The organism is Runella limosa DSM 17973, assembly GCF_000482465.1.
GTDB classification, from domain to species: Bacteria; Bacteroidota; Bacteroidia; order Cytophagales; family Spirosomataceae; genus Runella; species Runella limosa.
This window is the reverse complement of sequence record NZ_KI519427.1, coordinates 100,092-287,800: the sequence shown is the minus strand read 5'-3', so window position 1 is coordinate 287,800 and position 187,709 is coordinate 100,092. Positions and strand designations below refer to the sequence as shown.

Sequence of the window (187,709 nt, the reverse complement as noted above, 5' to 3'; positions counted from 1 at the left end):
GTTTCACCCACACAAACGGTATCTCCTTTGGCAACCACCGTCGGCAACGTTGGACCAGTTACCTCAACGCTATCTTTCCCTACACAGCCGTTGGCATCAGTCACTGTTACTTTGTATTTTCCTTTCGCTATAGAAACCAAATCTTGCGTCGTCGCACCGTTTGACCATACATAACTGTAAGGAGATGTACCGCCCGATACTTCTAGGTTGACGGCTCCAGATTGAGGGGTCGTACAATTCACCGCCTGCGGGGTCAATATCAACACCAACGGTTCGGGTGCTTTTTTTAATACAATCTTTTCTTCCACAAAACATCCCGTTTCTGAATAAACCCTTAGCGTATAGGTGATATCCGTGGTGGCACTGCCCGCATTTTTCAACACCAAACCATCGACAGGAATTGGCGTAGGAGTCTGGTTAACATCATATACATTGCCAACCGTCAACCCGTACGACGAAGTAGCTGCAAAATTTTTCAACTGAATAAACCCTTTCTCCGCCACGCTGTCGCCCGCACATTGAGGCGAGGAAACTACCAACTGATACGTCGGTAAAGCATTGCGTGTGATGCTTACCGTATCGGTACAGTTATCCAACGGAGAAACCAAGATAAAACGGTATTGGCCATTGGAGGTCATACCCGTCACTAAGCCCGTGGTATCTGCAAAGGCCGAACTTGGATTCGATGCCGACGCAATCCAATAACGGCTATTGGTCGGTTTGGGCAATTGGTGTGTTTCCGTTGGCTCACAAATAACCGCGTTAGGTCCCGCAGGATTGTTGGTACATGGGCTTGGCTGGTTGGCGTCGCAAATGGTACGGTCAACTTTCTGAGACATCGAACATCCTGCCTGATTGGTGGCCGTGAACGTGGCTATTTTATTATTTGGAATGTTACGAATGTAGTACTTGTTGTCGCCTTCATAGGTAACTGTTCCTTCGTCGGACGAGAACTGCGTATTAGGAGAAACCTGCACCCGAATTTCGTACGAATCAGGAATACATCCCGCGTAAATCACCATCACCGACGGGCGCTGGTGGATCACCACCTGAACCGTATCAGTGCGGAAACATTCCCCTTTGGTCACGGTTGCTACGTAAGTTCCTGCTTGGTACAATTGCGAATTGATAATCATCGGGTTAGGATTACCCGAAGCATATCCTACAGGCCCCGTCCAGCTAATTTGTGCCGTTGGGTCATAAGTAGCCGAAAGTTTCACGGTATCACCTTCGCAAACGGTATCGCCCTTGGCCACCAACGACAACAAAGCAGGATTTGCCAGTTGAACACTGTCGGTGGTCGTACATCCGTTGGCATCCGAAACCACTACTTTGTACCAACCGCTCTTTAAATCAGCAATATCCTGCGTTTCAGCGCCGTTTGACCAGCGTACCTTGTAAGGCGTCATTCCACCCGCAATTGTCAAAGTTACTTTACCATTTTCGCCATCGTGGCAGGTAGGTGCAGTAGGTGTTAAGGTCAACGAAAGTGGGTTATTGGGTTGGGTGATGGTGAAATCAATGTCAATCGAGCAATTGTTTTCGTCTTTCACCGTCAGGCGATATACACCTGCTTTCAGGTTCGCAATGTCTTGGGTCGTCGCGCCGTTTGACCACGAATAGGTATAAACGCCCGTTCCGCCTTGAACATTAAAATCAATGCTACCGTCGTTTCCGCCAAAACACGATACGTGCTTGATTTCGGCGTTAGGAGCTAATTCGGCAGGTTCAGCCAGCGTTGCGGACGCTGATACTACGCACAAATTACTGTCCACGACCGTCAACGTATAAGTTCCTGCGGGCAGTCCATAGACGTTAGGCAAAGTAGAACCGTTTGACCACGAATATTTATAAGGTTTTGTCCCGCCCGAAACTGTCGATAAAATCGTCCCCGAGCTTAGTCCTTTACACGTCACGTTTTCGGGAGAAAGGGTAAGTTTCAACGAATCAGGCTCGCCAATTACCACGCGAAGGTCGGTAGTACAACCATTTGTATCAGTAATAATCAAGGTATAAACGCCTCCTGAAAGCCCCGTCACGTCTTGGCTCACGGCGCCGTTTGACCAAGCATAACTGTACGGTTCCGTCCCGCCAGTCACCGTAACGTCGATGCGACCTGTGTTATCGCTTTTGCATTTTACATCGTTAGAAGCATAAGTCGCTTTCAACGGGTCTGGTTCCGAAACGACCACTGTCAGGCTATCAGAACAACCGTTGGCATCTTTCACTTTTACTTTATAGGAGCCCGCGCTGAGGTTGGCAAGGTCTTGAATCACAGCACCATTCGACCATTCATAACTGTAAGGCATCGTGCCACCCGTTACTAATAAATCAATACTTCCTGTTGCCCCACCTTTGCAGTTTACACTTTGGGCAGTAGCCGATAATTTGAGCGAGTCGGGTTCGGTGAGGACAAACGCCAACGTTCTGACGCACAAATTCGAGTCCGTTACCGTCAGCGAATACGTTCCTGCCTTGGCTGCAAGCAAGTCTTCCACCGTCATACCGTTCCCCCATTGGTAGGTGTATGGCGATTTTCCGCCGCGCACACTTACGTTGACCTCGGTGGTAGCGCCTTTGCATAAAATTGGTGCGGCTTGGTAAGTGACTATCAAAGAATCAGGTTCGGTTAAAGTTGTTTGGAAAACGGCGCTACAACCGTTGGCATCTTGCACCGTGACTGAATAAGTCCCTACGGCCAGCGATTCAATGTCTTTGGTGGTTTTCCCATTTGACCAAGTGTATTGGTAAGGAGTAGTGCCTCCCGTAACGGTCAAATTGATTTTACCATCGGTACCATTTTTACAATGAACGTTCTGCACCACTGCCGAAATATGCAACGAATCGGGCTGCGTCAGGGTTACATTTACTCCTTTTTCGCAACCTTGGGCGTCGGTGACGGTCACGGTATAATTTCCTGCTTTGGTGGCCAAAATATCCTGAGAAGTTGCGCCATTTGACCACGCGTAGGTGTATGGTTGCGTTCCTCCGAATACACTGACGTCGATTTTACCATCGGTTCCTCCGTAACATTTTACGGCCGTCAAAAGGGTTTCAATTTTTAACGAATCAGGTTCGGCGATGGTAATGGTCAGTTGTTTTTGGCAAAGATTGGAATCTGTGACAGTAACGGTATAAGAACCTGCCTCCAAGTTTTGAAGTTGGGCTGTTGTCGCGCCGTTTGACCACGCGTATTGATACGGTGCTACGCCGCCCGTCACCGAAACTGAAATTTTTCCGTCGTTTTTACTGCGGCACTGGGCATCGGTTTTGGTAAACGAAAGGTGCAGCGAATCAGGCTGAGTCACCGTTACCGACAACGTGGTTTCGCATTGGTTGGCATCTTTCACCACCACCGAATACAAACCTGCGTTTACGCCCGTCAAGTCTTGCGACGTCGCCCCCGATGACCAAAGATAGGTATATGATGAAGTTCCCCCCTGAACGGTCAAGTCCACCTTGCCATCATTGCCATTGTAGCAGCTTACGCGTTGGGTCGTAGCCCACGCTTTGAGGGAATCAGGTTGCGCAATGGTCGTTTGTCCATTGGTTTTACAGCCATTGGCATCGGTTATATTTACGGTATAAACGCCCGCTGCTAGACCCGTTACGTCTTCGGTGGTAGCATTGGTTGACCACAAATAAGTATAAGGCCCCGTTCCTCCCGTCACTGTTAAATTAGCTTGTCCCGTACTGCTTCCAGCACAGGTGGCATTTTGGGGAACAATTGTCACGTTCAAAGGCGTAGGTTCCGAAACTGTCACCGAAGTCGTCACGGTACAGCCTTTGTTATCTTGCACCGTCACGTTATATGTACCCGCAGCTAAGTTTTGCGGGTCTTCGATGCTGCTACCATTTGACCAGCCAAAAGTATAAGGTTGCGTTCCTCCCGTGACCGTCAAGTCAATGCGTCCATCAGCACCTTGATAACACTTGGTGGCAATGCCAACGCCTGACGCCGCAAGCACCGAAGGTTGGGTAATTTCAATGTCCGATACTGTAATTTTACAGCCATTGGCATCCGAAATTTCTACGGAGTATTTTCCAGCCACTAAGCCTGTACGGGTTGCCCCTGTTCCTCCATCTGACCACGTATAAGTAAGCACACCCGTTCCACCACTGGCATTGACAGTGATGGCTCCGTTGTTCCCATTGGAACACGACACAGGGATAGTTTCGTATTGGGCTGATAAAGATGGTGGTTGGCTGATGGTCGTTGATGCTGTTTGCTTTACACAGTTATTTGAATCAATTACCGTGAGGGTATAGCTTCCAACGGGCAAGCCATAAACGTTAGGCGTGGTCGCAATCACGGCGTTACTGGCGTTTTTCCATTCGTAACGATACGGCTTTACGCCACCCGAAACCGACGAAATGAGCGTACCAGAAGAGCCATTCGGACAAGTAACGTCATTGGAATTGACCCCTACCACCAACTCCGCAGGCTGACTTATTTGGTTACTTCCTTTGACAGTACAACCATTGGCGTCGGTTACTGTAACGGTGTATTCTCCCGCTGCCAAATTAGTCAAATTACGCGTTGTAGCCCCATTACTCCACGAATAGGTATAAGGAGGAGTTGCGCCGTCAACGGCATCTAAAGTAATCGAACCCGTGGCTTCACCAAAACATTTTACGTTGGTTTGGCTACCAAAAATAAAGAACGAAGGCGCTTGAGTCACGGTGGCCGAATCACGTTTTACGCATCCATTGACGTCCGTAATGGTCACTCGGTAAGTACCTGCTTTCAGGCTTATGATGTCTTGTGAGGTTTGCCCCGAATCCCATACGTAGGTGTAAGGTTCTGTACCTCCCGTAACGGTCAGGTCAATCGCTCCCGTGTTTTCGTTATAACAATTTACGTTTGTCACTGCCTTGCTACTTACCAAGGCTGGCGGTTGCGTGATGGTTACTTGGGTCGATTTTTGGCAGCCATTTTTATCGGTTACGGTTACAGTATAAGTAGCTGCCGTCAAACCTGTTACGTCTTGGGTTGTCGCGCCATTGTTCCATTGGTAGGTATAAAGTGCGGTTCCTCCCGTGACGGTCAGATCAATTTGTCCCGTTGTGGCACCGTTGCATTTTACATTCACTTGCGTAGTTGACAATTGCAAAACGGTTGGCTGCGTAATGGTATCGCTTTGGGTCACCGTACATCCGTTGGCATCGCGCACTGTAACACTATAAATACCTGTAGATAAACTAGATACATCTTCAGTTGTTGCGCCATTTGACCACACAAATGTATAATTTGGTGTTCCGCCCGTTACTGTCAAATTGAGGCTACCGTTCGTTAAACCATTGCACGTAATGGGAGTTCGAGCTATCAAAGCTGTCAACTGAGCAGGCTGCCCTACCACAGCAGAAGCCGTGGCGGCACATCCTTTGGCATCTGTCACGGTTACCGAATAATTTCCTGCGGCAACGTTACTAATATCCTCTGAAGTAGCCCCGTTTGACCAAAGGAAAGTATAATTGGGCGTTCCTCCCGTTGGCGTCAAATTAACACTTCCCGTAGCGGTTCCAAAACAAGTAGCATTGGTCGCCACTGCCGAAGCAGCAGGTAAGGGATTGACCACCAACGTGACTTTCCCGACGCTGAAACAGTTTTCATTGAGTCTTGAAACGCGCACAAAAACCGAATCTCCATTCACCGCTGAACGCGTACTTCCCAAAGGACTTACGTTGGCGGCGGCATTAGCCCGAGTCGCAAAGTAAGTTACCTGCATATTGGCTTGCCCGCCTGTTACCATGGCGTTGGCATTGGTCAAAGTAAAATCAACGCGACCGTCTCCGTCATCGCACTTTTCGAGCGTAGCGTCGTAGGCAACGGGCGCTGGGTTGATGGTGATTTGTACCTCATCGGTCGTCACGCAACCGCTGGCATGGGTGGTGCTTAGTAAATATTTGCGAATGATGGGCGTCGTACCGTTGTTGACCACCGTTACCGTTGGGTTGGCCACGGTCGTACTGCTTAATTCACTCAACAATGCCGCACCCACGGGTGTCCACTCGTACGTATAACCTGCCAAGCCTGCGCTACAACCTAGTTGGGCGGGAGCGTTGCTACAGGTGGTGGCATCGACGCCCGCGTTTTCGTATTTAAAATCACCTCCCAAATTCTTTTGATAAGTCGTACAGGCACAGCCTTTGACCAACACCACCAACGGACACGGAATCGGTTCCGAATAAGGAATAGCGCCGCTTAAAGTGATGGTTTCGTTGGTGGCAATGGCCTGCGTTGTCGAATAGGTTTGAAGCAATACGTCACCTGTAGTATAAGTGCCGCTCTTGTCCTTGTCTTGGTAAAGTTCAACGGTTGTAGCATTTCCAGCAGCTACAGGTGCTCCCGTATTTTTAAACTTAAATTGCCCCGTTGCACTACTACAAGTAAAAGCAATACTGTGAGAAACGTAGGTAAAATTGGCCTTTTTAACCGAAATAGTATCCGAAATAAGCCCCGTCAATACCCTAAAATCGGGACAAAGGGTAGTTCCACAAAATACATCAAAAGGCAAGGAAGTTTGGGCAACCACTTGATCGGTTGTACAAGAAGTCGCAGCATTGACCTGGACTTGGAACGTAAAATTCATAGCGCCTCCGATGGGCATTCCAGCCGCCACGCGCCACGTCAGTGATTTACCACCGTTGGGCAAATTTACCACCGTGTAAGTATTCAAATTGGGCGGACAAAAACTTGAACTACATACCACAGAACCCGCTACGGGCAAATAACCCACAGGAAGCTGAACTTCCACCAAACCACTGTCGTTGGTGGCTGACAAACCCAAATTTAAGACGCTTACCCCAATCGGATAATTGACATTGGCACAGGCATTAATGGAAGGCAATGAGAGGCTTACCTGCGTTTTATAAGGCGTATTGGCTCCCCGAATATTCACTGCAAACCCTTGAACATATTCTGAATTTCCCAGTGCTGGATTCGCGCAAGGGTCTTTGCCATACACCCGCAATCCAAAGGGTTGTCCAGATAATAAATCACAATTAGGTTGAAGTTTAAAGCGAATGACAGCTTCGTTGTTGGGCGCAGAACCAACCCCCGACAGGCTTTTTCCTGTACCAAAATTGGTGGGATCAATAACACCCAAATCAAACGGCAAGGTCGAATTTAGGGCGTTTTGGGCTGCAATTATCAAGTTATCTCCTGCCGCGCTGAAAACACGTTTTGTTGTTCCTTTGGGGTACTCAATCGTGCCTGAACCCGCAATATAATCCAGCCCAATCTTTCCGTTGTTGGTCGGCAACTCAAGGTTAGCCAAAATGCTATTGACCGAAGTAGGCTGCCCCGACACAATGCGCACCTCTACTTCAAACGGCTGGCACATGTCGAAAGGCCCAGCGGCTTTGGTAATGGTGGCCGAAATCTGAGAAGGTTTTACCTCGTAATAAAGCGATAATGAGTCTGAAATATAAGGAACAGTAGCCAAGGTAGAACCGCTGGAAAGCCCTAAGCATGACCAACTTGTAAAAACTTGAATGGTATCTCTTCCGCAAAAGTTGGTAGTCCCCGTGATACGGTACCGCCTACTTGCATTCCTCGATATGGTTGAGCTTCCTTGGTAAATTCCGCCCGCATTGGGAGCAATATTAACCGCCGTACCCGTAATGTCTTGTACTTGGGTCAAAACAAATGTCCCGTTTTTGCTCTTAACAGTCAGCCACGGAAACGGCGCATCGGCCAAGGTAGAGGTATTGCTCACCACCACATCCCACGACACCGAACTCGACGTAGCGTTGACTGTAGGCTGTGAAGTACTTATTTTTAAGACAGGCGCATTGTAGCTTACCGTACTACTCAAGTTAGTACTGTTGATGGTCGCCCCCGTCAAAGCAGAGAGTGGTGGCAGATTTCGGTATTGTGTAAAAGTCCGAATTGAGCTGGACGAATTGACGTAACCTGCCGCCCCAATGGGCGTAAGCGTGAGGGTTTCGCGGAAAGCGTAGCCTTCTTCGGGATAAGGCAAAAGCCCGTTCACAAAAAGCTGTTGAAGATTGACAATCAGGGTATCTCCCGAATAGAAATAATACGAACTTGGGATGGTAATGCTGGTCGTCGTTGTGTTATACCCTACCGAGCGAGTCAACGATATATCGACTTTATTAATGGTATAAGTGGCAGGCGAAGCCAGCGTTTTGGAAAGAGCAGGTACTTGGAAAATACGGTATTCGTTGGTAAAAATGTTAGCGCCTGCGGTAGTGCTGGTAGAAGTTCCAACGCTAAAATTGAAGTTATTGACCAACGTAAAACTGCCGCACCCGTTTAAATTGGTGTTTGAAGTAGTGGTACTGTTAAAAATATCAAAGTGTCTTACGCGTCCTTTACGCGTTCCACATTGGTACTTTTGGGCAGCAGTTGGCGCCACAACGTTGGCAACATAGAACTCAGGTGTAATGTCCAACACTTCCTCTACTGACGAATTGGCCGTGAGGTTATTAGCAATGTACTTGGCCGTTACCACCACCGAATCACCATTGGCAAACGTAAAACCTGCGGGCAAACATGACCTTGAAATCAAGGTTGTCGTGCTGAAATCGTAGGTAAATACCTTGGTTGTCGTACCTGTCACCGTTGCTGAGAGGTTCGTACAGGTATAAGAATTAGCCCCTCGTATAATTTGGACGGTATAACGCGCGTCGGCTATTTCGTCGGCGTTGGTGATGGAAGCCGTGGCATATCCATAGGTAAAACTAGGAATGGTTGCCGAAGTTTTAACTCTTCCAGCGTAGATGGCACGAAGGGTATCACCAACCACAAAACGGTCTAACTTAGCCAAATCAAGGTTTCCTGTGGCATCGGGGCTGCTGTCGTTATTATTATCAGGGCTGCCCGTTGTTATGCGTCGAATGTCGTACAAAGCCCAGTTCATTCCGTGCGTACAAGTTCCTCCTGGGCACAATAATTCAGTGACAATGCTCGAACACTGCGGCGGCAAAGCTCCACAGCCCGTTGTACAGCTCGGGTCAGTTATAAATTGAGATTGAAAACTTATCGTTTTATTTCCTGCCGTGCCACATTTAGCGGTGAGTTTTAGAAGCGCCCTTGCGCGGGTTTGGCTAAAACTAATGGGGGCATTGAAACGCACCGTAAGCACGCCCGCGGTATAATTGAAAAAGTTGGGAGTTCGGGTCACCCCTCCTGCATCAATGAACGAAAAGTCGGCAGCATTTCCCGAAAACAAAAATCCGTCGGGAATCGTGTATTTATATTCCAAATAGGCAGGTGCGGTGTTGTAGTTTGAAGGAATACTACTACTGTTTGAAAGCACCTCCATCGTAAACGTCTGACCATCATAGATTTGCAAAGGCGAATCTAACGTAAAAGTATTGGCAGTATAACTTTCGCTTTGTCCCGACTGAATCGTGCGGGTGTAAGTTGTGGTCGCACAAGCCCCACTGTAAGTACCCGAATAGCCCCAACGGCGAGGCGTATAAGCGGCGTTACAAGTAGCAATACAACAAGAAACGGTATAAAAATCAATAAAAGCCGTATCGCCAGGTGCTATTGTCGGAATGGTGACTTCCATTCGTGACGGGGAATTAGCGGGCGCGCAGGCATTGGTTGTGGTGGCTAATTGGGTAGGCGTCGTCGTTTGGGGTGTTCCAAAATTTTTGATTCGGTACGAATACGGCCCTGCTAAATACAGTTGCTGGGTGTTGTCAAAGTTGGGCGTACTGTTTACCGTTCCAAACTGCACTTTCACGTTGGTGGCGGCATAGGCCGTTGTATTGGCCACCACAATGGTTTGTTTGGCTGGCGTATCAAAACAGCGCGGTGTGGTCGTTCGGGTCGAAAAAGTGAGCGTAGGCTGCACACTTGTTACCGAAATTGAGGGGGTATTGTCCGTGGCTGTTTGGCAAATTTGCCCATCGCAGCCCCATTGCGCAATCAGCTTCGACGTCACAGTACTTGCTGGGCAGCAAGGATTTACGGTGATTTTATATTGTAAAACAAAATTTTCATTCAATTCAAACGCTTCATCACCATCTCCAATAAATTTAATCAACGCCTTGTTGAAAGCTACTTTTACCGAATCGCCCGAGGTGCTGATGGCCGACACGGGAATACTGATGTTGGTATTGGCGGGATTGATGCGAAAATCGCTGTAAGTGAACTTGCCCGCGCTGGTAATATCGGCAAAAAGAAACTCCTCTAACAGCCCAAATGAGCCGTTGCTGATGGTCATACTACGGGTGGCGGTTTGTCCAGGATTAATCGAAACGGGCGAAGTACTTGCCGAAGTGATACTCAATGACGCATAAATCACGTCATAGTTGACCGTTTTTGTTCCTAAAATGGAGAGGGTCGTTCCGCTACTATTTTTGATAGAAATCACGTCTTGGAAACCACCGCCGCTGATTTTTTGAGCTCGCGCCGCACAAATTGCTTTTTTGCGAAACGAAAATTTTAACGTCGTATTCGCAGGCCAAGAAGCTACCGTAAAGTTGGGGGCATTTAGATTCACTGCCGTTCCGACCACCGCAGGGCCTTGCAAGGACTGCGTGGAGGCTGGAATCATTTGAATGCCCACGCCCAACTGAATCGTAATGGTCGCGTTGGTCAGGGCTGTATTCCCATTGGTAATGGTGACGACGGTTTCCGCTCCGTTGGGTTGGCAAGTGATGGCGGGGCTTTCGCTCGTGAAGCTATTTACGAGTTGCGCATAAGACCCTTTAACTGAAAGAGCTAACCAACAAACTATCAATGCAATTGCTTTATAGAAATAATGTTTCATTCGACTGCTTTGGCTTTCGATTACAACTTTTCGAACTGTGCCTAGCGTGTCCTCAACAAGCGTGCCAAAATTCCAGTAACGAGCTATACTAATAACGGCTCGCAACGACGGCTTTTTCAAACAAAATATCCATAAACTATGTTTTCATTTTGTATAACCTCACTCGCTATTTTCCAAAAAAGCATGTTGACCGAACAAGATATTGATAGAATCATTCAGATGGCATGGGAAGACCGAACCCCTTTTGAAGCCATCGAAGCACAGTTTGGACTGAAAGAAAAAGAAGTGATTGCAACCATGCGTAACCACATGAAACGCAGTAGTTTTGAAATGTGGCGAAAACGAATGAACGGCCGCAGCACCAAACATCAATCCTTACGCACCGACGAAATAGACCGCTTCCATTGTTCTCGTCAGCGTAGCATTAGTCTTAACAAAGTTTCAAAACGATGACATTAACTCACTGGATTGGAATTGATTACGGCTCAAAAACTTCGGGCAATACTGTCATTTGTCACCACAATGGTCAGGTACTTCAGTTTTACGATGCCGACCGCCGCGATGCCGATGCGTTTATCATACGCTTTATTGAACAGCCTCAATCATCCTCCATTCAACACGTATTTATCGACGCGCCACTCTCATTGCCAGGAGTCTATACGCGGCAACAAGGCTGCACCAATTTCCATTATCGCCAGTGCGATATAGCCCTCAAAGCCATGTCTCCGATGTTTTTGGGCGGCCTCACGGCAAGGGCGATGGAACTACAGCAAACGCTTACTACAAACCATGCTCTTTCGGTATATGAAGTATATCCAAAAGCCCTTGCTCAACTCGAATTAAAAAATCTATACCACAAAAAATTATCTAGAATTGACTTCCCAAATCTTTGCGATTTGCTCACGTCCAAGTATCCAAGCGTACTTTTTAAGGAATATCCACGCCACCAACATCAGTTTGACTCGCTGCTTGCGTGGCTTTCGGGCTATCGTTTTGTCCATCACCAACACCAAATTATTGGTGAGCCCTCCGAAGGTCAAGTGGTCATTTAATGACTTTTTAAGCATTCTTTGTTTAATTGCAGCCTAATTCACCACCCATTCAACTGTATATGAAGCTATTAGTTGTTGAAGATGATGTAAAAACGGTACAATCTATCCGTCAGGGACTAGAAGAAAATGGCTATGAAGTTGATATTGCTTACGACGGCAAAATCGGCCACCTTTTAGCCAAGCGGTCAAGCTATGACCTCATCATTACGGATGTCATCGTGCCCGAGCTCAACGGCGTTGAATTTTGCAAGCTACTTCGCCAAGAAGGCATTCGTACCCCAGTTGTGATGCTTACTGCTTTGGGCGCAATCGAAGAAAAATTAATGGGTTTTGACGCAGGTGCCGATGATTATTTGGTAAAACCCTTCGATTTTTCGGAATTATTGGCCCGCGTTCGTGCTTTACTCAACCGCACTTCCGATTCGTTTCCCATTACCTCTTCCACTTCCCTTTCCTACCACGATTTAGAAATGAATATCGACACCCGAATTGTCAAAAGACAAGGAAAACGTATCGACCTCACGGCCAAAGAATTCTCCTTGCTTGAATATTTACTCAAAAACACGGGGCGGGTTTTGACGAAAGTTGATATTGCTGAGAAAATTTGGGACATTCGGTTCGATACAGGCACCAACGTCATAGAGGTGTATATCACATTGCTCCGAAAAAAAGTTGACAAAGATTTTTCGGAAAAACTTATTCACACTGTTTACGGCGTTGGCTATGTTTTAAAACTTGACCAATAATGAACATCAGGACACGACTTACCGTTCAGTTCACGGTACTGGTATCAAGTATTTTACTCATTACCTTCCTAACTATTTATCTTTTAAGAGTCGAATACGTAGAAGAAGAATTTTTTGACCGCTTAGAAAAAAAAGCGCAAACAACGACCGAACTTTTAATGAAGGTCAATGAAGTGAGCTCTGACTTACTCAGAATTATTGACAAGTCAAATTACGATGTATTTATTAACGAAAAGTTAGTCGTTTACAACGCCAAAAACCAAGAAATTTATACCAACAACGACACGATTACCTACCAAATTACCCCTGAATTATTAAACCGTATTCGTCAGGAGAAAAAAGTTCGACTTACCCTCAATCACCAATTAGCACTGGGCCTTTTTTTTGCCGATTCGTACGGCGGCGTAACAACCGTCATTGGAGCAGAAGATTTGTGGGGCAGGGAAAATTTAGAGAGTCTTCGCCAAATCTTGGTGTGGCTTTATTTGCTCGAAGTTATTCTTTTTGGTTTTGCAGGATGGTACTTTTCAGGAAGGGCTATGTCGCCCATTACGCGTATTATCAACCAAGTAAAACAGCTATTTCCCAAGCAACTTGACCAACCCCTCACGGTCGAAAATCCGCAAGATGAAATTGGGCAACTAACCCTCACCTTCAACGATTTATTAGGCCGTTTGTCCGAAGCATTTAGGCTCCAAAATCTTTTTATTTCGAACGTATCTCATGAGCTAAAGAACCCGCTTATGCGCATGGGAACCCAGCTTGATGTAGCGATGCTCAAGGAGAGAAGTACTGTTGATTATCAATCACTTATTGTTTCTGTTCGACAAGACATCCGAGAACTTAGTCACCTTGCCGAAACCCTGCTCGACCTAGCCAAAGTCAATGATGAATCTCAACGTATATTCTACGGAGAAGTTCGCATAGATGAAGTGCTTTGGGATGCGCGTAGTCTCTTGTTGTCGGCCGAGCCCAACTACCTGATTACGGTGCAATTTGACGAAGATATCAGTAGCGAAAACCAGTTATTGGTCAACGGCAACCCGCATCTACTCAAAACTGCCTTTGTGAATTTGATGGAAAATGGCTGTAAATTTTCGGACAATTCCCACGTCAATGTACACGTATTTTTTACCAAAGAAGGTATTCAATTGGAGTTTCAAAATACAGGTGAGACAATCGCCTCTGAAGAAATGAAGCTTATTTTTCGACCTTTTTATCGACGAGACGGTGCCTCACACATCAAAGGCTACGGGGTAGGTCTATCGTTGGTAGAACGTATCATAAAATTGCACGAAAGCTGGCTTCATGTGTCCTCCGACCAAGCTACCCGTACGACCATTTTTACCATCGTGCTTCCTTATTCAAAAACTAACGACAATTTAGTAAGTTCTTAATGACTTTTTAAGCATTGCCACCGTACATTTGTGGTGTAATGGTTTTCTTATACAGTAAGAATAGTTGAAAGAAATAAAACCGACGTCCGTTTGTTGAGCGTCGGTTTTTTTAAGTGTTTGCGTATAAAAAATATCATCTAACCTAACACAAGAATTCGATAGACTTATTATCGTAAGAGAGAAAGTATAATGTGGGTAAAGTAAGTTCTTACGGTCTAATTGATCAAAGCAACGGCAGGGGTTTTCCTCCTGCCGTTCTTTTTTGGGGTTCTTTTAACCCAGCTTGGCCTGGGGAAAATAAAGAATTGCAGCGAGCTTGCCCCAAAGTACCATTTGGGGCAAATAAGGCATTGCTTCTCCGACGCAAAAAAACAAACCACTCAATGCGCTGATAATCAACCCACCAGCAACGTATCCACCCATTTCATTCAAACATTTTTTGAAAGGGCTAGTTGATGGTTTAAAAGACTTTTACCTTGAAAAAACAACACCTACCCTCCAAAATCTGCCTCGTGTGCGGTCGCCCTTTTACTTGGCGAAAAAAATGGGAAAAAGTATGGGAAGAGGTCAAGTACTGTAGTGACCGCTGCCGAAATGAACGAAACAAGAAAGCCATTGAAAACCCTTAGACTTATTTTAGGTGACCAGCTCAATTATCAGCACAGTTGGTACAACCAGCCCTCCGTCGACACGCTGTATGTATTGATGGAACTGAGACAAGAAACCGATTATGTGGTGCATCACGTCCAGAAAGTCATTGGCTTTTTTGCGGCCATGTACAATTTTGCAGCTTACCTACAAAAACGGGGGCACCGTGTCGTTCATCTTCGCATCAATGACCCTAACAATACTCAAAGTTTGACCCAAAACCTTGATTGGTTCATTGAACAAAACAACATAGAATGTTTTGAATATCAACTTCCCGACGAATACCGCCTCGACCAGCAGCTAACTACTTACTGTCAACAACTTAGCATTCAAAGCAAAGTCTATGACACGGAGCATTTTTACACGACCCGCGAGGAAATAGCCCAGCTTTTTGGTTCAAAAAAGACCTACCTTATGGAAAGTTTTTACCGAACCATGCGCAAAAAACACGGTGTTTTGATGGAAGGCTCCGAACCCGCTGGAGGACGCTGGAATTTCGATAGTAGCAATCGAAAAGCGTTTAAAGGGAATCCATCGCAGGTACCTAGTCATGAGTTTTCGCACGATTATCGGGATATTTTGGAGGAAATTGACCGTGCAGGAGTTCGGTATTTGGGTACTCCCCTCGCCGACCGCTTTCCTTGGCCCACCTCGCGAAAGCAGTCATTAGAAGTGCTGGACTTTTTTCTCAGGCACTTGTTTGCTCATTTTGGCCGCTACCAAGATGCGATGCATACGGGTCACTGGACGTTGTTTCATTCCAAACTTTCGTTTTCACTCAATACCAAAATGCTCAGTCCCCGTGAAGTCGTCAATGCGGCGGTTGAGTATTGGAAAAAATATCCCGAACGCGTAAGTATTGAGCAATGTGAAGGGTTTGTGCGGCAAATTTTGGGATGGCGCGAATACATGCGCGGGATTTATTGGGCCAAAATGCCCGATTATCAGCAACTTAATTTTTTTGGGTACGAACGTTCACTTCCCGATTGGTTTTGGACGGGTGAAACAAAGATGAATTGTCTCAAACACGCAATTGGACAAAGTCTCAAATTCTCCTATGCGCACCACATCCAGCGACTAATGATTACGGGTAATTTTGCACTTTTAGCAGGCATCCATCCCGACGAAGTAGATCAGTGGTACTTGGGTATTTACATCGACGCCATCGAATGGGTCGAAATCACCAATACCCGAGGCATGAGCCAATATGCTGACGGGGGACTTGTGGGCTCGAAACCTTACGTTTCTTCCGCCAATTACATCGACAAAATGAGCAATTACTGTGCGTCTTGCTCCTACGATAAAAAGGCAAAACTAGGAGCGAAAGCTTGCCCATTCAACAGCCTTTATTGGCATTTTTACGAACACAATCGAGCTTTATTAGAAAAAAATCCAAGGATTGGAATGATGTATCAACTGCTCAATAAAATGTCTAATGCCGAAAAACAAGCCATTTTGGAGCAAGCTGACACCCATCTCAGAAATCTACAAAATCTCTGATTATCTGATAGTTACAAAAAGTAAGAAATTTTTACAAAAAATAAATCTAACAAATCATTGGAAAATACAATTTTGTTTTTTCTAATTTTGTGGCACAAATTAAAACAAACACAACTATGCTACGGTATTCGCAAAATATAGCAATTGGCCAGTTCGCAGACGTCTGCGTCTGTGATGCTATGCGAGTCGGCAAGTATGTGTTTTAGAGCGAATTTCCTCCTTTAACATACCCCGCCCGACTCTTCCCAGTCGGGCTTTTTTTGTGCCATTTTCTCTTAACAATTTACCTTCTCCTGTTTGGAATGACTGGCCCAACAAGTTTCAAATTTTCACAAACTATTCAGATGAACAGTTTATTCACCATCGAAGAAATCTTAGTGCTGGCTGATATTCCAGCCTCATTACATACTACGTTTTTGCGAGTTGCCAACGGGCTTCACCAACGCGCTGAATATCCTAAAGAAAAGGTACTCGAACTTTTTGCGCGAATGCTCGAAAATCCCAAAAAGTTTGCCTACTCCAAAAACAAAGTAACCAACTTAGCTCAAGCTATTTACGGCTTGCAAAAGGAAAAGATTTTCATTCCGCTGTCGGAAACGGGAAAGTCGTTTTTACCCCCGCCTGAGCCCGAATTTGTATTGAGTAGTAGCGAAAAACACCAAACCGTTGATTATACGTTGCGTGATGGGCCGTTGCCTTACGCCATTTTTGGACGAGAGCATATCGAACAAGGGGCATTAGACCAAATGAAAACGGCGACGAGTCTGCCGATTTCTATCGCGGGGGCGCTTATGCCCGATGCCCACCAAGGCTACGGTTTGCCGATTGGCGGCGTTTTGGCCACCCACCCAGAAACGGTCATTCCGTACGCCGTTGGGGTGGACATTGCCTGCCGAATGTGTATGTCGATTTTCGACTTACCTGCTGATTTTTTTAAGCGAGAACCTCATTTATTAAAACGAACGTTGGTCGAAAATACCAAATTCGGAATGGGGGGAGAAACGAGTAAAAAATTTGACGAAAGCGTGATGGACTTGCCCGAATGGCGAGCGACCAAAATTATCCGCGGCCTAAAAGACAAAGCGTACCGTCAGTTGGGGACGTCAGGTACGGGCAACCACTTTGTCGAATGGGGCGTTGTGGAAGTCTTTGAACAAGACGACCTCCTCGGCCTACCCGTTGGCAATTATTTAGCTTTGTTATCGCACTCGGGTTCGCGAGGTTTTGGGGGAACAGTTGCAAATTACTACTCCAAACTCGCCATGCAAAAAACACGTTTACCCAAACCAGCAGCGCATTTGGCGTGGCTCGACTTAAATACCGAAGAGGGACAAGAGTACTGGATTGCCATGAATTTGGCGGGCGAATATGCCTCGGCCAATCACCACGAAATTCATGCAAAAATCGCACGTGAATTGCGAGAAAAGCCCCTAAAAATGGTCGAAAACCACCATAATTTTGCTTGGAAAGAAACCCTTTCCAACGGAGAAGAGGTGATGGTTCACCGAAAAGGAGCCACACCCGCAGGCCCCAACGACCTCGGAATTATTCCAGGTTCAATGACGCAGCCAGGATTTGTTGTACGTGGAAAGGGGAACGACACCGCTCTCAACTCAGCCTCTCACGGAGCAGGACGCGTCATGTCTCGTACCAAGGCGTTTGAAAATATCACTCGTCATCAACTCAATAAGATTTTGGAGGAGACCCATATCCAATTGATTGGCGGGGACTTAGACGAAGCACCGATGGTCTATAAAAACATCGAAACGGTGATTGCGGCCCAGCAAGACTTGGTGAAAGTTTTGGCTAAATTCAGTCCTAAAATCGTCCGAATGGCCGACGCTAACCGAAAAGAAGGCCGAGAAGATTAAAAAAGCACCCTGTCAGCGTTTGTTGGTGCACCAAACTTTGCAGGCGACTAGGCGAAATTGAACACATAGTCCACATAGAGTTTTCACATAGAAAACAAAGCTATGTTCTATGTTTACTATGTGTTCATCCTAATGTGCTCTATGTGTTTTAGAATGAATACCACTAAAACCTGCATTTATTCGTACGCCCACGTTTAAGGCGCTGGCAGGGATAAGGGGATTTTTCCGTACTTTTGCAAAAAAATTAGAATGACACCTCAAAAACCTTGGCCTTTCCAATGAGCAAATAGCCACGGCAACGGGACTTCCATTAACTACAATTGAAACGCTTTCAAATTAACTATTATCATTACTAAAATCTCCCTTTTTTAAGAACGATTTAAGTGGGGTTACTTATAAACCAACAAACATGATTTCAAAAACCTACAATCCGCGCGACATCGAAGACAAATGGTACAGCTACTGGATTGAAAATCGCTATTTCAATTCCAAGCCCAATCCTGACAAAGAGCCTTATACCATCGTCATCCCTCCACCAAACGTGACGGGAGTCTTACACATGGGGCACATGCTCAACAATACCATTCAGGATGTGCTCATCCGTAAAGCGCGTATGGAAGGAAAAGAGGCATGCTGGGTACCAGGCACCGACCACGCTTCGATTGCGACCGAAGCCAAAGTGGTAGCCATGCTCAAAGAGAAAGGGATTCAAAAACGCGACTTAACCCGCGACCAATTTTACGAATATGCGTGGGAATGGACGCACAAGTACGGTGGCATCATCCTCCAACAATTGCGAAAATTGGGTGCATCATGCGATTGGGACCGTACGCGTTTTACGATGGAGCCCTCTTTGTACGATGCCGTTATTGATACGTTTATCGACCTGCATAATAAAGGATACATTTATCGTGGCCACCGCATGGTTAACTGGGACCCGCAAGCCAAAACAACTGTATCAGACGAAGAGGTATTGACCAAGGAGGTAATGACCAAATTGTGTTATTTGAAATATAAAATCAGCCCCCAAACCCCCGATGGGGGCACTGCGGGTGTCGATGATGAATACATTATTATCGCAACAGTTCGTCCTGAAACCATCATGGCGGATTCAGCCATTTGTGTTCACCCCGACGATGAGCGTTATAAGCATTTACATGGCAAAAAAGCGTTGATTCCGCTCATTAACCGCGAAATTCCAATCATCACCGACGAGTACGTTACGATGGATTTTGGAACAGGTGGCTTAAAAGTAACTCCCGCTCACGACCAAAATGACTATGAATTGGGACTAAAACACAACTTACCCATCATTGATATTTTGAACGAAGACGGTACACTCAATGAAAAAGCCCAAATTTTGGTAGGCGAAGACCGTTTTATTGCACGCAAAAAAATCATCAAACTTCTTGATGAAGCGGGCTTCATTGAAAAAATAGAAGACTATAAAAGTAACGTAGGACATTCAGAACGTACCAATGCTGTTATTGAACCACGTTTGTCGTTGCAATGGTTTGTAAAGATGAAAGAACTTTGCCAGCCTGCCCTTGAAAACGTGATGAACGACAACATTCAGTTGGTTCCACCTAAATTTAAAAACACCTATCGTGTTTGGATGGAGAACGTTCGCGACTGGAACATTAGTCGCCAATTGTGGTGGGGTCAGCAAATACCCGCCTACTACTTGCAAGACGGAACAGTCATTGTGGCCAAAACAAAACGCGAAGCGCTCCGTAAAGCCCAACATGAGTATCAGTTATTTGCGCTTACGGAAGAAGATTTGACCCAAGACCCCGACGTGGTAGATACGTGGTTTAGCTCGTGGTTGTGGCCAATTACGGTTTTCGATGGATTGAAAGACCCTAACAACGAAGACATTAACTACTACTACCCTACCAACGACCTCGTGACAGCACCCGAGATTTTGTTCTTCTGGGTAGCACGAATGATCATTGCTGGGTATGAATTTAAAGGTGAGTTACCATTCCGTAATGTATATTTAACAGGGATTGTTCGTGATGCCAAAGGCCGTAAAATGTCTAAATCGTTAGGAAACTCTCCCGACCCTTTGGACTTAATTAATATTTACGGAGCCGATGGCGTACGTACAGGAATGTTGTTTAGTTCTCCTGCGGGTAATGACCTTCTTTTTGACGAAAAACTATGCGAGCAAGGCCGTAATTTCTGTAACAAAATTTGGAATGCCTTCCGTTTGGTGAAAGGATGGACAGTTACCCCTTCTTCCAATGAAGGCGGTCAAGTAGCGGCCCTCCCTATTGCGTGGTTTGAGGCAAAACTGAACCAAACCATCGCCGAAGTACACGATTTGTTCAGTAAATACCGCTTGTCAGATGCCCTCAATGTGATTTATAAACTCATTTGGGACGACTTCTGCTCACAGTATCTCGAAATGATTAAGCCAGGTTTTGAACAACCCATCGACCAAGCCACGTTTGAGGCAACCATTGGATTTTTTGATAAATTGATGGCGCTGACGCATCCGTTCATGCCATTTATTACGGAAGAAATTTGGCAAGACATCAGTCCTCGTGGCGAAAAAGAAAGCCTTTGCGTAGCCGAATTCCCCAAAGTTGCGCCGTTTGATGCAACGATGCTGGCTAATTTTGAGATTTTCTTTGAGATTGTTACCAACGTTCGAAACCTACGTAGCACCAAAAACATCAGCCCAAAAACAGAGCTTCCGTTGACCATCAAAACTGAAAATCAAGCACTTTATCAACCGTTTGAAAGCCTGCTTGTGAAGTTAGCGAACATTTCGGACATCAGTTACACTACGGGCAAAGCAGAAGGTATGTCGTTCTTGGTAAAAGCCGACGAGTTTTTTGTCAACTTGGAAGGCGAACTTGACGTAGAAGCCGAACGCGAAAATCTTCAGAAGGAACTCGAATATACGCTTGGTTTCAAAAAATCGGTAGAAGCGAAACTTTCTAACGAACGTTTTGTACAAAATGCCAAAGCCGACATCGTTGACAAAGAACGCCAAAAACTAGCCGATGCCGAAGCAAAAATTGCCACCATTCAAGAAGCATTGGCTCGTCTCAGCTAAAGGTCAGACGATAGTCAGACCGATAGTCCAGCTGAAGTAATAGTAATAGTCAAACCGACAGCTGGCCTAATAGTGAGTATTTATTTGCGTCTGACTGTCGTCTGACGCATAGCCAGGCAAAAATCTCAAATGCACGCTGAGTTATTCGGCGTGCATTTCTTTTTAGCGCGCATTTACTTTTTTGATAATCACTGAGATGACCATAATTAGGTAAGAAACAATCTTTCCAGCTCTCCTTCAAAACATCCAACAAAAAAGGACAAACGGCTACAAACGCAAGAAGCGTGACTGACTAGCCACGCTTCTTGCGATGCCTCTAAAAGAGAGAGAAACTAGTACGGAATTGGCAAAACTTTGCTTTCCTTGAAGGTCGATAAAATCACCATCGTTTGGGTATTGGCTACTTCTTCAATTTCATTGATACACTCAAGAAGTAGTTTTTGGTACGACGCAATGTCTTTTGAAATTACTTTCAACAAAAAGTCGCCCGAACCCGTAATGTGGTGACATTCTATGATTTCTGGAATTTCATTTACCCTCTTCACAAACGACTCTGTCACATCTCTTTTATGACCCACCAAAGTAACTTGGATAAACGTCGTTACGCCAAGACCCACTTTTTCACGATCCAACTGAGCGTGATAGCTCTGGATAATCCCGTGTTGTTCAAGTTTTTTAACACGCTCAAGGGTGGGCGCAGGGGAAAGACCTATCTCCTTAGAAAGTTGGGCATTGGTAATTTTTGCATTCGCTTGCAAAATATCCAAAACCTTGCGGTCTATCTGGTCTAATTTCATGTGTGAAGCTAATTTTTAAAACAGGCAAACAAATATTATACTGCAAATGTAATGATTTTGCGGAAGTATTTTCTAAAAAATAGGGATTTTTATTCTATAAAACAAAACAAAAAACAACTTTTATAAAATTATCAATAACCGTTCAATAAATTTTTACAAAAAAATAACTACGTATTTTACAAATAAATCATCTAATAGTATTATTTTTAGGCATTGATACGCCGTAAGAATTATGAAACAGAAGTGCATTTTTTTGGATAGAGACGGAGTTCTCAACCAAGACCTAGACGGTTATTTATATCGTCCAGAAGAGATGGTTATTCCTGACGGAGTAATCGAAGGACTACAGCAGATGAAACAAGCTGGCTATCTGCTGATTGTCATTACCAACCAAGCGGGGATAGCCAAAGGGCTATATACAAGAGAAGACGTATGGCATTGCCACAATTACTTTCAACAACAGTGCGGGCATTTACTTGATGACTTGTACTATTGCTCACACCATCCCGACTTTGACAGTCGTTCGCTCATGCGGAAGCCTGGGTCGTTAATGCTTGAGAAAGCAATGGCCAAATATGACATTGACCCCAACCACTCGTGGATGGTTGGCGACCGCCCTCGCGATATGCAAGCGGGCAAGCGCGCAGGAGTTCGTACCATTCATTTGGGCACGAATCCTCAAGAATCAGCAGGCGACCAGTTTGCCAATAATTTCTTAGCCGCCACTGAATTGGTATTACGTTCGGTATCTTAAGCTTTTTTCTCAACCTTTACAGCGCTATCATACGCTGGGCAATAGCCTTTACGATTGCAGCTGGCAGCGCCCAAAACGAGCATTATTAGTGCGAAGGAAAGTAGTTTTTTCATGGTATTTTGGTAGTATTTAATATAAGGAGCAACTTATCTTAAAGTTGCTCCTAGTGTTTTATGTAGCTTATTACGAAAATCGTGCCGAATTTATTGTCAACTATGCGCCATCTCTTCCACTGCTTCCATGTCCATCTCAGCAGGGTTGAGGGGTGTTGATTCTTCATTACGTGCATATCCCAAGGTTGACATCATGCTATCACTTCCTTGCTGATCAGCAAACAGGCGCGTAACGATATTTCCTTGTTCATCCCGATCAACCAACACATGCTTAGGTGCAGGAATCAAGCAGTGCTGAATACCGCCATATCCGCCCAATGATTCTTGGTAAGCTCCTGTATGAAAGAATCCGACAAATTGTTCTTCTTTTTCAAGATCAAACACAGGCAAATACAAGTCGGCACTATGCGCTTCGGTGTTGTAAAAATCCTGAGAATCGCAAGTGAGTCCTCCAATATTTACCTTTTGGTAAGGATTATCCCAATTATTTACCGCCAGCATGATATACTTTTGGTTCATTCCCCACGAATCGGGCAAATGTGTGATAAACGATCCGTCAATCATGTACCACATCTCCTTATCATTTTGGAGTTTTTGGTCAATAATCTGGTAAATCACGGCTCCGCTTTCTCCCACTGTATAGCTTCCAAACTCTGTAAACAAGTGCGGAACAGGCACATTGTTTTTATTACAAATCCACTGAATATTTTCCACGATTTCGTCAATCATTTGCTGATAATCGTAGTTAAATTGCAATGAAGTTTGGATTGGCAAACCACCACCAATGTCAATTGAATCAAGATCAGGACAGATTTTCTTCAATTCGCAATATTTAAACATAAAGCGTGTCAATTCACTCCAATAATAGGCGGTATCTTTCATACCCGTATTAATGAAGAAATGCAACATTTTCAGTTTAAACTTAGGATTAGGCTGAATTTTTTCTTTGTACAACTCATTGATGTCGGCATACCGAACCCCCAAACGAGAAGTGTAAAAAGCAAAATTTGGCTCCTCATCCGTCGCAATCCGAATCCCAAAATTCACCGACTCTGCCGTTACGTTTTTTGAGTAATAGTCAATTTCGCGCAAATTATCCAATACTGGCATGACGTTAAAACCTTCGTTAATTAACTCAGTAATAGCCTTTTGATAATTTGGCAATTTGTACCCATTACATATAATGTACGTACTTTTGGCAATCTTTCCTGTATTGTACAAATTACGCACAATCGGAATGTCAAATGCCGAGGAAGTTTCGAGGTGAATGTTATGCTGGAGGGCTTCTTCAAGCACAAAACTAAAATGGGAGGACTTGGTACAATAACAATACGTATATGACCCTTTGTAGTTAAAACGTTTGAAAGCGTTTTTAAAAAACTGTTTGGCGTTACCAATGTGTTCGCCAATTTTGGGCAGATAGGTAAGTTTTAGAGGAGTACCATACTGGCGAATAATATCCATGAGGGGAACATTATTAAACGATAGCTCATCGTTTTGGACGTTAAACTCCAGCGTAGGAAATTCAAACGTCTGCTCAATTAAGTTTGTGTAAGTGCTTTTCATCTTGCCTTAGAAGCATAAAAAGGGTGTTTGGTGAAACATGTGCAAAAAGCCTGCGAAATTCTACCAAAATAACGGGTTTTGCAAGAAAAAAGTGCAAAATACCTGCGACGATTCCTTACTTTTGCACCCCAACAGACCCAAAGAAGCTAACTAAGTAGGCTCTCAATGATTATTTTACCAAATTTCAGATGCTAATTTCATTTTTTAAACGTGCCCAAACCCTCAAATTTTTACTTTGGTTTGGAATCGGACTACGAATCGTTTTGTATTTTACGCTTTCTCCTTATGGTGCTGATGCCCACGGGGAGATTATTAATTTCATTGCAACCCATCACCGACTTCCAATCACCAGAGAGGCTTTCTGTGCCATGCACCCTCCTCTTTATTACCTATTGGCCCAACCCTTCTTTGCATTTGATAGCCTAACGAACCAAAAAATAACGCAATTACTCTCTGTTTTAATCTCTTCTCTTAATCTTTATTTGTTGTATTTATTAGGGAAACACTATTTTAAAAATACCCTGGTTCTGAACATAAGTTTTCTATTAGCGATATTCCTTCATTCTTACGTTACCTTTTCGTTGTATGTCACAAACGACAGTCTTTCGTTTTTAATTGGAACTTGGTGCTTTTGGCTTCTATCCAAATACTTTCAAGCACCTTCAAAGAGAAACGAATATTGGTTAGCTGTTGCTCTTGGGTTAGGACTGTTGGCCAAAGGTACATTTTTAGCCTTTGTCCCAGTAGTTTTCGGGGCTATCGCCCTAACTTTATACATTCTCAAGGTGGAGTGGAAACAACTCATCTTTCGTCTCACCATCCTTGGAGTACTGACACTCTCCATTGGGGGATATAAATTCGCCGAAAACTGGTATTATGAAGGCCGCCCTGTAGTACACAATATGGATATTTTCCCCTTAAATAGCCAAAAAACCTACCAAGGGCCAAAAAGTTTTTATGCCTTCAATTTACCAAAATTGATGAAAAGCCCTACGATTTACAACCGTGATTTTGATTTATTACACGTGTACCCCATCGTTATGTATGCTACTTTTTGGTACAAATACGCCGACCTTGAAAATGACTACGATTTGGGCGTAAAAACAAATTTTAGATACATCGGAAGCCTGATTTACCTAGTTGCGCTCATCCCTACTTTGGTTATTCTGCTTGGCTTGTGGCTTTTAATCGTTCAATCAATTCAATTTTTGACATCTTTTTCATCTTTATCCAGCAATGAAGCCATCAGTGCGCTAGAAAAAACGACTTGGTTGGCCTTGTTACTCATGAGTGTAGCTTTGGTACTGATTGCTGGTTTCAAATATGACGCATGGTCTTGTTTTCATGGGCGGTTATTTTTACAATCATTTTTTAGTCTCCTAGCCATGCTCTACACGGGGCTGTCGTATTTACAATCTCGATCCACCCTTCTCTTCAAACTGAGTAGTTTGGGAATCATTTGCCTAGCTTTTTTATACAGTTTTTATTTCGGTATCGAAAGTTTGTATAAGTTTATAGGGTAAAACCTTTAACCAAATGTCAAAATACGTAGCCGCAATTGACCAGGGTACTACCAGTACCCGCTGTATTATTTTTGACCGACAAGGAAATATCATTTCAGTAGGTCAAAAAGAACATCAACAGATTTATCCTCAACCAGGTTGGGTAGAGCACGACCTAGAAGAAATCAGAAAAAACACGCTCGAAGTTATTGCTCAAGCACGCATAAGTGCGTCGATTCAAGCAAGCGACATCGCTGCGGTGGGCATTACCAACCAACGCGAAACTACCGCCGTTTGGAATCGCCGAACAGGAAAACCCTACTACAATGCGCTTGTTTGGCAAGATACGCGTACTGGTGAGTTAGTGAATCAATTTGCCCAGCATGGTGGCCAAGACCGTTTTCGTACCAAAACTGGACTTCCATTAGCAACTTATTTTAGCGGTCTAAAACTTCGTTGGTTGCTAGATAATGTCGCTGGCCTACGCGAGGATGCAGAGCGAGGGGATGCCATTTTCGGAAACATGGACACTTTTCTCATTTGGCACCTTACGGGGGGAGCAAACGGAGGCACCCACGTGACGGACGTTACCAATGCCAGCCGAACACAGTTGATGAACCTCGAAACACTACAATGGGATGACGAATTGTTGTCAATTTTTGAGATTCCACGCTCAATGTTACCTGCCATTAAAAGTAGTAGTGAAGTTTATGGAAATGTAGTTTTGGATGTTTTACCCAATGTCCCCATTGCAGGTGACCTCGGAGATCAACATGCAGCGTTGGTAGGCCAAACTTGTTTTGAGCCTGGTCAGGCTAAAAATACGTACGGTACGGGCTGTTTCATGCTTTTAAATACAGGCACCGAATTAAAAGCCTCCACCCAAGGGTTGCTGACCACCGTGGCGTATCAATTTGGTAATCAACCTGTTTGCTATGCACTTGAAGGTAGTGTGGCCATTGCAGGCGCACTTGTACAATGGCTACGCGACAACCTTGGCATGATTCAAAAAAGCGGCGATGTAGAAGAGCTTGCCAAAACCGTTGAAGACAATGGAGGGGCTTATATTGTACCTGCTTTTTCTGGGTTATATGCTCCCTACTGGAAAGCCGACGCGCGCGGTGTCATCGCAGGCTTGACGCGCTACGTAAATAAAAATCACATTGCGAGGGCTGTCTTAGAAGCAACTGCCTACCAAACTTTAGATGTGATGGAAGCCATGGAAAGAGATGCGAACATTGAGCTAAAATCCCTTCGGGTCGATGGTGGAATGGTCGCAAATCAGACCTTGATGCAATTCCAAGCCGACATGCTCAATGTTCCTGTTGTTTGTCCAGCAGTTACCGAAACAACGGCGCTGGGCGCTGCTTATGCGGCAGGTTTAGCCGTTGGATACTGGAAAAACTTTGATGATTTACGTCAAAATTGGGGCGTAGCCCAAACTTGGAACCCTAAAATGGCCGAAGACCGCAGGTCTAAGCTATACAAAGGTTGGAAAAAAGCAGTTGAACGTTCTTTCTCTTGGGAAGACTAACCCTTGGTTGAAAAATAGGTGTGTGTTGGTTGCGAGCAGCCAACACCACTACACCATCATTAAACGCCATACGCCACAAATAAAGAAAAGCACAAGCGCAACAGGTGTTAACACCTTCCAACACAAAAACATAAGCTGATCAACACGTAAGCGGGGAAACGTCCAACGTACCCACATTTGCAGCAAAACGGCAAACCCAGCTTTAGTTATCAGCCAAAAGCCAGCTGTTATGTTTCCCCAAATCGTTCCAGGAGCGCCGCTTGTCCAATCTGCCAATCTTACTGGTCCAATATTGGGTAAAGGAGTATTCCAACTACCTAAAAACAAAATTGCCCCCAAAAGCGATACCAAGAGCATCATGGCATATTCCGACAAAAACAGCAATGCCCAGCGCATCCCCGAATACTCCGTATGAAAACCACCAACTAGCTCAGATTCTCCTTCTGGTATGTCAAAAGGCGCTCGATTACATTCGGCCAGCGTGGTGATAAAAAAGACGATATAAGCTAAAAATAAAAACGGATTGCGAACAATATTCCAACTCAATACACCCCCAACTTGAGAAACATCAATCCCTAGTGGTTTCAGCCCAAACAAATATACAGGCTCGTCGGAATACACACCTTGCTGGTAGCTAATCGCCTGTAAATCCAGTGTTTGTGCAGTCATCACTACACACAATATAACTAATCCAAGGGGAATTTCATAGGATACAATCTGTGCCACCGAGCGCATCGCCCCAAAAAGAGCAAATTTATTGTTTGACCCCCACCCTGCCATTAAGATACCAATCACATCCACTGAAATGATGGTCATCAGAAAGAAAAGCCCAATCGCAGTACGTGAACCTTGCAAGTCAGGGGTTAGAGGCAACACCGCATATCCTGCAAAAATAGCCGTAAATATCACCAAAGGGGCCAACAAAAACAGCTTACGATCGGCAGCAGCGGGAACAATATCTTCTTTTTGAAGGAGTTTCATTAAGTCAGCGATAAGCTGCAACAAGCCCCATTTCCCTACCTCCATAGGCCCCATGCGGTCTTGGATAAAAGCTGATATTTTACGTTCTAAATAGACCCCTACTACTACCGAGGAAAGGGCCATGATTAAGAAAATGGGAAGTGTAAGGGGCATGGGTAATCACAAAATTTTGCCCCAAAACTAACGAAAAATACCACGCTAGTGGGAGATTATGATAAAAAAGGGCTTCATACGGAATAAGTATGAAGCCCTTTCAACAAAATTTTAAAAAATATGTACTTAGCGATTGATAGAAACTTTTTCGTTAAATACTTGATTTTTTTCAGGTCTTACAACACGCAAGAAATAATTCCCCGTACCTGCGGCATCTTTATCCAATGAATAATTCGTTTTCAGACTTTTCACTTGACCTTCTTGTTTTACAATGGTTTTACCAGTAATATCAACAATGTCCAAGGCAACTGTCTCGTCCGCCCCAAAACCTTTCAATTTTACTTCAAACACACCATTGCTAGGGTTTGGAAAAACGCCAATTTCTGGTTTACCAGCCAATTCTGCCCGCTGAGTACCTACAGTAAAATAGCTTGTACCTTTCAAAACAGCTTCAGAAGAAACTGCATTTGTAGAAAGCGTGCTAGGATTCACAGCCCACTGATTGTTCTTCATCTGCAACAACTGCAAACGGCTATCATCAGCTGGTACAGTTACCTGAACACTGGTTTCGGTTGCATTTTTAACCGACCAATAACTATCACTACCAAACTCCTCTACTTCTGCCGAGAGCTTGGTAGATAAACGTTCTGGACGTTGGCGAACATATCCTACTTGAATTTCTTCGTATGATACTGGTTTTGAAATTGAAAAAGCTTGCAGACGACTTCCATCACCAACAGGAAAACGAAACGCCTCATTACCTTGTTTCACCATATATCCTTTTATATGGGAATTGTTTGAGCCTCCAATGACTTTCGCAGATGAGCCCAACATCAACAGTGCAGACTCAGAGTTTTCTAAAACACCATCTCCAAGTACCAACTGATTGTTGACTTGCAGCGGGCTTTTCAAAAGAACTTTACCAGTTTGACCTAATACAAGCGCGTTCATTTGAAGTGGGGTCATGCTTTGAAGCGACTGAGTGCCGTTTCCATTAAGTACGACTTGGCCATTAAGAACCATCTGCCCTTGGTTCATTACCCCTTTACGAAGGTGCAAATCACCCTCAAGTTGCAACGTACCCGTATTGGTTAATTCCTCGTTGACTGTCATTATCACCCCAGATGTTACTGTAACATCTGTTGACGAAACCATCTGTGCCTGTGCCGCCAACGTCACCAAGCATCCTGCAACTGCTATAGAAAATCTTTTCATAATCGGTTTCAAGCGTTTAACTGATACATCAATTAGCCAAAAATAAGTTAGATTTTTGAGGTTACCTACAGAGTTCGCCAAAAATTATCTAACGGTCATTTTCAGAAAGAAAATTATCCTAAGATTTTAATCAAATGTTACCAATTATATAGGGCACAAAAAGTACCGTTAGATAATTTTTGGGCAAAGACCTTTTTAATTCGCTCACAATGTTCTAACTTTCGTCTCGAAAAACAGAAATCTATCCAATTAACTGCAAACATTATATGAAAAGACTGCTTACTCTAGCATTGGCGATGGGCTCATTGGGAGCTTTAGCCCAGCAATCGGGAAATGTGGGTATTGGTACAAAAAGTCCAGACCCATCTGCTATCCTTGACTTGAGTTCAACCACAAAAGGTCTTTTGTTACCTCGTATGACTCAATCTCAACGTGATGCCATTTCAAATCCAGTAGCAGGTTTGATTGTATTTCAAACCGACAAAGCGATTGGTACCTATTTATACAATGGTACAACTTGGTTACCTACTAGCGCACGTTTAGGAGAAACTGCAGTCGCGGGCGCTTGGGACAAACAAGGAAACGCCATTGATGGAACAGACTTCATTGGAAGTACGAATGCTGCATCACTAACATTTAAAGTCAACAATGAACGTTCGGGTCTAATTGATTTTGGTTATGGAAATACATTGTTTGGTTATCGTGCAGGTATTGCTATTACTCCATTAGATGGGAATACAGGAGTAAATAACCTTGCTCAAGGTAATCAAGCTATGCAAGCAACAACTGTTGGCTCATACAATGTTGCCCTCGGCGGTGCTTCTTTATATTCAAATGTTACTGGCTCATACAATACTGCTATAGGCTTTACTGCGCTTTTTAGCAATGTTGCATCTGGAAACACGGCCATTGGGGCTCTGGCATTATATAAAAATACTTCTGGCGGCTCTAATACTTCAATGGGTCAAGAGTCAATGTATTTCAATACAACAGGAAGCTTCAACATGGCTTATGGTACCTATGCTTTGAATAAAAATATCACAGGAGACGCAAATTCTGCTCTTGGTTTTGAAGCAATTAGAAACAATACAAGCGGTCATAGAAACATTGGACTCGGAAGCCAAGCCTTATTTTCGAACCAGTCAGGAAATGAGAATGTTGCAATTGGAGGACGTGCAGGCTACAGTAGTACTTCAGGTAGCCGCAGTATATTCTTAGGATTTAGGGCTGGAGAGTTTGAAATGAATAGTAATATGCTTTATATTTCAAATAGCGAAACCGCAAATCCACTTATTAAAGGTAGCTTTGATACAAATTATCCTTGGGTGAAGTTTAATGTGAAAGCTGCTCCTGGCTCACCTACTCCTACAACTACTGGTTATCTAGCAATTGGTGATTTTGATACCGCACCTGCTGGTGCGGGTGCGGGCGGTCTTGGATTACCTAGTACTTTCTCTGCTGGCGCATATCGTTTATATGTACAAGACGGGATTTTAACAGAAAAGCTCAAAGTAGCTCTTCGTAATTCATCTGATTGGGCGGACTATGTTTTTGCTCCAGATTATAAACTTGCCCCTTTGGAAGAAGTAGAAACATTTATCAAGGCAAATAATCACTTACCAAACGTTCCATCTGCTGATGAAATGGCGAGTAACGGCCTAGACGTTTCTAAGACCTCGGCAAAATTGATGGAGAAAATTGAAGAATTGACACTTTATATGATTGAACTCAATAAAGAAGTTAAAGCGTTAAAGATTGAAAATGAGCAATTAAGAAAACAATTCAAAAAATAATTCTTTAAGAATTTAAGACAAAAGGCACAGTAATACTAGTATTACTGTGCCTTTTGTCTTAAATAGCAAACAAATTGAACCAATCATAAATATCTATTTTTGCTCTTGTCACTTAAAATGAAAAATAAAATTTTGTTTATTATAACAAAAAGTGAGACTGGCGGAGCTCAAAAATTTGTTGCAGAACAAATAATGGCTCTATATCAAACAAATGAATGGAATTGTATAATAGCTACTAATCAAGATGGTTGGCTTACAAAATCAGTTTCGCAATATATAACCTCTTCTTTTTTAGATAAAAGAATAGAGAAACGCTTTAGTTTTACATACATAACTAATCTTATTCAATTTATAAAGCGGGAACAACCTGACATAGTCATTGCAAATTCGGCTAATGGAGGATTATATGGTCGAATTGCAGGCTTTTTAACAGCGACCAAAGTAATTTACGTTTCCCATGGATGGTCTTCCATATATAATGGAGGGCGCTTTAAAGAAGTCTTTAACTTTGTAGAATATATTCTGTCTTACTTATCTGCTTCTATTCTATGTATTTCAGAAACTGACAAGTTAAAAGCAATTCGGAATATTAACATCCCAATTAATAAAATACAGACAATCCCGAACTCAATATTCCCGATAAAAAGTGATAAAACTTTTATAAAAACGGATTTTGTAACTGTCTGCAGGCTTATCCCCCCTAAACGAGTTGACCTACTTATAGATGCAATGAGCCTTCTCCCTAACTATTCCCTCGACATAGTTGGGAATGGGTATTTATTGCCTGAGTTAAAAAAAAAAGCAAATCAAAAACAATTAAAAAACATAAATTTTTTAGGAGAAATACCTGGTTTTCAAAACTTTGCTAACTATAAAGTTTTCTGCTTAATTTCTGATAGTGAAGGAATGCCTATGTCTGCATTAGAAGCTATGTCATGCGGCCTGCCTCTTATTTTAAGTGATGTGGGTGGTTGTAAAGAACTAATTTACAACAATGGCATATTGGTGTCTAACAATCCAGATGAGATTGCGAGTGCTCTAAAATATGTCGCTACAAATTCTCATGACTTATCAATTGCATCAACTCAATTATTTCACTCAAAGTTTAACCTCAACAACACTATTATAAATTACAGCAAATACTATCAAGAGACTTTAGGCTCTGGCTCAAATATTTGACTTATAGCACTTTACATTTTCTATTTTTAAGATAGCAAACTGGTTTATTTTGGGTTAGTAATCCAACAAAAAATTGCTTACTCCCTAATTTAATCAGTACTAAGTTTGGCAATACAGGGAGTCTTATCTAATTTTGGACTTTGGATTTTTACTTAAGTTTCCAAAATAAAGAACAAACTACAATTTGTATGCATATATCGAAAGTGGCTGTAAAAATTTCATTTCTATGCCTTTTCCTATCTTTTACAAGATTTTCCCTTCTTGCTCAAAGTCAAAAATCGACTTCGACCAGTGTTAATCAACTCTCAGACGACCAAGTCTTAGAATTTTACAAAAAAGCGCAAGCAAGCGGCCTGTCTGAAATGCAAATTGAGCAAGCTGCACTTGAACGCGGTTATACGCTGTCCGATATTGCACGAATGCGGCAGCGAATTTCAGAGGTTCAGAACAAAAAAACCTTAACTGATAAACGAGACCTTTCAGACACAACTACCAAAGCTAATGGTCGAAAACAATTGGGAGATCTCAGCAAACGAGAAATTCTTAAAAAGAAAAAAGAGGAAGAAGATACGGTAAAAGTTAAGCCCAAAAAGCTTGAAATTTTTGGTAGTAAACTTTTTCAAAGCACTGACCTTACATTTGAACCCAACTTACGTATTGCTACTCCCAAGAATTATCAACTTGGACCTGATGACGAACTTGTCATAGATATTTTTGGCAACGCCTCTGACAGTTATCGTTTAAAAGTTAGTCCCGAAGGTACCGTAAAAGTTTTAAATCTCGCGCCTGTCTATGTCAGTGGATTAACAGTAGAAGAAGCAAAGGAGCGTCTTGTCTCTCGCCTACGTCAAGCTTATTCGGGTTTAAATTCGGGGGGAGGCACGTATGCAGTTGTAAATTTGGGCAATATTCGGAGCATACGAGTGAGTATTATCGGTGAAGTTGTAAAGCCTGGCTCCTACACTGTTTCTTCTTTGGCGACCGCTTTCAATGCCTTATATCTATGTGGCGGACCTGATAGCATGGGTACTTATCGCAATATCCGAGTTTTAAGAAACAACAAAGTAGTCCGAACAATTGACCTTTATCAATTCTTGTTAACAGGCGAACAGGCTGACAATATTTTGTTGCAAGACCAAGACATTATTCAAGTCCCGTTTTTTACCAATCGAATTGAATTGGATGGAGAAATTAAACGTCCTGCCATCTACGAGATTAAAGAAAACGAATCACTTGAGCAATTGCTTCAATTTTCTGGTGGATTTACAAGTATGGCCTACAAAGCCTACGTTACAGGCCGTAGGCCAACTGACCGAGAAATCGAGGTTTTAAATATCCCTCAAACAGACTTAAAGAATTTTAAACTTCAAAATGGCGATAGAATCGAAGTAGGAAAAATACTTCTCGATCGTTATCAAAATCGCGTTCAGATTCAAGGAGCCGTATTTCGCCCTGGCGACTATGCTCTTACTCCAGAAACCAAAACATTTGGCCAACTACTGAAAAAAGCGGATGGGCTCAAAGAAAATGCTTTTAGAAACAGAGCTGTTATTTTTCGTGAAAAGGAAAATGGTGAACCACAGGTAGTTTCTGTTGACATTAACAAGATACTAAAAGGAGAAATTCCTGATATTGCACTACAACGCCAAGATAGTATTGTCATCAAAACCATCAAAGAGCTACGTGAAGAAGCATTTGTAACGCTTTTAGGCGAAGCCAATAGCGAAGGAGATGCACCCTACGCAGAAGGCATGACGGTAGCGGATTTAGTACTTATTGGGGGTGGATTTACTGAGGGGGCTATTGGTTCCCGTATTGAAATCGCACGGCGGGTAAAAGAATTAAACTCTGACCGCGACTATAAAGTTGAAATCATACGGTTAGATATTGACCCCAAGCTCAATTTATCTCCTGAAGACGCCAAATTCAAACTACAACCTTTCGATATTGTCTATATCCGAAAAGCACCTAACTATGAAGAGCAACGAAGTGTACACGTGATGGGGGAAGTTAATTATCCAGGTACTTATGCCATTGTCAATACCGATGAAAAAATTTCCAATCTCCTTGAACGTACAGGAGGAATCAAAGCCACTGGTTACCTACCAGGAGCTTTATTTCAACGCAAAGGTGCTCGAATTGGGATAGATATTGCTCAAATTATGAATAACCCTTCAGTAGAAGGAAATATTACGCTCGAAGACGGAGATACACTCATTGTTCCAAAACGCTCTGAAATTGTAACTATTGGAGGAGCGGTCCTTAACCCTTCTTCGATTAATTTTACAAAAGGTTATGATTTTCAAGATTACCTTTCGCAAGCAGGGGGCTATAACGAACGTGCTCAACGTGGTCGGGCTTTTATCACCTATGCCAATGGTTTTACTCAAAGAACTCGTAAGTTTTTGTTCTTTAAAGTATATCCAAAAGTTGAGCCTGGTGCTACTATATACGTACCATTTAAACCAGCAGATGATAAACGTTCAGATATTACCGCACCAGTAATTTTGTCATTTACAAGTACTTTAATTATCGCTCTTGCAACGATTCTTCGTAATTAAAAGAGTACATATATAAAGTTTCTGATTTTACAAATGAACACTAACGAACGCCAACCTATTAAAACATCTACAGATATCGAAATCGGTATCGACGATATAATGTTTTTTTTCAAGACTAACCAGAGATTGATTGCAGCTTGGAGTCTATCCTTAACAATTATTGGAATAATATATGCGCTTTTAGCTCAAAAAGAATTTGAGTCAAAAACTCAATTAATGCCTGAGTTACAGTCTACGAGTGCTTTAGGAAAAATGGGTGGATTAAGTGCTTTAGCAGGGTTAGCAGGGATCGACCTAAACCAAATGAGCACTACAGATGCGGTACGACCAGATTTATATCCCAATATCTTGCAAAGCCTTCCTTTTGCTTTGTACATACTTAAAGAATCTGTATATGTCTCTGAGTATCAAAAAACCATGAAACTTGAAGATTTTTTGTATTTAAAAGAACAATCTCTTATTTCAACACTTATAAATGAGGGAAGTAAAAGCCAAACCACACTTTTAGATCCAAAGAAATCAAGTAAAGCTTATGAACTTACTAAAAATCAGCAAGATTTAGTAACAAATATACAAGAACGGGTTCAGGCTTCATTTGATAGGAAGAGTGGGGTCATTTCAATTAATGTTAAAATGCCGGACCCTGTAGTTGCAGCAACAATTACACAAAGAACTGTCGAATACCTAAAAAACTACGTAACAAGTTATCGTACAGACAAAGCACGAAATCAAGTTAAATTTTTTGAGAACCAAGTGGCCGACGCTAAACGTCGCTACCAAAATGCAGAGTCAAAACTTGCACAATTTAGAGACTTCAATAGGTTTTTAGCACTTCAAACTGCAAAAATTGAAGAACAGCGTTTGCAAGCAGAGTTCTTATTATCTCAAAATTTATACAATAACTTAACTCAGCAATTTGAACAAGCTAAAATAAGAGTAGAAGAAGAAACACCCGTGTTTAAAACTCTGGAGCCTGCTACTATACCTCTAAAAAGAAGTGAACCAAAACGAAGTTTAATTGTTCTAGGATTTGGAATCATTGGCACCATAATTGGGATTATTATTAGTTTATTGAAAAACAATACATTTAAGTTAAAGACTAAATAAACTAATCCATGCATAACCGTCTCCTCATTAATGCATTATCAACGGTTGGGCAGGTAGTCATTTCAGGGCTCACCTATTTCTTGCTATATGGAATTTGGGTTCGTGAACTAGGAGTTAAACAATTAGGAATATGGTCAATTGTATGGACAATTACTTACTTTGCTGCTATGGCAAACGGTGGAATCCCAGTAGGAGTAGTAAAGTTTGTCGCAGAAGCTTACACGAAAGCAAACACAGAAAAAATACGCAGGGTATTGACAATCTCTGTTGGGTTAACAATCATTCTCAATTCTCTTATTTGTTTTTTTTTATATCTTAATGTGAATTGGATTTTCACGCTTTTAATAGATTCATCAAACGATGCTCAAATTGCCATTTCTATTTTTCCAGCATCGTTAATTTCTTTTTGGCTACTCAACATTGCTAATGTCTTTTTATTAGCATTGGATGGTCTTCAAGCAAACTATCTTCGTTCAATTTTAAATATCCTTTCTAGTTTTGTACTATTTATAAGTGCATTTATTTTAAAAAATAATGGCTTAAATGGAATAGCTACTAGCTATATAATTTATACTTCTTTTTTACTAGCTAGTGCGGTAATTTCGCTTATTACACTTCTTAAAACCCCTATAATATTAAGTCTAACCTTTGACTCGATATTATTTTGGGCATTGTTAAAATATTTCACCAAATCACAAATTGGGTTTACTTCTATATTGTTTTATGACCCTATTACTAAATTTTTTCTGGCTAAGTATGGTTCTTTAGAGTCTGTTGGTTTGTATGAAATGGCAAATAGACTGGTATCTCAAGTTCGTACCATGATTGTATCGGCTAATCAAGTAATGATTCCTAAAATAATTGAAACATCTGTCAAATCGACTGGAGACACGAAAGTTCTTTACATTAAAATGTTTAAAACTTTAATAAATATTAGTAGTCCCATTTTCTTTTCGATAATATTCTTTGCTCCGTATATTTCATTAATTTGGATTGGAGAAATTGAGCTTTTTTTTATTGCAAGTTTGTATAGCTTAGTTTTTGGCTGGTATTTTCATACACTAAGTAGTCCTGCATACATAAATAATATGAGCACAGGTGAATTAAAGCAAAACGTAAACCAACATTTGTTAATAGCTACCCTTAATACGGCATTAAGTGCCTTTGGAGGAGTTTTTTTGGGAGAATATGGTATTTTAGTTGCTTGGGCTATAACCTTACTCCTAAGTTCTGTCTTTCTAATATTTTTTTATCAAAAAGAAAAACAAATTAAATTTATTGATTTATTTTTCGATTCATTTTATTACTTCCTCATATTTTCAACTGTTTTAATCACAGGTGGTATCATAGGAAGTTATTTCTTATACAAGAATAGTCATATAACCTGGGTGAATTTTTTATATATTTCGGCATTATTCTACATTTTTCTATGTATTTGGTTTATTAGAAAAGTCCCTATAATTTCCAATATTTGTACAAACTTATTGAATTTATTACCATTAAAAAGAATAGAACGTAAAAAATAACGTACTATATTATTTTCTAAAACGCTATCTTTACAAAATTGAAAAAATATCTTCTATATACTTATTTAATATCAATGCCTTTTACAAGTGCTTTTTGTATAAGTATAACATTTTCTTGGCCTATAATTGTTAGTACAGTTTGTACTTTTTTTATATTATGCTTTTTACTTCTAGGCAAGAAAATATATATATCTAGGCCAACTACAATATCCCTTATTAGTATATTTTTAGTACATATAGTAGTCAGCTTTTTTTACAATAACATATTGAAAACACCAAGCTCCTTTATACTTTCTAAATCCATAAACCACTTATTTGCATATATTACAACATTCATAAATTTTTTTGTAAGTATTTTATTACTATTAAATTTAAATCGAGATCCTACATTTTTTTTTAAAATCCTCAATATTCTCACTTGGATTCTTTTATTTTCCTGCCTATTTGCAATCACAGAATTCATACTAAAAAATGTTTATTCTATAGATTTTGATAGTTATATACCTCACCCTGCTTTTGAACGAATGAGCGCAGTTGCGTTAGGAGATGTGTTTAAATCTATTAGAGCAAGAGGTCTATCTGAAGAACCAGGTCATTTTGCATTTATGATTAATTTATTTTTACCTCTCTCTACCTATTATTTGTTTTTTTCAAATAAATGCAATTTATTATTATATATTAAAATTACATTTATCTTAGTACATATTATCGCTCTTATATTAACATTTAGTACTGCTGCATTCTTTACACTACCAATGGGACTTATTATTTCTTTTGCTTTTTTTTACAAAAATTTAACAAAGTACTTATCCCAAATTATCATATTTTCCATTGTAGTAATAGTTGGGGCTATTATTTTAGACATTTATTTCCCCATACTCACTCAACTTGCCTTTGATATTGATCAAAAAACAAGCAATAGTGCTTCTATGGATGATAGGACTATGAGATTTTTATTATTTCAAACTTATTTTAATAAAGCTCCAATTTTAAATAAAATTCTAGGGTATGGCCCCTCTGGTTATTTACACGTAGGTTTACAACCTGAATCTGAAAGTTTTTTAGTTCTTTATCAAACCTTTATTTTTGAATCAGGTATCTTAGGAATGTCCATTTTTGGCATTTTTCTCTTTAATATTTTAACATATCTAAGAAAGATAATTTTCCCCTTAAATTTCTTTTTATTTTTCTCTTTTGTTCTTGGAATTCTACATTACTTTTTCATAAGCAATTATTGGTATCCATGGTATTGGTTTGTATGTGCCTGCATAATATATGTAAGTACTTTTGACGAATACCGTTCAAGTAGTTATAAAGTATGAAAAAACAAAAAATTTTACATGTTATACATGGATTAACTATAGGTGGAGTTGAGACGGCTATACTATCCTCATTCAATGATCTCAATAATGATTTCGATTACAATGTTTTTTGTATTGGCAATGTTGATACCAGTATTTTAACAACTATTAGGTCTGAAAATTTAAAAAAAATAAAAAAAATAGGGCGAATTAAAGATGTATTTTTTATTCTAAAATTCATAAAAGATAATCCTGATATAATTCTGGTTTCTTCATTGTGGAAAGCTCACGCCATTCATTTCTTCTTTAAGAAAATATATAACTTTCAGAAATCCGTAATTTTTTTACATAGCACACGCTTTGCACACTTATTTGATAAATACTGTACATTACTTAGCTTAAAAATAGCTAATGAAATTTGGGTAGATTCAGACTCAGCTTCCTCTTTTATTAATCCTTTTATTAGTAAACCAATACCTATTATTAAAATTAGTTTTTTATTAAATCACAGCCTTAAAATAAAACCAATTTCTATCATATCAACCCATGTAAAATTTATTTCCTTAGGACGTTTAGCCCCTCTAAAAAGAATCGACTTATCAATTCTTTTTATAAAAGAGCTCAGAAGTAAAGGGATTGATGCATATTTAGACATTTACGGCCCAGATAACGGCTTTCTTAATCAAATACTTTCATTGATAAGACAATCCGACTTAAACAATATTGTTAATTATAAAGGGATTTGTGACATATCCGAAGTCGAATCGACCTTAGCACAATATGATGCTTTTATTTTAATGAGCGATTATGAAGGTATGTCAATTTCTACAGTTCAAGCTATGGAAATAGGCCTTCTATGCTTTTTAAGAAATGTGGGTGAAATTACAAACTATGGTAACAATATGAGTAATTCCATAATTTTACAAAGTGACAAACCACAGCATTGGCAAAAATTCATCAATGACTCTATGGAAGTGCTGTCCAACCAATCTTTACAAAAATCAATATTGATTAAGTCGAAACAAGAATTCAAAGACTTATTGACATATAGTCAAGATATTAAGAAGAATTTTTTTAGACTTATACCCCTTCATTAATAGTTATTTTAGCATTTATTATAATGTTTTTATTTCAAAATTGACTTTTAAAATGCGTTCCTAATAAAGCTAAACAACTTAACTTCAATATGCACAGCCGCCTTTTTATTAATGCAATTTCTTCGGTTGGGCAAGTTATCATTTCTGGACTTACCTACTTTTTGCTGTACGGAATTTGGGTGCGAGAGTTAGGTGTCAAGCAATTAGGAGTTTGGTCGATAGTTTGGACAACCACTTATTTCGCTGCGATGGCAAATAGTGGAGTCCCCGTTGGTATAGTTAAGTTCATTGCAGAAGCCAATATTAACTCAGAAATAAACAAGGCTCGTTCTATTATTACTATGTCAATTGGGATTACAGCTATAATTAATTTGCTAATTTGCTTTGTTTTATATCTTAATGCCTCTTGGCTTTTCCAATTTTTAATATCATCATCAACGGATGCCGCCACCGCAATAGAAATTTTCCCAATTGCATTAATATCTTTTTGGATATTAAATATTTCGAATGTATTTATATTTACATTAGATGGGTTCCAGTTAAACTATTTACGCTCCATTTTAAATATTACAGCAAGTTTATGTTTATTTATCTCTTCGTATTTTTTTTTAAATAAAGGTTTACTGGGTATTGCTATCGCACACACTATTTATGCAATTTTTATTTTAATAGGAAGCATATCTCTAGTAGTTTACTATCTCAAAACACCTTTTATATTAAATATAAGCTTCAACAAAAAATTATTTTTTGATTTTTTAAACTATTCTATTAAATCTCAAATTGCATCTATTACAACCCTTTTATATGACCCCATTACAAAGTTTTTTTTGGCTAAATATAGCTCACTAGATGCTGTAGGATTCTATGAAATGGCTAGTCGCCTCGTAACTCAAATTCGTAGCGTTATTGTTACCGCAAACCAAGTAATGGTCCCAAAAATTGTCGAAACATCAATAAATGCGACGGGTAATTTTCAGCGGCTTTATACAATAATGTTTAAATTATTGGCGATTATTAGTACACCACTCCTTTTCTTTTTTTATTTCTTTGCTCCATTTGTTTCTTTGGTCTGGATTGGTAAAATTGAGACTTTTTTTGTATTAAGTATCTATATCCTGATAATAGGGTGGTACCTCAATACCTTGAGTGTACCCGCTTATATAAGCAATATAGGTGTGGGCCAACTACGCCACAATATTATTCAACATATCACAACTGCCGTTTTAAATGTTATATTTGGAATCGTTGGAGGATATTTTCTTCAAGGCTACGGTGTTGTTAGTGCATGGGCAATGAGCCTAGCTGTCAGTTCAGCTACTTTAATCCATCTTTTCCACCAAAAACACCATTTAGATTTCCATACCCTTCGTTTTGAAGGAGACTATGATTATTTTATATCATTATTTATACTTATTATAGGTTCATCCATCTCCAATTATATTTTATCAAAAGAGTGCTCTCACTGGATGGTTGTATTGGGGTGTTATTGTTTAATTTACATGGGATGGATTGGTTGGATCGTGAAAAATACGCCATTTATTCTTGAAATGCGACGTCGTTTTACCAACTTGCGACTCAAATAACTTTCTTTGAACTATTACCCTATGGCCAGTCTTTCTAATAATTTTCGTAATCAATTTACTGACATAGTACAAGCAGTCTTTCGTGTTTTCGGATTACACCTTCAATATTACAATCCTTCCAATTCTGAAATTGCTTTAGTTGACTATTTATTAGGTAAATATAATATCAAAACCATTGTAGATGTAGGAGCTAACGAAGGTCAATTCGCTCTCAAACTGCTTCAAAAGAATAATTACGCGGGAAAAATCATTTCGTTTGAACCCGTTTCTAGTTCTTTCCAAGTGCTCACTAACAATAGTAGTAAATCTTCTAACTGGATTGTTTTTCAGAGTGCAGTGGGTGATTCAGAAAAGCAACTATCTATTAATATTTCTCAAAATTCCGTAAGCAGTTCTTTATTAAAAGTAAATATGCACACAATAGAAGCGGAAGCAGGAACTGCTGTTGTAAGAAACGAGATAGTAACAATGAATACCTTAGATAGATTACTCAAAAACCAAGAATGGGAAGATAACCTTTGGCTTAAAATTGATGTGCAAGGTTTTGAACGCGAGGTACTAAATGGTGCTATCGAATCCCTTAAACGAGCCAAAGTAGTTCAAATAGAACTCGCAGTAATCCCTTCTTACGAGCAGGGGCCCTACCTTGAAGAAATTATCTCAATGCTTCGTTCGTCAGGGTTTACGTTGTACTCCATTATGAGCGGGTTTCGCAACTACAAAACTGGGCAAATGTATGAAATGGAAGGTTTTTTTGTGCGTTCATAACAAGGATTCATTCTAATTTTCCATTTAAGCCATCTACACCTTAGAGAATTTATCAAAAATAGTGTACACGTATTAACCAACGAAACCCTCCAAAAGTCAATAATATCCAATTCAACTGCTAAATTTGCAAATCAGTTGACCTACACGCAGGACATTATTCAAAATTTAAAGCGGTTATCCACCAATTCTTAGCTTTTGGCAAACCCTGATGAACGTAGGTTAGTACATGCGATACTTTAATATCTTCTAATGAAGCACACAATTCTGGTTACTGGAGGGGCAGGGTTTATCGGGAGTCGGTTGGTAAGAATGCTGTCTGAAAATGGCTTTCAAGTCGTTGTGATTGATAATTTGACCAGTAATCTTCCATTTGTCCAGTTACCAAATGTTATCAATTATAAACTCGACGTCAGGGATGCCACGGCATTAGATGAAATTATTGGGACCCACAAACCTTACTGTATTGTGCATCTAGCGGCCATTCATCACGTCCCTACTTGTGAAATTGAACGTAATTATGCGCTTGAGGTCAACGTCATAGGAACTGAAAATCTCTTGCTTTGCATGGAGAAATACCAGGTTTCAAAATTGGTGTTTGCTTCTACAGGTGCGGTGTATTCACCCGACTTCCCAATCTTGAATGAGGATGAAACGCCCGTTGATCCGTTTGATAATTACTCTTTGTCTAAATTTACAAATGAGAAACAGATCCGCTTTTATCAGCAGCGAACTGAGGCCGATGTTTGCATTGCTCGTTTGTTTAACACCATCGGTGCCAATGACCCTAATGCCCATTTGATTCCTGATATTTTACGACAAATTGACCCCGAAGAAAGCCATGCGGTTGTCAAGCTTGGAAACATAAAAAGCCGTCGTGATTATATTCACGTCGAAGATACAGCCAATTTGCTCATGCTAATGGCCACCTCTGCTCCCAGAAAAGGGTTGAAAGTCTATAACGTTTGTACGTCAGTCGAATATTCAGTCGAAGAAATTGTTCAAAAAATTGGGGTGTTGATGAACAAACCCATTTCAATTGAAATTGACCCTGAGAAAATTAGAAAATACGACCGAATTAGCCAAATTGGCAATAATCAAAAAGTATTGACGGAGTTTAATACTAAACTATTTTTCACCATCGAAGATGCGCTGAAAGATATTTTGGCAAAAATGTACGACTTCCAAACCTAGTCGTCAAAATAAAGATAGAATGGAGTTAGCGAATCGAACACGCATAGGAATATTGTTTACCTACTTTGCTGCCGACTGGATTGGAGGTCATTATTACCTTATCAACATCATCAATTCGTTGAACAGCCTCCCCGACGTGCATCGCCCTCATATTTTTGTCTTTTACGACCATAAAGTTGAAAGTTCGCTCGCTCTTATCTCCTACCCTTACGTTACCTACATTTATCATAAAGCTCCAGCCAACAATTACCTCAATTACGTAAAATCGTGGCTTTCGCGTAAGAATTTTTTCATTGGAGATATTATCGAAAAATATCAGCTCAAAGGTATTTATCCACTCATGGATTTTCCACTGGGGAAACCCGCACTTTCGAGTAAGGTAGTTTCATGGTTCCCTGACTTTCAGCACCGATTTTATCCAGAATATTTCTCCAAAATCAATATTTTTTTTCGCGAACTCCGCGTAAAACGCTTGTTGCAACGCACTCATGCGTTGGTATTGTCAAGCCAAGACGCTTACAATCACCTCAAGCGTTTCTATGACGTTCCCGCCAGCCTGCCCGTTCATATTTTGCGATTTGTTTCGCAAGTTGAGCGTCCGCAGCATTTGTCATTTGACGAAATTACGGCGCTTTATCAAGTTCCAAAACGCTATTTCATCGTTTCTAATCAATTCTATATCCATAAAAATCACTGGGTTGTCCTGAAAGCCCTTGAGCAACTCAAGCAACGTCGAAACGATTTTATCGTTGTTTTTACGGGAAAAGAAGAAGATTACAAAGTCACCAATTTTGTACAAGGACTCAAAGATTTTGTCACCGAAAAAGGGCTGTCAGAGTACGTTCGTTTTCTTGGAGTTATTCCTCGGACACATCAGCTTTACTTAATGAGTCAGTCTATTGCCGTAGTTCAGCCAAGCAAATTTGAAGGTTGGAGTACGGTTGTAGAAGATGCCAAAACGCTTCAAGTTCAGTTAATTTTGTCGGACATTGATGTTCACCAAGAACAAATGCAAGAACGTGGCTTTTATTTTTCTCCCGACGATGTTGACGGATTAATCGCATTAATGGAAGGATTTTTAGACAATTCTATTGCGCCAAAACCAACCTTCGATGATTTTGAACAACGTATTTCAACATTTGCAAATACCTTTGTACAAATCTTTCAAGATTAACTCTTAGATTCGCTTTTTTATCGCCTAAGCTCTTGTATCAATGCCGTTATCCAATTTTCGTAAACTTCTCAACTACCTCATTGTTGGCTTTCCGTTTGCGATACTTTTGGGCTGGTTTTATTTAAAAGTGTATCAATTTCAGTACCTAAACGAAAATTTTGTTGATGGACTGATTGCCCTCCAATTGAGCCGTGGCTGGTTGGAAGGACGCCCTATTTTGTTTGATACCTACTACGGTTCTCACTGGCTTCACCACAATTATTATTTTATATTGTTGACAGGCTTTGTTACTAAGTTTACGGGGCTTTACGGCTTATTTCTTATCTATTTGGGACTTTTAGCTACTTTTTTTCTCAAATTTTACCGTAGTATCCGCACAAGGTACTGGCTTAATGACTGGTTTATTATCATTCTTTTTGGCGTAGGGCCACTTGCCTATCATGTATATTTGGACAACTATGGTTGGCATCCTGAACAATATTTTTTGCCCCTTTTAGGTCTCTTTTCGCTCAGTTTAGCAAGGCGCAAATGGATAGAAGTCGTTTTTTGGGGATTATTGGTTCTTTCAATCAAAGAAACTGCGGTGGTTTTGCTCTGTGGGGTAATGCTATTTGCTTCGGTATTATCAAATCTTCTTCAACATCCGACCCAAAAATGGCCTCGTTATTTTTTTAACCGAAACAACTACCTCATCGTTGTAATTTCAATCGTTGTTTTTGTCGCAGGAATGTGGTGGTTGTCCTACCTCAATGGCTCTCACCCTAGTCGATTAGGCCAAGCTGTTTTGCTCATTCAGAAAAAAGCATCTATCTCAATGACGGTCGTTTACATCGGCTTAGTTGCTTTTTTTTCGAGTGTGTCTTTGGCAGCTGCTTGTTTATTTTTCATTCCGTGGTGGCGGGTTATTCCCCAACCCAAAGTAATCATCGGCGTATTTTTAGGGTTTTGCTTTGTGTTACTCACCGTTTTTTTTGTGGAAGGCATGTTGTATTTCCCCGAACCTAACATGAGCATTCGCTACCCTGCGCGCGTTGGAAGCTGGTGGGCATTTATGATGAGTTGTTACGTTTTTATGACCATTCGGCTGGTCGAAGCCAATCTTCAACCCCATTCCAATCAGCGCGAATGGCTGCTTTGGGCGGGACTTTTTCAGTTTTTTATTACCCCGATGGCCGTAAGCAATGCCTCGTCGATTCACGGTCAGATGTTTAGTATCAAAAAGAATTTCTTGTTTATCCATAACAATCGGCTCGGTACAAAACCCTATGCCCAAAGCCCTGCAAAGGTGCTGTACGAACTAGCCCAAAAACTCCCCAAAGGTTGCGAAATAGTATGCCCCGCTGAGTATGTAGGGATTTTTCAGAATGTATATGCCAATGAATGGAGTTATGATTTGCGCATTTTGACGCGACCATATTTGTATATTTACGAGAAAAAAGACCTTAAAACGAACAAAAAATACATTTTCCCCAAAAAAGAGGGTTATACGACCGTACCGCACCCTCAATTTTTGATTTTAGCAGACGCTGTATGGTACAATCAACACTACAAATGAGTGGCGAAGAACGCGAGAAGTGGATACGACAAAATCGTTACTATTATACCTGCCTCATTCAATATCTTCGATTTGTCATTCCTTCCAATGCCTCTATTTTAGAAATAGGCTGTGGCACGGGGTATTTGCTCGAAAAGCTCCAACCAAGCCGTGGCGTTGGTATTGACTCCTCGAAAGGCATGATTGAATATGCCCGCCAACACCGTGGCCAGCACGACTATTTTCACATGGATGCCGAAGCGCTCGAACTTACCGAAACCTTTGACTATGTGATTATTAGTGACACCATTGGGTACTTTGGCGATGTTCAAAAAGTTTTTCAGGAAGTCCAAAAAGTATGTACGCCTCAAACCCGAGTCATCATTAGTTATACCAATTTTTTTTGGTTGCCGTTGTTGCGTTTTGCCGAAATTATTGGCCTCAAAATGCCCCAAAAACGTCAAAATTGGCTCGATATTAGCGATATAGCTAACTTGTTGACATTGGCAAATTTTGACGTTGTCCGCCAAACCAAAAAAATTATTTTCCCTCGGTATATTCCTTTGGTATCGTGGTTTTTGAACAAATACGTTGGCAATTTACCCCTGTTTAACTTCTTTGGATTGGTCACATTCTTGGTCGCTCGAAGTGTCAAAAAACCGTTCAAAGCCGCCGAAGACATGACCGTAAGCGTGGTGATTCCAGCACGAAATGAGAAGGGTAACATCGAAGCGCTCGTGCAGCGTACGCCTAAAATGGGGAAGGAAACCGAAATAATCTTCGTAGAAGGCAATTCGACCGACGATACTTGGGGGGAAATTCAACGGATTTGCCAAAAATACCAAGGCCAGGTTCCCCTAAAATGGATTCAACAAGAAGGCAAAGGGAAAGGAGATGCCGTTCGGAAAGGATACAGCATAGCTACGGGCGACGTTCTGATGATTTTGGATGCCGACATGACTGTTCCCCCCGAAGATTTACCCAAATTTTTTGAAGCAATCGCAACGGGCAAAGGAGAATACATCAACGGTACTCGACTGGTGTATCCGATGGAAAAAGAAGCCATGCGAACACTTAACCTACTGGGCAACAAGTTTTTTAGCATTGCTTTTTCTTGGCTGTTGGGTCAACGTTTGAAAGACACGCTCTGTGGCACGAAAGTGATGACGCGCGAAAACTACCTCAAACTTGCGGCCAACCGTTCTTATTTTGGTGATTTTGATCCATTCGGCGACTTTGACCTGATTTTTGGAGCAGCGAAACTCAACCTCAAATTTATTGAAGTTCCCATCCGTTATCGGGCACGAACCTACGGCGAAACCAACATTTCTCGTTTCAAACACGGGTGGTTGTTGCTCAAAATGACGTTTTTTGCCCTTAATAAAATCAAATTTCTGTAACGACACATGACTTGGCACGAAACCATCGAATACATCCAGAAAACTCCAGAATTTGCCGAGATTGTAGCCAATACCTACATTCTCCCAGAGTTGGGGGTCAATGTCGAACGGTTTCGTCACAGTGCTGAGTTTCAAGAAACATTACGCTTAATTCGGCATTATTGCCCCCTTCCTAACCCATATCTTTTAGACATCGGCGCTGGCAATGGCATCGCAAGTATTGCTTTTGCGTTGGAAGGCTTTCGGGTTGTTGCCCTTGAACCCGATCCAAGCCCAATGGTGGGAAGTGGGGCTATCAAAACGTTGGTGGCTATTTATGAATTATCAAATGTGCAAATTGTCGAAGCATTTGGTGAAGAATTACCTTTTGAAAATCAGACATTTGACATCGTTTATGGTCGTCAAGTGATGCACCATGCCCATCATTTACCCAAATTTGTGACAGAAGCCGCGCGGGTACTTCTACCAAAAGGACTGCTTTTCACAACCCGTGATCACGTCATTAAAGATGCGTACGACAAACAAATTTTCCTAAAAAAACACCCTTTGCACGGTTTTTATGGAGGAGAAAACGCCTTCCGCCTGACCGAATACCGCGAGGCTTTTGCCAAAGCATCCATGCAAATTTTGGAAGATTTGAGCCCATCTCAGTCGGTCATCAACTACGACCCTTGGAATAAAAAGCGCCTTGCTGACCTTATTGGCAACAAAATAGGTCGTACTTTTGCAACTCAGCAATGGCTTGTCGATATTGGTTGGCAAGCGTTGATGTTCCGACAAGAACGTTTGTCGGGGAAATTGTACAGTTTCATCGCGCGAAAAGAATAAAGCCTCCATGCCCTCCTTCCTGTACCTTGATCACTACTTTTTTTTGACCAACTTTTTGGTTGGGTTGGTGTTTTTTGGAGCAGTTTATGGCTGGGGCTTGGCTTTTGTAGATTTGTTTAGGTTTTATTTCCCTACTCCATTAAAACAAATAATTGCGGCCATTTTAGGCTTTTTAGTTCTAAGCCTTATTATTCAGCTTCTTGCTTTTGGTTTTTGGATAACTCCTCTTTCGCTCAACGTGCTGTATGGGATGCTCGCAGCAGGTCTTGCATATTCGGTAAGTCGCTTTAGTTTTTATTTTAAAACGGCAAAAATTACCTTTTCAACCCCGAAATTGATTTTAGCTGGCGTTGGTTTCATTTGTCTGCTACCCATTTTCTTATACGCCTTATTGCCTTCTACCAAAATTGACGAACTGTTTTATCATCAGTTGGTTGCGCAACGAATTGTAACAGATGGTGGACTTGTCTTTTATCGCCAACCTTGGGAAGCCGCTATTCCACCGCATCTTATTTACAATTTTTCGCAAGTTCCGCTTGTCAGTCTTGGGTTTACCGATGCCCCCAATGTAGCAAGTTTTTGCTTTTTGGGATTATTTCTCTGGTCAATATACCAATGGATGCGTCAAGCAGGCACACCTGTGTTTTGGATAAGCGTAGGTTTATCTTTGTCTTGCTTAGGCATGTATCGCTTGGTTTTTACCTCCGCAGGAAGCCATCATTTTGGGGATTTGGCTGCATTTACAGCCTTTTATCTCTCGCTCAATTTTACTCGACTCTCCAAAACATTATCAGTTAAGAGTCTCCTTAGCGGAATCGGTTTGTTATTGCCTGCGATTCTTGGCGCCAAAATGTCGCTTGCGCCTTATGCTGCGTTGATTGGTTTAGCAGCAATCTTTGAGTTGTATCAACAAAAACAATTTTCTGTTCAGAATCTGCTGCTACTTCTTTGGCCAACACTGATATTTTACCTACCTATCGTCGTCTGGACTTATGCACAAACCCATTCACCTTTTGGATTAATTTTATCCCAGTATTTTGACACCACGCTTATAGACAAGCACTTACTTACTTCAACTTTACAAGCGGAAGTTGTTAATACTCCTACTTTTTTAGAACATACCCAAACGGCACTGCTGCACTTTCCATACCTTGTTTTGGGCGCGTTTGTTATGTTTGGCTGGAGCAATTACCCTTGGCGTGATAAAATCAAAATGTACCTCATCTCCATTTTATTTTTATTGATTTTATACAAATTCGATTTGCTTTACAGCCCACGTTTTTGGGGAAATTTACCGTTGTGTTTTTTCATAGCAACCCTACTTTCTCTGCCAAAATGGGCGATAAAACCAACAAATTTTTACCTCAAAGCAGGTTTAATTTTTGCAGCTGTCCTTCCCTATCTTGGCATGACGTACTTGTATTTGTACAATTTACGGCCTTTCCCATTTACCACAAAGCAGCGTACGCACTTTTACCGCCGTTTTTTGCCATTGTATGACGACTTTCGGGCACTTGACAACGTCCTCCCTAAAAATGCGTGTTTATATACCCAAGAAAGAATAAATCTTGTCCATGCCCCTCGCCGTGTCTTTCGCGATAGCCTTGATATCTGCAATTGTCCATCGGTTTATGCACTAGAATTTAGAAATAAACCATTGTCATTTCCACTTTCAATACAACACAGCAACTATCGCGCTGGCAAAATCATATACCAAAATCCAACATCTGTCATTTCTACATACCGAACCCCAAATAAAAAGCCCAAAACAGAGCACCTGACGGTATATGAACTACGGCCATAAAGTAAGCAAAGTATGAGTGTTCCTACCCAAACCACAAATCCACGCATAAGTATTGTCACCGTTTGCCTCAATGCCGCGGCACATTTGACGACCACCATTCAGAGTGTTGTGAATCAAACGTACCTAAATATTGAGTATATCGTTATTGATGGACAATCGGCAGATGGGACCTTGGATATACTTAAAAAGTACGAACGGAGCATTTCAAAATGGGTCAGCGAAAAAGACAAGGGAATTTATGATGCAATGAACAAAGGCATACAAATGAGTACAGGCGATGCCATCTTGCTATTAAATGCTGGGGATTTTCTTCAACCCAACGCCATTGAAGAAATGGTGCAAAGAGCTCAGGGAAACGTACATAACAAAATCATTTGCTGCGACTGGGTCGTATTTTTTTTAGATTCTACCAAAAAGATACACCGCCAAGCTGAATTTAATTTTAACCGAAAAAATGGTATTTGTCACCAAGGGACACTCATTGGCCGCGAGATTTACCGTACTTTTGGGGGCTACGACACGTCCTATCGGTATGTAGCTGACTATGAATTTTACCTAAGAGTGTGGACCATCACCCCAAACGTCTTTGTCCGTACTCCACAATACTTAGCCAACTTTATGTTTGAGGGTTTTACCACCAAAGGGATACGGAAAAGTAATATTGAACGTTGGAAAGTAATAGAACGGTACTTTTCGTGGCAAGAATCATGGTATCTACGTTTGACTACTATGGCCGCCATCATGGTCCGAACGTTGAAAGCTGTGAATAGTTAAACTTCTGTTAATGAGAGAACTGCTTTACCAACTAACTTATTTACGGACGCAACTGACACAATTAGAAAAACTATTTGTGTGGGCAATTCTCTTCGTTTCAGTCGATGGCTTTCCACTTTTACCACTTAACAACGAAAACAGGCCACTTTCCACTGTTATTCTATTAGTTTATTGGGGGTTACAAAAGCTCAAGTCTAAGAGCATTTCGGTATTTGAAATACGGTTATGGTTAGGGCTCTTGGTGCTTCTACTATTTACCTTTGCAAAAGCTTACTTTGTTTACCACGATTACAGGGGGCTACTCAAGTTTTGTATCACAGGCACGCTGTCAGTGATTACGATTACTACTTGCCGCCATTTTTTGAAGGGTTTGCTCGAACGTTTTTCAACCACTGAAGTTATTCGACTCCTGACCTATAGCCTCATTTTATCTTCTGTTCTTCCAATTGGTATTGGTTTTATTCAGTTTTTTGCCATTCAAGGGCTGCTACCTATGCCCATTGCCAATTTATTTACCAGTTTATTCAGCTATCGCCCCTTACTCGACCGTCCGCAACTTACCACTACCGAAGCCTCCCACGCGGCAACGTATGTGCTAATCGTACTCTTTTGGGTCTATTCGTTTTATCACGACAACCCTCCCTTTCGACGTATCTATCTAACCGTTTTATTTGTGTTATTTTTGTTGATAAGCTCGTCGATTGGATACGTAGCATTTATCGGTAGTCTCCTTATTTATTGGTTATTTTGTACAAAAGTCAATTTTCGTAGGGTGTTTTCCAACGTAGGGGTTGGTCTTGTTTTTATTGGATTGGCCTATTCACTTAGAGAGTATTTTCTTATCGAATACACGCTTCATCACCTCAGCATCGTAGGCGATTTGCTAAGTAGCTTTAGTGCCGATAGGCTCACTTACTGGCTACAAGAAGATTATTCTTTTCTTGAACGTTTTGGGACTCCGTTACTTGGTTTTCTATCACTCTATGATTCTTCTTTTTTGGGAATTGGCGGAGAAAGTTTCTATTACATTTTCCCACAACTGATGTCCGACTACTTCCCAAATATGCTCACCAATCCACTATTATCTGAAAGGATGCAGTTGGATGCCCATTTTACTGTTAAATTTTTACCCGCCAAGATTGCCTCCGAATTCGGTATTTGGGGATTTTTGTTATTTATGTGGTTTTATGTTTCTACTTTCAATAAAATTAACCATTTTCAAAAAGAATTTAATAATCCTACCTACCGTGGATTATGCCTTTGTTTTATTTATACAATGATTAGTACGTATATGTGTAGCTACTTCAATTTCATCGTCATTTTAGTATTTGTTGTTACGCCTTACTTATATTTTGATGATTTTGAAGCTGTAATCCATAACAACCCTACCCTACCTCTTGACCAATGATTTCTATCATTACAGCAGCTTATAACTGTGAAAAATACTTAGGACAAGCCATTGACTCCGTCATTGCCCAAACATTTCAAGATTGGGAAATGCTGATTGTCGATGACGTATCGACCGACCGAACAAGTGAAATTGCCCAAAAATACGCCAAAAACGACCCCCGAATCAGGCTTATTTACAGTCATCAGAAATTATACTCAGCAGGGGCGCGCAACTTAGGCACCCAACATGCCTCTGGTAACTATATTGCTTTTTTAGATGCTGATGACTGCTGGCTACCCCAAAAATTGGAAATTCAGTATGAGTTCATGCAAAAAAATAACCATGCCTTGAGCGTCACTTCTTATCAGACGTTTAACCACGAAGGCCAGATTCATCCTCACATTCTGAAAGTGAAACCAGTAATAAAATACCACGATTTTTTTTATTCTAACCCCATCGGCTGCCTGACAGTCATGTACGATAGAAAAAAAGTAGGTGATTTGTTTTTTCCCACCGATATTTTTTTTCAAGAAGACTATGTGCTGTGGACCAAAACTGTGCAACAAACAAAGTATCATTTTTACGGCATCGACATTCCTTTGGCTTTCTATCGTTTACATCCTCACAACAAATCATGGAATAAATGGAAAGTAGCGCAGTACCATTGGGCAACCGTTTATCGACGTTGTTTTAACTGGAATTTTTTTCAAAAGCTGTACTATTTTACATTTTACATCACAATCAATCTGCGAAAATACTATTACCTGCGCCCTTTGAAATAAGCACTGGAAGTCAATAGACGCCAAAAGCGACTTGAAATCTCTCCAAGTCGCTTTTGGCAAACGGTTAACTATTACTTACTACAGATGCGTTTGTGCCGCATATAAATCCCGTGGTGATACCTCCGCCCAAGAGGAATCTGACACTTTGTCGGTCGCTAAAATATTAGCACCCATGCCCATTGCCTTGTCCCAATCGCCCTCACTGTCCACGTCATAGACTCGAATCAAGATTTTTTTCTGCATCAAATCATTAAAATCAGCTTGTTTTCCACTGCCTGACTTTACGTTATAGACTACCCTTGAATTTGGGACAGTCAGCTGGTCTGCATTGTCACAATCGGCAAAACAAATGCGCTGCGAACGGTTGTTTCGATAATAGACTTTCTTCCAATCTTCGTTACCACTCAGACAAAAAATAAAATGATTTTTTAACGAGCCAAGGGTTGGCCAGCCTTGTGCCTGTACTACATCTGAGAGTTTGTTGGAATCTGTTAAGCCTGGAAAAAGGTCATGTGGCGTTTTTATTAATCCACGCCCAAAATAGGTTGTCAGATAGCTATCTATCTCATCTGGAAAAAGCCCTTCATCACCTCCGTCACTTTTGATGTCGAGCATCACCCAAATTACATCGTGGTCAGGGTTTTGGGTATGCCAATCTGATAACTGATCCAAATAAACAGATAATTTTGGTCCTCCATTCGTCGCATGATTCACGGTAAAATACCCATCGTTCATCGAATCACTTGAGTGTCGCCAAATGTCCAGTTCTATCCCTCTACATCCACATTGATAGATGGGAGATTTCAAGGTGAGTTGTTCTGAAAGGCTTTCCTTCCGATCGTAAGAATTGTGCGAGGCTTTAAACACCACGTTTTGAAACGGGGTACTGTCTTGTAAACTTGCCATAACGTTGAGTAAAGATAAAAATGAAACCAATTGATAATTAAACACTAACTGCCGCCGCCATGCTGTAAAGATTCACTTTGGCAATGTGTGGAATTTTTTTGCGACCATCTGTACTTCCATTAATACCGTAATCATCTTTGATGTGCGCTTGGATTTGGTCGTGGATTTGGTCGGGAATATCACCTGTTGTAATAACGTCGGTTTGGATAGGGTCTTCATTTTTCATTTGTACAAACGCCTGGGCATAACAAATCACTCCTACGGCATTATAACAAGCCATCAAAATCAAGTGATCATCTTGGTTTTCACCCCGAATATGGTCGATTTTGGTAGAAACTAACATTCCAGAATTGCCTTCCATCGTGGTCAATTCTTGGCGCCACGTACGGTAGTTGTGGTCATCGTCGTACGAATATTCTACCACCAAGTTAAAATCAGAATCGTCTTTGGAGTCCTTGTAAAACCAGCCATTGTTGGTGCTGCTATGTTTTACATCTACGTCATCGTAGGTATCTAAAGTCGAGCTAAAGGTATTATAGTTGAAGTTCATGACAATAGGAAGTTAAGGGTGAATTAAACAGATACCGAATTGGTGAGACGAATGATACTGTGACAAACCACAGGGATGAAGTACATACGTCCTCCGTTGTCGCTCCATTTCACCACAATTTTGGAAATATCGTTGTACGCTTTGCAACATACGTCGAATACTTCTTTTGTTCCTTCAGCTACTTCTTCCGAAATTCCTGCTGTTTCAAATGCACCCAGTAAACCCGCTACGTCAAAGGCAATATCGACGGCCTTGATGAGGGTTTCTGGAATTTGATACCCGTCATTTCCAGCTTCCCACGTGTAACTTACGCTCGACAAATGGGCTTTGTCGTCATAATTGAGAACAAGTATAACGTGGTCGTCGGTGGCACCTCCCCTGATGTGGTCAAGCTGAACCGTCATTTGCATCGTCGTTGAGGTTTTAACGACATTGGTTGGATAATAAACCCGATAGTTTGAGTCTTCCACTTTGTACTCAATTGCGGTGCCGTCCTTGGTTTCTTCGCAATCAGGATAAAACGACCGAAAAGTGGTCTTGTTAAATGTGTAGTTCATAACGTGAAAAGTTTAATGTTTAGAATTCTGAAGAGTTTTTCATAACGTTGGGTAAATCTTTGTTGAGAATTGACCTTAGCCTATGTTGTGTAAGCCGTTACAAAATTGAAAAACATCTGCCGCCTCCGTATCCGTTAAAATACCCTTTTTTCAAAACAGGCATTTTGTCCTGTGCCAACCCCGTAATTTTACCTATTAGTACAAAACAGGCATTTTTACCTGTAATTCTAGCTGGGGAAGCCGCTAGATTTGTACGTTTTCTTTATATTTAGATTTTTCAATCAATCATCCCTCAACTTTAAAAAAACTCATGAGTACGCACGTAACCAAAGACCAAGAAAACGAATGGCAATCAGTAGCAGTGCCCCTAGCCGACGCCCAGTCGTGGGTATCAAACTGGATCAATGCTAACCCTGCCAATGACCCTGATTTTAAACCTTCAGACATACGCGCATTTGTAGTTCGTCGCGCCGATTTTGTAGAAACACTAGCACAGCCAGATACAGAGTACGCTCGTATTTACATTGGTCTAAAGCCAAATCCTGATACAAAACTTGGCTATGAACCTTGTATTGTGATTGCGAGTGCCGCAGTGAAAGGAACAATCATCAAGGATTATGATGGGGATGACAAAGACGATATTGTCGATTTGATTGGTGAGCAAACTGTCTATGACATAGCCACAGGAAAAGAAATAAAGGGCGATTATCAAGTATTTGACGTAAGCCGCCCTTGTCCGCCTATCTGTGACCCCAAAAGTCCGCTTTTTATGCCAGCCCCAGATGGGTCATCTTGCGATTAAAAATTAACCGTAACGTAAATGATACAAGATTTTTTGAGATGGATGCTCTACCACACGATTTACTTCTTGATATTTCCAATCGGAATTGCCATTTACCGATATAGATTTATTAAGAAAGAACGTACGTACGTCATTGCATTTCTAGGTCTTGGACTTTTAACGGAGTTAACTGCCACGTGGTTTAGTGAGGTATTTGGCACCAATTTACCCATACTTCATTTATATACTGTGTTAGAATTTAACCTCATTGCGTTATTTTATTTCAGCTTTTTTGGCTATTTCTACAACCGACGTTTGGTACCCAGTTTGATGGTTTTCTTTACGGGATTTGCCGTGTTGAACTCCTTGTTTATTCAAAAAATCACGGAGTTCAACACCTATTCTCGGGGATTAGAAGCCCTTTTGGTGATTATTTTTTCACTTTTATGCTTTTATAAGTTATTGATTGAACTTAGTTCTAAAAACCCTACTCAACAACCCATTTTTTGGATAAACACGGGGTTCTTGCTCTACTTTGCGGGCAACCTCGTTTTGTTTATCCTAAGCAACGTCATTTTAAAAGAAAATAAAGCTTTCAATTACATGTCGTGGGGATTACATTCGTGCCTGATAGCCCTTTTGTACATCTTAATTGGAATAGGTTTATGGAACAGTCCTCATCAGAAGTAGATTTATACCTTGCTATTTTCGGTGGGTCGTTTGTGATGATTTTACTGGTAGGTTGCGTGGTAGGGTTCATTGTCCTTTACCAACGCCGTCTATTTCATCAAGAATTAAACTATAGAAAAATGGAACTCAAATACCAACAAGAACTCATCAACAGTACGTTGGAGGGGATTGAGTCGGAGCGAAAACGGCTCGCCCGTGATTTGCACGACGAAATCGGCGCGGCTCTCTCGGCCATGCGCTTGTTGGTAGGCCAAATGCCTGCTGAGTCAAAAATTTCGCCCGAAATCGTTTCCTTAACCAAAAAATACAAAGAACTGATTGACGCAACCATTGATAGCGTTCGACGTATTTCTAACGACTTACTCCCCAGCGGATTAGAAGAGTTTGGATTGAGTTATGCCATCGAAGGGTTATGCGAAAAATCGCTTGAACTGACTGAGGCCGACATCGACTGGCAAATTGAGGACATTCCCGAAGCCAGCGTTTCGCTCAACTTGATGCTGTACCGACTTGTGCAAGAATTACTCAATAATACCATTAAATACGCACAAGCGACTCAAATTCAGATTACAGTTCAAAAGCAAAACACCCAACTTACCCTACTTTACATCGACAACGGGCGCGGTTTTGATTTTGACGAGGCTTATCGCAAAAAAAGTTTAGGTCTTAAAAATATCGAAACTCGTGCCCGTATGTTTGATGGTACATTGCAGTTTATTACCCAACCCAATCAAGGGACCAAAGTGACCGTTAACGTTCCTCTTTCCGCATAATAATTCTATGGCAAACATCCGCGTAGCCATTACCGACGACCAAGTACTTTTTCGGCGCGGAATGGCGTCAATTATCAATACATTTGAGAATATTTCGATTGTGTTAGAGGCTGATAACGGCCGTATTTTACTTGATTCGCTTCAAAACTTTGAACCCATTCCCGACGTGGTCTTGCTTGATTTGTCGATGCCTGAGTTGAATGGCATTGAAACCACCAAGCTCCTTCACGTACACTATCCTTCTATCAAAATAATCATACTTTCGGTCTATGGCGAAGACCGTTTCGTCACTCATTTGATGGAGCTGGGGGTAAATGCTTATCTTTTCAAAAACGTTGAACCCGAAGAAGTAGAGCGAGCCATTCGGACAGTTATCGACAAAGATTTTTACTTCAATGAGGCGTTTCTGAATGCCATGAAAAATCGGCTGACTAACAAGCGTCAAAAAATTACGCTCACCGATAACATCCCTTCGACCCTCACTTCTCGGGAAATTGAAGTACTTAGCCTCATTTGTAAACAACGAACTGCCCAAGAAATTGCCGACCAGCTTTTTATTAGCGTTCGTACTGTCGATGGGCATCGCAACAACTTGCTCGAAAAAACAGGTGCTCGCAACTCAGCAGGCTTGGTACTTTTTGCCATTAAGCACAGGCTCATTGACCCAACCGAGCTTTTATAACAACAAGACCCGCCATAGCGGGCCTTGTTAATTCATTTTGGTAAAATCCAACTCTTTTACTGCACTTTCACCACTTTCAAAGTCGTCTGTTTTTCTGAGGTCAATACTTTCAAGAAATACACTCCCGTCGGTAATTCACTCACCCCAAATTCTTCTTGGTGCGTGTTGGTTTCGGCAACAAATTGTCGGCGCAATACTTCCCGTCCAGAGGCATCAATTAAGGTAGTTTGCACTACTTGCCCTTTGCTATCTTGCACCCGAAGGTGGAGGATGTTGGTGACTGGATTGGGGAGAACAAAGAGCCCCCTAGCCCGCGCGGCGTCGCTGTGGCGCACCACCCGTCCCATTGGGGGAACAATTATCGCTTGCTCTTCGCCATTTACCCCTTCCCTCGCTGCCCCTACTCCGACACCATCTTTAGACTGGATTCTAAACCAGTATTCTTGATACGCTAATACGTTGCCTTGTGGCTTACGGGTAGCAGGATAAATGCTTCCCCAGCCTTTCATGTCCCAATAACGTACACTCAATTTGTACAAACCTTTCGGTAGCCCAGCGTCATAAACGTTTCCGCCACTTCCATTGTCTTCATAAAAACCATAAGCGGGATGATTTGGTCCGTAAAGCTCCGTCCAGCCGTCGCGGTTGGCATACATAAAGTACGGGGCATTGTTTTCATGGGTATTGTAAGAACGAATGACGCCCATCTCTGGCGTTGCCAACAAATCAAAAGTCAATGAGCCTCCTGTACCTAAACCACAAGCATCCACATTGATTGTCCAGTAACGAGGCGCGGTTTTATTGGTATTTTCTACAAAATACAACGTCGGATTTTGCTGCGTACTTTGCTCCAATTCTGCCCCTCCATCACGGCCAATAAAATTATTTTTCCATTCATCTCGGTTGTTTGTTGGCTTTACCGCCGACTGACTTTGGCCTAGGTTAATCAGCGTCACCACGAAAGCATTCCAACGTATGTCTTGATGCGCACTTTCAACACTCTGGCAACCCCCTTCAAAAACGCATTTGGCCCAATAGGACTGCTTTGTTACGTTGTTAAACGATACGTCGAAACTTGGCGATGTAATGCCTGTATTCCAAAAAGTACTACTACCCGCGGGACAATTGGCCGAGACAGTCACCGTAGTCCCCATGCAGACCGAGGCTTGACTTACCGTTACGATTGGAGCAATATGAACTGGGTTTACGGTGAATGTTACGACGTTACTTTTTGAACTCAAGCACCCATTTTCAGTCTGGCAGCGCGCATAATATGAAGTAGTCACCGCTGGAACCGTGGCAGGAAGGTTAGGCAGGGCAGCCTCCGTAAGGGCACTGTACCATACCGTTTTCAGGTTTCCGCAAGAGGTTTGTCCACTAAAACTTGCTCCCGCTTGACAACTTACGGTTGATGACAGTGCCGCAGTTGGCGTCGCAGGCATCGCTACCAATTTTAAGCGCATCACCCCCGACTCACTTTCTACGCACGAAGCCGTTCCATCCGATTTTCGGCAACGCACGCGGTAGTTGTGAAACTGATTATCAACCAAAGCCGTTGGGCTTGTAGCACTATACTCACCCCCATCAACTGAGTAAATAACCACCTCTCCAACCGCACAAGTGGCATGAAATAATAGCCCTTGACTGGCCGAACTACATACTTCCTTGGTTTCACCAGCCGCAACGTTAACACCATCTACCGTTAGAGAAACCGCTTGAGGAACAGAAGCACGCTGATTGATTGTCACTTCCATTGGACTTGTAAACGTAGCAGGGCAATTCATATCACAGGCGGCTTGGTAGCGGTGAGGTTGATTATTGGACAATTGGGAAACTGGTGGGGTGGTTGACCAACTGCTCCATGACCCGTTACCAATCTGTACCCTCCAAACGAGTGCCCCCGAAACACACAAACCCGAAACCGTAAACTGCAAGTTATTAACAGGATTGGCGTCTATATCACAAAGTTGCTGTATAGCACCCTCATTAAGAGTCTGTTGCAGAGTCGTTAGAGAAATGGTAGGCTTTGTCAGTACCGAAATAACCGCTTCGCCCTCCATTGCTACGACACATGCCCCTTTCGCTGCTTTTATTGTGTATGTCCCAGCGTTTGTAATTTCTCCGAAACTCAAGCTTGTCCCCGTCCCTGCGGCGACCGCACCAACTTGTTCATTAGCATCTTTCACCAACGAATATGCTACCCCCACCTCTGATCCACTGAGCAAAACCGCTCCGACTGAGCCTGCGCAAATACTTCCGCCACCCGTCACATTGAATTTTGTAGGCAATGGTTCTACTGTAATTGAAACAACATCAGAATAGGCCACGATACATAACCCGTTTTGTACAACCGCTCGATAATAGGTAGTTTCAGTGACGTCACCGACATTAACTTGTAATGATGTGGAAGTATTCGCAATGATTTTAGGCTGTTCAAAGCTTGACGAACTAGCCGACTCCCATCTCAGCACATTTCCTGTGTGCCCAGATAATTCATAAGAATTACTACCCGAAGTTCCTTTACAAATCAATGTTGCTCCCGTCGCCAATGTTACTTTTCCACCAACACTCACGGCGTCCGTCGTTACATTTACACTTTCAGTCATGGTGTTTGTACATCCTCCCGCCGTACGTGTAGCCTCAACGGTATATGTTCCTGCAACCGCTATTTTTCCAAATAAAATCGCACTTCCTGTACCTTCAATCGGGGCGTTTATATTGTCGTCTCCTTTTTTAAGTTGGTATTTTACCCCCGTTTCAGAATTAGCTAACCCTATCTCAACGCCATCTCCACCAACGCAAAAACTCCCCCCACCAGTTACTTCAAAAGCCGATGGAGGCACACACTCCACCTCTGCGGGAGTCACTTTCATGCTTATTTCGTTACTGGTTACCGTAGGAGAGGCGGCACAAGCGGCATTACTCGTCAAAACACAGCTAATTACATCACCATCAGCAAGTAGAGCATCTGTATAAGTAGCACTAGACGTACCTACGTTTTGGTTATTTTTTTTCCATTGAAAACTCGGCGCATCGCCTCCATTGGTTACTACTGCCGTAAAGTTTACAGTTGTTCCAGCAATGATGTTATTGTCAGAATCGTCAGATGAAATTACCACCGAAGCTGTCACCAGAGGCTTTATTGTTACAACAAATTGCAAACTTGGCCGACAACTAGCCTCTGTCAGTTCGGCATCTTCAAGGTCTAAGATGGCATATACGTAGTAAGTAACGTCAGCGCCTGTTTGATTGACGGGGAAAATGAGGTCATTAAAATTTACCAAAAAAGGCGCACTTGCTCCCGACGGAGCCGTAGCATTTCCAATTACCGTTCCGCCCGTGTACATTTCTGTCCCCGTTTTTGCGGATGAAAAATACACCAGTTTCACTGACAAATCGTTGCGGGTAGTTTCAATGGTAATATCGTTGGTGGAATTGCCGTTGCAGGTTTCAAAGCTGGTACTATTTTGCGTTGTTAACGTAGGGCAATTAAATGCTTGATCGTTGTCAGTAATCATTACAGACAACGAAGCCACTGAGAGTCCGTTATACATAACGTCAACACTGCTCACTGTATGCGTGATGGTCGCTGAGTGATTTCCCTCCACTGTCGCATCATCCACGGCACTGATTGTGACCGTTTGGGGAATGTTCCAATTGGCCATTGTAAACGTCAAGGTCGCAGGCATAGCCGTCAATTGCGTTCCAGTTGTTATACCAATGCTAACATTGGCAGTGGGCTGACTATTTAATACAATGGTATAACTATCATTCGCCCCTCCTTCAATAACTTTTGTCGCGTTTTCAGACTCCAAAAGAACAGCTCCCTTGGTATCGTTATCCGTAATTTCTACCGTTTGGGCAAGAATTGTTCCTAATTCTAGCCCCGAGGAAGGATTAACCAAGGTTATTGTGGCTGTTTCCGTCGCTTCTGCCTCAAAATCATCGACTACCGTCAGCGTAATACTCCCCGTTTTTGTGCCACTTAGAATCGTAATTTTAGTGGCCGACAACGCGTAATCTCCGCTCGTAATGCCGTTTCCAGTCACAGAAACCTCTACTGTTTGATCACCTGCTACGTTAGAGGAAGTCGTTGCAGTCAAGGTTATTTCAGTTTTATTGGCTTCACTTCCCGAAGTACTACTGGCCGCGAGGCTTACGGTTGGGGCAACCGTTCCTACGATTATCAAATCATTGTCGGCGGCAATTGCCCCTGCTCCAATCCTCAGCGTACCTGTATTGCTAGGGTTTGAGCCTGCATTCGCCGCCGACCCGTATCCATACAGCCGAAATGTGACCGTTCCAGTCAGGTTTGTCAGTGCATTTGTAAACGACATCGTTTCTAGCAAAGCTGTTGTCGTAACAGTAGCCGTCCCTAAGTCAGCGGCAAAATTATCGACACTACTGCGCAAGGTCACTTTGTTAGGGCCTGTATTTGACGCCCTGATTACTAACCCAATACCTGTTATTTTTGCTTTATACCCATCGGCAACGGTCAGCGTAAATTGGTAATAATCATTGTTTGTAATTGCCTCCGTCAAGGTTGTTGGCGAAGTTGAACTAAACCAGCCATTCGAGTTCATTGCTCCTGCAAAAGCATTGACCGTGATACCAGTCCCTCGCTCCAAGAGACCCGAATTTATACCAGTTGTAAGGGTTGACGGAGTATTACTTGTTTGACTCCCCGTCGCTCCAGATAATTCCCAAACCACTAGATTTTGGGAAAACACGAGTTGAACGTACAAAACCAACGCAACGGTTAGCTTTATTCTTTGTCGAAACTTTAGTAAGCTTTGGTTCATGGGTAATTAATGGTTAAATAAAAATACTATACATATATACATACTATACTAAAAGTTCAAAATTAAACCTACTAAAAATCAATTTACTAGGTTTAACATACCAAGATTATACCTACCAACCTACGTATCCTTCAGGAGTGACACCTTTCAGGCGTAAGTAACAAATCGCTTGTCCACGGTGATGAATAATATGGTTTTCCATGGCATAGAAGAAACGCCATGCTTGAATTTTTCCACCTGCATACCCTTCATGGCGAGCAAGCCGCTCGGCGGGAAGTTCACTAACCACCTTTTCGACCCACGCATAAAAACCCTTCATTTCCTCGATGAGTTGGGCTTTTGATAGTTTTTGCCAGTCGTTTTTGCTATCGTAAGGATTGGGGATGTCGAATCTTCCTGCAAACTGCATGGCAGTAAATACAATACAGTGCACAAACTGCCCGCGAAAAGTCATGGCTTCGGGGGTATAATGAAAGTCTAAATGTTCTTCGGGCATTTGACCAATGATTGTCAACGAATAATCGAGCGAACGGCGCCAAGCCACGCTAAACTCTTCTTGAAATTCTTTTAACTCTTTTTTGGAACGTTCTTGCCCCAACACAGGGAGTGTTCCACCTACTCCAACCAAGGCACGAAGTGCCGTCTGACGATTTATTTTTTTTGTCATGAGGTCTCTAACTCGAATCTAGAAATGGTTTTTTATTAACGTTTTACAATCATATACGGAACTATCTGTCTGAAAGTCACTTATAAGACACTATATTTTTAAATACGCTTTATCGCTCTTTAAAAAAGCTACCATTGGTAGTCGCTAAAAAAGCTTCAAATGGTATTTCTTCTTGTTTGATAAATCCCTGCTGTGGCAATACTCCATCTGCTACCATCTCTACCACCGCCGCTACCGAAGCCGCCGTTGTCCACGAGATAGCCCGCCAATGCACACCATCTATTTCAATGGGATGATACGCCCGATAAAACTCTTCGCGCGCAAGTCCTTCAGCCTGCCAACCTTCCACGACGGCATACACATACACTACGTCTTCTTTGACGGGGGGCTTGGCTGCGGTCAAGATTTCTTCCAACTGCTGACGGTTGTTTTTCATAATTAGTTCGTACAACATAAAACGCATCAGCTTGGCGTGACCTGGATAACGAATCGTCTTGTAGTTGAGGGTATCCACTTTCCCAAGGTAAGTTTCGCACATGGTCCCTAACCCTCCCGACGTGCTAAACGACTCAAATTCTTGCCCTTCGATGTTAATGACTTCGATACCATCCAACGACGACACCATTTTTCGCTCGCCGTTGTGAATCACTTCAGCATCGTTGATGTATTCGTTGATGACCCCCGCAGGCGACCACGTAAAAGAATACCCCAGCAACCCATTTGGGTACCTTGGCAATGCACCTACCCGAAGCTCAATATCACGCAAACGCTCGAAACGTTTGGCCAAATCAGCCCCTACAATACCAATCAGCCCAGGCGCCAATCCACATTGGGGCGCCATCACAGCACGGTGAGTCTCGGCCATTTCTCTGATTGCCGTTGTGGTCGGGACATCTTCGGTGAGGTCAAAATAATGAATACCGTTTTTAAAGGCAGCCCGCGCAATCGGTAAGTTGAGGTTGTAGGGCATACACGAAACGACGGCGTCAAACTCCGATAAGGTGCTTTCAATGAAGGCTTCGTCAGTGACATCACCTTCAATCACCTCAAAAGCAAAGCTTCGGCTAGGCTTGCGCTTATCTAGCCCTTTGACATTAAAACGCTTGTGGAGCAAAGTAGCCACCAATGAGCCTACTTTCCCCAAGCCAATGATTAATACATTTTGCATGGTAGTTTGTTGATTTTTGGAATGAAATTGGGAAGAAAAAGAGTTACCCACAGGCAACTTTTACCTTGCTCGTTATGGAACAAATGAACAGGCGCTACGTAAGTAGGCAAGTCGAGCGAGGTATTTTTTGAGGTCAGGATTCATCGTAAAGCAAATGTAAAAACCCTCGCCTATTTTGGCAAGGGAATGTTAAAAATATCTAAGAAACTCGGAATAGATTCGGGGTATCTAAACGGAATTGACTATATTTTCGTTACTTTGCAAGCTATGAATACCAAACGTTGGACATACCGAACGACACTTTCAGAATCGCAACAAATCCAAGCGGAAGCCCTTGCCAAATCCATCAATGTCAATCCATTTTTGGGACAACTCCTTGTGCAACGTGGTATTACGACTTTCGACGAAGCCAAAGACTTTTTTAGACCTTCGCTCGCTCACCTCCATAACCCTTTCTTAATGAAGGACATGGATAAGGCCGTAGCGAGGTTATTACGTGCTTTTGAAAACAACGAAAAAATCATCATTTATGGAGATTACGACGTGGACGGCACTACGTCGGTGGCTCTTTTCTATGGTTTTCTCAAAAAATACTACACACAGCTCGAATACTACATCCCCGACCGCTATACCGAAGGGTACGGGGTGTCGTGGCAAGGAATTGATTATGCCGAAGAACAAGGGGTTAAGCTCATTGTGACCCTCGACTGTGGCATCAAATCGGCCGATAAAGTAGCCGAAGCCCAACGTCGCGGCATCGACTTTATCATTTGTGACCACCACCGCCCCGACCAGCATCTTCCTCCTGCGGTGGCCGTTCTTGACCCCAAACGTGAAGATTGCCCTTACCCTTACAAAGAATTGACGGGTTGCGGCGTCGGGTTTAAACTCTTACAAGCCCTTTGCGAACAAGGAATGGGTGATGAAGAGGTCTTGTACCAACAACTTGATTTATTGGTCGTCAGCATTGCCGCTGATATTGTGCATATTACGGGAGAAAACCGTGCGTTGGCCTTTTTGGGTCTCAAAGAACTTAATAAACACAAACGCCCTGGCATCAATGCCCTCGTGGCACTAGCAGGACTGCGCAACGAACTCGACATCAACAGTGTGGTTTTCGGACTAGCGCCACGGATCAATGCCGCAGGACGAATTGCACACGCCAAAGAGGCGGTTCGGTTACTTTTATCAAAAGACAAAACAGAAGCCGAAGCATTTGCCCAAGAAATCAATCAACATAACAGCGACCGCCGAAATTTTGACACCAGTATTACCGACGAAGCCCTGAACATGATTCGTGAAGATGACTGGATGCTGTCGGCCAACAGTACGGTGCTTTATAAGGAAGATTGGCACAAAGGCGTTGTGGGAATTGTGGCGAGCCGCTGCATCGAGCATTTTTTCCGCCCAACGGTTATCCTGACCAATTCGCACGGCAAAGCGGCAGGTTCGGCGCGCTCCGTCCCTGGGTTTGATGTCTATGAAGCCATCGAAGCCTGCTCCGATTTATTAGAACAGTTTGGGGGACATACCTTTGCCGCAGGGCTTTCGTTGCCCGTTGAGAACGTTGATGCTTTTCGCAAAAAGTTCAATGACATTGTAAGTGAACGCATTCGCCCAGAGCAACTTACACCGTTGATTGAAATTGATATGGATTTGGATCTCAACGCCATAACACCCAAATTTTACGGCATCGTCAAGCAGATGGCTCCTTTTGGCCCCGAAAACATGCCCCCCGTATTTGCGAGTCACCAAGTGAGGATGAGCGGAAATCCGACGTTGATGAAAGAAAAGCACTTAAAATTGGAAGTGTTTCAGCCCAGCCCACAAGGCCCTACCAAATACACCGCTATTGGCTTTGGCATGGTCGATTTTTACCCAAAACTTATGTCGGGCAAGCCATTTTCAATCGCTTATACCATCGAAGAAAATACGTTTCGCGATAAGACGACGTTACAATTGTATTTGAAAGACATACGATTTGAAGAAGGTTGAACAGACTACTATGATTCTTAGAACAGAAAATTTGATAAAAAAATACGGTTCACGCCTTGTTAACAACAACGTCAGCTACCAAGTCGGGCAAGGTGAAATTGTTGGATTGTTGGGGCCAAACGGAGCAGGGAAAACGACATCGTTTTACATGGCAACGGGGCTTGTCAAACCCAACAGCGGCCATGTTTATATCGACGATAAGGAAATTACTGATTTGCCCATGTACAAGCGTGCGCGCTTGGGCATTGGCTATTTGGCGCAGGAAGCTTCTGTGTTTAGAACCCTGACCGTCGAAGAAAACATCATCGCCGTCCTTGAAATGACCAACCTTAGCAAAGCCGATCAAAAAGCCAAATGTGAAGAACTGCTAGAAGAATTTAGCCTTACGCACGTGCGCAAAAACAAAGGGATGGTGCTGTCGGGAGGAGAACGTCGGCGGACGGAAATTGCGCGTTGTCTGGCCGTTGATCCTAAGTTTATTTTGCTCGATGAACCATTTGCTGGCGTTGACCCCATTGCCGTCGAAGACATTCAGACCATTGTTTCAAAATTAAAATTCAAAAACATTGGTATTCTTATCACCGACCACAACGTATCCGAAACCCTCTCCATCACCGACCGTGCCTATTTGTTGTTTGAAGGTAAAATCTTAAAACAAGGAACACCCGAGGAACTCGCCGCCGACCCACAAGTGCGTCGTTTGTATTTAGGAGAAAGTTTTGAATTGAAACGCAAACTTCAAGATTAATTACCACTAAACTAAGCTACTTTATGGAACAACAACCTACTACAGCCCGCGCCGCCTTAAAATGGGGTGCTATTTCAGGAATTGGTTCAATGATTTTTAGTACCCTTATTTATGTAACTGGACAAGTAACTAACCCAGGACTCGCTTGGCTGGGCATTATCATTCCTATCCTTGCGATGGTAATGGCAATGAAAGAATTTCGTACCCAAAATGGTGGTTTTATGTCTTACGGCCAAGGTCTTGGTATCGGTACCTTGTTGTCGGGTATTGGGGGCTTCTTGGCTGGTGTTTACAATTATATTTACAACGAATTTGTGGACCCTACTTTACGCCAACAAATTCTGGATAAAACCAGAGAAGACTTAGAAAACCGTGGCATGGACGATGCCCAGATTGATGCTGCGATAGAAATGAGCGCTAAATTTTCAACGCCTGGCATCACTTTCGCGCTTGGTATCTTTATGGCCATCCTTATGGGATTTATCATTTCATTGATTGTTTCTGCCATTATGAAAAAAGATAAACCCTTTGATTTTGAATAACAATCCGTGTCAAATCCAAGCCATCCGTGTTCTATTATCGACGATTTTAGCACACGGATAAACAAAAGGACCTCTGTTCGTAATTCATAATTCCCAATTCGTAATTAGTTAATAATGTTTGCCATTTTCCAAAAAGAAATCAATGCCTTTTTCAGCTCCCTGACGGCCTATATCGTCATGGCGGTATTTTTGACTGCCGTAGGGCTATTGATGTGGGTATTTCCCGACACCAATCTCCTCAATTATGGGTATGCCGACCTGACTTCGTTTTTTAACCTTACTCCTTTTGTATTGTTATTTCTTGTCCCTGCCGTTACGATGCGGTCGTTGGCTGAAGAGTTTCGCAACGGGACGATAGAGTTGTTGCTCACCAAACCATTGAGCGATTGGAACCTTGTTATTGGGAAATTTTTGGCCGACTGGGTATTGATTATCGTCACCCTTGCACCGACTATTTTATACTACATCACGGTGTACCAACTAGGTAGCCCTGTGGGAAATGTGGACTCCGGCGCCGTTTTTGGTTCATACATTGGTTTGGTTTTATTGGCTGCTGTTTTTGTCGCCGTTGGACTATGGGCATCTTCCCTGAGCGACAACCAAATCGTCGCTTTTGTATTAGGAGTTTTTATCAGCTTTTTACTTTTTGCGGGCATAGGTGCCGTGGCAAAGCTTGATTTTTGGGGTTCTTTGTCGTATCCAATTTCGTGGATTTCGCTCGACCAACAATACGCCGATTTGGGTCGTGGTTTGGTCGATTCCCGCAACGTGATTTATTTGGGAAGTGTCACCGTTTTATTTCTTTGGCTCACGCAGGGTCAAGTACATCGAAAAAGAAAGTAATTTTTTGTCAGAATCATACTTTAAACTTGCCGAAAGTGAGCCCACTTTCGGCAAGTTATTTTAAATACCCTTTTATTATGTGGCACATTTGGATTGATACAGGCGGTACTTTCACCGACTGCCTTGCGCTTACTCCTTCTCAAGACCTTCTCCGAACCAAAGTGCTCAGTAGCAGTTTTTTACGAGGTAGAATTGAACGAAAAGTAGCCTCACATCAAGTCCAAATTTCCTCGTCTTGGGCATTTCCTCCTGAATTGATTATTGGTTTTTCCTTCCGAATCGTTGGCCAAACCGACTTTCTCCACATAACGGCGGTTGAAGGCAATATAATAACGCTGTCCCATGACCTCTACTTGGATGGAGACTCCGTCGATTTTGAAATTACAACCCACGAAGAAGCGCCTGTATTGGCGACAAGGATTGTGACGCAAACGCCGCTCGATGCTGCTTTTCCGCCTTTATCAATGCGGCTTGGTACGACCAAGGGTACGAATGCCCTTCTGGAGCGAAAAGGCGCAAAAGTCACCCTTTTTGTCACCAAAGGGTTCAAAGATTTACTGCAAATCGGGACACAACAACGCCCCAATTTGTTCCAAATTGCCATTCCTGAGCCAACGCTTTTGTACCATCAAGTGGTTGAAGTAGAAGAACGACTCGACACTTCAGGCACTGAAATAGAAGCACTTACACTTCCTATTTCTAGTAAAACCGCTGGAGAATCGATTGCTATTTCTTTCCTAAACAGTTACCGAAACCCCGCGCACGAACAAACTGTCCAACGTCATTTCTTGGCGCAAGGCCACCGCTACGTCAGTAGTTCAACCGATTTATACGCGGGGATTAATTACCTAAAACGTACCCAAACTGCTCTCGTCAACGCCTACCTACAACCGATCCTTTCGGATTATTTAAACAACATTATCACTTCCTTTCGTCAAGAAAACAGCACCCATTCCAATCACTCGGTCAAAGTTATGACGAGCGCGGGGGGCTTGGTAAGCGCCGAAAGTTTTCAGGCCAAAGACAGCCTCCTAAGCGGCCCAGCGGGTGGAATGGTAGGCGCGGCGGCCATTGCCAAACGCCTTGGTTTTGAACGTTGTTTAACATTCGATATGGGCGGAACCAGTACCGATACCGCGCGTTTTGATGGAAAATTAGATTTAGAATTTATCACCAAAATCGAGGGCATCGAACTCCACAATCCCACCCTCGCCATCGAAACCGTGGCGGCTGGTGGTGGTTCCATTTGCGGGTTCGACGGGCATCAACTACGCGTCGGCCCCGAAAGCGCAGGCGCCTACCCTGGCCCCGCTTGTTACGGAGCAGGAGGCCCATTGACCATCACTGATGTCAACTTACTTTTAGGCAAACTCGACACTTCCCGTTTTGGAATTCCTGTTCGCCTTGACAAAGCCAAGGAGACCCTACAATCCATTCAGCATCAGCTTTTTACCAAAAACCAACAACTCATTTCGGAAGAAGAATTGCTGCGGGGATTTGAACAAATTGCCAACGAAAAAATGGCCGAAGCCATCCGTCGGATTTCGGTCGCCAAAGGTTTTTCACCCAAAGAATATCCTCTCCTTACTTTTGGAGGAGCAGGTGGGTTGCACGGTTGCCAATTGGCCGAAATTCTTGGTATATCAACCGTTATTCTCCCCTACGATGCGGGGCTTCTGAGTGCTTACGGGATGGGACAAGCTTCCGCCCAACGCCTTGTTACTCAGCAAGTACTTTTACCTTTGACTGAAATACATGCGTCGCTTTTTACGCGTTTGGCCCACCTCACAGAACAAGGTACTCAACTTCTCCAGCAAGACGGCACAGAACTGGTTGACAAACAAAATGCACTCGCTTTGTTGTATTTACGTTTCAAAGGCCAAGAAAGTACGATAGAGGTAGCCGTCGCCGCGCAGAAAGCCCTTACTTTGGACGAAATTGAAGAACATTTTTACGATAAATACCGCCGTTTGTTTGGCTACTGTCCCAGCAACCTGACCATTGAGGTAGAAAGCATCAAAGTTGTCGTTTCGGAAAAAGCCCCCATCCAAGCGCAAACCGAAACCGCTCATTTACAACAACTTGCCAATCCCATTCACCAAGCAAAATACCCCGCTTACGACTGGAATCAATTGAAAGCAGGTGATTATTTTTCGGGGCCTGCGGTATTGCTCAATACTACTTCCACCAGTTTTATCCCCGAAGGTTGGCAGGCCGTGATTACTTCTTCGTCTGACGCGTTGGTTACCTTTTCTGGGCAACGTCACCATGAAGTTGACGCCCAAAGTGAAGCCATTGAATTAGAGCTATTTACCAATCGCTTTATGGCGATTGCGGAGGAAATGGGCGCACAGTTACAACGCACGGCCTTCTCGGTCAACGTCAAAGAACGCCTTGACTTTTCGTGTGCGTTGCTAGATGCCGATGCCGAGTTGTTGGTCAATGCTCCGCACATTCCTGTACATCTAGGGAGTTTGGGGGTTTGCGCACGGCTTGTTCGCGAAAAAATCAACATTGGCGTAGGTGATGTCATCATTACCAATCACCCCAAATACGGCGGTTCTCACTTGCCCGATGTGACGCTTTTGTCGGGGATTTTTACCCCCGCAGGCGAACTCATCGGCTACGCCATCAACCGTGCCCATCACGCCGAAATAGGCGGAAAAACGCCAGGCTCTATGCCTCCCGATGCCACCTCATTGGTGGAAGAAGGAGTCGTTTTATTGCCAACATATTTGGTTAAAAATGGTGAAATGCAGTGGAAAGCCGTTACCGAGCTGTTCACCAATGCTCCCTACCCTACCCGCGCTTTGACCGAAAATATTGCCGACATCAACGCCGCTTTGGCTTCCCTTCGCTCGGGCGAATTGGCACTACAACAACTGGTCGAACAGCATGGTTTGGCAAAGGTACATCGGTACATGAAATTACTGAAAAGCAACGCTTTTGAAGCCCTCCAACAGGCTTTTTTACCGTATAAAAACCGCGTTTTTGAGGCGTCCGAATCGCTCGACGACGGGCATAGCATTCAGGTTTCAATACAGCCGCACGCTACGGGAGGAATTGTGTTTGATTTTACGGGCACTTCTAACTGCCACCCTAACAACCTCAATGCCAACGTCTCCATCATTTACAGTGCCATTTTGTACGTCCTTCGTTTGCTGGTCAACAAAAACATTCCGCTCAATGAAGGACTAATGCAAGGCGTGGAGGTTCGTTTGCCCGAAAACAGCTTTTTGCATCCCGTTTTTAGTGATGAAGCCGCCCAATGTCCTGCCGTGGTGGGGGGCAATACAGAAGTCAGTCAGCGATTAGTAGATACCCTCCTCAAAGCCTTCGAGTTATCGGCTTGTAGCCAAGGGACAATGAATAATTTTTTGTTTGGAAATAGTGCTTTTGGCTACTACGAAACCATCTGCGGCGGGACGGGTGCAAGCCAAGGCGCTGACGGCCGTTCGGCTGTTCACCAACACATGACCAATACCCGCATCACCGACCCCGAAGAACTCGAACGGCGTTATCCTGTCCGTCTCAAAAACTTCGCTATTCGGGCGCATTCGGGCGGGGAAGGACGCTGGAAAGGTGGTGATGGAATCATCCGAGAAGTTGCCTTTTTGGCTCCGTTGCGCGTGACGCTCATTACCCAACACCGCGTTGTGCCTCCTTACGGGCTGGCAGGAGGCCAAAATGGCAAAGTAGGACAGCAAACCCTGACCCGTACCGACGGAACACAAGAAGTCTTGGCGGGGATTTGCAGCATCGAAGTCGATACGGGCGATAGGCTTTGCATCGAAACCCCAGGCGGCGGTGGCTATGGTGATTAAAGAAAAAGTGCTAAATTTACCCAAATCAATCAATAGGAAAGCGAAGCCCAGGTTTTCGAGTTCCTCATGTTTTACTCATCCGCTCATCAAGTGCCACTGAACCAAGATAATATTCGCCTCGTTTTTGGACTTAAACTAAAACAACTTCGCCTCGACAAATCACTGTCTCTCAGCGACTTGTCGCAGCGTACGGGGCTTTCTATTTCTTACATCAATGAAATTGAAAAAGGGAAAAAATACCCTAAATCTGACAAAATCATTGCACTTTCTCGTGCCCTTGAAGTAGAATATGATTCGTTGGTTTCGATTAAACTCAGTAAAAAATTAGAACCTATTTCGGAGCTGCTTCAGTCAAATATCCTGACCGAACTTCCCTTAGATTTGTTTGGCATCGACCCCGCCGACCTGCTCGAAATGCTCTCCGATGCGCCCACCAAGCTCAGTGCTTTTATCGGAACGCTGATCGAAATTGCCCGCAACTACAATATGTCGGTTGAGCAATTTTACTTTTCGGCTTTGCGCACGTACCAGGAGATGTACGACAATTATTTTGAGGATTTGGAACAAGAAGCCGAACAGTTTTTAGCCCACTACCAAGTCCCCGAGGAGTTGATATTGAACGATAAATACTTGGCGGATTTGTTGGTTAAAAATTACCCTTACGAAATTCAATTTATTGACGAAAAAAAATACCCCGAACTCATCGGTATTCGGTCGATGTTGGTTCCGCGAGGTGATAAATTGCGCTTATTGATAAGCCCCCAACTCGACGCCAATCAGCGCGCTTTTATTTATGGTCGAGAACTAGGCTACCAATACATGAAGCTCAAGAACCGCCTCAATACCACGCACTTAGTGGAAGCAGAGTCGTTTGAACAGCTTCTGAATAACTACAAAGCCTCTTATTTTGCAAGTGCAATCATTATCAAAGGAAAGGTGCTTGCCAAAAAACTAAGTCACTTTTTTGAACAACCCCAATTTGACGGTGAAGCCCTCGTCCAACTAATCGAATATTTCCACAGTACACCCGAGTCTTTTTGCTATCGACTGAGCAATATTCTTCCTAAGTACTTTGGAATCAGTCAATTATTCTTTTTGCGTTTCAACAATTTTGCGGGTCAAAATCGCTTCGACCTCACCAAAGAAATGCACATCGCCCGCAAACACAACCCACACACCGTACGCGACGAACACTACTGCCGCCGCTGGGTAGCGTTGACAATTTTGCAGGAACTCGCTGAATTACAGTCAAGAAGCCAGTACCAACATACCCTATGTCGAATGCAGATTTCGCATTATATGGACACCCAAGACGAATACTTTGTGGTGGCTTTTGCCAAGCCGATGTCTCCAACTCCCAACCTCAACGTAAGCGTTTCGATGGGGATTCGATTGGACGATAATGTACGGGCGAAGATTAAATTTTTGAACCATACCAACATTCCCAAACGCGAAGTCAACGAGACATGCGAGCGTTGTCCTTCTTTTGACTGCAAAGAACGGATGGCCGCCCCCACGGTATTGCAACGCAAACGCAAAAACGAAGCCATTCGCAAAGCCATGCTTCAGCTAAGCGGGGAACAATAGTTTTTACTTTTAAGCTACAAACGGAGAAGGCCATCGACCATTTCTAACTTACGGTCGGCCAAGTCGGCGAGGTGTTCGTTGTGGGTGACAATCACAAACGTTTGGCGCAATTCGGTACGAAGTTTAAAGAAAAGTTGGTGCAAATCTTCGGCATTTTTGGAGTCTAAATTTCCGCTTGGCTCATCGGCAAACACAATGGCAGGGTTATTAATAAGCGCCCGCGCCACGGCTACCCGCTGCTGTTCCCCACCCGACAACTGCGAAGGTAAATGTTGCATACGGTCTTTTAAGCCAAGCATTTCTAACAATTCAGTCCCACGGCTTTTAATTGTACTTTCGGGCGATTTTCCCCCAATAAAAGCAGGCATACACACGTTTTCGAGGGCCGTAAATTCAGGAAAAAGGTTGTGAAACTGGAAAATAAAGCCTATTTTTTGGTTTCTAAATGCCGCTAACTCTTTCTCTTTGAGGGCAAAAACGTCGGTACCGTCCATCCAAACTTGTCCGCCATCGGGTCGGTCGAGCGTTCCTACGATTTGCAGGAGGGTACTTTTTCCCGCCCCCGAAGCCCCCACTATCGTCACTAACTCTCCTTGATTAATCGTTAGGTCAATACCTTTTAAAACAGGTAAATTTCCGTAGTTACGAACGATTTGTTGGGCTTTTAGCATAAAAAAATAAGCAGTTTTAAGTCATTTTCTAAAGAACAAAGTAGCTCGCTCCCGTTCATAAAAACAAGCTCCTACGAAAAATTATTTGTGGACTGCTACCGTACGAATACGAAAGGGGCGTAGATTGCAGCGTCTTCAACCCGCACAATCTTGATGATAGACTTCGCGCACCTTGTTTTCTTTGAAGTAGCCAAAGAGCTCAATTTTTCGAAAGCTGCCGAAAAACTATACCTTTCACAGCCTTCCGTGAGTAAACACATCAAAAACTTGGAGGGGCTTTACAGTGTCGCGTTTTTTGAACGTAAAACCAACGGAATCAGCCTGACTGAAGAAGGCAAAATCTTGTTTGAATACCTTACCAAAGCCCAGCAGTTGAATCAAGAGTTGCAGTTTGACATCTCAACGCTTCGAAACCAAGCAGAAGCCAAAGGCTCGCTCGTTGTGGGGGCAAGTACAACTGTGGCGCTCTACCTAATGCCCCGCATATTTTCCTCTTTTCGGCATTCGTTTCCCCACATCCGACTACAACTCATCAACCGCAACTCCGAAAACATCCTGAAAGCACTACTCAACCACGAAGTAGATGTGGGGATTGTTGAAGGCAAAAATAAATTAACGTCGGTATCGTATCAATTTTGGCTCCGCGACAAAGTCGTAGCTGTATGTGCCGCCCATAGTTTGCTTGCCGAAAAAACAACCCGAACACTCCACGACCTAGCTACCCTTCCGATTGCTTTTCGCGAAAAAGGGTCAGGGACGTTGGCCGTCGTTGCTGATGCGCTTAGTCAGCACGGCATTTCCATTCATCAATTAAACATTCAAGCCATTATTGGGGGAACAGAGGCGCTCAAAAACTTCATCTTAGAAAACGGATGCCTTGCGTTTTTACCCTATTTATCGGTTCAAAAACAACTCAAAAACGGTGAACTGATTCAAATTCACCTAGAGGCTCTCGACGTTCACCGCGATTTTTATATTGTGCAACGCCAAGGGGAAGAAAATAACAAGCTAACTCGGTTATTTGTAAAACACTGTCTGAAGGATATAAATTTTTAGAATACCCTATCAAAAATCTGACTTTTCAGGAGCTACGGGTTCGCCTTAGTTTTGTCAAAAAACAACGACGATGATTTCGCTTCACACCTCCGTTTCGCACGCTTCTGCCCTTCAATGCAGCCAATGTCAACAAACTTACGCTCTCACCAACTTAGCGACGTTTTCGCCATGTTGTCATAAACCGTTACTAACCACCTACCACACCCCTTTCGGCCTTTCGCCCACTGTGTTAGCCAGTCGTCCTTTTACAATGTGGCGCTACCGCGAAATGCTCCCACTTTTCGATGATATTCATAAAGTAACGCTTGGAGAAGGAGGAACGCCTATACTTTCGCTCAAGAAATGGGCGAATTGGTACGGTTATCAGCAGCTTTTGCTAAAAGACGAATCTCTCAACCCGACAGGCTCTTTTAAGGCGCGTGGATTGAGTATGGCCATCTCCAAGGCCAAAGAACTTGGGGTGGAAGCTTGCATCATCCCCACGGCGGGAAACGCAGGCGGAGCGATGGCCGCTTATTGCGCCAGCGCCAATCTCAAAGCTACCGTGGTGATGCCTCGCCATACGCCAAAGGTTTTCAAAGAAGAATGTGAGTTATATGGCGCAGACCTTGTGTTGGTAGATGGCCTCATCAACGATTGTGGCAAAAAAGTGGCCGAACTAAAGGCTCAGAATGGTTACTTTGATGTGTCCACAATGAAAGAGCCTTACCGCTTAGAAGGGAAAAAAACGATGGGATATGAAATTGCCGAACAACTTAATTGGCAACTACCCGACGTCATTTTATACCCTGCTGGGGGTGGAACAGGTCTCATCGGGATTTGGAAGGCTTTTTTTGAGCTAAAAGCACTTGGTTGGCTTTCACCGTCCACCAAATTACCTCGAATGTATGCGATTCAAGCCGAAAATTGTTGCCCAGTAGTAGCCACTTGGAACAAGAAACAACCCAACGCCTCCCAATATCAAGGGAAACCTTCGGTAGCCAACGGTTTGGCAGTTCCCCAGCCATTTGCCGAGGCATTGATGTTGGACGTACTGCGTGAGTCAGGGGGCATTCCCATCGCTATTTCGGAAGATGAAATGGTACAAACCGTCAAGGAAGTGGCTCGTTTGGAAGGGTTGCTAGTAGCGCCTGAAGGGGCAGCTCTTTTCAAAGGATTACAAAAACTAATTGAAAATAAACACATTGACCCATCAGAGAATGTTTTACTCATCAATACGGGAAGTGGCTACAAATACCTGGAGAACTTATACTGAGTTGTGGCAGCGATTGTTATTTGACACAAAGTTGTTTTAAATCTTCGACTTCGCCTAAAAAAACATTGTAATCAACCGTACCGCGAATGCCGTTGACGTAGCCACTTTTTGAATGTTGCCAAAAGTGGATGCGAGCATCGTCGTAGCGGTCGAGGGTCCAACCTGAATAATCGGCAATCCAAAGGGGATAATTGTCCAGATTTCCTTTGATGTAGCGGCGATAGAAGTCGGCGTTGGTATAAATAATAGGGCGAACACCGTAGTAGTTTTCGGCAAGACGAAGCCAAGTAGCGACGTTTGCCACTACCTGTTCGCGGGTATAGACATTTGTTCCCACTTCAAAATCAAGCACAGGAGGCAAATCCCCGCGTTTCAGTTTGACCAGTTTTTTAAAGTTTTCAAACTGCGGTTCTGGCGCTTTCCACGGAATATAAAAATGGTACGCCCCCCGATACAAACCCACTTCATCGGCTTTTTGCCAACTGGTTTTGAAATCTTTGTCCATCAATGACGTTCCTTCCGTGGCTTTTATATAGACAAATTGCAGGCGAATGTCCTCAAACCGCATTGCCCGAAGGTTGTTCCAGTCGATGCGGCCGTTGTGTTTTGAGATGTCGATGCCATGAATTTGAAATTTCATCGGCAAGCGAATCCCCAATTTCGACACATGCCTCCATTCATTGATATTCAGGCGGTTATAATACCAAATTCCGCCTCCAATCAGCACAAGAAGCCCCACTAAGATGGCCCACCCAACGGGCGGAAGGGGACGTTTTTGGGGTGTAGATGATGTTACTCGACGCGTCATAGCGGGCAAAAATACAAACAAATCCTCAATCCTTCAGTGGCACTTCGGCCACTTCGGCGTCTGGGTCGTTCAATTTCGATTCGTCGATGAGCGACAAGGGGACTTCCGCAGACAAGCGCTTGGGCGTTGGGATTTGACTCAAAAAGAACAACACCAACCCCGCTGCAATGCCCAAATACATGTTTTTTCCCGTCAAAAAATAAGCAATCAGCGAAAACAAAGAGGCTCCTTCAAAAAAAGCATATTTTACCAGAATGGTACTTTGATACGTGCGAAGTTTATCAGAAAGTGGGTCATTTTCTTTCAATTTTTTCAACGTACTTTTTGACAAAAACCACCCCAAAAAAGGCATTAAAATCAAAATTGGTATCAAATATTGGAAAATTTCACCCAATGCAGCGTTGTTTTGCATCACCTCTTCTTGGGTACTTCTTAAAAAAAAGAAGACCGCTCCCGTTCCCACCTGTCCCAACAGCATGACTCCATAAATCAACATCAAAAGTTTGAAATATTGACTACTGGTCAAGATTTTTACCTCCATAGTTTCGATGAGTTTTTCTTTATTAATTTTCCTTCAAAAAACAGACCAAACTATTTCTCGTTTGGCTGCCAGCGCCACAAATAGCGACAGGCCATGGTGCGATGCGGGCGCCAATGTTCGGCAATTTCGTGCAATTGTTTGTACAACGGTCGGCCTGTTTCGGTCAGTTGATACGCTTTCACCATTTTTTGACGTATCACCAAATCATCCACGGGAAAAACATCGGGGCGATTCATCACAAACATCAGCAACATTTCGACTGTCCAACGCCCAACGCCTTTGATCGGAATCAAATAATCAACGATTTCGTCGTCCGTCAACGTATCCAAATGTGCGTAATCCATGCCTTTTTCGAGCGAAAACGTAGCCACATTGCGGAGATAATTGATTTTCTGAAACGACAGCCCTGCACTTCGTAGCGCTTCGTCAGTTTGGGCTAAAAGCAGCTCGGGATGCGGATACTCGTCAGGGAATAACGCCCTAAAACGGGCAAAAATCGAATCCGCAGCTTTGACCGAAATCTGCTGAGAAACAATGCTTTCCAAGAGTGCCAAGTATAAGTCTTTGTTCCAATCCGTTTTTTTAAAAGTAGGCGTAGCTTCAATGATAGACGCCAAAGTAGCGTCCTTGCTAGATAGATAATTTTCGGGCGACATTGGGTAAAGTGTAATTTATTCGAAAGATAATCAAAAAGGTGATTCAGAGAAACGTTAATTTTGGCGCATTACTTTTTTTATTGAAAATGACAACCACCACGTTCTTACATACACCCATTGAAACCTCAGCAACGTACTTGCTGACCGATAGCCGTCAATTGGTGTTTCCGAATCAGACGCTCTTTTTTGCCATCAAAGGGCAACACCACGATGGTCATCACTACCTCGGTGATTTGTACCAAAAAGGCGTACGGCAGTTTGTAGTTGAGAAAAAAGCACTCACCGATGCGCTTACCGACCAATTAGAAAGTTTTGAAGATGCCCAAATCTGGGAAGTTGACAATAGCATCAAAGCCCTTCAAGAACTCGCCAAACGCCACCGCGCCCAGTTTGAGATTCCCGTGGTTGGCATTACGGGAAGCAACGGAAAAACCATTGTCAAAGAATGGTTAAGCCAATTGATGAGTAACGATTTTCGGATTGCCAAAAGCCCTAAAAGCTATAATTCACAAATTGGCGTTCCGCTTTCGGTTTGGCAACTCAATGATACCCATACGCTTGGCATTTTTGAGGCGGGTATTTCGCAGTCGCACGAGATGAAGGCTTTGCAAGAAATCATTCGCCCCACCATCGGAATTTTTACCAATATTGGCTCCGCTCACGACGAAGGCTTCCGCAGTCGAAAACAAAAAGCAACGGAAAAACTTCGGCTGTTTACCCAAAGTCAGCAACTGATTTATCGGGCTGATTATGCCGATATTGACGAAGAAATAAGACTGATACTCAAACCCGTTAACCCCAATTGTGAATTAATAAGTTGGGGAACTTCGGAGACCTGTACCGTCAAAGTAGATTGGCACAAAGATGCTACTCAGACGTATATTGTCATGAAATCGGAGGTCAGCAAATTTGACGACCAGCTCTTCGCTGTGCCATTTACCGACGATGCCTCGGTCGAAAACCTGGTTCATTGCTTGATTTTGATGCTTCAAATGGGCGTTCCTTCGGGCGAAATCCGTCAGCGGATTTCCCGTTTACGCCCCATTTCGATGCGTCTTGAGCTCAAGGAAGGCATCAATGAATGTTATTTGATTGATGATACCTACAACAACGACCTCGTTGGCCTGAGCATTGCCCTTAATTTTCTAAGCCAACAAGAACAACGCCCGCACAAATGCGCGATTCTATCTGACTTGCTTCAAACGGGACAAAAAGAAGAGGAGTTGTACACCCAAATCAATACCCTTTTGCAACAAAAAGGGGTAGAAAAACTCGTTGCGATTGGCGATGCGTTTGCCCGTAATGCGCACCTCATCAGCATCCCAGCCGAATTTTACCCTAGTACTTCGGAGTTTTTGGGTAGCTTAGATACCAATGCTTTTAACGACGCGATTGTACTTATCAAAGGCGCTCGCCCTTTTCAGTTTGAGCGGATTGTAAACCGCCTACAGCAGCGCGTTCACGGTACGGTGCTAGAAATCAACCTCGATGCCCTTACCCACAACCTCAACTTTTACCGTAATCGGGTTGGCAACGACACCCGTATCATGGTCATGGTGAAGGCTTTTGCGTACGGAAGTGGGAGCGCCGAAGTAGCCCAACTACTACAGTTTCACCGCGTTGACTACCTTGCGGTGGCCTACACCGACGAAGGCGTCACGCTTCGCCAAAACGGGATTGAGCTTCCCATTATGGTCATGAATCCGTCGCTTTCGACCTTCGATAAGTTATTGGAATTTCAACTAGAGCCCGAAATTTACAGCCACAAAATTTTGGCCGAATGGCTCGAATTTATCACCGAAAAACCTGCCGCCGCCCCCTTACCTATTCACCTCAAACTCGACACGGGAATGCACCGTCTTGGCTTTACCGAAGCCGACTTGCCCCGCCTTATCGAGCGGTTGGCCCAGTATCCTACCTTAAAAGTCGCATCTATTTTCAGTCATTTGGTGGGGGCAGATGAGGCCATTCACAACGATTTTTCACGTCTGCAATACGAGCGTTTTGTAGCAGGTGCTGCACAGCTTGAGGCCGCGCTGGGTTACCGTCCCCTGCGTCATATTCTCAATTCGGCGGGGATTGTGCGTTTTCCTGATTATAAACTTGACATGGTTCGGCTAGGAATTGGACTGTATGGCGTGGAGGTCAATCGTCAAGAGCAGCGTTTATTACAACAAATTGGAAGATTTAAAACGGTAGTATCACAGGTAAAACATTTGCCCGCAGGCGAAACCATCGGTTACAGCCGAACTGGCGTATTGGAAAAAGCCTCCTCTATTGCCACGATTGCAATTGGCTACGCCGACGGCTACGACCGCCGTTTTAGCAAAGGCGTTGGCAAAGTGCTTATCAATGGGGCTTTGTGCCCCGTGGTTGGTAACGTCTGCATGGACATGACGATGGTGGACAGTACGGGCGTACAAGTAGAAGAAGGCGATGAAGTCATTATTTTTGGGCCAGAACTTCCCATTTACAATCTTTCTGACCAAATCGGCACCATTTCGTACGAAATCCTAACGGGGATTAGTGAACGCGTCAAAAGGGTCTTTTATAAGGAGTGAAAAGGGGGAGATTTGAAATTAGGAATTAGGATCAGACGGCACCTAACTCCTAATTAAATAGTTAAAAAAGGTTCTAGGGTAATTCAAAGTAGCCTCGGTAGAGGCGCAACATTTGTAGTAGCAGAAGAATATTTTTTAATTTTTGCTTCGGACGGGGCCGCCCGAGCGGAAGCATAACCTATTGCTTTGTTATGCTTCCGCACAGGCGGCCCTGTCCGAAGCAAAAGGATTCAAACTTTATGGACGGATTTCTTATTCTACAAAGGTTTTGCTTCGCCGAAGCAAAATAAATTACTAATGCACTAAAATTTATGCGCAACTCCTTAATTACTCCTAATTTTTAATTAACCATCATTTCTTCAACTTCCGTTTTTCCACTCCTTCAAACGTCATTTTTACGTCTTTGATGCTGCCATCTTCGTTGAAATACATGTGGTCGATGCACACAACGCGGTGATCGCGGTCTTTATTGGGAATAGGGCGGCGGTGGTAAACGATGTACCAATCATCGGTTTTAGGAATATTAATCACCGAGTGGTGCCCTGCGCCCGTTGCTACTTTTTCGTCGGCCACCAAAATCGTTGATTTTTTCTCAAATGGTCCCCAAACCGAATCCGCTACGCCGTACGCTACTTTGTAGGTGCCGTTGGTCCAGCCTCCTTCCGACCACATCAGGTAATATTTCCCGTTCCGAATAAACATAATTGGCCCTTCTACGTAACCTTTGGGCGTAATTTCTTTCACCATTTCGCCGTTTTCGAGCGGCACAAGTCCCGTAAAATCGTCTTTTAACTTGGCGATATTGCAACGCCCCCAGCCCCCATAAATGATGTAATATTGCCCATCTTTGTCTTTAAATACAGCTTGGTCGATGGGCTGCGCTTTGTTGTAAAACTGATTGATGAGCGGTTTGCCCAAATAATCTTTGTACGGCCCTTCGGGACGCGACGCTACCCCAATGCCAATCCCGCCGATTTTATCGTCTTTATCGGGGTTGTTGGCTCCAAACCCTTTGCGTTCCGAACTCTGAATGTCGTTGGCGGCAAAAAACAAAAAGTATTTGTTGTCTTTTGGCACGATACAAGGTGCCCACATCGCCATTTTGGCCCACTTTACAGCCGAGGTGTCGATGATACGCGGATGTTTTTCCCAGTTAACCAAGTCCTTTGACGAAAACGCGTCCAAAAACACTTGGTCTTTGTATTTGGCCGAAAAAGTTGGAAAAATCCAGTACTCTTTTCCCAAAATAACTGCTTCGGGGTCGGCATACCAGCCATCAAAAATGGGATTTCCTGAGGTCTTTTTGGGGGTTTGTGCAAGAGCAATGTTGGATACGACGGCAGCAAGCACGACCAGCGCCACCTTAAATTTGGAAATAGAAATCATGGAATGATGTTTAGGATTCGGCGCTAAAATTAGGGGATATTCGTCGGTTATCAAAAATACCATTAAGAAGGTATTTTAAACCCATCTGCGGCTTTTTATGGTATGTATGCCAATTAACTCCATTCCTATGATGCCCAATCGCCTTGTTTTCATCCTCCTGTTGGTCACCCTTTACTCCGTCGTTCGAGGACAAAAAATGCCTGCAACCCTCTTGATGGACGCCAAAATATTGACCCATAACCAGCAATTACTCAAGGCAGGAAACCCCGCTTTAACCACCGCCTATGGGCAGTTGGTGCAAGAAGCCGACCGATTGGTGAAAAACAACAAGGTGTATTCGGTGATGGACAAAATCCCGTTGCCTCCGAGTGGCGATAAACACGACTATATGTCGCAGGCGCCATATTGGTGGCCCGACCCCACAAAAGCGGATGGGAAGCCCTACATTCGCCGCGACGGGGACCGAAATCCCGAAATCAATGGCATTACCGACCACGACCATTTTGATAAACTCATGGCGGAGTCGGAGTTGTTGGGGTTGGCGTATTTTTATTCGGGGGAGGAGAAATACGCCGAATTTGCGACAAAACTGCTCAAAACATGGTTTTTGAACCCTGAAACCCGCATGAATCCGCATTTGAAGTACGGACAGGGGATTCCTGGCATAAACAACGGGCGCGGCATTGGCATCATCGAAACCCGCGAACTGGGCAAAGTCTGCGATGCGTCGGCCTTGTTGGCGGGCTCCAAACATTGGGACGTAGCCGCTCGGCAGGAGCTCAAAAAATGGTTTTCGTCGTACATGGAATGGCTGATGACCAGCGACTTGGGCAAAGACGAAGCCGACGAACACAACAACCACGGGACGTATTACGACGTGCAGCTTGTCGCCCTTGCCTTGGCGTGTGACCGCCGCGATGTGGCCGAAAAGCAGCTTACCGTGACCAAAGAACGCATGGCAAGCCAATGGAAACCCGACGGCAGCCAACCGCACGAGTTGGCAAGAACCTTGTCGTGGAACTACACCAACATGAATTTATGGGGGTTTATGACCTTGGCTCGGTTGGCCGAACACCTCCGCATCGACCTTTGGAAGTACGAAACGCCCGACGGGAAGGGGATTCGGAAGTGCGTTGATTTTTTGGTACCTTATGTGGAAGGGCAAAAAGCGTGGACATACGAGCAAATCAAACCCAAATCGTACGAACACCGCGCGGCTATTTTTACGCTGGCCTCCCAAAAATACCACCAACCTGCGTACTTAACCCTCCTCCCCTCCGTAAAAAGCGAAGGACGAAACGCGTTTATGCTTCCGTTGCTACTCGGCACAGCATCCAAAGAATAAAATTTGCCACCTCAACAAACCCTTTGTCACTGCGACGAAGGCTTTGTCACCTCAACAAACCCTTTGTCACCTCGACGAAGGAGAGGCCCACACCCCATTTAAAAAAAAAATTTCAGAATTTAGGCAGTTAGTTTTGAAATCAACTAATCTTTGGGATATATTTACAAAACGGCATACGCATTTGCTTTTTCTCTCTCTGTATCTTTTAATTAGTTTTGAGCTGAACACTGTGCTTGGTGGTGTTTTTGCTGTCAAGTGGGTGATTTTTGGAGATTTTTACTGGGATGATGAATGTTTACAATACTGAAAGTACGACATTTAAAGTGGAATGAAGTATTGGTATAGTTAAAATAAATACGAGTATTACTGCAAAATTTTCGCATATTTGAAAGTTACGATGCAATTGGACTGGGGCTAGCAGTGAGCCCATTTGGAAGACATTTTAGGCCACCTTTCTACCAGTCCAACTTCATGTAACAGCGGTTTTGCACAGTTACCCTTGCCGCAGGCGCAACACAAGGGTAACTGTGCAAAGCCGCCTCACGTTGGCAGTAATTGTAAAACGACAGACAAACAACAATAATATTTACATTTATCGAATGGAAACAGTAAGATTTAAGACACTAGAATGCATACAAAATGACAAGACTTTTTTTGTAACAATATTACCTAACGACGTATTAAAGTCGGTTTGCTTTGTATCTAGAAGAGACGAAGACTCGCAGCAAGGGTTTCAAAGAACTTTAAATGAAACAAGAGCAAAAGACATTGCTAAATATTTGGATGAACTGAATGGAACAATTCCTTCTGCACTAATTTTAAGTGCCCAAGACAATGCAAAATTCACTTTTGACGCAAATAAAAGTGAAATATCTTTTGTAACAAATCCAAATAGTTTTATGGTGTTAGACGGACAGCATCGGCTTTTTGGACTTCTAAAGGCTAATAAAAAGTATTTAATTCCGGTCATTATATTTAACAAGCTTAATACAACTCAAGAAGTAAACTTGTTCATAGACATAAATACTACACAAAAAGGCGTTCCAACAACTCTATTACTTGATATTAAAAACCTTTCAGGCAAAGAGACGAAAAAAGAAGATAAACAACGGCAACTTTTTGATAGACTAAATAAAGACAGCGTATTAGCAGGTTTAATGTCGCCAGCTAAGAGTCAAGTTGGTAAAATTACTAGAGTATCATTTAATCAAGCGACAAGCGAATTATACGATAGTGGCTTCTTTCAAGATAAAGATTCCGAAACAGTTTTTAAAGGGGTAAAGAACTATCTCGAAGCAGCTGAAATTGTATTCAAAAAAAGTAAGTCGGAAAAGGCAAAATTGACTAACTCAAATTTATTTAGAGCATTATTTACAGTATTTCACGATGTAATTGACAAAACGCTTAAAAACTATAGTGACCTAAAGGTAGAGTCATTAATTAACTCGCTTGACCCAATATCAAAATTGCCTTTTGATTCATACACAGGTACAAGTAATGCCGCGTATTCTAAGGTCGTTTCTGATATGCGTAAAGAGCTAAATGAATATGACAAACGCTACAATAATTTTAATAGTGAGAATTTATTCTAATTTTTATGGAGCTATTCGGCAAGAACTTTCTAAATATAAGAAACAATCATTTATTGCCACGAATAAGTTTCGGAGTAAAAAGAACAAAATATGAATTTTGGTCTCTAAAGGACATATTTACAAACAAGTTATTATCACTGAACAAACTGAGTGGAAAGGCTTTTGAGATTGAACTCACAAAAGAAGATTATTACAAAGCTATTCATTGCGACATTGAATTGTTTATGAATAAAGTCTTCGTTCAATATTCTGACTTTAAAAAACAAAACAGTGTTTCCGCTTCTTGGTCATTTATTACCCTCTACTATTTTACTTTCTTCAATGCTACTTGTCTATTCCGCTTTATTGACAAAGGATTTATTTTCTTAAATAGAGAGCAATCTAAGCGTTTAGAAGATTTTTCTATTGCTCTATATTCAGACCCAATTTCTGTTGACATCGGAAACTATTATTTTTCAGTTAAAGAAATTAATTCATACGGAAACATTGTTATAGCTTTAAGTCATAAAGGAGACAGTGTTCATAAATCGACTTGGTTGCAAATGGAATTAACACTTAGAGAGTTTGTTAATGCATCTGACCCTAATGAAGTTGTAATTTATAACTTACTACTGAATCATTTTACAAAATTTAAATCGGAATATCCTTCAAATTTGCGTAATAAACTTAACTATAATGGAGACTCCTCAATTTTAGACCTTGAGAGTAGTATTCCATACTTAACATTAAAGGAGATTAACTCAAACTACTTAAAAGAACTAACAAATTTAGATACGAATGTTTCAAGTAATTTAAATCAAATGAATAGCATTAGTTACTTGACAAGTTTTTTATTTGAACTTAATCAAAAACTGTATAAAGAATACATTGACAGAAGTGATTTTGGACAAGACTTCAATAAAGAAAGAATGAACTATTTAAAAAGTAAACAGCTTTAACAGAAAGAAAAACTACCGCCAATAACTAAGCATTCGTGATGGCCGAAGGCCAAGCCATAAAAGAGATGAGGGACGCCTAGTCTTGAACGAAAGCTTAGGTGGCGGTAAGTGCTCACCAAACACTTGTAGAGTTATCATTGAGCAAGAAACTATGCCAAGAGCAGATTTTTCACCTACTATCCTGTTTTTATAGCTGCTTATCCGACTAGCGTATTATTTTTAAGCCCATGACACTTCTTTTTGTCATGATAAATTTTAAGTTTAAATTGGCCTTAAAATTAACCATTTTGGCAAAATATAGCTACCGAAGCTTTTGTTCAACACGGGTTTTGCGTCAGGCGGGCTGACGTGAAAACTTGGAGCTTTGTGCTTTTAATGAACTTTAGTAATAACTTGGGCATTTGTGCTTTGAAACCCGCCCGTCGCAAAGCCCTGCTCGTTATCGGCAACCGTATAAAGCAAAATACAAAGAAGAAACTACATGGACGACTTACTAAAAGACAATTGGAGAATACTGACACTTTTATTAACAAGTTCATTTTTAGGAGCAATTTTAGCTTCAATTATTACTTCTACTGTAAATTGGTATTTAGCATCTAAAAACTACAAACTTAAAACATACGAGGAAATAGCAAAAAAACGAATTCAGTCATACGAGAAAATGGTAGGCATTAGTTACCAATTTAAACTTTATATCAGCGACAATGGAAAAATTGTGCCTTTTGTATTTGCCAATGGATTAAAATATCTAAACGATTTTCAAATGACTCTGATGGAAACTTTCATCGAATCTTTTTGGCTTGACCAAACAATGGGAGATTTATTTACAGAACTAAACATTTATGTTCATAACATAGAAAGTGAAGCCCAAAGCCATGAAAACCCAGATGAGTATCTAAAACAAATTGCAGTTAGAGACAAGAAAAAAATTAACGATATCAACACACGATTAAGCAATCAACTAAGAATTGACTTACTCAATATTCACAAAGTAGAAAGGTTTATTCGGAAAACTTCGCCCAAAAAACCCAAATACAAAGTACTGTCATGGATACCACATTCATCCCAGCAACAATAAACATAGCCTTGAATGACAAAAACCTAAGAATATTGAAACAGGAATCATCAAAGCTAAATAGGCCAAACAATCACGTAAACGCTCTATGACAAAATCATCAGTAAGCATTTCAAAAGACCAAGGTTTTTTTTTGCTTCGATGGACACACCATTACCTCGGACACATTTACATTTTCTCCTGAGACACTTGACTGGCACTGATAGCAAGAACGGCAGCACCTAATAACTAAGCATTCATCGCAACTGAAAGCCCAGCTATAAAGCTCCCGAAAGCCTTCGGGATTAAACGAAAATCGGGCGGGCAGCTAGCCTAGCGGTGAGTGCTCACCAAAACTTTTTGCTTTTGTTATGGAGTTGCAGAATACCGCCCAGTCGTTAACAAGTGGTTAATTGGACATTCTACCTTGCCTCAACCCCAAAAGCGTTCGGGATGGTGTATTGTCAGTTTTGGGCTCTAAAAACGACAGAAAACAAGCGATTTAGCCTAAATATTTTATAAATTTGATAAAGAATTTAAGATTAAAAATATGTTCAACACAATTGAAATAGACAGAAGCAACCTGACAATAATGGGAGTTAAGTTTTCGGACTTAAAAACCTTAGAAAGCACTGCAAACGCTTTGGGAAGTAATATGTTTGAAGGATTTAAGCCTACTCCAAAAGGAGTTGAAATTATAAGGGACTATGTGACAGGCAAAATATCACTCACAGAACTTGTCGCATTTGCCAAACAAAAAGCCTATGTCTAACTCTTATAAATACATAGACCCTGACTTCACCTACACTGACCCTAAGACAGGACTTTTAAGGAATTTACAAGACATTACCGACCCCGATGTATTGCTCTTTGTTGAGAGTGGTGCGGTAACGAAAAGGCTTAAAGAACTCTACGAAAACCCAATTAAAATCAAGGGTATTGATAGCCTGTTTGAAATTCATAGACATTTATTTCAGGACATATACGTTTGGGCAGGAAAGAAGCGGACAGTTGAAATTAGCAAAGGCGGCAAACAGTTTTTTCCTACTTCACACTTTGACAACGCCTTTAGATACATTGACCAGTTAGTTGCCGAGTTTAAGAAAACTCCAAAAGGCAACAAAAAACACTTAGCCGATAAATTGGCAGAAATCATAGATAACGTCAACTATTTACACCCATTCAGAGAAGGAAATGGAAGAACCCAAAGAGAATTCTTAAGATTATTAGCTTTAGAAAAAGGCTTGACCTTAAATCTCAACCCACCAGACAATAAAAGTGTTTACGAACGATATATGAAAGGAACCATTGAAAGTGACATGAATACATTGATTGAGTTAATTTTTGAACTAATTGAAACGAGTGAAAATAGGAAAACTGTGCATAATAACTAAGGTAAGAGCCAACTACGAAGACCTATCAAAGAGGATTTACACAACAGAAAAGTTTCTAATTCGTTTTCTTTCAAACTTATTGCTCAAAGGAAATTATTCGCTCAAAAACCGTGAAATGCACATCCTATTTGACACTGTAAATGACACTGTAAAACCACAAATTGACACTGTAAATGACACTGTATTTTCATTGATTAAGCAAGACAACAAAATAACGGCTAACGAAATAAGTGAGCGTTTGAAGATGAGTTTAAGCACTGTAAGACGAAAAATCAAAGAACTTAGAAACAACGGAACAATAGAACGTATTGGTAGTGATAAAACAGGATATTGGAAAATAATTGAATGAATAAGCGGCATTGACAAGCGAAAACAAAATGGCAGACAAAAAAGGGCAGCTCCCCCGATAGCGCGAGGCTTCGCCTCCTGATAACTATCGAAAGGCTTCTAGCCTTTTACGGAATGACTAGGATTTAACCTACCAAAACGTTTTTTGATCTCTCCTTCGTCGAGATGACAAAGCCTTCGTCGAGATGACAAAGCCTTCGTCGAGGTGACAAAGCCTTCGTCGAGGTGACAAAACATTCCTCGGCGTGACAACTTTAACACTTTAGAAAAGGCTCGGGTTGTGAGCAACCCGATTCACAGTCCGACAAAGATCGGGTTGTGAGCAACCCTCCTCACACCTCCCCAACAACGACAAACCAAGAATAACCAGCAAAATCCTTGGTTATTAGTCGTAACTTTGCCCTCCGTGTATTTAATCGTGTAAGAAGCCACGCGGCTTCGCTATTTGTCGTTATCCATTCATGAAAAAAACATCATTTCTACTCAGCTTTTTGGGCGTTTTGTGCCTGCATTTCACCCTCCAAGCACAGCTAAAACACCTGTCAACCAGCACCAACGTCGCCGCTCACCCGCGAATCATGCTGCTGAAAGGGGAAGAAAAGGAAATTTTAAAAAACATTTCTTCGGATAAATCGTGGGCAAAACTCCACCAAGTCATTGTGGCCGAGTGCGATAACATGATTGCCCTTGAGCCTTTGCAACGGATACAGATTGGACGGCGGTTGCTGGACAAATCGCGGGAGGCATTGCGTCGTATTTTTTATTTGTCGTACGCTTATCGTACCACCCAAAAACCTGCTTACCTAAAGCGGGCTGAAACTGAACTCCTGACCGTAGCGCAGTTTTCGGACTGGAATCCTTCGCATTTTTTGGACGTAGGCGAAATGACCATGGCCGTGGCGATTGGGTACGATTGGCTGTACCACGACCTCCAAAAAAGCTCCTTGCCCATTTTGCGGGAAGCCATTTTGAAAAAAGGCATTGAACCGTCGTTAGACCCCAAGTACAACAGCTGGCTGAAAGCATCGCACAACTGGAACCAAGTGTGCAACGCGGGGATGACGTACGGCGCATTGGCGATTTTTGAAGACAAACCTGAGCTCGCTAAACAAATCATCGACCGCGCCATCGAATCCATCAAACTCCCCATGGAAGACTACAACCCCGACGGTGCCTACCCCGAAGGCTACAGCTATTGGGGCTACGGAACGAGCTTTAACGTACTGTTTTTGAGCGCCATCAACCGCGCTTTGGGCAGCGAATTTGGGTTGTCGCGAGGGCGTGGTTTTTTGAATACGGGCAGTTATGTGCAGCAGATGGTGGGCACATCGGGCAAAACCTTCAACTATTCCGATGCAGGAAGCGGCTCGGGCGGAATTAACCCCACTTTGTGCTGGTTTGCCGAACGTACCAACGACGCTTCCTTGTTGTTTTTACAGAAAAAAGCGTTTGAAAACATGTCGGCTTCAGTTACCAAAGACCGTATCCTTCCTACGGCGTTGATTTGGGGTAAAAGCCTAAAAATCAGCGCTGCTCCTGCGCCAAGTGCGTTGGCGTGGGTGGGTCAAGGCAAAAATCCCGTCGCGCTCATGCGGACTTCATGGACCGACCCCAATGCGATTTACGTGGGGCTAAAAGCGGGTTCTCCGTCGGTCAACCACGCACACATGGACATTGGGTCGTTTGTAATGGATGCCTTGGGCGACCGCTGGAGCATGGACTTTGGCATGCAAGAATATGAATCGCTCGAATCCAAAGGCGTAAAACTCTGGGGGCGCGAGCAAGAAGCCGAACGCTGGCAGGTATATCGCTACAACAACCTAGCTCACAGCACCTTGGCCTTCGACAATGGTTTTCAACTTGTAGATGGCTACGCCCGAATCACCAGTTTCACCCAACGCCCCGTGTTTTTGAGTGCTACTACGGATATGACATCGGTGTATCGAAATGCGGTAGCAATAGCCAAGCGTGGGCTGGCGATTATCGACCAAAAATACGTGGTGGTAAAAGACGAAATTACGACTTCTGACAAACCAACAGTGGTGCGCTGGGCCATGCTGACCCCTGCGGAGGTACGAATAGGTGCCAACGGTAGCGCCGAGTTGTTCCAAAACGGGAAACGAGTGCAGCTCAGGGTCATGGAACCCGCCAGCGTGACCCTCAAAACGTGGTCAACGCAACCGACGCACGATTACGATGTCCCCAACCCTGGCACGACGCTGGTGGGTTTTGAATTAACGTTGCCCTCCAATACTTCCCAAATCATTAATGTTCAGCTCATTCCCGAGGGAATTTCGGTGAATGAAGATACCAAGATTCCGTCGTTGAAAGACTGGCGACGATAGTTATTCTCCACCCTCACCTCCAATGAAAAAAAACTTTCTTTACGCCATCACATTGGCCTCTTACCAGCTCCTTTGCGCAGCAACGGTACAAGCACAAACCCTCAACCAAACCGATGACGGGTTTCGGGGAATTTGGTATTACATCGGTAAATTAGACAACGAATACATCCACAAATACAGTGGCGGACTGGGAACCTACCCGTCCAACCACAACCCTTTTGCGGTGTATAGTCCGGAGGTAAACAAAACGTTTTTTTGTTACGGCGGAGCTTCCAAAGCCGCCAAACCCAGCCTTCTGCACGAAGTCGCCTTTTACGACCATCAAACAGGACTCGTTTCCCGACCCACCATTGTGCTTGACAAAGCCACCGACGATGCGCACGATAACCCCGTGTTGAACATCGACGCGCAAGGCTACATTTGGGTATTTTCGACTTCGCACGGGGTAGAACGCCCGTCGTACCTTCACCGTAGCCGCAAGCCGTATGACATCAGCGCTTTTGATAAAATAGAAGCTACGTTTGTAAAAAATGGCCAAGAAACGCCCTTCAATAACTTTTCTTACCTGCAAAGCTACTACCAAAAAGGACAAGGTTTTATCCATTTGATGACGCATTATGAACGAGGCGTGCTGAAGTACGGGGCTAAAAAACCGCGCCGCACGATTGGTTTTATAACAAGTTCGGACGGAGTAAAATGGTCAGAAATCAAGAATATTGGCACCATTCAAGAAGGTCATTATCAGACCAGTGGACAGTGGAAAAACAAAATTGGCACCTCATTCAACATGCACCCCGATACCGAAAAAGGGGCTGGACTGGACTATCGGACTAACTTGTATTACGTTGAAACCAAGGACTTTGGCAAGTCGTGGCAAAACGCGCAAGGGAAAAACATGGCACTCCCTTTGGCGACCCCTGCCAACGACGCCTTGGTCAAAGAGTACCAATCATTGGGGTTAAACGTATATATCAACGACGTGGCTCATACCGCCAAAGGCCACCCCGTCATTTTGTACGTCACCAGTAAAGGCCCCGACCCTGGCCCAGCCCAAGGCCCTCATACGTGGCAGGTGGCGGCTTGGAACGGCAAAACGTGGGAGATTCACTCCGTGGCCACCTCCGACCACAACTACGACATGGGCTCGCTGTACATTGATTCCCAAGGCGTTTGGACAATCATTGGCCCCTTAGAAGCAGGCCCTCAGCCATTTGGAACGGGTGGGGAAATAAGTGCGTGGGTAAGTACCAATCAAGGCAAAACGTGGAAAAAACAAGTTTCATTGACGAAAAACAGTGCTTTCAATCACTCATACGTGCGCCGACCGCTCCACGCCCACCCCGATTTCTACGCTTTTTGGGCTGATGGTCACGCGCGTCAGCCGTCGGAATCGTCGTTGTATTTCGCTAATCAGCAGGGGGAAGTATTTCGCCTACCCCGTCAAATGACCACAGAAATGGCCAAGCCCGAACGGGTTTTGGTAACACCTTCCCCAAAGTTTTGACTTTGTCACCTCGGCGAAGACTTTGTCACCTCGACGAAGGAGAGGTCTAACGCTTTCGAGCAGGGTCGGGTTGTGAGCAACCCTCCTCACCGTGCTCGATAGCGCGAGGCTCCGCCTCGTGATAATTATCGAAAGGCTTCTAGCCCCTTGTGAAAGAGCTAGGCCAGAAGCCTTTCAATAGCCAGCACGAGCGGGGACGCTCGCGCCATCAAACGTGCAAAGGGTTGCTCACAACCCGCCCAACTGCCGTTTTTGCCACCTCAACAAACCCTTTGTCACTTCGACGAAGGCTTTGTCACTTCGACGAAGGAGAAGCCTACCACCTATTTGACAAACTTTTGCAGAACTTATACAGTTCGTCTTGAAATAAACTATTCTTTGGGATATATTTACAAAGCGACATAGACACCTGCTTTTTCTCCCTCTGTATCTTCTAATTAGTTTTGGTTTGAACACTTTGCTTGACGTCATATTTCCCATGAAACGGACGAACTTTGGGGATTTTTGCAGGAATGAGAAATGTTTACAATACAGAAAGTGCTGCAAAACTTTTGCATATTTGGGAGTTATGAGGCGGCTTAAAAACGACACTGTGAAAATGAAAAATTACATATTGACAATTTTGACCTTGACTTTTTTCGCTTGCTCTACAAACAACAAATCGACGACTGAAAATTCAAATAGTATGCATAAACTTTATAAACTAATTGGCAACCAGCTTCATTATTGGGAGACTTGGGACAAAGATGAAAAAACTGCAATAGTTCACTGGGGAATTGTTGGTCAACGTGGACAGAGCAAAGAAATTAAGAGCCAACTTTTTTCAAATTTTCGTAAAGCTGTTCAAAAAGAAATTGATAAAAAGCTAAAAGAAGGTTATGCTGAGTTTGACGAAGAAAAAATAGCTTATCTTGAAATTGAATATAAAATTGACGGCTTTGGAACAGAACAAGACCTCGATAAGCGACACAGACTTGAAGAATCTTTAAATGAACTTTTAGGCTGGACTGGACTTGGACACGTTGACGGTGGTAGCATTGGAAGTGGAACAATGGAAGTTGGCTGCGTGGTAGTTGACTTGGTAGTAGCTAAAAAAGTGATTGAAGACAACTTAAAAGGGACTGAGTTTGGTGACTATTCAAGAATTTATCAAATAGACAATGAATAAAAGTCGACCACATAAAACGGGTAGTGACAATTTTGCACCTCGAAATCTCGCACCAGCGCCAAACTTTAGTTTGAATTTCACAAACACTCATTAAACAAACAAATTGACATAATTTTAAGATAATAAAAAATGAATTGCAAAAACTGTAACACCGAAGTAAATTCAAAATTTTGTCCAGACTGTGGACAACCAACAAGTCTGAAAAGAATTGACAGGCATTATATAATTCACGAAATTGAGCACATTCTACATTTTGAACGTGGAATTTTATATACAATTAGAGAACTTATTACAAATCCAGGTCAAAACATAAGAACCTATCTTTCAGAAAATAGAAGCCGACTTGTAAAGCCAGTAATTTTCATTATTATAACTTCTTTAATTTATACCTTGACAAGTCATTTTTTTCATATTAAAGAAGAAGTAATAAACTTTGAAGTTTCGGACAAATCAGCCATTGGAAGTATTTTAAAATGGATGCAAGGACACTACGGATATACAAGTATATTAACAGGAATATTTGTTGCCATTTGGCTAAAAGTGTTTTTCAAAAAGTACGAATATAACTTTTATGAGTTGCTCATCATGCTATGTTTTGTACAAGGAATTTCAATGTTAATTTTTGCTATTTTTGCCTTTTTACAAGGTATTTCTCATTTCAACTTATTAAGTTTTGCAGGAATGCTCGGAGTTGTTTATACGACTTGGGCAATAGGAAATTTCTTTGAAGAAAGAAAAATTGGAAATTATGTAAAAGCATTAATTTCGTTTTTTTTTGGAACAATGACATTCTATATTATTGTCTTTGTAATCGGAATATCAATCGACATGCTAACAAAAAGTTAAAAAAATAAACAACAAGAAAGGATTAAATTGGTTTGTTGCATTTATTGCATTCACATTAGGCTTGAGATTATTTAAACGCTCCCCGTTAGCGCGAGGCTTCATTCTTCCCAAACGTTTTTGACCTCTCCTTCGTCGAGGTGGCAAATTTAGCACTTTCGGAAAGGGTCGGGTTGTGAGCAACCCTCCTCACAGCGCCCGATAGCGCAAGGCTCTGCCTCGTGATAATTATAGAAAGGCTTCCAGCCCTTTTGTGAAAGAGCTAGGCTCAAACCTATCAAGCGTTTTTGACCTCTCCTTCGTCGAGGTGACAAATTTAGCACTTTCGAGAAAGGTCGGGTTGTGAGCAACCCTCCTCACAGCGCCCGATAGCGCGAGGCTCTGCCTCATGATAATTATCGAAAGGCTTCCAGACTTTTTATGAAAGAGCTAGGCTTAATCCCTACCGAACGTTTTTGATCTCTCCTTCGTCGAGATGACAAAGCCTCCGTCGAGATGACAAAGCCTCCGTCGAGGTGGCAAATTTAGCACTTTCGGGAAGGGTCGGATTGTGAGCAACCCACCTCACGGAGAATTACTGCAAAATCTGAATCACATTGACGGGGCAGGCGGCGGCGGCTTGCTGGTTTTGAGGAAGTTCGTCTTCTGAAAGCGAAATTTGGTAAATCCCTTTTTTCTCTTTCGCTCCCAACAGAACTGCTTTTCCGTCTTTTTTTGACATGCGCCAGCGCTCATAGGCAATTTCTACGCAGGCATTGCAGCCAATACAACGGTTTCGGTAGTGAAAGACTTTAAACATCGCTGCTAACCACCTTATAAAGTTTATCGGAAGGTCTAATTTTTTCAGGAATCCGAATCGCTACCGTATTTCCTTTACTAGCTTTATCGACAGATGCTCCCGTATCGAGGCGAATTTCTTCCACCGTGGTTTCTACGTAACCCGTGGTAGGCCCCGTCACAATCAGCTTATCTCCTACTTTAACATCGTGGCTTTCAAGCACAAACTCCCCTACTCCTACCCGCTCAAAGTACTTCACACCCTTACCAATGTACAGTTTTTTCTGCGTAGCCACCGAGCCGTATTGATTGCTCCATTCGCCCATTGTACGGCCGAGGTAATACCCATCCCAAAAACCACGATTGTAAACCGTCGTAAGGCGTTCCTTCCAATCCGTTATTTTTTCGGGGGTATAGGTGCCGTTTTCAATGGCGTCCACGGCTTCGCGGTAGCACTGAGTTGTGGTATAAACGTAGTCAGCCGCGCGGCCACGTCCCTCAATCTTGAGTACGCTTACACCCGCCTCGATGATTTTGTCCAAAAAGTCGATGGTACACAAGTCTTTGGCCGACATAATGTACTCATTATCAATCTTTAGCTCGATATCTTCTTCGTCGGTCACAACGTACTCGCGGCGGCAGTTTTGAATACACGCCCCACGGTTGGCGGAAGCATTGTGGGAATGCAAACTCAAATAACATTTACCCGACACCGCCATACAAAGGGCACCGTGCGCAAAAATCTCAACCTGTACCAGCTTCCCCGACGGCCCCGTGATTTGGTTCCGCTCAATGGCTTTTACCATATCGCCCACTTGCTTGAGCGTAAGCTCGCGCGCCATCACGACCACATCGGCGTAGTCGGCATACAGCTCCACGGTTTCAATGTTTGTAATGTTCGATTGGGTCGAAATATGCAATTCCATTCCTTTCTTGCGACAGTAATTCATCACCGCCAAATCAGAAGCAATCACCGCCGTAATGCCCGCCTCCTTGGCTTGGTCGATGATACGACGCATAAGCGAAATGTCGTGGTCGTAGATAATCGTATTGAGCGTAATGTAGCTTTTTACGTTGTTTTCTTTACAAACACGCGCCACTTCAGGGAGGTCTTCGACGGTAAAGTTGTTGGTTTGGCGCGCCCGCATGTTGAGCTGTTCAACGCCAAAATACACCGAATTAGCCCCCGCTTTTATGCCTGCCATCATCGATTCCCGCGAACCCGCAGGGGCCATTATTTCGATAGTTTGCTTCGTTGCCATTGGTCAAAAAATGAAATAGTACAAATCGGCCACAAAGGTAACGTTTTTGTCGGAACCGTTAAATCACCCGTTTGAGCGCAAATTCGGCCACAACGAGGCGTCCATTCCGCCGTACGACGAGTTGAACCTCCTTGCCTTCTTTGTGCTGTAGCGTTCGATAAATCTCTGAAAGTGAGAGGGTTTCCACTGGCTCGTGGTTGACCAATAGCAGCTGATCTCCTATCTGTAATCCTGCTTGGTGAGCGGGTGAATTTTCGGTAATACTTTCGATAAAATAGTGACGAAAATCATCTCCTTTGGCCCGAAGATCGATGCCACTCATGTCATGTTCAAACTTCTGGTTTAAAAATCGACGAACAGGTTTAAGAACGATGTAGCCTTCTTCATAATTGAACGTTACCTTGAACCGTCGCAAAAACTCGCCTCCGAGGTTGCCGTGACGCTGCGGGGCTTTTGGCGACAGTTTGATGCCCAACGAACTGCTATCGGGGAAAGTGGCGAGTACGTCGTTGAGTTCGTACTGACCAATGCGGACTTTGGACAGGCGTCCAATGTGTCCGTTGATTTCGCCCCCCAACCCTACTCCTAGTTGCGCTTTGATTACTTTTTGGGGCAATTGGAGCTGAGAGGCGGCGGTATTGAGCATCAAAGCGTGTCCTGCACCCGTATCAAGCACCACCCGAATGGGCAACTCTTGGTTGTTGGAAACCACCGTCACGGCATCTAAGTAGGGCTTAGAGCGTTCGATGACAATGGGCAGCTTACTGCCTTTCCGAGCCGTGTATTTATATTTTGAAGGAATAGTCAGGGTTAACTCTTGGGTCTGAAAATCAATGGTGACGACAAACTTGCTAAAAAGCTCATAACCAAAAATTCCATGAATCTGAGTCCCCACAAGCTCCGAAAGCCGCAACACATCGTCGTCCAGTACGACGATGGTTTGTTTCAGCCCCCGCATCTGTCCCATCGTAAAGGTATTTCCGATGGTGACATCGGCGCTGATGGGCTGCCCTCCGCCAATGCCTTCAATGGCCATTTTTCGTACCGACTTCATCCCGAGTCGGTGGGCAACCTCTGTATTAGTAAGCATCATGGAGCTAACACCCGTATCCAGAATAAAACGCAAGGTATCGGAAGCATTGATTTTGACGGGCACAACAATCAAATTGGAATGTAATTCAAACGGAATGCGGGCTACGTTTTTTCCACGAATGAGGTGAAAACCGTGGATGTCTTCTTCTTTCTTGAGAGTTCTGGCCAAACCACTGATACTCTGCACCAACAGTACACAACAAAGCAGGCAATAAGTGATAGATTTCATGGAAAGGAGGGTTTTTGGTGAACGAAAATTGGCTGTAATCTTTCCCATGAAATTACACAAAAAACAAAATCGGCGCATCCCCCCAAAATGGTGTTTTTTGGAAAAATGCCCCGATTTTTATCCCCCAAAAAAGGGGATTTTATATTAATTTGTCTTTGACCGCTTTTTTCAGCGCTTCCGTCTTGTTGGTGACGTGTAATTTTTGGTAAATATTCCGAATGTGCGTTTTTACCGTTTCGACACTGATAAACAATTCGTCGGCAATCGAATGGTAGGTTTTTCCTTTGGCCAGCAGGGTCAAAACGTCGGTTTCCCGATCAGAAAGTGGCGAATTTAAGTTTCTTTGAAACGATTTGACCACCAAAGAGGCAATCTTAGAACTCATCGGAGCGCCACCCGTTAGTACCTCGTCAATGGCGTTCAAAAGGCGAATGTGATCGGTATCTTTTGTCAAATAACCCGACGCACCCGCACACAATGCCTCAAACACAAGTTTGCTGTCTTCGTGGACGCTAATCACCAAAATAGTGGTAGAAGAACGCTCGCGCAAGATCCGTTTGATGCCTTCAATGCCGTGCATTCCTGGCAATTCTAGGTCAATCAAAACCAGCTCAGGCGCGTCTTTTCGCAAATTCTTTAAGGCATCCATGCAGTTGGTGTAGGTATTTACCACCCTAAACCGCTGTTGGCTTCCGATGATGAGCGCCAAGCCATCTTTGACCGCTTCGTTGTCTTCAATGACCGTAATTTTTGTAACGTTATTCATTATACGTTTTTTGTTTAGGCCCCCTATTTCTACCGAATTTTGGGGGAGGCTGTTTTAGTAGGAATCGTACCCGTCAGTGTCAGCGATGTTCCCGAAGGAACGCGCGGCGCAATCACGAGCGAGCAATGAATTTTTTCGGCGCGTTGGCGCATGTTATTAAGCCCTTTGTGATAACCATCGGTGGGAAAAACAATCCCACAACCATCGTCTTCCAAAGAGAAAGAGACGTTTCGTCCTTGAAGGGTTGCACAAAAGTAGATATTTTGACAATGCGCATGTTTAATACAGTTGGTTAGAGCTTCTTTAAAAATCATAATAACCTGAATACTCCAACCAGGCGGTAAGGTTACATTTTCGAGCTCAAAAGGTATAGTGGTGTTGGAATGAAACCGTATGGTGGTATCTTGAAGCAAGTTTTCGCCAAAATCTTTGATGTACAAAACAAGCTCTTTGACGAGGTTGCTTTCAGGGTCAATCGCCCAAATAAAATCTTTGGTATCCCGAAATAACCGCACCACATTTTTCTCAATTTCCCCCACAATTCTTTTTTCTTCGTTGCCCGTTTCTCTGCTTTCGTACCTAAGTTTAAGAACACTCGACTGCATCCGAATGGCCGCAAGCCGATTACCCAGTTCGTCATGAAAATCCTGCGCCAACTGCACCCGAATGGCCGCCTCAGCTTCTTGCTTGAGCTTTTCATAGGCCAACACCCGCCGCGTACGGTACTGAATATAAAGCTGTTGGGCTAAACCTACTGATGCAATCAAAAGGCTAATCATCAAGGCAATAAACCAAGAACGCTGATAAAAAGGCGGCACAATCTCAAAGGCATACACGGCCGTTTCTCCCCAGCGATTATCCCCTAAAGATGCACGAACTTTGAACCGATACTTGCCTGGGTTCAGATGCGAGTAAACAACACTGGTCTGCTCCGTAGGGCCCAGCCACGCTTCATCCTCGCCTTCGAGTTGGTATTGGTACCTGACAAGATCAGGATGGCTGTGATTAATAGATATAAAACTGATTTTAAGCTGATTACGGGCATGAGGGAGCGATAACTCATTGGGTACGTTATACCAAGTATCTTTACTTTTGGCAAATCGAACCAAGTTTGTAGTGTCAAACGGGGATTTAACTTCGGTAAAGTGGACTTTCTGCGTTGCTGGCAAACGGCGTGTTGGGTTTTCTCGGTAATGAAAAATTCCTTTGATGGTGCCAATCCAAAAGTCACCGTTCGGGCTTACGTAAGCCGTATTGGCGTTGGTTTCACGGGCCGTAAATCCGTCGGTTTCGTTAAAGTGCCGAATAGAAGCGATGCGGAATTGCGCATCCAACGTCAAAAGGTCAATCCCCCGTTCTGTACCTATCCAAAGCCGCCCTTTTTGGTCAAAACTCGTATTGTAAATAAGGTTAGAACATAACCCTTGCTTGACGGTAAAAAAGCGTTTTTGTTTGGTTTTGGGATCAAAAACAACCACCCCATCTTCAAAACTACCCAAGGCCAACAGCCCGTCGTGGCGCTGCGCCATACTCAATGCAGGAAATGAAGCAATTTCTTTATCATACTGAAAATCAGAAACTTTACCATTTCCAACAACATTCAACCCCCTTGGCCCCGCCGTCAACAGCTCGCCCGATTGCAACAACAGCGTGCGCCTCACAAAACTGCCTTTTAGTCCTTCTTTGGAGTGAAAATGCTGGAACGATTTTCCATCGTACAATAAAACGCCGTTTGAGGTACTTATCCAAACGTCCTTCCCTTTACCCGCTTGCATAAACAGCGTAACGCCTTGGGACGAAATATATTCGTCGAGGGCAAAATATGTCACCTTATCGGTTTGTACTTTATAAACCCCTGGGCCCGCCAAACCTACCCACACATTCCCTTCATTATCAACGGATAAGCAGTTAACCCTTTTGTGTTGAAGAGGCAATGGAACGGGCAAAGGTCGGCTGGTTTTAGTATCCACGACGTCTAGTCCTCCGTCAAAATAACTCACCCACAGCCTCCCCTCAGGCGACAACGCCAAGGACGAAATCGTGTTCCCGTGCAAGCCTGTTTGTTCATTAAGGCTCGTAAAAGCAGGGTTGGTAAACTTATACACGCCGTCGCCGTCGGTCGTAAACCAAAGGTTGCCTTCACGGTCTTCGAGCAGTCCACGAACCATAAAGTTGGAAAAGCCATTGTCGGCATTAAACCGTAAGATGTTTCCTTGCTGATACCGCAACGCCCCCATCGACAACCCCATCCAAATACTACCGTCGGACGCTTCGGTCATTTCGTGGACAATGTCATGGCTAATGGGCGTCAGTACCGAAGGTGTTTTTGTGTTTGTGGTAAAAACACCTTCGTCAGTACCTAGCCAAAGAAGCCCTTGATTATCAAAGAGAATACTTCGTAGTACCAACGCTGGAGAAAAATTATAGCGGCGAAATAATCCTTTGGGAGTCACCTCAAAAATCTCTCCGCTGTAGGTCGAAACCATAAGTTTTCCATCGGGAGTCACCGACATATCACTAAAAAAAGAGGGTCGGTCGGAGCTATTTTTTTTCAAAAATTGAAGACTGTCCCCCAGTAGCAAACCCAATTGGCTAGCGTTACAAATGGCATAAACATTGCCTTTGGTATCGCCAATGACCGACGAAACAGTGTAGGGCTCGCGGTCGGATGTCCGCACGGGGCGGGTGCGTTGTCCATCGTAAATCGACAATCCAAACGGCGTCCCCATGTACATGGTACCCTTGGTGTCGATTTCGAGCGATAAAATATTGTTGGCGGGCAGGTTATCTTCTTTTCGGTAGGTCGTAAAATGTTTTCCATCAAAGCGCGAAAGACCGCCCCCCCGAGTTGAAAGCCAAATATAGCCCAAGCGGTCTTGTTCGATGTCGGTGACTTGCGACTGCCCCAACCCCGAAAAGATGTCGTAGTGCTGAAAATGATACACCTGCGCTACGGACGTGCGCACCACCCACATGACCAACAAGAGCCCAATCCGTCCCTTGGTCCACCTTTGTTTCCCTATCATTTCATGACTGAAATTTTATAAAATGAAGTGTACAAAAATACGTTTTTTTTTGTTTTCCCTACATTTTTGTCATTCCGTTCACTTTTGCCGTTCCGAGCTCTGTCATTCCGACGTTAGGAGGAATCCATATCGACGAAGGTTACGTGGTGATAGCCCTCTGCTCCAGTAGCCTGGTTCTACCGTCGGGTTGACAAAAATTTTAAAGTCAATATTTCATTAAAAGTCGTCAAAAAACCTCCATCGTTCTATTGGTACATATTGTAATTTTGGCCATTGAACTTGACAAAGCTAAAATCAAAAATATCCAAACAATGAGCAACATTACGATTGTAGGCGGAGGCGTAAGCGGCCTTTTTTCGGCCTACTACCTTCAGCAAGCAGGCCACAAAGTCGCTATAATTGAACAGGGCAACTTCAGCGACGGCTGTTCGTTTGGCAACGCTGGGATGATTGTACCGAGCCACATCGTACCATTGGCCCAACCAGGCATGATTTCCAAAGGGCTTCGCTGGATGCTCAAGTCAACAAGTCCATTTTACGTCAAACCAAGATTAAGTTGGGACTTAATGCGTTGGGGAATGTTGTTTTGGAAACATTCGACTGAAGAACACGTACAGCGCTCTATTCCAGTATTGAGAGACATGAGTTTGTTGAGTAAACAACTGTTTCAAGAACTCGCCGCTACCAACGAGGTGGACTTTGGGTGGCATGAGCGCGGGTTGTTGATGTTGTACAAAAACGCCGATACCGAACACGAAATGGCCGAAGAAGCCGCAATCGCCAACAAAGCAGGCATTGTAGCCGAAGTACTCGACGGACGCCAAGTGCAACACCTTGAACCCGACGTGAAGGTGGACGTACGCGGGGGAGTCTATTACCCAGGCGATGCACACATTACCCCTAATTTGCTCATCAAAAATTTGGTTGGTTATCTCCGAGCCCGAGGCGTCGCTTTCCACGAAAACCAAGAAGTGACAGATTTTGAGAAAAATGAAAAAAAAATAACGGCTGTCTTGACCCGTACGGGAAAATTTGAAGCAGAGGAATTGGTGATAGCCGCAGGAGCATGGTCGCCCGTGTTGAGTGAAAAGTTGGGCATTTCGTTGCCCCTACAGGGCGGAAAAGGCTACAGTTTTATGCTAAAAAATACAATCAACAATATCCACGTCCCAGCCATTATGTTAGAAGCACGCGCCACGGCCACACCGATGGGCAACGATTTGCGTTTTGCGGGAACGCTCGAAGTGGCGGGAACGGATTTGAGTATAAATATGAACCGAGTGCGGGGAATTGTGCAAGGAATCAACAATTATTACCCCGAAATTGAAGTACAACTCCCTGAAAAAGAGAAGGTTTGGAGCGGACTACGTCCGTGTTCACCCGACGGTATTCCGTACGTGGGTCGCGTCGAACATTTTGATAACCTTACCCTCGCCACAGGCCACGGAATGATGGGAATTAGCCTTGGGCCTGCCACGGGTAAGCTGGTGTCGGAGATTGTGACCCATGAACCTACCAGTATGAATATGCAACCTTTTGCACCGTTGCGTTTTTCTTAACAGTCAAACCTCCCGAAAGTTTTGAACCTCCCGAAAGTTCAAAACTTTCGGGAGGTTTGAGCAGATTAGTTATTTGAATGCGGCATTGATTTTTTCTTCTCCAAATAAAGCGCCCATTGCTCGGGAGTCAGAATTTTTTGATACTTGGCTTCGCGTTCAGTCCACCACGTATCTACCAATTTACGAATATCTTGCAACTCTTGCTGTGTAGGACGGGTATTAGCGTGGGTTTTCATAAACGCCTCTTGATAGTCCATCATACGCAAACAATAATCCAAATTTACCGTTTCGACCGAAATCTCCTGGTCTTCGTTTAATTTCAGTTTTTTCTTCATCCATTTGGTTTGGTCTTCGGCCATTTTGTCCGAAGTAAGCGCCTTTGGAGGTGGATTCGGCGTTTGAGGAAGTCGGCCACCATAGCCTCCTCGCCCGTAGCCATCATATCCATACTGCGCCATTGAACTAACACTTACAAATAGCAGCGCAACGAGAAAAAAAAGCTTCATATTCATCGTAATCGTTTTTATAAAAAGTGACTGATAAAGTACTTGTATCAATTTATTTCCAAAAATAAATCGAAAAAACAAACCCACCACATTTCTTGCACAATTTCTCAAAATGGCGTGTTTTTAAACTGCTACTGTCTTTTTTTGTACAAATCCTTGACAATCCTGCCTGACCGTCCTACATTTGTGGCATCAATTTGTACAATTCTTCGTGAAAACACAGAGCTACGCCTTTTTTCGACATCGTCACTTCCACGCCTGCGGGCGAGCGTAGAACCTTTTTATTTAAGTTTTTCACATTTTTCAATGGTCTCGTGGTTGTCTTGAAGACGAAATGGAACCTACACCCACTGTTAAACACAAACAATTCATGTTACGTATTGCCATTCAAAAATCGGGACGTTTGAGCGACGATTCCATTAAATTATTTAAAGAATGTGGTATCCGTTTTGAAAGCGGTTCGACGGGTAAACTCAAGTCTCTTTCGACCAATTTCCCTGCGGAGTTTCTTTTTCTTCGCGACGACGATATTCCAGGTTACGTGGAAGACGGCGTAGCTGACTTGGGTATTGTGGGCGAAAACGTACTCGTTGAGTCGAGCAAAAACGTACGTGTCGTTCACCAATTAGGCTTCTCAAAGTGCCGCCTCTCGTTGGCGATTCCGCGCAGTACGCAGTGGAACGGTGTTCAAGACCTTCAAGGGCGCGGTATTGCGACTTCTTATCCACGGATTTTAGGAAATTATCTCCAAGAACACGGCGTAAAAGCTGAAATCCACGAAATCAGTGGTTCGGTCGAAATCGCGCCAAGTATCGGTTTGGCCGATGCTGTTTGTGACATTGTTAGCTCAGGTAGCACCCTGTTGAGCAATGGTTTGAAAGAAGTAGAAGTAATTTTCAAATCAGAGGCTGTGTTGATAGGAAGCCAGCAATTATCGAACGAAAAACAAGTAATTTTGGAAAGCCTCTTGTTCCGAATCAATGCCGTCCAAGCAGCCCAAAGCAACAAATACATTGTTCTTAATAGTCCCGTTGAAGCCATCGACCAAATTGCGGCTTTGCTTCCAGGTATGAAAGCCCCTACGGTCGTTCCTTTGAAAACGGAAGGATGGGTGTCGTTGCATTCGGTGATTAATGAAAACGATTTTTGGACTAACATTGTCAAAATCCGCGAAGCAGGCGCTGAGGGAATCTTGGTTATTCCGATTGAAAAGATGATTTACTAACAAGTTTCAAAACGAGTTATCTGTCACTATGCAAATTATTCCTTTTCCTAAAAAATCAGATTGGCCTGCTTTGTTGGCACGACCAACGCAAAGCATTGCCAATATTGAGAAAGCTGTAGCGCCTATTTTGGAGAAAGTCCGCACCGAAGGTGATGCTGCCATTCGAGCATTGACTTTGCAGTTTGATAAAATAAAACTTGGGGAGATTGCCATGCCCCAAGCTACCATCGACGCGGCGGAGACACTACTTTCGGAAGAGTTGAAGGCGGCGATTCGGCAAGCGTACCAAAACATCCGCACTTTTCACGAGGCGCAACACCAACCCGTGCAGAAAATCGAGACGATGCCAGGCGTTACTTGTTGGCGCAAAAGCGTGGGCATTGACAAGGTCGGTTTGTATATTCCAGGTGGGTCGGCACCCTTGTTTAGTACGGTACTAATGTTGGGCGTACCTGCCCAATTGGCGGGCTGCCGCGAGGTCGTTCTATGTACACCAAGCGACCACCCTGCTATCTTGTACGCGGCCCAGCTGGTGGGAGTAACAAAGATATTTCGCGTAGGTGGTGCACAAGCCATTGCGGCGATGGCCTACGGAACAGAGACAGTACCAAAGGTGTATAAAATCTTTGGACCTGGTAACCAATACGTGACAGCGGCAAAAATGTTATTGGCCAAAGAAGGCGTTGCAATAGACATGCCCGCAGGGCCGTCGGAAGTAGCAGTATATGCCGATGCTACAGCTTTGCCGTCGTTTGTAGCTGCCGATTTATTGTCGCAAGCCGAGCACGGGGCCGACAGTCAAGTGTTGTTGGTATCGACGGACAAAAAGTTTTTAGCCGCAGTCAACCTTACTTTATCGACGCAGTTGGAAGCCCTACCGCGCAAAGAACTGGCTCGCCAAGCGATTGAAAACAGTAAGGCGATTTTGGTAGAAACCCAAGAAGAAGCCATTGAGCTTCTAAACGAATACGCGGCGGAACACTTGATTTTGAGCGTGGAAAACGCCGAAGCAGTAAGCGAACAGATTTATAACGCTGGCTCGATTTTTTTAGGAAATTATACGCCCGAATCTTGCGGAGACTATGCGTCGGGTACTAACCATACCTTGCCAACCAACGGTCACGCGCGGGCATACAGCGGGGTGTCGCTAGATAGTTTTGTAAAAAAGATTACGGTTCAGCACATTACCCCCGAAGGGCTTAAAGAACTTGGCCCAACCGTGGAAGCCATGGCCGAGGCCGAATCGCTTCAAGCGCACAAACGCGCAGTGAGTCTGCGATTGAGTAGTTTGAAGTAATGCACAGTTATATCATATTTACGAATTTCAACTAAGTGGGCAACCGCTTTTTAAATACAATGACATTTGATTTAGCTTCGATTCTGCGTCCACACATTTTGAATTTGGTACCTTATTCCTCAGCGCGTGATGAATATACGGGAAAAGAAGGTATATTTTTGGATGCCAACGAAAACCCGTATCAATCGGTGAACGGGCAGCAATGGAACCGCTATCCTGATCCTTACCAATGGGCTATTAAGGAAAAACTTGCTTCTATCAAAGGGGTTCGTCCTAGTCAAATATTCTTAGGAAATGGCTCTGACGAACCGATAGATTTGCTCGTTCGCGCCACTTGTACCCCGCGCGAAGACAATATTCTCATCATGCCGCCTACTTATGGTATGTATCAGGTGAGCGCTGATATTAATGATGTTCCCATTGTTAAAGTACCTCTGACGCCTGATTTCCAAATTGATACCGAAAAAGTGTTGGCAGCCGTTACGCCAAATACTAAAATTATTTGGATTTGCTCTCCCAACAATCCCAGCGGAAATTTGGTGAAAAGAGAGGCTATTTTGACCATTCTAACCCATTTTTCAGGATTGGTCGTGGTGGATGAAGCTTATATTGATTTTGCCGAACTTCCCGAAAGTTTAGAACTTTCGGGAAGTTCGACGGTCTCTTTTACCAACGAATTGAACAATTACCCCAATCTTATCGTACTTCAAACGTTTTCTAAAGCCTGGGGTTTGGCTTCGTTGCGACTAGGAATGTGCTTTGCGTCGGAAGAAATCATCAAGGTGTTGAATAAAATCAAACCGCCTTACAACCTCAGTGGGGCTACTCAAGCGATTTTATTGGAAGCACTTGATTTTGTAGAAACCAAAAATCAGCTAGTGAAAGATATTTTGGTTGAAAGACAGAGGTTAGCGCAGGAGTTGGTTGTCATACCTACAGTGAAGCACATTTATCCCTCAGATGCCAATTTTTTATTGGTAAAATTTGAGAAAGCCAAGCAGCTCTTTGATGATTTAATTGAACAAAAAATTATCGTCCGCGACCGCTCGAAAGTAACCCTTTGCGAAGATTGCTTACGCATAACGGTTGGAACAAGCGAGGAAAATAATGTACTATTGGAAGCGTTAAAAAAACTAAGCGAACAATAATCCATGGAAGAATTTGTCAGTGATGTATCAAAACAATCGTTCCCCATTTCCGACAAAGTAGTGGGAGGATACATTACAGGTTCGCTGTACGAATTTATCCGTTCTGAGCATCCCGACTTTACCAAAAATAGTTCGTTGTCGATTGCCGAGCTGAACGAATTGCGGCAAAAGTACATTTCGAGTTGTTTGATGAAGGATGGACAAAAATTGTCGAAGTTGCAAAAAGACTTTACCAAGTCGTTACACAAGTTGCAAAGTCTGACAAAAACGGTAGAAGAAACTGACTTTTCTGATTTGACCCTGGGACAACGTGTTGCCGATAAAGTAGCTACGTTTGGCGGAAGTTGGACATTTATTCTTTCATTTGCTTTTTTTATCACTGTATGGATAAGTGTAAATATATGGGTTTTAGCATCCAAACCATTTGACCCGTATCCATTTATTTTGTTAAACTTGCTGCTGTCGTGTTTGGCCGCCTTACAAGCTCCTGTGATTATGATGAGTCAAAATCGGCAGGAAGAAAAAGACCGAGAGCGCGCAAAAAAAGACTTTTTAATCAACCTCAAGTCTGAATTAGAAATCAGGTTGTTGCACGAAAAAGTTGACCATCTGATTATGCACCAGCAACAAGATTTACTTGAAATTCAGAAAATTCAAGTCGAAATGATGGATAGTATTATCCAAAAAATAGAGCATATCAACAAAACTTCAAACCCATGAAAAAAGCCATTATTACGCTCATCTTTGTTCAATGCGTTGCGTTTGCCTCGCAAGCACAGTACAACAATTGGGCCATTGGATTTCAACTAGTTGAACCCTCTGGACTTAACCTCCGAAAGTACTATGGCGACAACAAGGCGTTGGATGTTTCGTTTGGAACGTATGGACTTTTCTACGGTCGCGACCGCAAATACCGTAAAGGTTTTTACCAAAATGCAGGCTTTTCTTTGCGCGTAAATCACCTTTGGCATACAGCTTTGTTCAAAAAAGAACAACTCAGAGCGTATTACGGTTTTGGAGGACAAATCAACTCCCGCCGTTATTATTTCGACTCCCGAAATGCACCAGGGACGAAAGAATTTACCAACTCCATTTCACTGGGTGGCTCAGGATTGGCGGGTACCGAATATTTTGTATCCAATAGCCCCTTATCTTGTTTCCTAGAAGCAGGGGCATACGTCGAAATTCTCCCTGGAATATTCTTTGTGCATCCTCAAGCAAGTTTGGGCGTGAGGTTTAATTTCTAATTTCCGTCTGACTGTCGTCTGACGGAGTCACCTTGGTCAGACGATAGTCAGACCAAAAGTTTACCTGATAGCCTCTTAGCAATCGCAGTCGGTCTGACTGTCGTCTGACCTAACGGAGGCGGAGTTTGAGCTTGGCTATTTCTGAGGCGGGAGCTTCTCTTTCGTATAAAATCTTGTACGTGGCTTCTGTTATCGGCATTTCTACGCCGTATTGTTTATTCATTTCGTAAATGCTGTTGACCGCATAATAGCCTTCAGCAATCATTTTCATCTCCATTTGGGCAGATTGCACACTATAGCCGCGCCCAATCATGTTGCCAAAGGTACGGTTACGGCTAAATTGTGAATACGCCGTTACGAGTAAATCTCCCAAGTAAGCCGATGCGCTCAAATCGCGTTCGCGGGGGTCAACGGCATCGACAAATCGTTTGATTTCTTGCATGGCATTAGATACCATAACGGCCTGAAAATTATCGCCGTAACCTAAGCCATGACTGATGCCACAAGCCAATGCCACGATATTTTTCATCACAGCGGCATATTCTACGCCGTACAAATCCGCGAGTGGATTCGCCGTCACGAAGGAACAACTCATGAGCTGGGCAAAATCAGCCGCACAAGCTTCGTGGGTTGACGCAATGGTCAAATATGATTGTTTCTCTAAAGCCACTTCTTCGGCATGACAAGGCCCCGCAATGACACACATTTGATCAATGGGAACGTGAAAATGCTCTTCTACCCAATCAGTTACCAAAATATGACGTTGAGGAATCATCCCCTTGATGGCTGAAACAACTCGTTTTCCTTCAAAATGTTTGGGAGTCAGTGCCGCCAGAGGTTCTTGGACAAAAGCGGCAGGAATGGCCAAAATCACGTAATCGGCGCCGTTGAGGACATCGGTTATTTTGGTAAACGTCTTGACCTTGCGCGGACTAAGGCGGACATCGCGCAGATAATCAGGATTATAATGATGTTTTCGAATGTGTTCTACGGCCGCACGGTCGCGAAGCCACCAACGAATCGAAACGTTGTTTTCAGAAAGAATTTTAATAATAGCGGTGGCCCAGCTGCCTCCACCTATTACGGCGATTGATGTCATTTTTTGGGGTCTTGGTTCCTTCGTTTGTGGCGCAAACTTGCGAAAAAACTCTCAGCTTTGCACAGTTATCCCCAACTTTCTACCTACTTCTCGCAGCCGCAGCCCTTTCCACATCCCGACTTTTTGGGACTGAGTTCTTTACGGATTTGATTTCCCACGTATCCTACCGCACCGATAAAAAGCACCCCAATCAAGATGGTTTCAAACATGGCGTTATTGTTATTAGTTTTGGCAAAAATGATATAAATAACTTTCGTAAAAAACGCCTTTTTGCGTAATTGCGTTCCAGACGACCCTTTTGAACCTAACTTTTATGAAAACTCCTACTTCGGAAGCTGTTTCGCTTCGCCCGCTTGTCAGCTTACCCGTAATTGTGGCCGCTTTGGGCTATTTTGTGGACGTATATGACTTATTGGTATTTAACATTGTGCGCGTACCTAGTCTCAAAGACATGGGGCTTTCACCCGAAGAGGTGTCGCTCTTGGGCGGAAAAATCTACAATTGGCAGCAAGCAGGGCTACTTGTTGGTGGAATTTTGTGGGGAATTTTGGCCGACAAACGTGGACGTTTATCCGTTTTATTTGGCTCTATTATCATGTATTCCTTCGCAAATATTCTGTGCGGCTTTGTACAATCGCCCGATGTCTATGCCCTGTTACGTTTTGTGGCAGGCGTTGGGTTGGCGGGAGAACTGGGTGCAGGGCTGACCTTAGTCGCCGAAATTTTACCCCAACGTTTGCGCGGCTACGGTTCGTCGATTGTGGCAAGTGTAGGGCTACTGGGAGCCGTTGTAGCATTTCTAACCAATAACCTATTCGACTGGCGAACTACTTATTTTGTGGGCGGTGGCTTAGGGCTAGTTTTGTTGTTGATGCGGGTAGGATTATTGGAATCGGGAATGTTTGAAAAAGCCAAAGTATTACCATCAAAGCGAGGGAGCATGTTGTCATTTTTCACCGATAGCCCACGTTTTTGGAAATATATGCGCTGCATTGGCGTGGGTGTACCTACCTATTTTGTGATTGGTATTATGGCCACTTACGGCAATGAATTTGGGGCGGCGTTGGGAGTTCAGCCCGACATTGTAGCAGGAAAATGCGTCATGTACGTGTTTATTGGAACGGTCATTGGCGATATGTTCAGTGGCATATTAAGTCAATGGCTCCAATCGCGCAAAAAAGCGATTGGCGTAATGACGACCATGACCCTCATTGGCATCACTGTGTATCTGTACGGCGGTATCCAAACGGCCAGCTCTTTTTATGCACTTTGTGGCGTACTTGGCTTTTCGATTGGCTACATTGCCATGTTTTTGACCGCAACCGCCGAAAGTTTTGGCACCAACCTTAGGGCAACGGCAACTTCAACCGTTGCTAATTTTGTGCGAGCTACTACTTTATTAACTTTACCCCTGTTTCAAACGCTTAAATCTAGCCTAGGTGTCATAACGGCGGGGGCGTTGGTAGCGGCGCTTTGCTTTTTGATTGGGTACATTTCTTTATACTTTATGGAAGAAACGTTTCACAAAAATTTGGATTACGTAGAATAAAAAATCGGGCGGACCACTAATGGTTCGCCCGACTGTTTTCTGGCTGTTTGAAAATGATGTAAGGATAGAAATTACTGAATAACTTCTCCTTGGATGTTGAGGGTAACGGCGCCACCTTCAGCATTTGATTCTACGGTCACAGTTTTGTTAAATGAACCCGCAGCGGCAGCGTTGAAGGTCGCTTTGATGGTTCCAGAAGCTCCTGGCATAACGGGCTCTTTGGGATATTCTACCCCTGTGCAACCACACGAACCATACGCTTTTCCGATAATCAACGGTGCTTCGCCTTTGTTGGTAAACTTAAATTCGGCCGTCACAGGCTTACCTTGTTTGATTTTTCCAAAGTTGTGATTGGTCTCTACCCAACCAAAAGCCGCCAACCATACATTGGCAAAAACGAGGGTAGTAGCAAAGAACATCGTTAGAACTGAGAGAAAAGTTACTTTTTTCATGGTAGTACGTTTTGTTTTAAGTGAATAAATGTGTTGTCGTTTGACGATTCAAAAGTACTTGGTCAATTTGGTACTCGCTGTTAACAAAAACTGAACGTTTGTTAATGCTTTGTTAATAACTTCAAAAGAATCTGACGAAAGCGTTACTTTCGTATGAGATTTTCTACTAATATTGAAGTTAGTACATTTTTAACCTAAAAACGTGCGAAAGCACCATGTCCAGAAACACGATTCGCCTTCTAATCATTTTGTCCACTCTATCCATCATCGGAGTGATCATCACTCAGATATATTGGGTGCGTAAGGCATTAGACATGCGCGAACGTCAGTTTAACCAACGCGCCCACGTAGCTTTGCAGGAAGTAGCCAATGACCTCTCGAAACTCAACGGCGTCATGTTACACAACAACCCTGTAGAGCAATTGTCGTCCAATTATTTTTTGGTCAATACCAACGCCATGGTGGACCCCGCTTTGGTGGAACATTACCTTAAAAACCGCTTTCAACAAAACGCCATCGTAAGCGACTTTGAAGTGGGAATTTATGATTGTGCCAGCAACAAAATGTTTTATGGTGTGGCCTTGAGCACGCGTAACGATAACAAAAAACCCACCCAAACGGCCAATTGGCTGAAATCGAACAAATACCCTTACTATTTTGGCGTACGTTTTCCTTCTCAAAACATTTCGGTCATTAGCGATTTGAGGGGTTGGATTGGCTCTTCGCTGTTAGTATTATTGGCGGTAAGCTTTTTTGGGTATGCCCTGTTCGTGATTTTGCGCCAACGTCAACTGACTGAAGTGCAACGCGATTTTATTAATAACATGACGCACGAACTGCAAACGCCCATCGCCACCATTCGTATTGCCGCCGACGTGTTGAATACGCCCGCAATCAAAGACCAACCTGAGCGTTTGAAAAAATATACGTCCATCGTGAAAGAGGAAGCCTTACGCCTGCAAAACCAAGTAGAAACGGTGTTGAACATGGCCAAAGCTGAAAAAAACTCCCTTCCATTAACAATTGAATGGCTCGATGTTCACCAAATTATTTCATCGTTGGCCAATAAATACGAAATTAACCTGACGCTCCACCTCAATGCTTCGGAACCGTATATTCACGCCGACCGCCTGCATTTGTCAAATGCCATCAGTAATTTGATTGATAATGCGTTTAAATATACGCCGCAAAACCCTGATATTCACCTGGAAACCGTGACTCAAAATGGCAATTTGATCATTATTGTACGCGACAATGGCATCGGAATTGCGCCCGAACATCATCGAAAGGTTTTTGATAAATTTTATCGGGTTTCAACGGGAAATATTCACAACGTGAAAGGCTTTGGCATTGGGCTGAGTTATGTCCAACAAATTGTGAAAGCGCACCGATGGAAACTTGATTTGAAAAGCGAGCTTGGAAAAGGAAGTGAGTTTAAGATAAAAATTCCTTTGAAGAAAGGTTAAAAAAAGTTCATCCGATAAAGTTGCCATCACGAGGTTTTGAGAAACCTCGCGTTTGGTTGTGAGCAACCAAGCACACACAAGTGGTTTTGGTTGCTCACAACCAAAACGTACGCCAAGAATCTTGCTGCTAACCAATACGTACTAAATAACCCCTACCAACGACAAAAAAGTAAAAATATGCCCCGCATTTTATACGTGGAAGACGACCCGAATCTTGGTTTTGTCACAAAAGATAACCTCGAATTAAATCATTATGAAATCGTTCATTGCGTGGATGGACAAGAAGCGCTGGAGACTTTTTCGGAGCAGCAACCGTTCGATATGTGCGTGTTGGACGTGATGCTTCCTTTGATGGACGGGTTTACGTTGGCAAAAAAAATTAGAGAACAAGACAAACATGTTCCTATCCTGTTTTTGACGGCAAGGGCATTGCAGGAAGACAAATTACACGGTCTGCGCATTGGCGGCGATGATTACCTCACCAAGCCATTTAGCATGGAGGAGTTGATGCTCAAAATTGAGATTTTTTTGCGCCGAAGCCAACGAACGGAAGTAAAAACCGAAAAAGTGGAAAAATCCCAGATGTATGTGGGCAAGTACGTTTTTGACTTTGATAAACTCTCCCTCCAACTGGCCGACAAACACCATACCCTCACCTACCGCGAAGCCGAAGTGTTGCGGTACCTTTCTAGCCGCCCCAACGAAGTCATCAAAAGGGAAGACCTGCTCAAAGCCATTTGGGGTGACGATGACTATTTTATGGGACGTAGCTTAGATGTATTTATGTCGCGTTTGCGTAAATATCTGTGCGATGACCCTACCATCAAAATCGAAGGTATCCACGGAGTTGGTTTTCGGATGCGTTGGTAGGCTATTAACCCAACCTCAAACTTTATTTGTCTGTCGTGCCTTTTCACCAAATAGGTTGAGCAAAAGTTCTAGGGTAATTCAAAGTAGCCTCGGTAGAGGCGCAACAACGGATAAGTCAAATTTATGTCATTGCTTACAAGGGGCAACCAATTTCCCAAATATGTCCAAAAGGGTCTTTTAGCTTTCCTATTCTCCAATCATCTTCAGTTGTCATTGGACAAATTTGTGTGGCCCCTAGCCTTAGCGCCCTCTCGAATAATTCGTCAGCATTTTTAGTTTGCAAAATTATCCTAACTGGACTACTCGAATTCTCGTCTGGGCTTAAATTTCCATTATTAGGCTCCTCGTCGCCAACATAAAACTCCGCTTTGTCAATTTCGATTATAGATGACAGCTTTTTGTCAGGCATTTCAAACCTTTTTTTTTCAATGGCTCCAAAAGCAGAAATATAAAATTCGACAGCTTTTTCCCCATTGTTTACTGTCAGAAATGGCTTCACAGTTGTTATATGATAGTCTTGCATAAAAACTTTAATTTCAGATTTAGTCGTCTTACAGCTTAATTGATATTAATTGAACTGACGCGAGGCATTTGCAATGACAGCTAATGGTTCTGCGCTTAGCGGTGTGGCGGATTTTTAGCACAAAAGTTCCATAGAATTACTGCCCTTGAACCTTGCACAACTATTTCATAGAAGCACTTCAGCCGCCATATTGCCAAACCGATGTTATTCTGTCGGTTTTCTATTTTCAGTTCAGTCGTTCTGCCCATTTTAGTTCGGTTGGTAGTTCTTGGTTTGAAAATTCAATATGTATTACTCGTCTTTTCTTGTTATTTGTTGTCCGACTTGAACTATGTAAAATTAAAGGTTTCATAATCATAACTCCACCTTTACTTACATTACAAGTCGTTTCTGTTTCTATCGTCCAGTCAATTGTCTCAGGTCTGTAAATTTTCTTTAAATGAGATTTAGGAATTACTCTTAACGCTCCATTATTTTCTTCTGTATCGTCAAGATGAATTCGGATTGTGTAAATATTTTCCATTATGTCCAATGGTGGTTCAACCGCAAATTGGCTTTGCTTTGTCGTCCAAGGTCCAAAGTTTTCAAGTTCTACTTTTTTGTCAACCGAAATTGTCAAGTCTTGGTGGTAGGAAACATACCAATTTAAAGTTTTTAGTTTTAATATTTAAAAATCAAGTCTGGTGTTTTATTATCTTCACCTACTGAGAAATACATTTTTTTTAATTGTATTTCTTATTTTTTATTATTCAGATTTTGTTTCGCTATTTTCTGATTTTTTTTGTGTTCTTAGCATATTCCTAATAAATAATATTGCTAATGGAAAAATTGTATAAACCAAAAATTCTCTAATGTCATAATTTTGAACAACGCTCCTTTTAGAAATTGGCCAAAAGTTATCATTGTCTTTCCATAAATAAGTACCTTTTCCTAAAATGCTGTCTGCCGTAGTTAAGAGTAAACCTAAATGCAAAAACACCCAAGCTAAATACCATCCTATAGCTTTTTTTATAAATTGATATTCAATTGAAGATTTATGAGCTTCAATAACTTGTCTTGTAATCTCTTTTTCAATAATTACGTCAGCAAGTTTTTCTTTTAGTGAAGGTTCTCCTTCTGTTTGCTTGTGTCCACAATGTGAACAAAATTTTGAGTTATCTGGGATTTTTGCCCCGCATTGTATACAATACATAGTTTTTTATTTAGTTTAAATTCTATCGTCTGTTGTCTTGTTGTAGCAAAGTCCCCCTAAACTGACCGCTAACGGATTAGGCTTTTGTGCAGGGCTGGCAATCAGGAAACGTCAGGCTAACCTTAGTGCAAAGCTAAATTGAAATACTAAGATGAGTTTTGTACGTCAAGCCAGCCTTGCAAAAAAAACCACGTTATATGCTGGGCTGGTTATCTATCGCTGCATTTCTTTCTTTAAAAACTGTTCGTATTTTGCAATTGTGTCAAATTTATTCAAGTTATTCAATTTTAACTCGGTTTGAGATTTTTTGTAAGAGTCGCTAAATCCATCATACCCAATTTCTGCTTTTATTGTTTCGCCTAAATGTTTACACCATTTCTTGATATGAGTAACTCTGTCAATTAAGTCATTTCTTGAAAGTCCACCTAATGTTACTTGTCCGTGGAATATTTTATTTCTGTCCTTTGTAAACAAAATCAAGTCTCTAATATCTTTGTCATAGTCAGCACCATATACTTGTTTAAGCTGTCGTGGTAATATTAGGTCAATACCTTTGATAAAACCGTCAAAATATAAGTTTTTATTTGTCGCAAGTGTTGAACGAAGTTCAGAATAATCGAAAATCGAAAACGCTGGATTCTGAAAAATTAAGAATGTAAAAATTCGTCTTGCTTGTTTTTCTGCTTTTATCAAAGATAAAGCAAAAGCGTCAACGCCTCTTGTTTCAAAGTCAGAGTTAAGAATAATGTCAACCGTGCCGAAATCTTGTTGAAAGTCCATAGTTTATAATGTTGTGTCGCCTTACATATAGCGTTTTGTGGCTTGCCGAAGTGGGGGAATTAGAAGTACAAATGTTCAATTTAGCACAAATGTATAATAGAATTCCAAATGCTCAATCTTGTTATGTGCCGTTTTGTTTTAATTCGTCTTTAAATTTATCAATATAGATTTTAGGGGTCTTCCCAGCAAAAAGTCCGTCAACTGTAAATTCTTCTATTAATCCTAAACCGTAATCAACAGCTGGTTCTACAATTGGCTTAATAACTCCACCGACTAAAGCTCCAATTTGTCCAGCAATTAATAAACCTAAGCCAGAAGTTGCACCATACATTAATGTATTCTTTATGATTTTCCCCTTTGTCGTATTAAAAAAACTTTTAGCTTCTTTTATTTCAGCTAAATAGGCTTCTGTAACTTCAGCAGAATTGGCATTTTCTCCAACTTCATTTATCCATTTTCTAAAGTATTTGGCTGTTTTTAAGTGTCTAAGTTTAAAAATATCTTCAACTTCAAATTGGTTATTTAAATAAATCTGCCTTAAATCTGGTGTATTTTCGATTTTTAATATTTCTGAAACATTAGTACTTATGTTATATGCTTTGCCTATGTTTTCAAAACTTTTCTCGGCAATTTCAAATTCTCCATAATTATTGTAACTCTTAAATCCGTTTTTGGCTATAATACCAGCCTCTAAAATTGAGTTAGCTAAATCCAATAGCCTACCTCGCTCCTCAAGATTTAAGTCATTAGGGTCTTTTGTAAATGGTAAACCAAGTTGCTCTAAATGATTATTCTCGTATGAATTTAGAATAAAATCTGTAGTGTCTACACCAATTTTCATATTGTCAGTTGATAGATATGAAGGAGCGATTTTATCTATTAATTTATTTCTTGTTTTTTTGTCAATGTCAAATCGACTTAATGCCTTTAAGATATTTCTTTCAGGTTTAAGTTCTTCATCTCCAAGAACTCCACCAACTATTGGTGGTTGAGAATAAATTACACTTTCATCTATGCTTCCATCTTCTCTTCGTCGTCCAGTTCCAGTTACAATTATTGCTGATTTTATACTAAATTTTATATAGCCACTTCTTATAAGTCTTTCTACTGTTTCTAACCCTAGCTTTGAAATTAAGAATATTAGAGAGAAATTGTCTTTGTCCGTACTAATAACAATGTTGTCAAACAAAATCAATTGTTCAAAGAAAGTTGCTAAAATCTGTTGCTCTTGGTCTTTCGTGAATTTTGGATAAAACCCAAGTATTGAAGAATTGCAAATAGAATTGTTATAAAGTATATTCATTAAATTGTAAGGTCTATGTTTGTAGGGTGTCGTTTAAAATGGCACATAACGTGAGGCGGCTTTGCGCAGTTACCCTTGTGTTGCGCCTGCGGCAAGGGTAATTGTGCAAAACCGCTGTTACATGAAGTTGGACTGGTAGAAAGGTGGCCTAAAACGCCTTCCAACCAGTCCAATTGCATAGTAACTCCTAAATATGCGAAAGTTTTACAGTAACACCCATATTTATTTTAAATATACTAATATTTTATTGTACTTTAGATGTCATACTTTCTGTATTGTAAACGTTCATCATTCCTTCAGAAACCCCAAAAATTCGCCCACTTCACAGCCAAAACGATGCCAAGCATAGTGTTCAGTTCAAAACTAATTAGAAGACAATGAAGGGGGAAATGGCCTTTACCTTTTTTTCTACTAAGATTTAGCCTCGCTGAGGCTTCTTTTTTTTATGCGTTTAACCTAGATGGGTATGCTGTTTTGTAAATATATACCAAAGATTAGTTGATTTCAAAACTAACTGCCTAATTTCTGATTTTTTTTAAAGTGGAGGTAGGCTTCTCCTTCGTCGAAGTGACAAAGCCTTCGTCGAGGTGACAAAAGCCTTCGTCGAGGTGACAAAAGCTGCGGTTGGGCGGGTTGTGAGCAACCCTTTGCACGTTTGATGGTGTGAGCGTGCCTGCTTGTGCTTTATAGCACTCAAAAGGTTTTTGGCTTGGCTAAATGCGTAGCGCGTTGTGCTGTTTGGTGGTAGACCTCTCCTTCGTCGAGGTGACAAAGGGTTTGCCGAGGTGACAAATTCATTGTCGAGGTGACAAAGGGTTTGTTGAGGTGGTTAGGTTTCGAGGAGGTGAGGTTGGGCGATGACTTTTTTGAGGTATTTGAATAGTTTTCCGCCGTGCGAGGCGTCCACCACGCGGTGGTCGAGGGCTGCCCCCAACGAAAGTATCGTGCGCGGTACGACTTGCCCCCCTACGACCCACGGTTTTTGGGAAACGCCCCCCAAAATCAACACAAACGAGACATTGGCCGAGGGAAACAGGGCGGGGTAGCCCATGTCAAGGCCAATGCTGCCGATATTGGACAAAAAAAACGCCCCAAAACTGTTGGCCGAGATGCCTAGCCACGGAATCGTTAGCCCCAGCCGCACCGTCAAGTACCGAATGAGGCGATACACGTAGTCACGGAAGGGCCAAGGAATGTGCGCAAGGGTTTCTTTCTGTTTTTTAGACTTTTCATCGCCTTTTTGGGCGTTTTGGATGGCTTGGCGCAGGGCGTCGGCCAAGGTCGTTAAGGTGTAATTATCAATGTGTTGCATTTTTACCGAACCCATTTCCCCGTTGGCCATCAACACACTTACCGTGGCGTCGATGCTCGGAAAAGGTACGATGGTCCCGCGCTTGACGTAGGTGTTAAATTCGGGTACTTCATCGCGAAGGGCGCGGGCGGTTGCCAACAGAAAAAAATGCGTAAGCGTTATCTTAACGCCTGCTTTGCGCCGCTGCTGAATGTATTTTTCTAAGTCAGTAATATCCACTTCTACCGAACCAAAAATTTTCGAGTCGTTGGGCTTTTGGTAAATCGTGGAGGCCGTTTTTCGCCAAGCGGTGTTAAAGTCATTCATTACTTTTTGCCAAAATCACGATTTAGTACGCCCCCAATCACGTTTTTCCAAATCTCGTACCCTTTCTCGTTGAAATGAAGCTTGTCGCCAATGTACAATTCGGGTTGGTATTTGCCATCTTTCCCCAACAACTGCGGCATGGTTTCGATGTAGTGCAGATTTGGGGTCGATTCGCAATATTTTTTAAACAAGGCATTGGCTTCCAAGATTTTGTCTTGCACCGCCCAGCGGCGTTCGTTGGGCGAAATGGCAATCCAGTAAATCGCGGCGTTGGGTAGCTTCGCCCGTATGTTTTTGACTACCACTTTGTAGGTTTCGAGGATTTGCAAGGGTGTTTTGTCGAGCGGTGAGTCGGCGATGTCGTTGCTCCCCGTGTAGATTACCACGGCTTTGGGTTGATGTTTGCCCAAAATCTGAGGGATATAGTAGGCCATTTCGGCCACGGTCGAGCCTCCAAAGCCACGGTGAATGATTTCGTGCGGGGCAAGGTCTTGCTTGATATTTTTCCACAAACGGACAAACGAACTGCCCGTTACCAAAATGGCATTTTTGCTGTAGGCTTCGGTTTTGTCGGCTTCTTCAAACGCTAAGATTTCTTTCTCAAAACGCGTGACGTTCAATTTTCCTTTGAGCTGAGAAGCCAACCAATACCCCGCTTCTTCTAGCGCTTGGGTTTGTTTGGTTTTATCGTTATCGAGGGTATGGCCTGTGTTTTCGTAGAGACGAATACCCGTCGGAATCCCCAACGCCAACGAATGCTCAAAAACGACTTGGCTCCCGTACTTGAAGCCATTGTACGACAAAGAAGAATCGCTCGGTACGAGTTTATCGGCCACACCGTGAACGTTGAAATTTGGAATGTCGCCTTTTTGAATCCAGCGGTAATCAATCATCGCCCCCCAGCAATTGATGATGGCTTTTACTTTTGAAGAATAGCCTGCATTGCCGCTGTTGCCTTCCAACATTCCCCAACGTTCGGTGTTAACGTAGGCAGGTACTTCTTTCTCATCCAAATACGCCGCGTGCAGGGCGGTCATTGCCCCCGCCGAACCGCCCATGAGGTAGATTTGAGTGGTATCGATTCCATACTGTGCCGCATTTTTTCTAAAAAAACGAATGGCTGCTTTGGTATCTTGCACGGCTCGGTACATGGCTTCAAAGTAGCTTTTTTCGCTTTTGGGTTCTTCTACGCCCAAACGATAATTGATGGAACCACACACGTACCCGCGCCGTGCGAGTCCGTAGCTAAACAGCAACGGATAGCCTACTTTTTTGTCTCCTCCCGTAAAACCTCCTCCGTGTACAAACACCACGAGCGGGCGTTTGCGCAGCGTATCACCGTGCGGGCTATAGACGTCCAGCAGCAGTTTTTCTTTTTCACCCTTGATGTTAAGCGCCTCGCCGTAGCCAACATTGATGACGGAGTCGATTTGGGCAAAGGTTTCGTGTTGGTAGCGCTGCAAGCGCTGCGCCCACCCTGTAAACACGAGCAGGTAACACACAAAGAAAGAAACGAGCAATTTCATAAAGGTTAGTATGGGGTAAATTAAGGAATTTTAGCTTTCTATCTTAACACTAAAACTTGTACTCGACTCCCGAGGGCAAAGGCTCCACTTTGAGTTGCATCCATTTGCCGTCGATTTTTATTACTACAATTTTGTTGTCTTTGTCATAAAACATTGTGCCATCGCCACTGCCTTTCAACTCTTTGAAATTTACGTATTTAGCATCCGCCTGATACACGTTTTCGTCGTCACCCTGTGGTTTCTCCGTCAGTATATCTTCTTTGCCGATATTGCCTAGGGTAAATGCGTTGGTCAGGCGAAGAGAACCGTAAAAAATGGCTTTATCGCGGCCAAACAGGAACGAATGTTGCCGAACATCCGAGCCAATTTTAAACCAATTGTAAGCTTGTTCGGAATGATTGTAGGCCGTTCCGTAGTAATACAACTCCGCCACAGGGCGTTCTTCCTCGATGTGCTTATTGACCAGCATCGTTATCCGCGACTTATCATCTTTCGCATAACCCTCAAAGACATGATAGCCCCAGCGTTTTTTGTTTCGTTCTTCGGCATTTCCACGCACTTGAATCATGTAGGGCGTGGAAAGAATGCCGTTCACGGTGGTGTACATGGGAGTCAGGGAAGGGTTGAAGCCAAAGCTATACCCACGCTCTTTCCACCGTGCCCAACTGGTATCTATATCGGAGCGCAATTCCACCCGATTTGCGTCGGGATTGCTGCCTCCTTGGGTGATTGAAATATACCTATACAGCAATCCTGGGTTGGGCGACTGTTGCGCCAACACCACCCAAGAAAGACTCATTAAGCCAAAGAAAATACAAAGGCGCTTCATACGAAAAGGGAATTAACGGCATTTTGCAGGGTTATTTTTGACAAAATAGCTGCGAAATGCTTTTGATTTTGGGTCTTTGCAACCTTCCAAATTGAGCAGTTTGATGTTCCTAAAATCAATTTCTTGTCCTTCGCTTTGTAGGGCAATGAAGCCTTCTTTGAGCAGTTTTCCGTCAATTTTTTGGGCGGGGTCAAAACGGTTGGCTACTCCTCCGCCTATCTGCGGTTTTTCGTATTCCAGCACTTTTTCGCCGTTGATAAAATGTTGTACCAACGAATCGCCCAACACAATCAAATCGGCTTTTACCCATTCTTCTTTTGGGTACGTTTTGGAGGTGGAGTTGATACAGTGGCGTGGGTCTTTTACCCCTTTAAAAATAACGTCCGTGCCAGGCGAACACATGTTGCCCGTGGGACGCGGTTTCCCGTCGCCGAGGCCAGCCAAAAACTGCATTTCCACCGAAATCGGCCAATCTTGCTCTTTGGGCATGGTTTTAGGATCTTGTGAATGAAACATTATCCCGCTGTTGAGCTTCGTATAATCGGGAGCGTCTTCGCGCCAAATGCCCGTAAAACGATACTCCATCGACAAATGATAATACGAATAAGGCGTATTGAAGTACAAATGCCCATAACGTTCGTTGAATTTATCGTACTTGTCGTAGCGCACTTTGATGATTCCATCTTCTACCCGAAAGGTATCGCCAAAGTTGTCGCCTGTTTCGTGGTGGTGGATTTTTACCGTCCAATTTTTAATATTTTTACCGTTAAAAAGATTAATCCAATCTTCTTTTTCTTTAGCCGTTGGCGCGGTAAAAGAGAAGTGGGCAACCACTGGAATCAACAATAGGTAAGCAACCAAGCGTGCGGAGGAAAAGATGGATTTCATAAGGATGTACAAAAGGTGAAAAAGAACTTTGTCATTACTTCAAGAAGAAGCAAGTAATTTCCTAACTGAGTTATCTGATAATTTTTTAAAAAACAGCACAAAAAAGCCCTCCCAACATCGTTTGCTGAGAGGGCTTTACAAACAAATTATGCGTATTAGTCGGATTGTAAGCAACCCTCCACACAGAGAATCGGGTTGTGAGCAACCCGATTCACGTATCTGCCTACCATCCTGGATTTTGTTTGAGGGATGGATTAAGGGCTAACTCGTTGATTGGCATTGGCCATAAATAATCTTTTGCAGGATCAAACTTACGGAAACTTGCCGCTTGTACTTGGATATAATTGTCAGGGGTTAAGTTGACCTGAACAGTTGTTCCAAACTCCGTTTTGAAGAAATAATTTCCTAGAATTGGTTTTGGCATTTCAGTTTCTGCCATTTTCCAACGGTTTAAATCCCAATAACGGTGACTTTCTTGCGCCAATTCCACACGACGCTCGCGACGGATTTCATCACGCATGTTCAAGCCATTTTTTGTCACAAACTCATTGGTCAATTTAGGCAATCCACCACGGGCACGCGTGCGGTTGAGGGTCAACTCCAAATCTGCATCGCTGATTTTTTCGTCCAATTCAAAGCGAGCTTCGGCATAAATCAACAACACTTCGGCGTAGCGCAAAATCATGTAGTCCATCGTCGATGCCTGGTTGTTCCAGTCATTGATGTCCGAATATTTGCGGAACGTAAACCCTGTTTTGGCAAATACCAAACTGGGCACGTTGAACACAGGAAACGTCGCAATCCACGAGTCACCGCGCTTCATGTAGGTATCGCTCATGCGCGTATCACGGTTTTGATAGACCTCTACCGTCGTGGTAGGAGCCGTATAAAGCGGCGATTTCGACGTTGGCAAGCCATCCTTCATCAAATACGAATCAATAAGGCTTTTGGTCGGGTTCAAGTTGCCGTTTTCTACCGTTCCACGAAAATACGTATGCGTCACCACGCGGTCGGTCTGTGATACCCCGTATTGTCTTACAATGATATTTTCGCGGTTGGCACGACCTTCACCTGCATACTGAAATAAGTTAAAATAACCGCCCGTGTATAAATCGTGCTGCTTGCTGTCAATCACCGCTTTAGCGGCGTTGTACGCCAGCGTCAGGTGTTTGTTGGGGTCGCCGTACTTGTGAAATTTGGCACGGGTTCCTTCAAACAAAGCTACGCGTGCTTTGAATGCCAACGCGCCTGTATTGGAAATGCGACCATAATCGGCCGTTCCTAAGACGGTAGGAGTAGGAAGTTTAGCAGCGGCAAAATCCAAGTCTTGGTAAATTTGCTCGATGATTTGGTCGCGGGTAGCAGCAGGTTCTTTCAACTCCGCCGACTCGTCGGTCAATGTCTTCAGAACCAAGGGAACACTTCCGTATTTCCGAAGCAAATCAAAATACCCCATCGCACGGAAGAAGCGCGCTTCGCCCACGTAGCGGTCTTGGATGGCCGCCGCCAAGCTCGCACGTGGTGCTTTTTCGACGATATTGTTGGCCGCCCGAATCAACCGATAAGGGGTGCTGTAGTTCCCATCGGTAGCAGGTGCTAAACGTGTACCATCGCTAATGCCGCTCACGGTCAGTCCCGTAGCATCGTCCGACCAGTTGTCTTCGTTGTTAAACGCAGGCAAAAATGTGTATAAGTAGTTGGCTGATGCTTTTAAGTCGGCTTCGGAGCGCCAAAATGTTTCGTCACTAATCGACGTTTCGGGAAGGCGGGTTACATCACAGGCTGAGAGGAAGGTCAGCCCGCATACCGCCGCTATTGCTACTTTTTTGGTAAGAAATGAATATGTCTTGTTCATGTTGTTTCAATTTAATAGATACCACCTTTGTTTGAAGTACAATGCTTAAAACGAGAGGTTTAAACCCACAGAAGCCGTAGCAAAGAAAGGATAGTCGTTTTCAACGTTGTCGCGGGTTTCAGGATCGTAGTATCCTTGGAAAACGCCTAAACCAGAGATGGTAAATAAGTCTTGGCCCGAGAAGAAGAAACGAGCGCGTGACACTTTAAGGCGCTCCGTCCAGCGGCTTGGCAATGTGTATCCTACTTGAATGTTTTTCAGGCGGGTATAACGTGCATTCAAGACCCATTTATCCGACGACAAATAGTTGTGGGTAGCTCCGATAAACGGACGAGGATAAATAGCATTAGGATTCTCTGGTGTCCAATAGTCACGGTGAATACCGAGGGCTTGTTTCCAAGTCACCAACAGAGGCGCAATAGACTCTGTGGCTGGGCGGTAGCTACGTTTTCCTACCCCTTGAAAGAAAGCCGAAAAGTCCAATCCTTTCCATTGGAAGCCTAAGTTAGCTCCGTACAAAAGGCGAGGATTAGTCGTTCCTAACAAAACCATATCGCCGTAGTCTTCGGTCGTGCCGCGTCCAACGGTCAGGCGGCCATCTCCGTTTTGGTCGATGTATTTGACGTCCCCAGCGCCCGCGCGGCTATCCTGAAACGCCCAAGATTTTACTTCGTCGGCTGTTTGAAAATAACCCGCAGATTGGTATCCCCAAATAGAGTTAAGTGGGTAATTTTCAATGGTTCCGTTGGTTCCCATTCCGACGATGTTACGGCCTGAGAAGCTAATGAGTTTGTTGTTGTTGTCCGACAAATTGAACGACACATTGTAATTAAACTCTTTACCAACCGTACCACGGTAACGCGCCTCTAGCTCCCAGCCCCAAGATTTGAGCTCACCGTTGTTTTTACGAGGGGTGTTGATACCAATGGTAGAAGGCAATAACTGCGCCGTAAGCATGTTACGGTTGTATTTTACGTAGTAGTCGCCCGTGATTTGGAGTTTGTTTTGGAAAAAGCCCAAATCCACCCCTCCGTTGGTTGTTTCGATGGTTTCCCAAGAGAGGTTGGCCGAAGGAATCGCGTTTTGGAAAATATACGTAGCCCGAGAATCACCCAACACCAAAGCCGAGCCTTGCGAAAGTTGGTTGAGGTAGTCGTAGTTACCAATGGTATTACCCAACGCACCACCAAGACGCCCCCAAGAGGCGCGGAGTTTCAATTCAGAAATAAAGTTGAGGCTATTTCCAAACCAAGACTCGCGGTGTACGTTCCAACCCAAAGATGCCGATGGGAAGACTTTCACGCGGCTTCCTGGCGCCAACTTCGAGCTTTCGTCTTGGCGAAGGGTGGCTTCTACTAAGTACTTGTCGGCGTAGTTGTAATTAAAACGTCCAAAAATAGACTGAAACGCGTTCGTAGCAATTCCCTGACTGTTGACTTTCGTTTTTTCGTCGCCTAAGTTGAGGGTAGGCAGGTCGTTACTCACTAAGTTACTAGCGCGGTTGAAAACTTGACTGTAGCGGTACGATTCCCACTGATAACCCGCAAAAAGGCCAAAATTATGTTTAGCTCCGATTTTGAAATCGTAGTTCGCTAACAACTGAATGTTGGTATTTTTGGTCAACTCGTTGGTAATTTCGTACGAGTTTACTTGGTTGAGGTAGCTCAAAATCCGTGAACGTCCCCAAAGTGGCACCGTACGGTTGAAACGGTTTCGATCGCCACGGCGGTACTGCGTTCCAACTACGGCACGGAGGTTCAAGCCTTTGACCAAACCACTGTGCTGGAGAGTAAATGTTCCGTCGAAGAAATTCTTGAAAAGGTTATTGTAACCTCCTGATTCCATGGTTGCATAAGCGGTGGCTGCCGACCCTGCTCCGTTGTAACGACCTTCAGGCGTGAAAAACGGTGTACGAGTACGCAAACGGTAGATTTGGTACAACAAACCGCCTCCGTTTACATCGGCTGCGGGGGTTTTGGTACGCTCACCTGTATAAGCAACCCGTGCATCGAGCGAGAGTTTTTCGGTTAATTTTGCACCTAAATTGAGGCGAAGGTTGTAACGTTCGTTGTTATCAGGCCCTACTTTAAACACCCCATTTTTACCGTAAAAACCACCTGAAAGCATAAAATTGAGCTTGTCAGTTCCACCACGCACAGTCAAGTTGTGGGTTTGCATTGAGGTGTATTTTCTCAATACCTGGTTGGTCAACGGCTGTTGGTTGTAAAACAAGTAAGTAGAAGTATCCGCAGGGTTAACAACATACGGAACGTTGTTGCGAATCTGCTCCAAATCAAAGTCTGAGTACTCAGGGCCACTGCCTGAGTTTTTACGGGCAAGGTTAGAAAACTCAGCTTCTTCCAACAAAGACATCCGACTAGGTACGTTAATCGACCAATCGGTTCCAAACTGAGAAAGATAATCAAACGTTACCTTGCCCGATTTCCCTTTTTTGGTCGTCACCAAAATAACCCCACCCGCAGCTTGTGCACCATAGATAGCGGCGGCGGCGGCGTCTTTCAAGACACTGATATTTTCAACGTCATTGGGGTTCATGGTTTGAAGGGTAGAAATGGGCACCGCTACCCCGTCCAAAATCATCAATGGATCCACGCTACCGTTGGCCGTCGTTGCTCCCCGAATCTGAATGCTGACACCTTCGCTACCAGGCTGCCCTGTAGTACGTTGGATTATCAACCCAGGTGACGTTCCTTGCATGGCCGTAGCCAAGTTGCTCGAAGGGCGGTTTTCAATCGCTTTTGAATCAATAGTCGAAACCGCACCCGTCATGTTTACTTTTTTCTGTACACCGTATCCTACCACGACAACCTCTTCTAAGCTCTTGTCATCGGCCGACAATTTGACGTTGATAATGCTCTGATTACCAACTACAATTTCTTGTTTGATATAACCAATGTAAGAAAAAACCAACACTGATTTCCCATCAGGCACCGACAAACGATAGCCTCCGTTGGCATCGGTGGTAGCGCCACGCGTTGTGCCTTTCACCTGTACACTTACGCCTACAAGCACTTCGCCCTTATCGTCCGTGATTTTTCCCGTTACACCTTGATCGAGCGCTTGGGTAGTCGTCAATAAACTAGGCGTTTGCTGGGGAATGGGCAACAGGCTCACCTCTTTTTTGAAGAGAGCAATTTGCTTGCCTTTCACTTCGTAGCCAATTTTAAGCGGGTTGAGCACTTGCTCAAGCACTTCTTTCAGCTTTTCGTTTTTGGCATCTACATTGATTTTTTGAGATACTTTAATTTCGCGCGGATTGTAGATAAAGCGCACGTTGGTAGCTCGTTGAAGTGTGCCTAGGGCTGTTTTTAAGTCCTCATTGGCAAGCTTTACGGTTACTTTTTGCTCTAGGGCTTCCTGAGCGCTTGCGTCGTGGGCATGAGATACTCCCATAAACAGGATTGCAATCAGCAGCTGTGTCAATGAAATCCTCATGAGCGTCCAGCAGAAATGGGGTTTGTTGTAGATTTTATCCATGATGAAATATGTGGTTTTCTCATGGATGGCGAAACGAAGCCTAAAATACTGCTTTTTTAAAATTTTTTTTTTAAAAAATACTATTTACATCCTCGGCTATGAATAATGATTTGAGCATCAACGATTTCGTAAGTCGAGTGCGTGATTTTGCAGATAAGGTCAAGTTTATCAAACAGCGACTCGTCAGAAAGTGTAGCCGTCAGGAAGCAATTTTCGAGGACTTTGGCATCATAAATCACGGAGATACCGTAGGTTTTTTCTATCAAATCAAATGCCTGACTAACAGGCGTTTCCTCAAACGAATAGCTACTAACGGGTGTCTGAACAACTGCGGCTGGTGCTTCCACGATAGATTTTAAAAAGCGTTCTTGGGGTATCGAAAAAGCCACTTGCTGGTTAGGAGTAAGTACCACTCCCGCTTTCACCGCTTGTTGGGTTGTTGTGGCTTTTTCTAAGTCTTTTCGGGTATAAACCGATACACGCCCCGTTTTGACCACCACTTTGGCCTCATCAGCCTCCAAAAATGCTTGAACCATAAAGCTCGTACCCAACACTTGAGTAGAAATATAGTCAGTATAAACCCAAAACGGCTGCTGGGGATTTTTAGTAATGTCAAAAAAAGCTTTCCCTTCTAAATAAACCTCGCGCAGTTGGGCACGAAAAGGTTGTGGATACCGAATTCGGCTCTTGGGATAGAGCGAAATGGTACTTCCATCTTGCAACGAAATTTTCTGAACGCGGTCTGTTTGATTGGTCTGTTCAAGATAATCATCTTTGAAAGCCACGACCGTTTTGCTGTCACTAAGTGCCAAGGTGTTAGGTCGAAAATAAGAATATGTCCCCCACCCCACGCCCAAAAGCAGAATGATAGAAGCTGCCCATTGAAACAAGGGGAACTGCCAAAACCGAGAAGGAGCTTGCGGAGGGGCTTGGAGAATCTGCTCTGTTATGGCCTCTAATTCCAACTCTGACAAATCGGTTTCATTTTCTTCTAAGGCCAGCAAAAACGCCTTGGCCAAATGGACTTTTTCGCGGCAATCGGGATTTTCGGCAAGCCATTGCTGCCAAAATTGGGTACTATTAGGCTCGTATTCCAGCACCCACTGACGAAACGATTCGTCACGGGCAAAGTCCTCTAGCTGATACGAGCGGTAATAATTCATTGGGTAATAGGAATGTTTTTCTATCAGATGGCGCTAAACCAACTAATATACTCCTTTCTTCTTCATTTTTTTTACAAGTTCTACGAAGGTTACAGGGCTACGCCGCTTTTTTTACCCTATTTTCTACGAAATAATTGGTGTTATTGTTTCCCAATATAGGGGGCGTAGCCCTCAAATCTTCGTAGAAAAAGCCCTTGCTTGGTGAAACCAAAAAGGGGCATAGCCCTGACATCTGATTTGGATTTACCCTTTCTCTACGAAGATTACAGGGCTAACGCCCCTTTTTTGATCTTCACTATTGTCATTTTTCTACGAAGGTTACAGGGCTACGCCCCTTTTTTTACCCTGATTTTCTACGAAATAATTGGCGTTATTGTTTCCCAATATCGGGGGCGTAGCCCTCAAATCTTCGTAGAAAGTGGCTTGACCGATAAGCCCAAAAGGGGCGTAGCCCTCATATGATTTCGGTTTACCCTTTCTCTACGAAGATTACAGGGCTAACGCCCCTTTTTTGATCTTCACTATTGTCATTTTTCTACGAAGGTTACAGGGCTACGCCCCTTTATTTCATGCTCGTTTTGTCTTGGTTTCCACGAAAATTACGAATGTTAGTTCCAAAATCGGGGGCATAGCCCTCAAATCTTCGTAGAAAAAGCCCTTGCTTGGTGAAACCAAAAAGGGGCGTAGCCCTGACATCTGATTTGGATTTACCCTCTCTCTACTAAGATTACAGGGCTAACGCCCCTTTTTTGATCTTCACTATTGTCATTTTTCTACGAAGGTTGCAGGGCTACGCCCCTTTTTTTACCCTGATTTTCTACGAAATAATTGGCGTTATTGTTTCCCAATATCGGGGGCATAGCCCTCAAATCTTCGTAGAAAAAGCCCTTGCTTGGTGAAACCAAAAAGGGGCGTAGCCCTGACATCTGCTAGTCATACCATTCAAATACATATTTGGGGTCGTAATCCACCTCAAATTTTTCAAGAAACAATAGGTATTCATCTTTGAACGATTGTTTTTTGTGATGCTCTGGCTGGTTTAAAATGTATTTAACAACATTGTCAATTTGTGATTTGGAATATGTAAACCCTCCATATCCGTCTTGCCAAGAAAATTTTCCATGAATATATTTTTGGTCGTTTAGCCATTTTGATGAACCTGACTTGATTTGCTCCATTAGCTTTGAGGGAGAAATAGTAGGGTGCATTCCTACAAGAATATGGGTATGGTCAGGGTTACAATAGATCGCGTACGTTTTGCAGTTATGGTTGTTGACAATACCACACATTACTTTTTCAAGTTCAACTCGAAAGGCTTCTCTTATCAGGTTTTCCCGACCTTTGACCGAAAAAACAAATTGAATTTATAATTGTGTATAGGTATTGGCCATTTCTACGAAGATTTCAGGGCTACACCCCTTTGTTTGTTAGGCAGTTTGTCTTGGTTCTACGAAGATTTCGGGGCTAACGCCCCTTTCTTCTTGCACTTCTGCCTTATTATTGACGAGAAGTATAGGGCTAACGTCACAAAATCGGGGACATAGTCCTCAAATCTTCGTAGAATGCGCCTTGCCTGATGAAACAAGAAAGGGGCGTAGCCCTGACACCTGATTTTTGCTCTATTTTCTACGAAGATTTCAGGGCTACGCCCCTCCGTTTGATATTCAAATTGCCTATTTTCTACGAAGATTTCGGGGCTACGCCCCTTTATTTCATGCTCGTTTTGTCTTGGTTTCTACGAAAATTACGGGACGTTAGTCCTAAAATCGGGGGTATAGCCCTCAAATCTTCGTAGAAAAAGCCCCTGATTATACAAAAAAGGGGCGTAGCCCTGACATCTTCTAAAATCAATTAAACATAACCAATCCCAATAACACCTGAATCACTTGCCAATGGGTACGAAATACCTTCAACGCCGACTGTACCAAATTGGAAACCGACTGCGGGTTAACCTCCATTATCTGCGCAATTTCATCCCGATTTAGATTTTGATAAAACTGCAAATAGATAACTTCCCGCTGCCTTTTGGGTAGTTTATCCAGTAAAATCGTGATTTTTTGGGTCAATAATTCAACGTTTTCCTGTTCAATAATCGCCCATTCGTGCGGAAGTTCTTGCGAGTGCCAATCCAATACGGTGTCGATTTCGTGCTGTTCATCCTTCAAAATTCGTTGCCGAAAGCCCTCCCTCAGCACTTTTTTTCGTACTGAACTCAACAAATACGCCCTAACACTCACGGGTGTGCTGAGGCGTTCGCGCCGTTGCCATACTTCAATAAATACCTCTTGGACACAATCCTTCACAAAATCTTCGGACTGCACAAACTTGCACCCATAATTTTGTAAAGGATTGAAATATTTTTTGACGAGCCTTCCCAACGCCCATTCGCTCCCATTTTGCAACTGGGACCATAGCTGACTATCCACTTGTGACGATGAGGTTTCTATTGGCTTCATGTAGAACGTACGTCTATTTTTTCTTCTTGTTCAAGGCTTGGTAACGGAGCAGTCCTTCCAAGTAGTAATAGTCGGCATATACCAAAGGAACATCTATCTCTGAATTACCTAACTTGTGCCCTACGCTGTGTTGCAAAATGAAGTGGTTGTTTTTGCCCAATTCTGCTTTGTATGGCGGCTTCGATAAGCTTTCCAAAATTGTGACGGCTGTGTTGTAGTAATTTTTGGCATTTTTACCACCGTAGGTACTCAACTCCAATAAGCCCGACGCCAAAATCGCCCCTGCTGAAGCATCGCGCTCTTCTCCTGGTTTGTTGTAATCCCAATACGGAACTTTGTCGGCAGGCATATTAGGGTGGCTCAACAAATAATCGGCGATGTTACGGGCATGATCGAGGTATTTTTGGTCTTTGGTTTCGCGGTACATGACCGTGTAACCGTACATTCCCCACGATTGACCCCGCGACCACGACGACTCGTCAAACGCTCCTTGATGGTTTTTCTTGGCCAATACTTCGCCGTTTGGCCCGTAGCAGATAACGTGATACGCGCTGTGGTCGGGGCGGTAGTGGTGTTTCATGGTGTTATCGGCGTGCGTGATACACAGGTTATACAAGTCTTTGTTGCCCGACTCTTTCGCCGCCCAAAACAAAAACTCTAAGTTCATCATGTTGTCAATAATCACGGGGTAATTGTACCCACCTTTGAAGCTATTCCACGACTTAATCAACCCCACTTTGGGATCAAAACGTGTCGCCAACGACTGCGCACCTGTTAGCATAATAGGTTTATATGCTTCGTTTTTAGTTAAGCGATAGCCGTTTCCAAATGGGCAATAAATCATAAAACCCAAGTCGTGCGTGCCTTTGTTGTACTGTTCTTGTTCCACAGCCATGGTCCATTTGTGGGCTGCTTCTTTCCACTGTGGTGCTTTGTTAAATTCATAAATATACCACAAAGAACCTCCAAAGAATCCGCTACACCACCAGCTCGACTTCATGTCGCGCGGGGTTCCGTCGGGGTTGGTCGATTGGGGAAACTTCGTAATGTCGGGGTGAGCTGCCAACATTCCTTCGTACTGCTTGGCCGCAAACTCAAACTCTTTTTTTACATCAATTTTGGACTGCCCCCATGCCGACAATGACAGCACAGCCATAACACAGGTAATGATTTTCTTCATTCAAGTAATAGATTTATTAAAACGTAAAAAGGGATAACAGATTTATTAAAAAAGTACAAATTTTAGCCATTCAACAAGATTGTCCTACATTTATCATCTATGCAAATAAAAGGGCTATTTTGTCTTTCTTTATGTTAAAAGTATAAGTAAATTCACATTTCTAAAAGAAATAACGCAAAAATTGAACATATTTTTGCGCAACATCATCCGCAAACGTTTGCGGTTACGTTTGCGGTTTTTCTGCAACACCCATTTTAAACTTAAAAAAATCAAATATTCGTTCCAAAGTCACCAACTGTATCATTTCCCGAAGTTCCTCGGTTTTTCTACCCAAAATGGGTGGCATATTGTAAAAATCATATTTCTCTAAACCCAATGAATAAAAATACAGCCGTCACGATCAAAGACATTGCTAACGCCCTCAATCTATCTGCCTCTACCGTGTCGCGCGCTTTGCGTGGGATGCCCGAGATACACCCCGAAACCCGACAAGCGGTGTTGCAGTTGGCCGAGGACATGGACTACCAACCCAATCAGTTGGCAAAAAATCTGGTCAAAAGCCGTACAAAAACCATTGGGTTGATTTTACCGACGTTGAGTTATCATTTTTTTGCGTCGATGCTCAACAGCATCGAGGAGGCAGCCATGCAAGCGGGCTACAGTGTGGTGGTATGCCAAACCAACGAATCGTATTTACGGGAAGTCGCTCAAATTCAAAACCTGCTCCACAGCCAAGTTGAAGGGGTAATTATGTCGTTGGCACGCGATACGAGCGACTTTGAGCACATTTATCGGTTGCAGCGAAAAAACATGCCCCTCGTGATTTTTGACCGCTATTCAACCGACATCGACGCCTCGCGGGTCATCGTTGACAACCATGAAGCGGCTTTTAAGGCAACCCAACACCTCATCGAAAACGGCTGTCAACGCCTTGGTTGCATGGCAGGCCCGCCGCACTTACTCATCAGCAACGAGCGTTTGCGTGGCTTCAAAGATGCCCTCGAACACTACGGCCTGCCCTACAACGAGCGCTACGTTTTTCACAATGATTTTACCCAAGAAAACACCATGATGCAGGCCCTCAACATGATGAGCTTGCCCACACCACCCGACGGTATTTTGACCATGACCGACCGCATTGCGTTTGCCACCATGTATGCTTTTAAACAAAAAGGTATTCGGATTCCTGAAGACGTGGCCATTGTGAGTTTCAACAACGAACCCACCTGCATTTATCTTTCGCCATCGCTCACCAGTGTCAACCAGCCCATTCAAGAAATGGGGGCGCAAGTCGTTCGGCTTTTGCTCAAACAGCTTGAAAACGACCAACCCGTTGTTGCCGAAACGATTGTACTCAGTACCCAACTGATGATTAGGGAGTCGTCGATGGTAGAAGGGCGAAAAAAATAAGTTTTGATAGGTATCAAATGTCGTTTCATTTCTTTGTAGAAATAAAACTAACCAAACGTTATTATGCAAAGACGTTCTGCCCTAAAAAGCCTAACGGCGGCCGTTGGAGGATTAATGAGCCTACCAAGCTGGACACAAGCATGGACTCCCGAAACGGTAAAAGGGCCTACCCTACTCACAATGGCAGAGGAAGATACCCTCGCCGAAATCGTTGAAACCATCATTCCTGAAACTTCGACCCCAGGCGCAAAATCGCTAAAAGTCCATCAATTTGCGCTTCGGATGATCAATGATTGCTACGGCGAGAATGCGCAAAAAAATCTCAAAAAAGGATTGGCTGATACCAATTCGGCCGCTCAACAAGCATACAGCAAGTCTTTTGCCGCTTGCGACGGAAAACAACGCCTTGAGCTGCTCAAAAAACTGGCCGACAACGCAGATACAAAGCCGTTTGTAAGCATGATTAAAAACTTGACGATTCAGGGCTACCAAAACTCCGAATACGTCATGGTCAACATTCAGAAATACAACATGGCTCCTGGGTTCTACCACGGTTGTGTTCCTGTGAAAAAATAGGAATTCGATGTGAGCGTTTGCCCCAAACTGCGATTTGGGGCAACACTGGATGAGCGTCTCTGACGCAATTCCCCTAATTCAACCTCAAAATTGTAAATTCACCCATGTCTTATTTTTCAATAGATTCCATCAAAGACCGTACATTTGATGCCATTGTCGTTGGCTCTGGTATCAGTGGGGGTTGGGCGTCCAAAGAGCTTACGGGCAAAGGCTTACGTACCCTTGTATTAGAACGCGGTCGCAATGTGCAGCACGTCACCGACTACCCAACGACCATGATGCGTCCGTGGGAGTTTCCTCATTTGAATCAAATGCCAAAGGAGGTAAAAGACGCCAACCCTATCGTAAGCAAATGCTACGCTTTCAACGAAGATGCCGCCCATTTTTTTGTCAAAGATGCCGAACACCCTTACGTGCAAGAAAAGCCCTTCGATTGGATTCGGGGCTACCAAGTAGGAGGTAAATCGTTGCTGTGGGCTCGCCAAACCCAACGTTGGTCACAATTTGATTTTGAAGGCCCCGCGCGGGATGGTTTTGCCGTGGAGTGGCCCATTCACTACAACGAAATTGCGCCTTGGTACAGTTACGTTGAAAAATTTGCGGGAATTTCGGGCAACAAAGACGGTCTTCCGCAGCTTCCCGACGGCGAGTTTCTGCCCCCTCACGAACAGTCGTGCGTAGAAAAATACTTTGGGCAACAAATGGCTAAACATTACGGAGGTACTCGCCCCATCATCATTGGTCGTTGCGCTCACTTGACCAAACCGAATCCGATTCACTTCCAACAAGGACGTGCTCAATGCCAAAACCGCGCGCTTTGCCAACGTGGCTGTCCATACGGAGGCTATTTTAGCAGCAACGCCACAACCATTCCGTGGGCTATGAAATCGGGAAAGATGACCCTCAAGCCCGACTCGGTGGTTCACTCAATTATTTACGACGAAAAACTAGGTAAGGCCACGGGCGTGCGCGTCATTGACGCCAAAACCAACGAAGCAATAGAGTATTATGCAAAAATCATTTTTGTGAATGCCGCCGCGCTCAACACCAACTTGATTTTGCTCAACTCTACCTCTCACCGCTTCCCCAAAGGCTTGGGCAACGACAATGGACTAATGGGCAAGTACATTGCTTTCCACAACTACCGTACAAGCATTTCGGGCGAGTATGAAGGCTTCCTTGATACTACATCCGAGGGAATCCGCCCCAATAGTAGCTACATTCCTCGGTTCCGTAACTTACTTAAACAAGAAACCGACTTTTTACGCGGCTACGCTGCGGGCTTTAATGCTAGCCGTATCACCTTCAATGACCGCTCTGGCATGGGCGAAGAGCTGAAAACGTCATTGGAACAGAAAAAATATGGCAACTGGCGGGTGGGTTCGCACATGATGGGAGAAACCATTCCGAAAGAAACCAATTTCGTAGCCCTAGACCCCAACCTCAAAGATAAGTGGGGAATCCCGCAGTTACGGATTTCGGTAAGCTACGACGACAACGACGAAAAGATGGTGAAAGACTACCACGAGCAGTTGACGGAGATGTTTACCAAAGCAGGTTTCAAAAACATCCAAACCCACGATGTACCGAACAAAGCACCAGGACTTGACATTCACGAAATGGGTGGCGTTCGGATGGGGAAAGACCCTAAGACATCGCTCTTGAACAATTGGAATCAACTGCACGCTTGCAAAAACGTGTTTGTGACGGACGGAGCATGTATGACTTCTACCGCCACTCAAAACCCGTCGCTCACTTACATGGCACTCACTGCTCGCGCCGCTGACTACGCCGTAAAACAAATGAAAGCGAAGAATTTATAGTCTTTTTATCTAAAAAAAACGAGGGTCGTCATAAATTTTGGCAGCCCTCGTTTTTTTATATAATTCAATAAAAATATCAGTATGATTTATTGTAAGTTAAACTACAATTTACGTATCATTGTAACACATTTGTAGTTATTTTTAGACATTTTTAAGCATTCCGAATTACTACTTTCTACCGTAGAAAGGCTAGATTCTGGGAAATAGCTTCGCCACAAGTAGGTGTGCAACACTAAAATAATCATAGCCAATCTTAAAGTGTTTACTCCTAAAACCCCATGCCTTTAGGCTGGGGGCTGTAAACAAGAGCGTAATCTAGGGCTTTAGCCCTGACATCCCTCAGTTTTTTATTGATTACCCCTTGGTACTTTCGCCCAAAACCGCATTGTACCATGAATACTACTCAGCTTATAAAATCCGCACAAATAGATGGCGCCGAGCTTCACCAAGTTCGTTTGGTGTCGTTGGACGAGCATAAAGACCATCGTGGGTCGTTTACCGAAATTTTTCAAGATCACTGGGGCACGGTGCTTAAACCCGTACAATGGAGCGCCGTAAAATCAGAAGCCAACGTTTTTCGGGGAATGCACTTCCACGTCCGCCATGATGAGTACTTTTGCCTCATCGAAGGACATTGCCTACTGGGCCTCCGCGACTTGCGGCCTGGCTCGCCTACGCAGCACAAATCTGCCTTGTTTGAATTGTTTGGTGAAGATCCCGCCGCACTTGTTTTTCCCGTAGGGATGCTGCATGGATGGTATTTCTTCACGCCGTCTATTCACGTACAGGCGGTTTCGGAAGCTTATCCCGACTACGGCGCGGATGACAACTGGCGCTGCCGCTGGAACGACCCCGAACTTGAACTCAATTGGGGCATTGAAAATCCTATTTTAAGTGATTTGGCGACTAACGCTCCTTCGTTACAGGGGCTTATCAGCGGCTTGACATTTAAGGGATACTTCTCTTAGTAATTGAACACCATATAAGACATATAAGGGATTATAAGAAAAACTTATATGCACTTATATGTCTTATATGGTTCCCAAAATTGCCAAACTGCTACGGAATAATAGGCACATACCCCTTCGATTGGAGCGTAGTCATTAAAACCATGGCCGACAACGTGACGTGAATCACAGGGTTGCGCGGTTCTTTTTCCAGTTTACGCATATACAGCGACTGGCCGCAGATATAAAACTTGACACCGTTTGCCGCAAGTTCATTGATTAATGCCGTGTTAGGATTCGGCACTCCAAATTTCTTTTTGTAAGCTTCATCGCTCAAAATCAACGGCGTACCCAAAAAGTGTATCACGGCCACCACGTCTAAATTTTGCTTCGGAATTCCTGCCGATAAATGAAGATTCGCCAAGCGGGCCAACTTATCCAAGGTACTGTTGACGGAGTCGGGTTTATCAGCTCCTTTTGAAATTTCGTACAACACTTTGTACTTCATTTTGGGGTCAACAATTGGCTCTGCTTCAGGCACTTCAAACATCCCTCCCCCACTTTTGATATAGGGAAATTTCTTTTGGGCAAAGCTAGTCATGCTTACAAATACCAGTAAAATAATCAATCGACAAGTACGCATACGTTTATTTTGTTGAGGTGAAGAAGGAAAAATTTCAACGAAAGATACACAGACTTTACGAAACGAACCTACACGCGGGTCGTAAAACAATCTACATTTCTCCCTATTTTTGTAGCTGCAAAACTGCTTAATAGACTACAAAGCATCATGTCAATTTCATCTACGCCCAAAGAACAGGGCTTTTTCTTTCCTGCCGAATGGCATCCACACCGCGCTACTTGGTTGAGTTTTCCTCATACCGAAGCCTCTTGGACGTACGAGCGCCAGCCTAAAATACTTCCTGCGTATTTGGAATTTATTAAGGCCATCAGCGAGGGCGAAAAGGTGTGTATCAATGCGCACAACGAAACGGTTCAACAAACGATAAAACTTCATTTGCTAGGGGCTGGAATCGACCTTAATCAAATTGAGCTTCCGCTCCACGCCACCAACGACTCTTGGTGCCGCGATCATGGGCCAGGTATTTTGATTAATCCTGAAACCAAAAAACGTCTGGTGGTCAATTGGGGTTATAATGCTTGGGGAGGAAAATATCCACCGTTCAACAACGACGACCTAATTCCCGTAGCGATTGCTCATTATTTGGGCCTCGACTACGTCACTCCTGGCATCATCATGGAAGGTGGCTCGGTGGAATTTAACGGAAAAGGGACATTATTGACCAGCAGGGCTTGTTTGCTCAACGAAAACCGTAATCCGCACTTAAATCAAGCGCAAATTGAAAAGTACTTGTGCGATTATTACGGAGTGGAGCAAATCCTTTGGGTGGGCGATGGCATCGTAGGAGACGACACCGACGGGCACATCGACGACACCGTGCGCTTTGTGAATGAAGATACCGTGGTAGCGATTGTTGAAGAGAACAAATCGGACGACAACTACGAGATTTTACAAGAAAATATCCATGAATTGAAGCAGATGCGTTTGCTTAATGGAAAACAACTTAACATCGTTGAGTTGCCCATGCCAACGCCTTTGTACAGTGAAGACTTGCGTTTGCCTGCTTCTTACGCCAATTTTTACATCAGCAATGCGGCAGTTATTGTACCCACATTCCGCTGCGCCAACGATCAAAAAGCATTGGATATTTTAAGTCAATGTTTCACCGACCGCAAGGTTGTCGGCATTGATTCTACCGAAATCGTTTGGGGCCTCGGCAGCTTCCACTGTCTTAGCCAGCAAGAACCACTGGTGTAGTTCAATTTGGGGTTTACTGTTTGGGGTTTTGGGTTTTTATGTTCACTCTTTTGTGCTAGAAAGCAACAAACGCCAAACAGTAAACCCAAAACTCCAAACCAAAAAATCGCTAATGTTCCACTCCACCTTCGCCATGAACGTGGCCGTGGTCTAGTTCTTCGGCCGTAGCAGGACGGACGTTAATCACTGAGCCTTTGAAGTGCATCTTACGGCCTGCCAATGGGTGGTTAAAATCCATCAACACAAACTCACGATTTACTTCTACGACTTGTCCCATCAAACGATGTCCATCTTCATTGGTCATTGGAATCATATTGCCCACTTGAAGCATATCTTCTTGAACCTCACCGTCCACCTTGAAAATATCAATCGGGAGTTCGGCAACAGCTTCCATGTCATAATCGCCGTATCCTTCCTCGGGAGAAAGCGTAAAATCAAACGACTCACCCACACCAAGCCCGTTGATTTTATCTTCAAAACTTTCTGGCAAGCCACTCATCCCTTGAATGAAGTACATAGGTTGGTCTTCACCGACGGTTTCTACCATCTGCCACTCGTCGGTATCGTTCATAATACTAAGCTCGTAGGCCAACGCTACGACTTGATTAGCTGCTATTTTCATTGGTTTAAATTTTTTGCAAACGTACTGCTTTTTAAGGGCGTAAACTAACCTACTTTGGCTTTTCGCCACAAAATAATGCCATTTTCTTCCTTTACTTGAGAGAACCCTGCCTTGATCAAGACCCTTTGAGAAAGCGGCAGTCGAACGGGCGTTTGGGCAGTGAGGGCGTGGGCTGCTGGATGTTTGAACACCCATTTCATCAAGCACTCAACCGCCTCGGTCGCAATGCCTTTACCCCGAAAATCTTCGTCTAGGCCGTAGCCCATTTCGGTTTCGCCGTTGTCATTGGGCATACCTGCCACCCCAATTCCTCCCGCCACCGAATTGCTTTCTTTTTCAACAATGAGCCAATTGGTAAACCACTGATAATTGGCCACGTTTGCCGCCGTTTCGGGCAACCAGTAATTGGCCAAGGCATCGTCGAATTCCAGTTGAAACTCTTCTTCCATTTTCATGGGGCGGGGAGAAAGACCTAGCGATTTTTGTAACCCTAAGTAGTCACTAGCGTGTAGTTGTAACTGCTGGGTAGTGAGCGGAATGAGCCGCAAACGAATAGATTCTATAAAATACATGATGAAATTCTAGCCTTTTGGGAAGGTTTGGGTACATAACAAAGGTAAAAAAAAATCTATTTTTGCGGCATGAATTTGCTTTTGTACGCCCAACAATACCGCGAAGACCTTTTACAACGAGTCGTTCCGTTTTGGCTCGAATTCGCCATCGACCATGTCAATGGTGGTTATTATTGTGTGTTATCCAACAAAGGAGAAGTCATTTCGACTGACAAGTGGATGGCCTGGCACGGTCAGCAAGCTTGGGCTTTTGCGAAGTTGTACCAAACCGAAGCCCGACCTACTTTTCTGGACTATGCCCGCCAAGGTGCTGATTTTCTGCTCCAATACGCTACCGATGCCAAAGAAAATTGGTGGGAGTCGGTGGATATTACGGGGCGAGGTGTCGCCGAGGTGAAAGACACCCAAGTCGAAGCTGCTGCCTGCGCCGCGTGGGGTATTTTGTACGACATTACCGAAGATGAAACCTATGCCGAAGCAGCCAAAAAATCGTTGACAAAAGCGGTTCGTAAGCGTGAAAAACGACTTCAAAAATACACTGAAGAACCTTTAACAGGGCGGCATTTAAAGCAAATCGCCGAATTAAGTAGCCTCGCCCGTGGGCTAATGGCCGCCAAAAACTGCCTTTCCGAAAAAGCTTTTCGCGAACGAGGGGAAGCGCTTTTAAACGAGTTGATGAAACATTTTTGGGAACCTCGCGCCGATATTTTACTAGAAAATGTGTTTTCAGAAGGCGGATACTCCGATTGCTTGTTGGGGCGAAGAATCCACGCAGGGCGCGTTTTTGAAGCGTTCAATTCTTTTTACGAACTGACCTATTCGCTCAATAAAAGACAAATTCGCAGGCAGTTGGCCCAGCACATTGCTTACTTAGCCGAAACTACTTGGGACGAAGCCTACGGTGGTTATTATCATTGGCTGGACGTTAAAAGCCTGCCCGCCAGCGAACCCGACGCTTACTATAAATACGCTTGGGTGCAATTAGAAGCCTGCACGGCATTGCTACGAGCTTACCAAGTTTTGCAAGACCGCAGCCTTTTGAAACAATGGCAACGGGTAAATGATTATGTGTGGCAACATTTCCCTGACCCTTCTCCTGAAGGCGAATGGGTAGGCGTGGTGAGTAGGCACGGAGAACCGCTGATTCCCCTCAAAGCGGCTTCTAACAAAAATGCCTTTGCCCCCATCAAAAACCTGCTGGCCTCCTCCGAATTACTGGCAAATATTGGTACCTAAAACGTCACTTGTTTTTGCGTATCGAGTAATTCTGAAACACCATTCTGACGCAGTAGCACATACATCCGATAGTTGCCTTTCACGACCGCCCCAGGAACAAAAGTTGCCATAAATCCCCTATCCCAATACCAGCCTCTTCGGAGAAATGTTTTCAACGGAAGGGCCTGCTGCATTCCTCCAGCCATGTAAACGTGCGACGCGGATTTCAGAACGACATAGGCCCCATCATCCATGTTTTTGACAGGCCGAATAAAATCGCGGTGATAGTAAACGCTCAGGTTTTTGTTGCTCCAAAAAACCGAATCAACCTTGAAATTTCCATTCGTTGAAAGTGAATCCGTCGAAGCTGTCCACTGTTTCTCGTATTGTCTAAAAAATAAAGATGGCTGGTACAGTTTCTGCAATCGGAGAAAGTCAGTCCCCGTTAAATCAAACATTTTTAGGCCCAACAAATCGGCATTGTACATCGAATTAAACTCCTGTGCTACTGCCATTCGGCGGTTATTGACCGCAGGTGCAATGGCGTAATACAACACCAAGGTATTGAAAATCACCACAATTCCCATCCCAATCGCCAACCACTTCTGGGTTATTTTTTCCCGATTCCAATCCAACACCAACAAATACGTCAGAATCAACATCCAAGTGGGGTACATCCGATAGCGTCCTTTGAACATACCATATAAACCATCCCATTCGGCCCGTTTGTAAACGACGCCCAAAGAGGTCAAACACACAAATAACAGCATGTATAGCGCAAACCACTGCACTTTGTTGAGTCTTAATGTAATCGTACGCGGGTTCGTTGTGATGGTAGTATGTCGAAACAAGGCCCAGGCATTTACTGTCAAAAGTACTCCCCCAAAAACGACTGAAAGCCACTGAGCCAACGTAGAGGGGCTGTAAGCATCAAAATTTACCGAAGATCCAATAAAGGCTAAAAAACAAATGATTGCTTGTAAATAGTTTTCCGCTTTTGTCAGATCCAGTGAGCTTGGAGACGCGTGCGAATGGGTGAGTGAATAAAGTCCCATCGTTAGCACAAATGCCCCCAAAGTGAGCTTCATCTCTTTCCAACGCTTCGACAAAGCCAAAATCGTTCCTCCAATTAGAAAAGTCAACAGGCCATTTCCGTACGAAAATGTGGCAAAAACTGAGAACAAAATCCCTATCCAACTGTACTTGGGCGACAACTGTGTGTATCCATACGCAGCCATCATGGTAAAAAAGAGTAGCCCAAAATTTCCAAGCGAGCTTGTTCCCCAAAAGATATTTTCAAACGAATGCACGTTGAGGACAATCCAACACAAGGGAATGAAGTACGCAAAAGAGAGATTGAGTTTCTGAAAAACTTTGAACAATATCCCCAATTGACCAACCCAAAGTAAATTGCTGATGACCATCAACGTTTTGAAATTGACACTTCCTGTCAGCCAGTACGACAAGAGCACCACCAAACGCGTAAACACGATGCGGTGTTCGGGAAAACCGATGGTCAGCCAGTCCAATTTGTCGCGCCAAGATGCCGCATTCTGCCATTGTTCTACAATTTGAAGCACGTGAATATCGTCGTATGCCACGTAGTTGGCATTCAATGCAATGGCTTCAAAAAAGACCACGTATATCACCAGCGGCAACAAACACAGCGAAACTAAGAAGCGTTTTTGGATAGAAAGATTGAAAAAAGTCATGCGTAAGGTCGAAAAACGCTTAAAATTAGTAAGTTCGTAGGCGATTTTAGCGTTTTACCCCTCAAAATGTACCCAAATCACCCTTAACTACTTCATTATCAACAAAATGAAAAATAGCTTTTATTTTTTACTCTTTTTTCCGTTCACCGTGCTCTTTGCCCAAAACACCTACCTTGTCAAAGAAAATGACCAATTGCGCCTTACGTCCGCTGGCGCTTCTTTTTTGGCAAAACTCCCCCTGCATTGTATCCATACTGAATATCCCAACAAAACGGGTCATACCATCGAAGCCGAGAATGACGCCAAACTCACCCCCAAGCAGCTACACCCCGCTTTTTATGGCTGTTTGGATTGGCACTCTTCTGTACACGGGCACTGGATGCTAGTTCGGCTCCTTAAAACCTTCAAGGGACTTCCCGAAGAAACCGAAATTCGCAAAATATTGGATGATAGTTTTCAGCCCGATAAGATGAAAACCGAAGCTGAGTATTTTACCAAATACAAGTTTTCGCGCACATTTGAACGTACCTACGGCTGGGCTTGGTTGCTCAAACTCGACGAAGAATTGGCCACATGGGACGACCCGCAGGGCCGCCAATGGCACCAGCATCTACGTCCGCTCACCCAGCAAGTAGTGGAGCTTTGGACGGCATTTTTACCCAAACAAACCTACCCCAATCGCACGGGCGTTCATCCCAATACGGCTTTCGGTTTGGTGTTTGCCCTTGACTACGCCCGTACGGTTAAAAATGCCACTTTTGAAGCCAAAATCGTCGAAAAAGCCAAGTATTTTTATTTAAACAATACGCAAGCACCCGCCATCCAAGAACCCGATGGTTCCGATTTTTTATCCCCGAGTCTGGAAGTAGCAGACCTAATGCGACGTATATTGACGCCCGCTGCATTCACCAAGTGGTTCAATGGATTTATGCCTGCCGCTGGTTTGCAAAACATTCTCAAACTCCCCATCGTAAGCGACCGAAACGACATGCAGATTGTTCACTTAGATGGTCTTTCATTGAGTCGGGCTTGGTGCTTGAAAGGCATTGTTGAAGCCCTTCCCAAAACCGACCCTCGTCGGGCAAATATGCTCAAAGCATCTCAGCATTTTATCAATACTACCCTACCCCAAATCACCAATGGTGGCTACGGCGGCGAGCACTGGCTGGCTTCCTTTGCATTGTATGCGTTGCAATAAAAATGTGGCACAATTTTTGATAGTACTTTCACTAACATGCTCATTAACATTCAATTAATGGGCATGTTTCCGAAACAATAGTATTCCTTTTTAGATGTGCATTTTTCCTACACGCTCGTAGGAAACGGCATTATTTTTGCTTCTATTTTTCCGTTGATATGCTTCAACAGTCGCGTTAAAAACGCATTAATTTTTTCTATTTCTCACACTTCTTACTTGCCTTATGAAACAACCATTTACTACACATTGGTGGAGGGTTTTGTTGTTTTGGTCATTGGCGATATGCGCTTTTGCCCAAAACTCTCCGACCTCTCAAGAAGCTAACCTTGGTGGTTACTTTTTGAAAAAAGTGGTTAGCAATTCGACGACTCCTACGGGAGTAGGTTTTACCTACACGATTTTTTACACCATTCCTGCGGGTTCACCTGCTACGACCATCACGGATGTAGTACCTAGCCCATTGGTGGTTGACAACGTCATTGCGACGGCAGTATGTGGTACACCAAGCGTATCTCAAACAACCGTTGTCGGTGGTACGCAAGTTTCGTATCAGGTACCCGCTACAACTTCAACTTGCTCGGGCTCTTTTCAAATCAATGTAAAGTTTCCCGCTGGAACCACCTGTAACGGTGAAACCGCTCGCAACCGCGCTTGCTTACGAACCTCCACAGGGGCTGACCTTTGTACAGGCTACGTAAGTACCACCGCCCAAGCAACCGACCCATGGAAAGTCTATAAAGTACCCACTGGACTGCCTTACACGGGCGGCACATGCCAATGGGCGACGTTGAGCGACACTGTTGAATACATTGTCTCAGTTTATAAAAACACGGGATTGTACGGTTTTCTCAATTTGGAAAATGCCTCCATTGTGGATCGAATGCCAGTAGGTGCTGTATTTATTAGCGGCGCACCCATTGCTCCCGCTACGGGCACTATCACTGCATCGGGCACCAATATCACTTGGACAGGCTTGGGAACGCTTGACGCTACGCAAAACTATTTTCAGCGGCAGGCCAAAATCAAAATCTATTATCCTGGTTTTGCCATTAACACCAGTCGCACGAATAAAGCAGTGTTAACGGGTGATTTGGGCAAACCTACCTCTCCCAATTGCGGAAAACACGCCGATTCGCTCCAAATTTGTGTGACCAAATCAGCGCCCGTTACCTCTGGACAAATCAGTAAATATGCCTATGTATCGGGAAATGCCATTGGTTGCGCAGGCTACTACAACATCGTCGTCTGTAACAATGGCACCTCTCCACTCACCAGCTTCAATGTGTATGACAACATCCCGACGGGCATTACGGTCACGAGCATTCAGGTAACAGGAACTCCTGCTAACCCTGTGACAATCAACGTCAACTCGTCCAATGTGTTGGTCAATGCCACTTCGACCCAAACTTACACCGCCACGTTAGGGACTAATCCTGCCATTTATTTTCAAAACAATGGTACACTCGCCGCTGGTGCCTGCGTAACGTATCGCATCAACTTTACCATTAACTCAATAGCTCCAAGCAGCATCATGAACTGTGCGAGTTTAAGGTACCCCATGCCTAATCCTACCACGGTTCGTACTTCTTGTAATACCATCGCGATTTATCCACCAACAACCAACGTTTGTGCTTTCAAAGAAATTTGTAACAAACAAACCACTTATAATCAAGGGCAAGTGTTGCGGTATCGTTTACGGGTTCAAAACATTGGTACAGCCGTACTGTCGGGCGCTTACATCAATGATTTGTTAAACGCAAATTTGCAGTACGTCGGAAACGAAACCTACTATACTTCAAGCAATTACAGCCCAGTATGTACGGCAGGCTCGGGTATCCCCGCTGGAACTACTGCCTGGACGGGCGTTTCTACTGCCCACGCAGCAAACAACCTGCGTTGGAACATCCCAACCATCGGTACTAGCTGCGCTAATGTTTATTACCCCAACTGCGGTCAATACGGCACGGCGGGCGTACCTTTTTATTTCATCGAATTTGACGTAAAAGTCCTCAACAATGCTGCCGTTGGCGTTATTCCTAACTTCTTTAGAGTTCATTCCAATTTGTCGGCAGTACTAGCTACTTCCAATACCGAATATTTGACAACAAACGCGGTTTTTGGCTTTACATTAGATAAAAAAGTAAGCAAAGACAACGGGACAACCTTCGCTACCTCCGTAGTAACCAATCCTAATACAAACGTGATATATCGCTTGGGATTGACCAAAACAGGAGCTGCGCTCAAAAATCTGTTATTCTTTGACATGCTCCCCCGCGACAACGTAACGACGGATTATTTGATGCTCAACCGCCCAGTTAGCCGTGGTAGTCAATTTGATGTTTTGCACCAAAATTTTGTAAGTGCAACGCCATTGAGTGCTTCGTCCACCTACGCCAATTCGGTCAACATTTGCCTTCCTGACCTATCGTATTCTCCTGGGGGTTGCAATACCACCACTTGGACAGCCGCAGCGCTCAGTGCTCGTAATGTAAAAGCGAATTTTGGCAGTAGTTTTATGCCAACCGCTACGCAGCAATATGACTTCAGGGCTTTGGTAAGTGCCACGGCACAAAACACCCAAAAAGCGTGTAATACCTTTGCCGCAAAGGCCGCAGCCCTGATGTACATCAACAACGCCAATACCGACGTAAACCTCACCCCAAGTGAGTCTAATTTGGCCTGTATTTCCATTGATGCAGCGGCAGTAAATTGTTGCGAAAAAACCCAAATTGTTCAGACCGACAAATTGTGTTGTAGTAAATTGAAAGTCGCGTGTCCAGTAAAACAAATCAAGGTAACGTTGACCAACGGTACGTTTACGAACTTGGCATGGACCTGCAACCCCGCACCGACAAGCTACGTAGGAACTTCAACTTATACATTTACCCCGACGGGTACTTGCGACTCTACGACTGTTGATGCGTGTTTCAAAGCTACTTCGAGCGGCAATGTAGTTATTACTTACAACATTACGTTTGCCAATGGTACTACTTGCACCAAAACCGAATCGAAAAAATGTTGCTGCACTCCCGTCATTACCGTCCCCAAAACAGCCTGTTTGGGACTACCCGTGACGTTGCGATTGGTAGCAAGCGATTGTCCTGTTCAAAATGTATTGTGGAACTTTGGCGATGGATTTACCTCTACAGCGCTTAATCCAAGCCATGCTTACGCTAATCCAGGTACTTACACGGTTACACTCACCTACGACAATGGCTGCGGCAAACAAACACTTACCTACCAAATTGTGGTAGCAAAATGTGTATGCACCATCACGCCATGTATCAGTTTTGCCGCCAATGGCTTGCAAGTATTATTTAACTCCACAGGCAGCACGAGTACTTATCCTATTTCGGCATATCATTGGGATTTTGGTGATGGGAACTGGTCAAACAGTGCTACCTTCTCACACACTTACCTCAGTGCAGGTACGTATAATGTCTGCTTGACCGTTTATGCTGACAACGGCAATGGCCCTTGTGAGTGCGTAGCCAAAGCTTGTCGTACCATAACAGTAACGCCAGGTATGGGAACCGCTGGGAATTGTGCCCAAATGCTTCCTGCCAACCTCTTGTCAGAACCTTCTCATGCTACTGCACGAGAAGCCGCCGTTGAGGTAACTCCTGCCCTTGAGGAAGAAAAAGAATTGGAACCATCATTGTTAAAAGTAATGCCCAATCCGTTTGAAAATGTAATGAAAGTAAAGTTGAATAACTTGCTCAAATCAAAGAGTTTGACCGACAAATCGCAGCTTGAACTTCATACCATTCAAGGTAAATTGGTTAAAACGGTTACCCTCACAGGCAACGCAAACGAAGTGGAAGTCTCGACCCATGAACTCTCGTCGGGGACTTACATTCTTTCCTACAAACGAAACGGGAAAATAGAGTCTTCGGTGAAGGTAGTTAGGGAGTAGAAATAACAAACCTCCCGAAAGTTCAAAACTTTCGGGAGGTTACAAACTTTCGGGAGGTTCTGTTTTTAATAAACCGCCTGATAATCAACCACCACATCCATTTTTGTCCAGCGACGTTTTTGGACTTGGACGGGGTTAATATTCATGGCATCATCAAATAGATTGGCATAAAACCCTTTTTCTTCTTTGGTAAAAACAGAATAGTAGCCCACTGGCAGCGTCACTGAAAAACGCCCTTTTTTATCGGTTTTTACTTTTCGGACAAGTTTTGAATTCACTTTTTGATAAAAACCCGCTTCTTCTCCCGCTTCTACTTGTTTGTCGTTCGTCAAAGCATAAATATACAGCTCTCTCACTACGGGCACTGCCTTAGGAACTGACGCTTTTGCTCCAATGGTAGGCATAAAATTCCCTGCCTTCCAAAGTACTTGTCCCGAAATACCTTGGGTGTTTTTTTGAGCCACTGCCAACGTTGTTATCAACAACACAAGGCAACTACTTAACCAGTGAGTGTGCATAGTTCAAAAGGTTTGATGAATCCCTTACGCTTCCACTTTTTCTAGGGCGTAGATGTCGGTTACTTCATCCAAAATCTCTAGAATATGAGCATAGTCAAGGGTTTCCACTAAACGCATTCGGTAGGGTTTAAAATTGTTCAAGCCCTTAAAATAAGTAGCGTAGTGGCGGCGCATTTCCAAAATACCCGTACGTTCACCTTTCCATTTAATCGAAAAATCGAGGTGTTTACGACACACTCGTACGCGTTCGGCGGTGGTAGGCGGCGCTAAGTGCTCGCCCGTTTTGATAAAATGTTTGATTTCGTTAAAAATCCAAGGATAACCGATACTCGCCCGTCCAATCATGATGCCATCCACGCCGAAGCGATTGCGGTATTCGATGGCTTTTTCGGGGCTATCAATGTCACCGTTGCCAAAAATGGGAATTTGAATGCGTGGATTATCCTTGATTTTACCAATGAGCGTCCAGTCAGCATCACCTTTGTACATCTGAACGCGCGTGCGCCCGTGTACCGTCAATGCCTTGATACCAATATCTTGCAAGCGTTCGGCTACATCTTGGATATTTTTGGTGGATTCATCCCATCCCAAGCGGGTTTTAACCGTCACGGGCAAGTGGGTCGCTTTCACTACGGCTTCGGTCATTTTAACCATTTTGGGAATATCTTGCAACAAAGCCGCACCCGCCCCGCGACAAGCGACTTGTTTTACAGGGCAGCCGTAGTTAATGTCAATCAAATCAGGGCCTGCTTTGGTCGCGATTTTGGTACATTCGCCCATGGTTTCGATGTCACTCCCAAAAAGCTGAATCCCGATAGGGCGCTCGTATTCAAAAATATCTAGCTTTTGGAGGCTTTTGGCCGCATCGCGAATCAAACCTTCCGACGAGACAAACTCGGTGTACATCAAATCAGCTCCGCCTTCTTTACACACTGCCCGAAACGGCGGGTCAGACACATCTTCCATCGGCGCCAACAACAGAGGGAAGTCTCCTAATTCTATATTTTCAATTTTTACCATTGCTCACCAAAAATAGGTACGTAAAATAATTATTCCCCAAAAACACTCCCTTGCGGGGATACAAAGTTCGTTCTTTTTTCTTTATCTCTGAAAATAACCTATTTTTGCTCTCTAAAATTCAACGACATAACAATCGTAATTCATACTTCGTAAATCATACAATAGAAGAATGCCTTATTTATTCACTTCAGAATCGGTATCGGAAGGCCACCCCGACAAAGTCGCCGACCAAATTTCGGACGCCCTTATTGATCACTTCATGGCGTTTGACCCTACGTCAAAAGTAGCCTGTGAAACGCTCGTTACAACTGGCCAAGTAGTTCTGGCAGGTGAGGTAAACAGCAAAACATACCTCGATGTGCAGCAAATTGCGCGTGAAGTAATCGCCAAAATCGGCTATACCAAAGCTGAGTATATGTTTGAAGCGCACTCTTGCGGTGTTCTTTCGGCCATTCACGAACAATCAGCCGACATCAACCAAGGCGTTGACCGTCAAGCAGCAGATGATTTTGAAAGTAAGGCAAATGCCCAAGGTGCAGGTGACCAAGGAATGATGTTTGGCTACGCTACCCGCGAAACCGACAACTTCATGCCGTTGGCGTTGGACTTGTCGCACAAGATTTTGGAAGAACTTGCCGCTATCCGTCGCGAAAACAAGCGTATCAAGTACCTTCGCCCCGATGCAAAGTCGCAGGTAACAATCGAATACTCTGACACCAACAAGCCTATCCGTATTGACACCATCGTAGTGTCAACGCAACACGACGACTTTGGCGATGACGAAACGATGTTGGCACAAATTCGCAAAGACATCATTACCTACGCAATTCCACGCGTAAAAGCTAAGTTGAAACCTTCGTTGCGCAAATTGTTCAACGACCAAATTACGTACCACATCAACCCAACGGGCAAGTTCGTAATCGGTGGTCCTCACGGTGATACTGGTTTGACAGGCCGTAAAATCATCGTGGACACTTACGGTGGCAAAGGAGCACACGGTGGTGGTGCTTTCTCGGGTAAAGATCCTTCAAAAGTGGACCGTTCAGCAGCTTATGCGACGCGCCACATTGCCAAAAACTTGGTAGCAGCAGGCGTTTGCGACGAAGTATTGGTACAAATTTCATACGCTATCGGAGTAGCTAAACCTTGCGGTTTGTACGTAAACACGTACGGAACATCGAAAGTAAAAGGCGAAAATGGCAAAAAATTGAACGACGGCGAAATCGCTAAAATCGTAGAAAGCGTATTCGATATGCGTCCGTATGCGATTGAGCAACGCCTCAAACTTCGCAATCCAATCTACTCAGAAACAGCCGCTTACGGCCACATGGGTCGCGAGTCGCAAGTAGTAACGAAAGTGTTCAAAAACGCTGGTCAAGTCGCTGAAGTAGAAGTCGAACTTTTCACTTGGGAAAAACTTGATTACGTTGACGCCGTAAAAGCTGCTTTTGGTTTGTAGGTGATTTCGGTTATTCCTCTGCGTGGGTTCGGTTATGAGTAACCGAACCCACAACAAAAATTCCCCGTTCTTAGTTGAGCGGGGGATTTTTGTTTATGTTGTTGGATGTGAGCATCCAACAACACAATAAGTCGTACCTACGTATCTTAGGAAAATGAAACAAAGAATAATGTGTAAATTGCATTAAAATCAATGCGCGAATGGCTAAATACATCAATCCCTATACCGATTTTGGCTTTAAAAAATTGTTTGGTGAAGAAGCCAACAAAGACTTATTGATTGATTTTTTAAATCAGCTTCTTCCTCAACATCATCAAATAACTGAACTTAACTTTCGTAATGTAGAAGGTTTTGCAGAAATATCCATTGAACGAAAAGCCATATTTGACATTCATTGCCAAACAAAAAGTGGTGAAAGAATCATTGTTGAAATGCAGAAAGCAAAGGTGAATTTCTTCAAAGACCGCTCACTTTTTTATGCAACGTTTCCTATTCGCGAACAAGCTAAAAGGGGTGAATGGGATTTTCGACTTACTCCTATTTACATGATTGCTATTCTTGATTTTCAATATGATGAACAAGAAGAAAAACAGAAGTTTTTGCGAAGCGTTAAGCTCAAAGACCAAGACGGCGATATTTTCTTTGATAAATTAACATTCAAGTTTTTGCAAATGCCCTTGTTTTCAAAAACAGAACATGAACTTCAAAGCCATTTCGATAAATGGATTTACTTCTTGAAAAAACTAGAAAGTTTTGATGAGATACCAACCATACTAAAAGAGCCTATTTTTGAAAAAGCCTTTGAAGTAGCCGAAATAGCAAATATGTCGCCTCAACAGTTTGAGTTGTATCAAGAGAGCCTAATGACCTACATTGAGGTAAAAGAAGTAGTAAAAACGGCTGAATTGGACGGAGTAAAAAAAGTCGCAAGAGAATTGAAAGATGATGGGGTTTCGGTTGAAAAAATCATGAAATACACCAACCTTTCTGCCGACGAAATAAAGGAACTTTAATAAGCGGAGGAAAAAATACCCTCCGCCCCATTCATCACAGAATTATACCTGACGAAACAACTTTGCGTCGGCCCAAAAAGTACCAAAAGGAACAATCGAGGCGAGTAGCGCCAAAGCCGTTTTTTTCAGAGGCCAGTTGTACTCAATTTTACACTGCACAACCGCCAATACGTACAATACAAACAGCAAACCGTGTACCATGCCAATCACTTTATTAGGGCCTGGCATTTCGGCATAATACTTTAATGGCATGGTTATGAACAAGATAAGCAGAAACGAAACGCCTTCTATAAAACCAATGACCCGCAAACGCCCTATTTGAGTTTTTAATAAATCCATCTTTTCTGAAATTTTGGTTGAAAAACGCACCAATGAATCTACAAAGAAAGACGATTTAAGGCTTTAATTTGCTTTTATATACCAAAATATTACGGCGGCCCAAACAAAATACCCGTTACTTCTCGCCAGCTTTTTGCCTTCCTAACATCCCTAACAATATCTCGCCACTCGTAAAAATTGAGATAGACCACATTGTTGGAAGTCACAGGCTTCGTTAGCCCATACACGGGCTTTTCGGTTTCTTCTTGAAACGTCCCAAACAATCGGTCCCAAAGAATAAAGGTAGTTCCAAAATTTTTATCAAGGTAAGCATCATTTTTGCCATGATGCACCCGATGATGCGACGGCGTGACAAAAATATACTCAAACCAGCGAGGCAATTTGGTAATGACCTCCGTATGAATCCAGAACTGATACAGCAAGTCGATTTGGTAACACATAAACGTAATCACGGGGTGAATACCTGATAACCAAACGGGCAAGAAAAAGATGATTTTGATGTGCTGCGTCCATGAATTTCGAAACGAAGTGGACAAATTTAGGTGTTCCGACGAATGGTGTGTTACGTGGGTAGCCCACCAAATCCGTTGTTTGTGCGCAATGTAATGGGCAAAATAATTACAAAAATCAATACCCAGATACGCCAATACCCACGCCCACCACGTATTGGGTATCCGCCACGGCACGAGTTCATAACAAAACAAACTCAAACCAACCGTAAACGCTTTCAATAATCCATTGGTAACCAAACTTCCAACCCCAATTCCCACCGAAGCTTTCAAATCGTTAGTGTCGTAATGATGGTGCGGGTCGTGGCGTAAAAACCAGTATTCAAGGGCTATAAAAATAACGGGGGCAGCATACAGCAATAGCGGCTGCACGTCTTGTTCAAACTGCAATGAAAGCATCAGAATGTCAAATTAAGAAATGGGAAATATCAAACAGGAAATCACTGAATATCAATGCGTTCGTAGGCTTTGGTACGGTTATCGTTTTCAACCCCAAAAAGCTCTACGTACTTTACTTTTGGAATAAACGCATTGTTGGCCAACTGCACAAACACTTTCTGTAACAGCACTTTACGGCCATTAATGTGGGTCATGGCCACGGGTTTATTTTCTTGATACGTCACCCAAATTTGACGTTTCTTAAACGCATTCAAGGAAATTTCATAGGTGTTGGCAGTAGGAGTTGAATGGTGTTTGTAGCCATAAGCTAGCTGCCACTGAAGCGTCGAGAGATCTTCGCGTTGCCCACGGTCGGCATACCGTATCCAATATACGTTCATCGGGCTTTCATCGTCCAATTTTTTGTCCGAACCGACATTCGCCTCGTACATGACGGTATTGATGTTGTTGCTCCGTTGGATGTAAAACAAATGATTTGATGTGCGCGGAGGCTCGGGAAAATGTAGTTTTGAAGGCGTTTCGTCGGCACAAAAAGTACCCAACGCCCCTGTTAGCAGAAGCATACTCAAAAGTTTCATAGCTGTAAGTAAGGTTGTTTTTAAGACCTTCAAACCCATGACAACTCAGCGCAGTATCCCCCCTATTGCTGCCACTACTTTTTTACAAATGATACTTTTACCGAAAAATACGAAGCAAATAAACCGTCAAAGCACTAATCACTACCTCAAACACCAACAAGGCATTGACAATACCGACGTGGTCAGACAAGTAACCAAGAAAAATAGCGGGGATTCCGAAGCCGATGTAGCCCATAAACATGTAGCCCGACACCGCCCTTGCTCGCTGAACCCCACCGTAGTTAGCAATCAAAGCCAAGCCTCCCACGTACGAAAAACCATAAGCCGCCAAGCCAATGAGTGTTGTTCCACCCAAAATTACCCACAATTGACCCAAATGACTGCCCAGCACAACCAGTCCAAAGCCCAGTGGCACCAGCACATAACCGATGCGAACGGATTGTTTCGGGTCGTTTTTACGAATAAAAGGCTGTAAGAAAGCCCCCGTCCAATTGATTAATACCAAGCAAAAGCCCGCGTAGGGCGTCAGGTTAAATTTGGCCAATTGGGTTGGGATAATGGCAATGACCGTGCCCGTTGCCGCCCAACAAATGGCAATGGCCATGTTGACGGGAAACGAGCCTTTAGGGAAATACGGAAGTCGAAGGATATTGCCACCAATGGGTTTGGGGTTGGGCAACGTAAAAAGAAGGATAAGCCCAATAAAAGTAATTCCTAAAAGCAAATAATACGTAGGCGGAACAAGCTGAAAATCAACGAGTAAATACAAGGTTGTGGCAAGTGCGCCTCCACTGAAACCAATTGCCGTAGAAAGTGAAGCCAAATTAGCGGCTTTGGTTGGCGCATTTTTATCGGGGTACAGAACTTCGGTTAAATAGGCGGTTCCAGTGCCCATACTTAATGCCAAAGCAACCCCTTGTAACATCCGAGCGAACACCAAAGCCGTTACATTGGGAAAAATAGTAATGACGAGGGTAGCTAAAAAAGAACAAAAAACGCTAACAATCAGCACAGGTTTTCGCCCGACTCGATCGGAAATACCCCCTAGAAAAACGTAACAAGGCAGCATACCTGTGATGTACGCTGCCAAGACTAAGGCCGTTTGGCCGTTGTTGAGGCCCGCTTCAGCCGCATATACCCGAAAAAGGGGCATCGAGATATTGACGGCCAACGTAACCAGCAACAACGCAAACGAAATAATGCGAAAAGGCGGCATTAGCATACACCCGTTTCGAGGTCACATGCTTCTCCTTGCGTTGGCGCTTGAATGGGGGCTTTTACCGCAATATCTGGCAATGCCTGCAAAAACAAGTCCGTTGGCTGCGCGCCCGATACGGCGTATTTGTCATTGATGATATAATACGGCACACCGCTTACGCCCATCAAACGATTTTGGTAAAGAAGTTGATCCACTTCTTCTGAACCCTTTTCAGAAGCAATAAATTGGCGAACTTCTTCCGCATCTAACCCCACCGACTGCGCCACTGCTACTACGTTTTCGACATTGGCAAGGTTAACACGATTTTCAAAATAAGCTTTAAAAAATGCCTCTACCAATTCCAATTGTTTGCCTTTTTGTTGGGCAAACCAAACCAAACGGTGCAAACCGTGCGTGTTGGGCGAAATTTGTTGGTTCACCAAATCAAATTCTAGCCCTTCGCCCGCCGCCACGTTTGATACTTGGTTGGTCAATTCATAAAAACGCTCTTCTCCGCCAAATTTCGCCGAAAGTCGTTCTTTCATATTTTCACCTTCCAGCGGTGTATCGGGTGAAAGCTGAAAAGGCAAATAGCTGATTTCAAACGTATAATCGTCTTTGAGCTGATCAACTGCTTTTTCCAAACGGCGCTTTCCGATGTAGCACCACGGACAAACAACGTCCGAAACAATGTCGATTTTAATGTGTGGTTTCATGTAATTTTTTTTCTTATTTGATTACTTTCAAAACCCGCACGCGTTCGTTATCGTTCATTTTTAATACATAACTCCCTTGGGGCATTGCCGTCGGTAGTGTCAGTTTACTTGATGGTTCGTTGGCCATGACCGATTGCTGTAACCATACTCGCCCCGCCACGTCCGTCAGTGCGATCTCTACTTTTTTGCCCGTAAATTCAGCTCCCCATTGAATCTGCAACGCATTGGCATTCCCCAATGGATTCGGAAATACAATGGCTTCCGTTGGTTTATTTCCACCAACTCCCATGGGCAAATATTTGGCCCGTGCCACCTCCGTTGCCGCCGCAAATGTAGGAATGCCGTAGCCAAATTGAGGGGTTGGGCTGGCAAAACGATCCCCTGCTCGACGAATACAATCAATTACTTGCATGGCGGTAAGTTGCGGTTGCGATTGCCAAAATGCCGTAACCAAGCCCGCAATCAACGGGGCTGAATACGACGTTCCATTGCCCGCCGTTACCGTACCTGCTTGATTTGAAAGTACCGTTAAAGCACCTTGGGCGCACACATCAGGCTTCACACGCCCGTCGGCTGATGGACCAATGGAGCTAAACGACGCCAACGCTTTGGTACTTCCAACCGCACCCACTGCCAACACTGAGTCAGCATCGGCAGGAGCTGAAATGTATTTCCAGGCGCTCGCCCCTTCGTTGCCAGCCGAGGCCACTACTATCATGCCTGCTGCTGCTGCCCAATCGGCGGCTCGCGTAATGAGCGTCGTTTTACCGTTCATGTCGGCATAGGTATAATCATCGGCTTCGTTATCAAATTGATTGTAACCCAATGAAGTATTGATGACATCGACACCCAAACTGTCGGCATACTCGGCCGCAATTAGCCAATTGGCTTCCTCCAAGCGCGATTCGCTATTATCATCTTCTGTTCTTAGCAACGCGTAAGACGCTCCGTAAGCTGGGCCAATCAAGCTATTTTCTTTAAAGCTTGCCATGATACTAAACACGTTGTTTCCGTGCGAATGGTCTTCGTAAACACTGGTTTCGTTGGCTACAAAATCGTAGGTAACTACCACGCGTTTGTCGGAAAATAATGTACTCAACGCAGGATTTGTATTGGAATTTAAGAACCCTGCATCCAAAATCGCCACCAACATTCCTTTGCCATTGTAGCCTTGATCGTGCATGGCATCGGCACCCAACATTTGAATTTGGCTAAGCGAAGCTCCGTAATTGAAAGCGTCCATCCCAAATTTTTGTTGCGTGGCATTGGTTTGTTTTTCGGCAGACAAACGGGCCGTACGAAGGGCGCGATTAAACTCAATCCCTTTCACCGACGACAACGCCCGAATGGCCGTCAGTTGTGCGGAGGTTGCCTCAACCAATACGGCATTTAACCAACGGGATGTGTACCAAACTTTGGCACCCGTTTGACGAATTTGAGATACATAACTAGGATTGACAGGCAAATCTCTCAACGTCAACGCAATCCCTTGCCGCGAACGACGATCTACGGAGCGCTGACTCAGATAGGCCGTAGGTTTGTCGGTCGTAAAGGGTGTACCTGTTTTGTCTTTTAATAAAACCAAGTATTTGGCGGTCTGCGCCTGCACCATCCCACTCCACATAAAAAGCCAAGTGAACACCGCCACAAAAAGCAACTTTACCCTGTGATTATCAATCATTTGTATATGTTTTATATATTTATTCTTTTTTTAGTAAATACAGAATAGAAATCCAAATTCGACATTCTCTCGTCGGGTTGTGAGCAACCCTCCACACAAATTAAAGATGCCACCCCGATGGGGCTTCGTTTCGGACATAACTCATTGTTTCTACAAAGGTGTAGCTCCTCTGGAGCAATCATTTTCGACATTCTGCACTCTACCTTCGACGTTCTCTCGTCGGGTTGTGAGCAACCCTCCACACGATTCAAATGCAAATATTCGACATTCTGCACTCTACCTTCGACGTTCTCTCGTCGGGTTGTGAGCAACCCTCCACACATGAGCAACCCTCCTCACCTACTCTATTCCTGCACGTTTAAAACGAACGAGCTGCCGTGTTCCAAAATCTATTTGTGCCTTGCCGATGCAGGAAGGTGTGGATGAGCAAAATTGCACATTAATTCGTTCCCGATAAATCAGCCCTACGCCCGCTGCGTATGTTTCTATCCGTTTATCTTGATTCACCAACGTAGAGTCGTTTTGTTGAACCACCGTTGCCGTTCGGTCAAAGGCAGTTCCTGCTATTTTCAACGCTTTATTTACGTCTTTTAATACATACTCATCTTCCCCCAAATTGTTGTAAATATTTCCATTCCACGAACGTTTTTCGGAAACAGGAAATACCATTTTTACGTATTCTCGTCCACTTTCGTTGCGAACAGCATAGTCAATTTTTAACCGTACCGTAAACGTAGAATCTGGCGTCCACGGCTGGCCTTCCAGTGTTCGGCGAAAACGAGCAATGCGATACACTTTCTCTCCCGTAGGGTCAAGATAACTTTCGGCCACTTTTTCTTTCCATTGAAACGCCCGAACCACCGCTGGGCGTCCAAGGGCTACTTCTTCTTCGTTTACGTCATATTCCACAAATCGCCCTACCTCCAGTGGAAAAAAATCACTACCTTTCACTATAGTTTCGCAGTCGTCGCAGGGGGAGGTACAAGAATTTATCCCCAAAGTCAAAACCATGCCTACCAAAGTCCAGTTTAGTAGAGAGTAATTTCTTAACAAAATGGTCATACGAAAAGCAAAATGTGCATGCCTCATTGTCCTATTTTCGTCTTTGTTTGCCAAAATAGACCTATATTAGAATTGAGTTAGAATTAATTAATATTGGAACAAATATAACGGTCTATTGCTTTTTCAACTATCAACCCATCCAAGAAACCACATGAATTCGCAGTATATAAGGCAAATTGTAGAACAACTTGCCATTTCGACTGGGCAACCCGTTGTAACCCATCGAACGACTTACGATCAAGTCGAACAAACGTCTTCGTATTCAGGAACCGACATTCATCGGTTTATTGAAGACCTTCACCGAAGCGCGCGGCACAACAACCTCACGTTGGTCGTTAATTGCTTACCAAAGAATCAATTTGTTCCATTTATTGAATCGGCGACTCATCCCGTTCTTTATTTTGAAAAGCATAATTTGGGTCTAACGCCCGTGATTGTGGGTAAAGATGACCAAGGAACTCCCATTCTCTGGAGCCCCATCATCGAAAACCGCCCTCGCCATACCTCAACAGAGGTTTTATCTCCGCTAGTGTTTGAAAACCAGTCCGACACTTCCAAAAACGGACAAGTAATGTACATCACGGCTTTTCCGATGCAGCCTTTGGTGAGCGACGATAGCACGCTGAGTCAAACCGAGAACGAAATTCTCAGCCCCGTTCAGCGGTTGATACGTCTGCTACGCAACGAAAGCAAAGACATTGGATATATCTATTTTTATGCCGTAGTTGTCGGGCTCATCAGCCTTGTGTTACCCTTAGGTGTGCAAGCCATTTTTAGCTTGGTGTCGAGTGGTTCGGTGTTTAGCTCGGTTTATGTGCTGATGGGCTTGGTTGTACTGGGGCTTATCGGAAGTGGTATCATGCAAATCATCCAAGTGTCGCTGGTGGAAACCCTGCAAATGCGGATTTTTGCCAAAGCTGCCTTTGAGTTTACTTATCGTGTGCCGCGTCTGAAATACGAAGCCTTGCGTCAGGACAATCCTACGGAGCTTATGAATCGTTTTTTTGACGTATTAACCATTCAAAAATCGCTTCCTAAATTTTTGATTGAGCTTACCGCTGCTTTGTTACAAATCATTTTTGGTTTGCTTTTACTTTCGTTTTATCACCCTTTCTTTATTGCATTTAGCTTATTTGTCATTCTTATCTTCTTGGCCATCATCCGCATCAACGGACGTAAAGGACTGGAAACCAGCATCAAAGAATCAAAATACAAATACCGTGTGGTAGCTTGGCTCGAAGGAATGGCCAGTACTTTATTTTCCTTTAAAACCGCAGGAACTACCCAACTCCCCATTCAGCGCATGGACGGGCTCGTGACCAATTATCTTACCTATCGCAACAAACACTTCAAAATCTTACAAGGATTTTATTATTACTCGTTGGCGTTCAAAGTGGTTGTTATTGGTGGTTTGTTGATTTTGGGCACTTACCTGCTTGTCAACCGTCAAATCTCGTTGGGACAGTTTGTTGCCTCCGAAATCGTGATTGTGTTGTTGACAGCCGCCGTTGAAAAACTCCTTCTGAGTATCGACGTAGTTTTTGACCTTCTCACTGCCGTCGATAAACTAGGGTATGTTTCGGATTTAACGTTGGAAAAAGAAGGCGGTTTTCGCTTTTCAGCTACCCAATTCCCCAAAGGACTTGAGCTTAGAACGCGTAATTTAAGCTATACATACCCCGATGCTTCTCATCCCGCCATCAAAGGACTTTCAATGGATATTCAGCCTGGAGAGCGGGTTTGTTTGACAGGGCAAAACGGCTCGGGAAAGCACACGCTTCTGAAGTTACTTTCGGGCGTACTTACTGAGTATGAAGGCAGCCTTATTTACAACGGCATTTCGATGCGGGACTTAGACATTACTACCCTCCGAAACTACCTGAGCATGAACTTTCCCAACCAAGAAATTTTCGACGGGACTATCCTCGAAAATTTGACGATGGGACGCGCGGGAATCACGTTGGAACGCGTCAAAGATGCCTTAGAAAAGCTACACCTCACCGAAGAAATTGCGCAATTGCCCGATGGCCTTGCCACCTCTATCATTTCGGGAGGGCGTCATTTTTCACTAAGTTTTGTCACCAAAATCGCCCTTGCTCGTTGTTTGCTCACGCAGCCTAAATTACTTTTATATACCGATGCCCTTCGACAAATAGAACGCAGCGAACGCCTCCGAATCATTGAGTTTTTGACTGACCCCGCGCATGATTGGACGCTCGTGGTGCTTTCCAATGACCCCGCATTTATGGGCGCCTGCGACCGCGTTGTGGTCTTGGAAGAAGGCCAAATCTTGGCCGAAGGCCCTTACAAAACTGTATTAAAGCACGTTGCAACGCTCGAAAACTAAGACCATGCTCAATATCTCAAAACAGCGGGTCAATGTACCTGCCATCGAAAACGAAGTCAACTCACTTCATACCCTCCATTCCCCCAAAACAGCACGGATTGTATATCGCTGGATTTTGGGTATTGTCATTGTACTCATTCTGGTGATGTTTTTACCTTGGCAACAAAACATCAACGGAAAAGGCTACGTCACAGCACTTACACCCAAAGACCGTCCCCAAAACATCCAGAATGCCGTGGCGGGACAAATTCAGGAATGGCACGTTCGCGAGGGTGATTATGTCAAAAAAGGCGACACGCTTTTGACGATTTCTGAAATCAAAGACGATTATTTTGACCCCCAAGTGCTTGTCCGAACGCAAGAGCAAATTCAAGCCAAACAAGCGGCTATCAATGCTTACAATGCCAAAATTCAAGCCACTGACTCTCAAATTTCGTCGTTACGTCAAGGGCTTCAGTTAAGCCTTGAAAAAACCCGCAATAAATTGCTTCAAGCCCGCCTAAAAGTAAAGAGTGACAGCGCCGATTTTATCGCCATCAATCGTGGTTTTGACATTACCAAAGAACGCCTCGAACGCGGCGAAGCCATGTACAAAGACGGAACGATTTCGTTGGTTGACTTGGAGAGTCGTCGGGTGAAATTTCAAGAAGACCAAGCCAAATTAACATCTCAAAGCCAGAAATTGGCCATTTCTCGAAATGAGCTCATCAACGCACGCATCGAACTTAGTTCGGTTGAGGTTGATTATCAAAAAGACATTGCCAAATCATTTTCGGACCGTAGTACAGCGCTTTCAAGCCTCGCCGATGGGGAGTCAGAGTTATCAAAACTTAAAAACAAATACGAGAACATCCGCATTCGTCGTGAGCAATATGTGGTTCATGCTCCTCAAGCTGGCTACATCATCAAAACCCTCAAAGCGGGTATTGGTGAAACCATTAAAGAGGGAGAATCCATTGTTACGCTACAACCCGACAAGCCCGATTTAGCCGTAGAATTGTACATAAAAGCCATGGATTTGTCGCTCATCAAACCTGGACGCCACGTCCGGCTGGAATTTGACGGATGGCCCGCATTGCAGTTTTCGGGCTGGCCTGGTACTTCTGTCGGAACCTTTGGCGGAACGGTAGCCATTGTTGACCGCGTCAACAGTAAAAACGGCGAATACCGCCTCCTTATCAAGTCCGATCACGAAGGGAATGAAAACGACAAATGGCCCGATCAGCTACGCATTGGCTCTGGTGTAAACGGTTTTGTGATGCTCAAAGACGTCCCGATTTGGTGGGAAGTATGGCGTCAACTCAACGGTTTCCCGCCTGACTACCTCAGCGATATTTTACCTGCGGAAGAGAAGGAGAAAAAATAAAAAGTATAAATCGATGAAATTCGTCATAAAGTTATTTGTCGTCCTACTTTGCTGCGTGTTTTTTTTACCTACATGGGCACAGACCGACACAGGAAAGGTATTTTCTTACCGCGATTTTTATGAGTTGGTGACCAAAAACCACCCTGTATTGCGGCAAGCCAGTAACCTTTCTGACCAAGCCAAGGCTGAGTTGCTGATGGCAAAAGGAGGCTTTGACCCAAAACTCGAAGCCAGCTTTGACCGTAAATATTTTGATAACAAAGCTTATTTTAACTTTTGGGACAACCAACTCAAAGTACCTCTTTATTGGGGGGGAATTGATGTAAAAGCGGGTTTTGAACGAAACGTTGGCGACGTACTGGGAACCGATATTCGTACCCCACTAGATGGGCTCAGTTACGTAGGCTTCACCGTTCCTGTCTTGCAGCGGTTTGTTATCGACGAACGCCGCGCTACGCTTCAAAATGCCCGTTTGTTTCAAAACATGGCCGAAGTAGAACGCGTCAAATTGGTCAATAAATTGATACTTTCGGCTGCCAAAGAATACTGGACGTGGTACTTTGCGTACCGAAACTACGCCCTCGTCCAAGAATTTCACGATTTGGCCGTACAACGGTACGATTTGGTCAAAAAACGCGTAGCGCAAGGCGACTTACCCGCTGTGGATACCGCCGATGCCCAAGTTACGCTCCTCGACCGACGAATTATGCTCGACCAAGCCTTGGTGGATTTCCAAAACGCCCGACTTATTCTTTCCAATTATTTGTGGGATGATAACAATGGCCCGCGCGAGTTGCCCAACAATGCAGTTCCTCAGCTCAATCCTGCCCAACGCATTGATAACAACACACTTACCCAACTGCTGGACATTTCTCGACAAAAACATCCCGAAATCCAAAAGTTAGACATAAAAACCCAACAATTACGCATTGACGAGCGATTGGGAAGAGAAATGCTCAAGCCAAAATTTGACATTGGCCTATCGTCGCTCAACTATACCCACCGCTTTATTACAGGGCAAGAAATCCCTAAATCGACGGGACCATTTCCTGCTTTTTACAAGCTGAATGTTGATTTTTCGATGCCGTTGCTGTTTCGCAAAGAACGCGGCAAGCTCGAAACCATCCGCATCAAACAAGCTCAGAACAACCTCGAACTCCAGCAAGTACGCCGCGAAATCAACAACGACGTGCAGGCATCGTATAACGAAGTACTGAACCTTGAAAAACAGATTCAAAACCAGCAAGTTGCCATTGAACGCCAAGCCCAAGTGCTACGTGCCGACGAGCAGCGGTTTGCCATTGGAGAAACCCAATTGCTTCAGCTAAACATGCGCGAGTCGAAACTCAATGAACTGAAAGTGAAGCTCGAATCCATGAAATCGAAGTACGAAAAAGCCAAAGCCACGCTCCTATTTTCGGCAGGTTTGAGTGAGTGGTAAACACGAAAAGGTAACTCGCCACTAATTATTGAAAAAATCGTTATAAAAACCCTCGCCCGAAATGCCTAATTTTGGGGTTTGATTAAACATTTTCCCTAGTGGGTGGGCTCTTCTAACGATGAAAGATTACATAAAACACGACCCTTGGTGCATTATCGAGGAAGGATTTTATCCTGAATACAACGAAATCACCGAAAGTCTTACCAGCCTTGGCAACGGCCGCATGGGCCAACGAGGCAACTTTGAAGAACAATTTTCGGGCAAAACACTACTCGGAAACTACGTAGCGGGGGTTTTTTATCCCGATAAAACCCGCGTAGGTTGGTGGAAAAACGGCTATCCACGTTACTTTGCCAAAGTACTAAACGCTTGCAATTGGATTGGTATCAACGTTGACATTGAGGGCGAAACCCTCGATTTAGCTACGTGTACCGTCTCTGATTACTCGCGTGTGCTCAACATGAAAGAGGGTATTTTGGAACGTACTTTTGTGGCTACACTCGCCAGCGGTAAGCAGGTACGCGTTCAAGCACAGCGTTTTTGCAGCATCGTTGATGACGAAGCGGGAGCGATTCGCTATTCGGTGACGCCACTCAATTTCGACGGCATCATCACCCTGACGCCTTCGCTTGATGGCGATATTAGCAACAAAGACTCCAATTACGGCGAGAAATTTTGGGACGAAATCCACAAGGAAACGGCTTTCGGCGAAGCTTACCTTGAGATGCGGACCAAAGACACCCCGTTCAAAACGGAGTTGTTCAACGTATGTACAGGAATGAAAATTGACATTCTCGTAAACGGAGAAAGTGTTGATTTTCAAAATAAACCTGTTAAGTCTGCGAAATACGTTGCGTGCAAAATTGAGCTAAAAGCTAAAGCCAACGAAGAGATTACGTTGTACAAATATGCCGTTAATTTGGCTTCGTTGAACCACGCACTTGAAGACCTTCTTCCCAATGCCAAAGCCTACATCGCGCGCATTTCGGCCAAAGGTTTTGAGCAAATGAAAGCGGAGCAAGCGCAAGCATGGGCTGACCGTTGGGCTCAAAATGATATTATTATTGAGGGGGATTCGGACAGCCGCACTGATGCGGCCCAGCAAGGGATTCGTTTCAATATTTTCCAACTCGAACAAACTTACACGGGGGAGGATGCTCGCCTCAATATTGGGCCAAAGGGCTTTACGGGAGAAAAATACGGCGGAAGTACCTACTGGGATACGGAGGCGTACTGCTTGCCGTTTTACCTCGCAACAGCCGACCAAAAAGTGGCACGTAACCTCTTGGTGTACCGCCATAAACACCTCCAAAAAGCCATCGAAAATGCCGCAATGCTGGGATTTAACAACGGGGCAGCCTTGTACCCGATGGTAACTATGACGGGCGAAGAGTGCCATAATGAGTGGGAAATCACTTTCGAGGAAATCCACCGCAACGGCGCGATTGCCTACGCTATTCACGATTACATCCGCCACACGGGCGACGAAGGATATTTAGCTGAGTATGGGCTAGATGTGTTGGTCGGAATCGCTCGTTTCTGGGCACAACGGGTGAACTGGTCAGCAGACAAGAAAAAATACGTGATGCTGGGCGTGACGGGGCCTAACGAATACGAAAACAACGTCAACAACAACTGGTACACCAACTACCTCGCGGCTTGGTGTTTGCGCTATACGTTATCAGCAATCAACAGTCTGCAATCTGACATAAAAGAGCAAGTACTCGCAAAAGCAACTCCCCCATTGGGGTCGGACCCTCGCAGGGCTGGGGGGGCAGAAATGGCTAAATGGCAGCATATTGTGGACAATATGTACTACCCTTATGATGCTGAACGGCAGGTATTTTTGCAGCAAGATGGATTCTTGGACAAAGAACTTTTGACCGTTGACGACATCAAAGAACACCGTCCTATCAACCAAAAATGGTCGTGGGATCGCATTTTGCGGAGCTGTTTTATCAAACAAGCGGACGTATTGCAAGGGCTTTATTTCTTTGAAGAAGAGTTTGATACCGAAACCATCCGTCGCAATTTTGACTTCTACGAGCCAATGACCGTACATGAGTCGTCGTTGTCGCCTTGCGTACACGTGATTCAGGCCGCGAAATTGGGTTACAACGAAAAAGCGTACGAAATGTACCTCCGTACTTCCCGCCTCGACCTCGACGACTACAACAACGACACCGAAGACGGCCTTCACATCACAAGTATGGCGGGCACGTGGATGTCGGTGATTAAAGGGTTTGCGGGAATGCGTATTAAAGATGGTAAACTCGCATTTACACCGTTTTTACCCGAACAGTGGAAAGGTTATTCGTTTAGAATTGGTTTCCGTGGACAAGTAGTACGTGTAGCCGTCCGCCCCAACGAAGTGGAAGTGGAGAATCTTTCAACGCAACCGCTGAGTCTTGCCATCAACGGCACTGAAATCACGGTGGCGGCGCAGGCGAGCGAAGTTGTAAAAGGGTAAAACGTGTAATAAATAATGCGGATTTGTCACCCTGACGACAGGAAGGGCCTTAATCCGCTTAATCGTTTACTCAAATGCGCTACAAAAAAGCGGGGTCTGGCGACTCCGCTTTTTTTGTTACTCCACTTCGATATACAAGCCTCGGAGAGGCAAAACATTTGTAGGAATACAAGCGGCGGAAATAGATGCCTACGGCATGACAAAGTGGACTATCCTTATTTTTCCGACCCACAGCTTTTTTGGGCTTTCTCCATTCCCTCCCTATCTTTGGTTTTCAAACACTATCTTGAAAATCAGCATGAAAAATCTAAGTTTCATTGGACTACTCCTGTTGGGGATAACCGCCCAAGCCCAAACGTTGTTGACGCCCGAACAGCTCTGGAAACTGGGGCGCGTGAGTGGAAAAGGTATTTCTAAAGACGGGAAATCGGTCGTTTATAGCGTCAGTACGCCCAATATCGACGAAAACAAAAGTAGTAGCAAAACTTACGTTATTCCCATCGGCGGCGGAAATGCCTCACTCATTACCAACGTGGACGACTTGCTCGTCAATCCCAAAATTTCGCCCGACGGAAAGTTCAAAATCAGCAGTGAAGAAGTAAAAGTGATGAAAGTGACGGGCAAAGATGCTTACCCTCAGCTTTCAAAAAGTAATGTCCTGATTTATGACCAGCTCAATTACCGCCATTGGGATGAGTGGGAAGACGGTAAATTTGGACACGTAATGCTCACGCCTACAGGAGGCGGAGCGCCCAAAGACCTGATGGAGGGCGAACCGCATGACTGTCCGCTCAAACCCGACGGTGGTGACGAAGATTTTGTGTGGAGTCACGATGGGAAAAAGGTGGTGTACGTGACCAAGAAGAAATTCGGAACGGCTTACGCAATCAGTACCAATACCGATTTGTATGCGTACGATTTGGCTACAGGAACGACAACCAATCTGACCGAAGAAAATAAAGGCTATGACCTTCAACCTGCGTTTAACCGACAGGGGCAATTGGCGTGGTTACAAATGAAACGTGACGGGTATGAGTCTGATAAACAAGACATTATTGTAAGTAACGGTACTACAAAAATGAACCTCACCGCCCAGCGCGACGACTTACACGTGGACGGTTTTAAGTGGAGCGAAGATGGACGTAGCTTGTTTTTTACGGCCGCTACTAATGGTACCTCGCAGTTGTTTCAGGTGACTTACCCAGGGCTTACCAAAATGATGCCCATCATTACCCAAATTACCAAAGGGGATTTTGACGTAAATGGAATCATCGGACAAAGTGGAAATACGCTCGTAGTAAGTCGTGCGGATATGAACCACGCCAGCGAGCTCTACACCCTGAACATTTCGGATGGCACTATGACGCAATTGACCCACGTCAACGATGCTACTTACGCTACTTTGGGGATGTGCAAAACCGAACGCCGTTTTGTTAAAACCGTGGACGGAAAAAGTATGTTGGTATGGGTGATTTATCCGCCCAATTTTGACAAAAACAAAAAATACCCTGCTTTGCTTTACTGCCAAGGAGGCCCACAAAGCGCCTTAACGCAGTTTTATTCCTTTCGTTGGAATTTTCAATTGATGGCTTCCAATGGGTATATCGTCGTGGCCCCCAACCGACGTGGAATGCCTGGCCACGGTACGAAATGGAACGAACAAATCAGCAAAGACCACGGTGGCATTGTGATGCAAGATTACCTAGCAGCGATTGACAACGTGAGTAAAGAGCCGTTTGTCGATAAAAATCGGCTAGGTTGCGTGGGGGCGAGTTACGGAGGCTATTCTGCGTTTATGCTGGCAGGAATGCACAACAATCGTTTCAAATCGTTCATTGCCCACGATGGCATCTTTGATTTTCGCAGCATGTACGGCACGACCGAGGAGCTTTGGTTTCCGAATTTTGACTACGGCGGGCCGTACTGGGACACCAAAAATGCGGCAGCGCAGAAGTCGTACGCTCAATTTTCACCCAGTAATTTTGTGGCAAAATGGAACACACCTATTTTGATTTTTCACGGTGAAAAAGACTACCGAGTTCCGCTTGAGCAAGGCTTGCAAGCATTTCAAGCGGCGCAGCTGAGAGGCATTAAGAGTCGATTGGTGGTACTGCCCGAGGAAAATCACTGGGTACTCCACGCCCAAAACGCCCAAGTTTGGCAGAATGAATTCTTTCTATGGTTGAAGGAGACACTGTAAGGTGATTAAAAAGAAAAAAACTGAAGCAGCATGAATAATACCCGAGTGTATAAAATGGCCTTTGCGGGGGTGTATCCGCACTATGTACAGAAAGCCGAGAAAAAAGGACGTACGAAAGAAGAACTGCACCAAATCATCCATTGGCTAACGGGCTACGATGAAGACTCACTTAAAAAAGTGCTCGAAGAACGGGTGGATTTTGAAACGTTTTTTGCGCAGGCACCCCTTATGAACCCCAATGCTCATAAAATCACAGGGGTCATTTGTGGATACCGAATCGAAGACATTGAAGACCCTTTGATGCAACAAATTCGCTACCTTGACAAACTGGTGGACGAACTAGCGAAGGGAAAAGTCATGGAGAAGATTTTGCGGAAATAGAAAAACGTGTCCCGACATTATAGTATGTCGGGACACAAATGGCATTAAGACTCTAACTTAGCTCGCGATTTGCCAACTATAGCGCAGTTGATAGTGGCCTCCATGGTCGATGTAGTTCAACGTTTGAATGGGTGAGTTAGTGCTACCGTTAAAAGTCGCATTGATGCTTCCAAACTCGACAATCGCTACTTGAGGTGCAAAGGTATCATCTTGGATAAGTCCAACAATCCACTCCACCAAGGCACCCAAAATAAACCCTACCGCTGCCCCAACTACGATGCCAATAGGACCACCAACAGTACCACCAATCGCAGCACCCACTGCCGTCCCGATGGCACCACCTACGGCCGTAAAGACCAGTTGGAGTTTGTCTTTGATAGCATCGTAAAGGTCCTTGATAAAACTCGCAAAACCACCCCCGTCTTTTTCTGAAAGTGCTAAAAACACCGCAAAGCTTTTGGGAAATGTACCTGCTGAAGTAAAGGCAAATTGTTTGATGGTTTTGGCAGGATTGTACGATTTTACGTCGCCATCGTCAAAACCCCCACCCACAAAAACTTCACTAATGATAGATTCTTTTTTGGCGTCGTCGAGGGCAACTCCGCCCATGGCAATTTCATCACTTCCAGGCCATTCAGGATTTGTCTCATCCACACATTTAACCGAATGCACGTTAAATCGCAGTGATTTGTTGACCAGTGCTCCGCCCACATTGCCCAACAACTGCACTCCCAGGTACTTTTCCGTAAACTTCTGATAATACGCCTCATTGAAGGTCGTATTGACGAAGGCAAACTCGCTTTTGAGGTTCAGCTGCGCTGAGGCTATTTTCGTAGCCCGCAAATCAACTCCCTTTAAAACAGCAAAGCTGTGCAGCTCAGGTGCCATTAGGTTGGTCGTTTTTACGCGCGTTTCAAAAGCCGCTTTACGATTGGCGGGCATTTTAGCGATGCGGTTTGCAACTGCTGTCCCCGCTTTACTAGCCCCTTTTTTCATTTTAAATACAGTTGGCTGAGAGCGCACCTGAAGCTCTTGCAAAATTTCCAGTTTGAGGATGTCGGTCACTTTTTTAACCAATGAGTTAAATACCTGATCATCCAAGGTTGCAGCATTTCCTAATCGAATTGTTTCCATACTCGTTGACAAAAGAGTTAAAGGTGAAAGGAAATAAACGTTGAGAATTCTCTCTGCAAAGGTCACTGATAACCTCCTAAATTTTTAGAGTGGAAATACGGAAAATAAAAAATGCGTTTTTTTACCTAATAACCCGTTTTTATTTTTACTAATTACGGAAAACCACTTACGTATATTTACTGATAATCAATACATTAAAATAAAAAAACGAAACATATTTTTTCCTAATTAAACATACACAAAGCAGTAAAAATCGCCATGCAGCGAAAAGAACCTTTTTTACCAATGTTTATATTTTTATAAATGGTTGATTTTTTCAAAGAATATTGAATAAAAGGAATAAATTAAGACTTCCTTTTGGGTACTTTTTTGCAAATATGCTACGTATATATCTCAAAAGTGCGCATAACCTGTTGTATATTTGGGATGTTCTATAGAAAAGTGCGCCATCCCAAATATAACATTTTGGTAATGTCGTAGTGGGTAATTTCGTGGCCAGCTTAGTTCACCAACATTGAATCATTTCTCACATACAAAAACCAATTTATAATTATGCTTCAACATTTACACCGTTATTCATCCCGTTTTTTCAGGCACGTTATTCCACTCTTATTTTTGCTTTGTGCAGGGCAGTTTGCCCAAAGCCAAGTCGTTATCAGTCAAGTATATGGAGGCGGAGGAAATTCGGGCGCTACTCTAACGAATGACTTCATTGAGTTGTTCAATTCAGGAAGTACAACCGTTGATTTAACGAATTATTCTATTCAATACGCAAGTTCAGGTGGCAACTTTACATTCCGAACTAACCTTTCTGGTTCAATTGCCCCAGGCAAATACTATCTAATTCAGCAAGCGCAGGGAAGCGGTGGAACAGTATCCCTACCAACACCTGATGCAACGGGAACGATTGCCATGTCGGCAACGGCTGGGAAAGTTGCCTTAGTAAATTCTACAACCAACTTGGGATGCGGTGGAAGCACTTCATGTAGTGTCGATCAGTTAGCTTTAATCTTAGATTTAGTTGGATTTGGCTCAGGCGTAAATTTATATGAAGGTTCAGGAGCCACACCTGCTCCAAGTAATGCCAATGCAGTGGCACGTAAATCAAATGGCTGCGTTGATAACAATAACAACGCAGCTGATTTTGTAGCAGGTTCACCCAATCCACGCAACAGCTCAAGTGCTGCCAATAACTGTACTATCCCCAATCTAACCATCAACGATGCCATCGTTGTCGAAGGAGATGCAGGTACTAAACTAATGACGTTTACGGTTAGCCTATCGCGTCCAGCCCCTGCTGGGGGAGTTACTTTTGACATTGTTACTGCCAATAACACCGCAACAACTGCTAACAACGATTATGTGGCTTTGTCCCTGACGAGCCAAACAATCGCAGAAGGCGCAACGAGTAAATCGTTTGACATTACAATCAATGGAGATACGGAGGCTGAACCTACAGAAACATTCTATGTGAACATTACCAATGTTTCGGCAAATGCTAACATGACTGATTTGCAAGGTATGGGGACAATTATAAGCGACGACGTTGATTGTTCGTCCCCAACAAAAATCTCTGCTATTCAAGGGACAGGAACAAGTGCGGCGTTGACAGGCACTCAAGTAATTCGTGGGATAGTCATTAGTGACTTCCAAAACACTAGTGGTGATACCCGACTGGGTGGTTTCTATGTTCAAGAAGAAGATGCTGACCAAGACGCCGACCCTGCTACTGCAGAAGGTATTTTTGTGTTTGAAGGAACGGGAACAACCTACCGCGATGTCAACGTAGGTGATTTGGTGTGTATTTCTGGAACTGTGGCCGAATATACCTCGGGAACGGCCAGTAGCCTCACCCAATTGACGAACCCAATTATTTCAATCGTTAGCTCAGGCAATGCGTTACCCACGCCTGTCACTGTAGAATTACCCATCGCCAATGCCTCCGATTGGGAACGCTATGAAAGTATGCGCGTGGTTGTTAAAGCTGCGTCGGGTAACCTAGCCGTTACGGACAATTACACCCTTGGTCAATACGGTCAGTTGACGCTTTCATCGGGCGGAGGCAACAACCAACCTGGCACCGATGCTCGCCTTGACCAATATACGCAATTCAACACTCCGAGTACCGCAGGCTACGCGGCTCACGAAGCCGAAAATGCCAAGCGTATCATTATTTTGGATGATGGCCGCAGTGGCTCTTATCCCGACCCTATCATTTTTGGTAGAGGTGGAAATCCATTGAGTGCTTCAAATACACTCCGTACGGGCGATGAAATCAATGAAGTGGCTGGCGTACTCGATCACCGTTTTGAAGGGTATCGCATTCAAACGTTAACAAGCCCCAACTTTACAGCGACAAATGCTCGTCCTGCTACTCCTCCTTCGTTGGGAGCTGCGACGCTTAAAGTAGGAAGTGCCAATATTCTCAATTACTTTAATGGCAATGGCGCTGGAGGAGGATTCCCGACTTCGCGCGGTGCTGATAATTTGAATGAATTTAACCGTCAACGGGACAAAATCATCAACGGAATCGTAACAAGCGGTGCTGATGTGGTTGGTTTGATGGAGCTAGAAGACGATGGCAGTGTTTCAACAAGTGCAATCCAAGACCTTGTGAATGGCCTAAACGCCGTCACTGCAAGTGGCACGTATGAATTTGTTAACTCAGGTGATATTTCAACCGACCAAATTACGGTTGGTATGATTTACAAACCTGCAGCGGTAGAATTATTAGATAAAGCAGCCATTCCACTAAGCTATGGTTCGGGCTCATACGTTCCTGTTGGCCGTAGTTCTTTGGCACAAACCATTCGTCAAAAATCAAACGGCGCAATTTTTACGTTGGTTGTCAACCACTTCAAGTCTAAAGGTTCAAGCTCTAATCAGCCAGGTGATGGTGATGCCATCGACGGGCAAGGTTTCTCCAATGGCACTCGTACCCGCCAAGCTCAAGATTTATTAGCTTGGTTAGCGACAAAACCAACAAACACCAACGACCCCGATTATTTACTCATTGGTGACTTTAATGCGTATGCCAAAGAAGACCCAATGACCGCTCTCGCTACGGGAGGTTATACCAACTTGTTGAGTCCTACTTCTTATTCTTATTTGTTTGGAGGAGAGTTTGGTTCATTAGACCATGCAGTAGGAAACGCTTCGATAGCAGGCCAAGTAACAGGCGCAGAAAAATGGCACATCAATGCCGACGAGCCCACATCTTTGGATTACAACACTGAAAACAAAACGGCAGGCCAACAAACAAGTTTGTACAGCAATGATGTTTTCCGCTCTTCAGATCACGATCCAATTCTTATCGGATTAAACCTTTGTGCCGACCCAACGATTGCCCTTTCGTCGGCAGTAGGTAGCAATGTACAAACCCTTTGTGCAACGACGGCCATCACACCAATCACCTACGCCATCGGTGGCGGTGGAACGGGTGCGACCGTAACAGGTCTCCCTGACGGCGTAACGGGAAGTTTTAACGCAGGGGTCTTTACCATTAGTGGCAGTCCAACCACCGCTGTGGGTAGTCCGTTCAATTATACCGTAACTACTGCGGGCGGTTGTTCTCCAGCAGTCACTGCTACAGGAACTATTACCGTCAACCCAGTTCATACATTGACGCTTACTTCGGCGAGTGCTACAGAAAACCAAGTTATTTGTTTAGAAGGTTCTATTACACCCATTACTTACACATTAGGAGGTGGAGCCACGAACGCTACAGTAACTGGTTTACCTGACGGCGTCACAAGCCTGCTCAGTGGAAACTTACTTACCATTAGCGGTACACCTGCTAATAGTGGTAGCTCAAATTACAGCATCGTGACTACGGGCAATACTTGTGCCGTTGCAAATGGCGCTGGTACGATTAAAGTAAATACCAAGCCTTCCGTGGCGATTTCTTACGTGGGCATTCCATTGGAAGAAGGTAAAACACTCGAACTTTGTGACGCTGACAGTAATCCTGTTAACAGTTTGCAGTTTTCGGTTTCAACAGCTTGCGTTTCGGGTTCAACGTTTTGGCGCGTTCAGGTGGGTAGCGGAGCTTGGGGGGATTGGTCAACCACAGCCCCTGTGTCTCAACCGTCTAACGGTCAACCCCACCGCTATCAAGCGGCTTGTTCGGACGTGACTTGTACAACAACCGTGACAGGAACGTACACCTTGACCATCAACTACCGCGCTGCTGTTCCGCAAAATGTATCTTTGCTAGTAGATGGAGTAACCGTAGCCGCTGGCGAGACGAAAGAAGTCTGTAGTACTTCAACCAACGCGCTCACATTCAACGCGACTTGCGGCACGGGCGAAATCATTCTTTATTCGGTCGATGGTGGCGAATATAGCACTGTCACCCCTCAAGCATTGATTGACAATCAGTTTCACAACTACCGCGTCCGTTGCCGCCAAGCTGGTGGAACTGGTTCTTGCGTCGAAAGCGAATCTGGAGTAATGCGCTTAAAATTAGTGACCATCCCAGCCGCTCCTACAGCATCATTATCTGCCACAGGAAGTTGCAATTCTTCTGCAAGCTTCAGTGGTCAGTCAACTTGTGGTAGCTTAAAAACCATTTGGTACAATGCTACTACCAATACCGCATTGCCCAACTTACCTACCACAGTTCCTACCGAAACTACTTCTTATTATGCCCGTTGTCAAACCGAAAACGGCTGTATAAGTGAGAAAAGTAACGTAGTCACATTTACAGTGTCGCCTACTCAGATTGCCCCTGTAGTTACTGCATCTCAGCAGATTGTGTGTATGGGAACGTCCGTAACTATATCAGCCAACTGCCCAGCGGGAAGTACTACTTCTTGGAATACTGGAGTGACTACGCCAAGTTTTGAGGTCTCTTTTAACAATGTAACCAAACAAACCTACTGGGCGAAATGTATCTTTGAAGGAGGATGCCAAAGTGCCGAAAGCGCACGAATCGACGTTTACTGGAATGCTTTCGTGGTAACACTCATCAACATTGGAGAGTCGAAATCGGCCGTTAAAACCAACGACCGTTCGGCATGGACGAGCCAGTTTATCACACGAGACGGCGGTCCAGAACTGGAACAAAGTACGCAGCAAAACCCGACTTTGTATTTTGTGGAAAATGCCAATAAAATCGCGCCCCGCTACTGGACCATCAATGTGGAAGCTTGCGGCTTAGGAACAGATGGCTCGTTGACGTTTGATATGTTAGCAACTCCTGAAATGGGCGTGGTTCGTTCGTTTAACACCCACGAAAACAATGCCCCTTATTTTATGTACGCCAACCGCGAGGGCTGGACCGAACTTTATGCCCAAAACCACCCTGCCTATGGATTCTACCAAGACAATGGAAGCGGCCAAAACATGTATGACGCAGGTTTACCAAAAGGATTGTATAAGTTAGGTATTCGCTATTGGGATATGAAAGGCTGGGGAAGTATTTACCCCGCCACCCGTAAGGCCCAAGGCAACGTGCTTGCTTACCAAGAATATTGGTTCCGTATCCAATCGAAAGATGGTGTAGGTATTGGGGCAGCGAGAGCAGCGACGGATTTAGATCCCTACGGGATGACAAACGGGGCTTTTGCAATGGTGATGCCTAACCCAATCTCAAACGTTCTTCGCTTAAAAGTGCAAAATAGCAAAGGGCAATCGGTGCAAACCATCTTGACGGACGTTACAGGCCGTGAAGTGTTAAGTCGCTCGTTTGTGGCTGAAACTCACGCGCACTTAGAAGAGATGGAAACCAAAGGACTCGAAACGGGCGTTTATCTTTTGAAAGTTTCTACTTCGGACAAGCACACTACACTTAAAGTAGTGAAGCTTCCGTAAGCCAAAGTAATAGATGTTTTCAACAAAAAAGTCCCGCCGAAGCGGGGCTTTTTTGTTGCCTTGACCCAAACTACAATTTGGGTCAAAATCGGTTTTGCGTCTCTGACGCAGCAGTCACTCGTCGCTTCTGGGCATAAACCAGCACAAAGAAACCCATCAAAATAGCTGGCAGACTGAGCCATTGTCCCATATTAATAACCATCTCATTTTCAAAATTTTCCTGTGAGTTTTTAAGAAATTCGACCATAAAACGAAAGCCAAAAAGCAACACCAAAAACAACCCTAAAATAATCCCTTCTGACAGCACTTGCCTTTTTTGTTTCCATAAATAAAAAGTCAATGCGAATAAAAATAGGCAGAAAAAGGCTTCGTAGAGTTGGGTAGGATGGCGGGGAACGAGGGGCAATAAGCGAAAGTCGGTTTCGTGGACAAAAACAAACCCCCAGGGCACGTCCGTAGGTTTGCCATAAATTTCGGAATTGAACAAATTTCCAGTTCGAATCAATGCTCCACCCAATGCAACCGCAATGACTACCCGATCGGCCAACCATAAAAACGAAGGATTGTCTGCCTTCCGACTATAAAGAATCAAGGCCAATACAATGGAAATTATAGCCCCGTGGCTGGCCAACCCGAAGAATGGTAGGCTGATTAACGATAATAACCATTCCTTAGGTTGAGAAAAAAGAAGCTCCCATTCGTAAAACAAATAATGCCCCAAACGAGCACCGATGACGGTAGCAACTGCCACATAAACTAACAACGAATCCGCTTTGGTCGTATCCACTTTTTCGGTTTGAAAAATGAAAGTTATCAGCGATTTTCCTACCAAAAAGCTAAAAGCAAACAACAAACTGTACCAATGAATCGGGAAAGTCTTTCCCAAAAGGTCAATAGTGATGAGGTCGGGATGAATATCCCAAATGATATATACCAACATGTAAAAAAGGGTTATATGTTTAACAACCAGAAGTAATGCCCATCAGAAAACAACTTACGCAAAAGTGAAGCAAAGGCCGTTGGGCTCTTTGGTACCAAAGCACTGGCGCGGGGCGGGTTTGGATGAGTTGCGAAAGCTCCGAAGCGCTCCACTCCGACTGGTCATTTACCTGCGTTTTGTAAGACTCCCACAGTGGTTTTAATTCATCTAAATTCATGGCCATTGGTTTTTAAAAGCCGTTCGAGTTTCACTTTAATTCGATTGATTCTGGTACTGACATTGGTGCGGCTCAAGGTCAAAATACTTGCGATTTCGTCGTAGCTATATTCTTCCAAATAAAGCGTAATGATGGCCTTATCCAAATCGGAAAGTTGCTCAATCGCCCCGTAAAGTTCTTGGGTAGCTTGCGTTAGTTCGAGTGAACTTGTTGCCTCCGAAATCTGATACACATCGTCCGAATAAGGTTCATTTTTCGGGCGCGCCTTATCCTTTCTCAACTTCGTAAAGATGGTATTAAGCGCAATTCGGTAAATCCAAGTGGATTCTTTCGACTGGTTTTTAAACGAAGGAAATGACTTCCAAAGCTGAAGAACGATTTCCTGAAACATGTCTTTTCGGTCTTCGCTTTGGGAAAAATAGAGGCCGCAAAGGCTATGAATTAGCTTTTGCTGGGTAGTGATTAGCCGTAAAAATTCTTCCTGCAACGAAACTTTTGCCACAACAATAAAGGCTTAATGTGTTTTGAAGTATTAGTTGCAAGAAGTGCTATAAAAGTCACACGTTGTCAAAAATATTCACGTGTGCTCCTCCGTTTTATGCCTAATTTTTGGGTTCGAGCAGCCCCATTCCTTCCATCCATGCTTGGCAGCCGTCGGGCCAATGTTTGACTGAGCCTTTTTGTTTTTTGCCCAAACCAAAACCATGCCCACCGTTTTCATAGACCAAAATCGAAGCAGGAATTTTATATTTTCTTAGGGCATCGTAGTACATCAAGCTGTTTTCTACGGGTACACCTTTGTCGTCGGTGGCATGTACCAAAAGCGTAGGAGGCGTTTTCTCACTCACCTGCTTTTCGCTAGAATAATATTCCATTTGTTCGGCAGACGGGTTTTTACCCAACAACAATTCAAACGAACCTGCGTGTTTGAAAGGCCCCGAACTAATAACTGGATAGATTAAAATTGAGAAATTGGGCTTGCATATTTCGGCATTGGGGAGGTTTTTTAACCCTGTCATCGAGGGTGCTGATTGCCAATGCGTACTTACGGTTGAGGCCAAATGCCCCCCTGCCGAAAAACCCATGATGCCAATGCGATTGGGGTCAACTTTGTATTTGGTAGCATTGGTACGCACCAATTGCATGGCTTTGAGCGCATCTTGGAGCGCTACTTCGTGTTTGTTGGCCCAAAGTGCATCGTCAGGCAATCGGTATTTTAACACAAACGCAGTTACCCCAAAACTATTAAACCACTGCGCCACGTCCACACCCTCGTGGCCAGAGGCTTCGATGCGATACCCCCCACCTGGGCAAATTACCACGGCTGCACCCGTCGGCTTTTCGGGCATATAGACCGACAGCGTGGGTAGCACAATGTTGCTAATGCGCAAAACTCCGTCATTTCCGACTTCGATTTTTTCCTGAATGCTACGATTTTTTAGGTCATTGGGAATTTGTCCATCGGGCCAAAGAGGAATGACGGTTTGAGAACGCGACATAGTACAACTGAAAAAGAGAGCTATAAGACCAAAAACAAAACGCAAAGATAAGGCGGATTTCATGGGGTTTGTGTTTTTTTCGTTCGAGTTTAACATTGCTCTAAGTTTATTTTAGCACGATTTCTACTCATGTGTAACAAATATCACGCTTTTCGCCTGTTTTCTTCCTGACCTTTGTACCATACATTCATAATCTTAAACACCTCAAAGCCATGTTTAGCTTTTTTAAAACCAAGAAAAATTACGAAAACGTAAACGCTTCTACGTTCAAACAATTACTATCAGAAACGCCTAACGCCGCAATAATCGACGTAAGAACAGCCGCCGAAGTACGTTCAGGAGCCATCAAAGGGGCGATAAACATCGACCTAATGAGAATGGATTTTCAACAAAACATTGCTAAATTGGATAAAACCAAAACATATTTTGTTTATTGCCGTAGTGGTAATCGCAGCGGTCAAGCCTGCCAACTGATGGGTGATATGGGCTTTGAAAAGGTCTATAACCTCTCGGGAGGAATGATGAGTTGGCCTTATTAAACAACGAAGAAACCGTTTATGAAGAAGTTAAGTAACCTCAACTGGGCGTGGATTGGCGCGAGCGTCGGGGCCATCGCTGGCTATTGGTATTGGAAAGAAATCGGCTGCGTCACTGGCACTTGCCCCATCAAATCGCAGTGGCAAACCATGGTGCCGTATGGTACGCTCATGGGGTATTTGGGTACTGATTTGCTCCAATCTTTCTTTAAGCCCAAAGGATAAAATTTACTATTTCCAGATTAGTTTTTATACGAAACAGCCCGTCGGCAATGCTGACGGGCTGTTTTTTTCTTCTTACTCAACGTTATGAAAACTATCTTTTGTCAATCGGATGCTCGTTGGGGTTGTGAGCAACCCCAACGCACGATTACTTCTTAATTTTACGCGTCGTAAATGGCACACAAAGTTGGTCTGAGCAGCAGTTAGTACCCGCTTGGATGGTGATTGGACAACATCCTCCCGTTGGACATCCGCCGTTGGTGGCCGTATAGGTGTAATTTCCTACGGCATCCAACAATACCACGTGCTGACCCGCCAAAGCCGTCAATTCTTGACCATCTTTGAACCATTTCACGCCCGTGTAGTTGGTTCCAATGCTTACTTCTACTTTGCTTCCACTACACAATGGAATTGGCACGGTAAAACATTGACGATCCAAATCGTCTTCGGCATCTTGGTTGTTGCCTGGGGTTGAATCCACGTCTTTTTCACCTGCCGACGTAATTTCAGCCTTGTTGAAGTACAAACCAGGCTGCAAGACTTTCACGCGGTAAGTGAGCGTTACGGTATCACCGTTGGCAGCAATATTTCCAATTGACCAGTTTATTACATTACCTGTAAGGGTAGCAGTCCCTCGATTGGGAGCAAAACTGTTGGCAACATATTGTACAGCCGTTGGCAATGTATCTGTTACCGCTACGTTGGTAGCTCCGTTGGCCGACTGGTTATAGACCTTGATGGTATAAGTTAGCTCTTCGCCTACTTGAGCGATTTTCTTACTAATCAGCTTCTTCAAAGCCAAATCAACTTCTACTAAGCAGTTTTGCGCATTGATTGTAACTGGTACTCGGCTCGTACTCACTGCCGTTAAACAGGTCGGGTCTGTGCTGCGGGCCTGAGCGTAGTAGATTGTGTTAGCAGCTACCGTCCCGCTTGGTTTGTAGTTCAACCCCGTGAATAGAACCGCACCACCTGTCGATTGGCTAAACCACTCGACAGTCGCTAAGCCAACAACTGTTGCTTTCAGTGTCGGGAAAGTATCACCGATACACGCTGTCATACTTGATGCCAACAACACTGGAACAGGAGGGTTACAGTTACAGTTAGGGCCAACAATAGTAGTATCTGATTTACAAATTGCACTCAAGCTATCCGTAATTTTCACACTTTGACCCGATGGAATTCCCGATACAGTGTATGGGTTATTTCCTGTTAACGTTCCTTTATCCACCTTCACTATGCCCAATTTGTTGGTCACGCTAAATGTAAAGCTATAAGTTTGTACATCCTGTGAACAAACTGGTGAATCCGTCAAAGTCACGCTTGATTCTACGCAAGGTGCCGAACATACTGGTACAATCACTCTTATTGTATCTAGGCATCCATTTACCAAATACACAAAGTCAAATGACTTGCCTTGGGCTGTGGCGTTGTTAATACTTACCAAACCTGAACTGCTCACTGTCGCTCCTGTTGGGTTACTCACCAAAGCCGACCACGTTCCACCCGTTGGTGTCGCTGATAACTGTACACTTGATGGGACACTACCATTTGCACAAACCAACGTATTCTCCAACAGACCACTTGTTATGGCTAACAAAAAACTCTCATTTTTAGACAATTACCTCACCCTTTGGATATTTTTAGCCATGGTTATTGGCGTAGGAATTGGCTATTTTTTTCCTAAATCCGAGGAGGTTATCAATCATTTTAATATAGGTACAACCAACGTGCCCCTAGCCATTGGCCTAATTTTGATGATGTATCCACCCCTGGCGAAAGTACGTTACGAGGAACTTCCCAAGGTATTTTCTAACACCAAAATTCTGGCGTTGTCATTGGTCCAAAACTGGATCATTGGCCCGTTGTTGATGTTTGGTCTGGCGGTTGTTTTTTTACCTGATAAGCCCGAATACATGACAGGGCTGATTATGATTGGGATAGCCCGCTGCATCGCAATGGTCATCGTTTGGAACGACCTCGCCAACGGCGACCGTCTGTATGCGGCTGGTTTGGTGGCTTTCAACAGTATCTTTCAGGTGCTTTTTTATTCAGTTTATGCCTGGGTATTTATTACGGTTTTGCCACCGTTATTTGGGCTGCAAGGCTACGAAGTGAGTATCACTATTGGGGAAGTTGCTCAAAGCGTATTTATCTACCTTGGTATTCCGTTTTTGCTGGGCATTATTTCTCGTTATGGCCTTACCGCTCTAAAAGGCCGTGACTGGTTTGAGGAAGTCTATTTACCCAAAATAAGCCCGATGACACTCATTGCTTTACTACTCACTATTGTGGTAATGTTTAGCTTAAAAGGCCAACTCATTGTCCAGATTCCATTAGATGTTATTCGGATTGCGATTCCGCTGACTTTCTATTTTGGCATTATGTTTTTATCTGCTTTTTATCTTTCCAAAAAAGCAGGAGCCAATTACGCCAAATCCACTTCATTAGCTTTTACAGCAGCGGGCAACAACTTTGAGTTGGGCATTGCCGTAGCGATTGCGGTCTTTGGTATCAATTCTGGGGCGGCCTTTGCAGCAGTCATTGGGCCGCTGATTGAAGTACCTGTCCTGATTTTATTTGTCAATTATGCCCTCAAACAAACCCACAAATTTCACCCATGATTCCCCAACTAAACACTTACTTTGAGAACCTCAACGAAGTATCCGCCGAACGCCAAGCCGTTTTACAGCCTTTGACAGATTACATCAAAGCAAAAACAGACGCTCAACAGCCTATCAATATGACGTTTATCTGCACCCACAACTCTCGTCGTAGCCATTTAGGGCAAGTATGGGCGCAGGTGGCAGCGTCCTATTTTGGGGTTAAAGATGTATATTGTTTTTCAGGAGGAACAGAAACCACCGCCTGCAATCCTCGTACGATTGCAGCTTTTGAGCGAGCAGGATTGAAAGTAACAAAAACTACTGAATCTGACAATCCCGTTTACGAAATCAGTTTTGATGATTTGTCGCAACCCATCAACGCCTTCTCCAAAGTCTATGACCAAGCTCCCAATCCAAGCAGTGCATTTGCCGCAATTATGACCTGCGACCACGCCGAGGCCAATTGTCCCTATATTCCAGGAGCCGAAAAACGCTTACCGATTATGTACATCGACCCCAAAGTTTCGGACGATACCCCCGAAGAAACCGCAACTTACGACGCTCGCTGTCGGCAGATTGCGACGGAAATGAAATGGGTGTTTGACAAGGTCAGACGATAGTCAGACCGACAGTGCCCTAATAGCCAGACTGACGATAATTAGACTATATACTCCGAGTCTGACTATCGTCTGACTCTCACCACTCACACCAGAATAACCCATCATACAGTGAATAATCTGAATTATTGACCAAGTCAGACGATAGTCAGACCGACAGTGCCCTAATAGCCAGACTGACGATAATTAACTATATACTCCGAGTCTGACTCTTGTCACTCACACTACCCTAGCCAGAGTGACTTATAAAACAAGTAATAGTCTGAATTTGACCAAATTTCAACTATTCACTGTATGCAAGTTTTAGCCGAACGCCTGTATCATGTATATAACCAAGGCAACAACCAAGAAATCATTTTTCACACCAAAGTTGACTATGTTCAATTTCTTAGACACGTCAGAGAAAAGATACTTCCCCATTGTGAAATAGTGGCCTATTGTTTGATGCCCAACCACTTTCACTTTTTAATCAATACGACTCAAAAATCAATAGAACCTGTTAAGCTAGGACAATTGACCAGCACAGTTTTAAATAATAGTTTCAGGCTGTTACTCAGCAGATATGCCAACGAATTTAACAAGAAATACCACAGAACAGGCTCTTTATTTCGCCAAAAAACGAAATTCAAAAACTTAGAAAGCGAAGGTGAGAAGCCAACCAACAATTACCCTTTCGTATGTTTTCATTACATACATCAGAATCCATTTGTAGCCAACCTTTGCACCAAAATAGAGGATTGGGAGTTTAGTTCGTTTAGGGATTATTTAGGGTTACGGAATGGTACATTGGTTAGCAAACAACCCGCGTTTGATTTAATTGGTATTCAACAGGATAGCTTTTACAAGGAATCCTACCAAGTAATTTCCGAATCTAAAATCAAGTATTTGTATGATATATAGGTCAGACGGCAGTCAGACCTATTGTGCGATGATTGAGTCAGACGTATCTGTACTGGCAATCTGACTTAATCATCACACAAGTAGCTGGAGATTGCATCTATCGGTCTGACTATCGTCTGACCTGGGGGTGACCAATGTCACAGTTTTTTATTACAAGACAGCACATTTTTGTAGCACACTAAACACCTACAACTATGGCTGCTTTTTTCTTTGGTCTTGTTATGCTACATTTGATAGCGGGCTTCGGCTGGGTTTTGTATAAAATTGCGTCTCCGAAAAAGAACTCTAACTAATCATCTCCTATGAAATCGGTATTTGCGGCAGGATTATTGTTTGTTATGGCTATCGTCAGCACGGCTTTTCAACCGAGTTCGCAGGCGCCCATTGATTACCGAAAACTGGGTGACTCCCTCAGCCTTCAAGCCCAACAAGTACTTGTGCGTAACTTATTAGGAGCGATTCAAAAAGGAGGTTCCGACTACGCCGTCGATTTTTGTAGCGAACGCGCTATGCCCCTGACCGATTCATTGTCGAAGAAATACAAAGTTCGTATTCAGCGGATTTCGGTCAAAAATCGTAATCCCAAAAATGCGGCATCACTCTTTGAACGCAAATTATTGGAATCATTTGCTTCGGCCAATTCTCCCAAAGATACCCTCCTCCAAACACCCAAAGGCACTATTTACTACAAACCGATTCGGGTAGCGATGCCCACTTGCCTCCAATGCCACGGCAATCCCAAATCGGACATTAATTCAGCAACGCTTTCTACCATCAAGGAAAAATACCGTTTCGACAAAGCCACAGGCTACGCTCTCAACGACCTCCGTGGCGCTTGGAAATTGTCGTTTGAGGAATAAAACTTCCTTTTTTCTTCCTACCGTTTACTCAATGTGTGGAACTTCCTCCACAATTTTACCCATACGCCTGCGTTTTTGGACAGGAATGGCTTTTTTGGTATTCTTGGCATACAAACACAATCGAAACCTCATTTATACAAAACATGAAACACCGCTTTACTTGCTTTAATTAAGTTACACCAAACAATCAATTTCAATCATGGAAAACAATCAGCAAGGAAAAAGCCCTTTTGCGTGGGTAGCGCTAATCATCATGACTTTAGCGACAGGTACGTTTGGCATCTTGTTTTATAACCAAAAACAAGAAACGGAGTCGAAAGAGGTAAGCATCGTCCAAAAAGCCAAAGAATTGGCCTTCACTCAGACAAAATTGGATTCGGTGTCGCGTAGTTTGGACATCAAGATTGCCGAAGTGCAACAGTTGGGCGGAAACGTAGAAGAACTGATGAAGGTGAAGGCGCAATTGGAAGCCGATAAGGCAGCTTTGCGTAAAAATGCTAAGTTTGAAGTAGCTAAATACAACACTAAAATCAAAGAATACGAGCAGTTTTTGGCCGACAAAGACGTGGAAATTGCGAAGCTAAAAGAAGAAAACGGTTTATTATCGGTTGAAAATCAATCTTTAGCCAGTGAAAACACAAACCTAAAAACGGAGAAGGAAACACTTACACAAACCAAAATGCAGCTAACGGATTCGGTAACAGCTTATTCTAGCAAAAACCGTGAACTTAGCCAGAAAGTAGCAATTGGGGCGGCGCTTAAAGCCGAAAATATCAAAGTGTTGGCCGTTTCACCAAAAGGTAAAGTTCGTACCGACGACACCTATCGCTCGAAGCGAGTGGACAAATTGAAACTGCAATTTACGCTTCCTCCTAACCCGTTGACAGAAACAAACGAAAAAGAAATTTACGTTCGTGTTCTCGACCCCGAAGGAGCGGTTATCACAGATGAAGCGATGGGTTCTGGGAAGTTTAACTGGCAAGGTCAAGACATGATGTTTACCACTAAAGACCGCGTGGCTTATCAAAACACCAATCAAACTGTTGAAATGATGTACGATAATCCACAGCGCCTACGCCCAGGAAAATACAACGTAGAAGTTTATTCCGAAGGTTTCAGAATCGGAAGCAGCCAGTTTACCATCAAATAAGGTGGATTAAACTAAAAAATCCCTTTCATATATACACAATGCCCAATTACCCAAATGCGGTCAGGTACTTACCCGACCGCATTTTTGTTTTTTAAGCAGTAGGCGCTTTATCGTTTTGTGCTCGGGCAAACAGCTCGTTGACACTTATTTCAAAATCTGACAAAACGGGATTAGCCGAACAAATATCATCTTCGAGGCAAATTTTCACATTACGACGAGAGGTATATACATACACCACTTCTTGCTCAGGAATAACATTCCAAACCACTTTCAGCGGAACGCC

General features: G+C 43.7%; 147 protein-coding genes (1 of these 147 only partly in view). 87 read left to right on the top strand and 60 right to left on the bottom strand.

Going from position 1 to position 187,709, the window contains the following annotated elements:
• On the bottom strand, positions 1–10,754 hold a 10,754-nt coding region (locus K339_RS35025), incomplete at its 3' end, for a SprB repeat-containing protein (RefSeq protein ID WP_211243851.1).
• A gap of 183 nt (positions 10,755–10,937) precedes the next feature.
• Here K339_RS35025 and K339_RS0127400 point away from each other — a divergent pair.
• From K339_RS0127400 to K339_RS0127360, 8 genes are all read left to right on the top strand, one after another.
• Complete coding sequence (locus tag K339_RS0127400) at positions 10,938–11,207, top strand: TIGR03643 family protein (RefSeq protein ID WP_037302057.1); 270 nt, start codon at positions 10,938–10,940, stop codon at positions 11,205–11,207.
• The gene (locus K339_RS0127395; RefSeq protein ID WP_028526455.1) at positions 11,204–11,806 is read left to right on the top strand and encodes a hypothetical protein; all 603 of its coding nucleotides are present in this window, start codon (positions 11,204–11,206) and stop codon (positions 11,804–11,806) included. The genes K339_RS0127400 and K339_RS0127395 overlap by 4 nt, the downstream gene beginning before the upstream one ends.
• Before the next feature lie 59 nt (positions 11,807–11,865).
• Positions 11,866–12,552 carry a response regulator gene (locus K339_RS0127390; protein WP_028526454.1) on the top strand — a complete coding sequence of 229 codons (687 nt, stop codon included), beginning with the start codon at positions 11,866–11,868 and terminating at the stop codon, positions 12,550–12,552.
• A complete protein-coding gene (locus tag K339_RS35020; RefSeq protein ID WP_051398290.1) occupies positions 12,552–13,949 on the top strand; it encodes a sensor histidine kinase in 1,398 nt (465 codons plus the stop codon). Before K339_RS0127390 ends, K339_RS35020 begins: the two co-directional genes overlap by 1 nt.
• 476 nt (positions 13,950–14,425) lie before the next feature.
• Positions 14,426–14,578: a DUF2256 domain-containing protein gene (locus tag K339_RS36800; protein ID WP_084332331.1), complete on the top strand. Its 153-nt coding sequence runs from the start codon at positions 14,426–14,428 to the stop codon at positions 14,576–14,578.
• A complete protein-coding gene (locus tag K339_RS0127370) occupies positions 14,544–16,097 on the top strand; it encodes a cryptochrome/photolyase family protein (RefSeq protein ID WP_037302052.1) in 1,554 nt (517 codons plus the stop codon). Before K339_RS36800 ends, K339_RS0127370 begins: the two co-directional genes overlap by 35 nt.
• A gap of 344 nt (positions 16,098–16,441) precedes the next feature.
• Positions 16,442–17,968, top strand: a complete 1,527-nt coding sequence (locus tag K339_RS0127365) for an RtcB family protein (protein WP_028526452.1) — start codon at positions 16,442–16,444, stop codon at positions 17,966–17,968.
• A gap of 409 nt (positions 17,969–18,377) precedes the next feature.
• A complete protein-coding gene (locus tag K339_RS0127360; protein ID WP_028526451.1) occupies positions 18,378–21,035 on the top strand; it encodes a valine--tRNA ligase in 2,658 nt (885 codons plus the stop codon).
• 332 nt (positions 21,036–21,367) lie between these two features.
• Here the strand turns inward: K339_RS0127360 and K339_RS0127355 are convergent, their stop codons facing one another.
• Positions 21,368–21,832, bottom strand: a complete 465-nt coding sequence (locus K339_RS0127355; RefSeq protein ID WP_028526450.1) for an Lrp/AsnC family transcriptional regulator — start codon at positions 21,830–21,832, stop codon at positions 21,368–21,370.
• A gap of 232 nt (positions 21,833–22,064) precedes the next feature.
• Between K339_RS0127355 and K339_RS0127350 the strand changes: the two genes are divergently transcribed.
• Positions 22,065–22,586, top strand: coding sequence for a D-glycero-alpha-D-manno-heptose-1,7-bisphosphate 7-phosphatase (locus K339_RS0127350; protein WP_028526449.1), 522 nt, complete (start codon positions 22,065–22,067; stop codon positions 22,584–22,586).
• A gap of 209 nt (positions 22,587–22,795) precedes the next feature.
• Here K339_RS0127350 and K339_RS0127345 read toward each other — a convergent pair whose 3' ends face one another.
• On the bottom strand, positions 22,796–24,265 hold the full coding sequence (locus tag K339_RS0127345) for a type III PLP-dependent enzyme domain-containing protein (RefSeq protein WP_028526448.1): 1,470 nt from the start codon (positions 24,263–24,265) through the stop codon (positions 22,796–22,798).
• A gap of 188 nt (positions 24,266–24,453) precedes the next feature.
• Between K339_RS0127345 and K339_RS0127340 the strand changes: the two genes are divergently transcribed.
• Together K339_RS0127340 and glpK are read left to right on the top strand one after the other, a co-directional pair.
• Positions 24,454–25,788, top strand: coding sequence for a glycosyltransferase family 39 protein (locus K339_RS0127340; protein ID WP_028526447.1), 1,335 nt, complete (start codon positions 24,454–24,456; stop codon positions 25,786–25,788).
• 13 nt (positions 25,789–25,801) lie between these two features.
• Complete coding sequence (glpK, locus tag K339_RS0127335) at positions 25,802–27,301, top strand: glycerol kinase GlpK (RefSeq protein WP_028526446.1); 1,500 nt, start codon at positions 25,802–25,804, stop codon at positions 27,299–27,301.
• A gap of 48 nt (positions 27,302–27,349) precedes the next feature.
• Here the strand turns inward: glpK and K339_RS0127330 are convergent, their stop codons facing one another.
• Both K339_RS0127330 and K339_RS0127325 read right to left on the bottom strand, forming a co-directional pair.
• The gene (locus tag K339_RS0127330; RefSeq protein WP_028526445.1) at positions 27,350–28,435 is read right to left on the bottom strand and encodes a complex I subunit 1/NuoH family protein; all 1,086 of its coding nucleotides are present in this window, start codon (positions 28,433–28,435) and stop codon (positions 27,350–27,352) included.
• Between the two features lie 126 nt (positions 28,436–28,561).
• Positions 28,562–29,731: a T9SS type A sorting domain-containing protein gene (locus tag K339_RS0127325; RefSeq protein WP_084332330.1), complete on the bottom strand. Its 1,170-nt coding sequence runs from the start codon at positions 29,729–29,731 to the stop codon at positions 28,562–28,564.
• A gap of 185 nt (positions 29,732–29,916) precedes the next feature.
• Between K339_RS0127325 and K339_RS0127320 the strand changes: the two genes are divergently transcribed.
• The 18 genes from K339_RS0127320 (at position 29,917) to K339_RS0127230 (ending at position 53,442) form a co-directional block, all read left to right on the top strand.
• Positions 29,917–31,443: a phage tail-like protein gene (locus K339_RS0127320; RefSeq protein ID WP_157607760.1), complete on the top strand. Its 1,527-nt coding sequence runs from the start codon at positions 29,917–29,919 to the stop codon at positions 31,441–31,443.
• 117 nt (positions 31,444–31,560) lie between these two features.
• On the top strand, positions 31,561–32,622 hold the full coding sequence (locus tag K339_RS0127315; protein WP_028526442.1) for a glycosyltransferase: 1,062 nt from the start codon (positions 31,561–31,563) through the stop codon (positions 32,620–32,622).
• A 188-nt stretch (positions 32,623–32,810) separates the two neighbouring features.
• Positions 32,811–35,183, top strand: coding sequence for an SLBB domain-containing protein (locus tag K339_RS0127310; protein ID WP_037302005.1), 2,373 nt, complete (start codon positions 32,811–32,813; stop codon positions 35,181–35,183).
• A gap of 33 nt (positions 35,184–35,216) precedes the next feature.
• Positions 35,217–36,290, top strand: a complete 1,074-nt coding sequence (locus tag K339_RS0127305; protein WP_028526440.1) for a GNVR domain-containing protein — start codon at positions 35,217–35,219, stop codon at positions 36,288–36,290.
• Between the two features lie 8 nt (positions 36,291–36,298).
• Complete coding sequence (locus tag K339_RS0127300) at positions 36,299–37,816, top strand: MATE family efflux transporter (RefSeq protein ID WP_028526439.1); 1,518 nt, start codon at positions 36,299–36,301, stop codon at positions 37,814–37,816.
• Between the two features lie 524 nt (positions 37,817–38,340).
• Positions 38,341–39,138, top strand: a complete 798-nt coding sequence (locus K339_RS0127290; RefSeq protein ID WP_028526437.1) for an O-antigen ligase family protein — start codon at positions 38,341–38,343, stop codon at positions 39,136–39,138.
• Positions 39,135–40,214: a glycosyltransferase gene (locus K339_RS0127285; protein ID WP_028526436.1), complete on the top strand. Its 1,080-nt coding sequence runs from the start codon at positions 39,135–39,137 to the stop codon at positions 40,212–40,214. Before K339_RS0127290 ends, K339_RS0127285 begins: the two co-directional genes overlap by 4 nt.
• An 89-nt stretch (positions 40,215–40,303) precedes the next feature.
• Positions 40,304–41,797 (top strand): oligosaccharide flippase family protein, encoded by a 1,494-nt coding sequence (locus K339_RS0127280; protein ID WP_028526435.1) that lies wholly within the window; start codon positions 40,304–40,306, stop codon positions 41,795–41,797.
• A 21-nt stretch (positions 41,798–41,818) separates the two neighbouring features.
• Positions 41,819–42,565 (top strand): FkbM family methyltransferase, encoded by a 747-nt coding sequence (locus K339_RS0127275; protein WP_028526434.1) that lies wholly within the window; start codon positions 41,819–41,821, stop codon positions 42,563–42,565.
• Between the two features lie 249 nt (positions 42,566–42,814).
• Positions 42,815–43,756, top strand: a complete 942-nt coding sequence (locus K339_RS35015; protein ID WP_064751018.1) for an NAD-dependent epimerase/dehydratase family protein — start codon at positions 42,815–42,817, stop codon at positions 43,754–43,756.
• Between the two features lie 19 nt (positions 43,757–43,775).
• Entirely contained in the window at positions 43,776–44,930 is a 1,155-nt protein-coding gene (locus tag K339_RS36285) for a glycosyltransferase family 4 protein (RefSeq protein ID WP_028526433.1), read from the top strand.
• A 40-nt stretch (positions 44,931–44,970) separates the two neighbouring features.
• Complete coding sequence (locus K339_RS0127260; protein ID WP_028526432.1) at positions 44,971–46,485, top strand: glycosyltransferase family protein; 1,515 nt, start codon at positions 44,971–44,973, stop codon at positions 46,483–46,485.
• Positions 46,461–47,864 carry a glycosyltransferase gene (locus K339_RS0127255; RefSeq protein ID WP_229598827.1) on the top strand — a complete coding sequence of 468 codons (1,404 nt, stop codon included), beginning with the start codon at positions 46,461–46,463 and terminating at the stop codon, positions 47,862–47,864. The genes K339_RS0127260 and K339_RS0127255 overlap by 25 nt, the downstream gene beginning before the upstream one ends.
• Positions 47,865–47,870: 6 nt before the next feature.
• The gene (locus K339_RS0127250) at positions 47,871–48,692 is read left to right on the top strand and encodes a class I SAM-dependent methyltransferase (RefSeq protein WP_028526430.1); all 822 of its coding nucleotides are present in this window, start codon (positions 47,871–47,873) and stop codon (positions 48,690–48,692) included.
• A 7-nt stretch (positions 48,693–48,699) separates the two neighbouring features.
• The gene (locus tag K339_RS0127245) at positions 48,700–50,496 is read left to right on the top strand and encodes a hypothetical protein (protein WP_028526429.1); all 1,797 of its coding nucleotides are present in this window, start codon (positions 48,700–48,702) and stop codon (positions 50,494–50,496) included.
• Between the two features lie 12 nt (positions 50,497–50,508).
• Positions 50,509–51,270: a glycosyltransferase family 2 protein gene (locus tag K339_RS36280; protein WP_051398287.1), complete on the top strand. Its 762-nt coding sequence runs from the start codon at positions 50,509–50,511 to the stop codon at positions 51,268–51,270.
• A gap of 10 nt (positions 51,271–51,280) precedes the next feature.
• A complete protein-coding gene (locus tag K339_RS0127235; protein ID WP_028526428.1) occupies positions 51,281–52,678 on the top strand; it encodes an O-antigen ligase family protein in 1,398 nt (465 codons plus the stop codon).
• On the top strand, positions 52,675–53,442 hold the full coding sequence (locus K339_RS0127230; RefSeq protein WP_028526427.1) for a glycosyltransferase family 2 protein: 768 nt from the start codon (positions 52,675–52,677) through the stop codon (positions 53,440–53,442). Before K339_RS0127235 ends, K339_RS0127230 begins: the two co-directional genes overlap by 4 nt.
• Positions 53,443–53,520: 78 nt before the next feature.
• On the opposite strand, the gene K339_RS0127225 is transcribed toward K339_RS0127230, so the two are convergent.
• The 3 genes from K339_RS0127225 to K339_RS0127215 are packed head-to-tail and all read right to left on the bottom strand — an operon-like array spanning position 53,521 to position 55,455.
• Positions 53,521–54,348: a Ca2+-dependent phosphoinositide-specific phospholipase C gene (locus tag K339_RS0127225; RefSeq protein ID WP_037302002.1), complete on the bottom strand. Its 828-nt coding sequence runs from the start codon at positions 54,346–54,348 to the stop codon at positions 53,521–53,523.
• Between the two features lie 37 nt (positions 54,349–54,385).
• On the bottom strand, positions 54,386–54,898 hold the full coding sequence (locus K339_RS0127220; protein WP_028526425.1) for a hypothetical protein: 513 nt from the start codon (positions 54,896–54,898) through the stop codon (positions 54,386–54,388).
• A gap of 23 nt (positions 54,899–54,921) precedes the next feature.
• Positions 54,922–55,455: a hypothetical protein gene (locus K339_RS0127215; protein WP_028526424.1), complete on the bottom strand. Its 534-nt coding sequence runs from the start codon at positions 55,453–55,455 to the stop codon at positions 54,922–54,924.
• 310 nt (positions 55,456–55,765) lie between these two features.
• Between K339_RS0127215 and K339_RS0127210 the strand changes: the two genes are divergently transcribed.
• From K339_RS0127210 to K339_RS0127195, 4 genes are read left to right on the top strand one after another with little or no spacing between them, the layout of a single operon-like run.
• A complete protein-coding gene (locus K339_RS0127210; protein ID WP_028526423.1) occupies positions 55,766–56,257 on the top strand; it encodes a hypothetical protein in 492 nt (163 codons plus the stop codon).
• A gap of 18 nt (positions 56,258–56,275) precedes the next feature.
• Positions 56,276–56,926: a hypothetical protein gene (locus K339_RS0127205; protein WP_157607759.1), complete on the top strand. Its 651-nt coding sequence runs from the start codon at positions 56,276–56,278 to the stop codon at positions 56,924–56,926.
• Complete coding sequence (locus tag K339_RS0127200) at positions 56,902–57,699, top strand: sensor histidine kinase (RefSeq protein ID WP_028526421.1); 798 nt, start codon at positions 56,902–56,904, stop codon at positions 57,697–57,699. The genes K339_RS0127205 and K339_RS0127200 overlap by 25 nt, the downstream gene beginning before the upstream one ends.
• A gap of 7 nt (positions 57,700–57,706) precedes the next feature.
• Complete coding sequence (locus K339_RS0127195) at positions 57,707–58,381, top strand: response regulator transcription factor (protein ID WP_028526420.1); 675 nt, start codon at positions 57,707–57,709, stop codon at positions 58,379–58,381.
• 56 nt (positions 58,382–58,437) lie between these two features.
• On the opposite strand, the gene K339_RS0127190 is transcribed toward K339_RS0127195, so the two are convergent.
• From K339_RS0127190 to K339_RS0127180, 3 genes are all read right to left on the bottom strand, one after another.
• On the bottom strand, positions 58,438–63,183 hold the full coding sequence (locus K339_RS0127190) for a T9SS type A sorting domain-containing protein (protein WP_028526419.1): 4,746 nt from the start codon (positions 63,181–63,183) through the stop codon (positions 58,438–58,440).
• Positions 63,184–63,295: 112 nt separating this feature from the next.
• Positions 63,296–63,850, bottom strand: coding sequence for a DinB family protein (locus tag K339_RS0127185; RefSeq protein WP_051398285.1), 555 nt, complete (start codon positions 63,848–63,850; stop codon positions 63,296–63,298).
• Positions 63,851–63,959: 109 nt separating this feature from the next.
• Positions 63,960–65,018, bottom strand: coding sequence for a saccharopine dehydrogenase family protein (locus K339_RS0127180; protein WP_028526417.1), 1,059 nt, complete (start codon positions 65,016–65,018; stop codon positions 63,960–63,962).
• A 267-nt stretch (positions 65,019–65,285) separates the two neighbouring features.
• Between K339_RS0127180 and recJ the strand changes: the two genes are divergently transcribed.
• From recJ to K339_RS0127150, 6 genes are all read left to right on the top strand, one after another.
• On the top strand, positions 65,286–67,013 hold the full coding sequence (gene recJ, locus K339_RS0127175; RefSeq protein WP_028526416.1) for a single-stranded-DNA-specific exonuclease RecJ: 1,728 nt from the start codon (positions 65,286–65,288) through the stop codon (positions 67,011–67,013).
• Between the two features lie 10 nt (positions 67,014–67,023).
• A complete protein-coding gene (gene lptB / locus K339_RS0127170; protein ID WP_028526415.1) occupies positions 67,024–67,761 on the top strand; it encodes an LPS export ABC transporter ATP-binding protein in 738 nt (245 codons plus the stop codon).
• Between the two features lie 23 nt (positions 67,762–67,784).
• Positions 67,785–68,303 carry a DUF4199 domain-containing protein gene (locus tag K339_RS0127165; protein ID WP_028526414.1) on the top strand — a complete coding sequence of 173 codons (519 nt, stop codon included), beginning with the start codon at positions 67,785–67,787 and terminating at the stop codon, positions 68,301–68,303.
• A gap of 114 nt (positions 68,304–68,417) precedes the next feature.
• Positions 68,418–69,146: a gliding motility-associated ABC transporter permease subunit GldF gene (gldF, locus tag K339_RS0127160; RefSeq protein WP_028526413.1), complete on the top strand. Its 729-nt coding sequence runs from the start codon at positions 68,418–68,420 to the stop codon at positions 69,144–69,146.
• 77 nt (positions 69,147–69,223) lie between these two features.
• Positions 69,224–72,970, top strand: coding sequence for a hydantoinase B/oxoprolinase family protein (locus tag K339_RS0127155; protein WP_028526412.1), 3,747 nt, complete (start codon positions 69,224–69,226; stop codon positions 72,968–72,970).
• Between the two features lie 66 nt (positions 72,971–73,036).
• Entirely contained in the window at positions 73,037–74,557 is a 1,521-nt protein-coding gene (locus K339_RS0127150) for a helix-turn-helix domain-containing protein (RefSeq protein WP_229598826.1), read from the top strand.
• A 14-nt stretch (positions 74,558–74,571) separates the two neighbouring features.
• On the opposite strand, the gene K339_RS0127145 is transcribed toward K339_RS0127150, so the two are convergent.
• Positions 74,572–75,228 (bottom strand): ABC transporter ATP-binding protein, encoded by a 657-nt coding sequence (locus K339_RS0127145; RefSeq protein WP_028526410.1) that lies wholly within the window; start codon positions 75,226–75,228, stop codon positions 74,572–74,574.
• A 153-nt stretch (positions 75,229–75,381) separates the two neighbouring features.
• Here K339_RS0127145 and K339_RS0127140 point away from each other — a divergent pair, with 153 nt between their 5' ends.
• Together K339_RS0127140 and K339_RS0127135 are read left to right on the top strand one after the other, a co-directional pair.
• Complete coding sequence (locus tag K339_RS0127140; protein ID WP_028526409.1) at positions 75,382–76,284, top strand: LysR substrate-binding domain-containing protein; 903 nt, start codon at positions 75,382–75,384, stop codon at positions 76,282–76,284.
• A gap of 70 nt (positions 76,285–76,354) precedes the next feature.
• Complete coding sequence (locus tag K339_RS0127135; protein ID WP_028526408.1) at positions 76,355–77,539, top strand: threonine synthase; 1,185 nt, start codon at positions 76,355–76,357, stop codon at positions 77,537–77,539.
• A gap of 16 nt (positions 77,540–77,555) precedes the next feature.
• Here the strand turns inward: K339_RS0127135 and K339_RS0127130 are convergent, their stop codons facing one another.
• The 3 genes from K339_RS0127130 to K339_RS0127120 are packed head-to-tail and all read right to left on the bottom strand — an operon-like array spanning position 77,556 to position 79,544.
• Complete coding sequence (locus tag K339_RS0127130) at positions 77,556–78,347, bottom strand: glycoside hydrolase family 25 protein (RefSeq protein ID WP_028526407.1); 792 nt, start codon at positions 78,345–78,347, stop codon at positions 77,556–77,558.
• 25 nt (positions 78,348–78,372) lie between these two features.
• Positions 78,373–78,888 carry a hypothetical protein gene (locus K339_RS0127125; protein ID WP_028526406.1) on the bottom strand — a complete coding sequence of 172 codons (516 nt, stop codon included), beginning with the start codon at positions 78,886–78,888 and terminating at the stop codon, positions 78,373–78,375.
• 50 nt (positions 78,889–78,938) lie between these two features.
• Positions 78,939–79,544, bottom strand: coding sequence for a DNA-3-methyladenine glycosylase family protein (locus K339_RS0127120; RefSeq protein ID WP_037301999.1), 606 nt, complete (start codon positions 79,542–79,544; stop codon positions 78,939–78,941).
• An 86-nt stretch (positions 79,545–79,630) separates the two neighbouring features.
• Between K339_RS0127120 and K339_RS0127115 the strand changes: the two genes are divergently transcribed.
• Complete coding sequence (locus K339_RS0127115) at positions 79,631–82,105, top strand: bifunctional UDP-N-acetylmuramoyl-tripeptide:D-alanyl-D-alanine ligase/alanine racemase (protein ID WP_037301998.1); 2,475 nt, start codon at positions 79,631–79,633, stop codon at positions 82,103–82,105.
• 351 nt (positions 82,106–82,456) lie between these two features.
• Here the strand turns inward: K339_RS0127115 and K339_RS0127110 are convergent, their stop codons facing one another.
• The gene (locus tag K339_RS0127110; protein ID WP_028526403.1) at positions 82,457–83,491 is read right to left on the bottom strand and encodes a glycoside hydrolase family 43 protein; all 1,035 of its coding nucleotides are present in this window, start codon (positions 83,489–83,491) and stop codon (positions 82,457–82,459) included.
• 196 nt (positions 83,492–83,687) lie between these two features.
• Between K339_RS0127110 and K339_RS35000 the strand changes: the two genes are divergently transcribed.
• The 11 genes from K339_RS35000 (at position 83,688) to K339_RS0127050 (ending at position 96,025) form a co-directional block, all read left to right on the top strand.
• Positions 83,688–84,836, top strand: a complete 1,149-nt coding sequence (locus K339_RS35000; RefSeq protein ID WP_169731903.1) for an alginate lyase family protein — start codon at positions 83,688–83,690, stop codon at positions 84,834–84,836.
• 599 nt (positions 84,837–85,435) lie between these two features.
• Positions 85,436–86,428, top strand: a complete 993-nt coding sequence (locus K339_RS36275) for a DGQHR domain-containing protein (RefSeq protein WP_051398283.1) — start codon at positions 85,436–85,438, stop codon at positions 86,426–86,428.
• Between the two features lie 5 nt (positions 86,429–86,433).
• The gene (locus K339_RS0127090; RefSeq protein ID WP_028526401.1) at positions 86,434–87,366 is read left to right on the top strand and encodes a hypothetical protein; all 933 of its coding nucleotides are present in this window, start codon (positions 86,434–86,436) and stop codon (positions 87,364–87,366) included.
• Positions 87,367–87,847: 481 nt separating this feature from the next.
• Positions 87,848–88,444 carry a hypothetical protein gene (locus K339_RS0127085; RefSeq protein ID WP_028526400.1) on the top strand — a complete coding sequence of 199 codons (597 nt, stop codon included), beginning with the start codon at positions 87,848–87,850 and terminating at the stop codon, positions 88,442–88,444.
• A gap of 526 nt (positions 88,445–88,970) precedes the next feature.
• Positions 88,971–89,192, top strand: a complete 222-nt coding sequence (locus tag K339_RS0127080; RefSeq protein WP_028526399.1) for an antitoxin VbhA family protein — start codon at positions 88,971–88,973, stop codon at positions 89,190–89,192.
• A complete protein-coding gene (locus K339_RS0127075) occupies positions 89,185–89,814 on the top strand; it encodes a Fic/DOC family protein (protein ID WP_028526398.1) in 630 nt (209 codons plus the stop codon). The genes K339_RS0127080 and K339_RS0127075 overlap by 8 nt, the downstream gene beginning before the upstream one ends.
• Positions 89,783–90,163, top strand: a complete 381-nt coding sequence (locus K339_RS37955) for a winged helix-turn-helix transcriptional regulator (RefSeq protein ID WP_028526397.1) — start codon at positions 89,783–89,785, stop codon at positions 90,161–90,163. Before K339_RS0127075 ends, K339_RS37955 begins: the two co-directional genes overlap by 32 nt.
• A 460-nt stretch (positions 90,164–90,623) precedes the next feature.
• Positions 90,624–92,507 (top strand): heparinase II/III domain-containing protein, encoded by a 1,884-nt coding sequence (locus tag K339_RS0127065; protein WP_028526396.1) that lies wholly within the window; start codon positions 90,624–90,626, stop codon positions 92,505–92,507.
• A 22-nt stretch (positions 92,508–92,529) separates the two neighbouring features.
• Positions 92,530–94,011: a BNR-4 repeat-containing protein gene (locus tag K339_RS0127060; RefSeq protein ID WP_028526395.1), complete on the top strand. Its 1,482-nt coding sequence runs from the start codon at positions 92,530–92,532 to the stop codon at positions 94,009–94,011.
• A 598-nt stretch (positions 94,012–94,609) separates the two neighbouring features.
• Complete coding sequence (locus tag K339_RS0127055; RefSeq protein WP_211243849.1) at positions 94,610–95,179, top strand: hypothetical protein; 570 nt, start codon at positions 94,610–94,612, stop codon at positions 95,177–95,179.
• 129 nt (positions 95,180–95,308) lie between these two features.
• Positions 95,309–96,025, top strand: coding sequence for a DUF3667 domain-containing protein (locus K339_RS0127050; RefSeq protein ID WP_028526393.1), 717 nt, complete (start codon positions 95,309–95,311; stop codon positions 96,023–96,025).
• A gap of 571 nt (positions 96,026–96,596) precedes the next feature.
• On the opposite strand, the gene K339_RS0127045 is transcribed toward K339_RS0127050, so the two are convergent.
• The 5 genes from K339_RS0127045 to K339_RS0127020 form a co-directional block, all read right to left on the bottom strand.
• Complete coding sequence (locus K339_RS0127045) at positions 96,597–96,821, bottom strand: ferredoxin (RefSeq protein WP_028526392.1); 225 nt, start codon at positions 96,819–96,821, stop codon at positions 96,597–96,599.
• Positions 96,814–98,061: a peptidase U32 family protein gene (locus tag K339_RS0127040; RefSeq protein WP_028526391.1), complete on the bottom strand. Its 1,248-nt coding sequence runs from the start codon at positions 98,059–98,061 to the stop codon at positions 96,814–96,816. The genes K339_RS0127045 and K339_RS0127040 overlap by 8 nt, the downstream gene beginning before the upstream one ends.
• A 58-nt stretch (positions 98,062–98,119) precedes the next feature.
• A complete protein-coding gene (locus tag K339_RS0127035; RefSeq protein ID WP_028526390.1) occupies positions 98,120–99,382 on the bottom strand; it encodes an aspartyl protease family protein in 1,263 nt (420 codons plus the stop codon).
• Positions 99,383–99,521: 139 nt separating this feature from the next.
• Positions 99,522–100,148 carry a response regulator transcription factor gene (locus K339_RS0127025; protein ID WP_028526389.1) on the bottom strand — a complete coding sequence of 209 codons (627 nt, stop codon included), beginning with the start codon at positions 100,146–100,148 and terminating at the stop codon, positions 99,522–99,524.
• 29 nt (positions 100,149–100,177) lie between these two features.
• Entirely contained in the window at positions 100,178–103,174 is a 2,997-nt protein-coding gene (locus tag K339_RS0127020; protein WP_028526388.1) for a sensor histidine kinase, read from the bottom strand.
• Positions 103,175–103,485: 311 nt separating this feature from the next.
• Between K339_RS0127020 and K339_RS0127015 the strand changes: the two genes are divergently transcribed.
• On the top strand, positions 103,486–104,733 hold the full coding sequence (locus tag K339_RS0127015; protein ID WP_028526387.1) for an NAD(P)/FAD-dependent oxidoreductase: 1,248 nt from the start codon (positions 103,486–103,488) through the stop codon (positions 104,731–104,733).
• A gap of 65 nt (positions 104,734–104,798) precedes the next feature.
• Here the strand turns inward: K339_RS0127015 and K339_RS0127010 are convergent, their stop codons facing one another.
• The gene (locus tag K339_RS0127010) at positions 104,799–105,239 is read right to left on the bottom strand and encodes a DUF4890 domain-containing protein (RefSeq protein ID WP_157607758.1); all 441 of its coding nucleotides are present in this window, start codon (positions 105,237–105,239) and stop codon (positions 104,799–104,801) included.
• Between the two features lie 370 nt (positions 105,240–105,609).
• Here K339_RS0127010 and hisG point away from each other — a divergent pair, with 370 nt between their 5' ends.
• Genes hisG through K339_RS0126980 form a run of 5 tightly spaced genes read left to right on the top strand, consistent with a single transcriptional unit; the run spans position 105,610 to position 110,156 of the window.
• Positions 105,610–106,464, top strand: a complete 855-nt coding sequence (gene hisG, locus K339_RS0127000) for an ATP phosphoribosyltransferase (protein WP_028526385.1) — start codon at positions 105,610–105,612, stop codon at positions 106,462–106,464.
• A 28-nt stretch (positions 106,465–106,492) separates the two neighbouring features.
• A complete protein-coding gene (hisD, locus tag K339_RS0126995; protein WP_028526384.1) occupies positions 106,493–107,761 on the top strand; it encodes a histidinol dehydrogenase in 1,269 nt (422 codons plus the stop codon).
• Between the two features lie 59 nt (positions 107,762–107,820).
• Positions 107,821–108,909, top strand: coding sequence for a histidinol-phosphate transaminase (gene hisC, locus K339_RS0126990; RefSeq protein ID WP_028526383.1), 1,089 nt, complete (start codon positions 107,821–107,823; stop codon positions 108,907–108,909).
• A 3-nt stretch (positions 108,910–108,912) separates the two neighbouring features.
• Positions 108,913–109,629 carry a DUF1003 domain-containing protein gene (locus K339_RS0126985; RefSeq protein WP_028526382.1) on the top strand — a complete coding sequence of 239 codons (717 nt, stop codon included), beginning with the start codon at positions 108,913–108,915 and terminating at the stop codon, positions 109,627–109,629.
• Positions 109,626–110,156 carry a hypothetical protein gene (locus K339_RS0126980; RefSeq protein WP_028526381.1) on the top strand — a complete coding sequence of 177 codons (531 nt, stop codon included), beginning with the start codon at positions 109,626–109,628 and terminating at the stop codon, positions 110,154–110,156. Before K339_RS0126985 ends, K339_RS0126980 begins: the two co-directional genes overlap by 4 nt.
• 109 nt (positions 110,157–110,265) lie before the next feature.
• Here K339_RS0126980 and K339_RS0126975 read toward each other — a convergent pair whose 3' ends face one another.
• Both K339_RS0126975 and K339_RS36795 read right to left on the bottom strand, forming a co-directional pair.
• The gene (locus K339_RS0126975; protein ID WP_028526380.1) at positions 110,266–111,255 is read right to left on the bottom strand and encodes an NAD(P)H-dependent glycerol-3-phosphate dehydrogenase; all 990 of its coding nucleotides are present in this window, start codon (positions 111,253–111,255) and stop codon (positions 110,266–110,268) included.
• Between the two features lie 83 nt (positions 111,256–111,338).
• Positions 111,339–111,464 (bottom strand): FeoB-associated Cys-rich membrane protein, encoded by a 126-nt coding sequence (locus tag K339_RS36795; protein WP_084332328.1) that lies wholly within the window; start codon positions 111,462–111,464, stop codon positions 111,339–111,341.
• A gap of 104 nt (positions 111,465–111,568) precedes the next feature.
• On the opposite strand from K339_RS36795, the gene K339_RS0126965 reads away from it, so the two are divergent.
• Positions 111,569–112,804, top strand: a complete 1,236-nt coding sequence (locus K339_RS0126965; protein ID WP_028526378.1) for an MFS transporter — start codon at positions 111,569–111,571, stop codon at positions 112,802–112,804.
• 71 nt (positions 112,805–112,875) lie between these two features.
• Here K339_RS0126965 and K339_RS0126960 read toward each other — a convergent pair whose 3' ends face one another.
• The gene (locus K339_RS0126960; RefSeq protein WP_028526377.1) at positions 112,876–113,256 is read right to left on the bottom strand and encodes a DUF1573 domain-containing protein; all 381 of its coding nucleotides are present in this window, start codon (positions 113,254–113,256) and stop codon (positions 112,876–112,878) included.
• A gap of 215 nt (positions 113,257–113,471) precedes the next feature.
• On the opposite strand from K339_RS0126960, the gene K339_RS0126955 reads away from it, so the two are divergent.
• Together K339_RS0126955 and K339_RS0126950 are read left to right on the top strand one after the other, a co-directional pair.
• Complete coding sequence (locus K339_RS0126955) at positions 113,472–114,722, top strand: sensor histidine kinase (protein ID WP_028526376.1); 1,251 nt, start codon at positions 113,472–113,474, stop codon at positions 114,720–114,722.
• Between the two features lie 177 nt (positions 114,723–114,899).
• On the top strand, positions 114,900–115,592 hold the full coding sequence (locus K339_RS0126950; protein ID WP_028526375.1) for a response regulator transcription factor: 693 nt from the start codon (positions 114,900–114,902) through the stop codon (positions 115,590–115,592).
• 133 nt (positions 115,593–115,725) lie between these two features.
• On the opposite strand, the gene K339_RS0126945 is transcribed toward K339_RS0126950, so the two are convergent.
• The 13 genes from K339_RS0126945 to tnpA all read right to left on the bottom strand — a co-directional run bounded on the left by K339_RS0126945 (position 115,726) and on the right by tnpA (position 132,131).
• Positions 115,726–116,115 (bottom strand): VOC family protein, encoded by a 390-nt coding sequence (locus K339_RS0126945; protein ID WP_028526374.1) that lies wholly within the window; start codon positions 116,113–116,115, stop codon positions 115,726–115,728.
• Between the two features lie 226 nt (positions 116,116–116,341).
• Positions 116,342–116,782: a phytanoyl-CoA dioxygenase family protein gene (locus tag K339_RS34990; protein WP_084332327.1), complete on the bottom strand. Its 441-nt coding sequence runs from the start codon at positions 116,780–116,782 to the stop codon at positions 116,342–116,344.
• 78 nt (positions 116,783–116,860) lie between these two features.
• Positions 116,861–117,307 carry a zinc ribbon domain-containing protein gene (locus K339_RS0126935; protein ID WP_028526373.1) on the bottom strand — a complete coding sequence of 149 codons (447 nt, stop codon included), beginning with the start codon at positions 117,305–117,307 and terminating at the stop codon, positions 116,861–116,863.
• Positions 117,308–117,520: 213 nt separating this feature from the next.
• Entirely contained in the window at positions 117,521–118,087 is a 567-nt protein-coding gene (locus K339_RS0126930; RefSeq protein ID WP_028526372.1) for a hypothetical protein, read from the bottom strand.
• 121 nt (positions 118,088–118,208) lie between these two features.
• A complete protein-coding gene (locus K339_RS0126925; RefSeq protein ID WP_028526371.1) occupies positions 118,209–119,390 on the bottom strand; it encodes a hypothetical protein in 1,182 nt (393 codons plus the stop codon).
• Positions 119,391–120,219: 829 nt separating this feature from the next.
• Entirely contained in the window at positions 120,220–121,008 is a 789-nt protein-coding gene (locus K339_RS0126915; RefSeq protein WP_028526370.1) for a 2-oxo acid dehydrogenase subunit E2, read from the bottom strand.
• Positions 121,008–122,534: a DUF459 domain-containing protein gene (locus K339_RS36270; protein ID WP_051398282.1), complete on the bottom strand. Its 1,527-nt coding sequence runs from the start codon at positions 122,532–122,534 to the stop codon at positions 121,008–121,010. The genes K339_RS0126915 and K339_RS36270 overlap by 1 nt, the downstream gene beginning before the upstream one ends.
• Positions 122,535–122,583: 49 nt before the next feature.
• A complete protein-coding gene (locus K339_RS0126900; protein ID WP_028526369.1) occupies positions 122,584–123,363 on the bottom strand; it encodes a hypothetical protein in 780 nt (259 codons plus the stop codon).
• 12 nt (positions 123,364–123,375) lie between these two features.
• A complete protein-coding gene (locus K339_RS0126895) occupies positions 123,376–124,251 on the bottom strand; it encodes a 3-keto-disaccharide hydrolase (protein ID WP_028526368.1) in 876 nt (291 codons plus the stop codon).
• Positions 124,252–124,474: 223 nt separating this feature from the next.
• Positions 124,475–126,106: a RagB/SusD family nutrient uptake outer membrane protein gene (locus K339_RS0126890; protein ID WP_028526367.1), complete on the bottom strand. Its 1,632-nt coding sequence runs from the start codon at positions 126,104–126,106 to the stop codon at positions 124,475–124,477.
• A 45-nt stretch (positions 126,107–126,151) separates the two neighbouring features.
• On the bottom strand, positions 126,152–129,604 hold the full coding sequence (locus tag K339_RS0126885; protein WP_229598823.1) for a TonB-dependent receptor: 3,453 nt from the start codon (positions 129,602–129,604) through the stop codon (positions 126,152–126,154).
• 80 nt (positions 129,605–129,684) lie between these two features.
• Entirely contained in the window at positions 129,685–130,767 is a 1,083-nt protein-coding gene (locus K339_RS0126880; RefSeq protein ID WP_028526365.1) for a FecR family protein, read from the bottom strand.
• A 929-nt stretch (positions 130,768–131,696) separates the two neighbouring features.
• Positions 131,697–132,131: an IS200/IS605 family transposase gene (tnpA, locus tag K339_RS34975; protein ID WP_262506081.1), complete on the bottom strand. Its 435-nt coding sequence runs from the start codon at positions 132,129–132,131 to the stop codon at positions 131,697–131,699.
• Between the two features lie 212 nt (positions 132,132–132,343).
• Between tnpA and K339_RS0126865 the strand changes: the two genes are divergently transcribed.
• Positions 132,344–132,562, top strand: a complete 219-nt coding sequence (locus K339_RS0126865; protein WP_028526364.1) for a hypothetical protein — start codon at positions 132,344–132,346, stop codon at positions 132,560–132,562.
• 52 nt (positions 132,563–132,614) lie between these two features.
• Here the strand turns inward: K339_RS0126865 and K339_RS0126860 are convergent, their stop codons facing one another.
• Entirely contained in the window at positions 132,615–133,223 is a 609-nt protein-coding gene (locus tag K339_RS0126860) for an RNA polymerase sigma factor (RefSeq protein WP_028526363.1), read from the bottom strand.
• A 13-nt stretch (positions 133,224–133,236) separates the two neighbouring features.
• Positions 133,237–134,403, bottom strand: coding sequence for a glycoside hydrolase family 88 protein (locus tag K339_RS0126855; RefSeq protein WP_028526362.1), 1,167 nt, complete (start codon positions 134,401–134,403; stop codon positions 133,237–133,239).
• 375 nt (positions 134,404–134,778) lie between these two features.
• Here K339_RS0126855 and K339_RS0126845 point away from each other — a divergent pair, with 375 nt between their 5' ends.
• The 4 genes from K339_RS0126845 to K339_RS0126825 all read left to right on the top strand — a co-directional run bounded on the left by K339_RS0126845 (position 134,779) and on the right by K339_RS0126825 (position 139,180).
• On the top strand, positions 134,779–135,813 hold the full coding sequence (locus tag K339_RS0126845) for a LacI family DNA-binding transcriptional regulator (protein WP_028526361.1): 1,035 nt from the start codon (positions 134,779–134,781) through the stop codon (positions 135,811–135,813).
• Between the two features lie 63 nt (positions 135,814–135,876).
• A complete protein-coding gene (locus K339_RS0126840; RefSeq protein WP_028526360.1) occupies positions 135,877–136,389 on the top strand; it encodes a gluconate 2-dehydrogenase subunit 3 family protein in 513 nt (170 codons plus the stop codon).
• Positions 136,390–136,493: 104 nt separating this feature from the next.
• Positions 136,494–138,212: a GMC oxidoreductase gene (locus K339_RS0126835; RefSeq protein WP_028526359.1), complete on the top strand. Its 1,719-nt coding sequence runs from the start codon at positions 136,494–136,496 to the stop codon at positions 138,210–138,212.
• Positions 138,213–138,604: 392 nt separating this feature from the next.
• Complete coding sequence (locus tag K339_RS0126825; RefSeq protein WP_028526358.1) at positions 138,605–139,180, top strand: dTDP-4-dehydrorhamnose 3,5-epimerase family protein; 576 nt, start codon at positions 138,605–138,607, stop codon at positions 139,178–139,180.
• A 91-nt stretch (positions 139,181–139,271) separates the two neighbouring features.
• On the opposite strand, the gene K339_RS0126820 is transcribed toward K339_RS0126825, so the two are convergent.
• Positions 139,272–139,802, bottom strand: coding sequence for a DsrE family protein (locus tag K339_RS0126820; RefSeq protein ID WP_028526357.1), 531 nt, complete (start codon positions 139,800–139,802; stop codon positions 139,272–139,274).
• Between the two features lie 147 nt (positions 139,803–139,949).
• Here K339_RS0126820 and K339_RS0126815 point away from each other — a divergent pair, with 147 nt between their 5' ends.
• Positions 139,950–140,999, top strand: coding sequence for an agmatine deiminase family protein (locus K339_RS0126815; protein WP_028526356.1), 1,050 nt, complete (start codon positions 139,950–139,952; stop codon positions 140,997–140,999).
• Between the two features lie 109 nt (positions 141,000–141,108).
• Here K339_RS0126815 and K339_RS0126810 read toward each other — a convergent pair whose 3' ends face one another.
• Positions 141,109–141,621: an FKBP-type peptidyl-prolyl cis-trans isomerase gene (locus K339_RS0126810; protein WP_028526355.1), complete on the bottom strand. Its 513-nt coding sequence runs from the start codon at positions 141,619–141,621 to the stop codon at positions 141,109–141,111.
• 44 nt (positions 141,622–141,665) lie between these two features.
• Positions 141,666–142,193, bottom strand: coding sequence for a GNAT family N-acetyltransferase (locus K339_RS36265; protein WP_028526354.1), 528 nt, complete (start codon positions 142,191–142,193; stop codon positions 141,666–141,668).
• Between the two features lie 69 nt (positions 142,194–142,262).
• Between K339_RS36265 and K339_RS0126800 the strand changes: the two genes are divergently transcribed.
• On the top strand, positions 142,263–143,429 hold the full coding sequence (locus K339_RS0126800) for an AGE family epimerase/isomerase (protein WP_028526353.1): 1,167 nt from the start codon (positions 142,263–142,265) through the stop codon (positions 143,427–143,429).
• Here the strand turns inward: K339_RS0126800 and K339_RS0126795 are convergent.
• On the bottom strand, positions 143,426–145,120 hold the full coding sequence (locus K339_RS0126795) for a hypothetical protein (RefSeq protein WP_028526352.1): 1,695 nt from the start codon (positions 145,118–145,120) through the stop codon (positions 143,426–143,428). The two genes, K339_RS0126800 and K339_RS0126795, sit on opposite strands and share 4 nt — an antisense overlap.
• A gap of 106 nt (positions 145,121–145,226) precedes the next feature.
• On the opposite strand from K339_RS0126795, the gene K339_RS0126790 reads away from it, so the two are divergent.
• The gene (locus tag K339_RS0126790) at positions 145,227–146,318 is read left to right on the top strand and encodes a DUF2891 domain-containing protein (protein WP_028526351.1); all 1,092 of its coding nucleotides are present in this window, start codon (positions 145,227–145,229) and stop codon (positions 146,316–146,318) included.
• Between the two features lie 223 nt (positions 146,319–146,541).
• Positions 146,542–150,234 (top strand): PKD domain-containing protein, encoded by a 3,693-nt coding sequence (locus K339_RS0126785; protein ID WP_028526350.1) that lies wholly within the window; start codon positions 146,542–146,544, stop codon positions 150,232–150,234.
• A gap of 65 nt (positions 150,235–150,299) precedes the next feature.
• Here the strand turns inward: K339_RS0126785 and K339_RS0126780 are convergent, their stop codons facing one another.
• The gene (locus K339_RS0126780) at positions 150,300–150,752 is read right to left on the bottom strand and encodes a hypothetical protein (protein WP_028526349.1); all 453 of its coding nucleotides are present in this window, start codon (positions 150,750–150,752) and stop codon (positions 150,300–150,302) included.
• Positions 150,753–150,776: 24 nt separating this feature from the next.
• Positions 150,777–151,772 (bottom strand): tRNA dihydrouridine synthase DusB, encoded by a 996-nt coding sequence (gene dusB / locus K339_RS0126775; protein WP_028526348.1) that lies wholly within the window; start codon positions 151,770–151,772, stop codon positions 150,777–150,779.
• 169 nt (positions 151,773–151,941) lie between these two features.
• Here dusB and metK point away from each other — a divergent pair, with 169 nt between their 5' ends.
• Together metK and K339_RS0126765 are read left to right on the top strand one after the other, a co-directional pair.
• Complete coding sequence (gene metK, locus K339_RS0126770; protein WP_028526347.1) at positions 151,942–153,231, top strand: methionine adenosyltransferase; 1,290 nt, start codon at positions 151,942–151,944, stop codon at positions 153,229–153,231.
• Between the two features lie 200 nt (positions 153,232–153,431).
• Positions 153,432–154,244, top strand: coding sequence for an Rpn family recombination-promoting nuclease/putative transposase (locus K339_RS0126765; RefSeq protein WP_037301994.1), 813 nt, complete (start codon positions 153,432–153,434; stop codon positions 154,242–154,244).
• A gap of 42 nt (positions 154,245–154,286) precedes the next feature.
• Here K339_RS0126765 and K339_RS0126760 read toward each other — a convergent pair whose 3' ends face one another.
• From K339_RS0126760 to K339_RS0126730, 7 genes are all read right to left on the bottom strand, one after another.
• The gene (locus tag K339_RS0126760; RefSeq protein WP_028526345.1) at positions 154,287–154,583 is read right to left on the bottom strand and encodes a DUF3817 domain-containing protein; all 297 of its coding nucleotides are present in this window, start codon (positions 154,581–154,583) and stop codon (positions 154,287–154,289) included.
• An 89-nt stretch (positions 154,584–154,672) separates the two neighbouring features.
• Positions 154,673–155,491: a sterol desaturase family protein gene (locus K339_RS0126755; protein WP_028526344.1), complete on the bottom strand. Its 819-nt coding sequence runs from the start codon at positions 155,489–155,491 to the stop codon at positions 154,673–154,675.
• 41 nt (positions 155,492–155,532) lie between these two features.
• On the bottom strand, positions 155,533–156,069 hold the full coding sequence (locus K339_RS0126750) for a DUF4833 domain-containing protein (protein ID WP_028526343.1): 537 nt from the start codon (positions 156,067–156,069) through the stop codon (positions 155,533–155,535).
• A 97-nt stretch (positions 156,070–156,166) separates the two neighbouring features.
• Entirely contained in the window at positions 156,167–157,285 is a 1,119-nt protein-coding gene (locus tag K339_RS0126745) for an MFS transporter (RefSeq protein WP_051398280.1), read from the bottom strand.
• Positions 157,285–157,983, bottom strand: a complete 699-nt coding sequence (locus K339_RS34965; protein WP_037301991.1) for a DsbA family oxidoreductase — start codon at positions 157,981–157,983, stop codon at positions 157,285–157,287. Before K339_RS34965 ends, K339_RS0126745 begins: the two co-directional genes overlap by 1 nt.
• Before the next feature lie 13 nt (positions 157,984–157,996).
• A complete protein-coding gene (locus K339_RS0126735) occupies positions 157,997–159,664 on the bottom strand; it encodes a S8 family serine peptidase (RefSeq protein WP_028526341.1) in 1,668 nt (555 codons plus the stop codon).
• Between the two features lie 339 nt (positions 159,665–160,003).
• The gene (locus K339_RS0126730) at positions 160,004–160,675 is read right to left on the bottom strand and encodes a hypothetical protein (RefSeq protein ID WP_211243848.1); all 672 of its coding nucleotides are present in this window, start codon (positions 160,673–160,675) and stop codon (positions 160,004–160,006) included.
• A gap of 202 nt (positions 160,676–160,877) precedes the next feature.
• On the opposite strand from K339_RS0126730, the gene K339_RS34960 reads away from it, so the two are divergent.
• The 6 genes from K339_RS34960 to K339_RS0126700 all read left to right on the top strand — a co-directional run bounded on the left by K339_RS34960 (position 160,878) and on the right by K339_RS0126700 (position 170,931).
• Positions 160,878–163,073 (top strand): peptidase domain-containing ABC transporter, encoded by a 2,196-nt coding sequence (locus K339_RS34960; RefSeq protein ID WP_051398279.1) that lies wholly within the window; start codon positions 160,878–160,880, stop codon positions 163,071–163,073.
• 4 nt (positions 163,074–163,077) lie between these two features.
• Positions 163,078–164,439 carry an HlyD family secretion protein gene (locus K339_RS0126720; RefSeq protein WP_028526339.1) on the top strand — a complete coding sequence of 454 codons (1,362 nt, stop codon included), beginning with the start codon at positions 163,078–163,080 and terminating at the stop codon, positions 164,437–164,439.
• Between the two features lie 13 nt (positions 164,440–164,452).
• Complete coding sequence (locus tag K339_RS0126715) at positions 164,453–165,880, top strand: TolC family protein (RefSeq protein ID WP_028526338.1); 1,428 nt, start codon at positions 164,453–164,455, stop codon at positions 165,878–165,880.
• A gap of 118 nt (positions 165,881–165,998) precedes the next feature.
• On the top strand, positions 165,999–168,350 hold the full coding sequence (locus K339_RS0126710; protein ID WP_028526337.1) for a glycoside hydrolase family 65 protein: 2,352 nt from the start codon (positions 165,999–166,001) through the stop codon (positions 168,348–168,350).
• Positions 168,351–168,648: 298 nt separating this feature from the next.
• Complete coding sequence (locus K339_RS0126705) at positions 168,649–170,550, top strand: S9 family peptidase (protein WP_028526336.1); 1,902 nt, start codon at positions 168,649–168,651, stop codon at positions 170,548–170,550.
• Positions 170,551–170,580: 30 nt separating this feature from the next.
• Complete coding sequence (locus tag K339_RS0126700; protein ID WP_028526335.1) at positions 170,581–170,931, top strand: DUF2200 domain-containing protein; 351 nt, start codon at positions 170,581–170,583, stop codon at positions 170,929–170,931.
• Positions 170,932–170,988: 57 nt separating this feature from the next.
• On the opposite strand, the gene K339_RS34955 is transcribed toward K339_RS0126700, so the two are convergent.
• Positions 170,989–172,065 carry a glycine zipper family protein gene (locus K339_RS34955; protein ID WP_037301990.1) on the bottom strand — a complete coding sequence of 359 codons (1,077 nt, stop codon included), beginning with the start codon at positions 172,063–172,065 and terminating at the stop codon, positions 170,989–170,991.
• Positions 172,066–172,617: 552 nt separating this feature from the next.
• Here K339_RS34955 and K339_RS36260 point away from each other — a divergent pair.
• Positions 172,618–177,879, top strand: a complete 5,262-nt coding sequence (locus K339_RS36260; RefSeq protein WP_051398277.1) for an ExeM/NucH family extracellular endonuclease — start codon at positions 172,618–172,620, stop codon at positions 177,877–177,879.
• An 82-nt stretch (positions 177,880–177,961) separates the two neighbouring features.
• Here the strand turns inward: K339_RS36260 and lgt are convergent, their stop codons facing one another.
• The 4 genes from lgt to K339_RS34945 form a co-directional block, all read right to left on the bottom strand.
• Entirely contained in the window at positions 177,962–178,819 is an 858-nt protein-coding gene (gene lgt, locus K339_RS0126685) for a prolipoprotein diacylglyceryl transferase (RefSeq protein WP_028526334.1), read from the bottom strand.
• Between the two features lie 19 nt (positions 178,820–178,838).
• A complete protein-coding gene (locus K339_RS0126680; protein WP_028526333.1) occupies positions 178,839–179,036 on the bottom strand; it encodes a hypothetical protein in 198 nt (65 codons plus the stop codon).
• Positions 179,023–179,538 (bottom strand): RNA polymerase sigma factor, encoded by a 516-nt coding sequence (locus K339_RS0126675; protein WP_051398276.1) that lies wholly within the window; start codon positions 179,536–179,538, stop codon positions 179,023–179,025. Before K339_RS0126675 ends, K339_RS0126680 begins: the two co-directional genes overlap by 14 nt.
• 100 nt (positions 179,539–179,638) lie before the next feature.
• Positions 179,639–180,598, bottom strand: a complete 960-nt coding sequence (locus K339_RS34945) for an alpha/beta hydrolase (protein ID WP_037302032.1) — start codon at positions 180,596–180,598, stop codon at positions 179,639–179,641.
• A gap of 149 nt (positions 180,599–180,747) precedes the next feature.
• Here K339_RS34945 and K339_RS0126665 point away from each other — a divergent pair, with 149 nt between their 5' ends.
• Together K339_RS0126665 and K339_RS0126660 are read left to right on the top strand one after the other, a co-directional pair.
• Positions 180,748–181,074, top strand: coding sequence for a rhodanese-like domain-containing protein (locus K339_RS0126665; RefSeq protein WP_028526331.1), 327 nt, complete (start codon positions 180,748–180,750; stop codon positions 181,072–181,074).
• 18 nt (positions 181,075–181,092) lie between these two features.
• The gene (locus tag K339_RS0126660; protein WP_028526330.1) at positions 181,093–181,296 is read left to right on the top strand and encodes a DUF6132 family protein; all 204 of its coding nucleotides are present in this window, start codon (positions 181,093–181,095) and stop codon (positions 181,294–181,296) included.
• Positions 181,297–181,441: 145 nt separating this feature from the next.
• Here K339_RS0126660 and K339_RS0126655 read toward each other — a convergent pair whose 3' ends face one another.
• The gene (locus K339_RS0126655) at positions 181,442–182,893 is read right to left on the bottom strand and encodes an Ig-like domain-containing protein (protein WP_157607757.1); all 1,452 of its coding nucleotides are present in this window, start codon (positions 182,891–182,893) and stop codon (positions 181,442–181,444) included.
• Here K339_RS0126655 and arsB point away from each other — a divergent pair.
• The 5 genes from arsB to K339_RS0126630 all read left to right on the top strand — a co-directional run bounded on the left by arsB (position 182,883) and on the right by K339_RS0126630 (position 187,426).
• The gene (gene arsB / locus K339_RS0126650; protein WP_028526328.1) at positions 182,883–183,917 is read left to right on the top strand and encodes an ACR3 family arsenite efflux transporter; all 1,035 of its coding nucleotides are present in this window, start codon (positions 182,883–182,885) and stop codon (positions 183,915–183,917) included. The two genes, K339_RS0126655 and arsB, sit on opposite strands and share 11 nt — an antisense overlap.
• A complete protein-coding gene (locus tag K339_RS0126645; protein WP_028526327.1) occupies positions 183,914–184,519 on the top strand; it encodes an arsenate-mycothiol transferase ArsC in 606 nt (201 codons plus the stop codon). The genes arsB and K339_RS0126645 overlap by 4 nt, the downstream gene beginning before the upstream one ends.
• A 291-nt stretch (positions 184,520–184,810) precedes the next feature.
• Complete coding sequence (locus tag K339_RS0126640; RefSeq protein ID WP_028526326.1) at positions 184,811–185,416, top strand: transposase; 606 nt, start codon at positions 184,811–184,813, stop codon at positions 185,414–185,416.
• Between the two features lie 302 nt (positions 185,417–185,718).
• Complete coding sequence (locus tag K339_RS0126635; protein ID WP_028526325.1) at positions 185,719–186,276, top strand: Tll0287-like domain-containing protein; 558 nt, start codon at positions 185,719–185,721, stop codon at positions 186,274–186,276.
• Positions 186,277–186,475: 199 nt separating this feature from the next.
• Complete coding sequence (locus K339_RS0126630; protein WP_028526324.1) at positions 186,476–187,426, top strand: DUF8428 domain-containing protein; 951 nt, start codon at positions 186,476–186,478, stop codon at positions 187,424–187,426.
• 91 nt (positions 187,427–187,517) lie between these two features.
• On the opposite strand, the gene K339_RS34940 is transcribed toward K339_RS0126630, so the two are convergent.
• Positions 187,518–187,709: the end of a Uma2 family endonuclease gene (locus K339_RS34940; protein ID WP_037301987.1), read on the bottom strand. 402 nt of this gene lie beyond the right edge of the window; only the last 192 of its 594 coding nucleotides appear in the window; its start codon lies off the right edge, out of view; its stop codon occupies positions 187,518–187,520.

Coding starts and splice junctions, on each gene's coding strand:
- K339_RS0127400 (WP_037302057.1), top strand. CDS start 10,938: ATGTTGACCGAACAAGATATTGATAGAATCATTCAGATGGCATGGGAA.
- K339_RS0127395 (WP_028526455.1), top strand. CDS start 11,204: ATGACATTAACTCACTGGATTGGAATTGATTACGGCTCAAAAACTTCG.
- K339_RS0127390 (WP_028526454.1), top strand. CDS start 11,866: ATGAAGCTATTAGTTGTTGAAGATGATGTAAAAACGGTACAATCTATC.
- K339_RS35020 (WP_051398290.1), top strand. CDS start 12,552: ATGAACATCAGGACACGACTTACCGTTCAGTTCACGGTACTGGTATCA.
- K339_RS0127370 (WP_037302052.1), top strand. CDS start 14,544: ATGAACGAAACAAGAAAGCCATTGAAAACCCTTAGACTTATTTTAGGT.
- K339_RS0127365 (WP_028526452.1), top strand. CDS start 16,442: ATGAACAGTTTATTCACCATCGAAGAAATCTTAGTGCTGGCTGATATT.
- K339_RS0127360 (WP_028526451.1), top strand. CDS start 18,378: ATGATTTCAAAAACCTACAATCCGCGCGACATCGAAGACAAATGGTAC.
- K339_RS0127355 (WP_028526450.1), bottom strand. CDS start 21,832: ATGAAATTAGACCAGATAGACCGCAAGGTTTTGGATATTTTGCAAGCG.
- K339_RS0127350 (WP_028526449.1), top strand. CDS start 22,065: ATGAAACAGAAGTGCATTTTTTTGGATAGAGACGGAGTTCTCAACCAA.
- K339_RS0127345 (WP_028526448.1), bottom strand. CDS start 24,265: ATGAAAAGCACTTACACAAACTTAATTGAGCAGACGTTTGAATTTCCT.
- K339_RS0127340 (WP_028526447.1), top strand. CDS start 24,454: ATGCTAATTTCATTTTTTAAACGTGCCCAAACCCTCAAATTTTTACTT.
- glpK (WP_028526446.1), top strand. CDS start 25,802: ATGTCAAAATACGTAGCCGCAATTGACCAGGGTACTACCAGTACCCGC.
- K339_RS0127330 (WP_028526445.1), bottom strand. CDS start 28,435: ATGCCCCTTACACTTCCCATTTTCTTAATCATGGCCCTTTCCTCGGTA.
- K339_RS0127320 (WP_157607760.1), top strand. CDS start 29,917: ATGAAAAGACTGCTTACTCTAGCATTGGCGATGGGCTCATTGGGAGCT.
- K339_RS0127315 (WP_028526442.1), top strand. CDS start 31,561: ATGAAAAATAAAATTTTGTTTATTATAACAAAAAGTGAGACTGGCGGA.
- K339_RS0127310 (WP_037302005.1), top strand. CDS start 32,811: ATGCATATATCGAAAGTGGCTGTAAAAATTTCATTTCTATGCCTTTTC.
- K339_RS0127305 (WP_028526440.1), top strand. CDS start 35,217: ATGAACACTAACGAACGCCAACCTATTAAAACATCTACAGATATCGAA.
- K339_RS0127300 (WP_028526439.1), top strand. CDS start 36,299: ATGCATAACCGTCTCCTCATTAATGCATTATCAACGGTTGGGCAGGTA.
- K339_RS0127290 (WP_028526437.1), top strand. CDS start 38,341: ATGAGCGCAGTTGCGTTAGGAGATGTGTTTAAATCTATTAGAGCAAGA.
- K339_RS0127285 (WP_028526436.1), top strand. CDS start 39,135: ATGAAAAAACAAAAAATTTTACATGTTATACATGGATTAACTATAGGT.
- K339_RS0127280 (WP_028526435.1), top strand. CDS start 40,304: ATGCACAGCCGCCTTTTTATTAATGCAATTTCTTCGGTTGGGCAAGTT.
- K339_RS0127275 (WP_028526434.1), top strand. CDS start 41,819: ATGGCCAGTCTTTCTAATAATTTTCGTAATCAATTTACTGACATAGTA.
- K339_RS35015 (WP_064751018.1), top strand. CDS start 42,815: ATGAAGCACACAATTCTGGTTACTGGAGGGGCAGGGTTTATCGGGAGT.
- K339_RS36285 (WP_028526433.1), top strand. CDS start 43,776: ATGGAGTTAGCGAATCGAACACGCATAGGAATATTGTTTACCTACTTT.
- K339_RS0127260 (WP_028526432.1), top strand. CDS start 44,971: ATGCCGTTATCCAATTTTCGTAAACTTCTCAACTACCTCATTGTTGGC.
- K339_RS0127255 (WP_229598827.1), top strand. CDS start 46,461: ATGGTACAATCAACACTACAAATGAGTGGCGAAGAACGCGAGAAGTGG.
- K339_RS0127250 (WP_028526430.1), top strand. CDS start 47,871: ATGACTTGGCACGAAACCATCGAATACATCCAGAAAACTCCAGAATTT.
- K339_RS0127245 (WP_028526429.1), top strand. CDS start 48,700: ATGCCCTCCTTCCTGTACCTTGATCACTACTTTTTTTTGACCAACTTT.
- K339_RS36280 (WP_051398287.1), top strand. CDS start 50,509: ATGAGTGTTCCTACCCAAACCACAAATCCACGCATAAGTATTGTCACC.
- K339_RS0127235 (WP_028526428.1), top strand. CDS start 51,281: ATGAGAGAACTGCTTTACCAACTAACTTATTTACGGACGCAACTGACA.
- K339_RS0127230 (WP_028526427.1), top strand. CDS start 52,675: ATGATTTCTATCATTACAGCAGCTTATAACTGTGAAAAATACTTAGGA.
- K339_RS0127225 (WP_037302002.1), bottom strand. CDS start 54,348: ATGGCAAGTTTACAAGACAGTACCCCGTTTCAAAACGTGGTGTTTAAA.
- K339_RS0127220 (WP_028526425.1), bottom strand. CDS start 54,898: ATGAACTTCAACTATAATACCTTTAGCTCGACTTTAGATACCTACGAT.
- K339_RS0127215 (WP_028526424.1), bottom strand. CDS start 55,455: ATGAACTACACATTTAACAAGACCACTTTTCGGTCGTTTTATCCTGAT.
- K339_RS0127210 (WP_028526423.1), top strand. CDS start 55,766: ATGAGTACGCACGTAACCAAAGACCAAGAAAACGAATGGCAATCAGTA.
- K339_RS0127205 (WP_157607759.1), top strand. CDS start 56,276: ATGATACAAGATTTTTTGAGATGGATGCTCTACCACACGATTTACTTC.
- K339_RS0127200 (WP_028526421.1), top strand. CDS start 56,902: ATGGAACAGTCCTCATCAGAAGTAGATTTATACCTTGCTATTTTCGGT.
- K339_RS0127195 (WP_028526420.1), top strand. CDS start 57,707: ATGGCAAACATCCGCGTAGCCATTACCGACGACCAAGTACTTTTTCGG.
- K339_RS0127190 (WP_028526419.1), bottom strand. CDS start 63,183: ATGAACCAAAGCTTACTAAAGTTTCGACAAAGAATAAAGCTAACCGTT.
- K339_RS0127185 (WP_051398285.1), bottom strand. CDS start 63,850: ATGACAAAAAAAATAAATCGTCAGACGGCACTTCGTGCCTTGGTTGGA.
- K339_RS0127180 (WP_028526417.1), bottom strand. CDS start 65,018: ATGCAAAATGTATTAATCATTGGCTTGGGGAAAGTAGGCTCATTGGTG.
- recJ (WP_028526416.1), top strand. CDS start 65,286: ATGAATACCAAACGTTGGACATACCGAACGACACTTTCAGAATCGCAA.
- lptB (WP_028526415.1), top strand. CDS start 67,024: ATGATTCTTAGAACAGAAAATTTGATAAAAAAATACGGTTCACGCCTT.
- K339_RS0127165 (WP_028526414.1), top strand. CDS start 67,785: ATGGAACAACAACCTACTACAGCCCGCGCCGCCTTAAAATGGGGTGCT.
- gldF (WP_028526413.1), top strand. CDS start 68,418: ATGTTTGCCATTTTCCAAAAAGAAATCAATGCCTTTTTCAGCTCCCTG.
- K339_RS0127155 (WP_028526412.1), top strand. CDS start 69,224: ATGTGGCACATTTGGATTGATACAGGCGGTACTTTCACCGACTGCCTT.
- K339_RS0127150 (WP_229598826.1), top strand. CDS start 73,037: ATGTTTTACTCATCCGCTCATCAAGTGCCACTGAACCAAGATAATATT.
- K339_RS0127145 (WP_028526410.1), bottom strand. CDS start 75,228: ATGCTAAAAGCCCAACAAATCGTTCGTAACTACGGAAATTTACCTGTT.
- K339_RS0127140 (WP_028526409.1), top strand. CDS start 75,382: ATGATAGACTTCGCGCACCTTGTTTTCTTTGAAGTAGCCAAAGAGCTC.
- K339_RS0127135 (WP_028526408.1), top strand. CDS start 76,355: ATGATTTCGCTTCACACCTCCGTTTCGCACGCTTCTGCCCTTCAATGC.
- K339_RS0127130 (WP_028526407.1), bottom strand. CDS start 78,347: ATGACGCGTCGAGTAACATCATCTACACCCCAAAAACGTCCCCTTCCG.
- K339_RS0127125 (WP_028526406.1), bottom strand. CDS start 78,888: ATGGAGGTAAAAATCTTGACCAGTAGTCAATATTTCAAACTTTTGATG.
- K339_RS0127120 (WP_037301999.1), bottom strand. CDS start 79,544: ATGTCGCCCGAAAATTATCTATCTAGCAAGGACGCTACTTTGGCGTCT.
- K339_RS0127115 (WP_037301998.1), top strand. CDS start 79,631: ATGACAACCACCACGTTCTTACATACACCCATTGAAACCTCAGCAACG.
- K339_RS0127110 (WP_028526403.1), bottom strand. CDS start 83,491: ATGATTTCTATTTCCAAATTTAAGGTGGCGCTGGTCGTGCTTGCTGCC.
- K339_RS35000 (WP_169731903.1), top strand. CDS start 83,688: ATGCCTGCAACCCTCTTGATGGACGCCAAAATATTGACCCATAACCAG.
- K339_RS36275 (WP_051398283.1), top strand. CDS start 85,436: ATGGAAACAGTAAGATTTAAGACACTAGAATGCATACAAAATGACAAG.
- K339_RS0127090 (WP_028526401.1), top strand. CDS start 86,434: ATGGAGCTATTCGGCAAGAACTTTCTAAATATAAGAAACAATCATTTA.
- K339_RS0127085 (WP_028526400.1), top strand. CDS start 87,848: ATGGACGACTTACTAAAAGACAATTGGAGAATACTGACACTTTTATTA.
- K339_RS0127080 (WP_028526399.1), top strand. CDS start 88,971: ATGTTCAACACAATTGAAATAGACAGAAGCAACCTGACAATAATGGGA.
- K339_RS0127075 (WP_028526398.1), top strand. CDS start 89,185: ATGTCTAACTCTTATAAATACATAGACCCTGACTTCACCTACACTGAC.
- K339_RS0127065 (WP_028526396.1), top strand. CDS start 90,624: ATGAAAAAAACATCATTTCTACTCAGCTTTTTGGGCGTTTTGTGCCTG.
- K339_RS0127060 (WP_028526395.1), top strand. CDS start 92,530: ATGAAAAAAAACTTTCTTTACGCCATCACATTGGCCTCTTACCAGCTC.
- K339_RS0127055 (WP_211243849.1), top strand. CDS start 94,610: ATGAAAAATTACATATTGACAATTTTGACCTTGACTTTTTTCGCTTGC.
- K339_RS0127050 (WP_028526393.1), top strand. CDS start 95,309: ATGAATTGCAAAAACTGTAACACCGAAGTAAATTCAAAATTTTGTCCA.
- K339_RS0127045 (WP_028526392.1), bottom strand. CDS start 96,821: ATGTTTAAAGTCTTTCACTACCGAAACCGTTGTATTGGCTGCAATGCC.
- K339_RS0127040 (WP_028526391.1), bottom strand. CDS start 98,061: ATGGCAACGAAGCAAACTATCGAAATAATGGCCCCTGCGGGTTCGCGG.
- K339_RS0127035 (WP_028526390.1), bottom strand. CDS start 99,382: ATGAAATCTATCACTTATTGCCTGCTTTGTTGTGTACTGTTGGTGCAG.
- K339_RS0127025 (WP_028526389.1), bottom strand. CDS start 100,148: ATGAATAACGTTACAAAAATTACGGTCATTGAAGACAACGAAGCGGTC.
- K339_RS0127020 (WP_028526388.1), bottom strand. CDS start 103,174: ATGATAGGGAAACAAAGGTGGACCAAGGGACGGATTGGGCTCTTGTTG.
- K339_RS0127015 (WP_028526387.1), top strand. CDS start 103,486: ATGAGCAACATTACGATTGTAGGCGGAGGCGTAAGCGGCCTTTTTTCG.
- K339_RS0127010 (WP_157607758.1), bottom strand. CDS start 105,239: ATGAAGCTTTTTTTTCTCGTTGCGCTGCTATTTGTAAGTGTTAGTTCA.
- hisG (WP_028526385.1), top strand. CDS start 105,610: ATGTTACGTATTGCCATTCAAAAATCGGGACGTTTGAGCGACGATTCC.
- hisD (WP_028526384.1), top strand. CDS start 106,493: ATGCAAATTATTCCTTTTCCTAAAAAATCAGATTGGCCTGCTTTGTTG.
- hisC (WP_028526383.1), top strand. CDS start 107,821: ATGACATTTGATTTAGCTTCGATTCTGCGTCCACACATTTTGAATTTG.
- K339_RS0126985 (WP_028526382.1), top strand. CDS start 108,913: ATGGAAGAATTTGTCAGTGATGTATCAAAACAATCGTTCCCCATTTCC.
- K339_RS0126980 (WP_028526381.1), top strand. CDS start 109,626: ATGAAAAAAGCCATTATTACGCTCATCTTTGTTCAATGCGTTGCGTTT.
- K339_RS0126975 (WP_028526380.1), bottom strand. CDS start 111,255: ATGACATCAATCGCCGTAATAGGTGGAGGCAGCTGGGCCACCGCTATT.
- K339_RS36795 (WP_084332328.1), bottom strand. CDS start 111,464: ATGTTTGAAACCATCTTGATTGGGGTGCTTTTTATCGGTGCGGTAGGA.
- K339_RS0126965 (WP_028526378.1), top strand. CDS start 111,569: ATGAAAACTCCTACTTCGGAAGCTGTTTCGCTTCGCCCGCTTGTCAGC.
- K339_RS0126960 (WP_028526377.1), bottom strand. CDS start 113,256: ATGAAAAAAGTAACTTTTCTCTCAGTTCTAACGATGTTCTTTGCTACT.
- K339_RS0126955 (WP_028526376.1), top strand. CDS start 113,472: ATGTCCAGAAACACGATTCGCCTTCTAATCATTTTGTCCACTCTATCC.
- K339_RS0126950 (WP_028526375.1), top strand. CDS start 114,900: ATGCCCCGCATTTTATACGTGGAAGACGACCCGAATCTTGGTTTTGTC.
- K339_RS0126945 (WP_028526374.1), bottom strand. CDS start 116,115: ATGCAAGACTATCATATAACAACTGTGAAGCCATTTCTGACAGTAAAC.
- K339_RS0126935 (WP_028526373.1), bottom strand. CDS start 117,307: ATGTATTGTATACAATGCGGGGCAAAAATCCCAGATAACTCAAAATTT.
- K339_RS0126930 (WP_028526372.1), bottom strand. CDS start 118,087: ATGGACTTTCAACAAGATTTCGGCACGGTTGACATTATTCTTAACTCT.
- K339_RS0126925 (WP_028526371.1), bottom strand. CDS start 119,390: ATGAATATACTTTATAACAATTCTATTTGCAATTCTTCAATACTTGGG.
- K339_RS0126915 (WP_028526370.1), bottom strand. CDS start 121,008: ATGAATGACTTTAACACCGCTTGGCGAAAAACGGCCTCCACGATTTAC.
- K339_RS36270 (WP_051398282.1), bottom strand. CDS start 122,534: ATGAAATTGCTCGTTTCTTTCTTTGTGTGTTACCTGCTCGTGTTTACA.
- K339_RS0126900 (WP_028526369.1), bottom strand. CDS start 123,363: ATGAAGCGCCTTTGTATTTTCTTTGGCTTAATGAGTCTTTCTTGGGTG.
- K339_RS0126895 (WP_028526368.1), bottom strand. CDS start 124,251: ATGAAATCCATCTTTTCCTCCGCACGCTTGGTTGCTTACCTATTGTTG.
- K339_RS0126890 (WP_028526367.1), bottom strand. CDS start 126,106: ATGAACAAGACATATTCATTTCTTACCAAAAAAGTAGCAATAGCGGCG.
- K339_RS0126885 (WP_229598823.1), bottom strand. CDS start 129,604: ATGGATAAAATCTACAACAAACCCCATTTCTGCTGGACGCTCATGAGG.
- K339_RS0126880 (WP_028526365.1), bottom strand. CDS start 130,767: ATGAATTATTACCGCTCGTATCAGCTAGAGGACTTTGCCCGTGACGAA.
- K339_RS0126865 (WP_028526364.1), top strand. CDS start 132,344: ATGAAACAAGAAAGGGGCGTAGCCCTGACACCTGATTTTTGCTCTATT.
- K339_RS0126860 (WP_028526363.1), bottom strand. CDS start 133,223: ATGAAGCCAATAGAAACCTCATCGTCACAAGTGGATAGTCAGCTATGG.
- K339_RS0126855 (WP_028526362.1), bottom strand. CDS start 134,403: ATGAAGAAAATCATTACCTGTGTTATGGCTGTGCTGTCATTGTCGGCA.
- K339_RS0126845 (WP_028526361.1), top strand. CDS start 134,779: ATGAATAAAAATACAGCCGTCACGATCAAAGACATTGCTAACGCCCTC.
- K339_RS0126840 (WP_028526360.1), top strand. CDS start 135,877: ATGCAAAGACGTTCTGCCCTAAAAAGCCTAACGGCGGCCGTTGGAGGA.
- K339_RS0126835 (WP_028526359.1), top strand. CDS start 136,494: ATGTCTTATTTTTCAATAGATTCCATCAAAGACCGTACATTTGATGCC.
- K339_RS0126825 (WP_028526358.1), top strand. CDS start 138,605: ATGAATACTACTCAGCTTATAAAATCCGCACAAATAGATGGCGCCGAG.
- K339_RS0126820 (WP_028526357.1), bottom strand. CDS start 139,802: ATGCGTACTTGTCGATTGATTATTTTACTGGTATTTGTAAGCATGACT.
- K339_RS0126815 (WP_028526356.1), top strand. CDS start 139,950: ATGTCAATTTCATCTACGCCCAAAGAACAGGGCTTTTTCTTTCCTGCC.
- K339_RS0126810 (WP_028526355.1), bottom strand. CDS start 141,621: ATGAAAATAGCAGCTAATCAAGTCGTAGCGTTGGCCTACGAGCTTAGT.
- K339_RS36265 (WP_028526354.1), bottom strand. CDS start 142,193: ATGTATTTTATAGAATCTATTCGTTTGCGGCTCATTCCGCTCACTACC.
- K339_RS0126800 (WP_028526353.1), top strand. CDS start 142,263: ATGAATTTGCTTTTGTACGCCCAACAATACCGCGAAGACCTTTTACAA.
- K339_RS0126795 (WP_028526352.1), bottom strand. CDS start 145,120: ATGACTTTTTTCAATCTTTCTATCCAAAAACGCTTCTTAGTTTCGCTG.
- K339_RS0126790 (WP_028526351.1), top strand. CDS start 145,227: ATGAAAAATAGCTTTTATTTTTTACTCTTTTTTCCGTTCACCGTGCTC.
- K339_RS0126785 (WP_028526350.1), top strand. CDS start 146,542: ATGAAACAACCATTTACTACACATTGGTGGAGGGTTTTGTTGTTTTGG.
- K339_RS0126780 (WP_028526349.1), bottom strand. CDS start 150,752: ATGCACACTCACTGGTTAAGTAGTTGCCTTGTGTTGTTGATAACAACG.
- dusB (WP_028526348.1), bottom strand. CDS start 151,772: ATGGTAAAAATTGAAAATATAGAATTAGGAGACTTCCCTCTGTTGTTG.
- metK (WP_028526347.1), top strand. CDS start 151,942: ATGCCTTATTTATTCACTTCAGAATCGGTATCGGAAGGCCACCCCGAC.
- K339_RS0126765 (WP_037301994.1), top strand. CDS start 153,432: ATGGCTAAATACATCAATCCCTATACCGATTTTGGCTTTAAAAAATTG.
- K339_RS0126760 (WP_028526345.1), bottom strand. CDS start 154,583: ATGGATTTATTAAAAACTCAAATAGGGCGTTTGCGGGTCATTGGTTTT.
- K339_RS0126755 (WP_028526344.1), bottom strand. CDS start 155,491: ATGCTTTCATTGCAGTTTGAACAAGACGTGCAGCCGCTATTGCTGTAT.
- K339_RS0126750 (WP_028526343.1), bottom strand. CDS start 156,069: ATGAAACTTTTGAGTATGCTTCTGCTAACAGGGGCGTTGGGTACTTTT.
- K339_RS0126745 (WP_051398280.1), bottom strand. CDS start 157,285: ATGCCGCCTTTTCGCATTATTTCGTTTGCGTTGTTGCTGGTTACGTTG.
- K339_RS34965 (WP_037301991.1), bottom strand. CDS start 157,983: ATGAAACCACACATTAAAATCGACATTGTTTCGGACGTTGTTTGTCCG.
- K339_RS0126735 (WP_028526341.1), bottom strand. CDS start 159,664: ATGATTGATAATCACAGGGTAAAGTTGCTTTTTGTGGCGGTGTTCACT.
- K339_RS0126730 (WP_211243848.1), bottom strand. CDS start 160,675: ATGGTTTTGACTTTGGGGATAAATTCTTGTACCTCCCCCTGCGACGAC.
- K339_RS34960 (WP_051398279.1), top strand. CDS start 160,878: ATGAATTCGCAGTATATAAGGCAAATTGTAGAACAACTTGCCATTTCG.
- K339_RS0126720 (WP_028526339.1), top strand. CDS start 163,078: ATGCTCAATATCTCAAAACAGCGGGTCAATGTACCTGCCATCGAAAAC.
- K339_RS0126715 (WP_028526338.1), top strand. CDS start 164,453: ATGAAATTCGTCATAAAGTTATTTGTCGTCCTACTTTGCTGCGTGTTT.
- K339_RS0126710 (WP_028526337.1), top strand. CDS start 165,999: ATGAAAGATTACATAAAACACGACCCTTGGTGCATTATCGAGGAAGGA.
- K339_RS0126705 (WP_028526336.1), top strand. CDS start 168,649: ATGAAAAATCTAAGTTTCATTGGACTACTCCTGTTGGGGATAACCGCC.
- K339_RS0126700 (WP_028526335.1), top strand. CDS start 170,581: ATGAATAATACCCGAGTGTATAAAATGGCCTTTGCGGGGGTGTATCCG.
- K339_RS34955 (WP_037301990.1), bottom strand. CDS start 172,065: ATGGAAACAATTCGATTAGGAAATGCTGCAACCTTGGATGATCAGGTA.
- K339_RS36260 (WP_051398277.1), top strand. CDS start 172,618: ATGCTTCAACATTTACACCGTTATTCATCCCGTTTTTTCAGGCACGTT.
- lgt (WP_028526334.1), bottom strand. CDS start 178,819: ATGTTGGTATATATCATTTGGGATATTCATCCCGACCTCATCACTATT.
- K339_RS0126680 (WP_028526333.1), bottom strand. CDS start 179,036: ATGAATTTAGATGAATTAAAACCACTGTGGGAGTCTTACAAAACGCAG.
- K339_RS34945 (WP_037302032.1), bottom strand. CDS start 180,598: ATGAAATCCGCCTTATCTTTGCGTTTTGTTTTTGGTCTTATAGCTCTC.
- K339_RS0126665 (WP_028526331.1), top strand. CDS start 180,748: ATGTTTAGCTTTTTTAAAACCAAGAAAAATTACGAAAACGTAAACGCT.
- K339_RS0126660 (WP_028526330.1), top strand. CDS start 181,093: ATGAAGAAGTTAAGTAACCTCAACTGGGCGTGGATTGGCGCGAGCGTC.
- arsB (WP_028526328.1), top strand. CDS start 182,883: ATGGCTAACAAAAAACTCTCATTTTTAGACAATTACCTCACCCTTTGG.
- K339_RS0126645 (WP_028526327.1), top strand. CDS start 183,914: ATGATTCCCCAACTAAACACTTACTTTGAGAACCTCAACGAAGTATCC.
- K339_RS0126640 (WP_028526326.1), top strand. CDS start 184,811: ATGCAAGTTTTAGCCGAACGCCTGTATCATGTATATAACCAAGGCAAC.
- K339_RS0126635 (WP_028526325.1), top strand. CDS start 185,719: ATGAAATCGGTATTTGCGGCAGGATTATTGTTTGTTATGGCTATCGTC.
- K339_RS0126630 (WP_028526324.1), top strand. CDS start 186,476: ATGGAAAACAATCAGCAAGGAAAAAGCCCTTTTGCGTGGGTAGCGCTA.